Annotated in this window: 212 protein-coding genes, 8 pseudogenes, 1 CRISPR repeat array and 1 riboswitch (2 of these 222 only partly in view); of the genes and pseudogenes, 90 read left to right on the top strand and 130 right to left on the bottom strand. The window is 65.0% G+C overall.

Annotated elements, in window-relative coordinates; all coding sequences use genetic code 11:
• Positions 1-276: pseudogene (locus AC1PPL_RS07700) on the bottom strand (IS3 family transposase) (its annotated part extends 791 nt beyond the left edge of the window); the annotation flags it as partial.
• Positions 277-340: 64 nt separating this feature from the next.
• On the opposite strand from AC1PPL_RS07700, the pseudogene AC1PPL_RS07695 reads away from it, so the two are divergent.
• Positions 341-655, top strand: a pseudogene (locus AC1PPL_RS07695) (ATP-binding protein); the annotation flags it as partial.
• Between the two features lie 88 nt (positions 656-743).
• On the opposite strand, the pseudogene AC1PPL_RS07690 reads toward AC1PPL_RS07695, so the two are convergent.
• The 18 genes and pseudogenes from AC1PPL_RS07690 to AC1PPL_RS07605 form a co-directional block, all read right to left on the bottom strand.
• Positions 744-1,010, bottom strand: a pseudogene (locus AC1PPL_RS07690) (heavy metal-binding domain-containing protein); the annotation flags it as partial.
• A 180-nt stretch (positions 1,011-1,190) separates the two neighbouring features.
• The gene (locus AC1PPL_RS07685; protein WP_479973004.1) at positions 1,191-1,328 is read right to left on the bottom strand and encodes a c-type cytochrome; all 138 of its coding nucleotides are present in this window, start codon (positions 1,326-1,328) and stop codon (positions 1,191-1,193) included.
• Entirely contained in the window at positions 1,304-1,693 is a 390-nt protein-coding gene (locus AC1PPL_RS07680) for a c-type cytochrome (protein ID WP_479973003.1), read from the bottom strand. Before AC1PPL_RS07680 ends, AC1PPL_RS07685 begins: the two co-directional genes overlap by 25 nt.
• On the bottom strand, positions 1,690-2,130 hold the full coding sequence (locus tag AC1PPL_RS07675) for a hypothetical protein (protein ID WP_252101799.1): 441 nt from the start codon (positions 2,128-2,130) through the stop codon (positions 1,690-1,692). Before AC1PPL_RS07675 ends, AC1PPL_RS07680 begins: the two co-directional genes overlap by 4 nt.
• A 314-nt stretch (positions 2,131-2,444) precedes the next feature.
• Entirely contained in the window at positions 2,445-3,491 is a 1,047-nt protein-coding gene (locus AC1PPL_RS07670) for a YVTN family beta-propeller repeat protein (RefSeq protein WP_312844505.1), read from the bottom strand.
• A 38-nt stretch (positions 3,492-3,529) separates the two neighbouring features.
• On the bottom strand, positions 3,530-5,440 hold the full coding sequence (locus tag AC1PPL_RS07665) for a DUF3141 domain-containing protein (protein WP_312844504.1): 1,911 nt from the start codon (positions 5,438-5,440) through the stop codon (positions 3,530-3,532).
• 20 nt (positions 5,441-5,460) lie between these two features.
• On the bottom strand, positions 5,461-7,794 hold the full coding sequence (locus tag AC1PPL_RS07660; protein WP_312844503.1) for a heavy metal translocating P-type ATPase: 2,334 nt from the start codon (positions 7,792-7,794) through the stop codon (positions 5,461-5,463).
• 3 nt (positions 7,795-7,797) lie between these two features.
• Positions 7,798-8,046, bottom strand: coding sequence for a DUF2933 domain-containing protein (locus tag AC1PPL_RS07655; protein ID WP_011804761.1), 249 nt, complete (start codon positions 8,044-8,046; stop codon positions 7,798-7,800).
• Positions 8,047-8,130: 84 nt separating this feature from the next.
• Positions 8,131-8,424, bottom strand: a complete 294-nt coding sequence (locus AC1PPL_RS07650) for a heavy-metal-associated domain-containing protein (protein WP_011804760.1) — start codon at positions 8,422-8,424, stop codon at positions 8,131-8,133.
• 51 nt (positions 8,425-8,475) lie between these two features.
• A complete protein-coding gene (locus tag AC1PPL_RS07645) occupies positions 8,476-9,144 on the bottom strand; it encodes a methyltransferase family protein (RefSeq protein WP_119558837.1) in 669 nt (222 codons plus the stop codon).
• A complete protein-coding gene (locus AC1PPL_RS07640; protein WP_066691667.1) occupies positions 9,141-9,416 on the bottom strand; it encodes a DUF2933 domain-containing protein in 276 nt (91 codons plus the stop codon). The genes AC1PPL_RS07645 and AC1PPL_RS07640 overlap by 4 nt, the downstream gene beginning before the upstream one ends.
• 25 nt (positions 9,417-9,441) lie before the next feature.
• Positions 9,442-9,915, bottom strand: coding sequence for a hypothetical protein (locus tag AC1PPL_RS07635; RefSeq protein WP_066691664.1), 474 nt, complete (start codon positions 9,913-9,915; stop codon positions 9,442-9,444).
• 90 nt (positions 9,916-10,005) lie between these two features.
• On the bottom strand, positions 10,006-10,347 hold the full coding sequence (locus tag AC1PPL_RS07630; protein ID WP_066691662.1) for a copper-binding protein: 342 nt from the start codon (positions 10,345-10,347) through the stop codon (positions 10,006-10,008).
• Between the two features lie 51 nt (positions 10,348-10,398).
• Positions 10,399-10,536, bottom strand: coding sequence for a DUF411 domain-containing protein (locus tag AC1PPL_RS07625; protein WP_255523784.1), 138 nt, complete (start codon positions 10,534-10,536; stop codon positions 10,399-10,401).
• A gap of 16 nt (positions 10,537-10,552) precedes the next feature.
• Positions 10,553-11,044 carry a cupredoxin domain-containing protein gene (locus AC1PPL_RS07620; protein WP_182121082.1) on the bottom strand — a complete coding sequence of 164 codons (492 nt, stop codon included), beginning with the start codon at positions 11,042-11,044 and terminating at the stop codon, positions 10,553-10,555.
• Between the two features lie 33 nt (positions 11,045-11,077).
• A complete protein-coding gene (locus AC1PPL_RS07615) occupies positions 11,078-12,490 on the bottom strand; it encodes a multicopper oxidase family protein (protein ID WP_312844520.1) in 1,413 nt (470 codons plus the stop codon).
• 19 nt (positions 12,491-12,509) lie between these two features.
• A complete protein-coding gene (locus tag AC1PPL_RS07610) occupies positions 12,510-13,943 on the bottom strand; it encodes a TolC family protein (protein WP_312844502.1) in 1,434 nt (477 codons plus the stop codon).
• Complete coding sequence (locus AC1PPL_RS07605) at positions 13,940-14,200, bottom strand: hypothetical protein (RefSeq protein WP_312844501.1); 261 nt, start codon at positions 14,198-14,200, stop codon at positions 13,940-13,942. The genes AC1PPL_RS07610 and AC1PPL_RS07605 overlap by 4 nt, the downstream gene beginning before the upstream one ends.
• A gap of 201 nt (positions 14,201-14,401) precedes the next feature.
• On the opposite strand from AC1PPL_RS07605, the gene AC1PPL_RS07600 reads away from it, so the two are divergent.
• The 3 genes from AC1PPL_RS07600 to AC1PPL_RS07590 are packed head-to-tail and all read left to right on the top strand — an operon-like array spanning position 14,402 to position 17,746.
• Positions 14,402-15,088 carry a heavy metal response regulator transcription factor gene (locus tag AC1PPL_RS07600; RefSeq protein ID WP_312844500.1) on the top strand — a complete coding sequence of 229 codons (687 nt, stop codon included), beginning with the start codon at positions 14,402-14,404 and terminating at the stop codon, positions 15,086-15,088.
• Complete coding sequence (locus tag AC1PPL_RS07595; protein ID WP_312844499.1) at positions 15,085-16,491, top strand: heavy metal sensor histidine kinase; 1,407 nt, start codon at positions 15,085-15,087, stop codon at positions 16,489-16,491. Before AC1PPL_RS07600 ends, AC1PPL_RS07595 begins: the two co-directional genes overlap by 4 nt.
• A complete protein-coding gene (locus AC1PPL_RS07590; protein WP_312844498.1) occupies positions 16,484-17,746 on the top strand; it encodes a type II restriction endonuclease in 1,263 nt (420 codons plus the stop codon). Before AC1PPL_RS07595 ends, AC1PPL_RS07590 begins: the two co-directional genes overlap by 8 nt.
• Before the next feature lie 233 nt (positions 17,747-17,979).
• On the opposite strand, the gene AC1PPL_RS07585 is transcribed toward AC1PPL_RS07590, so the two are convergent.
• Positions 17,980-18,351, bottom strand: coding sequence for a DUF4148 domain-containing protein (locus AC1PPL_RS07585; protein WP_312844524.1), 372 nt, complete (start codon positions 18,349-18,351; stop codon positions 17,980-17,982).
• 247 nt (positions 18,352-18,598) lie between these two features.
• On the bottom strand, positions 18,599-18,970 hold the full coding sequence (locus tag AC1PPL_RS07580) for a hypothetical protein (RefSeq protein WP_312844497.1): 372 nt from the start codon (positions 18,968-18,970) through the stop codon (positions 18,599-18,601).
• Positions 18,971-19,494: 524 nt separating this feature from the next.
• Here AC1PPL_RS07580 and AC1PPL_RS07575 point away from each other — a divergent pair.
• Complete coding sequence (locus AC1PPL_RS07575) at positions 19,495-19,836, top strand: four-helix bundle copper-binding protein (protein ID WP_312304568.1); 342 nt, start codon at positions 19,495-19,497, stop codon at positions 19,834-19,836.
• Between the two features lie 33 nt (positions 19,837-19,869).
• Here AC1PPL_RS07575 and AC1PPL_RS07570 read toward each other — a convergent pair.
• Positions 19,870-21,020 (bottom strand): IS3 family transposase gene (locus tag AC1PPL_RS07570; protein ID WP_312844496.1). Its coding sequence is split into 2 segments (ribosomal slippage): positions 19,870-20,774 and positions 20,774-21,020, totalling 1,152 coding nucleotides; the frame shifts between segments, so codons are not numbered across the junction.
• A gap of 273 nt (positions 21,021-21,293) precedes the next feature.
• On the opposite strand from AC1PPL_RS07570, the gene AC1PPL_RS07565 reads away from it, so the two are divergent.
• The 3 genes from AC1PPL_RS07565 (at position 21,294) to AC1PPL_RS07555 (ending at position 23,860) form a co-directional block, all read left to right on the top strand.
• Entirely contained in the window at positions 21,294-21,977 is a 684-nt protein-coding gene (locus AC1PPL_RS07565) for a heavy metal response regulator transcription factor (protein WP_287923386.1), read from the top strand.
• Positions 21,978-23,387 carry a heavy metal sensor histidine kinase gene (locus AC1PPL_RS07560; protein ID WP_182121143.1) on the top strand — a complete coding sequence of 470 codons (1,410 nt, stop codon included), beginning with the start codon at positions 21,978-21,980 and terminating at the stop codon, positions 23,385-23,387.
• A gap of 125 nt (positions 23,388-23,512) precedes the next feature.
• Positions 23,513-23,860: a DUF4148 domain-containing protein gene (locus AC1PPL_RS07555; protein WP_312302496.1), complete on the top strand. Its 348-nt coding sequence runs from the start codon at positions 23,513-23,515 to the stop codon at positions 23,858-23,860.
• Between the two features lie 68 nt (positions 23,861-23,928).
• Here AC1PPL_RS07555 and AC1PPL_RS07550 read toward each other — a convergent pair.
• From AC1PPL_RS07550 to AC1PPL_RS07535, 4 genes and pseudogenes are all read right to left on the bottom strand, one after another.
• Positions 23,929-24,057 (bottom strand): annotated as a pseudogene (locus AC1PPL_RS07550) (DUF3363 domain-containing protein); the annotation flags it as partial.
• 15 nt (positions 24,058-24,072) lie between these two features.
• Positions 24,073-24,294: pseudogene (locus tag AC1PPL_RS07545) on the bottom strand (type I restriction enzyme endonuclease domain-containing protein); the annotation flags it as partial.
• Entirely contained in the window at positions 24,263-24,634 is a 372-nt protein-coding gene (locus tag AC1PPL_RS07540; protein WP_312844495.1) for a hypothetical protein, read from the bottom strand. The gene AC1PPL_RS07540 and the pseudogene AC1PPL_RS07545, both read right to left, overlap by 32 nt.
• Before the next feature lie 9 nt (positions 24,635-24,643).
• Entirely contained in the window at positions 24,644-25,009 is a 366-nt protein-coding gene (locus tag AC1PPL_RS07535) for a hypothetical protein (RefSeq protein ID WP_312844494.1), read from the bottom strand.
• On the opposite strand from AC1PPL_RS07535, the pseudogene AC1PPL_RS07530 reads away from it, so the two are divergent.
• The 7 genes and pseudogenes from AC1PPL_RS07530 to AC1PPL_RS07500 all read left to right on the top strand — a co-directional run.
• Positions 25,009-25,587 (top strand): annotated as a pseudogene (locus AC1PPL_RS07530) (HAD-IC family P-type ATPase); the annotation flags it as partial. The gene AC1PPL_RS07535 and the pseudogene AC1PPL_RS07530 overlap by 1 nt on opposite strands.
• A 27-nt stretch (positions 25,588-25,614) precedes the next feature.
• On the top strand, positions 25,615-25,827 hold the full coding sequence (locus AC1PPL_RS07525) for a GDCCVxC domain-containing (seleno)protein (protein ID WP_231403441.1): 213 nt from the start codon (positions 25,615-25,617) through the stop codon (positions 25,825-25,827).
• 130 nt (positions 25,828-25,957) lie between these two features.
• Positions 25,958-26,203: a DUF2789 family protein gene (locus AC1PPL_RS07520; RefSeq protein ID WP_312844493.1), complete on the top strand. Its 246-nt coding sequence runs from the start codon at positions 25,958-25,960 to the stop codon at positions 26,201-26,203.
• The gene (locus AC1PPL_RS07515) at positions 26,203-27,477 is read left to right on the top strand and encodes a TolC family protein (protein ID WP_312844492.1); all 1,275 of its coding nucleotides are present in this window, start codon (positions 26,203-26,205) and stop codon (positions 27,475-27,477) included. The genes AC1PPL_RS07520 and AC1PPL_RS07515 overlap by 1 nt, the downstream gene beginning before the upstream one ends.
• Entirely contained in the window at positions 27,474-29,078 is a 1,605-nt protein-coding gene (locus tag AC1PPL_RS07510) for an efflux RND transporter periplasmic adaptor subunit (RefSeq protein ID WP_312844491.1), read from the top strand. The genes AC1PPL_RS07515 and AC1PPL_RS07510 overlap by 4 nt, the downstream gene beginning before the upstream one ends.
• Before the next feature lie 15 nt (positions 29,079-29,093).
• Positions 29,094-32,225 (top strand): efflux RND transporter permease subunit, encoded by a 3,132-nt coding sequence (locus tag AC1PPL_RS07505; RefSeq protein WP_312844490.1) that lies wholly within the window; start codon positions 29,094-29,096, stop codon positions 32,223-32,225.
• Positions 32,226-32,521: 296 nt separating this feature from the next.
• Positions 32,522-33,144 (top strand): annotated as a pseudogene (locus AC1PPL_RS07500) (tyrosine-type recombinase/integrase).
• A 403-nt stretch (positions 33,145-33,547) separates the two neighbouring features.
• On the opposite strand, the gene glmS reads toward AC1PPL_RS07500, so the two are convergent.
• A complete protein-coding gene (glmS, locus tag AC1PPL_RS07495; RefSeq protein ID WP_135149103.1) occupies positions 33,548-35,458 on the bottom strand; it encodes a glutamine--fructose-6-phosphate transaminase (isomerizing) in 1,911 nt (636 codons plus the stop codon).
• Between the two features lie 136 nt (positions 35,459-35,594).
• Between glmS and AC1PPL_RS07490 the strand changes: the two genes are divergently transcribed.
• The 3 genes from AC1PPL_RS07490 to AC1PPL_RS07480 all read left to right on the top strand — a co-directional run bounded on the left by AC1PPL_RS07490 (position 35,595) and on the right by AC1PPL_RS07480 (position 37,551).
• Positions 35,595-36,086, top strand: coding sequence for an Lrp/AsnC family transcriptional regulator (locus tag AC1PPL_RS07490; protein WP_012655630.1), 492 nt, complete (start codon positions 35,595-35,597; stop codon positions 36,084-36,086).
• A 125-nt stretch (positions 36,087-36,211) separates the two neighbouring features.
• A complete protein-coding gene (locus AC1PPL_RS07485; RefSeq protein WP_479973002.1) occupies positions 36,212-37,207 on the top strand; it encodes a DnaJ C-terminal domain-containing protein in 996 nt (331 codons plus the stop codon).
• 2 nt (positions 37,208-37,209) lie between these two features.
• Positions 37,210-37,551: a chaperone modulator CbpM gene (locus AC1PPL_RS07480; protein WP_011804091.1), complete on the top strand. Its 342-nt coding sequence runs from the start codon at positions 37,210-37,212 to the stop codon at positions 37,549-37,551.
• Positions 37,552-37,585: 34 nt separating this feature from the next.
• On the opposite strand, the gene AC1PPL_RS07475 is transcribed toward AC1PPL_RS07480, so the two are convergent.
• From AC1PPL_RS07475 to AC1PPL_RS07465, 3 genes are all read right to left on the bottom strand, one after another.
• Positions 37,586-38,356: a sensor histidine kinase gene (locus AC1PPL_RS07475; RefSeq protein WP_312129635.1), complete on the bottom strand. Its 771-nt coding sequence runs from the start codon at positions 38,354-38,356 to the stop codon at positions 37,586-37,588.
• Positions 38,357-38,360: 4 nt separating this feature from the next.
• Positions 38,361-39,791 carry a bifunctional UDP-N-acetylglucosamine diphosphorylase/glucosamine-1-phosphate N-acetyltransferase GlmU gene (gene glmU, locus AC1PPL_RS07470; RefSeq protein WP_103738613.1) on the bottom strand — a complete coding sequence of 477 codons (1,431 nt, stop codon included), beginning with the start codon at positions 39,789-39,791 and terminating at the stop codon, positions 38,361-38,363.
• A gap of 191 nt (positions 39,792-39,982) precedes the next feature.
• A complete protein-coding gene (locus tag AC1PPL_RS07465) occupies positions 39,983-40,351 on the bottom strand; it encodes a DUF2917 domain-containing protein (protein ID WP_234305463.1) in 369 nt (122 codons plus the stop codon).
• 223 nt (positions 40,352-40,574) lie between these two features.
• Between AC1PPL_RS07465 and AC1PPL_RS07460 the strand changes: the two genes are divergently transcribed.
• Both AC1PPL_RS07460 and AC1PPL_RS07455 read left to right on the top strand, forming a co-directional pair.
• Positions 40,575-41,585 (top strand): LysR substrate-binding domain-containing protein, encoded by a 1,011-nt coding sequence (locus tag AC1PPL_RS07460; protein WP_479973001.1) that lies wholly within the window; start codon positions 40,575-40,577, stop codon positions 41,583-41,585.
• Between the two features lie 250 nt (positions 41,586-41,835).
• The gene (locus AC1PPL_RS07455) at positions 41,836-42,264 is read left to right on the top strand and encodes a bacteriohemerythrin (protein WP_012655624.1); all 429 of its coding nucleotides are present in this window, start codon (positions 41,836-41,838) and stop codon (positions 42,262-42,264) included.
• A 70-nt stretch (positions 42,265-42,334) separates the two neighbouring features.
• Here AC1PPL_RS07455 and tyrS read toward each other — a convergent pair whose 3' ends face one another.
• The gene (gene tyrS, locus AC1PPL_RS07450; protein ID WP_479973000.1) at positions 42,335-43,567 is read right to left on the bottom strand and encodes a tyrosine--tRNA ligase; all 1,233 of its coding nucleotides are present in this window, start codon (positions 43,565-43,567) and stop codon (positions 42,335-42,337) included.
• Between the two features lie 193 nt (positions 43,568-43,760).
• Between tyrS and AC1PPL_RS07445 the strand changes: the two genes are divergently transcribed.
• Both AC1PPL_RS07445 and AC1PPL_RS07440 read left to right on the top strand, forming a co-directional pair.
• A complete protein-coding gene (locus tag AC1PPL_RS07445) occupies positions 43,761-45,125 on the top strand; it encodes a M23 family metallopeptidase (RefSeq protein WP_011804084.1) in 1,365 nt (454 codons plus the stop codon).
• 12 nt (positions 45,126-45,137) lie between these two features.
• Complete coding sequence (locus AC1PPL_RS07440; protein WP_479972999.1) at positions 45,138-46,259, top strand: anhydro-N-acetylmuramic acid kinase; 1,122 nt, start codon at positions 45,138-45,140, stop codon at positions 46,257-46,259.
• Positions 46,260-46,321: 62 nt separating this feature from the next.
• Here the strand turns inward: AC1PPL_RS07440 and erpA are convergent, their stop codons facing one another.
• From erpA to AC1PPL_RS07410, 6 genes are all read right to left on the bottom strand, one after another.
• Entirely contained in the window at positions 46,322-46,696 is a 375-nt protein-coding gene (gene erpA / locus AC1PPL_RS07435) for an iron-sulfur cluster insertion protein ErpA (RefSeq protein ID WP_011804082.1), read from the bottom strand.
• Between the two features lie 60 nt (positions 46,697-46,756).
• Positions 46,757-47,155 carry a bactofilin family protein gene (locus AC1PPL_RS07430; RefSeq protein ID WP_011804081.1) on the bottom strand — a complete coding sequence of 133 codons (399 nt, stop codon included), beginning with the start codon at positions 47,153-47,155 and terminating at the stop codon, positions 46,757-46,759.
• Positions 47,156-47,208: 53 nt separating this feature from the next.
• Positions 47,209-47,925: a DUF6776 family protein gene (locus AC1PPL_RS07425; protein ID WP_479972998.1), complete on the bottom strand. Its 717-nt coding sequence runs from the start codon at positions 47,923-47,925 to the stop codon at positions 47,209-47,211.
• A 140-nt stretch (positions 47,926-48,065) separates the two neighbouring features.
• The gene (gene rpsI, locus AC1PPL_RS07420) at positions 48,066-48,458 is read right to left on the bottom strand and encodes a 30S ribosomal protein S9 (protein ID WP_011804080.1); all 393 of its coding nucleotides are present in this window, start codon (positions 48,456-48,458) and stop codon (positions 48,066-48,068) included.
• A 10-nt stretch (positions 48,459-48,468) separates the two neighbouring features.
• Complete coding sequence (rplM, locus tag AC1PPL_RS07415) at positions 48,469-48,897, bottom strand: 50S ribosomal protein L13 (protein ID WP_011804079.1); 429 nt, start codon at positions 48,895-48,897, stop codon at positions 48,469-48,471.
• A gap of 154 nt (positions 48,898-49,051) precedes the next feature.
• Positions 49,052-50,938, bottom strand: coding sequence for a serine/threonine protein kinase (locus AC1PPL_RS07410; RefSeq protein ID WP_479972997.1), 1,887 nt, complete (start codon positions 50,936-50,938; stop codon positions 49,052-49,054).
• A 215-nt stretch (positions 50,939-51,153) separates the two neighbouring features.
• Here AC1PPL_RS07410 and AC1PPL_RS07405 point away from each other — a divergent pair, with 215 nt between their 5' ends.
• Complete coding sequence (locus AC1PPL_RS07405; RefSeq protein ID WP_220638497.1) at positions 51,154-52,044, top strand: 23S rRNA (adenine(2030)-N(6))-methyltransferase RlmJ; 891 nt, start codon at positions 51,154-51,156, stop codon at positions 52,042-52,044.
• 44 nt (positions 52,045-52,088) lie between these two features.
• Here AC1PPL_RS07405 and AC1PPL_RS07400 read toward each other — a convergent pair whose 3' ends face one another.
• From AC1PPL_RS07400 to ahcY, 5 genes are all read right to left on the bottom strand, one after another.
• A complete protein-coding gene (locus AC1PPL_RS07400) occupies positions 52,089-52,805 on the bottom strand; it encodes a septal ring lytic transglycosylase RlpA family protein (protein WP_270174914.1) in 717 nt (238 codons plus the stop codon).
• A 19-nt stretch (positions 52,806-52,824) separates the two neighbouring features.
• The gene (locus AC1PPL_RS07395) at positions 52,825-53,448 is read right to left on the bottom strand and encodes a DUF4124 domain-containing protein (RefSeq protein ID WP_302078043.1); all 624 of its coding nucleotides are present in this window, start codon (positions 53,446-53,448) and stop codon (positions 52,825-52,827) included.
• Between the two features lie 70 nt (positions 53,449-53,518).
• Complete coding sequence (metF, locus tag AC1PPL_RS07390) at positions 53,519-54,358, bottom strand: methylenetetrahydrofolate reductase [NAD(P)H] (protein ID WP_479972996.1); 840 nt, start codon at positions 54,356-54,358, stop codon at positions 53,519-53,521.
• Positions 54,355-55,353, bottom strand: a complete 999-nt coding sequence (locus tag AC1PPL_RS07385; RefSeq protein WP_479972995.1) for a TlyA family RNA methyltransferase — start codon at positions 55,351-55,353, stop codon at positions 54,355-54,357. The genes metF and AC1PPL_RS07385 overlap by 4 nt, the downstream gene beginning before the upstream one ends.
• Before the next feature lie 112 nt (positions 55,354-55,465).
• The gene (gene ahcY, locus AC1PPL_RS07380) at positions 55,466-56,896 is read right to left on the bottom strand and encodes an adenosylhomocysteinase (protein ID WP_088888610.1); all 1,431 of its coding nucleotides are present in this window, start codon (positions 56,894-56,896) and stop codon (positions 55,466-55,468) included.
• 66 nt (positions 56,897-56,962) lie between these two features.
• A riboswitch (S-adenosyl-L-homocysteine riboswitch) is annotated at positions 56,963-57,044 on the bottom strand.
• A gap of 138 nt (positions 57,045-57,182) precedes the next feature.
• On the opposite strand from ahcY, the gene AC1PPL_RS07375 reads away from it, so the two are divergent.
• From AC1PPL_RS07375 to AC1PPL_RS07345, 7 genes are all read left to right on the top strand, one after another.
• Positions 57,183-58,808 (top strand): peptide chain release factor 3, encoded by a 1,626-nt coding sequence (locus AC1PPL_RS07375; RefSeq protein WP_479972994.1) that lies wholly within the window; start codon positions 57,183-57,185, stop codon positions 58,806-58,808.
• Positions 58,805-60,751: an ArnT family glycosyltransferase gene (locus tag AC1PPL_RS07370; protein ID WP_479972993.1), complete on the top strand. Its 1,947-nt coding sequence runs from the start codon at positions 58,805-58,807 to the stop codon at positions 60,749-60,751. The genes AC1PPL_RS07375 and AC1PPL_RS07370 overlap by 4 nt, the downstream gene beginning before the upstream one ends.
• A complete protein-coding gene (locus AC1PPL_RS07365; protein ID WP_479972992.1) occupies positions 60,748-61,095 on the top strand; it encodes a DMT family transporter in 348 nt (115 codons plus the stop codon). Before AC1PPL_RS07370 ends, AC1PPL_RS07365 begins: the two co-directional genes overlap by 4 nt.
• Positions 61,096-61,108: 13 nt before the next feature.
• Entirely contained in the window at positions 61,109-62,068 is a 960-nt protein-coding gene (locus AC1PPL_RS07360; RefSeq protein WP_479972991.1) for a glycosyltransferase family 2 protein, read from the top strand.
• A 404-nt stretch (positions 62,069-62,472) separates the two neighbouring features.
• The gene (locus AC1PPL_RS07355; RefSeq protein ID WP_479972990.1) at positions 62,473-63,873 is read left to right on the top strand and encodes a hypothetical protein; all 1,401 of its coding nucleotides are present in this window, start codon (positions 62,473-62,475) and stop codon (positions 63,871-63,873) included.
• Positions 63,874-63,983: 110 nt separating this feature from the next.
• Entirely contained in the window at positions 63,984-64,772 is a 789-nt protein-coding gene (locus tag AC1PPL_RS07350; RefSeq protein ID WP_312563691.1) for an HAD-IIB family hydrolase, read from the top strand.
• A gap of 96 nt (positions 64,773-64,868) precedes the next feature.
• Positions 64,869-65,525, top strand: a complete 657-nt coding sequence (locus AC1PPL_RS07345; RefSeq protein ID WP_479972989.1) for a c-type cytochrome — start codon at positions 64,869-64,871, stop codon at positions 65,523-65,525.
• 25 nt (positions 65,526-65,550) lie between these two features.
• On the opposite strand, the gene AC1PPL_RS07340 is transcribed toward AC1PPL_RS07345, so the two are convergent.
• The gene (locus tag AC1PPL_RS07340) at positions 65,551-65,982 is read right to left on the bottom strand and encodes an Lrp/AsnC family transcriptional regulator (protein ID WP_088887658.1); all 432 of its coding nucleotides are present in this window, start codon (positions 65,980-65,982) and stop codon (positions 65,551-65,553) included.
• 112 nt (positions 65,983-66,094) lie between these two features.
• On the opposite strand from AC1PPL_RS07340, the gene AC1PPL_RS07335 reads away from it, so the two are divergent.
• Entirely contained in the window at positions 66,095-67,147 is a 1,053-nt protein-coding gene (locus AC1PPL_RS07335; protein WP_312791329.1) for an ornithine cyclodeaminase, read from the top strand.
• A 276-nt stretch (positions 67,148-67,423) separates the two neighbouring features.
• Here AC1PPL_RS07335 and AC1PPL_RS07330 read toward each other — a convergent pair whose 3' ends face one another.
• The 6 genes from AC1PPL_RS07330 to AC1PPL_RS07305 all read right to left on the bottom strand — a co-directional run bounded on the left by AC1PPL_RS07330 (position 67,424) and on the right by AC1PPL_RS07305 (position 72,762).
• Entirely contained in the window at positions 67,424-68,161 is a 738-nt protein-coding gene (locus tag AC1PPL_RS07330; protein ID WP_088887660.1) for an amino acid ABC transporter ATP-binding protein, read from the bottom strand.
• Between the two features lie 22 nt (positions 68,162-68,183).
• On the bottom strand, positions 68,184-68,855 hold the full coding sequence (locus AC1PPL_RS07325) for an amino acid ABC transporter permease (RefSeq protein WP_312791331.1): 672 nt from the start codon (positions 68,853-68,855) through the stop codon (positions 68,184-68,186).
• Between the two features lies 1 nt (position 68,856).
• A complete protein-coding gene (locus AC1PPL_RS07320) occupies positions 68,857-69,609 on the bottom strand; it encodes an amino acid ABC transporter permease (RefSeq protein ID WP_011804064.1) in 753 nt (250 codons plus the stop codon).
• 120 nt (positions 69,610-69,729) lie between these two features.
• Positions 69,730-70,629 carry a transporter substrate-binding domain-containing protein gene (locus AC1PPL_RS07315; protein WP_012655608.1) on the bottom strand — a complete coding sequence of 300 codons (900 nt, stop codon included), beginning with the start codon at positions 70,627-70,629 and terminating at the stop codon, positions 69,730-69,732.
• Between the two features lie 122 nt (positions 70,630-70,751).
• Complete coding sequence (locus AC1PPL_RS07310) at positions 70,752-71,642, bottom strand: amino acid ABC transporter substrate-binding protein (RefSeq protein ID WP_287965742.1); 891 nt, start codon at positions 71,640-71,642, stop codon at positions 70,752-70,754.
• A gap of 181 nt (positions 71,643-71,823) precedes the next feature.
• The gene (locus AC1PPL_RS07305) at positions 71,824-72,762 is read right to left on the bottom strand and encodes a LysR family transcriptional regulator (protein WP_011804061.1); all 939 of its coding nucleotides are present in this window, start codon (positions 72,760-72,762) and stop codon (positions 71,824-71,826) included.
• Between the two features lie 227 nt (positions 72,763-72,989).
• Between AC1PPL_RS07305 and AC1PPL_RS07300 the strand changes: the two genes are divergently transcribed.
• Genes AC1PPL_RS07300 through AC1PPL_RS07290 form a run of 3 tightly spaced genes read left to right on the top strand, consistent with a single transcriptional unit; the run spans position 72,990 to position 75,940 of the window.
• A complete protein-coding gene (locus AC1PPL_RS07300; protein ID WP_012655605.1) occupies positions 72,990-73,580 on the top strand; it encodes a TRAP transporter small permease in 591 nt (196 codons plus the stop codon).
• Positions 73,577-74,875 carry a TRAP transporter large permease gene (locus tag AC1PPL_RS07295; RefSeq protein ID WP_312300850.1) on the top strand — a complete coding sequence of 433 codons (1,299 nt, stop codon included), beginning with the start codon at positions 73,577-73,579 and terminating at the stop codon, positions 74,873-74,875. The genes AC1PPL_RS07300 and AC1PPL_RS07295 overlap by 4 nt, the downstream gene beginning before the upstream one ends.
• Before the next feature lie 33 nt (positions 74,876-74,908).
• Positions 74,909-75,940 (top strand): DctP family TRAP transporter solute-binding subunit, encoded by a 1,032-nt coding sequence (locus tag AC1PPL_RS07290; protein ID WP_012655603.1) that lies wholly within the window; start codon positions 74,909-74,911, stop codon positions 75,938-75,940.
• Positions 75,941-76,053: 113 nt separating this feature from the next.
• On the opposite strand, the gene AC1PPL_RS07285 is transcribed toward AC1PPL_RS07290, so the two are convergent.
• Both AC1PPL_RS07285 and AC1PPL_RS07280 read right to left on the bottom strand, forming a co-directional pair.
• A complete protein-coding gene (locus AC1PPL_RS07285; RefSeq protein WP_047349317.1) occupies positions 76,054-76,368 on the bottom strand; it encodes a nucleotide pyrophosphohydrolase in 315 nt (104 codons plus the stop codon).
• A 54-nt stretch (positions 76,369-76,422) separates the two neighbouring features.
• A pseudogene (locus AC1PPL_RS07280) lies at positions 76,423-78,233 on the bottom strand (ABCB family ABC transporter ATP-binding protein/permease).
• Positions 78,234-78,276: 43 nt separating this feature from the next.
• On the opposite strand from AC1PPL_RS07280, the gene AC1PPL_RS07275 reads away from it, so the two are divergent.
• Positions 78,277-78,708: an acyl-CoA thioesterase gene (locus AC1PPL_RS07275; protein WP_041838784.1), complete on the top strand. Its 432-nt coding sequence runs from the start codon at positions 78,277-78,279 to the stop codon at positions 78,706-78,708.
• A gap of 51 nt (positions 78,709-78,759) precedes the next feature.
• On the opposite strand, the gene AC1PPL_RS07270 is transcribed toward AC1PPL_RS07275, so the two are convergent.
• The 14 genes from AC1PPL_RS07270 to AC1PPL_RS07205 all read right to left on the bottom strand — a co-directional run bounded on the left by AC1PPL_RS07270 (position 78,760) and on the right by AC1PPL_RS07205 (position 93,419).
• Positions 78,760-79,314 carry a bactofilin family protein gene (locus tag AC1PPL_RS07270; protein WP_047349319.1) on the bottom strand — a complete coding sequence of 185 codons (555 nt, stop codon included), beginning with the start codon at positions 79,312-79,314 and terminating at the stop codon, positions 78,760-78,762.
• 186 nt (positions 79,315-79,500) lie between these two features.
• Positions 79,501-79,983, bottom strand: a complete 483-nt coding sequence (locus tag AC1PPL_RS07265; RefSeq protein WP_123674952.1) for a thioesterase family protein — start codon at positions 79,981-79,983, stop codon at positions 79,501-79,503.
• Between the two features lie 174 nt (positions 79,984-80,157).
• Positions 80,158-80,934 (bottom strand): enoyl-CoA hydratase, encoded by a 777-nt coding sequence (locus tag AC1PPL_RS07260; protein WP_011804052.1) that lies wholly within the window; start codon positions 80,932-80,934, stop codon positions 80,158-80,160.
• Between the two features lie 16 nt (positions 80,935-80,950).
• A complete protein-coding gene (locus AC1PPL_RS07255; RefSeq protein WP_011804051.1) occupies positions 80,951-81,793 on the bottom strand; it encodes an acyl-CoA thioesterase in 843 nt (280 codons plus the stop codon).
• A 25-nt stretch (positions 81,794-81,818) separates the two neighbouring features.
• On the bottom strand, positions 81,819-82,715 hold the full coding sequence (locus tag AC1PPL_RS07250) for an alpha/beta hydrolase family protein (RefSeq protein WP_479972988.1): 897 nt from the start codon (positions 82,713-82,715) through the stop codon (positions 81,819-81,821).
• An 80-nt stretch (positions 82,716-82,795) separates the two neighbouring features.
• Positions 82,796-83,992 (bottom strand): acetyl-CoA C-acyltransferase, encoded by a 1,197-nt coding sequence (locus AC1PPL_RS07245; RefSeq protein ID WP_479972987.1) that lies wholly within the window; start codon positions 83,990-83,992, stop codon positions 82,796-82,798.
• A gap of 21 nt (positions 83,993-84,013) precedes the next feature.
• The gene (locus AC1PPL_RS07240) at positions 84,014-86,416 is read right to left on the bottom strand and encodes a 3-hydroxyacyl-CoA dehydrogenase/enoyl-CoA hydratase family protein (RefSeq protein ID WP_479972986.1); all 2,403 of its coding nucleotides are present in this window, start codon (positions 86,414-86,416) and stop codon (positions 84,014-84,016) included.
• 100 nt (positions 86,417-86,516) lie between these two features.
• On the bottom strand, positions 86,517-86,951 hold the full coding sequence (locus AC1PPL_RS07235; RefSeq protein ID WP_011804047.1) for a DUF2147 domain-containing protein: 435 nt from the start codon (positions 86,949-86,951) through the stop codon (positions 86,517-86,519).
• A 52-nt stretch (positions 86,952-87,003) separates the two neighbouring features.
• Positions 87,004-88,800: an acyl-CoA dehydrogenase C-terminal domain-containing protein gene (locus AC1PPL_RS07230; RefSeq protein WP_012655593.1), complete on the bottom strand. Its 1,797-nt coding sequence runs from the start codon at positions 88,798-88,800 to the stop codon at positions 87,004-87,006.
• Between the two features lie 64 nt (positions 88,801-88,864).
• On the bottom strand, positions 88,865-89,530 hold the full coding sequence (locus AC1PPL_RS07225; RefSeq protein ID WP_123674946.1) for a TetR/AcrR family transcriptional regulator: 666 nt from the start codon (positions 89,528-89,530) through the stop codon (positions 88,865-88,867).
• A gap of 206 nt (positions 89,531-89,736) precedes the next feature.
• Positions 89,737-90,381, bottom strand: a complete 645-nt coding sequence (gene slmA, locus AC1PPL_RS07220; protein WP_479972985.1) for a nucleoid occlusion factor SlmA — start codon at positions 90,379-90,381, stop codon at positions 89,737-89,739.
• A gap of 196 nt (positions 90,382-90,577) precedes the next feature.
• A complete protein-coding gene (argB, locus tag AC1PPL_RS07215) occupies positions 90,578-91,468 on the bottom strand; it encodes an acetylglutamate kinase (RefSeq protein WP_011804042.1) in 891 nt (296 codons plus the stop codon).
• A gap of 74 nt (positions 91,469-91,542) precedes the next feature.
• Positions 91,543-92,643: an MraY family glycosyltransferase gene (locus AC1PPL_RS07210; RefSeq protein WP_312129419.1), complete on the bottom strand. Its 1,101-nt coding sequence runs from the start codon at positions 92,641-92,643 to the stop codon at positions 91,543-91,545.
• The gene (locus AC1PPL_RS07205; protein WP_479972984.1) at positions 92,640-93,419 is read right to left on the bottom strand and encodes a glycosyltransferase; all 780 of its coding nucleotides are present in this window, start codon (positions 93,417-93,419) and stop codon (positions 92,640-92,642) included. The genes AC1PPL_RS07210 and AC1PPL_RS07205 overlap by 4 nt, the downstream gene beginning before the upstream one ends.
• An 87-nt stretch (positions 93,420-93,506) precedes the next feature.
• Between AC1PPL_RS07205 and AC1PPL_RS07200 the strand changes: the two genes are divergently transcribed.
• Positions 93,507-97,325 carry a methyltransferase domain-containing protein gene (locus AC1PPL_RS07200; RefSeq protein ID WP_479972983.1) on the top strand — a complete coding sequence of 1,273 codons (3,819 nt, stop codon included), beginning with the start codon at positions 93,507-93,509 and terminating at the stop codon, positions 97,323-97,325.
• A 104-nt stretch (positions 97,326-97,429) separates the two neighbouring features.
• On the opposite strand, the gene AC1PPL_RS07195 is transcribed toward AC1PPL_RS07200, so the two are convergent.
• The 18 genes from AC1PPL_RS07195 to gspE form a co-directional block, all read right to left on the bottom strand.
• Positions 97,430-98,287 carry a class I SAM-dependent methyltransferase gene (locus AC1PPL_RS07195; protein ID WP_312300816.1) on the bottom strand — a complete coding sequence of 286 codons (858 nt, stop codon included), beginning with the start codon at positions 98,285-98,287 and terminating at the stop codon, positions 97,430-97,432.
• Between the two features lie 27 nt (positions 98,288-98,314).
• On the bottom strand, positions 98,315-99,208 hold the full coding sequence (locus AC1PPL_RS07190) for a class I SAM-dependent methyltransferase (RefSeq protein ID WP_479972982.1): 894 nt from the start codon (positions 99,206-99,208) through the stop codon (positions 98,315-98,317).
• 18 nt (positions 99,209-99,226) lie between these two features.
• On the bottom strand, positions 99,227-100,537 hold the full coding sequence (locus AC1PPL_RS07185; protein WP_479972981.1) for an ABC transporter ATP-binding protein: 1,311 nt from the start codon (positions 100,535-100,537) through the stop codon (positions 99,227-99,229).
• Entirely contained in the window at positions 100,534-101,337 is an 804-nt protein-coding gene (locus tag AC1PPL_RS07180) for an ABC transporter permease (protein ID WP_479972980.1), read from the bottom strand. Before AC1PPL_RS07180 ends, AC1PPL_RS07185 begins: the two co-directional genes overlap by 4 nt.
• A gap of 80 nt (positions 101,338-101,417) precedes the next feature.
• Complete coding sequence (locus AC1PPL_RS07175) at positions 101,418-102,332, bottom strand: peptidylprolyl isomerase (RefSeq protein ID WP_479972979.1); 915 nt, start codon at positions 102,330-102,332, stop codon at positions 101,418-101,420.
• 95 nt (positions 102,333-102,427) lie between these two features.
• Positions 102,428-104,125 carry a cell surface protein gene (locus AC1PPL_RS07170; RefSeq protein ID WP_479972978.1) on the bottom strand — a complete coding sequence of 566 codons (1,698 nt, stop codon included), beginning with the start codon at positions 104,123-104,125 and terminating at the stop codon, positions 102,428-102,430.
• Positions 104,126-104,315: 190 nt separating this feature from the next.
• A complete protein-coding gene (locus AC1PPL_RS07165; protein WP_479972977.1) occupies positions 104,316-104,735 on the bottom strand; it encodes a hypothetical protein in 420 nt (139 codons plus the stop codon).
• A gap of 37 nt (positions 104,736-104,772) precedes the next feature.
• Positions 104,773-107,202 carry a type II secretion system secretin GspD gene (gene gspD, locus AC1PPL_RS07160; RefSeq protein WP_479972976.1) on the bottom strand — a complete coding sequence of 810 codons (2,430 nt, stop codon included), beginning with the start codon at positions 107,200-107,202 and terminating at the stop codon, positions 104,773-104,775.
• A 52-nt stretch (positions 107,203-107,254) separates the two neighbouring features.
• Entirely contained in the window at positions 107,255-107,929 is a 675-nt protein-coding gene (locus AC1PPL_RS07155; RefSeq protein ID WP_454536187.1) for a hypothetical protein, read from the bottom strand.
• Positions 107,926-108,486, bottom strand: a complete 561-nt coding sequence (gene gspM, locus AC1PPL_RS07150) for a type II secretion system protein GspM (RefSeq protein WP_479972975.1) — start codon at positions 108,484-108,486, stop codon at positions 107,926-107,928. Before gspM ends, AC1PPL_RS07155 begins: the two co-directional genes overlap by 4 nt.
• Positions 108,483-109,799, bottom strand: a complete 1,317-nt coding sequence (locus tag AC1PPL_RS07145; protein ID WP_479972974.1) for a PilN domain-containing protein — start codon at positions 109,797-109,799, stop codon at positions 108,483-108,485. Before AC1PPL_RS07145 ends, gspM begins: the two co-directional genes overlap by 4 nt.
• A gap of 6 nt (positions 109,800-109,805) precedes the next feature.
• The gene (locus AC1PPL_RS07140; RefSeq protein ID WP_313560370.1) at positions 109,806-110,624 is read right to left on the bottom strand and encodes a type II secretion system protein GspK; all 819 of its coding nucleotides are present in this window, start codon (positions 110,622-110,624) and stop codon (positions 109,806-109,808) included.
• Between the two features lie 44 nt (positions 110,625-110,668).
• Positions 110,669-111,346, bottom strand: a complete 678-nt coding sequence (locus AC1PPL_RS07135) for a prepilin-type N-terminal cleavage/methylation domain-containing protein (protein ID WP_424295275.1) — start codon at positions 111,344-111,346, stop codon at positions 110,669-110,671.
• 17 nt (positions 111,347-111,363) lie between these two features.
• Positions 111,364-111,768, bottom strand: a complete 405-nt coding sequence (locus AC1PPL_RS07130; protein WP_312564021.1) for a type IV pilus modification PilV family protein — start codon at positions 111,766-111,768, stop codon at positions 111,364-111,366.
• Positions 111,765-112,211 (bottom strand): GspH/FimT family pseudopilin, encoded by a 447-nt coding sequence (locus tag AC1PPL_RS07125; protein ID WP_312300774.1) that lies wholly within the window; start codon positions 112,209-112,211, stop codon positions 111,765-111,767. Before AC1PPL_RS07125 ends, AC1PPL_RS07130 begins: the two co-directional genes overlap by 4 nt.
• Before the next feature lie 32 nt (positions 112,212-112,243).
• Entirely contained in the window at positions 112,244-112,699 is a 456-nt protein-coding gene (gspG, locus tag AC1PPL_RS07120) for a type II secretion system major pseudopilin GspG (RefSeq protein WP_123674930.1), read from the bottom strand.
• A 28-nt stretch (positions 112,700-112,727) separates the two neighbouring features.
• On the bottom strand, positions 112,728-113,984 hold the full coding sequence (locus AC1PPL_RS07115; RefSeq protein WP_479972973.1) for a type II secretion system F family protein: 1,257 nt from the start codon (positions 113,982-113,984) through the stop codon (positions 112,728-112,730).
• A complete protein-coding gene (gspE, locus tag AC1PPL_RS07110; protein WP_123674928.1) occupies positions 113,977-115,716 on the bottom strand; it encodes a type II secretion system ATPase GspE in 1,740 nt (579 codons plus the stop codon). The genes AC1PPL_RS07115 and gspE overlap by 8 nt, the downstream gene beginning before the upstream one ends.
• A gap of 143 nt (positions 115,717-115,859) precedes the next feature.
• Here gspE and AC1PPL_RS07105 point away from each other — a divergent pair, with 143 nt between their 5' ends.
• Positions 115,860-117,731 (top strand): hypothetical protein, encoded by a 1,872-nt coding sequence (locus tag AC1PPL_RS07105; RefSeq protein ID WP_479972972.1) that lies wholly within the window; start codon positions 115,860-115,862, stop codon positions 117,729-117,731.
• 1 nt (position 117,732) lies between these two features.
• Here the strand turns inward: AC1PPL_RS07105 and rfbC are convergent, their stop codons facing one another.
• Genes rfbC through rfbB form a run of 4 tightly spaced genes read right to left on the bottom strand, consistent with a single transcriptional unit; the run spans position 117,733 to position 121,142 of the window.
• Positions 117,733-118,278: a dTDP-4-dehydrorhamnose 3,5-epimerase gene (rfbC, locus tag AC1PPL_RS07100; protein WP_312791383.1), complete on the bottom strand. Its 546-nt coding sequence runs from the start codon at positions 118,276-118,278 to the stop codon at positions 117,733-117,735.
• Positions 118,278-119,168 (bottom strand): glucose-1-phosphate thymidylyltransferase RfbA, encoded by an 891-nt coding sequence (gene rfbA, locus AC1PPL_RS07095; protein WP_479972971.1) that lies wholly within the window; start codon positions 119,166-119,168, stop codon positions 118,278-118,280. Before rfbA ends, rfbC begins: the two co-directional genes overlap by 1 nt.
• A gap of 19 nt (positions 119,169-119,187) precedes the next feature.
• A complete protein-coding gene (gene rfbD, locus AC1PPL_RS07090) occupies positions 119,188-120,078 on the bottom strand; it encodes a dTDP-4-dehydrorhamnose reductase (RefSeq protein ID WP_479972970.1) in 891 nt (296 codons plus the stop codon).
• Positions 120,075-121,142, bottom strand: coding sequence for a dTDP-glucose 4,6-dehydratase (gene rfbB / locus AC1PPL_RS07085; protein ID WP_479972969.1), 1,068 nt, complete (start codon positions 121,140-121,142; stop codon positions 120,075-120,077). Before rfbB ends, rfbD begins: the two co-directional genes overlap by 4 nt.
• 188 nt (positions 121,143-121,330) lie before the next feature.
• Between rfbB and AC1PPL_RS07080 the strand changes: the two genes are divergently transcribed.
• Positions 121,331-121,804: a phasin family protein gene (locus tag AC1PPL_RS07080; protein WP_479972968.1), complete on the top strand. Its 474-nt coding sequence runs from the start codon at positions 121,331-121,333 to the stop codon at positions 121,802-121,804.
• Between the two features lie 92 nt (positions 121,805-121,896).
• A complete protein-coding gene (locus AC1PPL_RS07075; RefSeq protein ID WP_123674922.1) occupies positions 121,897-122,559 on the top strand; it encodes a TetR/AcrR family transcriptional regulator in 663 nt (220 codons plus the stop codon).
• A 21-nt stretch (positions 122,560-122,580) separates the two neighbouring features.
• Here the strand turns inward: AC1PPL_RS07075 and AC1PPL_RS07070 are convergent, their stop codons facing one another.
• Positions 122,581-123,357: a type III pantothenate kinase gene (locus AC1PPL_RS07070; RefSeq protein ID WP_011803993.1), complete on the bottom strand. Its 777-nt coding sequence runs from the start codon at positions 123,355-123,357 to the stop codon at positions 122,581-122,583.
• A gap of 155 nt (positions 123,358-123,512) precedes the next feature.
• Between AC1PPL_RS07070 and lysM the strand changes: the two genes are divergently transcribed.
• Entirely contained in the window at positions 123,513-124,001 is a 489-nt protein-coding gene (gene lysM / locus AC1PPL_RS07065) for a peptidoglycan-binding protein LysM (protein WP_047350082.1), read from the top strand.
• Positions 124,002-124,095: 94 nt separating this feature from the next.
• Here the strand turns inward: lysM and AC1PPL_RS07060 are convergent, their stop codons facing one another.
• From AC1PPL_RS07060 to AC1PPL_RS07005, 12 genes are all read right to left on the bottom strand, one after another.
• Positions 124,096-124,545: a rhodanese-like domain-containing protein gene (locus AC1PPL_RS07060; RefSeq protein ID WP_012655571.1), complete on the bottom strand. Its 450-nt coding sequence runs from the start codon at positions 124,543-124,545 to the stop codon at positions 124,096-124,098.
• Positions 124,546-124,574: 29 nt separating this feature from the next.
• Positions 124,575-125,495, bottom strand: a complete 921-nt coding sequence (locus AC1PPL_RS07055; protein ID WP_287744053.1) for a M48 family metallopeptidase — start codon at positions 125,493-125,495, stop codon at positions 124,575-124,577.
• Between the two features lies 1 nt (position 125,496).
• The gene (locus AC1PPL_RS07050; protein WP_479972967.1) at positions 125,497-126,246 is read right to left on the bottom strand and encodes a lysophospholipid acyltransferase family protein; all 750 of its coding nucleotides are present in this window, start codon (positions 126,244-126,246) and stop codon (positions 125,497-125,499) included.
• 77 nt (positions 126,247-126,323) lie between these two features.
• Positions 126,324-126,899 carry a D-glycero-beta-D-manno-heptose 1,7-bisphosphate 7-phosphatase gene (gmhB, locus tag AC1PPL_RS07045; protein WP_012655568.1) on the bottom strand — a complete coding sequence of 192 codons (576 nt, stop codon included), beginning with the start codon at positions 126,897-126,899 and terminating at the stop codon, positions 126,324-126,326.
• Positions 126,900-126,983: 84 nt separating this feature from the next.
• Complete coding sequence (gene glyS / locus AC1PPL_RS07040) at positions 126,984-129,146, bottom strand: glycine--tRNA ligase subunit beta (protein ID WP_313562768.1); 2,163 nt, start codon at positions 129,144-129,146, stop codon at positions 126,984-126,986.
• Between the two features lie 30 nt (positions 129,147-129,176).
• Positions 129,177-130,130 (bottom strand): glycine--tRNA ligase subunit alpha, encoded by a 954-nt coding sequence (gene glyQ, locus AC1PPL_RS07035; RefSeq protein ID WP_011803986.1) that lies wholly within the window; start codon positions 130,128-130,130, stop codon positions 129,177-129,179.
• Positions 130,131-130,236: 106 nt separating this feature from the next.
• On the bottom strand, positions 130,237-131,460 hold the full coding sequence (fabB, locus tag AC1PPL_RS07030; RefSeq protein WP_011803985.1) for a beta-ketoacyl-ACP synthase I: 1,224 nt from the start codon (positions 131,458-131,460) through the stop codon (positions 130,237-130,239).
• Positions 131,457-131,981 carry a bifunctional 3-hydroxydecanoyl-ACP dehydratase/trans-2-decenoyl-ACP isomerase gene (gene fabA / locus AC1PPL_RS07025; protein ID WP_012655566.1) on the bottom strand — a complete coding sequence of 175 codons (525 nt, stop codon included), beginning with the start codon at positions 131,979-131,981 and terminating at the stop codon, positions 131,457-131,459. The genes fabB and fabA overlap by 4 nt, the downstream gene beginning before the upstream one ends.
• 183 nt (positions 131,982-132,164) lie before the next feature.
• A complete protein-coding gene (lnt, locus tag AC1PPL_RS07020) occupies positions 132,165-133,763 on the bottom strand; it encodes an apolipoprotein N-acyltransferase (RefSeq protein ID WP_479972966.1) in 1,599 nt (532 codons plus the stop codon).
• The gene (locus AC1PPL_RS07015) at positions 133,763-134,641 is read right to left on the bottom strand and encodes an HlyC/CorC family transporter (protein ID WP_012655564.1); all 879 of its coding nucleotides are present in this window, start codon (positions 134,639-134,641) and stop codon (positions 133,763-133,765) included. Before AC1PPL_RS07015 ends, lnt begins: the two co-directional genes overlap by 1 nt.
• 93 nt (positions 134,642-134,734) lie before the next feature.
• Positions 134,735-135,463, bottom strand: a complete 729-nt coding sequence (locus AC1PPL_RS07010) for a GNAT family N-acetyltransferase (RefSeq protein ID WP_041838783.1) — start codon at positions 135,461-135,463, stop codon at positions 134,735-134,737.
• A gap of 180 nt (positions 135,464-135,643) precedes the next feature.
• Positions 135,644-136,129: an Lrp/AsnC family transcriptional regulator gene (locus AC1PPL_RS07005; RefSeq protein WP_011803980.1), complete on the bottom strand. Its 486-nt coding sequence runs from the start codon at positions 136,127-136,129 to the stop codon at positions 135,644-135,646.
• Positions 136,130-136,314: 185 nt separating this feature from the next.
• On the opposite strand from AC1PPL_RS07005, the gene hppD reads away from it, so the two are divergent.
• The 3 genes from hppD (at position 136,315) to phhA (ending at position 139,416) form a co-directional block, all read left to right on the top strand.
• Positions 136,315-137,433, top strand: a complete 1,119-nt coding sequence (hppD, locus tag AC1PPL_RS07000) for a 4-hydroxyphenylpyruvate dioxygenase (RefSeq protein WP_047350074.1) — start codon at positions 136,315-136,317, stop codon at positions 137,431-137,433.
• An 89-nt stretch (positions 137,434-137,522) separates the two neighbouring features.
• A complete protein-coding gene (locus AC1PPL_RS06995) occupies positions 137,523-138,491 on the top strand; it encodes a Bug family tripartite tricarboxylate transporter substrate binding protein (RefSeq protein ID WP_011803978.1) in 969 nt (322 codons plus the stop codon).
• 85 nt (positions 138,492-138,576) lie between these two features.
• Positions 138,577-139,416: a phenylalanine 4-monooxygenase gene (phhA, locus tag AC1PPL_RS06990; RefSeq protein ID WP_011803977.1), complete on the top strand. Its 840-nt coding sequence runs from the start codon at positions 138,577-138,579 to the stop codon at positions 139,414-139,416.
• A gap of 18 nt (positions 139,417-139,434) precedes the next feature.
• On the opposite strand, the gene AC1PPL_RS06985 is transcribed toward phhA, so the two are convergent.
• Positions 139,435-140,346 carry an esterase/lipase family protein gene (locus AC1PPL_RS06985; RefSeq protein WP_479972965.1) on the bottom strand — a complete coding sequence of 304 codons (912 nt, stop codon included), beginning with the start codon at positions 140,344-140,346 and terminating at the stop codon, positions 139,435-139,437.
• 140 nt (positions 140,347-140,486) lie between these two features.
• Between AC1PPL_RS06985 and AC1PPL_RS06980 the strand changes: the two genes are divergently transcribed.
• From AC1PPL_RS06980 to AC1PPL_RS06950, 7 genes are all read left to right on the top strand, one after another.
• Positions 140,487-142,172, top strand: a complete 1,686-nt coding sequence (locus tag AC1PPL_RS06980) for an AMP-binding protein (protein WP_011803975.1) — start codon at positions 140,487-140,489, stop codon at positions 142,170-142,172.
• Between the two features lie 34 nt (positions 142,173-142,206).
• On the top strand, positions 142,207-143,133 hold the full coding sequence (locus AC1PPL_RS06975) for an MBL fold metallo-hydrolase (RefSeq protein WP_479972964.1): 927 nt from the start codon (positions 142,207-142,209) through the stop codon (positions 143,131-143,133).
• Between the two features lie 240 nt (positions 143,134-143,373).
• Complete coding sequence (locus tag AC1PPL_RS06970) at positions 143,374-145,680, top strand: TonB-dependent receptor (protein WP_479972963.1); 2,307 nt, start codon at positions 143,374-143,376, stop codon at positions 145,678-145,680.
• Between the two features lie 52 nt (positions 145,681-145,732).
• Positions 145,733-146,830: an alpha-hydroxy acid oxidase gene (locus AC1PPL_RS06965; protein ID WP_479972962.1), complete on the top strand. Its 1,098-nt coding sequence runs from the start codon at positions 145,733-145,735 to the stop codon at positions 146,828-146,830.
• Positions 146,824-147,507, top strand: a complete 684-nt coding sequence (locus AC1PPL_RS06960; RefSeq protein ID WP_103738538.1) for a Fe2+-dependent dioxygenase — start codon at positions 146,824-146,826, stop codon at positions 147,505-147,507. The genes AC1PPL_RS06965 and AC1PPL_RS06960 overlap by 7 nt, the downstream gene beginning before the upstream one ends.
• A 58-nt stretch (positions 147,508-147,565) precedes the next feature.
• A complete protein-coding gene (locus tag AC1PPL_RS06955; protein WP_011803970.1) occupies positions 147,566-147,835 on the top strand; it encodes a PepSY domain-containing protein in 270 nt (89 codons plus the stop codon).
• Positions 147,816-148,388: a cytochrome b/b6 domain-containing protein gene (locus AC1PPL_RS06950; protein WP_011803969.1), complete on the top strand. Its 573-nt coding sequence runs from the start codon at positions 147,816-147,818 to the stop codon at positions 148,386-148,388. The genes AC1PPL_RS06955 and AC1PPL_RS06950 overlap by 20 nt, the downstream gene beginning before the upstream one ends.
• 74 nt (positions 148,389-148,462) lie before the next feature.
• On the opposite strand, the gene AC1PPL_RS06945 is transcribed toward AC1PPL_RS06950, so the two are convergent.
• Complete coding sequence (locus AC1PPL_RS06945) at positions 148,463-150,445, bottom strand: lytic transglycosylase domain-containing protein (protein ID WP_479972961.1); 1,983 nt, start codon at positions 150,443-150,445, stop codon at positions 148,463-148,465.
• 14 nt (positions 150,446-150,459) lie between these two features.
• On the opposite strand from AC1PPL_RS06945, the gene AC1PPL_RS06940 reads away from it, so the two are divergent.
• The 5 genes from AC1PPL_RS06940 to AC1PPL_RS06920 all read left to right on the top strand — a co-directional run bounded on the left by AC1PPL_RS06940 (position 150,460) and on the right by AC1PPL_RS06920 (position 154,221).
• Positions 150,460-151,032, top strand: a complete 573-nt coding sequence (locus AC1PPL_RS06940) for a 5-formyltetrahydrofolate cyclo-ligase (RefSeq protein WP_011803967.1) — start codon at positions 150,460-150,462, stop codon at positions 151,030-151,032.
• A 129-nt stretch (positions 151,033-151,161) separates the two neighbouring features.
• Positions 151,162-151,848, top strand: coding sequence for a glutathione S-transferase family protein (locus tag AC1PPL_RS06935; protein WP_047350066.1), 687 nt, complete (start codon positions 151,162-151,164; stop codon positions 151,846-151,848).
• A 17-nt stretch (positions 151,849-151,865) separates the two neighbouring features.
• Entirely contained in the window at positions 151,866-152,633 is a 768-nt protein-coding gene (locus AC1PPL_RS06930; protein WP_479972960.1) for a metallophosphoesterase family protein, read from the top strand.
• Between the two features lie 90 nt (positions 152,634-152,723).
• On the top strand, positions 152,724-152,930 hold the full coding sequence (locus tag AC1PPL_RS06925; RefSeq protein WP_479972959.1) for a hypothetical protein: 207 nt from the start codon (positions 152,724-152,726) through the stop codon (positions 152,928-152,930).
• 13 nt (positions 152,931-152,943) lie between these two features.
• On the top strand, positions 152,944-154,221 hold the full coding sequence (locus AC1PPL_RS06920) for a multifunctional CCA addition/repair protein (protein WP_479972958.1): 1,278 nt from the start codon (positions 152,944-152,946) through the stop codon (positions 154,219-154,221).
• Positions 154,222-154,365: 144 nt separating this feature from the next.
• On the opposite strand, the gene trxC is transcribed toward AC1PPL_RS06920, so the two are convergent.
• Positions 154,366-154,803 carry a thioredoxin TrxC gene (gene trxC / locus AC1PPL_RS06915; RefSeq protein WP_479972957.1) on the bottom strand — a complete coding sequence of 146 codons (438 nt, stop codon included), beginning with the start codon at positions 154,801-154,803 and terminating at the stop codon, positions 154,366-154,368.
• Positions 154,804-154,929: 126 nt separating this feature from the next.
• On the opposite strand from trxC, the gene otsB reads away from it, so the two are divergent.
• From otsB to otsA, 3 genes are read left to right on the top strand one after another with little or no spacing between them, the layout of a single operon-like run.
• Complete coding sequence (gene otsB / locus AC1PPL_RS06910; RefSeq protein WP_479972956.1) at positions 154,930-155,661, top strand: trehalose-phosphatase; 732 nt, start codon at positions 154,930-154,932, stop codon at positions 155,659-155,661.
• On the top strand, positions 155,658-157,478 hold the full coding sequence (locus AC1PPL_RS06905) for a glycoside hydrolase family 15 protein (protein ID WP_479972955.1): 1,821 nt from the start codon (positions 155,658-155,660) through the stop codon (positions 157,476-157,478). Before otsB ends, AC1PPL_RS06905 begins: the two co-directional genes overlap by 4 nt.
• 16 nt (positions 157,479-157,494) lie before the next feature.
• The gene (gene otsA, locus AC1PPL_RS06900) at positions 157,495-158,913 is read left to right on the top strand and encodes an alpha,alpha-trehalose-phosphate synthase (UDP-forming) (protein WP_479972954.1); all 1,419 of its coding nucleotides are present in this window, start codon (positions 157,495-157,497) and stop codon (positions 158,911-158,913) included.
• A gap of 75 nt (positions 158,914-158,988) precedes the next feature.
• On the opposite strand, the gene AC1PPL_RS06895 is transcribed toward otsA, so the two are convergent.
• The 7 genes from AC1PPL_RS06895 to AC1PPL_RS06865 all read right to left on the bottom strand — a co-directional run bounded on the left by AC1PPL_RS06895 (position 158,989) and on the right by AC1PPL_RS06865 (position 165,752).
• The gene (locus AC1PPL_RS06895; RefSeq protein WP_479972953.1) at positions 158,989-159,999 is read right to left on the bottom strand and encodes an ROK family protein; all 1,011 of its coding nucleotides are present in this window, start codon (positions 159,997-159,999) and stop codon (positions 158,989-158,991) included.
• A gap of 96 nt (positions 160,000-160,095) precedes the next feature.
• Positions 160,096-160,290 carry a DUF2905 domain-containing protein gene (locus AC1PPL_RS06890; RefSeq protein WP_011803958.1) on the bottom strand — a complete coding sequence of 65 codons (195 nt, stop codon included), beginning with the start codon at positions 160,288-160,290 and terminating at the stop codon, positions 160,096-160,098.
• Between the two features lie 297 nt (positions 160,291-160,587).
• Positions 160,588-161,490, bottom strand: a complete 903-nt coding sequence (locus AC1PPL_RS06885; protein ID WP_479972952.1) for an ABC transporter permease — start codon at positions 161,488-161,490, stop codon at positions 160,588-160,590.
• Between the two features lie 9 nt (positions 161,491-161,499).
• On the bottom strand, positions 161,500-162,441 hold the full coding sequence (locus tag AC1PPL_RS06880) for an ABC transporter ATP-binding protein (RefSeq protein ID WP_479972951.1): 942 nt from the start codon (positions 162,439-162,441) through the stop codon (positions 161,500-161,502).
• On the bottom strand, positions 162,441-163,541 hold the full coding sequence (locus AC1PPL_RS06875) for an ABC transporter substrate-binding protein (RefSeq protein ID WP_479972950.1): 1,101 nt from the start codon (positions 163,539-163,541) through the stop codon (positions 162,441-162,443). Before AC1PPL_RS06875 ends, AC1PPL_RS06880 begins: the two co-directional genes overlap by 1 nt.
• A 95-nt stretch (positions 163,542-163,636) precedes the next feature.
• On the bottom strand, positions 163,637-164,536 hold the full coding sequence (locus tag AC1PPL_RS06870) for a TauD/TfdA dioxygenase family protein (protein WP_012655542.1): 900 nt from the start codon (positions 164,534-164,536) through the stop codon (positions 163,637-163,639).
• 115 nt (positions 164,537-164,651) lie between these two features.
• A complete protein-coding gene (locus AC1PPL_RS06865; RefSeq protein WP_479972949.1) occupies positions 164,652-165,752 on the bottom strand; it encodes a class I SAM-dependent methyltransferase in 1,101 nt (366 codons plus the stop codon).
• Positions 165,753-165,771: 19 nt separating this feature from the next.
• On the opposite strand from AC1PPL_RS06865, the gene AC1PPL_RS06860 reads away from it, so the two are divergent.
• The 11 genes from AC1PPL_RS06860 to csy2 all read left to right on the top strand — a co-directional run bounded on the left by AC1PPL_RS06860 (position 165,772) and on the right by csy2 (position 177,968).
• Positions 165,772-166,557: an SDR family oxidoreductase gene (locus tag AC1PPL_RS06860; RefSeq protein WP_479972948.1), complete on the top strand. Its 786-nt coding sequence runs from the start codon at positions 165,772-165,774 to the stop codon at positions 166,555-166,557.
• Positions 166,558-166,574: 17 nt separating this feature from the next.
• Positions 166,575-166,946: a dihydroneopterin aldolase gene (locus tag AC1PPL_RS06855; RefSeq protein WP_011803955.1), complete on the top strand. Its 372-nt coding sequence runs from the start codon at positions 166,575-166,577 to the stop codon at positions 166,944-166,946.
• 4 nt (positions 166,947-166,950) lie between these two features.
• Positions 166,951-167,904: a tRNA 2-thiocytidine(32) synthetase TtcA gene (gene ttcA, locus AC1PPL_RS06850; protein ID WP_424295853.1), complete on the top strand. Its 954-nt coding sequence runs from the start codon at positions 166,951-166,953 to the stop codon at positions 167,902-167,904.
• Between the two features lie 65 nt (positions 167,905-167,969).
• Positions 167,970-168,584 (top strand): DUF4136 domain-containing protein, encoded by a 615-nt coding sequence (locus AC1PPL_RS06845; protein ID WP_479972947.1) that lies wholly within the window; start codon positions 167,970-167,972, stop codon positions 168,582-168,584.
• 27 nt (positions 168,585-168,611) lie between these two features.
• On the top strand, positions 168,612-169,076 hold the full coding sequence (locus AC1PPL_RS06840) for a YjjA family protein (protein WP_312300672.1): 465 nt from the start codon (positions 168,612-168,614) through the stop codon (positions 169,074-169,076).
• Positions 169,077-169,098: 22 nt separating this feature from the next.
• On the top strand, positions 169,099-169,743 hold the full coding sequence (locus tag AC1PPL_RS06835; protein WP_011803951.1) for a histidine phosphatase family protein: 645 nt from the start codon (positions 169,099-169,101) through the stop codon (positions 169,741-169,743).
• The gene (locus tag AC1PPL_RS06830) at positions 169,727-170,908 is read left to right on the top strand and encodes a DSD1 family PLP-dependent enzyme (protein WP_479972946.1); all 1,182 of its coding nucleotides are present in this window, start codon (positions 169,727-169,729) and stop codon (positions 170,906-170,908) included. Before AC1PPL_RS06835 ends, AC1PPL_RS06830 begins: the two co-directional genes overlap by 17 nt.
• 35 nt (positions 170,909-170,943) lie before the next feature.
• The gene (gene cas1f, locus AC1PPL_RS06825; protein ID WP_011803949.1) at positions 170,944-171,948 is read left to right on the top strand and encodes a type I-F CRISPR-associated endonuclease Cas1f; all 1,005 of its coding nucleotides are present in this window, start codon (positions 170,944-170,946) and stop codon (positions 171,946-171,948) included.
• On the top strand, positions 171,945-175,481 hold the full coding sequence (gene cas3f / locus AC1PPL_RS06820) for a type I-F CRISPR-associated helicase Cas3f (RefSeq protein WP_479972945.1): 3,537 nt from the start codon (positions 171,945-171,947) through the stop codon (positions 175,479-175,481). Before cas1f ends, cas3f begins: the two co-directional genes overlap by 4 nt.
• On the top strand, positions 175,402-176,889 hold the full coding sequence (csy1, locus tag AC1PPL_RS06815) for a type I-F CRISPR-associated protein Csy1 (protein WP_479972944.1): 1,488 nt from the start codon (positions 175,402-175,404) through the stop codon (positions 176,887-176,889). The genes cas3f and csy1 overlap by 80 nt, the downstream gene beginning before the upstream one ends.
• Entirely contained in the window at positions 176,886-177,968 is a 1,083-nt protein-coding gene (gene csy2 / locus AC1PPL_RS06810; protein ID WP_479972943.1) for a type I-F CRISPR-associated protein Csy2, read from the top strand. Before csy1 ends, csy2 begins: the two co-directional genes overlap by 4 nt.
• A 118-nt stretch (positions 177,969-178,086) precedes the next feature.
• On the opposite strand, the gene tnpC is transcribed toward csy2, so the two are convergent.
• From tnpC to AC1PPL_RS06795, 3 genes are all read right to left on the bottom strand, one after another.
• A complete protein-coding gene (gene tnpC, locus AC1PPL_RS06805) occupies positions 178,087-179,691 on the bottom strand; it encodes an IS66 family transposase (RefSeq protein ID WP_305714366.1) in 1,605 nt (534 codons plus the stop codon).
• A gap of 113 nt (positions 179,692-179,804) precedes the next feature.
• A complete protein-coding gene (gene tnpB / locus AC1PPL_RS06800; RefSeq protein ID WP_012203341.1) occupies positions 179,805-180,155 on the bottom strand; it encodes an IS66 family insertion sequence element accessory protein TnpB in 351 nt (116 codons plus the stop codon).
• A complete protein-coding gene (locus AC1PPL_RS06795) occupies positions 180,131-180,583 on the bottom strand; it encodes a transposase (protein ID WP_182118950.1) in 453 nt (150 codons plus the stop codon). Before AC1PPL_RS06795 ends, tnpB begins: the two co-directional genes overlap by 25 nt.
• Before the next feature lie 70 nt (positions 180,584-180,653).
• Between AC1PPL_RS06795 and csy3 the strand changes: the two genes are divergently transcribed.
• The 7 genes from csy3 to AC1PPL_RS06760 all read left to right on the top strand — a co-directional run bounded on the left by csy3 (position 180,654) and on the right by AC1PPL_RS06760 (position 188,666).
• Positions 180,654-181,685 (top strand): type I-F CRISPR-associated protein Csy3, encoded by a 1,032-nt coding sequence (gene csy3, locus AC1PPL_RS06790; protein ID WP_479972942.1) that lies wholly within the window; start codon positions 180,654-180,656, stop codon positions 181,683-181,685.
• 17 nt (positions 181,686-181,702) lie between these two features.
• Entirely contained in the window at positions 181,703-182,278 is a 576-nt protein-coding gene (gene cas6f / locus AC1PPL_RS06785) for a type I-F CRISPR-associated endoribonuclease Cas6/Csy4 (protein ID WP_479972941.1), read from the top strand.
• 140 nt (positions 182,279-182,418) lie between these two features.
• Positions 182,419-184,037: direct repeats of the CRISPR family, unit length 28 nt; unit sequence GTTCACTGCCGCATAGGCAGCTCAGAAA.
• 236 nt (positions 184,038-184,273) lie between these two features.
• Complete coding sequence (locus AC1PPL_RS06780; protein ID WP_479972940.1) at positions 184,274-184,741, top strand: MarR family winged helix-turn-helix transcriptional regulator; 468 nt, start codon at positions 184,274-184,276, stop codon at positions 184,739-184,741.
• 60 nt (positions 184,742-184,801) lie between these two features.
• Positions 184,802-185,218: an organic hydroperoxide resistance protein gene (locus AC1PPL_RS06775; protein WP_011803942.1), complete on the top strand. Its 417-nt coding sequence runs from the start codon at positions 184,802-184,804 to the stop codon at positions 185,216-185,218.
• A gap of 130 nt (positions 185,219-185,348) precedes the next feature.
• A complete protein-coding gene (locus tag AC1PPL_RS06770; protein ID WP_011803941.1) occupies positions 185,349-186,107 on the top strand; it encodes a metallophosphoesterase family protein in 759 nt (252 codons plus the stop codon).
• A gap of 43 nt (positions 186,108-186,150) precedes the next feature.
• Positions 186,151-187,590 carry a protein kinase domain-containing protein gene (locus AC1PPL_RS06765; protein WP_479972939.1) on the top strand — a complete coding sequence of 480 codons (1,440 nt, stop codon included), beginning with the start codon at positions 186,151-186,153 and terminating at the stop codon, positions 187,588-187,590.
• A 35-nt stretch (positions 187,591-187,625) separates the two neighbouring features.
• Complete coding sequence (locus AC1PPL_RS06760; protein ID WP_479972938.1) at positions 187,626-188,666, top strand: serine/threonine protein kinase; 1,041 nt, start codon at positions 187,626-187,628, stop codon at positions 188,664-188,666.
• Between the two features lie 6 nt (positions 188,667-188,672).
• Here the strand turns inward: AC1PPL_RS06760 and AC1PPL_RS06755 are convergent, their stop codons facing one another.
• From AC1PPL_RS06755 to AC1PPL_RS06720, 8 genes are all read right to left on the bottom strand, one after another.
• On the bottom strand, positions 188,673-189,344 hold the full coding sequence (locus AC1PPL_RS06755; RefSeq protein WP_479972937.1) for an exosortase H-associated membrane protein: 672 nt from the start codon (positions 189,342-189,344) through the stop codon (positions 188,673-188,675).
• Between the two features lie 26 nt (positions 189,345-189,370).
• On the bottom strand, positions 189,371-189,970 hold the full coding sequence (gene xrtH / locus AC1PPL_RS06750) for an exosortase H (protein ID WP_313147044.1): 600 nt from the start codon (positions 189,968-189,970) through the stop codon (positions 189,371-189,373).
• A 215-nt stretch (positions 189,971-190,185) separates the two neighbouring features.
• Entirely contained in the window at positions 190,186-191,178 is a 993-nt protein-coding gene (locus AC1PPL_RS06745) for a Bug family tripartite tricarboxylate transporter substrate binding protein (RefSeq protein ID WP_479972936.1), read from the bottom strand.
• A gap of 203 nt (positions 191,179-191,381) precedes the next feature.
• Positions 191,382-193,334, bottom strand: a complete 1,953-nt coding sequence (gene htpG / locus AC1PPL_RS06740) for a molecular chaperone HtpG (protein WP_479972935.1) — start codon at positions 193,332-193,334, stop codon at positions 191,382-191,384.
• A gap of 346 nt (positions 193,335-193,680) precedes the next feature.
• Positions 193,681-194,718 (bottom strand): pseudouridine synthase, encoded by a 1,038-nt coding sequence (locus AC1PPL_RS06735; RefSeq protein WP_287741380.1) that lies wholly within the window; start codon positions 194,716-194,718, stop codon positions 193,681-193,683.
• A 56-nt stretch (positions 194,719-194,774) separates the two neighbouring features.
• Complete coding sequence (locus tag AC1PPL_RS06730) at positions 194,775-195,581, bottom strand: Crp/Fnr family transcriptional regulator (protein ID WP_479972934.1); 807 nt, start codon at positions 195,579-195,581, stop codon at positions 194,775-194,777.
• A 158-nt stretch (positions 195,582-195,739) separates the two neighbouring features.
• Complete coding sequence (locus AC1PPL_RS06725) at positions 195,740-196,513, bottom strand: general secretion pathway protein GspB (protein WP_479972933.1); 774 nt, start codon at positions 196,511-196,513, stop codon at positions 195,740-195,742.
• A gap of 4 nt (positions 196,514-196,517) precedes the next feature.
• Entirely contained in the window at positions 196,518-198,239 is a 1,722-nt protein-coding gene (locus AC1PPL_RS06720; RefSeq protein WP_479973081.1) for an ExeA family protein, read from the bottom strand.
• A 224-nt stretch (positions 198,240-198,463) separates the two neighbouring features.
• On the opposite strand from AC1PPL_RS06720, the gene AC1PPL_RS06715 reads away from it, so the two are divergent.
• From AC1PPL_RS06715 to AC1PPL_RS06675, 9 genes are all read left to right on the top strand, one after another.
• Positions 198,464-200,398, top strand: coding sequence for an AMP-dependent synthetase/ligase (locus tag AC1PPL_RS06715; protein ID WP_479972932.1), 1,935 nt, complete (start codon positions 198,464-198,466; stop codon positions 200,396-200,398).
• Positions 200,399-200,420: 22 nt separating this feature from the next.
• Entirely contained in the window at positions 200,421-201,206 is a 786-nt protein-coding gene (locus AC1PPL_RS06710) for an ABC transporter ATP-binding protein (RefSeq protein WP_011803929.1), read from the top strand.
• Positions 201,207-201,216: 10 nt separating this feature from the next.
• Positions 201,217-202,146 carry a branched-chain amino acid ABC transporter permease gene (locus AC1PPL_RS06705; RefSeq protein ID WP_012655498.1) on the top strand — a complete coding sequence of 310 codons (930 nt, stop codon included), beginning with the start codon at positions 201,217-201,219 and terminating at the stop codon, positions 202,144-202,146.
• A 118-nt stretch (positions 202,147-202,264) separates the two neighbouring features.
• A complete protein-coding gene (locus AC1PPL_RS06700) occupies positions 202,265-203,341 on the top strand; it encodes a branched-chain amino acid ABC transporter permease (RefSeq protein WP_012655497.1) in 1,077 nt (358 codons plus the stop codon).
• A 76-nt stretch (positions 203,342-203,417) separates the two neighbouring features.
• Positions 203,418-204,743, top strand: a complete 1,326-nt coding sequence (locus tag AC1PPL_RS06695; RefSeq protein ID WP_287741391.1) for an ABC transporter substrate-binding protein — start codon at positions 203,418-203,420, stop codon at positions 204,741-204,743.
• Positions 204,744-204,939: 196 nt separating this feature from the next.
• Positions 204,940-205,749, top strand: a complete 810-nt coding sequence (locus AC1PPL_RS06690; RefSeq protein WP_287803545.1) for an ABC transporter ATP-binding protein — start codon at positions 204,940-204,942, stop codon at positions 205,747-205,749.
• A gap of 92 nt (positions 205,750-205,841) precedes the next feature.
• Positions 205,842-207,089, top strand: coding sequence for a phenylacetate--CoA ligase family protein (locus AC1PPL_RS06685; RefSeq protein WP_012655494.1), 1,248 nt, complete (start codon positions 205,842-205,844; stop codon positions 207,087-207,089).
• 192 nt (positions 207,090-207,281) lie between these two features.
• Complete coding sequence (locus tag AC1PPL_RS06680) at positions 207,282-208,271, top strand: tripartite tricarboxylate transporter substrate-binding protein (protein WP_011803923.1); 990 nt, start codon at positions 207,282-207,284, stop codon at positions 208,269-208,271.
• Positions 208,272-208,436: 165 nt separating this feature from the next.
• The gene (locus AC1PPL_RS06675; RefSeq protein WP_012655492.1) at positions 208,437-209,474 is read left to right on the top strand and encodes a Bug family tripartite tricarboxylate transporter substrate binding protein; all 1,038 of its coding nucleotides are present in this window, start codon (positions 208,437-208,439) and stop codon (positions 209,472-209,474) included.
• A 37-nt stretch (positions 209,475-209,511) separates the two neighbouring features.
• On the opposite strand, the gene AC1PPL_RS06670 is transcribed toward AC1PPL_RS06675, so the two are convergent.
• Both AC1PPL_RS06670 and AC1PPL_RS06665 read right to left on the bottom strand, forming a co-directional pair.
• Positions 209,512-209,835 carry a DUF1840 domain-containing protein gene (locus tag AC1PPL_RS06670; RefSeq protein WP_011803921.1) on the bottom strand — a complete coding sequence of 108 codons (324 nt, stop codon included), beginning with the start codon at positions 209,833-209,835 and terminating at the stop codon, positions 209,512-209,514.
• A 20-nt stretch (positions 209,836-209,855) separates the two neighbouring features.
• Positions 209,856-211,139, bottom strand: coding sequence for a class I SAM-dependent methyltransferase (locus AC1PPL_RS06665; RefSeq protein ID WP_312793421.1), 1,284 nt, complete (start codon positions 211,137-211,139; stop codon positions 209,856-209,858).
• 287 nt (positions 211,140-211,426) lie between these two features.
• Between AC1PPL_RS06665 and AC1PPL_RS06660 the strand changes: the two genes are divergently transcribed.
• Together AC1PPL_RS06660 and AC1PPL_RS06655 are read left to right on the top strand one after the other, a co-directional pair.
• Positions 211,427-211,597 (top strand): hypothetical protein, encoded by a 171-nt coding sequence (locus AC1PPL_RS06660; protein WP_012655490.1) that lies wholly within the window; start codon positions 211,427-211,429, stop codon positions 211,595-211,597.
• 115 nt (positions 211,598-211,712) lie between these two features.
• Entirely contained in the window at positions 211,713-212,267 is a 555-nt protein-coding gene (locus AC1PPL_RS06655; RefSeq protein WP_252101857.1) for a hypothetical protein, read from the top strand.
• Between the two features lie 69 nt (positions 212,268-212,336).
• Here the strand turns inward: AC1PPL_RS06655 and AC1PPL_RS06650 are convergent, their stop codons facing one another.
• Positions 212,337-213,008 carry a DNA-3-methyladenine glycosylase I gene (locus tag AC1PPL_RS06650; RefSeq protein WP_287803556.1) on the bottom strand — a complete coding sequence of 224 codons (672 nt, stop codon included), beginning with the start codon at positions 213,006-213,008 and terminating at the stop codon, positions 212,337-212,339.
• A gap of 74 nt (positions 213,009-213,082) precedes the next feature.
• Here AC1PPL_RS06650 and AC1PPL_RS06645 point away from each other — a divergent pair, with 74 nt between their 5' ends.
• Positions 213,083-214,228, top strand: a complete 1,146-nt coding sequence (locus AC1PPL_RS06645) for an aminopeptidase (RefSeq protein ID WP_103738180.1) — start codon at positions 213,083-213,085, stop codon at positions 214,226-214,228.
• Between the two features lie 84 nt (positions 214,229-214,312).
• Here the strand turns inward: AC1PPL_RS06645 and AC1PPL_RS06640 are convergent, their stop codons facing one another.
• From AC1PPL_RS06640 to AC1PPL_RS06625, 4 genes are all read right to left on the bottom strand, one after another.
• Entirely contained in the window at positions 214,313-214,570 is a 258-nt protein-coding gene (locus AC1PPL_RS06640) for an acyl-CoA-binding protein (protein WP_088887754.1), read from the bottom strand.
• An 84-nt stretch (positions 214,571-214,654) separates the two neighbouring features.
• Entirely contained in the window at positions 214,655-215,755 is a 1,101-nt protein-coding gene (locus AC1PPL_RS06635) for a M14 family metallopeptidase (protein WP_479972931.1), read from the bottom strand.
• A 100-nt stretch (positions 215,756-215,855) separates the two neighbouring features.
• Entirely contained in the window at positions 215,856-217,061 is a 1,206-nt protein-coding gene (locus tag AC1PPL_RS06630) for a M20 aminoacylase family protein (protein WP_011803913.1), read from the bottom strand.
• A 124-nt stretch (positions 217,062-217,185) separates the two neighbouring features.
• On the bottom strand, positions 217,186-218,334 hold the full coding sequence (locus tag AC1PPL_RS06625; protein WP_220638430.1) for an ABC transporter substrate-binding protein: 1,149 nt from the start codon (positions 218,332-218,334) through the stop codon (positions 217,186-217,188).
• Positions 218,335-218,455: 121 nt separating this feature from the next.
• Here AC1PPL_RS06625 and AC1PPL_RS06620 point away from each other — a divergent pair, with 121 nt between their 5' ends.
• On the top strand, positions 218,456-220,522 hold the full coding sequence (locus tag AC1PPL_RS06620; protein ID WP_312300597.1) for a molybdopterin-containing oxidoreductase family protein: 2,067 nt from the start codon (positions 218,456-218,458) through the stop codon (positions 220,520-220,522).
• A 64-nt stretch (positions 220,523-220,586) separates the two neighbouring features.
• On the opposite strand, the gene AC1PPL_RS06615 is transcribed toward AC1PPL_RS06620, so the two are convergent.
• Both AC1PPL_RS06615 and AC1PPL_RS06610 read right to left on the bottom strand, forming a co-directional pair.
• Entirely contained in the window at positions 220,587-221,555 is a 969-nt protein-coding gene (locus tag AC1PPL_RS06615) for a Bug family tripartite tricarboxylate transporter substrate binding protein (RefSeq protein WP_479972930.1), read from the bottom strand.
• Between the two features lie 75 nt (positions 221,556-221,630).
• Complete coding sequence (locus AC1PPL_RS06610) at positions 221,631-222,614, bottom strand: fumarylacetoacetate hydrolase family protein (protein WP_011803909.1); 984 nt, start codon at positions 222,612-222,614, stop codon at positions 221,631-221,633.
• A gap of 115 nt (positions 222,615-222,729) precedes the next feature.
• On the opposite strand from AC1PPL_RS06610, the gene AC1PPL_RS06605 reads away from it, so the two are divergent.
• Positions 222,730-223,032: the beginning of an IclR family transcriptional regulator gene (locus AC1PPL_RS06605; RefSeq protein ID WP_479972929.1), read on the top strand. It continues 486 nt past the right edge of the window; the window shows 303 of its 789 coding nt (coding positions 1-303); its start codon is at positions 222,730-222,732; the stop codon falls past the right edge of the window.

Below are 223,032 nucleotides of genomic sequence, written 5' to 3'. Positions count from 1 at the left end.
GCTCCGGGGTCAGAGCTTTCGGTCAACAACGTCCTTCAGGGCATGGTGCATCAGTGCTAGGTCGGCGTACATGCGCTTGAGCTTGGCGTTCTCGTCCTGCAACTGGCGAAGCTGCGCCAGGTGCGAGACCGTCATGCCTGAGAACTGGCTCTTCCACTTGTAGTAGGTCGGCTCGCTCACGCCATGCTTCCTGCATGTCTCGGCGACCTTGGCGCCCATCTCGACCTCCTTGAGGATGCCGACTATCTGCGCTTCAGTGAATCTGGATTTCTTCATGTAGAGACTCCGTCTGGGGGAGTTCTCTACTTCCGGGTGGTTCAGGTTTTCAAGGGGACTTCAGGGCTACCTGCCGTTCACGCAGTCGGGCGGCGCGATGCTGTTCCATCTGCTGTCCAAACTCTACGAGAGAACGAGCGTGGTGATCACAACAAACCTGACCTTCTCGGAATGGAGCAGCGTCTTCGGCGACGCCAAGATGACCACCGCATGGCTCGACCGCCTCACGCACCATTGCCATATCGTGGAGACGGGCAACGAGAGCTGGCGATTCAAGCATTCCAGTGCCGCTGGCGCGGCACCACCAAAGCAACGCAGCAAAGCTCAGAAAGGAGAGCGAAAAACAGCAGACCCGATAGACTTATCCACAACCGTGTAGCCAGAACATCCATCAACCCAGTGGCTCAGTATTCGACGTGATCACTGGCTCAGTTGTGCTGATGAATCAACACCTGGTCTTCCAACACCAGGTTCATTTGGCACTTGGGGCAGCGCCCTGGGTGATCCTGGCGCACTTCAGGGAGCATGGGGCACACATAGAGCGCGCCGGCATTTTATGTACCGACCGGTGCCTCGCTCACCCTATAGCGCACAGGGTCTGCAATGAACTTGTCGCGGCAGTGCGTGCTGCAAAAGCGGTAGTGATGATCGTCATGCATGGCCTGATGAGGCGATTGGGAGGTCACGCTCATACCGCACACAGGATCCTTCAAGTCGTCCGCCTTCGGTGAGATGTCGTCAAGGGCAGCCGACTGGCCCCCGAGGGCTGGTGATGTGGGTGATGGGTGATGGGTGATGGTTCATGTCAATGCCTTTCAAGACGCTTGTTCTATTTTTTGCCTTCCCATGATGTTAAGGTCAAGTCTTTCATCATGTTGAAGCGATTCAGTCTGCTTCTGCCGTCGTCCCGACAGCTAGCGAGGCAGGGACTTGCGGTATTGGGCGTTGATCTCGTCATGGCGCTGCTGTACCTCCAGCGGCCATTGCGCTTTGATCCAGGACAGCACGGCCACGATCTCGTCATCGCTCAACACGCCGTCGTAGACCGGCATGGCGGTGCGATAGTCAGGCTGGTCGATGAGCTTGGCAGGCCATGCTTGGTGATGGCAAAAAGTTGCGCATCAGGATGGTGCCAGGTGTGGCCGCTGGGATCGTGCGGCGGCGCAGGAAGCAAGCCATCCGATCCGCGATCACGCCAGTTGGGCTGGCCTTCGCCCTTGGTGCCGTGGCAGGCGACACAGTTCTGAGCGTATATGCGAGCGCCTACTTGCAAGACCTGAGGATCATCAGGACGCAAGGTATGCGTCAACGCTGCCTCCCGCCTGCCACCGGCACTCAAGAAGAAATAGAGGATTCCAGCCACCACGAGCAAGACCAATCCCCCTCCCACGCCAAGGACAAGTGGTCTCAATTTCATTTCAAATTCTCCGACGCCACGCCTGCGGTCATCGACCGATAGAATGGCGCACGCGCTATCGTAAAAAAAGATTCGTCGCGCGCATTCGGGCTCCGCGCAGGCGAATCGCTGAGTGCCCGCAGATCCCCTATCTGCCCACTTTTTGCATCATGGTCAAACTCGGTCTTCTCTAGGGCGAACCCCACTTCGATGTGGGAAAGACGATCAAAAAGCGCCATGTTTTGGTGATTTTCCACACGTTCAAACAAGAGTACTTCGATCGGGCGCCACATCGCCACCCAGCCAACAATCAACAGCCCTTCCCTGATGGCCGTAAGCACCTGGCTGTTGCCAGGATTACCCAATAAGGCCCGTACAAGCAGCGTCGTACCCAGAACGGCGAGTCCCGTTAACAGGAAGTGCCCTGTCGCATCCTTCGTCGATACCGGCGCCTGCACTGCGCATATTGCGCTTGAAAGTGCGCATGGATCGCTCCTGCAATTTCCACCTCGTACTCTCTGATCGACGTCGGGACATGAACAATGAGACGAAGCGATTCATCTAAACCATACTCGCCCGCACAGTCAACGATATAGTTTTCCACAGCACGGCTCAGTGTTTTCTCATGGAGCGGCGAAGGGTCCAATGAATCGTAAAGCTGCGTGATTCGTTGAATGCGAATATCGATGACCGTCATTTCTGTAAACGCCCAGGTTGTCTTGTTTTACTTTTTTTGCACCTTGCCGGACAGCTGCAAGCGACGGACAAACCGTCAAGGCGTAATGCTGATGCCGTTGGGAGTCTTGCCTACCGGAACGGTCTTCACAACCTTGCGATCCTTCACATCAAGCACGGAAACCGAATTGGCGTACATGTTGGTAACGTAGGCGTACCGGCCTTCACGGTTGACAACCACGCCATGAGCACCGGCGCCGGTCACGACGGTCTTGGCAACCTTGAAACTCTCCAGCTCAATCAGGCTGACGGTTTTGCCAGGCTTCTTGGGCGTGCCCTGATTGGCCACCAGCAGCGTGCGCGAATCCGGCGTGACATACAGCTGGATGGGGACTGTTCCGACGGCAACCTTGCGAATCACCTTGCGCGTAGCCGGGTCGATCACGGCGACCGCGTTTTCCTCCGACAGCGACACCAAGACAAGACTCCCGTCCGGCGTGAAGCCCACTTGAGCCGGCCCCTTGCCTGCAGGAACTTGCGCGATCTCCTTCTGGCTGGCGGTATCGATGACCGACACCGTTCCGCCCTTGAGGTTGGCGACGTAGGCCTGCTTGCCGTCCGGACTGATGCGAAGACCGTGGGGAAACTTGCCGACCGGAATCGTCGCCACGAGGCTCCGCGCCGCTGTGTCGATCACACTGACCGTGTTGTCGCCGCCGTTGGTGATGTAGGCGAAGCGGCCGTCGGGCGACACCACCACATGGGCCGGGTGCATGCCAACCGGCACCTTGGCGACGACTGCGTTAGTCGCGGTATCGATGGCCCAAACCGCGCCGGGCTTTCCCATCGCATCGTGGCTGCCTTGGGCCATCTCCTTGTGCTCCGACGCGTCGGCCGTTTGAGCAGGCTCCCCGTTATTGGTCACCCATACGACCTTGCCGTCGGGCGATACCTGCACGTTGTGCGGTGCCTTGCCGACGCGCACGCTTGCCAGTGTCTTGAACGACGCAGCATCGAGCACGCTCACCGTGTCAGCCCCCTCGTTGGCCACATACACCTTGTCGGCGGCCAAGGTGGCGCCGGACCAGGCCAATAGGCCCATCTGCACCGCTGTCAAAAGCCAGTTGTTTTTTCTTGTCATCATGATCTCTCTTGGTTGGAAAATAAAACTTCTATCAGGGCTCAGTCGGCGTTGGGGCGCACTGAATTACCGTTGCCACCCTCTTTACCCACCATCCCCAGGACGCCTGCGAACAAGACAGGGTTTTGAAACATCAGGCGAAACGCCTGCTCGCTCGCAGCGTCTCGGCCTTCGCGCAGCCTTCCCAGCGCATGGGTCACTTCCCCTGCAGCTTCACGCTCACGCTCGATCAACGGGTGATGCGGCGCAAGCGGCTGGCGGTTCTTGCCAAGCGGCTCGGCCAGCAAGGCAACGCCGCGCATCCACGGACTGAACGTTTCCGAGAGCAAATACCGACTGGTGCGCATCGGATGGAGCCACTTGAGCATTTCGGCTGTCCAGGGCGTGGACAGAGCTTGCGCCCAAGGACTGACGAATGCCCGGTAAAGCGCCTCGTTGAATGTCGAGACCTGTTTCACCCGCTCAAAAGCTTCCTGCGGGTAATCCGTTTTCAGGTCTTCAACCTGACGGGGTTCAAAGCGGATGCTGTAGGTGGGCTTATGGCAGTCCGGGTCACCCGACGGGTTGTCGATCTTCATTTCATAGAGGCCCGGGGCCAGCGCCTCAATCTCAGCCAGGCTCTCCAGGATCGCCCGGTGCTCCAGACGCGCCACCCCGGCGGAGACAAAAATGCCGAGATGGCCGACGTGCGGGTTCGTGAGGTAGACGATGCGCTGTCCGGCCTGCTTGAGATCCTCGGTGTCTTTGTAGACTGCCGGAATCCATCCGAGCGCCTGGTGTGGTGGCGTAATGTTGTCGCCGTAGGACGCAAAGATGACGATTGGATTCCTGATCCGCCTGAGGTCAGCAGTGCAACCCTGGCAAATCTGGAAAAGACCCTGTTCAAGCTGGTTGCCGATGAACAGGTTTTCAACAATCGCAAGGATCTCTTCCCGACTCAGGAAATAAAAACCGTTCCACCAACGCTCGAACTCCAGAAAACGCGCCTGCTCACTGTCGACGTTGGTGAAGAGTTGGGCGTACTTCTCCCAAACAGCCTTTTCGGGCTTGAGGTTCTCGAAATTCTGCGCCAGCCAGGCTCCATCGAAGCGGCCATTGCCCAGGTCGGCCGTCAGATGCGCCAACCAGCTGCCGCCAAGGAGCCCTCCGGAAAGACGCATCGGATTGACACCGGACTCGCCAGCCCAATATGACAAGGGTGAGCCATTGAGCACCACCGGTCCGACCAGACCGGCGCAGTCTGCGGACAGCAGCGTCAGCGCCCACCCGGCCTGGCAGTTGCCATAAAGCACAGGAGGATTGCCAGGATGGCGTTGCGCAACTTCTTCGGCGAAACGCCGCAGCACATGCAACACGTCTGCCAGGGTCTGCCCCAGAGTCGGCTCGGGAAAGAAGATCACGAAATAAACCGGATGGCCCTCGCGCGTCGCCATTCCGACTTCAGAGTCGCGCTTGAAGCCGCCGATCCCAGGGCCATGGCCGGCGCGTGGATCGACAACAATGACCGGAGGTTTGTCAGGATCGACGCAGTCGTCCCAGCAATGCCCGTCGATTTCCGTGATGCGCAGCAGTGCATAGTTGACGGACCGTTCGAAGCTGCGCGCGTCCAACAGCGTTTCATACTTGAAGTCCAGAAGCGGCGGCAATCCGGCTCGCTCGTGCTCCAGCATGTTGTTCGCGCGCTGGCGAAGCGTGTCCCAGAACAGAATGGTGCGTTCGAAGAAGTCGCGCTGGTAATCGAAATAGTCCTGCGCCGAAGGTGCTTCAGCTGCTCTTTTCATGCCACTAGACGCATCCTGTGGCGCAGGCTTCAACAACTCCTCGGAATGATCCAAGACGGTCGGTGGTAGATCCTTTGTCTGGCGGTGCGTCCATTGCACCGCTGCTTCCTTACCCAACGCCGTGGTGCGTTGAGAGGTCCGAGGCTTTTGTGGTGACGTGGGGATTTTCATCATTCCTCCGAACTACGGGGTCATTTTTTTCCGCGCCGTAAACGCAGAGCATTGAAAATCACCGAGGCCGAGCTCAGACTCATGGCCAGCGCCGCGATCAGCGGGGACAACAACCACCCAGTGAATGGGTACAGCACGCCTGCCGCAATCGGCACCCCAATGCCGTTGTAAACGAATGCGAACAGGAGGTTCTGGCGCATGTTTCGGACGGTGTCGATAGAGATGTCGCGTGCGGCGGTGATGCCGCGCAAATCGCCTTTGACCAGCGTGATCTGGCCGCTGTTCATGGCCACATCGGTCCCCGTGCCCATGGCCACGCCGACATCGGCCTTGGCCAACGCAGGCGCATCGTTGATGCCATCGCCGGCCATAGCGACAATGTGGCCCTCTTTCTGGAGCCGTTCCACGAGCGCCAGCTTGTCTGCGGGCTTGACTTCGCCATGCACCTCGTCGATGCCAAGTTTTGCACCCACTGCCTTGGCGGTGGTCAGACCATCGCCAGTTGCCATCACGATGCGCAAGCCGCTGGCGTGCAAAGTCCTAATGGCTTCCAGCGTGGTGGCCTTGATGGGATCGGTCACAGCCAGGATGCCAGCCAGTTGTCTGTCCACGGCCAGATGCATCACGCTGGCGCCTTCACTGCGCAGACGCTCGCCATCGATCTTGAGCGCATCAGTGGCCACGCCCTCCTGCTGCATCAATGCGGTGTTGCCCAGCACCAGATGCTTCCCATCGACCATGCCGCGCACGCCAATACCGCTGCCAGATTCGAAATCTAGCGGTTTGATCAGTTCCAGGCCCTTGGCGCGTGCTGCACTGACGATGGCCTCTGCCAAAGGATGCTCGCTGCCTTGGTCCAAACTGGCCGCAAGGCGCAGAACTTCGTCCGCTGTATAGCCAGGTGCGGCAACTGCGGTGTCGAAAGCGGGTTTACCTTCGGTCAGTGTTCCTGTCTTGTCCACAATCAGCGTGTCGACCTCGCGCATTTTTTCGATGGCGCCAGCATCACGGAACAGCACCCCCTGTGTCGCGGCACGCCCTGTGGCCACCATCACCGACATCGGCGTGGCCAGCCCCAGCGCACAGGGGCAAGCGATGATCAGGACGGCCACTGCGTTAATCAAGCCAAACACCCAGCTAGGTTCCGGACCGAACCAACCCCAGACAAAGAAGGTGGCAATGGCGATGAGCACCACCACGACCACAAATTTGCCTGCCACCACATCCGCCATGCGCTGCATGGGCGCCTTCGAGCGCTGGGCATTGGCCACCATCTGAACAATCTGCGACAGCATGGTGGCCGCACCGACTTTTTCGGAGCGCATCACCAAGGCGCCACTGGTGTTCATCGTGGCGCCAATCACATTGTCACCAAGCCGTTTGGTCACCGGCACAGGCTCGCCAGTAAGCATGGATTCATCGACCGCACTGCTGCCTTCGATCACAACGCCGTCGACCGGCACTTTCTCGCCGGGACGAATGCGCAGCAGATCCCCGACGTGAACATGGTTCAGCGGCACGTCCTCTTCGCTGCCATCCGCATTGATGCGGCGAGCGGTCTTGGGTGCCAAACCGAGCAGCGCCTTGATCGCCGCAGAAGTTTGCGAACGGGCCTTCAACTCGATGATCTGGCCCAGCATGGTCAGCGAGATGATGACCACTGCCGCCTCATAGTAAACAGCCACGCGACCCATGGAAATGAATGAATCCGGGAACACGCCCGGCGCCACGGTAGCCACGAGGCTGTAGAGAAAGGCCGCGCCCGTACCCAAACCGATCAAGGTCCACATGTTGGGGCTGCGGAGGACGAGAGACTGCCAGCCGCGTACGAAGAAGGGCCACCCCGTCCACAACACGACGGGTAAGGAAAGCACCAGCTCAACCCAGGTTTGCACCTTCATGTCAAACCATCCAAGACGATGGCCGAACATTGCAAGAACGGTGACAATGACTGTGAATGGCAGCGTCCACCAGAAGCGATGCTGAAAATCCTTTAACTCATGGTTGTCTTCCTCGTCCAGAGGAATGATTGGCTCCAATGTCATGCCGCACTTGGGACAGATTCCAGGATGATCCTGCCGCACCTCGGGGTGCATAGGGCAGGTGTAGATGGTGCCGGCCGGCTCTGGCGCGGTGTCCTCGGGTGCAGTAGATACAAGGTATTGCAGTGGGTTCGCTGCGAACTTGCCTTGGCACTTGGCGCTACAGAAATAGTAGGGCCGCCCTTCGTGCGTCAATTTGTGTTCAGACTGCTCCGTAACGGCCATGCCGCACACCGGATCCTTTAGATCCTTTGGCGAGGCTGGCTCGGCAGGGGGGTGACTGCCGTGATGGTGGTGTGCATGCATGTCCATTGCTTATTCCTTGTTGTTGGTGCGCCGTGGCGGCTGCGCATGGTTGCCGTGCCCACCATGGCCGCCGTGGCCGTGCATCAGGTGCATTAGCGGACAGGCGAGGAGCAGCAGGTAGGGCCAATAACCCAGAACATGGCCCCAGTGCTCTCGCAGCAGATAAAAACCAGCGATCACGGCAGCCGTTGCCAGCGCCATGCCGGCTGGGCGGCGCCAGAACGATGGCGCATGGGAGTCGTTGTCAGGCTGATCCATGGCGTTGCTCCTTCAAAGTTGCCAGCAAAAGGTGCGGGCGCGGACGCGCCCAGCCGGTCGACCCGGAATCAAATACCGTGGCCGTCATCGGCAACCACAGCCCCCCGCACCGCCGCTGTGGCAGCCCGAGGCTTTAGGCTGCGAGGTCGCAGCGGGAATGGGCGCGTCTGTGGCCAGCTTTGCGGGGTAACCCGCATCCGTCAATGCCATCAACAATGGGGCGCTGCCCTGCGCCAGTTCCCCGCTCACCCGGACATGCCCAGACTGGAGATCGACCTCCACCCCACTGACACCCGGCAGCGGTTGCAATGCGTGCGTGACGTGCTTGACGCATGAGCCGCAGCTCATGCCCTCGACTTGCAGATCAATCGTTTTCATATATCCAACTCCTAAAAATTGAAACGTATACCGCCGGGGAAATATTCCAGATCATCTTTTTGACACCGAGTCAGTCGTCGACTGGGCCTTGCCCATGCGAGGGATAAACCGGGGTGTGCGCTGGGCGTATGTGTCGTACGTTGCACCGAACTGTTTGTGCATTTCGTTCTCTTCGGTGATTGCCAGACGTCCGTACATCAGGAGCAAGACAGGGAACATGGCCAAGGTCAGCAAGGTGGGCCACTGCAGCAGGAAGCCCAGCAGAATCATCACAAAAGCCACGTACTGCGGATGGCGAATGCGCGCGTAGGGGCCTGTTGTTGCAAGCGATTGGCCACGCTGAGCGTGGTAGAGCACATTCCACGCTGTGGACAACAGGTAGAAACCAAAGCCCAGAAAAACGTAGCTGGCGATGTGCAGTACGCCGAAATGCGGGTCGCCCTTTTCGCCCAACAGGGTGGACCACAAGTGACCCGAGGTGTGGGAGAGCAGATCCAGATTAGGGAACTTGGTTTGAAGCCAGCCCGATATCAGATAAATCGTCAGCGGGAAGCCATACATCTCTACGAACAAGGCAACTATGAAGGCTGCGAATGCGCCAAACGTCCTCCAGTCACGGGCCGTTGCAGGCTTGAAAAAGCTGAACGCAAACATGATGAAGATCGCTGAATTGATGATGACCAACGACCACAGGCCATAAGCAGATTCGGTGTGGTTCACTGGGGATCTCCTTCTTTGCGCGATTCGGCAGTCTTCGACACATCAGGCTTGCTCTGGCCATGGTGACCATGCCCACCGTGGCTGCCGTGCATGAAAACATGCATCAGCGGGCAGGCGAGGAGCAGGAGAAAAGGTAGCGCCCCGACGACATGCGCGAGGTGTTCTGTCAACAAAAAATACGCCGCCACGGCACCAATCGCCACGTAGCCGATGGCGTATCGAGAACTCCAGAAACTGGGGGGCGACTCGTGGCCGTCGTGTTGATGGCTCATGGTGACTCGCAATCAGGTGGGTGCGTTACTTGGTCGGCGTGGCAGGCAGGCGGTCCATCATCATTTGCATCATGGACTGCATCATTTCCATGCGCTTTTCCATCATCTGATGACGCTCGGCCATGTTGGAGGACATGCCCTTTCCACCTTGCATGCCACCCATGCCCTGCATGCCTGCTCCCATCTGCTGCATCATCCCCATGCCGTCCTGCATGAGCTTCATGTGCTCGTCCATGAGTGCCTGCCGCTCCTCCGGCGTTTTGGCCGCCATCATCTTTTCGTGCATCGCTTGCATGGACTTCATATGCTCGTCCATCTTGGCCATTCCAGCCATCGGCCCCGTACCCATTGGCTTTGCGGAAGTCTTCATTTGGGTGGACGCGGGCTGCGTGCTACCTGCAGGGTGATGGGCCTTGTGCTCATCGGCGGCTTGCGCCATCACGCTCAGTGAGGCCGCAGCGACACAGACCCCGATCAGGGTATGGTGAATTTTTGACATAGTGCTCTCCTTCTCCAGATTACAAAACCGTCGCAGTCAGCAATCAATAAATCCATCCGCGACGACACAGCACGCTAAAGCAGCGTGTTCTCACTGAGCGGGCTGAATGTCTGTGACAACCATCTTCCCGCCCTCGTTGACGACCATGAACTTGACCTTGTCGCCAGGCTTCACGTTGGACAACAGGCTCTTGTCCTTCGCGGTGAATACCATGGTCATACCGGGCATGTCCATGTGCTTGATTTCACCGTGCTTGATGGTGACCTTGCCGTTGTCCAGATCAACTTTCTTGATCTCGCCATCGGTCAGGGACGCCGACTGTGCCGCTTCTGTCTTGCCAGGCTCCATGCTTGCCTGGGCAAAGCTGCTCATGGGCAGCGCTATACCCACGGCCACGGCGGAAATGGCAAGAATTTGTTTGATGGTGTTCATGATGACCTTACGAATACATGTTGAAAATTTCTGCTAATCCATCTTTCTGAATCAGCAGCGCTTGAAGGGGGTGCGCCGACCGCTGTAAGCCGGCCCATTCGTGCCCGGTAAGCCCATCGGCATGGCGGGCACTGCCAGTCCCAGCGCTCGGGGCTTTTTCTTGAACATGACGCGGACTTCTTGTTCCAGGCTCTACGGTGGCGTATTACTTCTTGCCAACCTGGACAGTGCCCTTCATGCCGGCCTCGTAGTGGCCAGGCATCAGACAGGCAAAGTTCACGCCTCCGGCCTTGGTGAACTGCCAGACGATTTCGCCTTGCTTGCCAGGCTGCAGCGTCACCTTGCCGGGTTCGTCGTGCTCCATGTCCGGGAACTTCTTCATCTGTTCCAGGTGCTCCAGTAGCTCCTTCTCGGTGCCCAGGCTGAGTTCGTGCTTGACCTGTCCGACATTCTTGACAACGAAGCGCACGGTTTCGCCCTGTTTGACCTGAATGTTCGACGGCGTGTAGCGCATGTTGTCGCTCATTTCGATGGTGATGGTGCGACGGGCCTTGGCGGCGACGCCGGGTTTGCCAATGGCTGTCTCACCCTCGTCACCGTGGCCACCTGCATGGTTGCCGGCAGCGAAGGCTGCCCCCGATGCGGCCAGTGCAGCCATGGCGAAGAGTTGAGAAATAGTGGAGCGCGTGAATTTCATGGATGGTCTCAGGTTGAAAATTGAAGGAAAAAATCAATGCGCGCCATGCGATGTAGGCTTGCGCACCTTGACTTCGGTCGGCGTTGCAGGCTTGCGAACGCGCGGCATGGACTGGCCGCCCTCTGCGCTGAATCGCGCGGGCTCCGCCATCGGACCGGTGTACTCATACGCCACCGTGCCCTCCGGGTTTTTGTACCAACCCGGGTTCTTGTAGTCGCCTGGCTTCTGGTCGCGGCGCACCTTCAGGACACTGAACATGCCACCCATCTCCACCGAGCCGAAGGGGCCTTCCCCGGTCATCATGGGGACGGTGTTGTCCGGAATGGGCATCTCCATCTCGGTCATGTCCGCCATGCCCCGTTCGCCCATGACCATGTAGTCGGGAATCAGGTTGTTGATCTTCTTGGCCACGCCCCGGTGGTCTACGCCAATCATGGTGGGAATGTCGTGACCCATTGCGTTCATGGTGTGGTGGCTCTTGTGGCAGTGGAATGCCCAGTCACCTTCTTCGTCCGCGAGGAACTCGATCTGGCGCATCTGGCCCACGGCCACGTCGGTGGTCACTTCATAGAGACGGGTGCTCTTGGGTGTAGGACCACCATCCGTGCCGGTGACCAAAAACTCGTGACCGTGCAAGTGCATCGGGTGGTTGGTCATGGTGAGGTTGCCGATGCGAATACGCACCTTGTCGTTGAGCCGGACGTTCAAGGAGTCGATGCCAGGAAAGATGCGGCTATTCCATGTCCACAAATTGAAGTTCAGCATTTCCGCAACCCTGGGCGTCGCCGCGCCGGGTTCAATGTCGTAGGCACTCAGTAGGAAACAGAAGTCGCGTTGCACCTCATCAATAAGAGGATGCTTGGCTTTGGGGTGAGTGATCCACAGGCCCATCATGCCCATGGCCATTTGCGTCATTTCATCGGCATGCGGGTGATACATGAAGGTACCAGGACGGCGTGCCACGAATTCGTAGACAAAGGTCTTGCCAGGCTGAATGGCGGGCTGGTTCAGGCCCGCCACACCATCCATGCCATTGGGCAAACGCTGCCCATGCCAATGGATGCTGGTGTGCTCGGGCAGTTTGTTGGTCACGAAAATGCGAATGCGGTCGCCCTCCACGACTTCGATGGTGGGGCCAGGACTCTGGCCGTTGTATCCCCACAGGTGGGCCTTCATACCTGGGGCCATTTCCCGCACCACCGGCTCTGCCACCAGATGGAACTCCTTGACTCCTTGATTCATGCGCCAGGGCAGCGTCCAGCCATTGAGTGTGACCACCGGGTTGTAGGGGCGGCCGGAGTTAGGCACCAGAGGTGCCATGGTGTCCGCGCTGGTCTGGAACACTGGCTCAGGCAAAGCGGCCATCGCTACCCGGCTCACACTCGCTGCGGCCACGGCCCCTCCGGCAATGCCAGCAAACCGGAAAAAATCTCTTCTTGAATTCATGTTGGGTTCCTTGAGGGGATCAGTGGCCTGCACCGGCTTCGGCAGCGGCTGCGCCACCGCCCGAGACGCCAGCGCTGGTCGGCTTGCCTATGAGGGAGGCCTGGAGGGCTGCGTCGGCTAGCCAGAACTGTTGTTCGGCGTTCAAAGCCGCCATCACCGAGTTCACCTGATCGCGGGAGTCGGCGAGCAACTCGAAAACGCTGATCAGCATCCCGTTGTAGCGAAGCTGGTTTTCTTCGGAGATGGTTTTTCGCAGGGGGATCACCTCGTCGCGGTGGTGACGCGCGATGTCATATGCCGTCCGATAGGCTGAGTAGCTTTCGCGCAGGTTGGATCCTGCTGCGCGTGCAGTTGCTTCCAGACGGTTGGCAGCAGCCAGGGTTTGCGCATTCATGGCGTCGCGCCGCATGCCCCCCCAGTCGAAAATGGGCAGTTGGAGACTGATCTCGAAGCCGCGCCGCGTGGAGTGGATGTTCTCAGCGGCATCAAAGACCGAGTCGCGCCGCACGCCTAATTCGATGTCCGTGAATGTCGTGATCGTGTTCCAGCCTTGGGCGCGCGCTGCTGCGTCGTAGTCGGCCTTCGCGATCTGCAGATCCAGCCGCCCCTTGGACGCCTGACGGCCTGCGTCAGACGGGGATAGCGGCTCCTTGGGTAGTGTGGGCAGGCGCTCAGGCAACTTGAGCTGTTGGGCTTGGCTATCATCCAGGCCCAGCAGCCGCACCAGCTCCTCACGGGCTGCCGTCACCTGGTGCTGGGCACTGGCCAGCTGAGTCGCCGTATCGGCATAGAACGCTTGCTGGCGTACACGGTCAAGCTTGTTGAAATTGCCCACCGCCTGCATGCGCTTGGCCAGTTCGGCGCTGGCTTGAGCACTTGCGACTACCTGTTGGGTGTAAGTCAGCGTCTGTTGCGCGGCGACAGCGCGGACCCAGGCTTGGCGCACTTGTGTCACCTGGTCCACCACGTCGCTGCTCAGGCGCAACTGGGTTTGCTTGATGCGCTGCTCGGCGATGCCTTTGCGCGTCGGCAAAGTCAGCAGGTCCAGCAGGCCGAAGGACAGAAGGCGGCCGATCTCCGTCTCGCTGCCCAAGCGAACGCGCTCCAGGCTCAGGATGGGGTTGGCGATGCGGCCGGACTGGGCTGCCGTGGAAGCGTCCGCCCAGTTTTGGGCCACGAGGGCCTGCAGGGATGGGCTATTGACCAGCGCAAGTTGCACGGCATCCTTTTGACTGAGCGGCTTGGCCAGCAGATCCGAAGCGCGCTGACGCAAGGTACCGCGCTCGTTCTGGTCCCGGGCCAAGGTGAGCTGGCCGTCCGTGAAACCGCTTGTGGCTGCATTGGCGCTGTTGAGGTTCTGCTCTAGATTCACGCTGGCGCAGCCAGACAAGACCGCCACGGCGGCCATGGCGATCACGAGTTTGGCGCGGGGCGTGCGCAAGGGGCGGTTCATTGTTTGCCCCCGTGGTGTGCGCCATGGCCCTGCGCGGGTTGGTCCTGACCGGTTGTGGGTGCCGCCTGGCGCATTTCCTTGGCATAGGTGCGCCAGCCTCCGATCTCGCCCACCTTGTCATTGGCTGCTTTCCAGGGCTGGACGGATTGCTCTGTGTAGGTCTCGTAGCCCGAAAGGGATGAGCGGTACGAAAGCTGGTAGTCCCCCTTCGCGGGTTCGCTATCGGGCATCTGGGCCAGGGCCAAAGAGGGTGCCACTAGCGCGGCAGCCAGCCAAGGGCTTGAGGTAGGTCGTGAAAGCCAGGAATTTTTCATGAGTTCACCATGCGTTCTTGATGCAACGCATTGTGTGAGCCCACGGCTTCCGTGGACATAACGGCTTCATTACATCTTTGTCATCTGGAAGAAAGCCAGCGATCTGCGGGCACACTTGCCGCCATTCGCAGCCTGGGAGGTCCCGTGAAGATATTGATCGTCGAGGATGAAATCAAAACCGGCGAATACTTGCGCCAAGGGTTGCGTGAAGCTGGGTTCAACGCCGATCTTGTCCACAACGGCGTCGATGGCCTGCATCTTGCCCAGGAAGGTGACTACGACCTGGTAATCCTGGATGTGATGCTTCCTGGGATGGACGGGTGGCAGGTGCTCACCAATCTGCGTCGCCGGGGCCTGGAGATGCCCATATTGTTTCTCACGGCCAAGGATCAGGTGCAAGACCGGATCAAAGGGTTGGAACTGGGGGCGGACGACTATCTGGTCAAACCGTTTTCCTTTGCCGAGCTACTGGCGCGAGCGCGCACCATCCTCAGGCGTGGTCGCAATGGCACCGAGGTGACGGTCCTCCAGGTGGCCGATCTAGAGCTGGACCTCTTGCGGCGGCGAGTCAGCAGATCTGGCAAACGCATCGACCTCACGGCCAAGGAGTTCGGACTCCTGGAGCTGCTGATGCGCCGCCACGGGGAAGTTCTGCCGCGCTCGCTGATCGCGTCCCAGGTGTGGGATATGAATTTCGACAGCGATTCCAACGTGATCGAGGTGGCGATGCGCAGGCTTCGGGCCAAGATTGACGATGCCTATGACGCCAAGCTGATCCAGACGGTGCGAGGCATGGGGTATGTGCTGGAAGCGCCGCAGGAGAGTGCGTGAAAGCCCGGTACTCGCTCACGACACGGCTGACGGTCTTTTTTACTTTGGCGTCCGCCTTGGTGCTGATCGGCCTGGGGACTCTCGTCGCGATTTCCATTGACCGGCATTTCGTGGAGCTTGACCGCGATGCACTGCGTGACAAGGTTCACCTGACGCGTGAGGTCGTCGGCAAATCGAAGTCGCTGCAGGATCTGAAGACGCGGCTGGATGACGTTTTGGACAGCCATGAGGGCCTCTTCGTCACCGTGCTTCGCGATGGTCAATCGCTGTACTCGACGGAAGATTTTGAGTTTCCTGCGGACTTGAGCGTGCGGACCCAGCATTCCCGCTTGGGCGTTGCCTCGTGGCGAGTCAAGGACCGTGAGTACCGGGGAATGTCCGAAGCCGTGACGTTGCCGGGTTCCGCCGAGCCGCCGCTGAAGATTTGGGTGGCCGTGGACATTGCCCACCACAAGCACTTCATGTACGAATTGATTTGGGTCCTGGTGGGCTACGTGGCATTGGCAACGCTGGTGGCCGGGGTCCTGGGCTGGTGGGCCGCAAAGAACGGTCTGGCACCGCTTAGGGCCATGCGGTCCCGTGCAATGGCCATCACGGCGCAACGGCTGGACGAGCGGATGCCAACCCAGGAGTTTCCGGTGGAAATGGCCGACCTGGCGACCACCCTCAACGAGATGCTGCGGCGCCTGAAGGAGGAGTTCGACCGGTTGTCCGAGTTTTCTTCGGACTTGGCCCACGAGCTGCGTACCCCCATCAACAATCTGATGACACAGACCCAGGTCACGCTCAGCCAGGCTCGCTCTTGCGAGGAGTACCAGGACATACTGGCTTCCAACGCCGAGGAGTACCAGCGCCTGGCCCGCATGGTGGCTGACATGTTGTTCCTGGCCAAGGCTGACCACGGGCTCATTCTTCCCAGCACCGAGAGAATTATGGTCCATGATGAAGCACAGGCTTTGTTTGACTTCTACGAGGCCCTTGCCGAAGAAAGGCAGGTCCGGCTGCAATTGGTCGGGGCGGCGGAGATCTTTGGCGACCGGTTGATGCTGCGCCGAGCGCTCAGTAATCTTCTGTCCAACGCCATTCGCTACACCCCACCCGGCGAGCAGGTGGTCGTGGACATTCAAGGGGACGTGCACGGAACCACCGTGGATGTCGTCAACACCGGACCTTCCATCGATGCGCAGATGATCCCCCGTCTGTTCGACCGCTTCTTTCGGGCGGACAAGTCGCGCAAGCAGCTGGACTCGGACGGCGCTGGCCTGGGCTTGTCCATCACCCAGGCGATTGTTCATGCGCACCGGGGGCGGATTTCCGTGAGTTCAGCCGATGGCAGGACTTGTTTTTCGATGTCTTTCCCCAGTGCACAGAGCATTGGCAAGCACCTCACGACAGATGCATGACCCCCTGGCAACCCTCATAGACTGCTGGAAGGCAGATCCAAGCAGCACCTACAACACCTGGTTCCTATGGGATCAGCGGATCAAGAACTTCCGCTCCATTCGCCGAGGCATTGCGCAGGTGGTGCAGGACATCCGGGGCGGAACGTTTGGCAACGCTTACCGAGGCTCCTCACTGGAGACGATCGTGGGTTCCGTGGCAGAGCAGCGCCAGATTTTCAAAGGAGCGGACCACGCGTTCCTCTGGAAACCCAAGCTGCGGATTCCGGACATCTACGAGAACACGAGCAACCAGCTCGCCTTCGCAGATCTTCTTCACACTTGCGATCACTGCGACTGCGCAGAAGACGTAGTGGCCGCCATACAGCGCATTGATGCAATTGGCATCAAAGGCCTGGGCCCTGCAGTTGCCAACTTGCTGTATTTCATCCACCCAACGCTGGTCTCTCCCTTCAACACGGCCATCGTCAATGGCTTCAACGCGGTGACCGGGGGGCGCGTGAAGCTCGGACGCTGGGACCACTATCTTTCGATGCGAGAAGGTTTGCTACGCTTGAACGCGCAGTACAGGCTGAAACTGTCGAACGATCTGGGCGCGATTGCAGGACTCATGTTTGACATTGGCAGTGGCCGACATGCAGCGCCGCCACAAGCAATGGATGCAGCGGCGACGGCTCTCTGGCAAGAAGACCTTGAACGCGTGCGGCAGGAATCCACCGCATTGCAACGAGAACTGTCCCAAGCGACCGAGAGCGATGCGACCCACACGGGTGTCCAGGCTTCGCTGCGCGACCTGGGCAAGGCGCTCGGATTTGATGTCTGGATAGCGTCCAACGACCGGGGCCGCGCCTATGGCGGGGGGCTGCTGGGAGATGGATGCATGGCGCAGTTGCCCGCCAGCCTGGACCGAGGACTGGAGTCCGTGCGGCTGATCGATGTCGTATGGGTTGATCCCCAGACCTCGCAATTCGCCGCCGCATTCGAAGTCGAACACACCACGTCCATCTATTCGGGCATCGTACGCATGCTCGATCTGGCCCTGGGCACGCCGGTTGCAGGCAACTGCGCCCTGTTTCTGGTGGCTCCAGACAATCGCAGAGACAAGGTCGCTGAGCAACTTCAAAGGCCCGCCTTCTCCAGGGTGTCGGAGCTGGGAATCCGGTACTTGCCCTACAGTCAGCTGGAGCAGAACCACGCCTCCATGAGCCGCTTTGGCTCCAGCATCAAGCCGCTGCTGGAGATTTCGCAGCGGCTGTGAGCCACGGCTATTTCGTGCAGCGCGCTTTGCAGCGCTCGATTTTTGAGGCCCAGGGTGCGGCCCCCCACGGCGATGTCGTTCAGGCCTACAGAGGCTCGGCGGTCGGAGCAATGCAAATGCAGATGTCGCACGCACTTGCTGATAGCGCGGCAGACACGAATGGCGAGCGAACTGGAGGCGGACCTGTTTCGAAAGGCCCCCCAGATCAGCAGCCGACTGCCCAGAGAACCTATTTAGAACCGAGGGGCCTTGGTGGATTCGTCCGAGGTGGCGGCCACGGCAGCATGGCGCGCAGCGTGGTAGCGGTCAGGATAGATTTCGTTGAGCTTGCGACCGTCTTCGCCCACAGCGACGATGTCTCCTTCGCGGATGGCGCGTGCCAACTCACTTTTGACTTGTTCTTGCGTCTTCAACGACTTGCCTGCCACGATCGGATAGCGACCAGACATCAACTCATTGCGTTTGACTCCGACTTCACCCGCCACCATGATGCCACCCGTACGGATAGCCTGTTCCAATTCTTCCCGCACTTGCTCGCGGGATTTGCTAGCCTGAGTCGAAGTAGCCGTGCGATAGGCGCCGGGGTTGATTTGCTTGAGAGTCATCCCCGAGTCGCCAGGGGCAAGCATCTCGCCGTTTTGCTGAGCCTGCGCCAATTCAGCCAGCACTTGTTCGCGCGTCTTGCTGACCGCTTGGTCCGACGCAAAAGCGGGGCTGCGATGAGGGAAAGGACGATGAGGGTGGACTTCAGTTTCATGATGGTGTTTCCTTTTTGGGTAAATGGCAATGGTTCAGGTGCAACCGCAGGCCGGTTTGGGAGGGCACGCGGTTGCCGGTGATCGCTACGGGGGTTCAGGGCAGTTGGCGGGCATCGACCCAGCCAGCTTCGCCGCCCATATCCCGTACACCGTCACGACCGACGGGGTTGCGCTTGGCTGACTGCAACTCATCGAGGACTTGCTGGCGGGTCTTGGTCAGCTTAGGGCCCGGAACGAGCGGATAAGTGGCTGGATAGCCACGGCTGATCCAGTACAGCGAACCGTCCTTCTGAGCGGCCATTACGGTGTTTTCAACCGCTTGGCGACTGACTGCGTTGCCCAAATGGTCTGCGGCCAGGCTGACGCCTTCTTCCTGGCTAGGGCTTGCGTGATAAACGGATGTCGCAAACGACGCTGTAGCGGATGCAGCAAGGCTGGCGACAAGGATTGCGGTGCGAACTTTCATGATGGTCTCCTGTGGCGCCGGATGCCCGATATGGTTCATCCAGGTGGCGATTTGTGCGCCACGGAAAGAAGTCTAGAAATCGCACGCCGACTCAGAGGTGACGGTCGGATTACGCTTTTCACAGGGTAACTCCGGGGTCACCGGAGCGACGCAGCAAGACGGCTGAAGCTCTGATGTACTAGCGGCACGCTGCTGTTGACGCGCTGTGTGAGCGCCATCGCCATGTTGGTAGGAGCGCAGGGCCGATCAATGCTCTCACTGCACTTTTTTGGCTAAGCCCTTCCATAACGTTCAACGTTGAGGCGCGAATTACGCCGAAAGCTGACGCCGTGATTACGAATCTGCAATCCCTGGGTAATGTTCGCGGGCGATACGGCTCAGTGGGCTCGTTTGCATGGGCAATCGTCGGCGACAACCTACAGCGTGGGCGGCCATGCGCGGCGGAAGATCCTTGCACCGCGCAAGCAATTGCGCGGATTCGAGTTGATCCATGAAACCATTGAACCTACCCTCAGGAGAGCCCAATGAACCATACAAAAAACCCCTTCGTGTCGTGCATCGAGGCCTGCCAAGCATGTGCGACGGCGTGCAACCAGTGCTTCGCCGCATGCCTTCAGGAAGAGGATGTGAAGATGATGGCGCGCTGCATCGCACTGGACGCAGACTGCGCGGCGATCTGCGGCTTGGCGGCTGACGCCATGGCGCGCAACAGCGAGCACGCGGCTGCCATCTGCGCGCTGTGTGCGCAAATCTGCAAGGCCTGCGGCGATGAGTGTTCCAAGCACGAGGCTGACCACTGCAAGGCCTGTGCAAAGGCTTGTCTCAAGTGCGCCCAAGAGTGCGACGCCATGGCGCGTGCCGCTTGATCACGGTGCGCAATCTGAATCGCCCCGGATTCCCTAGACACTTTTGAGCCGTTGGGAATGGCGTCGTTCGAACTCTACCGGCGAAGTATCTCCGGCAGTGCCGTGGCGCCGCTTTGGGTTGTAGAACATCTCGATGTAGTTGAAGACATCGGCTCTCGCGTCATCGCGGGTCGGATAGATCTGGCGGCGGATGCGTTCGCGCTTGAGCAACTGGAAGAAGCTCTCGGCCACGGCGTTGTCGTGGCAGTTGCCGCGACGGCTCATGCTGCAGACCAGGTTGTGGTCGCGCAGGAAGTCCTGCCAGTCATGGCCGGTGAACTGACTGCCTTGATCCGAATGCACCGTGACCGGCCCCTTGGGCCGACGACGCCACAAGGCCATCACCAGCGCATCGAGCGCCAGCCCGGTATCGATGCGGCTACACATTGACCAGCCGACCACCTGACGCGAGAACAGATCGACCACCACGGCCAGGTACAGCCAGCCCTCATGGGTGCGGATGTAGGTGATGTCGGTCACCCAGGATTGATTGGGCTGCGCCACGGTGAACTGGCGCTGCAGGTGGTTGGGCGCGACGACCGCGGGCTTGCCACCACGCATGCCAGGGCGACGGCGGTAGCCGGTCTGCGAGCGCAGTCCTTCGAGTTTGAGCAATCGGGCCACGCGGTGCTTGCCGCAGGACTCGCCTAGATCGCGCATGTCCAGGGTGAGCTTGCGGTAGCCGTACACGCCGCCGCTCTCCAACCACGCGTGCTTGAGCAGGCCCAGCACCCGTTGATCGTCCTGGGCACGTGGGCTCACCGGATCGGCCTTCCAGGCGTAGTAGCCGCTGGGGTGCACCGTCATGATCTTGCACATGCGGCGCACGCTGTGCTCGTGTTCATGGCGCTTGATGAATGCGTACTTCACCCGGACTGCTTGGCAAAGTACGCTGCGGCCTTTTTTAAGATGTCGCGCTCCTCGGTCACACGCTTGAGCTCAGCCTTCAGGCGGCGCATCTCGTCGGCTTGCGAGCACTGCGCTTGGCGCTGGTCAGGCGACATCTGCTTGACTTTGATCCATTGATACAGACTGTGCTGGCTGATGCCAAGCCTGGCCGACACATCGGCCACCTTGTGGCCTCGTTCGGTGATCTGCTTGACCGCTTCGATCTTGAATTCTTCGGGGTATCTCTGCTTGCTCATGGCACCTCCTATTGGGCCTCAGGTTTGAGGCTCAGAGGTGTCTAGAAAACCCGGGGCGATTCAAGTGTCGAAGGCAACAGAGCCCTGAAGGGCGGCAGGTAACTGGAAGTGAGCATGGTCTCCTCTAAAAGAATCTTTGATCTCATGATGTGGAGATTCTGGAGAGACCACCCTTTCATTCAGATGTTCTGAAAATTACATTGTTGCTATCTACCTGTCAGAACGCCTCAAACTTGGCAAACTCTCGCCAAAGCATTGAACGGAAGCGCACACGTGAAAATATTGATCGTCGAAGACGAGCCCAAAACGGGTGAGTACCTGCGTCAGGGTTTGACAGAAGCTGGATACATTTCCGACCTCCTGCCCAACGGCGCGGATGGCCTGCATATGGCCCTGCAGGGCGAATATGACCTGCTGATCCTGGATGTCATGCTGCCTGGCCTGAATGGCTGGCAAGTGCTGCAAGCCCTGCGTGACCGGGGGATCGGAATGCCCGTCCTGTTCCTGACTGCCCGCGATCAAGTGGAAGATCGTGTCAAAGGACTGGAACTCGGGGCCGACGACTACCTTGTCAAGCCGTTCTCGTTTGCCGAGTTACTGGCCCGGGTACGCATCATCCTGCGGCGCGGCCATGCAGGCAACGAGAGCACCACGCTGCGAGTGGCCGACCTGGAACTGGATTTGCTGCGCCGCAGGGTATCCCGCAACGGCAAGCGTATCGATCTGACGGCCAAGGAATTCGGCCTGCTGGAGCTACTGATGCGCCGACACGGTGAAGTGCTGCCACGGTCCCTGATCGCCTCGCAGGTGTGGGACATGAACTTTGACAGCGACACCAACGTCATCGAAGTGGCGATGCGCCGCCTGCGCATGAAGATCGATGAAGGCCAACCCCTCAAGCTCATCCAGACCGTGCGCGGCATGGGCTATTTGCTGGACGTGCCAGAGGAAGAATAGGTGGAGTCGAAACTGCGTTTGGGCAAGCTTTCGCTGACCCGTCGCCTCACCCTGTTCTTCACCGTGGTGGCAGCTGCTGTGGTGCTTGGGTTGGGAGGTCTTTTTCTGGTGGAAATTGAGCAGCATTTCGTCGAACTGGACCGGATGGCTCTGCAGGAAAAGCGGCATTTGATCGAGGAAATTCTTGGCAATGCCAACTCAGTGGACGACGCAAGCTTGCGCTTGAGCGAAGCTTTGAACTATCACCATGATCTCTATGTCCTGGTGCAGAACCCCCAGGGAGAGCGCATTTTTCAATCGTCAACATCCAACCTCAATGTGCAAAGCGGCGATGCCCTGAGTACCGAGGAGACGAGTGTTTTCGGGGTTTGGCGTCACCACGATACCGAGTTCCACACATTGAGCTTTGGAACTGCCCCGGCTTACTCCGCATCAGCGTTGCAGGTGTTGATCGCAGCGGATACAAAACACCACACCCAATTCCTCACTGAGCTGCGCAGCAGTCTGGCGTTCTACGTGATCGCGGCCATCATCGTGTGTGGGCTACTGTCGTGGCTCGCGGCGCGTCAAGGACTGGCGCCTCTGCGTGAAATGAAGTCACGCGCAGCCGTGGTCACAGGTCAGAAATTGTCCGAGCGCATGCCAGTTGAGGCCGTGCCGGTGGAAATGGCCGATCTGGCGCAAGAGCTGAACCGCATGCTGGACCGCCTGCAGGAGGACTTCCAGCGCCTTACCGATTTCGCGTCGGACCTCGCGCACGAGCTGCGCACCCCCATCAGCAACCTGCTGACGCAGACGCAGGTGGCGCTGACGACCAAGCGCGATGCCGCGACGTACCGCGACATCCTGGCCTCCAATGCCGAGGAATTTCAGCGTTTGGCACGCATGGTGTCCGACATGCTGTTCCTAGCCAAGACCGAGCGCGGCGTGGATCTGCCGCACAAGGAGCGGTTTTCCGCCCGCCAGGACGCGCTGGCGCTGCTGGAGTTCTACGAGGCCGTGGCCGAGGAAAAACGCATCCGGCTCCAGTTGAAAGGAGACGGCGAGGTCGAAGGCGATCGCCTGATGTTCCGCCGTGCGGTGAGCAACCTGCTGTCCAATGCCCTGCGTTACACGCCCGAGGCCGGCGACATCACCATCCGTATCACCAGCACGGCACAAACCACGACAGTGGCCGTGGAGAACACTGGAACCGACATCGATGCCAAGATCCTGCCCCGGCTGTTCGACCGCTTCTACCGAGCCGATGCTTCCAGGGCCCATCCGGACTCCGATGGCTCCGGGCTGGGCCTGGCCATCACACGTGCCATCGCTGAGGCCCACGGCGGTAGCGTCACGGCGACGTCGGGCGACGGGCGAACCTGCTTCACCTTGATGTTTCCTCACCGTGGCTCACAGCCATCAAGCTGACAACAATCTCATCTGGCTGTCCGGATTCTGTTGGGGTGCGCTCCCTACGATGAACACATCTCCTCAACGCCCGACCAAGGCATGAGAGATGCAAGTTTCATCCACCTTCCTTAGGAGCTTCAACCATGACCCAACAACGCCTCTCCCTTTCTTCCATGATCGCAGCCGCAACCGCAGTGGTTGCTCTGGGCCTTCCAGGGATGGCTTCGGCAGCCTACGAGCATCCTGCCAACAATGAAAAGAGCGTAATCGTTCACCCGGAACACTTCAAGAGCGAGAAAACCCGCGCCCAAGTCAAGGCGGAGACCGAGGCTGCGATGCGGCAAGGCCGCCTTTCTTATGGTGAGAGCAACTACCCCATCCGCACACCTGATGTAAGTTCTGGCAAGACGCGTGAGCAAGTAATCAACGAACTGCTGAGCGAGTCACCTGCCGAACGCTCCGCGCGTCTGCGTCTCTACTCCCGGGGTTGATAGCCCCCAGTTGGTGCTCCAGCAGAGCACGTTGAATCCATTCTGTGGGATCGCTGGCGTCGGCCTGACTAACCTCGGGACAGCCCAGGCCGCCGTCCAATTTCCCATGACACCCCACCGCCGCGCACCGTCGCGGCGATCTGCTGTCCCAGCCGCTGCTCAATCACCGGCTTCCACGGCACCAGGCTGAATCCCATCGCCCCGGAGTCAGGCTAACCGCCGCCCCAGCTCTCCCCAAACACCTGCGCCTGCCGCAGCACCAAGTCCACCGCCTCTTCCTGCAAGTCTGGCGGGTACTTGTACTTGCGCAAGACCCGCTTGACCATCAGTCGCAGCTTGGCCCTGACGCTCTCACGTTCTGACCAATCCACCGTCAGGTTCTGGCGCAGGTTCTCGGTCAGCTCATGGGCAATCTTCTTGAGGGTTTCGTCGGTCCCCGCTCATTACGAAGGTGGCACCTATTCGCTGAGACTGCTCGATACCTGCCAGTCCGTTGTAGTCCTTAAACAGCTTGGCCCGCTTTGCCGGGGTAACGATGGTGGCGTCCACTGTCAAGGCTGCACGGTAGCGGCGGCGGCCTAGCTCCATTACTCTTTGGGCTGCAATCAATGCCTCCGTGTCGTTGGTGAACTTGGACTTGATGATGTCCACCGCCGTCGCGAGCAACTCGCGTCCACGCACCTGGTTTCCGTGGTGCTCCGTGAATGTAGGCATCACCTCGTCCCGAAATTTATTCCGTGGGTAGTCCGTGCACTTGTCTTCGCAGATCGTCACCGTCTTGATTTATGCCTTCATCGGTTCAAGCTCAACGACCAATCCGTCGAGACCTTGCGAAGTAGCACTTATGTGGGGATCTTTCTGGAAGATTCGGTCGTTTGCTCCTTGCCGTGTTGCGATCCAAGAAATGCACTCGAAGAGAAAACCGTCACGGTGGGCGCGCGCCGCTTTTTCTTGCTCTGGATTCAGGCCCGACTTGATGGTTAGTTGTTCACACGCAGCCTCGTTTAATTGCGGAATCGAAATCGCTGGTGCATTTTTCTCAAGCTGATCCAGGATCCGCGCGGCATGTACGACCTGACCGACTGCTATAACGGCCACAATCTTCGCCAGTTCCTGAAAGTCCGCCACCTCCCAATTCAGGCCAGACACAGCTGGCCGGCATTCTGGCCGTGACCGACCCCATCAAGTCCACCACACCGGATGCGATCCGGACGCTCCATGCCAGCGGCCTGCGCATCGTGATGGCGACCGGCGACGGCCTGACCACGGCCAAGGCCGTGGGCGCGAGGCTCGGCATCGACGAAGTGCATGGAGAGGTCAAGCCAGTCGACAAGCTGGCGCTTGTGGACAAGCTTCAGAGAGGCGGCCATATCGTCGCCATGGCCGGCGATGGCATCAACGATGCCCCCGCGTTGGCCAAGGCCGACGTCGGCGTGGCCATGGGCACCGGCACCGACGTGGCCATGAACAGCGGCCAGGTCACGCTGGTCAAGGGCGACTTGCGCGGTATCACGGCAGCACGGGACATTTCCGTCGACACCGTCCGGAACATGCGCCAGAACCTGCTCTTCGCTTTTGTCTACAACGGCATCGGCGTGCCGATTGCCGCTGGCGTGCTGTATCCGTTCACCGGGTGGCTTCTGTCCCCTCTGATCGCGGCATTGGCGATGAGCCTCAGTTCGGCGTCGGTGATTTTCAATGCTCTGCGACTGCGCCGTGGCCATTGATGGTGTAGGCACCTCCCCGCAAAAACCATGAATGCCGCTCTTCTCGAATCCGTGCTGACCTGCCCGCACTGCGGCTTCGCACGGCAGGAATCGATGCCCACGAATGCCTGCCAGTATTTCTACGAATGCCGCCAGTGCAAGGCACTTCTGCGACCTCGCCCGGGGGATTGCTGCGTGTTTTGCTCGTTCGGATCCATGCCTTGCCCGCCGGTACAGCTGCAGCGCAGTTGCTGCAGTTAGCCGCCAGCCGCAGATAACAGAAAAGTAATCTGAGGCTCATCCTTCTATCAGGCCCGCCTGTCGAGAATGGCTGCATGGGATGGCGCTCCTGATTCGACGCGCCGGTAAGAACACTAAGGGAATCAACACCATGGATTCGACCTACCATCGGTTCACCGAGCTATTTCAACAACTGGGGCTGGCCTCTGACACGCGGAGCATCCAGGAATTCCTGACGCGCCACAGCCCACTCCACCCATCCCTCCGGCTGGAAAACGCCCCTTTCTGGAGCGAAGCGCAATCGTCCCTGCTGCGGGATGAAATATTGCTGGATGCGGATTGGGCGGAGATCGTTGATCAATTGAACGCTACCTTGCGTGGATCGGAAGGTCAGTGATGCCCGCGATCCGCTTGAGACTATCCGTCGGCGCAGCTGTGCTGGCACTCGTTTTCAGTCAGGCAAGTTTCAGTCAGGAGGGGCGACTAGGCGCTCGTCTGGAAGGGCTGTTGGTTGCGGCGCGGGAAGGCAATCCAGAATTCGCCGGCATGCAGTTCGAAGCCAATGCCGCCGCAGAGCGGGTGCTGCCCGCTGGTGCCTTGCCCGACCCCAAGTTCAGCATGGAGCTGCGCGACATCACCCGGATGGGCGAGCGCAATCCGACGCTGCTGCCCGGGCGGGTCGGTAGCACACGCTACATTTTCACGCAGGAGCTGCCATGGTTCGGGAAACGGGGCCTCAAGCGTGAAGCCGCTGAACTGCAGGCAGAGGCAGCGCGGGGACGGGTGGCGGGTACCTGGAGCGAATTGGCCACCAAGATCAAGACGGCCTACGCTCAGCTTTACTACCTTGACCAGAATGAACGGCTCACCCGGGAGATCCTGGATCTGATGGCACGCCTGGAGAAGGTGGCCCAGGTGCGCTATGCCAGCGGACTGGCGGCACAGCAGGACGTGATCCGCGCGCAGTTGGAGCAGACCAGCATGCGCAATGAATTGATCGCACTTGAAGCGGAACGCAGCCAGCTGCAGGCGCGGTTGAAAGCCCTAGTGGGGCGTCCCGCCAGCGAGACGTTGGCCACGCCGGAGCGTATTCGCACGCTTCCTGCTTCCGAGAGCATGCGCTTTGATGTCCTTGAGCAGCGTGCGCGGGCCAGCAATCCGCTGTTGAGAACCGAGGAATCACAGATCCGGGTGGCGGAAAAAAACCGCGAACTCACCTACAAGAACCGCTATCCAGACTTCATGGTGGGGCTCTCGCCCATCCAGTACGGCAAGTCGATCCGCGAATGGGAGTTGATGGTCCAGGTCAACATCCCGCTGCAACAGGACACTCGCCGCGCGCAGGAGCGCGAGGCCCAGGCCATGCTGGAGGCCGCGCGCTCACGCCGCGAAGTCGCCACCAACCAGGTGCTCGCCGATCTATACGAAAACGTCGCTGGCCTGGAGGCAGCGCGCCGCACGCTGGCATTGACCACGGAGACCCTGTTGCCCCAGTCGGAACTGACCTACCGGTCCGCGTTGGCGGGCTATGAATCGGGCAAGGTGGACTTCGCCACGCTGCTGGATGCCCAAAGGCAAATCCGCCAGGCCAAGCTCAACCAGGTCAAGGCAGGTGTGGCCGCGCAAACGCGGCTGGCAGACATCGAGCGCATCGTTGGAGAAGAACTATGACAACAAATTTTAAGGTAGGCGCGCTCGTGCTGGCGGCCACGGCATTGGCCGCGGGCGGCGGCTACTGGTACGGCCACCGGCAATCCACCGCGCAGGAGGCGGCGCAAGCGGTTTCGACAGTGGGTTCGGCAAGCGACAAAAAGGAGCGCAAGGTTCTGTATTACCGCAATCCGATGGGGTTGCCCGATACCTCCCCCACACCCAAAAAGGACCCGATGGGGATGGACTACATCGCGGTCTATGAAGGCGAGCAAGAGCCGGATGCTGGGAGCGCCCATCAGATCAAGATCAGCACCGACAAGATCCAGAAGCTCGGGGTTCGTGTCGAGGCCGCCAGTTTGCGCTCCCTGGACAAGATGGTGCGCGCCGCAGGCCGCGTGGAACCCGACGAGCGCCTGACCTACGCCATCACGCCCAAGTTCGAAGGTTACGTCGAACGCCTGCACGTCAATGCCACCGGACAGGCCGTGGGGAAGGGCCAGCCCTTGTTCGAGGTCTACAGCCCGGAGCTGGTGTCGGCGCAGCGCGAATACGCCATCGCCGCCCAGGGGGTCGATGCCTTGAAAGGCGCCAGCGAGGAAACGCAGAACGGCATGCGCCAGCTCGCCGAATCCAGCCTGACGCGCCTGCGCAACTGGGATATTTCGGACGAACAGGTGAAGGCGCTGGCCCAGTCGAGCGCGGCGCGCCGCACGCTCACGTTCCGCTCGCCGGTGGCCGGTATCGTGACCGAAAAGAAGGCCGTGCAAGGCATGCGCTTCATGCCGGGCGACGCGCTCTACCAGGTCACCAATCTATCGTCCGTGTGGGTGATCGCCGATGTGTTCGAGCAGGACATCGGCCTGGTCAAGCCCGGCACGAAGGCATCGGTTCGCATCAATGCCTACCCCGACAAGGTGTTCACCGGCTCCATCACCTACGTCTATCCCACCCTCACGGCGGAAACCCGCACCGTGCCCGTGCGGGTTGAACTCGCCAATGCAGGCGGCTTGCTGAAGCCGGGCATGTTTGCCCAGGTGGAACTGCCCGCCACCTCGAAGGGGGCCGTCCTGACGGTGCCGACGTCGGCCGTCATCGACAGCGGCACGCGCCAGATCGTGCTGGTGCAACTCCAGGAGGGCCGCTTCGAGCCCCGTGACGTGAAGGTCGGTGCCCGCAGCGAGGACCGCATCGAAATCATCGAGGGCGTGCGGGATGGCGAGATGGTGGTGGTGGCCGCCAACTTCCTCATCGATGCGGAAAGCAATCTCAAGGCTGCCGTCGGGAGCCTGGGACATACAGGGCACGGTGCGCAAATCCCCACGGAGGGTTCCACCAGTACCAAGGCCGTCACCGGCGTGGGTCACCAAGCCGAAGGCACGGTGGAGGAGGTTGACACCAAAACCTCCACGGTCACCCTGGCGCATGGCCCGGTGGCCAGCCTCAAATGGCCGGCCATGTCCATGGAGTTCAAGGTGGCGAACAGTGCCTTGCTGAAGGACCTTCAACCGGGCGCGGCGGTGGCGTTCGAATTCGTCGAACGCGGCCAGGGCGAGTGGGTGATCACCGCCGCCAAGCCCCGGGGCAAAACCACGGCCAATCCGCACGCCGGCCACAACTGATCCTCGGGAGACACCATGCTTGCGAAGATCATTGACTGGTCGGGGAGAAACCGTTTCCTGGTGCTGCTGGCGACCCTGTTCGTCGTCGTGGGTGGGGTCTATGCCGTGCTCAAGACGCCGCTGGACGCGCTGCCGGACCTGTCGGACGTACAGGTCATTGTCTACACCGAATACCCGGGCCAGGCGCCGCAGGTGGTCGAAGACCAGGTCACGTACCCGCTGACCACCTCCATGCTGTCGGTCCCCAAGTCCAAGGTGGTGCGCGGCTTCTCCTTCTTCGGCGCCTCATTCGTCTACATCATTTTCGAAGACGGTACCGACATCTACTGGGCGCGCTCGCGCGTGCTCGAATACCTCAACTTCGCCGCCGGGCGCATGCCCAAGGGCGTGACGCCACAGATAGGCCCGGACGCGACCGGCGTAGGCTGGGTCTACCAGTACGCGCTACTGGCCAAGGACAAGACCCTGGCCGAGCTGCGCACGCTGCAGGATTGGTACCTGCGCTACCAGCTCACCAAGGCCCATGGCGTGGCCGAGGTGGCATCCATCGGCGGCTTCGTGCAGACCTACCAGATTACCGTCGATCCGGTGAAGTTGCGCGCCTACGGTATTCCCTTGGCCAAGGTGTCGCAGGTGGTGCGCGACTCCAACCGCGACGTGGGCGGCCGCGTGGTGGAGATGGCCGAGACCGAGTACATGGTGCGCGGCAAGGGCTACCTGCGCGGCGTTGGCGACATCGAGAACCTGGTGGTCAAGGCCGACAAGGGCACGCCGGTTCTCATCCGTGACATCGCCCGCGTGGAGTTGGCGCCCGACGAGCGCCGGGGTCTGACGGAACTCAATGGCGAGGGCGAGGTGGTCTCGGGCATTGCCATGGCGCGCTACGGCCAGAACGCGCTGGAAGTGATTCACAACCTGAAGGAGAAGATCGCCGAGGTTTCGACCGGCCTGCCGCAGGGCGTCACCATCGAGGCGGTGTACGACCGCTCCGACCTGATTCACCGCGCGATTGAAACGCTCAAGCGCACACTGATCGAAGAAAGCCTGATCGTCGCGCTGGTCTGCGTGGTCTTTCTGATGCATGTGCGCTCAGCCTTGGTGGCGATCCTGATGCTCCCGGTGGGGGTGCTGATCGCCTTCATTTCCATGCGCCTGTTGGGCATGAACTCCAACCTGATGAGCCTGGGGGGCATCGCCATTGCCATCGGTGCCATGGTGGACGCGGCCATCGTCATGATCGAGAACGCCCACAAGCACCTGGAGCGCCTGCCCGAGGAGCACACCAACACCGATCGCGTGGAAGCCATGATTGCCGCCTGCAAGGAGGTGGGCCCGGCTTTGTTCTTCTCGCTGCTCATCATCACCGTGTCCTTCCTGCCGGTGTTCACGCTGGAGTCGCAGGAAGGCCGCCTGTTCTCGCCACTGGCCTATACCAAAACCTTTGCCATGGCCGGTGCCGCGCTACTGTCGGTGACGCTGGTGCCCGTGCTGATGATGCTGTTCATCCGCGGCCGCGTCATGCCCGAGGCCCGCAACCCCGTGAACCGCTTCCTGATCTGGGTCTACCGTCCCATCATCGCCGCGGTGATGCGCTGGAAGAAGCTGACCGTGGCGGCTGCCCTGGTGATGCTGGGCGTGTCGTTCTACCCCGCCAGCCAGCTCGGATCGGAGTTCATGCCTACGCTCAACGAGGGCACGCTGCTCTACATGCCCGCGTCGCTGCCCGGCATGTCGATCACCAAGGCGGCCGAGCTGATGCAGACGCAGAACAAGCTCATCAAGAGCTTCCCCGAGGTGGCCTCGGTGTATGGCAAGGCCGGGCGTGCCAACACGGCCACCGACCCGGCGCCGACCGAGATGTTCGAGACCGTCATCAACCTCAAGCCCGAGTCCGAATGGCGCACGGGCATGACGACCGACAAGCTCATCGCGGAACTGGATCAGGCGCTGCAATTTCCCGGCGTCTCCAACGCCTGGACAATGCCCATCAAGGCACGCATCGACATGCTTTCCACCGGCATCCGCACGCCCATCGGCATCAAGGTCTTCGGCAAAGACCTGGGCGAAATGGAGCGCCTGGCGCGGGAGATAGAGACCGTGGTCAAGCAGGTGCCCGGAACAACCTCGGCGTTCGCGGAACGCATCACCGGGGGCTTTTACCTCAATATTGAACCCGACCGGGCGCAACTGGCGCGCTACGGCCTGGGGGTAGGAGAGCTGCAGGACGTCATTGGCACGGCCCTGGGCGGCGAAATGGTGACCACCACGGTGGAAGGCCGCGAGCGCTTTGGCGTAACCGTGCGCTACCCGCGCGAGCTGCGCGCCGACCCGCAGCAGATCGCCCGTGAAGTGCTGGTGCCCACCATGGACGGCGCCATGGTCCCGCTGGGACAGGTGGCGCGCGTGGAAGTCGCCAAGGGGGCCCCCGGCATCCGTACCGAAAACGCGCTGCTGTCGGCCTATATCTTTGTCGACATCCGGGATCGCGACATCGGCGGTTATGTGACCGACGCGCGCAAGGCCGTGAACGAGCAAGTTCAGTTCCCGCCCGGCTACTACGCCACCTGGAGCGGCCAGTTCGAATCCATGGAGCGCGCGGTGCAGAAGATGAAGGTCGTCATCCCGGTCACCTTGCTCATCATCTTCCTGCTGCTGTACCTGAACTTCAAGCGCCTGACCGAAACCTTGATCGTCATGCTGTCGGTGCCGTTTGCCCTTGTGGGGGGCATCTGGCTTATGTGGTGGCTGGGCTACAACATGTCGGTGGCTGTCGCGGTGGGCTTCATCGCACTGGCCGGGGTGGCAGCAGAGACGGGCGTCATCATGCTGATCTATCTCGACCATGCCTGGGAAGAAATTCAGGCACGGCGCCGATCGGAGAACAAGGAGCCTAGCGTGGCCGACCTCTACGAAGCCATCATGGAAGGCGCAGTCGAACGGGTGCGCCCCAAGATGATGACCGTGGTTGCCATCATGGCGGGCCTGCTGCCCATCCTGTGGGGGACCGGCACCGGCTCGGAAGTGATGAGTCGTATCGCTGCCCCGATGGTGGGCGGGATGATTTCTTCGACCGTGCTCACGCTGGCGGTGATTCCGGCGATCTACGGCCTGGTCAAACAATGGAAACTAAAAAGCGTGGTGGCCTAATTCCGTCAAATACTTGAGGCTTCTCTCATCTGTTACCTGATGGAGGGAGCATGTAGACGACGACTCTGATGGCTCCGGTCAATCTCCATGCGATTGGTGCGGGGCATTCGAGCCTATGCGCGTCATGACGGACAGATCACCCGATTCGGTGCAGCGCATACCGGGTACATCGGCGATGTCTGTGTCGGACGTCGACGCCGAGCGCTGCACATTGTTCGCTAGCTGCGGGTAATAGACGGTAATCTAACGATGCGAGGGCGCATCCTATAAAGCCCTCAACTCGGTGGGAGACCATCATGAAAACCGCAGGTAATGCCGATCATCGCGAGCCGTGGAACAAGGGAAAGATCGTCGGGCAAAAGGCACCTTTTAAGCTGAAGGACATTTGGGCGCTGCATGTCCGCCTCCAGATTGAAGGTCGGGTGCGTGAGCTGCACTGTTCAACCTAGGCATCGACAGCAAGCTGCGCGCATGCGACCTTGTGGCCCTCAAGGTCCGGGACGTGTGCCATGGAGATCAGATGGCCACACGTGTCATCGTCATGCAGAGCAAGACTCAGCGTCCGGTGCAATTCGAAATCACACAGACCACCCGAGACGCCCTGCAGACGTGGATCAAACAGGCCGGGCTGAAGTCAGAACAATTCCTGTTTCCAAGCAGGCTCCACGATTCACCTCATCTTGAAACCCGACAGTACGCCAGAATTCTTGGGCATTGGGTCGACGACCTTGGACTGGACCGCGCGGACTACGGCATACACTCCATGCGAAGGACCAAGGCAACGCAGATTTACCGACGAACAAAGAATCTGCGCGCAGTGCAATTGCTCCTTGGGCACTCAAAGCTGGAATCAACGGTCAGGTACCTTGGCATCGAGGTTGATGATGCCCTGGAGATTTCCGAGCGAACGGAAATTTAAGGGCAGTCGCCGCAATCGATGAGACGAAAGCGCTAGCTGCCAATGACCGGCTGCTTCTGGATCAGCCGGTCGTTCGAGTCTCAACTCCGAGCGGCTGCAATCAGCCTGAAGCAGTCACCTCGCCCCTCCAGCCATTCACGGCCACGGAAAACACGTATCTCAACGCACACAAAAAAGCGCTCCAACGGGAGCGCTCTCTGTTTCAGAGCATCAATCGCAATGCCACAGCGCAAAACAACCGCATTTTGCACTCGCCACAACGAAGACAGTCCTTGTTTACGACTTTACGGATACAAATAGCCCGCCCTCGAACCCGCATGAAAGCTAGATGCTTGTTTACGACTTTAATTGCGTGTTTACGACTTTAATTACCCAGAATAACCACGCCGCCGGTGTGCTGGCCTTACTCCACCGTGACGCTCTTGGCCAGGTTACGGGGCTTGTCCACATCCGTTCCGCGCGCGCAGGCCGTGTGGTAAGCAAGCAGTTGCAGCGGCACCACATGCAGCAGCGGCGACAGGGCGCCGTAGTGCTCTGGCATGCGGATGACGTGCAGACCTTCGCTGCTGTCGATATGGGTATCGGCATCAGCCAACACGTAGAGCACGCCGCCACGGGCGCGCACTTCTTCCATGTTGCTCTTGAGCTTCTCCAGCAGCGCGTCGTTGGGCGCCACGGTCACCACCGGCATGCTGCTGGTGACGAGGGCCAGCGGGCCGTGCTTGAGTTCACCCGCAGGGTACGCCTCGGCGTGGATGTAGCTGATCTCCTTGAGCTTGAGAGCGCCTTCCAGTGCAATGGGGTAGTGCAGTCCGCGGCCCAGGAACAGGGCGTTCTCCTTCTTCGCGAAGTCCTCGGACCAGCTGATGATCTGCGGCTCCAGCGCCAGCACGGCCTGCAGCGCGGCGGGCAGATGGCGCATGGCTTTCAGGTAGTTGCCCTCGGCCTCCTCGGTCAGGCGCCCGCGCGACTGCGCCAGCGCCAGGGTCAACAGGAACAGTCCCGCCAGCTGCGCGGTGAAGGCTTTGGTCGACGCCACGCCAATCTCCACGCCGGCGCGGGTGACATAGGCCAGCTCGCACTCGCGCACCATGGCGCTGGTGGCCACGTTGCAGATGGTGAGCGTGTGGCGCATGCCCAGGCTCTGCGCATGGCGCAGTGCGGCCAGGGTGTCGGCGGTTTCGCCGGATTGGCTGATGGTCACCACCAGCGTGCGCGGGTTGGGCACGCTGGTGCGGTAGCGGTATTCGCTGGCCACTTCCACCTGGGTGGGAATGCCCGCGATGCCCTCCAGCCAGTACTTGGCGGTGCAGCCGCTGTAGTAGCTGGTCCCGCAGGCGAGGATGAGCACGGAGTCGATCTCCTTGAACACACGCCAGGCTGCCGCGCCCTGCTGTCCGGGCTGGCCCACGCCGTCGAACAGCTCGGGCACGATGCCCTGCAGGCCGTGCAACGTGTCGGCAATGGCGCGCGGCTGTTCGAAGATTTCCTTTTGCATGTAGTGGCGATAGGGCCCCAGCTCCACCGCACCACTGTGTGCGTGCACGGTGCGCACGGGGCGGCTGCCGGCGTCCAGCGGCTGGCCATCGGCCGTGGTGATCCAGTAACGGCCCAGTTGCAGGTCCACCAGGTCGCCCTCTTCCAGGTACACGATCTGGTCGGTCACACCAGCCAGGGCCATGGCATCACTGGCCAGGAAGTGCTCACCCTCACCGACACCCAGCACCAGGGGCGAGCCCGCGCGCGCGCCCACCACGCGGTGCGGCTCGTCCTTGTGGATCACGGCGATGGCGAATGCGCCGTGCAGCCGCGCAGTCGCGGCGCGCACGGCCTGGAACAGGTCGCCGTCGTACAGGCTGTCCACCAGATGCGCGATGACCTCGGTATCGGTCTGGCTGGAGAACACGTAGCCGCGCGCCTGCAACTCGGCGCGCAACTCCTCGTGGTTCTCGATGATGCCGTTGTGCACCAGCGCGACGCGGCCGGGGCGCTCTGCCTGCGCCGGCGCAGCACCGGGTCCGTGGCTGAAGTGGGGATGGGCGTTGTGCACGACGGGGGCGCCGTGCGTGGCCCAGCGGGTGTGGGCGATGCCCGTGGCGCCTTGGAGGTGTTCATGGTTCACCTGCGCCAGCAACTCGGCCACGCGGGCAGTGCTGCGCGCACGGTGCAGGCCACCCGCGGGCATTTCGCCCAGGCTCGCCTCGTGCACGGCGACGCCGCAGGAGTCATAGCCGCGGTACTCCAGCCGCTGCAGGCCTTGCACCAGGATGGGAACGATATTGCGGGTGGATACCGCGCCGACGATGCCGCACATAACTACTGCTCCGATGAAAGAATGGGCGAGATGCTAGGCGGCCTCTCCAGAAATTTTTGATCTGATTTTCATGACATATGAACAAAAATTTCTTCCGCCATAATCCAAGAAATATTTCTTCATAAAACACACTTTGATGGAATCCGATTCCTCGCTGGATGCCGTGGATTTGCAATTGCTGGACCTGCTGCAGCGCGACGCCTCCCTCAGCAACCAAGCTCTGGCAGAACAAGTGCATGTCTCCCCACCCACCTGCCTGCGCCGCGTGCGGCGGCTGCACACCCTGGGCCTGATCGAGCGGCAGGTGGCGCTGTTGCAGCCCGACCGCCTGGCCGCGCTGCAGGGCCACGGGCTGGCTGCGATCGTCGAGGTTGCACTGGACCGCCAGGGTGCCGAGCACCTGGACGCGTTCGAGGCCCGCGCCGTCGCCGAAGACGAGGTCCAGCAATGCTGGCGTGTCTCGCCGGGGCCGGACTTCGTGCTCATCGTGCACACGCGCGACATGCCGGGCTACCTGGCCCTGTCGCAGCGGCTATTCACGCAGGACGCCAATGTGCGCAACGTGAAGGCGTTCTTCTCGGTCCACCGTGCAAAATTTGAAACAAAAGTACCTCTAGCGCTTATCTAGCAAGCGCCAACAGCTATTTAATTTATAGCAATCCTGCACGACCCCTTGACCTTCCGGGACATCGACTCCACTCTGTGAACCTCAAGGCCGCGCCCACTGCGGGCCGGCCATGCATGGAGGGACGCATGGAGTTCAAGGACTACTACCAGATCCTCGGCGTGGCACGCGACGCCACTGCCGCCGACATTAAGAAGGCCTACCGCAAGCTCGCGCGCCGGTACCACCCCGACGTGAGCAAGGAGGCCGATGCCGCGGCCCGCATGGCCGAGGTGAATGAGGCCAATACCGTGTTATCGGACCCGGAGAAGCGCGCCGCCTACGACGCGCTCGGCCGCGAGGCACCGCACCGCGCGGGGCAGGACTTCCGCCCGCCGCCGAACTGGGACGCAGGGTTCGAATTCACCGGCACGCCCGGCGCCGAGGGCATGGACGCGGCGCAGTTCAGCGACTTTTTCGAGCAGCTCTTCGGCCGCGCCGCCCACGCCCAGCGCAGCCGGCACGCGGGCCCGTCGGCCCATGATGGGAGCGGCAGAACCTCACCACAGCGCGGGCGCGACCACCACGCCAGCATCGAGCTGGACCTGCGCGATGCGTACCTGGGCGCCGAGCGCACGCTGACGCTGCGCGGTGCGCGGCTGGACGACAGCGGCCACGTGGTCAATGAAGAACGCCAGCTGCAGGTGAACATCCCCAAGGGGGTGCGCGAGGGCCAGCTCATCCGCCTGGGCGGCCAGGGCGGCCCGGGCTTGGGCGGCGCGCCCGCGGGCGACCTGTTCCTGGAGGTGCATTTCAAGCCCGACGCACGCTGGCGCGCCGAAGACCGCGACGTGTACCAGTCCGTCACCCTCGCGCCCTGGGAGGCCGAACTGGGCGGCCCCGTCGAGGTGCAGACACCCGGCGGCGCCACCGTGGAAGTGACCGTGCCGCCGCGCTGGAAACCCGGCCGCAAGCTGCGCCTGAAGGAGCGCGGCATTCCCGCCGCCACGCCCGGCGACCTGTACCTGGAACTGCACGTGGCCCTGCCCCCCGCCACCAACGAGGCCCAGCAGCAGGCCTACCGCGCGCTCGCGCAGGCCTTCCCGCAATTCCAGCCCCGCAAGCCCTCTACGCAAGGAGCCTGAGCATGCCCACGCCCCCATTTGTTGATCATGCCCTGGCCGAGCTGCTGGACGAGCAGCCCCGCCTCACGCTGGAAGACCTGGCGCGCACCTGCTGCATGGGCCCCGACTGGGTTGTGGAGCGTCTGGAGGCCGGCTTGCTGCAAGGCGAGCAGGCCGGCGGGCACTGGCGGTTCAGCAGCGCGAGCGTGGTGCGCGCGCGGCGGCTGGCACGCCTGGAATCCACTTTTGACGCCGACCCCGAGCTGGCCGCACTGACGGCAGACCTGATCGAGGAAGTGACCGCGCTGCGCCAGCGCCTGCGCGAGCTGCAGACGCGCCTGGGCCTGCCTGCGGCGATGCCTTGAGCGCGGCGGCGGGAAGCGCGGCAAGCGCAGGCCGCTACCGCGCCGCAGCCGGCCACTCCAGCGCCACCGTGCAGCCCGCACCGGGCGCCGCGGTGGCCTGGATGCGGGCGCCATGGCGCTGCGCGATCGCCTGGCACAGCGCGAGACCCGCGCCCACGCCCTCGAATTCGGCTTCGCGGTGCATGCGCTGGAACACGCCAAAGAGCTGCTGCGCGCGCGTGCCATCAAAGCCCACGCCGTTGTCCCGCACGGTGATGCGCACACTGCCCTGGGCCGCAGGTTCAGCCTGCACCTGCACACGGGGCTGCGCCACGCCGCGCGAGAACTTCACCGCATTGCCCAGCAGTTGCACCAGCAACTGGGCCAGCAGCTCGGCATCGGCCTGCACGACGGGCAGATCCGGCGCAATGTTCCATGCCGCGCCTTCGGCCGCCGCACCCAAAGCCTGCCGAGCCTCCTGCACAGCCGCGGTCAGCGCAACGGCCCGGGGCCGCAGCGCAGCGCTGCGCGCGCGGGCGATGGCCTGCAGCCCGTCGATCATCTGCGCCATGCGGCGCGCGGACTGCTCCATCGTGGCCAGGAAACCCAGCGCCTCGTCCACCTGCGGCGGCTGCTCCTGCAGTACCTCGCGCACCAGCGCGCCATAAGAGGTGACGTGGCGCAGCGGCGCGCGCAGGTCGTGCGACACACCCCGTAGAAAGTCCTCCTGCGCCGCCGCCATATCGCTGATCTGCTGGCGCGCCTGGGCCAGTTCGCTGCGCAGCTGCGCCAGCGTGTCCGCCGGTGGAATGCCCTCGCCGGTCATGGCCTCAACCCTTGGCCTGTTTGGCGGGGCGCTTCCAGTTCGCGATGCTCACCTGCCGGCCACGCGCCACGCTCAACCCCCCGGGTGGCGTGTCCTTGGTGATGGTGGAGCCGCCACCCACCGTGCCACCCGCCCCAATGGTGACGGGCGCCACCAGCACGCAATTGCTGCCGATGTGCACGTCGGCCTCGATCACCGTGCGGTGCTTGTTGGCACCGTCGTAATTGGCGGTGATGCTGCCGGCGCCGTAGTTCACGCGCTCGCCCACGCTGGCGTCGCCCAGGTAGGCCAGGTGGTTGGCCTTGGCGCCGTCGGCCAGCGTGCTGTTCTTCACCTCCACGAAGTTGCCAATGTGCACCTCGCGCCCCAATTGCGCGCCGGGGCGCAGGCGCGCGAAGGGACCAATCAGTGCGCCTTCGCCCACATGGGCGCCGGCCTTCTCGCCATCGATGTGGGTAAAGGGGTGGACCACAGCGCCCGCGGCGATGGTGGCGTTGCTGATGTGGCAATAGGCGCCGATGCGCGCACCCTCGCCCAGTTCCACGCGGCCGGTGAAGATGCAGCCCACGTCGATCTCCACATCCTGCGCACAGAGGATTTCGCCGCGCGCGCCGCTGCGCGCATCGTCGCGCAGGTCAAAGCGCGCGGGGTCTGCCAGGCGAACGCCCTGCTCCATGAGTGCCGCGGCCTGGGCGCGCTGGTGCGCGCGCTCCAGCTCGGCCAGTTGCGCGGGGCTGTTCACGCCCGCCACCTGCAGCGCATCGCCAATGCAGTGGGCCGCCACGGGCACGCCGTCCGCCACGGCCATGGACACGATGTCGGTCAGGTAGTACTCGCCCTGCGCGTTGTCGTTGGTCAGACGCGCCAGCCAGCCCGCCAGGCGCTGCGCGGGCACGGCCATGATGCCGCTGTAGACCTCGTCGATGGCGCGCTCGGCATCGTTCGCGTCCTTGTGCTCCACGATGCGCTGCACCGTTCCGCCCTCGCCGCGCACGATGCGGCCGTACCCTGTGGGATCGGGCAGGCGCACGGTGAGCAGCGCAAGGCGCTCGCCCGCCCCGGCCTCGACCAGCGCGCGCAGCGTCGCGGCCTGGGTCAACGGCACGTCGCCCGACAACACCACCACCGTGCCATCGCCCGCCAGCGCGGGCGTGGCCTGCTGCACCGCGTGGCCCGTGCCCAACTGCGGCTCCTGGCGCACGAATTTCAAGTCAAAAGTGCCTTCATGGCCCGCCAATCCTGCGCAAGCAGCTTCTACTTCTGTAGCGCCATGGCCCGTTACCACCACCACGCGGCGCGCCTGCAGGCTGGCGGCCTGGCCCAGCACATGGTGCAGCAGGGGCCGGCCGGCCAGGCGTTGCAAGACCTTGGGAATGCGGCTTTTCATGCGCGTGCCCTTGCCCGCGGCCATGATGATGATGTCCAGTGCTGTCATGAAGGTGTGGAGAGTGGAAGGTCGTCGTGTCCTGCCAGCCCAGGCCGGCAGCCCTCCGCCATTATCCCGCCGCCCATGCGCTGCCCCTCTGCGACGCGGCTGCACCACCGCCCCTGATTGCTCCTAAAGAAATAGCTGCTAGCGCCTGAATGGCGGGCGCTAGCAGCCAGTTTGATGCGATAGCCGGACGGTCAGGCGCGGCAGACATCGCCCCGGGGGGCCGCGTGCTGCGGTGATGATGCGCGCACCGCGGCGGCGCTGCGCCACTGGAACTGCAGCGGCTCGCGGCCCATCGGCTCGACCACGGCGTGCTGGCCGGAGGCCACGCACACGCTCTGGCCCGCGTGCAGCATGAGGTCCCCCGAATCCTCGCGCCAGCCATGGGGGCCGTCGCTCAAGGTCACCCAGGCCAGGCCGCTGACCACGCGCAGTTGCATCGGCGCGCGGGGGTGCAGGCTGCGCGCCGCGCCCTGGGGAATGGTGCACAGTTCCGGTCCGGCAACGCCGGCGGGAACGCTGGAGGCTTGCGAATGCAGAACTTGCGAGGTGGTCACGGTCATCTCCTGGTAAACCCTTTGAAGTGACGCCAGTGTGCGACTGCGACCCGGGCACCGTCCAATGAAAACGGAAGGCCTCATCAATTACGGAACGGCATCAATCACTGTATCACCCCATGCCCCGGGGGACGGCAACCGCCAGCGGCGCTCCCGCTGCCTGAGCAGCCTGCTGCGCGATCGATGAAAAAGCGCTAGCATTTTGATTCCCAATGGTCATCAATCTGCCATGAACTCCCCCCTCTTGCCCGCCAGCGCTCCTCCCATCGCGCATCTGCGCACCCGGCCCGTGGCCGTAGGCCATTGGCGCGCATTTCTGGCCGTGGCGCGGCATTTGAACTTCCGCGCCGCGGCCGAGGAACTGGCCCTGACCCAGTCGGCGGTGAGCCGCCAGATCCAGGCGCTGGAGGACGAAGTGGGCGTGCCCCTGTTTCTGCGCCACACACGCGCCGCGGAGCTCACCAGCGCCGGCGGCCAGCTGCAGCGCGCCGTGGCGCCCGCGCTGGAGCGCATGGACGCGGCCGTGCGCCTGGTGCGCCAGACGGCGGGGCGCAAGAGCGTGGCCATCACCACCTGGGCCAGCTTTGCGTCCATGTGGCTGATCCCGCGCATGGAGGAATTCCAGCGCGACAACCCCGACATCGACATCCGCATCGACGCAACCGACACCATCGTGGACCTGGAGACGGCCGACGTGGACCTGGCCCTGCGCTCCAGCGTGCCCGGCACGCAGACTGCGGGCGCGCAGCGGCTGTTTGGCGAGCAACTGGCGGTGGTGGCCAGCCCCTGGCTCCTCAACAGCATGCCGCCCATCCGCACGCCGGCCGACGTGGCGCAGTTCACGCTCATCGAGGCAGGCGACGCGCACCGCATGCCCTATTTCGAGTGGATCACCTGGCGGCGCTGGTTCGAACTGCACGGCCTGGGGCGGCTGCAGCCCAAGCGCTGGCTGTACTTCAACTACGCGCAGCAGATCGTGCAGGCCGCGCTGGCCGGCCAGGGTCTGGCGCTGGCGCGCATGCCGCTGATCGCGGAAAGCCTCGCCTCGGGCGACCTGCAGGAGGTGCTGCCGGGCCACCGGCTGGACTCTCCGCTGGTGTACTGGCTGGTCGTCGGCCCGCGCAGCGGCCAGCGCCCCGAAATCCAGGCGTTCAGCGCCTGGCTGCTGCTGCAGGCCGAAGCCACGCGCCAAGCCGTCGGCGAAGTGCCGGACACGGATCTGAACGACGACATCTCCTGAGCGCGGCACGATTGCTCCTCTATTTATAGCGCCTAGCGCGCGATGGGCGGGCGCGCTTGGCTTTTTTGCTCAGGAATGCGTGGCAAACCGCTCACGCAGCCGGGCGCTTCGTCTGACGAAGATCAAGGCCCATGTAAATCCATGCGGATGGCATGGTCTTCCCCTATGGGTTGTCACGCAAAGGTCTGCGACCGTCGGCAGGCTGTGCCCCGCCCCCGACAACACCAATAGACAAAAGAGAAGACCCTGTATGCCTTTCATGCCCTGGACCGCGGAACTGGAGCTTGGCCTGCCCGAAATCGACGACCAGCACCGTCAACTGGTCGCGCTGACCAACGCCCTGCACGATGAACTGAGCGCGGCGAGCCCGCGCCGCAGCGCCGTGGGCGAAATTTTGGAAGGCCTGGTGGACTACACGCACAACCACTTCATCGTGGAGGAGGTGCTGTTCCAGCAGCACGACTACGCCGAGACTCCCGCCCATAAGGCCGAGCATGACGGCTTCACGCGCAAGGCCATGGATCTGCTGACGCGCTTTGACGGCGGACAGGAGGTCACGCTGGAGGCGCTGGAATTCCTCAAGCAATGGCTGGTGCACCACATCTGCAAGGTGGACCGCGCCTACCTGCCGTTCATGCGCGAGGCGCTGCAGGCGCAACGCACCGCCGCCCTGGCCTGAAAGGGCATGAAAAAAGCCACTGCGCGGAGTGGCTTGGCAAAGCGGTAGCGCGGTCGCGCCCCGCCGGGCGTCAGGCCAGGATAACGCGCGCGAACTTGCGCTTGCCGACCTGCACCACGTAGCTGCCCGCTTCCAGCTTCAGGCCCTTGTCGCTGACCACGCCGCCGTCCACGCGCACGCCGCCGCCGTCGATGAGGCGGTTGGCCTCGCTGGTCGAGGGCGCAAGGTTGGCCTGCTTGAGCAGCGCACCGATGCCCAGGGGCGCGCCCGCCAGGCGGACTTCGGGAATGTCGTCGGGGATGCCGCCCTTGCTGCGGTTGACGAAATCCTGCTCGGCCGCGTCGGCCAGCGCGGCGCTGTGAAAGCGCGCGGTGATCTCCTTGGCCAGCATCACCTTGGCATCCTTGGGATTGCGGCCTGCCGCCACCTCGGCCTTGAGCGCGGCGATTTCGTCCAGGCTCTTGAACGACAGCAGCGTGTACCAGTCCCACATCAGGGTGTCCGAGATGGAGAGCACCTTGGCGAACATGGAGTTGGCGTCCTCCGTGATGCCGATGTAGTTGTTCTTGGACTTGGACATCTTGTCCACGCCATCCAGCCCCACCAGCAGCGGCATTGTGAGCACACACTGCGGCTCCTGCCCCCATTCTTGCTGCAGATGGCGTCCCATGAGCAGGTTGAACTTCTGGTCGGTGCCGCCCAGCTCCAGGTCGCTTCTGAGCGCTACCGAGTCATAGCCCTGCAGTAGCGGGTAGAGGAACTCGTGCAGGCTGATGGAGCTGCCGTCGGTGAAGCGCTGGTGGAAATCGTTGCGCTCCATCATGCGTGCCACGGTGTACTTGGCCGACAGCTGAATCATGCCGCGCGCGCCCAACTGGTCGCACCACTCGCTGTTGTAGCGGATCTCGGTACGCGCTGGGTCCAGCACCTTGGCCGCCTGGGTGTAGTAGGTTTCGGCGTTGACCTTGATCTGTTCGGCCGTCAGAGGCGGGCGCGTGCTGTTGCGGCCCGACGGGTCGCCGATCAGCGTGGTGAAGTCGCCGATCAGGAAGATGACCTGGTGGCCCAGGTCCTGCAATTGGCGCATCTTGTTGAGCACCACCGTATGGCCCAGGTGGATGTCCGGCGCCGTGGGGTCCAGCCCGAGCTTGATGCGCAGCGGCTGGCCCGTGGCCTCCGAACGCGCAAGTTTCTGGGTCCATTCTTCTTGGGGCAGAAGCTCGTCGACCCCGCGCAGGGAGACTTCAAGCGCCCGTCCTACACCATCGGTCACCGGGAATGTTGTAACAGCAGATTGATTCATAAGGGTTTTTTGGGGTGCCGCCAGGGCCCCAACGACTATACTTCCGGGCACTTTCCAGCCGTGGATTCTAGTGGGCCACCCGTACGCCCGGCGTTCGCTCCCTTCCACTGCACTACGACATTGACAGTGCCTCCCGCCCTTTAAGACCCCTGGCCCGGGGCCTGGAAGCACACAGACGCCTGGGGTAAGACTCTTGAACAACGGCTTGACGACCGCCTGCCTGGTATTGCTCAACCAACTGAAGCAGTCCGTTCAGAAACATCCAAAACGCATCACCGCCGCCGTGGCCACCCTGCTGCTCACCGGCGGCGGCGGTGCCTTCGCAGTGGCTTCGTTCGCTCCCGACCCGGCCGACCTGCCCGTGCGCACCGTCACGCAGGCTGTGCAGTCGCTGGCGGCAGACGAACCGCTGTCGTCGCTGGTGGACATCCCGCAGTACGCGCTGTACCGCTCCGACGTCACCCGCAGCGCCGATACCGCCGAGAGCATCCTGCAGCGCCTGGGCGTGGCAGACCCCGCGGCTTCGGCCTTCTTGCGCAGTGACGCCAACGTGCGGCAGAACCTGCTGGGACGCACCGGCCGCTCGATGTCCGCCGAGACGACCGACGATCACCGCCTCACCCGCCTGACGGCGCGCTGGGCCCCCGACGACAGCGGGAGCTTCAAGCGCCTGGTGGTCGAGCGCCAGCAGGACGGCAGCTTCGCCTCGCGCATCGAGACGGCGCCGCTGACGGTGGGCAGCCGCCTGGCGGGCGGCATCATCCGCAGCTCGCTGTTTGCAGCAACGGATGCCGCCAACATTCCCGACGCCGTCGCCGTGCAGCTTGCGGAGGTGTTCTCCGGCGACATCGACTTCCGGCGCGCCCTGCGCAAGGAAGACCGCTTCTCGGTGGTGTATGAAACCCTGGAGGCAGATGGCGAGCCCCTGCGCAGCGGCCGCGTGCTGAGCGCCGAGTTCCACAATGGCGACAAGACCCACAGCGCCGTCTGGTTCCAGGAGCCGGGAGCCACCAAGGGCTCGTACTACACACTGGACGGCGAGAGCATGCGCCGCGCCTACCTGTCGTCGCCGGTCGAGTTCTCCCGCGTCTCCAGCGGCTTTGCGATGCGGTTCCACCCCATTCACAAGACCTGGCGCGCGCACCTGGGTACCGATTTCGCGGCGCCGACCGGTACTTCCGTACGCACGGTAGGCGACGGCGTGGTGGATTTCGCCGGCGTGCAGAACGGCTACGGCAACGTGGTGTACATCAAGCACCGCAACCAGCACGTCACCGTCTACGCGCACCTGAGCCGCATCGACGTGCGCAAGGGCGAAAGCGTAGAGCAGGGCCAGAAGATTGGCGCCGTGGGCTCCACCGGCTGGGCCACGGGCCCGCACCTGCACTTCGAATTCCGCGTCGCGGGCGAGCACAAGGACCCGATGGTTATTGCGCGCCAGAGCGAGGCAGCCCAGCCGGTCTCGGCCGCCGCACGTCCGGCATTCGACCGCCTGGCCGGCAACATGCGCGTGCAGCTGTCCTCCGCCGCACAGATCCTGCAAGCCAGCGCCGAGTAACGCCCTTCGCCCATGGATACGCCGCCGCGGTGGTTCATCGGGCTGATGTCGGGCACGTCGCTGGACGGCGTGGATGGTGTGCTCGCGCATTTTTCAGACCAAAAATGCGCTGTAGCCCAGCATGCATCAGCGCCACTAGCTCCTGATTTAAGAGCAGAACTCCTCGCTCTCAACAGCACCGGCCACGACGAACTGCACCGCGCGGCGCTCGCCGCGAATGCGCTGGCGCGTACCTATGCGAAGGTAGTCCACCGTCTGCTGGACCAAGCGGGCCTCACGGCGGCCGCAGTGCAGGCCCTGGGCGCGCATGGGCAGACGGTGCGCCACCGGCCGCAGGCGTTCGATGGCACAGGCTACACGCTGCAACTCAACCAGCCCGCCTTGCTCGCCGAAATCACCGGCATTACCGTCGTGGCCGACTTCCGCAGCCGGGACGTGGCGGCGGGCGGCCAGGGCGCGCCGCTGGTGCCCGCCTTCCACCGCGGCGTGTTCGGCCAAGCCGGACGCACCGTGGCGGTGCTGAACCTGGGGGGCATTTCCAACCTGAGTATCCTGCGGGCCGACGGGACCACCGTGGGGTTTGACTGCGGCCCGGCCAACGCCCTTATGGATCACTGGTGCGAGCGGCATACGGGGCAGCCCTACGACCACGAAGGCGCCTGGGCACGCAGCGGCCATGTCCTGCCCGCCCTGCTGGAGGCGATGCTGGACGAGCCATTCCTCGCCCTTGCGCCCCCCAAGAGCACAGGGCGTGACCTGTTCCATCCGCAATGGCTGGCCACACGTCTTGCGGCCAGCGCCTTGGGCGCCGCGCCCCAGGATGTCCAGGCCACCCTTGCTGAGTACACGGCCCTTACGTGCGTCCAGGAGTTGTCACGGCACGCACGCGACTGCCGGCAGTTGATCGTCTGCGGCGGCGGGGCACTGAACCGCTATCTGATGGAGCGCCTGCAGCAATTGGCGCCGACGGTTCACGTCGAAAGCTCCGATCACCACGGGCTGCCTCCCCTGCAGGTCGAAGCGGCTGCCTTCGCGTGGCTGGCGCATCAATGCGTCAGCGGCCAGACAGCCAGCTTGCCCGCGGTCACAGGCGCCCGCGGGGAGCGCATCCTCGGCGCCATCTACCCCGCCTGAGCAACCTGCCACGCAGCCATAAAAAAGCCGCCCGTAGGCGGCGGATTCTCATGGGCTGTGCGTCAGTGGTCTTCCACGGAGAAGCTGGAGCCGCAGCCGCATGTCGAAGCGGCATTCGGGTTCTTGATGACGAACTGCGCACCCTGCAGGTCTTCCTTGTAGTCGATCTCTGCACCCACCAAGTATTGGTAGCTCATGGCATCGATGAGCAGTGACACACCGTTCTTGGTCATGGTGGTGTCGTCTTCGTTCGTGATTTCATCAAATGTGAAACCATACTGGAAGCCCGAGCATCCCCCGCCCTGCACGAAGACCCGCAGCTTGAGGTCAGGATTGCCTTCTTCGGCAATCAACTCGGCCACCTTGGCGGCGGCGCTGTCGGTGAAAAGGATGGGGGCGGGCATCTCGGTCGTGGTGTTCTCGGCAACGGCGCTCATGAAGGGCTCCTTGGGTCAGTCTTTGTTTCGATGGTAAGGCATAGCCCCCCAGCGCTCCGTTCACTGTGCGTTTGACGCCAGTTTCAGTGTGGGCTTTTCTTCCAGCAGCAGCGGCGCGGCCGGGCAGAGCTGCCCGGCAATCACCGCGCCCTGGTGCATTTCAAGGGCCTTGTAATGCACGTTACCGGTGATCCGCGCCTTGGGTTGTACCTCCAGCAGCTCCGTGGCATGTACGGGCCCCTCCACCGTTCCGTTGACGATGACATGGGCGGCATGCACCGCACCTTCCACCTTTGCCGATTCGGACACCACCACAATGCTGGGTTCAGCCGAAGACCGCAGGTCGCCGATCACTTCGCCATCCACCCGCAATCCGTCCGCGAACAGTACATCGCCCTGCACGCGCGTTCCTTGCGCAATCAGGCTCTTGATCGGGGGTGGCTTCTTGCGCGAAAACATGTGGTACTCCCTCGGGTGTATTGGTGATTGCCATGCGGGTCCGCAGCCGGGCCCTATGGCTCCAGTGAAAAAGTCTGGGCGGCGCGCAACGAGGTTCCATCTATCAGGCGCGCGGTCACGGTTTTTACCATGGCGCCCGGCGGCAGGGCCGCCACGCCCTGAACCCGCCGGTACTGCCGGAACTGAAGCGGCTGGATGACCGCTGGAGACGTGGAGGACCACTCCGCCCCGTTCAGCGTGCCCGCCAGCAGCAGTTCCAGCCGGCCCTTGAATTCCGGCGCATTGCGCATGGGCTGCATGGCCAGCACCTGCCAGCGCAACTGCCCACCTCCCTCCAAAGTCTCGGCGTGCAGCCCGCGGATGGTCAGGTTGCCAGGCTTGCCGGTGGGGGTCAGCTTCTCGAAGAAACCCAGGTCCTCCCGCAGGCTACGGTTGTCGGCTTCGAGTTGCCGCAGTTGCTCCAGCAGGCGATCCATGGCCGCCTGCTCGGCTATGCGCAGGCTGCCCGCGGCTTCCTGCTTTTCGTGCTGGAGACGGTTGTGCTCGCGCAACTGCGACACCTCTGCACGAAGGCGCTGCAATTCCTCCCGGCTGCCCGCGTCCAGCCCGGCGATCCGTTTGCCCAGGTCGAAGGCCCACAGCGTCATGGCCGCGCACAGGCCCAGGACGATGGCCACGGCCGCCCAGCGCAGCGGCCATGGAAGCGCGCTGCGCACGGTGACGCGCGGAGCGGAGATCGTGAGGCGACGGCGCAGCAGTCGGTAACGCATGGGCAGTGCACGTTTCTTTCAGTGGGATGGTCGCCGCCCGCGGCAACGCCCAAAAACAAAAAACCGCCCCGAAGGGCGGTTTCTGCAGTCTGCAGCACGCCGAGGGGCGCTGCAGCATAACGCAAGGCAGTGGCCGAGGCTTAGCGCTTCGAGAACTGCTTGGCGCGGCGTGCGGAGTGCAGGCCGACCTTCTTACGTTCAACTTCACGGGCATCACGCGTCACGAAGCCGGCTTGGCTCAGTGCGGGCTTCAGCGTCGCGTCGTAGTCGATCAGAGCGCGGGTGATGCCGTGGCGGGCAGCGCCAGCCTGGCCGGATTCACCACCGCCGTGCACGTTGATCTGGATGTCGAAGGTTTCGACATGGTTGGTCAACGCCAGGGGTTGCTTGGCAATCATGATCGAGGTTTCGCGGCCGAAGTACTGCTGAATGTCTTTGCCATTCACAGTGATCTTGCCGGAACCCTTCTTCAGAAACACGCGGGCGACGCTGGACTTGCGACGGCCGGTGCCATTGTTCCATTCACCAATCATTCAAGGCTCCTTAGATTTCCAGCGCTTTAGGCTGCTGAGCGGTGTGCGGATGTTCCGCGCCGCCGTACACCTTGAGCTTCTTGATCATGGCGTAGCCGAGCGGGCCCTTGGGCAGCATGCCCTTGACGGCCTTTTCCAGCGCGCGGCCGGGGTGCTTGGCTTGCAGATCGCGGAAGTTCGTGGCCGTGATACCGCCGGGATAACCCGAGTGGCGGTAGTACACCTTGTCCAGGGACTTGGTGCCGGTGACCTTGAGCTTGGAGGCGTTGATGATGACGATGTAGTCGCCGGTATCAACGTGAGGCGTGTAAATGGCTTTGTGTTTGCCGCGCAGACGGAGGGCAACTTCGCTGGCTACCCGGCCGAGCACCTTGTCGGTGGCGTCAATCACAAACCACTCGTGCACGACCTCAGCGGGCTTTGCGCTGAATGTGGACATGAGTTTCTCTTTTCTAGAGGTGGTTTGGCGGTCCTTTTCCACGGTCGGTGCTTTTCTGATGAAAGCCTCTTAGGTGGGATGTCGCGCTTCGCCGCGGGACCTAAAAATCGCTGCGAAGCCGGCCATTATACAAAATCGACCGCTGCGCAGTGCTCTACTGCGAGTAAAGCTGTCGCCTGCGCTCCTCGGCTTCCTGCCGGCGGCGGTTTTCCACGCAAACGGGATGGTTGGCCAGCCCCGGCTTCTGGCATTGCTCGTGAATGCACAAGGGGCGTGCAAAGAAACTGGATGCCTCGCAGGCCTCGTCAGGCCCGGGCACCCTTGCGGGCACCGCAGGGCGTGACGGCGCAGGGGGAGGTGGCGCCGGCTCGGGAGCCGGAACCACAGGGGCGGGCGCTGGGGCAGGCGCGGTCGCCTCGGCAGCCTTGCGCACAAGCCGGGGTTTGGAAACGACCGCCGGCCGGGCCTCAGCCACCGACGCAGCCTCTTGCTGCACTGCCATTGGCGCCGACGCGGGGTCCGCCGCCTCATGCGACACCATCACCACCTCTGCCGGCTCCGGTGCTGGCGCTGGTGACGCAAGTTCCGTGATGATCTCGTTTTCGGGCGTATACCGCGGCGTGCTCTCCCGGCCTCCCCACCACGGACTGCTGGCGATGACCAGCAGCGCCAGGGAGGCAGCCATACCCCACACCAGGCGTGCCCGTCCGCCATGGCCTGCTCTGACAACACGGGGGGCTGATGCATGGCGTGCAGCCTTCTGGGGGCGGGGTGTGCGCGCGTGCGTCGGGTGGCGTGAACCGGTCGGCGCGTCATGTTGCGGCATCTCGCGCGTATCTGCGAAGGCCTGCGTGTCGCCCGCATCGGCAACGGTTTCCGCAAACACGGTCGCAGGCTCCACGGGTGACACCATGAGGTCTGCCGGCGCGCTAGCCGGCGCCGCCACAACGGTGGCGGCCTGCGGCCGGGAATCCTGCGGCTGCGACATCGCCGTGAGGTCGATCATCGGGATTGCCACGCCCTGCGCATCCTTGCTCGAGGGCTCTACCCAGATGGAGCCCAGTTCGGCACGGAAGTCGAACCCGTCCAGTCCCGCGGGCGCCGCCGTCATGCCCATCGTCTGCAGGAACGCGTCGATCGATTGCGGACGGTCTTGCGGCTGCAGCGCCAGGCATTGCGACACCGCATCGACGAACGGACGCGAGTATTCCACGCCGAACTGCTTGCGCACCGTGCGTGCTACGCGGGAGAACGACACCATGCGGTCACGTATGGCGCGCAAGGTGGCGGGCAACGGCGTGTCGTTGCACAGACAGCCATGCACGACGGCGCCCAGCGAATACAGGTCGCTCCACGGCCCTTGGTGCAGGTGCGATGCCGCGTCCGTGTACTGCTCTATGGGCGCGTAGTTGACTTTGAGCACGGCCGTGTGCTTCTGGTCCCGGTCGCTGATCGCATGCCGCGCGGCGCCGAGGTCCAGCAGCACTGGTGGGCCATGGTCCTGCAGGAAGATGTTGTCCGGCGAGATGTCGCGGTGCAGCGTCTGTCCTTCGTGCAGCACCCGCAACGCGCTGGTGACCGACCACAACACCTTGCGCAGCCATTCCTCGGGGGGTGGCGTGCGCATGTGCGCGCGCGCCTGCTTGAGGGTCAAGCCGCTGTACAGGGGCATGACCATGTAGGCCGTGTGATTGGCTTCCCAGAACCGGAAGACCTTCACCAGCGAGGGATGGTCGAACTGCGCCAGCAGGCGCGCCTCGTCCACGAACGAGGCCAGTCCCGCCTGAAAGGACTGCTCGTCCGACGAGGAACGCACCCAGAGCGAATGCCCGTCCGCGCGGCCCGCCAGGGCGGCAGGCATGTATTCCTTGATCGCGACAAAACGCAGCAGGGAATGGTCGAACGCCTGGTACACCATGCCGAAGCCACCCACGCCCAGCAGCGCCACGATCTCGAACTCTCCCAACCGGGTGCCCGCCGGGAGGGCGTCGACGTGGTGCGCGACGCTGGCGGGCGTGAAGCGGGGGGGGAGCGAAGACATGGAGGGCGTTGCGGACAAGGGATGCGGATCAGCGAGGGCAGCGAAGTCTAACGAGGAAGCAGAGGAAGCACCGCGGCACGCCGCAGCGGACGCCATGATGCGCCAGGCAGCCAGGCCGACGCGCAACAAAGCGCATCCTGTCTGCCAAAAACATCACTTCCCCTACCAGGCGGACCCGCATTGTGCCCGCGATGGCGCTGGTTACCATTGGGTGCATGTTCAGTTACCGCCACGCCTTCCACGCAGGCAACCACGCCGATGTGCTCAAGCACACGGTGCTCATTGCCACCTTGCAACACCTTCTACAGAAAGACGCGGCCCTGACCGTTCTGGACACCCACGCCGGCGCGGGCCTGTACCGGCTGGACGGAGACTATGCCTCCACCAGCGCCGAATCCGCGGACGGCATCTTGCGCCTCGTGCCGCCAGCGGCTCTTCCCGCCCTGGCACCCGCGCTGCAGGACTACGTGGACATGGTGCGCGCCTTCAACCAGGGCGATGCGACGCGCGTCTACCCCGGCTCGCCCTTCATCACGCAGCGCCTCTTGCGCGCCCAGGACAAGCTCAAACTGTTCGAGCTGCACCCCACCGACGCCCGCTCCCTCGCAGGCAACATAGCCCAGCTTGAAGCAGGCAGGCAGGTGGCCGTGCTGCAGGAGGACGGTTTTGAGGGCGTCAAGAAGTTCATCCCCCCACCGGCCCGCCGCGCGCTTGTACTGTGCGATCCCAGCTATGAAATCAAGAGCGACTACCTGCGCGTGCAGGCGCTGCTGCAGGATGCGCTGAAGCGCTTTGCGACCGGCGTGTATGCCGCCTGGTACCCCATCATTCCGCGGGCGGAGGCGCACGATCTGCCGCGCCGGCTCAAGACGCTGGCCCAGAAGGCGGGCAAGCCCTGGCTGCATGCGACGCTGACAGTGAAATCCAGCAAACTGGCCTCCCCTGCGGCCGGCGAAGGCGCGCGCCGGCCCGGCCTGCCGGCCAGCGGCATGTTCGTGGTCAACCCTCCCTTCACGCTGCAGGGCGTGCTGCGCGAGGCGTTGCCGCAGATGGCGCAATTGCTGGCCCAGGACCGCAACGCGTCCCACACGTTGGAGGTGGGTTAAGCCCCTGGCCAGGGGCGTCCACACGGTCCCTGGGATGCCGTGGTTTAGCGCCGCCGGGCCCGGCTCTTGCGGGGAGTAGTGCGCGCTGCGCCCTGATTTGTGCGCGCTTGCGCGGCGCCCGCTGGAGCAGCGGCCGGCGAGGCTGCGGGCGTGGACGACGGGTCCAGCTCTGGCAGATCTTCGGGGCAGCTGTCGTCGTCCGGCCCCATGTGCCAGATCTCCACGGGCTTGATACCCAGGCCCACCATGCCCAGTTCCTGCGCCGCGGCCTGGCTCAGGTCGATGACCCGGCCTGGCGCGAACGGTCCGCGATCATTGACGCGCACCACCACCACCTTGCCGTTGACCAGGCTGCGCACGCACACCCGCGCCCCGAAAGGCAGCGTGCGGTGCGCGGCGGTGAGTTCCCCACGGTCAAAACGCTCGCCGCTGGCCGTGCGCCGGCCATGCAGGCTGCCGCCGTACCAGGAGGCCAGCCCGCGCCCGAGCAGCACGCCGCTTTCTTCCTCGTCTTCGCGGCCGCGCTCGATGGCGGTATCGGCTTCACGCGGAGAAGACGGTGCCGAGCGCACCCTGCCCTCCTTGCGGGCCCGCGGCGGGGCCGATACGCCGGAGTCGGGTGGGCTGTCCGCCTGCGCGCCCGCCGGTCCCGGCAGCGCCTGCGTCGGGCCAGGTGCTACCACAGGGGGCGCATCGGCGGGTGGCGCTGCGCAACCCGCCAGTACGGCCGCCAACAGCACGCCGGCCAACCACCGTCCCATGCGGCCGGGGTGCAAAGGGTCAGAAGTCGCCGCAGCGGGTGATGACGTTGGTCTCAAAACGGCGCAGATCATTGCGTTCACCCGGTGTCAGGTCGGTGCGCGCCCTCTTGACGGCCAGGATGCGCTTGGACTCCGCGCATTGCAGCGCCTTGCGGCTTTCCTGCTCCTCCTGCGCCAGTTGGGCTTGTTCCTCGCGCTCGCGCTCTGTGCGGCGCTGGCTGCGTGCCTCGCGGCGCTCGCGGTAGTAGCGCGAGGCGGCATCGCTCTCCTCGTCGCTGCAGTCGCGCCGGTATTCGCGCTGCATGCCCGCGATGACGTCGTAGCTGGAGCCGTTGGCCGATGCCCCGCGGATGCTGTTTTGCAGCGTGCGGCAGCGCCCGCTCATGTAGCTCTCGTATTCCGGCACCTCGCGCATCACACTGCTGCGCCGGGACGGAGCGGGCGCATAGCTGCGGGGCTCTGCACGCGGCTCCACCGGCCCCGCCGAGACGGCGGTGGTCACCATGCCCTTGGGGCACGGGCGCGCCAGGGTGTAGACGGCGCCCTGCTCGTCGCGGCAGGAATAGCGCGTCTGGGCCGACGCGGGCGATGCCATCGCAAGCGACAGCGTGGTGAACAGCAGGAAGGCAATGACGGGACTCATACCGCAAACGCGCAGGGGATAGGAGGAAGAGGACGGGAAAAAGCTGCCGATATTACCCATCCCCGCCGCTTCAGAGCCCCAGGCGGTCGCAGATTTCCAACGTGGCCGCGCTCTGGTTCATGGTGTAGAAGTGCAGGCCCGGCACGCCCTCGCGGCGCAGTTGCTCGCACAGGTGCGTGACGACATCCAGGCCGAAGGCGCGAATGCTCGCCACATCGTCACCATAGCCCTGCAGGCGCAGGCGGATCCAGCGCGGGACCTCGGCGCCACAGGCGTCCGAAAAGCGCAGCAGCTGCGACGCGCCCATGATCGGCATGATGCCCGGCACCACGGGCACGTCCAGCCCCAGGCGGCGCACGTCCTGCACGAAGCGCAGGTAGGCGTCGGCATTGAAGAAGTACTGTGTGATGGCCGAGTCGGCGCCCGCGCGCACCTTGGTGGCAAAGGCCTGCAGGTCGGCATCAGACGAACGGGCCTGGGGATGGACCTCGGGGTAGGCGGCCACCTCAATGTGGAAGTCGCGCCCCGTCTCGGCGCGGATGAACGCCACCAGATCGCTCGCGTAATGGAACTCGCCCCCGATGCCGTAGCCACTGGGCAGGTCGCCGCGCAGCGCAACCAGGCGCTTCACGCCCATGGCTTTCAGCTCGGCGAGCTGCGCGCGCACGCCGTCCTTGGTGGCGCCGATGCACGAGAAGTGCGAGGCCGCGCTCACGCCCTCGGCGAGGATCTCGCGCACCGTGCCGAAGGTGCCCGCCTGCGTGGAGCCCCCCGCGCCGTAGGTGACGGAGCAGAACTCGGGCCGGCGCGCATACAGCTGCTGGCGCACGGCGCGCAGTTTGTCGGCGCCCTCGGGCGTCTTGGGCGGGAAGAATTCAAAGCTGACCGGAAAGGCCGTGGAAAGGCTCATGCCTTCCTCCTTGCATGGATGAAGAACTCGCGGTTGCCGTCGCCCCCCTCGATGGGGCTATCGATCCAGGCCACCACGTGCAGCCCCAGCTCCGTGCAGCAGTCTCGGATGCGCTGCTCCACCTGCGGATACAGCTGCGCATCGCGCACGATGCCGCCCTTGCCCACTTGGCCGGGTTGCAACTCAAACTGCGGCTTGACCAGCATCAGCAGCTGGCCCTGCTCTTTCAACAGCGGCACCAGCGCAGGCAGCACCAGCGTGAGCGAGATGAAGGACAGGTCGCCGGTGACGAGATCGAACGCTGGCGTGATGTCCACGTCCTCGCACCCGGGACGGCGGCGGCGCTGCACGGGCAATGAGCCCTCAGCGCGTGCCTTGGCCTTGGCGGCGCGCTCAGCCTTGAAGCTCTCGATCTCATGCTCCTTGGCGTCGTCGCTGTCGTCGTACTCATCGTCCACCACGCCGCCGTTGCGCATCCAGGCGTAGGGGGCCTGGGGCTGGGTGTCGTTGTCTTCCGCGTCCTCGATGACTTCGGACAGCGCCACGTCGCAGGCGTCCTGCAGCGCCTCGGGCGTGAGGGCCCGGGCATTCACGCCTTCCACGCAGACCACCCGCGGGTCGGCGCGCAGCCGCTCGTGCAACTGGCCGTGGCCCACGTCCACGCCAATCACCTGGGCAGCGCCATGTGCCAGCAGGCAGTCGGTGAAACCGCCGGTGCTCTGCCCCACGTCCAGGCAGCGCAGGCCAGCCACTTGCAGGCCCGTGGCAGCCAGCGCACCTTCAAGCTTGAGGCCGCCGCGCGAGAGGTACTTGGCCTCCGCAGCGTCCAGCAGCTGCACCTCGACCCCCGCAGGAATGTCGTCGCCGTTCTTGGCCACCTTCTGCCACGGCAGCGTGGGCGCCAGGCGCCACTGCACGCCGGCGGCAATCAACCGCTGGGCCTGCGACCGGGTGGCCGCGTAGCCGCCTTCCACCAGAAATACGTCCGCGCGCATCGCGCTGTCCTCTCATATCGATAGCTGGTAGCGCTTGCAGTGAGCCACTTTCAGCAATTTTTCATGCTGAAAACAGCCACTGGCAAGCGCAAGCAGCTATGCTTTTTGACAATCAATAGCGGTAGGTGTCGGGCTTGTAGGGGCCCTGCTTCGGCACACCGATGTAGGCGGCCTGTTCGTCGCTCAGTTCGGTCAGCATGGCGCCCACCTTCTTCAGGTGCAGGCGCGCCACCTTCTCGTCGAGGTGCTTGGGCAGCACGTAGACCTTGCCCACGTCGTAGCCCTCGGGGTGGGTGAACAGCTCGATCTGCGCGATCGTCTGGTTGGCGAACGAGTTGGACATCACGAAGCTGGGGTGGCCCGTGCCGCAGCCCAGGTTCACCAGGCGGCCCTTGGCCAGCAGGATGATGCGCTTGCCGTCCGGGAAGATCACGTGGTCGACCTGGGGCTTGATTTCTTCCCATTGGCAGTGCTCTTCGAGCTTGGCGACCTGGATCTCGTTGTCGAAGTGGCCGATGTTGCACACGATGGCCTGGTCCTTCATCGCTTTCATGTGCTCGAAGGTGATGACGTCGCGGTTGCCGGTGGTGGTGACGAAGATGTCGGCCTTGTCGGCCGCCCACTCCATGGTCACGACCTTGAAGCCTTCCATGGCGGCCTGCAGGGCGTTGATGGGGTCGATCTCAGTCACCCATACCTGGGCGCTCAGGGCGCGCAGCGCCTGGGCCGAGCCCTTGCCCACGTCGCCATAGCCCGCCACCACGGCCACCTTGCCGGCGATCATCACGTCGGTGGCGCGCTTGATGCCGTCCACCAGCGACTCGCGGCAGCCGTACAGGTTGTCGAACTTGCTCTTGGTCACCGAATCGTTCACGTTGATCGCACGGAACAGTAGCGTGCCCTTGGCCGACATTTCCTTCAGGCGGTGCACGCCGGTGGTGGTCTCTTCGGTCACGCCGATGATCTGGGCGCTCTTGCGGCTGTACCAGGTGCTGTCCTCGGCCAGCTTGGCCTTGATTGCGGCGTATAGGATGCGCTCTTCCTCGCTGCCGGGGTGGGCCAGCACGGAGGCGTCCTTTTCAGCGCGCTTGCCCAGGTGCATCAGCAGCGTGGCGTCACCGCCGTCGTCCAGGATCATGTTCGGGCCTTCGCCCTCGCTGCCCTTGGGGCCGAAGTCGAAGATGCGGTGGGTATAGTCCCAGTAGTCCACCAGGGTCTCGCCCTTGATGGCGAACACCGGCGTGCCGGTGGCGGCAATGGCGGCGGCGGCGTGGTCCTGGGTGGAGAAAATGTTGCACGAGGCCCAGCGCACATCGGCGCCCAGGGCCTTGAGGGTCTCGATCAGCACGGCCGTCTGGATGGTCATGTGCAGCGAGCCGGTGATGCGCGCGCCCTTCAGGGGCTGCTTGGCCGCGAATTCCTCGCGGATGGCCATCAGGCCGGGCATCTCGGTCTCGGCGATGCGGATTTCCTTGCGGCCCCAGTCGGCCAGAGATATATCGGCAATCGCGGAGTCGGCTGGGGACTTGAGAACAGCGCTCATGGTGGTTTCCTTGATGGGTATCTGAAAAAACCGCGCCTGGGGGATGGGACTCACCGCACCGCAAGGCGTGGGTGAGCGTCGTTGCTGGGTATGACTTCCGAGCCTCGCGCCCCGCCGTGCTGGGGACGCTGCAACGCTCCTCGGAAAGTGCAAGATTATACCGGTGCCCCCGCACCACGCGCCGCGCCGTAGAATCCCCGCCCAATGCCAGGGCGCTCCCGCAGGGTGCGCCCGCCTCTTCTCGCACCGGCCGCAGCGCACCGCGCGGCCCTCACCCAGAATCACTGTGTCGTACGCCCCAGAAACCCGGCGCCGCCGGACTTTTGCCATCATCTCCCACCCCGACGCCGGCAAGACCACGCTGACGGAAAAGCTGCTGCTGTTCTCCGGCGCCATCCAGATCGCCGGCGCCGTGAAGGGCCGCAAGGCCAGCCGCCACGCCACCTCCGACTGGATGGAGATCGAGAAGCAGCGCGGTATTTCGGTGGCATCGAGCGTGATGCAGATGAGCTACCGCGACCATGTGATCAACCTGCTGGACACGCCGGGCCACAAGGACTTCTCCGAGGACACCTACCGCGTGCTCACGGCCGTCGATTCGGCCCTGATGGTGATCGACGCGGCCAACGGCGTGGAGGCGCAGACGCGCCGCCTGATCGAGGTCTGCCGCCAGCGCGACACGCCCATCATCACCTTCGTCAACAAGATGGACCGCGAGGTCCGCGACCCGCTCGACATCCTCGACGAGGTGGAGCGTGAGCTGGACATGCCCTGCTGCCCCATCACCTGGCCCGTGGGCCAGGGCAAGAGCTTCGGCGGCATCATCAACCTACGCACGCAGAGCATGACCGTGTTCCAGCCGGGCAGCGAAAAGCGCCCGCAGGACTTCGAGGTCATTCCGCTGGCCGATGCCGACAAGCTGCGCGCGCGCTTCGGTCAGGCCTTTGACGACGCACTGGAAAGCATGGAGCTGGCGCAAGGCGCCTCGGCGCCCTGGGACCATGAAGCCTTCCTGGCCGGCAAGCTCACACCGGTGTTTTTCGGCTCGGGCGTGAACAACTTCGGTGTGATGGAAGTGCTGGATGCGGTGGTGGACATGTCGCCCCCGCCCGGCCCGCGCAAGAGCTCGCTCGTCGTCAACAAGCAGACCGTCGAGAAGACCATCCTGCCCGAAGACGAAGGCTTTTCGGGCGTGGTGTTCAAGGTGCAGGCCAACATGGACGCCAACCACCGCGACCGCATCGCCTTCGTGCGCGTGGCCAGCGGCAAGTACACGCCCGGCATGAAGCTCAAGGTCCAGCGCACCGCCAAGGAACTGCGCCCCACCAGCGTGGTCACCTTCATGAGCCAGCGCCGCGAGGCGGTGGAAGAGGCCTACGCCGGCGACATCATCGGCTTCACCACGCACGGCGGCGTGCAGTTAGGCGACACCATCACCGACGGCGCCAACCTGCAGTTCACCGGCCTGCCGTTCTTCGCACCCGAGATGTTCATGACCGTGGTGCTGAAGAACCCGCTGCGCACCAAGCAACTGCAGCAGGGCCTGATGCAGCTGGGCGAGGAAGGCGCCATCCAGGTCTTCAAGCCCGAGGCCGGCGGCAACATGCTGCTGGGTGCCGTGGGCCAGCTGCAGTTCGAAGTGGTGCAGCACCGTCTGAACACCGAATACGACTGCGACATCCGTTTGGAAGCCTGCCAGTACACGGGAGCCCGCTGGATTACCGCCGACACGCCAGCCGAATTGCGCGAGTTCGAGAATGCCTATCCGATGCGCATGGCGCGCGATGCAGCGGACACGCTGGCCTATCTGTGCACGAGCCCATATGACGTACGGCTGGCGCAGGAGCGGTTCCCGAAGATTCATTTCCATCCGCTGCGGGAGCATGCGGGACTGGCGCTGCAGGTGACATGAATTTTCTCACCCGCAATTCAAGAATCGTACGTGCTCTCCCTTGGCTTGGGGCGCTGATGATCGTCGTGCTGGCCATCATGCGATTGCGCCAGTACTACCCGCTAGATCTAGATGCTTCAGGGAATTCGGATGCCTTCCATACCTACTTGCCAGGCGCACGAAAATGGCTTGCGGACGGTTGGGGCTTTTTTTTACACGATCCGTTCAGTACCAGGGTTGCGCCCTTAGGCTATTTGTGGCCCGCACTTTGGCAGGCTGACGTCACCGCCGTGCGCTGGGCCAACGGCGGCCTGTTTGTCATCTCAGCCTTGATGATGGCTCAGGCGGCGCGGCGACTAGGGGGTTGGGTTGGCGCAGTGGTCGCTGTTTTGCTACTGCTCTATAACCCAGGCATTGCGTATTACATGCCCAAGGTATTGACTGAGCCGCTATACCTGTTTGGTGTACTGCTGTTGAGCTGGTCATTGATTGAGATTCTGCTTCGACCCGGCCTTGACCGTGCGCGCTGGTTCGTATTGGCTGGCATTGGTTTGACCATCACACTGCTGACACGCCCAGTTTTGCAGATCATGGTGATAGGAGCCATTGTTATGACATGGCTGCTCCTGCTCCTGACGAGATCAAGTCTCCGAGATTGGCGCCCTCTCCTGCGCAAGATACTGGTGACGTTAATTGCGGCATGTGCCCTACCGGCGGCCGTAGTAATAAAAAATGGTATGCAATTTGGCATTTGGAGTATGGGCACTGGCAGCGGTGCCGGTTTGTACTATGGCGTTAACCCGCTACGACTGGGCCATGAGCCATCGTTTGTTGGATTCGAATACGATATTGGTGAGGTTGTACGCGTAGCCGAGCCTACGACTGGGGGAGAACCACTCGATAGGACTGCAGATCAGATTGAGCGCAAAGTGGCTATCAGTGTGTTGCAAAACACTCGCATGCAGGACTTGCTGGCCTTCCTCGGCCTCAAGCTTCGGTCGTGGTTACTTTACAGCCCGCCGGAATTGGCTTTCGAAGCACGTTTACGCAAGTTCCGGCTGTTCGAATGGTTATGTATTGCCGCCGCCCTTATTGCATGGCTACTGCGTCGCCGACCTACACATTCATCAGCCCCACTTCGGGCAGGACAACTAAAGGTGGTGGTAACGCTACTGGGCTTGGGCGTCACGGGCATGCTCATGCAGCTAACACCACTTCTCTACAACACGCGCTACAACGCAGGGTTTATTGAGCCGTGGTTGATATTGCTGACGGCAGCAGCGGTAGGCTCACTATTACCTGCCTGGCGGATGACGCACGATTGGACCTGGCGCTCACCACGCTGGCGTCAGGCAGCTGTTTTACTGGCCTTGATGGCGATCACCAATACTCTAACTGGTCGATCAAACCGGCATGAAGTCTTGCGTATTGACCCTGAGCGACTCGGCCCTGTAGCCTCGGTCCTGAATTCGACGAGCATCGGCCCAGCCAGTGCCGATGCTTTGGCGATAGGCCCCCAACAGTGGCGCCTCGAGCGCGAGATCGCTACGCTGGAAGTTCGATTACATGAGAACGAAACTACCCCCTATCCGTCCATGAACTTCATGGATGGCGTATGGCGCTTTCATTTGCGCGTCCTGGCCCCAGCACCCACGCGCTGTCGCACCGTCAATCTGAGGTTAGAGCACGCAGCAAGTGCATCGGACTGGCCCAAACCTGAATTGCCGATCATTGCCGACGGGCAGTGGCGCACCTACGCCATACACGGCAACCACCATCTGCGACCTGTACAACCAGGCCGTTTATGGTTGTCAATAAATTGTGCGCCGGGCACCGAAATTTCCTGGGGAGGCGCTGAATTATTGCGCTCGACGATGCCAGAAGCAGCACGTGCCCTGTGGCGCGATAGCGTCGAGATTGACCCCTATACACCCTTGTCATGGAACATAAGCAATTCGCCATGAACATCGCACTAAGCTTCTACACCCTCGTCTGCGTACTGGGCATCTCCATTGGCCAGCTTTTGTTCAAAAAAGCTGCGGCCGCTCTACCTGATGTTTTATCGCTACCTGCGCTGCTCCAAAATGGCTGGCTGATCGCAGCCCTCGCGCTCTACGGAATCACCACGCTCGGCTGGGTGTGGATTCTTCGCCATGCTCCGCTGCATCTGGCCTATCCCTTTATGGGACTGGCCTTCCTGATCGTTCCCACGCTAGCCTGGTTGTTTCTAGGCGAACCTCTGCATTGGCGCACTCTCGCAGGCGGCGCATTGATCATGGCCGGCGTGGCACTGGCCTCTACGAGTTAAGGAGTCGTACCTGATGCGCATCGCGGTCGCCATCCCCTGCTACAAAGTCACCCAGCACGTCCTGGGTGTGATTGCTGCCATCGGTCCCGAAGTGGAGGCCATCTATGCCGTGGACGACGCTTGTCCCGATGGCAGCGGCCATTACATCGAGGAGCACAACCGTGATCCGCGTGTACGCGTCCTCTATAACCCGGAGAACCGAGGCGTAGGCGGTGCCATCGTGACAGCCTACGAAGCAGCCATCGCCGATGACATGGACATTGTGGTCAAGATCGACGGCGACGGACAGATGGATCCAAAGCTGTTGCCGCTGTTCGTGCGTCCCATCGTGCGTGGACAAGCCGACTACACCAAGGGCAACCGCTTCTACCGCCCCGAATCTCTGAGCGGCATGCCTCCCGTGCGCCTCTTTGGCAACGCAGTGCTGTCGCTGCTGACCAAGTTCAGTTGCGGTTACTGGTCTTCAATGGACCCAACCAACGGCTATACCGCCATCCACACAGCCGTGCTACGCAAGCTGCCGCTGCACAAGCTGGAGCGGCGCTACTTCTTCGAGACCGACATGCTGTACCGCCTGAACACCATCCGCGCAGTGGTGCACGACGTGCCCATGGATGCGGTGTATGCGGACGAGGAATCCAATCTCAAGGTATCCAAGGTGCTCCCCGAATTCCTGGGCAAGCATGTCTCACGCATCTTCAGACGCTATTTCTATCTTTACCTGCTGCGCGACTTCAATGTCGGTAGTTTGTACAGCATCCTGGGCGTATTGCTGTGCATGGTGAGCCTCGTCTTTGGCGGAGTGCACTGGATCCACAGCATGTCCAGTGGCCAGCCCGCATCTAGCGGCACGGTGATGGCCGCAGCACTACCACTGATTATCGGCATTCAGTTCCTTATTGCCTTCTTGCACTACGATGTGAGTAATGTACCCCATGACGCACTCACCACGGAACTGATCGATGATCATTAAGCACCCATTATAACAATCACTGTATCCAAGCCTTGAACGGTATTACAACTGCGGTCTCCAACATGCGAAACAACTGACCGCCTTCGGCCGAATCGTTGGCGATGGAGTTTACTATTGCCTTCAGCGTTGACTTTGATACTTATCTTGGAGCAAACACAGTGCACCCCGCCCGTCTGGCCAGCGGCTGTGGGCAATGCTATCTATAACCCTTATTTGATATGCACTCCCTCATTCAATATTAGTGGAAATATTGCAAATACCTCGGACTAATGCCTCTCGCGGCGCCCCATATTCCGCTTGCCGCGGTACTGGGAATAGAGAAAAACCCACTATGAAAGCGATGTTTGAGCCTCCGATGTACGGGCTTTTTCTGGCGCGAGCATAATCGCCACTCCCGAGACTCCATGCCCTCCACCACCCCAGCCAAAGCTATCGCCCACTTCCTGGCATTGTTTCTGTTGCTATTCTGTGCCTATAGCCTTTGGTTGATAACGTTCTGGCCCGGAGTGCTTGGTGAAGACAGCGTAGCCATCCTGCTAGAGGCACACAACCCTGACGCCTTCCGTTCCGGGAAGACCGTCGTGTGGTATGGCTTTGTCAAGCTGCTCTATGGCACCACAGCACGGGTTGAGGCACCCATCGCGGCAGCCATGCTGATTTGCGCACTCATGCTGACGCGCATGCTAGCGTGGTATTGGGAGCAATCACTACGCAAAACTCTGCTTTTTGCTTTAGCTGCCATCGCGCTCGCACCGCACATGATTTACTTCATGGGAACGTTGTACCCCGACGGCCTTTTTGCTATCGCGTCGGTAACACTGCTGTTCGAAATCTGGCTATGCACGAAGCGTCGCCAAGCGTCAGCTGCTTCCTTAATCATGCTGGCGTTGGCTTTGCCGTTTGCTGCGTTCGTTCGCCCGAACGGACTGATATTTCTCTTACCCGCCGCACTTGCGGCGTTTTGGATAGAGGCGCGTAGCCGCACGTGGTGGCTACTGATCACGGGCATGTGGTGCGTCGTAGGTTTTATAAGCACTCAATTTCACCGCTCGACCACCCAGGAAACGCAGTTCCCCTTGGCAGCATTTGAAACGGCGGGTTTTCTACAGAAGCGGGCCATGAATGAACTGTGGAAGCAGTATCCACACATGAACGATCCATGGGTGCTGCAAGACCCCAAAGTCTCGCCCGCCACCATCGACGCACTGAGCCGCCAGTCCTCTCCCGAAAAAATCCAACAATACAGAGACCCGGCCTACTGGGATATGTTGGTATTCCATCCTGATGGCCCTCAAATAGGCCACCTATCTCCTGAAGACAAACACACCATCGTCCGCGAATTCTGGACATACAACCTGTGGCAAAACCTCCCGGATTTCGCCGCCAGCCGCGTCAATGTGTTTCTCTCTGCGGCATTGGCCCAGGGCGGTTTCCCTGCTTTGTCTTACGCCTCGAACGTATTGCCACGCGTGCCCTCCGAATCCTCCTACCGAAGATTCCATTGGGACAGCGCAGAATCTTGGGCGCAAAAGGTACATGCCAAAAGCTACGCATGGAGATGGGCCCTTTGGACCCCCTGGCTGGGTTTGGCCCTTCTGCTATGGGCTACGTCCTGGGGAGTGAGGCATAAAGACAAAAGCATCTTGCTCATCACCATTCCCATGGTTGTGCAATTAGGAGGAGTTTTCATGTTCTCCATCGCCGGCGAGTACAGATATCTTCTGCCTTTTTTTGTTCTTCCAATGGTCTTGCTGCCAGCCATGGCTACGCGCAACAGGGATACCCCAGCCAAACACCTAGCCTGAGCCGGACACACACAGCCTTGCAGTCAATAGTTTTCATGCAAACCATTCCAAGCAGCCCCGCGGAAAATCCGGACAGAGCAACCCAACCGCAGCGCACCGACAGGGTATCGATGGCGCCATTGGGCCAATGGTCTAGCCCCTTCCCTCTTGTAGGAGTATTGACCGATATCGACGACACCCTGACCACCGACGGTGCCATCACACAGGATGCGCTCGATGCCATGCTTGCCTTGAAGCAGGCAGGGTTGTCGGTTGTTCCCATTACCGGCCGCCCCGTGGGCTGGAGCGAACCCTTCGCGTTGGCCTGGCCTGTGGATGCCATCGTGGCAGAGAACGGCGCCGTCGCGCTGCGACGCAATGCCAAAGGGGGGCTCGATAGGCTCTACCAGCAAGACGCTCCCGCTCGCAGCGCCAACTTTGCGCGCATGCAGCAGGTGCTGGCCGAGATTGAAGCCGCCGTGCCCGGCGCCCGGCGCGCCACCGACTCGCCGGGGCGCGAGACGGACATCGCGATCGACCACAGTGAATTCACGCATCTGCCCCAGGCGGCCATCGATCAGGCGGTTGCATTGATGCATGCCGCGGGCATGAACGCCACAGTGAGCAGCATCCACATCAACGGCTGGTTCGGCGCGCACAACAAGCTGGAGGGTGCGCGCTGGATCGTGCGCGAGCTGTTCGGGCGCGATCTGGACGCCGAGCTGGAGCGCTGGGTCTACATCGGAGACTCCACCAATGACCAACTCATGTTTGCGCACTTCCCACACAGTGTGGGTGTGGCCAATATTGCGCGTTTCGTGCCCCAACTGCAGCATCTGCCGCGCTATGTGACGCAGGGCGAGCGCGGGGCAGGGTTTGCAGAACTTGCGCAATCCTTGCTCGCCATCAACGATCGCTGACATCGACCGTCCAGGTGCGCGTTGCACTAACAAAACGCCACCGGGGCTCCACAACTCGCCTTCTAAAATGACCCTTTTCACAAAAAGGGTTACACCATGGCAAGGCGCATTCCCGCAATGCTGGCGCTGGCGTTGTTCGCCGGGCTGGCGTGGCAACCCGCGGCGATGGCCCAGGCCGGCCGCAGCAAGATGGACATCGACACGCGCTTGCAGCAAGCCATGGCGGACCCCAAGCTTGCCGACGAACTCTACAAGGTGGGCCGCAAGGTCTCTGCGGTGTGCGCCAACTGCCATGGCGACGGAGGCAACAGCACCAAACCCTCGGTACCCAACCTCGCGGGCCAGAACCCGGCCTATCTGCTCGAGCAGGTGCGGCAGTTCGCAGACGGGCGCCGCCGCTACGAGTTCATGGAAGGCATGATCCGCGCGATGAACAGCGACGAGAAGATCGGCATGGTGCTCTTCTACGCCGCGCAGCCCGTCACTCCCAAACCCGTGGCGGACGCAGCGCTGCTGGCCAAGGGGCAGGAGATCTTCGGCAAGAACTGTTTTCGCTGCCATGGCGACATGGGCCGGGGCAACGACCAGATCGCACGCATTGCCGGCCAGCAGACCGACTACCTGCGCAGCACTCTCAAGCGTTACCGCGACGGCCCAAATACGCGCGCCAATTCGATCATGACGCCCAACACCAAGCTCCTCACGGACGCCGACATCGAGTCGCTGGTGGCGTACGTCTCGTCGATGCAGTGAAGCACTGCCCGCTCGGCCGGGACGATCACAGCTTGTACGTGGACAGCAGGATGCTGGTTTCGGTGCGCGCGATGCCCGGCGTGAGCCGAATGCGCGTGAGCGCCAGGTCGAATTCCTCCAGGCTTTGCGCATGCAGCTCGGCCACGATGTCCCAGCGGCCGTTGGTACTGTGCAGCGCGCCGACCAGCGGCTCTCCACGCAGGGCGCGAATCACGTCAGGCGCCGCGTTCCCTTCCACTGCAATGCTCATCCAGGCGCGGATCCGGTGGGGCTCCGACTCGGGGCGCAGCCGCACGGTGTAGCCGACGATGACGCCCTCTTCCTCCAGCCGACGCAGGCGGTTCTGAACGGTGCCTCGGGCCACGCGCAGACGTGCGGCGAGCGCCGCCACCGGCATGCGGGCATCCGCACGCAGCAGGGCAATGATCTCGCGGTCGACGTCGTCCATGTTGCGCATAGTGCCACGGGTTGCTGGCGAAACGCCAGTTTTCTGCGCTTATTGAGCAGTTTGTAGGCTGGCCGCAAGCGCAGGGCCTGTCCACAATGGGGAAACACGTTGGACCGACACCATGACACGCCTCATTGATTTGCCGACCCTTGCTGCCTTCGTGCATGAACGGGGTGCCGCACGCTGCATGACCGAGCTGGCGACCGAGCTTCGCGCCGACTTCCTGCGTTGGGAGTCTTTTGACAAGTCCGCCCGCACGGCCAGCCACAGCCCGCGCGGCGTGATTGAGCTGATGCCCGTGGCTGACGATGCGCTCTACAGCTTCAAGTATGTGAACGGCCATCCCGGCAACCCTGCCAGCGGACTGCCCACAGTGATGGCCTTCGGCGTGCTGGCGGAGGTCCGTACCGGCTATCCGCTGCTGCTGTCGGAGCTGACGCTGACCACGGCGCTGCGCACCGCTGCCACGTCGGCGCTGGCGGCGCAGGCGCTTGCACGACCCGGCAGCCGCCGCATGGCGCTGATCGGCAACGGCGCACAGGCGGAGTTCCAGGCCCTGGCCTTCCACGCGTTGCTGGGCATCCGCGAACTGCGGGTGTACGACACCGACACCGCCGCCACCGACAAGCTGGTGCGCAACCTGGCGCACGTCGATAGCCTCACCGTGGAGCGCGCCGCCAGCACGGCCGAGGCCGTGCGCGGCGTGGACATCGTGACCACGGTCACCGCCGACAAGAGCCGCGCCACCATCCTGGCCCCCGCGATGGTGGAGCCCGGCATGCACCTGAATGCTGTGGGTGGCGACTGCCCCGGCAAAACCGAACTGCACCCCGATGTGCTGCGCGGGGCGCGCGTGGTCGTGGAATACGAGCCACAAAGCCGCGTGGAGGGCGAGATCCAGCAATTGCCCGCGGACCATCCCGTTACGGAGCTTTGGCGGGTACTGCGCGGCGACGCGCCGGGGCGCACGCGGGCCGACGAAGTCACGGTGTTTGATTCCGTGGGCTTTGCGCTGGAGGACTACTCCGCACTGCGCTACCTGTACCAGCAGGCCCAGGCGCGCGGCCTGGGCGTGGATGTGGAGCTGGTGCCCACAGACGACCCCAAGGACCTGTTCGGCCGCACGCGCGGTGCGAGCGTCCAAGGCCGCACGCGGCTGCGGCGCGTGGCTTGACCGCCTCAAGCCAAATCAGGCTCTAACGCCCGTCCATCAAGCGCTAGCAGCTATCAAAATAAAAGCAAAAGGCGCCAATGACGCCTTTTGCCCTTTTGCCCTTTTGCTTTTGTACGCCACCCGGGCAAGCCTGGGCCACGGCCCATCCCACTGGCGCGCCCCGGACCATGGCAACCCTAGGCCTGGCTCTGCCCTGCCGCCGGCTGCGCCCCCCTCCTGCAGCGCAGCGCTGCGAGTGTGGGGGAAGGCGCGAAGCGCCTCAGGGGGTGTGCGGAATCAATGCTGCAGGATCTTGTTGAGGAAGTCCTTGGTGCGCGGCTGACGCGCCTCGGGGTTGCCGAAAAATTCCTCCTTCGAGCAGTCCTCCAGGATCTTGCCGCCCACGTCCATGAAGATCACGCGGTTGCTCACCTTGCGCGCGAAGCCCATCTCGTGGGTCACGCACATCATGGTCATGCCCTCGTGGGCCAGGCCCACCATCACGTCCAGCACCTCGCCCACCATTTCGGGGTCCAGGGCCGAGGTCGGCTCGTCGAACAGCATCACGATGGGGTCCATCGACAGTGCGCGCGCAATCGCCACGCGCTGCTGCTGGCCGCCCGACAGCTGGCCGGGGAACTTGTCCTTGTGCGCCGTCAGGCCCACGCGCTCCAGCATCTTCAGGCCGCGGGCCTTGGCGTCGGTGGGGTTGCGGCCCAGCACCTTGATCTGCGCGATGGTCAGATTCTCGGTCACCGACAGGTGGGGAAACAGCTCGAAGTGCTGGAACACCATGCCCACGCGGCTGCGCAGCTTGGGCAGGTCCGTCTTGGGGTCGTGCACGGCCACGCCGTCCACGAAGATCTCGCCCTTCTGGAAGGGCTCCAGCGCGTTGATGGTCTTGATGAGGGTGGACTTGCCGGAGCCGGAGGGCCCGCAGACCACCACCACCTCACCCTTCTGGATGTTCGTGGAGCAGTCCGTGAGCACCTGGAAGCTGCCGTACCACTTGGAAACGTTCTTCAGTTCAATCATTGCAATTCCTTGGAACGCCGCTTCAGCGAATGATGGCGATCTTCTTGTGCAGGCGCTTGACCAGCCAGGACAGCGCGTAGCAGAGGATGAAATAGACCACGGCCGCGGCCAGGTAGGCCTCGATCGGGCGGCCATAGTTCTTGCCCGCGATCTCGAAGCCCTTGAGCATGTCGTAGGCACCGATGGCGTACACCAGCGACGTGTCCTGGAACAGGATGATGGTCTGCGTGAGCAGCACCGGCAGCATGTTGCGGAAGGCCTGCGGCAGCACCACCAGGCGCATGTTCTGCCCGTAGGTCATGCCCAGCGCCTGCCCCGCGAACACCTGGCCGCGCGGGATGGACTGGATGCCGGCGCGCATGATCTCGCTAAAGTAGGCGGCTTCGAAGGCGATGAAGGTCATCACGGCCGACACCTCGGCGCCGATGGGGCGACCGATGATCATGGGCACCAGCAGGAAGAACCACAGGATCACCATCACCAGCGGAATCGAGCGCATGCCGTTGACATAGATGGTAGCCGGCACGTCCAGCCACTTCTTGCCCGACAGGCGCATGAGCGCCAGCACCGTGCCCAGCAGGATGCCGCCCACGGTGGCGATCACCGTGAGCACCAGGCTGAAGTACAGCCCCTTGATCACGAAGTTGCTGAACAGCTCCCAGGTGAAGAAGGACCAATCGATATTCAGGTTCATATCAGTGTCCTCCCCCGCCAGCGGCAATCAGGCCCGGCACCCGCGTGCGCTTTTCGATGAACGCCATGATGCGGTTGATGGCAAAGGCCGAGATGATGTACAGCGCCGTGACGGCCAGGTACACCTCGATGCCGCGTGAAGTCTCTTCCTGCGCCTGCATGGCGAACATGGTCAGCTCGGCCACGGAAACGGCAAACGCCACCGACGAGTTCTTGAACACGTTCATGGTCTCGCTGGTGAGCGGCGGGATGATGATGCGAAACGCCATCGGCAGCAGCACGTAGCGGTAGTACTGGAACGTGGTGAAGCCCAGCGCCATGCCCGCATAGCGCTGGCCGCGCGGCAACGCCTGGATGCCCGAGCGCACCTGCTCGGCGATACGCGCCGAGGTGAAAAAGCCCAGCGCAAACACCACCAGCACGAAGCCCGGCAGCGACTTCATGGCCGGGAAGATCGACGGCACCACGTGGTACCACACAAAGATGTGCACCAGCAGCGGAATGTTGCGAAACAGCTCGACCCAGGCATTGCCCAGGCGCACCGTCCATGGACGGCCTTCCAGCGTGCGCAGCGTGCCAACCAGCGAACCGACCACCAGCGCAACGGCCAGCGACAGCAAGGAAACGGATACCGTCCAGCCCCAGGCCGACAGCATCCAGTCGAGGTAGGTGATGTCGCCGTTCTTGCCGAAGCAGCTTTGACCGACCTCTTGGGTAATGGTGTCCTGGCAGAACACCTGCCAATCCCAATTCATAGGAGCACCCCTTCTATTCTTCGATCCGTGTTGCCGCGGCAGCGCATGGCGGCGCTGGCGCAACAACAAAAAACGCCCCTTCGGACCCAGAGGCCGAAGGGGCGATGCAATGCAAGCCGATTACTTGACTTCGTACGACTCCATGGGCTTGTCGTTGGGGTGGGCCCATGCGTTCTTCGTAGCTTCGGACAGCGGCAGGCCGATCTTCACGTTGGCCGGCGGGATGGGTTGCATGAACCACTTGTCGTACAGCTTGGCCAGGCTGCCATCTGCGATCTGGCGCTTGATGGAATCGTCCACGGCCTTCTTGAAGGCGGGATCGTCCTTGCGCAGCATGCAGGCAATGGGCTCCACCGACAGCACTTCACCCACGATCTTGAAATCGGCAGGGTTCTTGGACTTGGAAATGTTGGCCGCCAGGATGGAGCCGTCCATGATGAAGGCGTCGGCACGGCCCGTCTCCAGCATCAGGAAGCTGTCGGCGTGGTCCTTGCCCATGACTTCCTTGAAGGTCAAGCCATCGGCGCGCTTGTTCTTGCGCAGCGTCTGCACCGACGTCGTGCCGGTGGTAGTGACGATGGTCTTGCCGTTCAGGTCCTTGATGCCGGTAATGCCCGACTTGGCGTTCACGGCGATGCGCACTTCTTCCACGTAGGTGGTCACGGCGAAGGCCACGTCCTTCTGGCGTGCAGTGTTGTTGGTGGTGGAGCCACACTCAATGTCCACCGTGCCGTTGGTCACCAGCGGAATGCGGTTCTGCGAGGTCACCGGCTGGTACTTGATCTCCATGTTGGCCAGGCCCAGCTGCTTCTGGATGTCGGCCAGGATGCGCTCACCCATCTCGGTGTGGAAGCCCACGTACTTGCCGTTGCCCAGGGTGTAGCCCAGGCCCGAGGACTCGCGCACGCCCAGCGTCACGGCACCCGTAGATTTGATCTTGGCCAGGGTGTCGTTAGCCTGTGCGAACGCGCTACCAGCGGCCAGGACGGTAATGGCTGCGGCCAGCAAATGCTTCTTCATGAATATCTCCTTGTGGGTGAAGCGAAAAGCGAAGTGTATTGAAATCGAACGACCGTTCTGAGAAACCGATGGCGGTCAAACCACACCCTGCGGCACGTTCAAGACAGGGGCGTATTGTGGGTTCAGAAGGGGACCTGATCGGTAGGGTATTTCCAGAAGTCCCGCAGCAGGTAGCTCACGGGCAGGTTCAGCGCACGGTTGGTGGGCGCAATGGGCTGCATGAACCACTTGTCGTAGATGGCGTTGATCTCATTGCTCACGATCAGGCGGCGCATCTCCTCGTCCACCAACTTCTTGAACTCGGGATCGTTCTTGGGAAGCATGATCGCCAGCGGCTCAGTGGTGACGAAGCGGCCCACCACCTTCAGCGCCTTGGGGTCGGGGCGGTTGGCCGCCAAGCCATACAACAGCACATCGTCCATCACGAAGGCGTCGGCCTGGCCCTTCTCCACCATGACCACCGCAGCCTCATGGTCGGGCGCCTCCACCAGCTGGATGCGCATCAGCCGTTCGCGGTTGGCCTGCTCGGCCGCTTTGTAGGGCGTCGTGCCTTTGGTGGACACGAGCTTCTTGCCTTCCAGATCCTCCATGCGCGTCACCGTGCTGGCCGCGGGCACCAGCAGGCGCGCACCCGTGATGAAGTGCGGAATGGTGAAGGCCACATCCTTGCGGCGCTCGGCGTTGTTGGTGGTGGAGCCGCATTCCATATCGGCCTTGCCGGTCTTCACCATCTCAATGCGATTGGCGGGTGTCACCTGCACCAACTGCACCGGCATGTTCTTCATGCCGGTCTTCTTGCGCACCACTTCGGCGATATGCAGGCACAGGTCCAGGGCGTAGCCCATGGGCTTGCCCTCGTGCACGTACGAAAACGGCACCGACGATTCACGGTGTGCCAGCACCAGCGGTCCGCCGCCGCGCACACGCTCCAGCACCCCTTGGGCTTGCGCGCCCACGGCGCAGCACAGCGCCACCGCGGCGCCCAGCGCCTTCCATCCTTGCTTGCAATTCATTCAGAGGGTCTCCCTTGTGCATGGCTTAGCAATCTCCGCACCAGGTGCGCGCCATGTTTCGGTGCGACCGTGCGTTGCCACATTTAGTTTCAAAGACTGTAATGTCGCGCGACCGCGCAATCCAATGCCAGGGATGTGGGTTTGCATGCAAGACTTGCATGCCAAGTGTGGTGCGCTCGCGTCAGATGGGGTTCTGTCCGGCGCGCGTCTGCAGGTACGTCCACAGGGACTGGGCCAGGCCCTTGGCAGGCTCCTTGCGCGAGGGCTTTTCGCGGTAGGCGCGCACTTCCATCACCATCTGCAGGTCCTGCGCATCGGGCGGTGCCGCGCTCAGGAGTTTGCGCGAACGCAGTTCCTTCTTCACCGCGCTGTAGGGCAAGAAGGCGACGCCGTGCCCTTCCAGCGCCATGGCCTTCAGGCCTTCGGCCATATCCGTTTCGTACACGCGGTCCAAGTGGATGGCCGTCCCCGCCTGCTTGAGGATCAGCTCCGTCACGCGCCCCAAGTAGGCCCCCGGCGCATACCCCAGGTAGGGCAACGGCTCACCAGGCCGGCCCGGCAGGCAAAACAGCGGCTGACCATCAGCGCCCGCCTTGGCGTAGGGGGCCAGGACCTCCTGCCCCAGCGTCACCATCTCGTAGCGGTCGGGGTCCAGTTGCAGGGGCTGCGATGGATGGTGGTAGGAGATGAGCAGATCGCAGCCGCCCTCCACGAGACGCATCACCGCGTCGTGCACGTTCAGGGCGATCAGCCGGCTTTTGAGCGGGCCGAAGTCCGCCCGCAGCGCCGACACCCAGGCCGGGAAAAAAGTGAACGCCAGCGTATGCGGCACGGCGAACTCGATCATGTCGGTGCCCGCGCTGGTGTGCGCGCGCAGCATGGCGCGCGTGTTCTGCAGCGCCTGCAGCACCTCCAGCGCCTGGTCGTACAGCGTGTTGCCCGCGGCCGTCAGCCGCGTGGGGTAGGAACTGCGGTCCACCAGATCGGTGCCGGCCCAGGCCTCCAGCGCCTGGATGCGCCGCGAAAAAGCGGGCTGTGTCACATGGCGCAATTGCGCCGAGCGGCTGAAGCTGCGCGTTTCTGCCAGGCTGACGAAGTCTTCGAGCCATTTGGTTTCCATGGCCCGCATTATCGATGCGCCCAGGCAGGCCTTCTCCCCCTGTTGAGCGCGACTGGGCCGCCCCAGCGCCCTCCTGGGGAACACCCTGCGGCGGAGCACCGTACGTTTGATTGCAAAATAGGCCCTCTCGCGCCCACAGCGCAATCCTTCGACCAGGCCCCTGGTGCACAACACCGGAGGGCAGAGCGGCCAGCCTTTCATGTTCGACTTTTCTGTTCTCTGCCCCCATGTCCTCCCTACCTACACCCGGGCCGGCCGACGATGCCGCCCCGGATGGCGCGCGCGTCTCTAGCGCCCCCGCCTCCAGCGAACCCCGTTCCCTGCGCATCGAGGACTGGCTCACCGTCATCGTCATGGCGCTGCTGGCGCTGATCACGTTTGCCAACGTGCTCGTGCGCTATTTCACCAATTCGTCCTTTGCCTGGACCGAGGAGCTCTCGGTCTTCCTGATGATCGTGCTGGCCCTGGTGGCTGGCTCTGCCGCCGTGGCGCGCGACCGCCACATCCGCATCGAATTCTTCTGCGACAGCGGCTCCGCAGCCCGCCGCCGCCGGTTGGCGCAACTTGGCGCACTGCTGGTGGCCGTGCTGTTCGCGGTGATCGCCGTGCTCAGCGTGCGCGTGGTCTGGGACGACTACCGCTTCGAAGAAACCTCGCCCGGCATCGGCGTGCCGCAGTGGTGGTACTCGGTCTGGCTGCCCATCCTCTCGCTGCTCATCACCTGGCGCGCCATTGGCCTGCTGATCCGCCGCACGCGCCAGCCGGACGTGGAGTTTCTCGGCAATGACGCAGACGACAACGGAGAGCGCCAGCCATGATCGCCACGCTGCTCTTCGTCGCCTTCCTGGTGCTGATGTTTGTGGGTGTGCCCATCGGTGCCGCCCTGGGGTTGGCCGGCGCCGCCGCCATTGCGCTGGCCAATGCCGAGACGCAATGGTTTGGCCTGCTCGCCGTGCCGCAGAACTTCTACGCCGGGCTGGGCAAGTACCCGCTGCTGGCGATTCCCATGTTCGTGCTGGTGGGCTCGATCTTCGACCGCTCGGGCGTGGCGCTGCGCCTGGTGAACTTTGCTGTATCCATGGTCGGGCGCGGACCGGGCATGCTGCCCCTGGTGGCAATTGCCGTGGCCATGTTCCTGGGCGGCATCTCCGGCTCGGGACCGGCCAACGCGGCCGCCGTGGGCGGGGTGATGATCGCGGCCATGAGCCGCGCGGGCTACCCCGGCAGCTTCTCGGCGAGTGTGGTGGGGGCGGCCGCAGCCACGGACATCCTCATCCCGCCTTCGGTGGCGTTCATCATCTATTCGGTGTTGGTGCCCGGGGCCTCGGTGCCGGCCTTGTTCGCGGCGGGCATGGTGCCGGGCGTGCTGGCGGGCATTGCGCTCATCGTGCCGGCCGTGTGGATGGCGCGCCGCCACCGCATGGGCCACCTGGAAGCCGACATGCCCCGCCCGCCGTTCTGGCGCAGCCTGCGCGAAGCCTCCTGGGGCCTGGCCGCGCCGGTGCTGATCCTGGGCGGCATGCGCGCAGGCTGGTTCACACCCACCGAGGCCGCCGTGGTGGCCGTGTTCTACGGCCTGTTCGTGGGCATGGTGATCCACCGCACCATTCAGGTGCGCGACCTGTTCACTATCCTGCGCGAAGCGGGCGAGCTGTCGGCCGTGATCCTGATCGTGGTGTCGCTGGCGGGCATCTTCGCGTTCTCACTGTCCACACTGGGCGTGATCGACCCGGTGGCCAACGCCATCGTGAACTCCGGCCTGGGCGAATACGGCGTGCTGGCGCTTTTGATCCTGCTGCTCATCACCGTGGGCATGTTCCTGGACGGCATCTCGATCTTCCTGATCTTCGTGCCGCTCTTGCTGCCCATCATGCAGCACTACCAGTGGGACCCTGTGTGGTTCGGCGTGATCCTCACCCTGAAGGTCGCACTGGGCCAGTTCACGCCGCCGCTGGCCGTGAACCTGATGGTCAGCTGCCGCATCGCAGGCGTGCGCATGGAGTCCACCGTGCGCTGGGTCGGCCCCATGCTGCTGGCCATGTTCCTGGTGATGGTGGCCGTGATCGCTTTCCCGCAGCTGGCCCTGTGGCTGCCTGCCCAGCTGGGCTATTGATTCATTCGCATTTTTTCCAAGGAGACCTGTCCCATGAAACTTCGCACTTTCCTCACTTCCGCCGTCGCCGCTGCTGCGGCCCTTGCCTTCGGCACACCCGCGCTGGCGCAGAACTACAAGAGCGAATACCGCATGTCGCTGGTGCTGGGCACCGCCTTCCCGTGGGGCAAGGGCGGCGAGATCTGGGCACAGAAGGTCAAAGAGAAAACCCAGGGCCGCATCAACATCAAGCTCTACCCGGGCGTGTCGCTGATCCAAGGCGACCAGACACGTGAGTTTTCCGCGCTGCGCCAGGGCGTGATCGACATGGCCGTGGGCTCCACCATCAACTGGTCGCCCCAGGTGAAGGCGCTGAACCTGTTCTCGCTGCCCTTCCTGTTTCCCGACTACGCGGCTGTCGATGCGGTCACGCAGGGCGAAGTCGGCAAGAGCATCTTCCAGACGCTGGAAAAGGCCGGCGTGGTGCCACTGGCCTGGGGTGAGAACGGCTACCGCGAGATCAGCAACTCCAAGCACGCCATCAAGAGCCCCGCCGACCTCAAGGGTCTGAAGATCCGCGTGGTGGGCTCGCCCCTGTTCCTCGACACCTTCACCGCGCTGGGCGCCAACCCCACGCAGATGAGCTGGGCCGACGCGCAGCCCGCCATGGCCAGCGGCGCCGTGGATGGCCAGGAGAACCCCATCGCCGTGTACCAAGCCGCCAAGCTGCACACCGTGGCACAGAAGCACGTGACCATGTGGGGCTACATGAACGACCCGCTGATCTTCGTGGTGAACAAGGACGTGTGGAACAGCTGGACGCCCGCCGACCGCGAAGCCGTCAAGCAGGCCGCCATCGAAGCCGGCAAGGAAGAAATTGCCATCGCGCGCAAAGGCATGATCGAGGCCGACAAGCCCCTGCTCAAGGACATCGCCGCGAATGGCGTGACCGTGACGCAGCTGAGCCCCGCCGAGCGCGACGCCTTCGTGAAGGCCACGCGCCCCGTGTTCGAGAAGTGGAAGGGCCAGATCGGCGCCGACCTGGTAAGCGCAGCCGAGAAGGCGATTGCGGCGCGCAAACAGTAATGGGGCAGTAATGGGGCGCCTTGCCCCATAGCGCAGGCTCTGCCAGCGCTATCAAATCAAAAGCGGCTAGCGCCCTAACCACGGGCGCTAGCCGCTTTTTTACGCCTCACGCATCAGGGAACGGGATGCTTGACGGCGTTCTTGGCCAGCTTGCGCCGCACGGCAACTTCCAAGTCCACGCCCGCGTAGTCCGCCAGCTGCAGCAGGTACAGCAGCACATCGGCCATCTCGTCGCCCACCCGCTCGTGGGCGGTGGCGTCCTGGGTGAAGGTGCGCGACTGCTCCGGCGTGAGCCACTGGAACAGCTCCTGCAGCTCGGCCGCCTCCACCATCAGCGCCATGGCCAGGTTCTTGGGCGTGTGAAAGGGCTGCCAGTCACGCGCGGCGGCGAAGGCGCGCAGTTCACGCTGCAGGGCGACGATATCCATGCTCAACGCTCCGTGCTTTCATTTTGATAGCTGCTTGCGCTTGCCACATAAGCGCTACAGCCCGTTTTGACCATCATTCTTCTGCAACGCCCACATGCGCGCGTAGTGCCCGCCGTGGGCCAGCAGCTGCGCGTGCGTGCCACGCTCGACGATACGGCCGGCCTCCATGACCAGGATTTCATGCGCGTCCACCACGGTGGACAGGCGGTGGGCGATCACCAGGGTCGTCTTGTTCTGCGCGGCGCTGGCCAGCTCGGCTTGGATGGCACGCTCGTTGGCAGAGTCCAAGGCGCTGGTGGCCTCGTCGAAGATCAGGATGGGCGGGTTCTTGAGCAGCGTGCGCGCAATGGCCACGCGCTGCTTCTCGCCACCGCTGAGCTTCAGTCCGCGCTCGCCCACCATGGTGTCGTAGCCCTTGGGCTGGGCTGCGATGAAGGCATGGATGTGCGCGGCACGCGCTGCCTGCTCAACCTCGGCCTGGCTGGCGCCGGTGCGGCCGTAGGCGATGTTGTAGGCCACGGTGTCGTTGAACAGCACCGTGTCCTGCGGCACGATGCCGATGGCGCGGCGCAGGCTGTCCTGCGTGACCGTCCGGATGTCCTGCCCCGCGATGGTGATGCGCCCGCCCTGCAGGTCATAGAAACGGTACAGCAGGCGGCTCAGGGTGCTCTTGCCTGCGCCCGAGGGCCGACCACGGCAACCGTCTTGCCAGCGGGAATCGTGAAGCTCACTCCCTGCAATACGGGCCGTGCGGGGTCGTAGGCGAAGTGCACATCCTCGAAACGCACGGTGGGCGTGTGCAGGTCCGTCAGCGGCTGGGCGCCGGGCGCATCGGCCACCTCCTGCTCCCTGTCCATCAGCGTGAACATCTTGTCCAGGTCGGTCAGGTTCTGCCGGATCTCGCGGTAGATCACGCCCAGGAAGTTCAGCGGGATGTAGATCTGGATCATGAAGGCGTTGACCATGACCAGGTCGCCCAGCGTCATGCGCCCCGCGGCCACGCCCTCGGTGGCGCGCCACAGCATGGCCACCAGCCCCACGGCGATGATGAGCTGCTGCCCGCTGTTGAGCAGCCCCAGGGTGCTGCGGCTCTTGAGCTGGGCCTGCCGCAATTGCTCCAGGCTTTCGTCGTAGCGGCGCGCCTCGAACTGCTCGTTGTTGAAGTACTTGACGGTCTCGTAGTTCAGCAGCGAATCGATGGCCTTGCTGTGCGCGGCCGAGTCGAACTGGTTCGCCTGGCGCCGGAACTGGATGCGCCACTGCGTCACGCCCACGGTGAAGGCGACGTACAGCACCAGCGCGGTGAGCGTGATGACGGCAAACCAGACGTCGAACTGGCGCGCCAGGATGAACAGCACCAGCAGTACCTCGACCAGCGTGGCGGCCAGGTTGAACAGCGCGAACGACACCAGCGACTCGATGCCGCGCACGCCGCGCTCGATGTCGCGCGTCATGCCGCCGGTCTGGCGCTCCAGGTGAAAGCGCAGGGACAGCGCATGCAGGTGCTCGAAGGTCTTGAGCGCGATGGCGCGCGCCGCGCCATGCGTGGCCTTGGCGAACACCAGCTCGCGCAACTCGTTGAACACCGAGTTGGCCAGGCGCAGCGCCCCATAGGCCAGCAGCAGCCCCACGGGCACCACCAGCAGTGCCGTGGTGCTGCCGGCGGGCAGCGTCATGGCATCGACGAGCCTCTTGAGCAGCAGCGGCACCCCCACGTTGGCCAGCTTGGCGCCGACCATGAAGGCCATGGCCGCGACCACGCGCCATTTGTACTGCCACAGATAGGGCAGCAGGCGCTGCAGGGTGGCCCGGTCGGAACGAACGCGTGGGCTGTCGGAGGCGATGGCTTCGCCGTAGCGGCGCATGATGGACAATCCGTGGAGTCAAGCAAAACCAAAGATTGTGCCCATGTCCCAGGATCGCCCCGCCTCCCACAGCCAGTTGCCCGCCGACAAGGAACTGGTACTCAAGGTGATACCCATGCCCGCCGACACCAACGGCAATGGCGACATCTTCGGCGGCTGGGTCATGGCGCAGGTGGATCTGGCCGGCTCCGTGCTGCCCGCGCGGTACATCCGCGGCCGCATGGCCACGGTGGCGGTGAACGAATTCATCTTCAAGCAGCCCGTGCGCGTGGGAGACCTGCTGTCGTTCTTTGCCGAAGTCACGCGCATCGGCAACACCTCCATGACCGTGCAGGTGGAGGTCTATGCCGAGCACATCCGCACGCAGGGCAGCTACGTGAAGGTGACCGAGGCGTCGCTGACCTATGTGGCCATCGACGAAAACGGCCGCCCGCGCCCCATTCAGAAGCCGGGCGACGAAAGCGTCGCGCCGTAAAAAACGGGAGCGCCTCACGGCCTCCCGCTGGCGGCGATGGGTGTGCCGGCGTCAGGCCGCGGCCAGCGCGGCCGAGGATGCGGCAGACGACGAACCCGAGGCCGCGCTCATGCGCGCGCCACCACCCAGGCCCACCTCGATCTCGCCGGAGAGCTGGCCCCCCTCTTCGATCACCACCTTGCCGTAGCGGATCTTGCCGCTCACCTTGCCGGTGCTGAAGATCACCAGCTTCTGGCGCACGGTGAGCGTGCCATCGAACTCGCCGTGGATCTCGGCAATGTCGATCTCGGCGGAGCCGCGGAACGCGCCCTGCTCGGTGATCTGGATCACGCGCGAATCCATGGTGGCCTCCACGGTGCCTTCCACGACGAGAGTGTCGCAATCGGTGATCTCCACACCCTTGAGCTTGATGTTGGGGCCCACGGTCAGCTTGCTGCCGCTGCCCTCGGCCGTGGCGCTGGAGGCCGTGGACACAGCGGTTCTGGTTGCGGGAGCGGCGGTTGGGGTGCTTGCGGTGGTGGTGGTGCCGCCCAGCGCTGACGAAGGCTGGCGGGATTGGAAAGTGTCGGGTTCGCGTTTGCCAAAGAAGGGGTTTTGCACGGCCATCGGATCGGATCTCCTAGAAAAGACCCGCAGATGCTAGGAGTTGCCACAGATCAAAACCGCCCCTGTTACGCAAGAACGGTAACCAAACCGTTCGATGGTTGCATGCACTTGCAGGGCTTGCAGCAGCACACAGCGCGTATCCCCAAACGGCGCGTGCCCGGCGCGGCCCGTCTTCGCACGGTCGCGCTAAGAGACGATGTACGCCGCGGCTCCCGCGGACATCAGCTCGCCCTGCGGGCCGAGGAACTCCATGCGCGTGGTGGCCACGCGCGAGCCCAGGCGCAGCACCTCGGCCCGCAGCTCGAAGTGGCTGCCGATGCCGGGGCGCAGATAGTCGATGCGCAGGTCGATGGTGCCTAGCTTGGCGAAGCGGTGCAGGCGGTCCATGGGCGCCTCGTCCATGTGCTTGGCGCCGATGGCCGCCATCACGGCCAGACCGCCCATGGCATCCAGCCCCGCGCTGATGACGCCGCCGTGCAGCCGGTTGTAGGCAAAGTGCCCCACCAGATCGGGACGCATGTCGATGCGCGCCGCGACGGCCGCGGGCTCCAGGCGCGTGATCTTCAGGCCCAACAGGTGGTTGAAGGGAATCTTCTCTTCAAAGATCTGGCGCAGGCCGGCGATGAACTCGGGCTCGAAAGCCGCTGGCAGGCTGGCAGTTTTGTTCATGGAATTTTGCTCTCTTATCAGGAGCTGCTAGCGCTTACTGGATAAGCGCTAGAGCCACTTTTCTTTCAAATGCACAGCCATCCTATCCAACAGCCGCGGTGATCGCCCAGCGCCTTGCGCGAACGTGCCGTGGATGCCGGCGCCACCCTGCCCTGTCCGGTGGCGGGGAGGATGTCAGCAGGCGCTGAAATCCGGGCGGCGTTTGTCCATGAACGCGGTGAAGGCCTCGCGGGCGGCGGGTTCGCGCAGCATGCGGCCAAAGCTCTGGCCCTCCTCAGCCATGCGCTCCAACACGGCGGCGGTCTGGCTCTTCTTGAGCAGGCGCTTGGTCTCGATCAGGGCCGACAGCGGCTTGGCCGCGAGCTTGCGCGCCTGGGCCTGGGCCACCATGTTGCATTCGGTCGGCGGCACCACACGGTTGACGAAGCCGACTTCCAACGCCGCCTCGGCCATGAAGGGCTCGCCCAGCAGCAGCGCTTCGGCCGCGCGGTGGTAGCCCAGCATCTGCGGCGCGAACAGGCTGGAGGCGGCCTCGGGGCACAGGCCCAGGTTCACGAAGGGCATCGAGAACGCCGCGTTGTCCCCCGCGTACACCAGGTCGCAGTGGAACAACAGGGTGGTGCCGATGCCCACTGCCGGGCCGCACACCGCCGCCAGCACGGGCTTGGGAAAGGTGGCGATGGCGCGCAGGAAGCGGAACACGGGCGCGTCCTGTGTGGCGGGCGGCTGCTGCAAAAAGTCGCCGATGTCGTTGCCCGCACTGAAGATGGCCACGTCGCCCTGCAGCACGACCACACGCACCGAAGCGTCCTGCGCCGCGGCCTCGAACGCATCGGCCAGCTGCGCGTACATGGCCGTGGTGATGGAATTTTTCTTCTCCACGCGGTTGAAGGTGATGGTGGTCACGCCCTCTTCGGCGTGGACCAGGATGTCTGCTTTCGTTGTACTCATGGGTGTTGCTCCGGGGTCATTCCTTGTAATAAACGATCTGGTGACTGGTGGCCAGCATGGCGCCGGCCTCATTCCACAGCTGCACGGTCTGGTCGAAAAAGCCGTTGCGAAATTCCTGCGCGCGCGCCTGGCCCAGCAGGTAGCCCGTGCCGGTCTGCGCCAGCAGGTCCGCGCCCGCATGGAAGTACACGGTGATGGACACGGTGCCCGCGGGCACCTGGCGCGCGCGGCGCAGCCACACGCGAGGGAAGAACACATCGGCCAGCGCCGCCAGCGCGCAGAAGTCCAGCGCCCGCGCGGGCGCGTCGCGCATCCACAGCTGCGACAGGCTGGTGTCGCCGCTGTCGTCCCACTGTTCGGGCAGCGCGCCGGTCACCGGGCGCATCTCGTAGCGCTGCAGCCATTCCGAGCGGAACGCCGGTTGCACGGGTTTGCACTGCGCCGGCGCGGGGACCTGCGGCATGGGCGTGTCGGCGGCACCCCAAGTCTCGCGCCGCGCGGCCGTGACCACGGTGGCCGTGGTGGTGACCACGGGCGCTCCGTCCGCCCCCGCCTGCAGGATGGACAGCGTCCAGTGCTGGGTGGAGCGGTTGGTGCGCACCGGTGTGGCCTGCAGCGTGAACGGCCCCTCGGCCAGAGCGCCCGCGTAGTTCACCGTGAGCGACAGGGGCTCGCCCAGGCGGTCGGGGTGTTGCATCACGGCCTGCAGCAGCGTGGCCGCGGTGATGCCGCCAAACGGCCCGACCATGTTCCAGTAAGCCGGCGAGGTGTGGCCGGTGTACTGCCCGGCCCCTTCGGAATGGCTGGACGAGAGCGCCAGCGCCGCGTCCAGGGGATGAATGCTGTGGTGCGTAGTCATGGGTGCGAGTGTGCCGTGATTCGGCTCAGCCTGCGGTGGCGGTGGCACCTGCGGTGCCCTGCGGCTGCGCCTGGGCCAACGCCTCCAGCTGCTGCAAGGCGCGGGGCCACAGCGTGTCGCGGAACTGTTCGCGGAAAAATCCAAAGTGCCCGATGCGCCGCGCCTGCGCCTCGTGCGGCGCGATGCGCTCCACGCTGCACGGCGCGTTCGCATACAGCGCCAACAGGCTTTGCGTGCCGCGCCAGGTCATGAGCTCATCGTCCTGCATGGACCATGCATGCACTGGAAAGCGCACCGCCGCGTAGCTGCGCTGGGCGGATTCTCCCTCCGCCCCCACGCTGTAGCGCGGGTGCAGGCACCAGCGGCGCCACTGCAGCATCACCCCCGCGGGCAGGTCGCCCACGGCGCGCAGGCGCCGCCCAGGGAAGTAGCCGCACAGCCGCACCGACAACGGCACCAGCACATGCCAGAACGCAGGCATGGCGCGGCGGATGCGGGGTGCGTTGTCGCGCCAGTAGCCGCTGCCCGCGGCGACGCTCAGCAGGCCGCTCACGCGCGCATGCTCGCGCAGCAGCCCGGGCAGCTGCGCGCCCAGGCTGTGTCCCAGCAGCAGCAGCGGCTGGCCAGGCAGCGCCTGGGCTGCATGGGCGATCACCGCGTCGTAGTCGCGCGCCCAGTCGAACAGGTTGGCCCGCACCTCGCGCATGCCACCACTCAGCGACTCGCCCTGCCCCCGGTAGTCGAAGGTGGTGACCCGCAGGCCCTGCTGCGCCAGCCAGGCGGCGAACGGCCCATAGAAGGCCTGGCGCACGCCCATGGCGCCGCCAATGACGACGCTGGCGCGCGCGGGGCCGGGCCGTGGCACGTACACGCGCAGCGCCAGCGGCACTGCGCCATCGACCATCAGGGTTTCACTCTGCATGGCTTGTCTCCATGAAGGCGGCCGGTCTGCGCCGGCTCGGCTGCAATCCCCGCGCGCTGCCGCGCGGCAGTGGCGCTTATTTACACGCGCTCGAAGATACCCGCCGCGCCCTGGCCCATGCCCACGCACATGGTGACCATGCCGTACTTGAGCTGCTTGCGGCGCAGTGCATGCACCACGGTGGCCGAGCGGATGGCGCCCGTCGCGCCCAGCGGGTGGCCCAGCGCGATGGCGCCGCCCATGGGGTTGACCTTGGCCGTGTCCAGCCCCAGCGTGTTGATGACGGCCAGCGACTGGGCGGCGAAGGCTTCGTTGAGCTCGTACCAGCCGATGTCGTCCTGCTTCAAACCGGCATAGCGCAGCGCGGCGGGAATGGCCTCGATCGGGCCGATGCCCATGATGGACGGCGGCACGCCCTTGCTGGCGAAGCTGACGAAGCGCGCCAGCGGCGTGAGGCCGAAGCGCTTGACGGCGGATTCGCTGGCCAGGATCAGCGCGCCAGCGCCGTCGCTGGTCTGCGAGCTGTTACCGGCCGTGACCGTGCCGCGCGCGGCAAACACGGTGCGCAGCTTGGCCAGGCCTTCCAGGCTGGTGTCGGGGCGGGCGCCCTCGTCCAGGCTCACGGTGCGGGTGCCGGCAATGACTTCGCCCGTCTCCAGGTTGGCCGTGCGGTCGGTCACCTCGATGGGCGTGATCTCGTCGGCAAACTCGCCGGCCTGCTGCGCGGCGATGGCGCGGCGGTGCGACTCCAGCGCGAAGGCGTCCTGCGCCTCGCGGCTCACCTTCCACTGCTGGGCCACCTTCTCGGCGGTGAGGCCCATGCCGTAGGCGATGCCCACGTCGCCGTCACGCTCGAAGATGCTGGGCGACAGGCTGGGCGCGTTGCCCATCATGGGCACCATGCTCATGCTCTCCACGCCGGCGGCGATCATCACCTCGGCCTCGCCCACGCGGATACGGTCGGCCGCCATGGCCACGGCCGACAGGCCCGAGGCGCAGAAGCGGTTCACCGTAATGCCGCCCACGCTGGTGGGCAGGCCCGCCAGCACGGCGCCGATGCGCGCCACGTTCAGGCCCTGCTGCGCCTCGGGGATGGCGCAGCCGCAGATGATGTCCTCGATCGAGGCGGGGTCCAGCCCCGGCACCTGGGCCAGCGCGCTCTTGAGCGTGGTGGCCAGCAGGTCGTCCGGGCGGTAGTTGCGGAAAAAGCCCTTGTGCGAACGGCCGATGGGCGTGCGCGTGGCGGCAACGATGTAGGCGTCTTGGATCTGTTTCATGGTTTCTCTCCTCGGGCGGCCTCAGTTACGCACCGGCTTGCCAGTGTTGAGCATGCCCAGGATGCGCTCCTGGGTCTTGGGGTGCTCGATCAGGGCGCAGAACGCCTTGCGCTCCAGCGCCATCAGGTATTCCTCGCTCACCAGCGTGCCGGCGTCCACGTCGCCGCCGCACACCACTTCGGCGATCAGCGTGGCGATGTGCTGGTCATGCTCGCTGATGAAGCCACCGTCGCGCATGTTGACCAGCGAGCCGCGGATGGTGGCAATGCCGCTGCGCCCCGCTACGGGGAACAGGCGCTTGTGCGGCGCGCGCCAGCCGCCAGCGGCCATGGCCTTGGCTTCGTTGATGGCGACGAACAGCACCTCGTCCTTGTGCGGCACGATGAGGTCGCTATCGAGCAGGTAGCCGAGCTTCTTCGACTCAAGGGCGCTGGTGCCCACCTTGGCCATGGCCGCGGCGGTGAAGCCTTCGGTCAGGAAGGGCAAAAGGTCCTTGCCGGTGCTGGCGGCGGCGTTCTCGGCCGCGCGGCGGGCGATGTAGGTCAGGCCGCCGGCGCCGGGCACCAGGCCCACGCCCACTTCCACCAGGCCGATGTAGCTTTCCATATGGGCCACGCGGCGTGCGCTGTGCACGGCCAGCTCGCAGCCGCCGCCCAGCGCCATGCCATGGATGGCCGAGACCACCGGTACCTGGGCGTAGCGCAGGCGCAGCATCAGGTTCTGCAGCTCATGCTCCACGCCCTCGATGGCGGCAATGCCGGCCACCACGTAGGCAGGCATGGTGGCCTGCAGGTCGGCGCCCACGCTGAACGGCGCGTCGCCCGACCAGATGACCATGCCGTCGTACTCGCGCTCGGCCAGGTCCACGGCCTCCATCAGGCCTTCCATCACGTCGGGGCTGATCGCGTGCATCTTGCTCTGGATGGAGGCGATCAATACCTTGCCATCGAGCGTCCAGGTGCGCAGCGCATCGGTCTCGCTGATGGTGGTGCCGGCCTTGCGCCAGTCGGGCAGGTTGTCCTCGCCCAGCAGTTTCTCGGGGAAGTACTGGCGCTCGTACACCGGCAACTGGCGGCGCGGCACGAACTTGCCTTGGCGCGCGCTCCACGAACCCTGCGCCGTGTGCACGCCGCCGGCATCCGCCACCGGTCCCTTGAACACCCACTCGGGCAGCGGCGCCTTGGACAGTGCCTTGCCCGCGTCAATGTCCTCCTGGACCATCCTGGCCACCTCCAGCCAGCCCGCCTCCTGCCACAGCTCGAACGGCCCCTGGCTCATGCCGAAGCCCCAGCGCATGGCCTGGTCCACATCGCGCGCGGTGTCGGCAATCGTGGCCAGATGCACCGCAGCGTAGTGAAAGCTGTTGCGCAGGATGGCCCACAGGAACCGGCCCTGCGCGCCTTCGGCATTGCGCAGCAGCTTCAGGCGCTCGGCAGCGGGCTTCTTGAGCATGCGGCCGTACACCTCGTCGGCCTTGGCGCCGGCGGGCACATATTCCTCGCTCTCCAGCTCGAAGCGCAGGATGTCGCGGCCCACCTTCTTGTAGAAGCCCGCCTTGGCCTTCTGGCCCAGGTTGCCCATCTCAATCAGCTTTTGCAGCACGGCGGGCGTGCCGAAGCTGCCGTAGAACGGGTCGGTCTGCTCGTTCAGGTTGTCCTGCAGCGTCTTGATGACGTGGGCCATGGTGTCCAGGCCCACCACGTCGGCGGTGCGGAAGGTGCCGCTGGAGGCGCGGCCCAGCTTCTTGCCGGTGAGGTCGTCCACCACGTCGAAGGTCAGGCCGAAGTTCTCCACCTCCTTCATCGTGGAAAGCATGCCGGCGATGCCCACGCGGTTGGCGATGAAGTTGGGGGTGTCGTGCGCGCGCACCACGCCCTTGCCCAGGCCGCTGGTCACGAAGGCTTCGAGCTGGTCGAGCACCTCGGGACGGGTGGTGGGGGTGTTGATCAGCTCCACCAGCACCATGTAGCGCGGCGGGTTGAAGAAGTGGATGCCGCAAAAGCGCGGCTTGATGGCGTCGGGCAGGGCTTCGGACAGCTGGGTGATCGACAGGCCCGAGGTGTTGGACGCCACGATGGCGTGCGGTGCGATGTGCGGCGCGATCTTCTTGTACAGATCGAGCTTCCAGTCCATGCGCTCGGCGATGGCCTCGATGATGAGGTCGCACTCGCCCAGCAGCGCCATGTTCTCCTCGTAGTTCGCCTGCTGGATCAGCGCGGCGTCGTCCGCCACACCCAGGGGCGAGGGCTTGAGCTTCTTGAGGTTCTCCACCGCGCGGGTGACGATGCCGTTCTTCGGACCTTCCTTGGCGGGGAGATCGAACAGCACCACCGGCACCTTCACATTGACGAGGTGGGCCGCGATCTGCGCGCCCATCACGCCCGCGCCGAGCACGGCGACTTTCTTCACTTGGAATCGGGACATTTGCTTGTTCCTTGGATGGTGGGATGCGCACGGGGCCGCGCGCCAGGCCCCGCGCCACGCGGGCGGGCCGGCTGCGGCGCCGTGGCGCTCACTGCTTTGCTTACTGCACGCGCTGCCAGGTCTGGGTGCGCCAGAACGGGCCCAGGAAGCCGCGCACCTCCAACCGCTTTCCGCCCTCGATGGGGGTCAGGCTGGCGCGGTATTCCTTGCCGTTTTCGGGGTCGAGGATCTTGCCGCCCTCCCAGACCTCGCGGTCATCGGCCTTCTTGACGCCGCGGATGATCTCCAGCCCCGCGATCGCCTTGCCCTTGCGGTCGTCCTTGCACTCGGTGCAGGTGGCAGCAGGGTCGGCGTCCTTTTTGAGGGACTTTTCGATGCGGCCGTTCAGCACGCCGCTGGTTTCGGCAATACGGATCTCGGCCTTGGCCTCGCCCGTCTTGTCGTCCACGCTGCGCCACAGGCCCACGGGGGACATCTGGGCCCATGCAGGGGCCGCGATTGCTGCAAAAATAATAGCTGCTAACGCTTGTCTCATAAGGCCTCCAGTGCAAAAACATTCAGAAATAGCAATGCGTGCAGTCGCTGCCTCAGGCCAGGGCGGCGTCGGTGTCCATGAGCACCTTGCTGCCGGCGCGGGCGGTGCGCATCAGCGTGTGGACTTCAGGGAACAGCTTGGCGAAGTAAAAACGCGCCGTCTGCAGCTTGGCCTGGTAGAACGGGTCGGTGTTGCCGGCGGCAATCTCGCGCAGCGCCACCTGGGCCATGCGGGCGAACATGTAGCCGAACACCAGGTGGCCGGCCACCCGCAGGTAGTCCACGGCGGCGGCGCCCACCTCATCGGGGTTCTGGAAGCCGCGGAAGCCGATCTCGGTGGTGAACTTGGTCATCTGGTCGCCCAGGTAGGCGATGGGGTTGATGAACTCGGCCATCTTCTCGTTGACGCCTTCTTCGGCCACCAGCTGCCCGACCAGCTTGCCGAACTTCTTGAGCGTGGCGCCGTTGTTGCCCAGCACCTTGCGGCCCAGCAGATCCAGCGACTGCACGGTGTTCGTGCCTTCGTAGATCATGTTGATGCGGTTGTCGCGCACGAACTGCTCCATGCCCCATTCCTTGATGAAGCCGTGGCCGCCAAAGACCTGCATGCAGGCGTTGGTGGCAATGTGCCCGTTGTCGGTGATGAAGGCCTTGACGATGGGAGTCAGCAGCGCCACCAGCTCGTCGCTGTCCTTGCGCACCTTCTCGTCGGGGTGGCTGTGGGCCTTGTCCAGCAGCAGCGTGCAGAAAATCTGCAGCGCACGCGCGCCCTCGGCGTAGGCTTTGGCGGTGAGCAGCATCTTGCGCACGTCGGGGTGCACGATGATGGGATCGGCTTCCTTGTCCTTCGCCTTGGTGCCCGACAGGCTGCGCATCTGGATGCGGTCCTTGGCGTAGGCCAGCGCGTTCTGGAAAGCCACTTCGGTCAGGCCCAGCGACTGGTTGCCCACACCCAGGCGGGCGGCGTTCATCATCACGAACATCGCGGCCAGGCCCTTGTTGGGCTCGCCCACCAGGGTGCCGATGGCGCCGTCGATGGCAATCTGCGCCGTGGCGTTGCCGTGGATGCCCATCTTGTGCTCCAGGCCCGTGCAGTAGATGGGGTTGCGCTCGCCCAGCGAGCCGTCGGCGTTCACCTTGAACTTGGGCACCACGAACAGGCTGATGCCCTTGCTGCCCTTGGGCGCGTCGGGCAGGCGAGCCAGCACCAGATGCACGATGTTGGAGGTGAAGTTGTGCTCGCCGGCGCTGATGAAGATCTTGTTGCCGGTGATCTTGTAGGTGCCATCGGCCTGGGGCTCGGCCTTGGTGCGCAACAGGCCCAGGTCGGTGCCGCAGTGCGGTTCGGTCAGGCACATGGTGCCGGTCCACTCGCCGCTCGTGAGCTTGGGCAGGTACAGCTTCTTCTGCTCGTCGGTGCCATGGGCGTGCAACGCCTCATAGGCGCCGTGCGACAGGCCGGGGTACATGGTCCAGGCCTGGTTGGCGCTGTTGAGCATCTCGTACAGGCACTGGTTCATCACGAAGGGCAGGCCCTGGCCGCCATAGGCGGTGTCGCACGACAGCGCAGCCCAGCCACCTTCCACATACTGCGCATAGGCTTCCTTGAAGCCCTTGGGCGTGGTCACCTCATGCGTCTGCTGGTTCAGCGTGCAGCCCTCGGTGTCGCCGCTGATGTTCAGCGGGAACGCCACGCCGGCGGCGAACTTGCCGGCTTCTTCCAGCACGGCGTTGATCGTGTCGGCATCCACTTCAGCATGCGCGGGCATGGCCTTGAATTCGTCGGTGACCTTGAAGACTTCATGCAGGACGAATTGCATGTCGCGCAGCGGAGGCGTGTAAGTAGGCATGTGGAGACTCCTGGGAAGAAGGAAGGGTGGAAAAGAAGAAAAACCGAAATACGGGTGGCAGGGCTCAACCGCGGTGGCCGGGCAGCGCGCTGTAGCGCGCCAGGATGTTGTCAAAGCCCGTGTTGGCCCGGTCGATGGAGCCAGGGGTGTGCAGGAAGCGCGCCTCGTAGTGCAGCGCCAGGATCAGGCCGTGAATCTCGAACAGCATCTGGTCTTCGCTGACGTCGTCGCGGATCTCGCCGCACTCCTTGCACTGCTGGATGGCGCGCTTCATCGCGGCCTGCCAGGTCATCACCGAGTTGGCCAGCGCATCGCGCACCGGGCCGGTGCGATCGTCGAACTCCACCGCGCCGCTGATGTAGATGCAGCCGGAGTCGATCTCGATGGAGGTGCGCTTCATCCAGTTGGCGAACAGCGCACGCAGGCGCGGCACGCCGCGCGGGGCCTGCATCGCGGGGTAGAACACTTCCTGCTCGAATCGCGTGTGGTACTCGCGGATCACCGAGATCTGCAGTTCCTCGCGCGAGCCGAAGTGCGCGAACACGCCTGACTTGCTCATGCCCGTCACGTCGGCCAGCGCACCGATGGACAGCCCCTCCAGGCCGATGTGCGTAGCCAGTCCCAGGGCGGCATCGATGATGACGGCCTTGGTGTGTTGCCCCTTGTGCAGCGCCCGGCCCTCGCGGCGTGGCGCGCGAACCGTCTTGATGGGGGAAGGAGAAAGAGACATGAAGCAAAATAAAACGAACGATCGTTCTATTTTGCATAAAACAGGCAGGTAACGCCAGTATTTCCAGGCGCGCAGAACGCGCTTCGGGGTAAACCCCTAAGTGGATGATTTATCGAGCCCCACCATCGCGGGGGACCGTGCCAAGGGCGAAATGCTTACCGCGCCTTTCGCGGGTGGTCATGCCATCACGCTTGCCTGCGCCGGCGTTACAGCCACAGTGCCAGAGTGGCGTCCAGGTGTTCCGTCGGCATGCGGCGAAAGCCCGTGCGTGCGTAGCGCTGCAGGCGTCCGCGGATCAGGTCGGACAGTGCGGCCGCCCGCACCTGTGTCTGCACCGTGGGTGTCGCCGAGCCGTCCGCGTCGGCCACGGGCCGTAGGCACTGGCGCAGCGTGGCCTCCACCTTGTCGAAGAACAGGTTCATGCGCTGCTGCAGGCGCTCGTTTTCGAAAACCAGCGCATCCCCCACCATCACGCGCACCATGCCGGGGTTGCGCTCGCCGAACTGCAGCACCATGGCCGTGATGCGCGCCGCGCGCTGCGCGCCCTCAAACTCTCCACCGCGCTCCATGATCTGGTGCACAAGGGTAAAGACGCTCTGCTCGATGAAATCGATGAGCCCCTCGAACATCTGTGCCTTGCTGGCAAAGTGCCGGTACAGCGCCGCCTCGCTCACCTGCAGGCGCGCCGCAAGCGCTGCCGTGGTGATGCGCTCGGCCCCGGGCTGCTCCAGCATGGCCGCCAGGGTCTGCAGGATCTGCTCACGCCGCTCGCCCGGCCGCGGCCGGCGGCGCGCGGTGGGCGCGTCGTCGGTGGAGGCTGGCGCGTCAGTAGCAGGCGTGAATTCAGTCATGGGGCATGGATTGGGGAGGGAGAGCAACAAGTGTGTGCAATTGATTCTCGCACACCACCACTCCAGCATCGTGACGGCTGCTCGCTGTTGCCGCAACCCTTGGAGCCGCTTCCAAAAAAATAGCTGCTAACGCTTTCTGGACAAGCGCTGCAGCCATTTTTGACTCCAATACACCCGGGCCGTGCCCGAAAAGAGCCTAGTGACTCCGGATCATGGTGCCGTAGGCCTGGTCGGTCAGAATTTCCAACAACATCGAATGCGGTACGCGGCCATCAATGATGTGCACGGCATTCACGCCAGCCTTTGCCGCATCCAACGCCCCGCTGATCTTGGGCAGCATGCCACCGGAGATGGTGCCATCAGCGAACAATGCATCAATTTCGCGCGCCGTCAGGTCGGTGAGCAGCTTGCCTTCCTTGTCCAGCACACCAGGGGTGTTGGTGAGCAGCACCAGTTTCTCTGCCTGCAGCACCGTAGCTAATTTACTCGCCACCACGTCGGCGTTGATGTTGTAGCTTTCGTTTTCCTCGCCAAACCCGATCGGGCTGATGACGGGAATGAAGGCATCGTCCTGCAGCGCCTTGACCACGCTCGGGTCGATCGCCACGATGTCACCGACCTGCCCCACGTCATGTTCGACGCTCGGGTCCTTGTTGTCCACCATCTTGAGCTTCTTGGCGCGGATCATGCCGCCATCGCGCCCCGTGAGGCCCACAGCCTTGCCGCCCGCCTGGTGAATCAGGCCCACGATGTCCTGCTGCACCTCGCCGGCCAGCACCCATTCCACGACTTCCATGGTTTCGGCATCGGTCACGCGCATGCCCTGGATGAACTCGCCCTTCTTGCCCAGACGGTTCAGGGCTTGCTCGATCTGCGGGCCCCCGCCGTGCACCACCACCGGGTTCATGCCCACCAGCTTGAGCAGCACCACGTCTTCCGCAAAGTCGGCCTGCAGGGCCGGGTCGGTCATGGCGTTGCCGCCATATTTGATGACCATGGTCTTGCCATGGAACTTGCGGATGTACGGCAGCGCCTGGGCCAGGATCTCAGCCTTGTCGCGCGGCGCAATCGAAAGAAGGTCGGTCATGTGTACGGGAAGATTGACAAGCGTGGATTACAAACAGCGCAAATTGTGCCGCATCCGGCGCACGCGCGCCGCCTTCAGAAGCGCATCCAGTCGGGCACCTTGAAGCGCACGATTCCGATATAGGCCGCCACATAAGTCGCACCAAACAAGCCACAGAACGCCATGAGCACAGGCGTGTTATTCCAGAACAACACGGCGGGCACCACCGTGAGCATGGTGAACGCCCAGAGGTAAGGCGATGTACGGTTGTTGCGCTTGAGCATGCGACGCGCCTCGTCCTCATGGAACACCCGCCGCACGATACGGCGGTAGATCAACTGGTGGAAATGCAATGCGTCCGCCATCCCCGGTGATACGCCACGCACCAGCTTGCGATAAATGGAGAAGAGCGTTTCCCAGACCGGATAGATCAGCAGCAGCATGGGGAACCAGGGCGAAACCTCCACATTGCGCTGCACCAACGATAAGCTTGCCAACGCAATCACCACGCCCCAGATATAAGCCCCCCCATCGCCGGCAAACAGCATGCCGCGGGGGTAGTTCCACACCAGAAAACCTACGGTTGCCGCCGCCATGCAGACCAGCAAGGAGGCCAAGGCCCGGTCGCCCACCTGCAGGCACACATGGGCCAACGCCAGGGTCACGATCAACGCGACCATACCCGCGAGACCGTTGTAGCCATCAATGATGTTGAAAGCATGGGGCAAGCCGGCAATCGCCAACAGCACGATACCCATCCCAAGCCAAGGCTCCCGCCGCAGCATCGCGTCCAGCCAAGGCAGCCCCAGGCGCGGTACGTTCAACTCCAGCAACCACACTGCCAACCCCCCGGAGACCAATGTCAGGAGCAGTCGATAGCGCACCGACAGTCTTTGGGTGATGTCCTCCGTGATGCCGCCCAACGCAGCAGGCAGCAGCGCTACCATCCACAAGAACACCCAGTAGCCTAGGCGCAACGATCCCGGGTCCCCTGCCCGGGTCTGCCATACACCCAGCATCCAACTGCTGCACAAGCCGACCAACACCGCCACGCCGCCGAGGCGCGGTATCTCGCCCACGTGGAACCGCTGGGGCATGGAATCACTGTACGCGGCCGTGCGGCCACCCGCCCAGCGGATGATGTAGGCAGCCGACAGCCCAGCACACAGAAAACCCACCAGAGACAACCAAATCATGGGGGGCCGATCCTACGGGAGCTGTGGATATCCAGAGGCAACAAATCTTTAGCTTGGCGGTAAACAGGTGAAAGCCATAGCCGCAGCAAACTGCGCACATGCCACAGGAGGTAGCGCAGGCGGCGGTGGCTGGCGCGCTCCCCGCCGTGGACTATTACCACCGGGACGCGACGTATGGCCCACCCCGCCAAACGGATACGCAAACTCAAATCCACGTCCTCACAGTACATAAAATAGCGCTCATCAAATCCCCCCACTTGTTGCCAGACAGTACGTGGCAACACCAAGCATGCGGCGTTAACCCAATCCACTCGGGCTTCACCTTGTCTCAAGATGCGGCGGCGCCACAGTGCAGCAGGGGTGGGCAATGCCCGTTCACTGTCCTGCTCTTTTCCCACGCCATCCACCTGAACGGGGTACGCGCACCCCACGCCTGGCTGCAGTACTGCAGCCACCAAAGCGCCAAAGGGATCCGAAGTTAAGCGCACATCGGGGTTCAGCACACAAACGCAATGCTCCTTTGCATCGCACAGGGCCCGATTGTGATTGGCCCCAAAACCCAGCGGCTGCTGATTGCGTCGCACCTGAAACTCAAACGGCCACAACTGGTGAGATGGCAACGGCTCATCCGCCTGGTTGAGCGTCAGCACTACCCGGGTGACACTGGCTTTGCAATATCGCGCCAAGTCTTGAAGCAAAGCGCCCACGAGCGGTCCATGCCCGTGGCTGACCACGGACACCACCAGGCCGCCGGAACATGAGGAAGCTGCTTGCATCGGGTCGGTATTGTCGCTGTAACCAAGGTCACTGACAGGGCCGCCAGACCACAGGGCCCCACCTACCCCCTTGGTCATAATCTGGGGATGACACAGAACATCGAGGATTTGCACGTATATCTGCGCAGCATCCGCCCGGACGAGCGCACCTCTCTTTCCGTATTGGCCGGTCTGGTGCATGAGGGCGCCACCGTATTGGATTTGGGCTGCGGCAGCGGTGCGCTGGGCCAATATCTGTATGAAACCCATCAATGCATCTGCGATGGCCTGACCTGGAGCGAGGCCGAGGCGGCCCACGCCCGCCCTCATTACCGCCAAGTGGTGGTAGACGACTTGGAAACCTGTAACCTTCTTACAACTTTTACGACAAAGCACTACGACTACATCGTGTGCGCCGACGTGCTGGAACACCTGCGCGCCCCCGAGCGTGTGCTGGCTGCCTGTCGCGAGTTGCTCAAACCCAGTGGCGGGTTGCTAATCTCGGTACCCAACGCGGGCTATGCGGGCCTGGTGGCCGAGTTGCTGCAGGGCGAGTTTCGCTACCGTGAAGAGGGGTTGCTGGACCGCACTCACTTGCGTTTCTTCACACGCCGCTCACTCGCGCGCTTCCTGGGCGATCAGGCGTGGGCCCTGGACAGCCTGGATACGATCCGCCGCGAAATGCCCGAGTCCGAATTCCAGGCTGCATTCGATCAACTCCCGCCAGCCGTTGCGCGTTATCTGCTGGGCGCGCCCGATGCACTCGCTTACCAGTTCATTGGCGTGGCACACCCCGCAGCGCAACCGGTCACCGCAGACCAATCTGGGCCGCCCGATGCCGATCCCGTCCACGCGCTGTTCACTGCGCAGCTCTACTTCGGTCATGCCGGCCAGTACGCCGAGGACCGCAAGCTCACAGCCACCGGCATCATCGGCCGCGAACGCCAAGCCCTGCAGTTCGTGCTGCCCGCGACCGGCGTGCCCATATCCCACCTGCGGCTGGACCCCGCTGACCGGCCAGGCTTCCTACATCTGTATGGCCTGGCCCTGCAAGGGCCCCAGGGCGAAACGATCTGGTCCTGGGATGCAGCCAGCGCCATCGAACCCCTGCTCGACAGCACGGCACATAGCCAGATCGTCTGGCAGGCCCCGCTGGCCGCGGCTGCGCCAGCCACACTGCTCCTGCTGACGGGCGAGGACCCCTGGCTCCAACTGCCCATTCCGCAAGACGTGCTGGCGACCGGCGCACAAGCCGGCGCCATGTTGACAGTGGAATGCGGCTGGCCGATGTCGGCCGATTACCTGGCACTGTCCAGCACGGTCCAACCCCTCCAGGCCAAAATCACCCGCATCGAAGCCCAGGCACATGCCATGCAAGGGCAACTGGAAGGCCAGTTGGGCGAAGCCCGCCATTCCCTAGAGGTAGCACAGGCCGCCAATCAGGAACTTGCCAGCACCAACACCGTATTGATGCAACAGCGCTCCGATCTCAAAGATGAGTCGGCGCAGTTCCAGCGTAACGCCACCCGTCTGCAGTACGAGCTCACTCAGTTGCAGCGAGATTTTGGAGAGCTGGCCAACCACCTGAAAACCATCGAAAGCTCCACCGTGTTCCGTGCGACCCGTCCCATCGTTCACGCCAAGATGCGCCTGGACCGCCTGCTGGGCCGCGCGCCCCGCCATGCGGCTGCCTCCACAGAACGGGTGCCCCAGCCACTGCCGCCCACCGCGCATCCAGTGGACATCATCGTGCCGGTCTACCGGGGCCTGGCCGACACACGGCTGTGCATCGATTCCGTGCTGGCCAGCCCCGTACGCACGCCGTATCGGCTGATCGTCATCAACGACTGCAGCCCCGAGCCCGAAGTCACCGCCTGGCTGCGCGAACGTGCCATTCAGGACGAACGCATCACCCTGCTCGAGAACGTGGAGAACCTCGGCTTCGTAGGCACCGTCAACCGGGGCATGGCCCTGAATGAAGACAACGATGTGCTGCTGCTCAACAGCGACACCGAGGTCGCCAATGACTGGCTCGATCGCATTCGCGCCGCTGCCTATGGCGACAGCAAGGTAGCGTCCGTCACCCCGTTCTCCACCAATGCCACCATCTGCAGCTACCCGCAATTCTGCAAGGACAACGCCCTCCCTCCGGGCTACGACACGGCCCGCATGGATGCGCTGTGTGCGCGCACGAACCCCGGCGCGGTCGTGGATGTGCCCACGGGAGTGGGCTTTTGCATGTACATCCGCCGTGACAGCCTGCGCGATGTGGGCCTGTTCGATACCGAAAACTTCGGCAAGGGCTATGGCGAGGAGAACGACTTCTGCCAGCGCGCCATCCGCAAGGGTTGGCGCAACCTGCATCTGCTCGACACCTTCGTGCTGCACACGGGCGGTGTGAGCTTTGGCGACAGCAAGAGCCCGCGCGAGCGCGCGGCCATGGAAACGCTGGCACGCCTGCACCCCGGCTATGCGCGGGATGTCCACGCCTTTGTCCAGACAGACCCGGCCCGCCCCTACCGCCTGGCGCTGGACGTGGCCCGCATTCGGGACGCAGGCCTGCCCGTGGTGCTGGCCGTGCTGCACGACCGCGCGGGAGGTACCGTGCGCCATGTGCGCGAGCTGGCCGCTCACCTCGCGGACCAAGCGCAGTTCCTCACACTCACCCCGGCGCCTGGCCACAGCGTCCTGCTGCGCATGGCCGGAGAGAACGAGGGCTTCGAACTCGCCTTCCGGCTGCCCGAGCAGTACGACGACCTGATCGACGTGCTGCGCCGGCTCGGTGTGCGGCATGTGCACTTCCATCACCTGCTCGGACACGGACAGGCGATCCGCGATCTGCCTCATCTGCTGGATGTGCCCTACGATTTCACCGCGCACGACTATTACAGCTACTGCACCCACATCTCGATGACTGGCAGCGACAACCGCTATGTGGGCGAACTGGCACCCGGGCAGTGCAAATGCTGCCCACCGGACATGGCGGCGCCGCTCCATGGCACCGTCGCGCAATGGCGCGGTGCCAATGCGCGGCTGCTCACCGGTGCGCGCCACGTATTGGCACCCAGCCACGACACGGCCCGCCGCATTTCCGGCTTCGCTCCGGCGGCAAGCGTGCACGCCGTGCCGCACACCGACGTGCCCACGAACGCCGCGCTACCCGCGCCAGCGCCGGCACCTCTGCAGCCGGGCGCACCGCTGAGGATCGCGGTGATCGGTGCCCTGAGCGCCATCAAGGGCGCCGATGTGCTGGAAGCCGCCGCCCTGGAGGCGGCGCGGCGCAATGCCCCCATAGAGTTCCACCTGCTCGGTTTTGCCTACCGCCATCTGCAAACCCAGCCGCGCGCACGCTTGACAGTGCACGGCGCCTATGAAGAGCAGGATCTGCCCGGCCTGCTCGCATGGCTGCAGCCCGATCTGGTTTGGTTCCCCGCCCAATGGCCCGAAACCTACAGCTACACGCTGAGCGCCGCACTGCTGGCCGGTTTGCCCGTGGCAGTGCCGAACCTGGGCGCCTTTGCCGAACGCATCGCCGGGCGGCCCTGGAGCTGGGTGTACGACTGGGAGCTGGACGGCAAGGGTTGGGTGGACGCTTTCACTACCCTGCACACGCAGCACTTCTCCACCGCCAATGCCCCAGTGCCAGGAGATGCGCAGCCCGGGACGGAAATCCCGTCCACAGAGGACGACTGGACTTACCGCCGCAATTACCTGACCGGACTGGCGCCCGCCGCACCGGCGGATACGCCCGGCCTCGACCATGCAGCCCTGCTGGCCTACCTGCCCAAGCCGACGCCCGCCGACGCCGCAAAATCCGGCTTGCTGGGTGCGGTCGTCTATCTGCGCTCCCTGCCCGTGCTACGTGGCGTGGCGCGCCGCATCCCCGCGCACTGGCAGCGGCAGGTCAAGAATTGGCTCAGAGCTTGATGTGAAAAACAGGAGCTTATGGCGCTTGCCATACGGTGATTTCACATGGAAATCAATCTGAAATCACCGTATATCAAGCGCGAGCAGCTCTTTAATTCATAGCATCACTTGCTCAACAGCAGAAATATCTCATTGTTGAGCAACCAATCCTGCGGGTAGCGACCGCGCAGGGACTGCGGGACTTCCATGTCCAGATGGCGGCGCTCCTGTCGCACGACATGAAAGCCCACATCGGTGGTGGCCTCCACCAGCTCATCGGCCGTGAGCCGGTTGAGCGCGCGGTATTCGTTGAAGACGAACTTCTTGTACCCGTCCACACCGAAGTCGGCAAAGCCGAAGTCCACCTCGGCCGCGTCGATCGGCCCCTCATGGGCCTCGATGATCTTCCACAGCTCTTCTTCACTGGCCAGCAGGTGGTGCCAGGGAACGTCGTCATACCGGCGCAGGTGCGAGCCGAAAGGGGAATAGAACAACGGTTCGATCTGAATGAAGAAGTAGCCTCCCGGGCGTAGGCAGGCATACAGATCCCGCAGGATCGGTGTCAGCTGCTCGCGCTGCACATGCTCGAAAGTGGACCAGCTCATAATGCCATCCACTCCCGCATGGCGCTGGGCCAGTGAGGCTCCGGAACGAATGGTCTCAAAGCTCAGAGCAGCCGGCAGCCGTTGCATTCCCAACTGCTCACGTGCAATGCGCGGCAGCTTGGCATATTCCTGACGGATGTCCACACCATGGATCGCCGTCGCGCCGTGCCGCAGAACGAGCGCCAGATCCGTGATCCCGTCGCCGCAGCCAAAATTCAGCAGACGCGCCGTGGGGAGATCCAACACCCCCCCCACCCAATGGTTCACGACGTCCGCTGCATACTCAAAATGCGCGCGAAACCATTCGTCGGTGATCTTCCCGGCATCCCACCGAGACACCCCAAACAGCCATTCCTGCCAATGGTTTAACGTTCTCATGTCGACGCCCCGCTCATTGATGCAGACTCATCGTTTGCGCAGCACATAGGCGTCCTGGTGGTTCCAGAAGTGCACTGGCACTTGGTGCACCAGCGCGCCAAGGCCCCACGTCTTCTCGATCTGCGCCAACACGAACGGTTCGGCCGTAAAGGCAGTGCCATACTCGTGCACGTCAATTGCCTGTGATTCGCTGGAGGGGGCGAAGAAGTATCCGTCGTCCTCCAACGTCACATGGTCGAAATCGGCCGCCTTCTGCCCATGGGTACTGAACACCAGCACACCTCCTGGAGCTACTGCACCATGCAAAGCCTGGAGCCAACGTGTCCACGTATGGCGCGGCAGATGACTGAAAAGCGACAGGACGAACACCAGGTCATATTGACGGGGCCATTGCACGTCCTCGGGAACGCTGGCCGATGGGAACCCCTGCACGCCGAAGGTGGCGCGGGAAAAATCCACCGCATCCGCCACCACGTCGGAGACTGTGACACGCGAAGCCCCCAGCGCCTTCACCAAGTGCCGGGTGAAACGGCCATGGCCACTGGCAAATTCCAGCACATGGTTCATCTTCAGCAGGGGCTGGTCCACCGCCTCCAGCAGCACCAGTAGCTCCGACAGCGTGCGCCATCCATCGGCAAAATAGTCCCTCAGCGGATTCATGCTGGAGGGATGGCCCGCAAAGAAACCGAAGATGTCGTCATGCGCCGAAATCCGGCATTCCAGGCCCATCATGTTGGTGAAGGACCCCACGAGGCCGTGCTGCTCGATCAATGCGTGCGCCTGCAGCACCACGTCCTTTTCCGCCCGCGCTCGCGCCAGTACCTGGGCCGCTCCGGTACGGTCTCCCCGCGCCAGCAGCTCCCGGCCTTCTTGTAGCAGTGCCTGCCCAGAACTGGGCGCGTTGTCATGTTGTGAACTCATAGCTATGTGGCGCTTGCATCAGCTCCAGTGGTGCGGCAAGCGAACGAGCCCCGGCAAGGGCTTTGGGAAAATGAATCGGAAATGCAGGAACTGGAACCACTCGTCATAAACCGCGAGTCCCGTCTCATCGAACAGAAATGCGCTGATGACGTAGTCGCCGCTGTGCAGCGGCAGATCAGGAAATGTCAATATCGAGCGCCACGTTCCATCCGGCAACTGCTCGGGAGTGGCGCCATCTTCATGCGTCGCCAAAGATGTGATTCCCACGCCCTTGGATTGCTCGATCATGAAACCAATATGCGGCCGCTCGTCCCCCCGCCCCCGCACGGTAATGGTGACCACCAGATCCTGGCTGTGCAGAACGGCCGGTTGATCTCCTTCGGGTGTACCCAAATCCTTGACGTCCACCGACAAGATGCAAGCGTCGCCGCGTTCGACCGCGGCCACCGGTGATTCTGACGCGGGGCCGCTCGGTTCTCCCGACGTGGCGTTCGCATCCGACCCCTGTGCATACGGAATGGGCTCAGGCGCCTCCTCGCCGTGCAGCACGTCCTGCGCCTGCCGCTGGCGCGTGTGCAGATCATAGGCGGCCAGCACCGGCTCCGTGGGCCCCATCTGCACCACCTGCCCGGCCCGCAGCCACAAGGCTGCGTCACACAAATGACGAATGTGATAAGGACTATGGGAACAGAACAGAATGGTGCAGCCATTGTTGCGGAAGGCCATGATGCGCTCGATGCATTTCTTCTGGAAATGCTGGTCGCCCACGGCCAATGCCTCATCAATGATCAAAACGTCTGGTTGAACCGCCGTGACCAGCGCAAACGCCAGTCGCACAGACATGCCCGACGAGTAGGTCTTCACCGGCCGGTCCAGTGCTTCACCCAGTTCGCAGAATTCGATAATCTCTGGCTCCAGGCGCGCCATTTCCGCCCGGTCGATCCCTATCAGGCTTCCGCCGAAGTACAGGTTGTCGCGCCCGCTGAAATCCGGATGGAACCCCGCGCCCAATTCCAGTATGGCCGTGACGCGGCCCACGCGCTCGATGCGCCCAGTGGACGGCTGCAACGTGCCCGCCAACAGCTTAAGCAACGAACTCTTGCCCGCGCCGTTGTCGCCAATGACCCCGATGCACTGCCCGCGTCGCAACTCGAACGAAACATCTCGCAGTGCCCAATGGCTCCGATGCGTGGCCTTGCCGGTCACCAGTGCCCGGAGGCGGGAGCGGGGCGATGGATACAGCTTGTACTCCTTGCTGACGCCGTCCACCCGCAACACCACTTGCGAGCCCAAGCCACCGCTGGGGCCACCCACACTCAAGTCCGTCATAGCCAATCCACCAATTGGTCGCGGCTGCGCGCGATGAGCGGATTCAGCGTCACCACCAGCAAAGCAAGCCACACGGCAGAGACCCACCATACGCTCGCTGGCGGCCACGTTCCCTGCAATAGCACCTGCTGATAGCCCTGCACGAGTGCCGTCATGGGATTGAGCCAAAGCACCCAGGCCCAGGCGTCAGGGAACATGCTCAGCGGAAACAGTATCGGCGAGAGATAAATGCCTACCGAGAGTAGAAAGCCTACAACCTGGACCGTATCCCGGAGGGCTGCTGCCAGAATAGCCAACATATAGCCCAACAACAGACACAACAGCAACTGCACTGCCAACAGCGCCGGAAGCGCCAGCGCGGGCCACTGGAATCGATGCAGCGGCATGTAGGCCAGCGCGACCAGAAGCAGCAACGGCCCATAGATGGCGGCACTTGCCAACACGGCCCGTGTCGTAAAGAGAATGGGGGGCAAAGGGTTTTTCTGCAACAACCCGCCCGCTTCGATCAGACTGTTCATCCCCCGGGAAACGGCGTCGCAAAAGGCCATCCACGGCAAGGCCCCCACGATCAAAAAGGTGCCCACGGCATGCGTAGGCGCCCCGGAACCCAGACGCATGGAGAACACGACGTCGAAGACCAAATAGTAGGCTGCAACGGTGAGCAACGGCTGCAGGTATGGCCACAGGATGCCGACTGCGGTTCCCGCATGGCGCGCAGCTACTTCTCGTCGGGTCATGACTCCAACGAGCGCACGTGCCCCCCAGACCGCACGCGCGTCATTCCACAAATAAGTCAGCATTCAGCAACCAGTGTGCAAACCAAGCAACCCGCGAAGTTAACACGCCTTGAAAGCCTGCACACCTGCTGCGAGCGACCTGGTTACTTGCCCACAGGGGTAGGAGCTGGCTTGGGCAGTGCGTCGTATCTGGCGGCTACGGCCTTAATAGCCTCTTCATTAATTTTCACACCTAGTTGCATTTTTTGCGCTTCCTCTACGCGTGCCTCCTGAATGGCCGCGTCGCGCACTTCTTTGATTAGGGCCTCACGCACCTCCTCGTAGGGGCGGATGCCGGCGGGGCGCCTGTCTTGCAACTGAATAATGTGATAGCCGAACTTGGATTGCACGACGCCGCTCAGATCCCCGAGGTTCTGCAGGCTGAATACAGCCGTTTCGAACTCTGGCACCATGCGCCCCTTGCCGAAGAAGCCCAGGTCACCTCCCTTTGCCGCCGAACCCTTGTCCGCCGAATGTTCGCGCGCGAGCTTGGCAAAATCACCGCCAGTCTTGAGCTCCACCAACAGCTTCTGAGCCTGCGCACGCTGCTCATCGCCCTCCCCGGCGATCAGAATATGGCGCGCGCGCACCTCTTCTTGCGTTTGAAAGCGCTCGGGCTTGGCCTTGTAGACATTGCGAGCCAAGCCTTCTGCGGCTTCAGCGCTGGGGGTGTGCGCCTTGTCCAGCTTGGCGAGATACGCGTCGGAGAGGACCTTATCTCGCGCAATGCGCAATGCGGCCTGCACGTCGGGATCCTTTGCCAACTTCTGCGCTTCCGCTGACTCAGCCATTGCGCGACGTGCATACAGATTGGTGGCGATCTGCGTCACAGTCTGCGGGCGAGCCAACACGATGCTGCGCATTTCAACAGGCATGCGCAGCGAGTCGGCCTGAATGTCCGCCTCTGTAATGGAGATGCGCGGCCCTTGGACCAGCGCCTGCTCTTCTGCGGATGCCACACCCGCCGCACATACCGCCGTCACGGCGGCACACAGAGGAAGAAGAAATGCTCGTGTCATGCTTGCGTTCATCGTCAATCTAAAAGGTAATAAAAAAAGGCGGGGTCTCCCCCGCCTTTTTGGATCGCGTCGCTGCGATTAAGTGCCCACGAGAATTAACGCGTGAAGCGGTGCGGCCAGGTGATACCGTACGTGCCGGACAGGCCAGCAGCCACTTGGGGGTTCGTCAGCTTGATGAACGAAGCACCCATCAGCGGCAGACCAAAGCCGGCATTGGTCGTTTGCACCACACCCCAACCATTGACGTAAGTACCGCTGGTCATTGTAGAACGTGCCACAGAAGAGGCCAGGACGGAGTTACCCAGATCCTTGAATGCCAGCACCGAAGCCTCGCCGCACAGCGAAACCACGGACTTCGCACCCGGAGTACGAGGAGAGAACACTGGGCCCGGCGTGCCCTTACCAGGCGTCGTCTCTTCACGATCCCAGAAGCGCTGGTCATCAGCCTTTACGCAGATATTGCCGGAACCGTTCGTAGCCAAAGACGTATTGCCAGCGAAGAACCATTCGTCTTGAGTAGCAGTCGCAGCAACAGACGCTGGGAGACCCACCAAGTTGGAGAACAAACGATAGGCAACGTTAGCATCTGTTGCGGGCGTGCTGGCATCAACAGCCGCATAGTTGGCCGCCACGCTATAACGCCGGGTGGGCATGGAGAACACCCAGTCGGTCTTAGCGGTGATCGATTCGTCGTTAGCATACTGGTTCGTCACCGAAGACACCGCCAGAGCTGTCGTAAGAGCGCTAGCTTGGTTCTTGGGAAGACCAAGGTCAGCGGGCAGATAAGGCGTGGACATGTCGGGCAGGTCATAGAAACCAGCCGCCACCGCGGGAGTGGTTCCAAAAGCCGAGCCGTCAGCCTTCACAGCATCCGTGCGCAACAGCGGGTCAGCCGTAAAAGTGTCAATCCCGGGAGTAGCAGGCACTGCGGAATCAATCTGCGGGAAATGCACGAAGTTTGCACGGCCCGTACCCCCCGTTGCAACCACAGCCGTGGATGCACCCGAGAACGTTGTAGTTTCTGGCACGTTGATAACGTACCAATCGCCCATCAAACCACCCGTGGGAGTGTTGAAGCCAGCGGCGGCCGCGTCGCCTTCAGTCGTGTAGTTCGTCAGAGCCACACCGAACAGGGTGGCTTCAGCAGCCGAGCCAGCCACCGAGCAAGGTGCCACGGCGTTCACGTGCTTGATTGCGGTGTACAGCGGCGAATTGGTGGCACCGGTCACACCCGCCACAGTCCACAGCTTCTCGGAAGGAATGTCGGCCATATTGAAGATTTCAACGTAGCCTTCGCGCGTGCCGTTGGCACGCTCTGCATCAGACTTAAGCGGATCAAGACGGCTCGTGGCAAAGGCCTGAGGCGTATTGTTACCCAGAGCAGGCACCGTGCAGGTGTTGTCCGCACTCTGAACCTGTGCGATGCCATCGGCACCAGCCGTCACGGCAGCGGTCCACACGTCGCCAGGCGACATGAAAACTTGGAAGTCCATCACGTCGTCGGAGTTGGCGGCACCACGGAAGCGCACCTTCACGGCCTTGCCATTCACGGTGTCGGTGTTCACCACATGCAACACGGTCATATTGCCGTTCTGAGCACTGTAGTAGGGCACCAACAGCATGTGACCAACGCCGCCTTCCGACAGCGACAGAGCAGTGGCGTCGGCCTGCTGCAGCGTAGTGGCACTGACGGTAGTGCCAGAGCCAACGATCACGTCAGCCGACGCAACGCCAGCAAAGCCCAGGCCACCAATCATGGCAGCAATGCTCAGGGCCAGAACATTCTTTTTCATACAAAAAACTCCAGTTGAAAAGTTGGTAAGCGCAACTACCACGATTGATTACGCTGGTTGATGGTAGCACAGCGCTTTGGGGACTCATCCAACAGATAGATCGTAAAAAATCTCTCTGTTGAAGAAACGCAACACCGATGTCAGAACGACTCTATGCAGCCTCCTCTGACGCCCAAGAACTGGTGCTCCATTACAGCTCCTGGTGTCGCCACCACTGACCGTCCTCGAGCAGCCAGATCTCGTCCACGTACGTGGTTACTGTACCCACATTCACCCCCATCAAAGCAGGCGTAGCGGTGAGTTTTATGCGTACGGAGCACTTTTCCGGCTCGCAGGTCACCTTGTGTGCTTCCCCAGCATTCACTGCCGCTCCCGAACCGAACTGGCGGCGAAACTGCTCTTGTGTACGCAGCTTGCGATATGACGGCGTGGAGAGCTCGTAGGCCTTGGCGTAATCTGCTGCCACCCTTGCCTTCCAATACTCGTTGGCACGACGTTCCACAATTTGCTCGGGCGAGCCGGCCAATGTTGCGCAGCCTGTCGCAAATAGCGAAAACGTAAAAACAACCGCAGCCATGCCCCAAGGGCGCTTGGGCGTTGACACACTCATGTGATCATCCTTCAACAACATAACGGAACACATTGATTCAATTGGGGGGTAAAGGTTGCACTACCGCAGAGGCAGCTTCGCCATTGGATTGTTTCTGCAATTGGTCCCGCATATCAACAGCGCGCAGCCCCTTCAGCCGATCGCGCAAGTCTTCACTCACCTCGCGAATGTCGATGTCGGTGCGAACGACACGCGGGGTGATCACAACGATCAATTCAGTGCGGTTGCCTATCTTGCTGTTTGTTCCAAACAGGTTGCCCACGATAGGAATGTCCTGCAGCAATGGCACCCCAGTTTTACCCGTCGTCGAGCTGTCCTTGATCAACCCCCCCAGCACAATCGCCTCTCCTGAACGGACGGCAACCTTGCTGCTGATCTGCCGCTGCATGAAGGCACGCTGACCGCTGACTTCGTCCTGCGCACCCACGTCAGTGACCGTCTGATCAATCTGCAATGAAACGATGTTGCCAGCGTTGACAGATGGAGTGACCATCAGGCTCACCCCCGTGTCCTTATATTGAATGGTACTGGTAGTGGCGCCCGTTGAGCTCTCCACATACCTCGTCTCGCTGGTCCTCACAGGCGTCTGGTCTCCGACGGCAATCGTCGCAGTGTGGTTGTCCAATACCATCAGAGATGGGTTAGAGATCATCTTCACCAACGACTTGGTCGCCAGCGCATTCAAAACTGCTTTGAGGCCGGCCGCATTGCGAAGCGTGTAAGAGAAACCCTGTCCTACGCCGCCCAACGCACCGTCCTTCAGACCGCTAATGACACCTCGCCCGGAGTACCCCCCTCCCACCCCGCCGTTGAAGGCCCATTGCAGGCCATACTCCAAGTCATCTTTCAACGAAACTTCCACGATGCTCGCGTCGATCAGCACTTGGGTTGGCGGCAGATCGAGCCGCTTCAGTGTGGATTCGATCTTGGTGTATTCCGCCTTGGTGCTCCATACCAGCACGGAGTTGTTCAGTTCGTCTGCCATGACCCGTATCGAGCCCAGCCCACCAGCGACGCCACCCCCTTGGATCTGCGTGCCGCCAATCACGTTTCTGGCCCCAAAAGCGTTGTTGGCACTATTGAGACCGATGCTTCCCGTAAGTCCGCCGCCAAAGCCCCCTTGACCCGAGCCAAAGGCGCCGTTGCTGCCATAGGCATTACTGCGGCCGAAGCCACCGGTATTTCCAAACACGGCTCCGCCTCCCACCTGCCCCGATGAATTGCCCATGGCATTGTTGAGTCCAGGAGCCACCCCACTGTTCGCCACAACAGGCGTACCACCGCCGCCAAATATGCCATTCAGCACGCTGGCCAGGTGCTTCGCATTTCCGTTCTGTACCTGATAGATATACAACTGAGGCTCCGCCCCGCCGTCACTGGGTTGGTCCAATTTTTCTATCCAACGCCGCGCCTCTTCCAGATAGGAGGCACGGGGTGTCACCACCAGAATGCTGTTGAGGCGTTCAATGGGCATGATACGCAGCGCGCCAAACAGCGGATTTCCCTCGCCCAGCATGGCCTGGGCGCTTCCGGCTGTACCAGGCGCCGCACCGGCTGCACCCTGGGTACCCGCCGCAGCCCCCCCGACAACGCCCGCACCACCAGGCGCACCAGTACCGCCACTCACCAAGCGCAATGCCGTTTCTACCTCTTGGATCGAGGCATGCTTGAGAGGAAAGACGCCCACCGACATGCCCTTGAGAAGATCGACATCAAAGGTGTTGATGATGTCCAGCCAGCCTTCTGCCTGGGTACGCGTGCCGGCCAGCACCAGCAGGTTGCGCACATTGTCCACACGTACGATGGCATCTGCTGACGCCATCGGGCGCAGAATGGATGCCATTTCGCCTGCCCCGATGTATTGCAGTGGAACCACAATGGCCCCATAGCCTGGTGGTAGCGGCCCACTGCCGACTTGGCGGATCGCACCGCCGATGCCCTTGAGCGTATCCGGTCGTCCTACGTGATAGGTACCCCGCGCGTCTCGCAGGAGTGCAAGGCCGTTGGCCTGCAAAGCGCTTTCCAGCAGGAAAACTGCCTGATCGGGAGGTATGGGAGTCCGTGTCGCCAGCGTCACCGTTCCGCTGAGCGGCGGATGCAGCACGTAGTCGGCTTTGAGAATATCTCCCAGAATCGTACGTACCACCTCGGCTACGGGCGCTTCTTCAAAGCTGAAGGACAAGGGGGCACCTTCGACGCGTTGCACCGGTTTAGCGGGCGCTATCACACGGTCGTTACCACGGATGTAGCGCGGCTCAGTCGCCTTTGTGTCGGCAGCCTCCTCATTGGACCGGGTTTGAGCGGGCTTATCAACGCTATCAGCCTCAGTAACGGAGCCTGTTGATGCGCTCGTCTGCGTTTTGGTTTGCGTGGCACCCGTCGAGCCAGGCACCATGGGCCCTTGTGCTGTAGCGATATGGCACACCGTCAGGGCGGCCACCGACAGAACATAGCGAGAGAGGGTCATATATCAAGGCCCGAGACTTTAGAAAGTTCAAAAAACACTAGCAACTAAACACCTACCGGCGACTACTGCGTCCGCCAAAAGATGCTCGCGGCGGTGTAGCCGCCCTGCCTGCCGGTTGGGGGGCGCCAGCGCTGTTGGCCTGTGGCGAACCACCTGGGTTCCCCGGCGCAACAGCGCGCTGTATCGCAGGCTGCGGCGATTGTGCAGATGCTGGTGCCGTCGCGAGACCTGTATAAGTGGTGACCGCGGCCCGAGGAAGCTGCAGAACACGGCTTTGCCCACCTCTAACAAAGGTCACATTGCGGCCCTGTATGGTTTTCAGCGTCCATCCGTCCACCGCTTCATTCAAGCGCGCACGGCGGTGCTTGCCGGCGATCTGAATGATGATGCCTCCTGCTCCTTCACCCACGAACACCCCCGAAAGACGGGCTGTGCTCAGATTGTCGGAAGGAGGCTCTTCCGCTGCTTGCGGCGGCGCAGGCGGCGGTGGCGGTTTGCGCGTAGCGGAAAATAGTGGGCGGTCCAACATGGCAATGAACTGGCTGGTATCGGCGGGCGCCACTCCTGGCACCGCCGGAAGCATGGCGGCAAAATCCGTGGTATGGGGTACCGGCGGCTTCCAGTGCACATCACGCAGCGAGCCATCTGCACCGATCCACAGCCAGGCCAGAAGCAAAGCCAATCCGCCATTCAGTGCCAGCAGAATGTACAGCGCATACCGCTTCATGAGCGCTCCCTCAACACGCTGAGGCTGAATTGCGCAGACAGCTTAGGCGCAATTTTGGGATTCTGGTTGGCGATCCCGCCCTGTACTTGCACCTCCAGCTCATTGATCACGATGACCGGCAGCTGGCTGCTTAATACAGCCAACGCACTCTGCACCGCCAGCAGTTCTCCTTCAGTACGCAGCGTCAGGGGGATGCGATCAAATCCTTTCTCCTCCTTCGCCGGGAGCACCTGGCTGCTTATGACTTGCAGGCCCGCGGCGCTGAAGATGTCCCGCACACGCTGCTGTGCCGAATTGCCCGTCTGATTGGCATCCTGCGTCGAGGGGTACACGAATTGCGTACGGGCAGCGCTGGCTTTGGCCTTGACCGTTTCAATCTCGGCGCGCTGTGCCTCCAATCCCAACAGACGGGCGTAGCGCGGTTCCAGCTGCTCCAGTTGCTGCTGCGCCCACTGGTGCTTGCCCACAACATACCAGCCCAGCAATGCCACAGGCAGCATGATCAGGGCCAGGGTGCCCATCAGGATAGCAACCTCACGGGAGGAGACTCGCTTCATGGAGCACTCCCGCTCGCGGCAACCGCAGGCGAAGAAGCAGGCGCCACGCGGCCACCGCCAAATGAGGCCCGACCTCCCCCGAACGTTGCTCCTCCTGCACGCGTACCAGCGCCCGACGTCATAGGCGCTGCGGCTTTGGATGCTGGCGCAACAGCCGCAGACGCAGCCCCCGCCGGAGCGACTGCTGCGCTGGAGGGCATGACGGGCGACGGTGCCACAGATCCATTAGATTTTGCAAGAGGGTCCGCCGACGTTGCACCTGAAAGCGGCCTATCCACGACGCCAAATTGTTGCGGATCAAGCATGAACTCGATCACAAAATTCTCCTTTGTTGCTCCTCCCAGACGCGTGGCGGCGCTGGGGGCCTTCACGTCCCGTAATCCAGGTTGGTCACCCAGCAGTTGCATCAGCGCTGACGCATTGGCCGTGACCCCCACAAGCGTCACCTTCAGGCCTTGCAGTTTGAAGCTCTGCACGGCCGTATCGTCCGGCAGTACCTGCGTCAGACGATCGAGAACTTTCAGCGGTTCGATCCGCCCAGACAGCACTTCGGACAAAGCTCCGATCGTCTCAATGGACTGCATGAGCCCTTCGCGCTCCTTGACCAGCGGGGCGGTGCGCCGGACAGCGTCTTGATAGGCCGCTGCAGCCTCCAAAGCGCGCATGCGAAGTTGCAGCGTCGGCGTGATTGCAATCACGCTCAGCAGCACCATAGCCAGCGCCAGTAGGCTATAGCCCGCGTTACGTTGGCGCTTGATATACGCCTTTCGCAAACCCTCCCCATAGCCTTCCAGTACCGTCGGCGGAGAAGAGAGGTTGCGCACCCAGACTTCTGGCTCTGCAACTCCTTCCAGCCGGGAAGACTGGCTTTCAAGGTAGAGACTAATCTGCCTGCGCGAAGCAAGGGCCAGCTCCACTCGGTGTCCGCCCTGCGATGGGGTTTGCACCCTATGCCCATAGACCAAATCTTGTGGCGCAAAAGGGCTGTTGGCCCTTGCCTCAAGTGCGACAGCACTCGCCACATCCGCCGCCGCCATGGCGGGCAAGATCATTTCCCGCCTCAGGACATACTCTTCCGGTAGTGCGACCGCCGTAAACCGAGCTGTCAAAAAGCCCGAGGACTGAGCGAATGAAGATTCGCCTCGCCATAGGGATTGCCCCTCCACCGGATGGAGCAGCACGACAGGAACTGCGGGCGTAAGCCAGGACAACAGCGGCCAGTCATGCATGCCCGACCATGTCTGGCGGATTTCACGCCATAGCGCATGAAGATCAATCCCCAGGAAACGGGCATCAGATGTGATGGATGGCATGGTGTCTTAGGATTTTTTTCGGCGCACAGGCTCGACACCGGAAGTAGTGCGGAAGGTATGCCATGGAGCGCCATCTTGCGTTCGAGCGCCAAAATCGACGCTGCGTGAAACGCGTACAACTGATCCATCGGCCATAGGCACCCGCGCCTGGATGCGCAATCGCCGCACAGTCACGCTATCAATGAAATTTGCATCCAGTGCGGAAGTATCCACTCCAACCTGGCCAGCCTCACGATTGGCGGCAATCTGTATCGCCGCGCCAGCATTTCCATTGGCAAGCACTGCCAGTACCTCAACAGGCGCGGCCATGGGATTGACTTTCCCTGAACCACGCAAGTCCGCAGTGAGAAGCGCGGCGAGTCTAGCATAGAGGTCATAGTCCACCCCAGGCACCCGCAGCAGATCTTCCTCCGCCTCGAATCGCTGTGGAGTTCCCTTGGCATCTCTGCGTTCGCGGGCATCCACGATGGCCTGCGCAATGGCCTGCGCTGTTGCGGGTGGCATCCCTCCGCCGACGGACAACAGACGTTCCAACAGCGGAATTCCCGCCGAATTGATGTCGATGAGGCCATTCAGGGGCATCGCCTGGACCTGCATCGACACCCCTTTGTAAACAACGTTCGTTTGAACCAGCTGCACCACAGGCTTGTTGCCCGCCACTATCGCCTGCAGTACCACCTGAATGGCAGCATCCCCCAGAGCCTGCGCTTGCACATCCTGTCGTGCGAGTGACATCAGGCGTGCTTCTTCGCGGATCGAGCGGGTCAGTCCCGTTGCGATGATGCTGAGGGCTGCGACCATCCACAGCACGGAGACAAGCGCCATCCCGCGGAGATGCATATGCGCATGATGGAAACGCGCATTAGTCACTATCGCCGCCCCCCCCCAAATACGGCACCGCCTGAAGCCGGATCGCTGCCCGGCATGGTGCGCATGGCGACCACGAATTCCGGCCACGGGCCAGAAACAGTCTGCAGGGAGATGATGACCCGCTGGGGGAGCCGATCAACCACAGACCACTGCTGCGTCCACACGGGAGGCTCTTCGGAGAAGTCGCCATATTGCATAGATAAGGCCGTGACACCCGTTACCAATGCATAGCTTGCAGCCTGGCCCCAGTTCGGCTGCACCGCAGCATCAACCCAAGGTACGTATTGCAGCATCAGCGTCCGGGTACCCCCCTCACCATCCATCAGCCCCAGGCGGAAATGGTAGCGCCCGCCTGCGCCATAGCGGGCGGGCATGACCCCCACCCACACCATTTCTCCAGAGCTTCCTGAAAAGAAAAACGGGCTGGCGTCGGCCGCAACCATGGCCCCCATCTTCTGTGCAGAGATCCGCCCCAGAACGGAGCGTAGGAAACCATTAGCAACGCGCAGTTCATCTGTCCGGTGCAGTCGCGCATCGACACGCTCCTCGGTTTGTGCAGTCGTTCTGAGCGCGGAACCCAGCGCTAGCATGATCAGCGAAAGCAAGGAGATCACGATCAGTAGCTCCACCAGCGTGAATCCCCCTTGGGGCTCACGACGCGGCAGGCACTCGAACACGGAGATCCTCTCTGCGTTCATGGCCTTCGCCCCGGCTCCGGCGGCTTACGCTGGGGACGCAATGTGCTCAGTTCAAAACTTCGAGCCCTCCCCCCGTCCGACCACGTGACGACAATACCGATTTCGTGCAGCGGAGGCACGGTGGGGCCTTCGACCCCCGTGAGAAAGGGTGCCGACACCACACGCCATTGGTAGCCTGCGGATTCTCCCGTCTGGTTCCAGCCCCGCTCAGGCACCGCATCTCGCATGGCAAGTAGAGATTCCGCAAGAACCACTGCGCGTTGGTACCGATCTACGTCGCCAACGCTGCGCATGCTGCCCCCCATCGCCCGGTAGAGCATGCCAAGGGACAACGCCATGATGGCAAATGCCACTAGCAGTTCCAGCAGGGTAAGGCCCCGCTGCCGCCAAAGCGCCTTCATTGGAATAAGGCTTCCCGCGTTACGCGGCCCGAAAGCCAGTCGACCCGTAGCCGCGTACCCACGCCTGGAGCCCGCAGTACTTCTATGCTCCCGCCCGTTGCTCCACCACTGGGCAGGAAGCGGATGGAAGCCTGGCCTTGGGGACCGATCTCACGTCCCGCAACGATGGCCCTCACCTGCAATGACTCCGGTAAGGGCTTGAGCGCGGCATCCACTCCATACATACGCTGACTCAGGTCCACGGAAAAACTAACCTCCCGACCTTCCGTCATGGCCGCCATCCGCGCTCCACGCATCTGGCTGAGCATGGTGCGCACAGCGTCACGGTACTGCGCAGCATCGCGAAGCCGGTCGAATGCCACAGGAACCAAGCCGATAACGAGCGCCATGATGGCAATGACCACCAGCAACTCGACCAGCGTGAAGCCGCGCGCGCGCCGCATGCGTCGTCGGGCAAGAGGAGAAACGCGGCCGCTTACTGCGCGTTGCGGATGTCGGCTGATTCGCCGTCTCCCCCCGGAGCACCATCAGCCCCCAAGGAGAGTATCTCAATGCCTCCATTGGGGCCTGGATTCGCGTAGCGATAGGGATGGCCCCATGGGTCGGAGGGTACGCCGCCCTTGAGATAGGGGCCCGTCCAGCCATTGGTCGAACCTGGCCGCTTGACCAGCGCTTCCAGTCCTTCTTCCGTAGTGGGGTAACGCCCCACATCCAGCTTGAAAAGTTCCAGCGACTTGTCGAGGTCGGCGATCTGCACGGCAGCCGTCTTCGATTTGGCCCCACCTAATTGGTTGAGCACCCGGGGCCCCACCAAACCGGCCAGCAGCGTAAGGATGGCCAGGACAACCAGCAGTTCGATCAGCGTAAAGCCGCTTGCAGACTTGCGGGACTTCAGCACGTCGGCAGTGCGGCATGCATGCGGTTGGTCCATGAAGGAAGACTCCTTGGATAAACGAAAATTATACGGCGAGGTCATTAATGGACAGTATCCCCAACAGGATAGAAACGATGATGGCGGCAATCAATACGCCCAGGACGAGGATGAGAACAGGCTCGACCAGCGTAAGCAATCGTTTGATGCCCGTTTCCACTTCCCGGTTCAATATATTGGACAGTTCGAGCATCATGGGACCTATGCGCCCAGTTTCCTCACCGACGCGGATGAGATTGATCGCCAAAGGTTCGAAGATGCCAGCGACGGAGATCGCCTGAACCACTTTCCCGCCCTCTTTCACGATAGGCACCACCTTCGCCAGGGCTTGCTGCAAGATGACGTTACTTACCGTCTCGGTAGCAATATGCAATGCCGTCAGCAGGGGGACTCCATTACCCAGCAGGGTTCCGAGCGAACGGGAAAACAATGTGAGCTGGTATTTCAGCGCCAGCGGCCCCATGAGCGGCATTTTGAGCAATCGCGCCTGCCACCAGTTCCGCCCGGCCGGCGAACGAAACCATCGTGCAAGGAGTGAGCCCAGCCCAAACAGCGCCACGGCGATGAGAAGCCCATAGCTCTTGAACGCATGGCCCAGCGCCATTACCCATTGTGTTGGTAACGGCAAGGCATCGCCCATGTCCGTAAACAGCTTCTCAAACTGTGGCACCACGAAACCCAACATGGCGATAAGCGACAGTACCGCAACCCCCAACAAGATAGCAGGGTAAATGGTGGCGGAGATAACGCTGTCACGCAGCGCGCGCTGTCGCTCCATATGCTCGACAAGGCGATCGAGCACGGCAGACATCTGGCCGCTGACCTCGCCGGAGCGCACCATATTGATGTAGAAATCACTGAATAGAGCCCGATGCTCGGCTAGTGCTCGCGATAAGGGAGTGCCACCTTTCACGCCATCCAGGACGCCCTGCACAAGCATGGCGACGCTGGGTTTGTGGCTCATATCGACGAGTACACGCAGGGCGTTGTCCAGCGCCAGGCCAGCGCGCAGCATGATGGCCAGTTCGGACGTAAGTGCCAGCACATCGGCGGCATTGACTGGGCCCTTGATTTGGCGAGCTTTATCGTGTCCCAGCAACGCCGTACCCGTAACGCCCTTGTTCACAGCGGCGCCTACAGTGATCGTATGAGCCTCTTCCATGCGCAGCGGCGTCAGCCCTTGCTCCCTCAACTGTCGCAGGGCAACCGCACCATTAGGCGCAGACAAACGCCCTTCCTCAACCTTGCCGGCTGCCGTGGCAGCCCTCCACACAAAATCAGGCATCGGACTGGTCCTGCGTCACGCGCGCCAGCTCATCCAACGAGGTGACGCCCCCTGCAACCTTGCGCAGTCCATCCTCATGCAAGCTCAGCATCCCGCTCTGCGATGCGAGCGCATGCAATGCATTGGCATCGCGGCCATCAATGATGGCTCGGCGCATCGGCTCGTCGAGCACAAACAATTCGTGGATGCCGGTGCGCCCCCGGTATCCCGTTTGGCGGCATTGATCACAGCCCACAGCGCGATAAATCGGGCGGCCCACTTCGGAAAAGCGCGATAAGCCCGAGCTTTCGCGAACGTGTTGACCAGGCTCATAGGGCTCCTTGCAGTGGCTGCACAACGTGCGCACCAAACGCTGGGCCAACACGCCATTGACAGAAGAGGTAATGAGGTAACTCTCGACGCCCATGTCCTGCATGCGGACCACGGCACCCGCCGCGGTATTGGTATGCAGGGTGGAGAGCACCAAGTGTCCCGTCAGTGCCGACTGCACGGCAATTTGCGCGGTTTCGCCGTCGCGCATTTCACCAATCATGATGATGTCAGGGTCCTGACGCAAAATTGAGCGCAGGGCATTAGCGAAGGTCAGGTTGATCTGGGGATGCACCTGTATCTGGTTGATTCCTTCAAGCTGATACTCAACCGGGTCCTCCACGGTGATGATCTTGTTGGCCTCCGAGTCGATCTTCGACAGCGCTGCGTACAGCGTGGTGGTCTTCCCAGAGCCGGTCGGCCCCGTTACAAGAAGAATACCGTGGGGCCGCGCCAGCAGTTCATTGAAGCGTGAGAGCGTATCCGGGGCAAAGCCCATAGTGTCGAGATTGAGGCGTACGCTGGCCCGATCCAACACCCGCATCACGACGCTTTCGCCGTGCACAGTGGGAACAGTGGAAACACGCAAGTCCAGCTCGCGTCCCTTCACGCGGGTTTTGATGCGCCCATCTTGTGGCAAACGGCGCTCGGCAATATCCAGATGTGCGAGCAATTTGACGCGCGAACTGACGGCGGCCGACAGGCGCGGCGGTACCAGTTCGCCACGATGGATCACCCCGTCCACGCGGTAACGCACATGCAAGCCGTCATCGAAGGGTTCCAGGTGAATATCCGATGCACGCAGATCGGTGACGCGGCCGATGATGCTGTTGACCAGTCGAATGACAGGCGCTTCGCTGGCCAGATCCTTGAGGTGCTCGACAAAATCGCCACCGTCAGCGCCATCACCAAAAAAGCCGTCGTCGTCCTCGTCCTGCGCTTCTTCGATGGGCTCTGCCAACGCCTTCTCGATGGCGCTCTCCAGAGCCAGATGCGGCACAACTTCCCGGCCGGTGGCGAGATGCAGGGCCTTGACGACAAAGGGATCCTGCGGCGTGGCCATGGCCACATGCAACGCGCCATCGCGCAGCGCCAGCGGAAACACATGGTTGGCCTGCAGGAAAGAAGGCAGCAGGCCCTCCACCTCGGGCATTAGTTCGGGAAAATCGTCCGCAGCAACGAAGGGAATGTCCAGCTGCCGAGAAAGGGCCTGAGCCACATCGATCTCGGACACCAATCCCAAGCGCACCAGCACCCGTCCCAGCAGCCCACCCATTTCCTGCTGAGCCAGCAGGGCGCGTTCAATGTCGCGGGCACTGACCTTGCCCTCCTGGACAAGTAATTCGCCCAACCTGGGACGCAGGGTCAATACCGTCTCCGCCGACACTGGGTCAGTGGTCTCTGTTACAGATGGAGTCGTCATGGGAAACAATGGGGCAAGCTTTGAAGTGTAGCCTGCGAGGCTCCTCGACCCTCTTCTGTATTCTTTATCTCAGCCACGGCAGGGGTTCATGACTGTCTTACAGTGACGCCCCATACCTGCGTCCGCAAGACCACCATAGTTCCATGCATCCGATGTCCAGTTCCCTCCACCGTTTAGCATTCTGCGCAGCCGGCCTCGCCGTCGCTGCATTGGGCATAGCGGGGGCGTTGTGGTTCCAGGAGACGGCGCAGTCGTCAGGCAAGGCGCGCGCCATGTTTCTGGCCCCCATGGTCGGAGTGATCGATGCCTGCATTGAACAGCCGCCTGCGCGTGGCACGGTGCCTGCCTCGCTGGCACGACGCTGCGTCGCTGACGAAGGCTCTGCTGGCGCGCTGGTAGAGGCATCCCTGCAATCCCTCTCACAAGCGGGAGCGCGAGCGACGAAATATGAAGTGGGCTACACGCTGCCAATTCCCTTGCTGAAACTGTTCCGGCAAGAGCCGACAGGCTGGGCAATTGACGATGCCATGGTGCAACGCCTGGTGAATACGGTGCGCGACGTACAGCGCCCGGTGATCATGTATTTATTCTCGACGCACTTCGAGGCACACGCCCCCATAGAGAACGAACTGGCGGGCGATGAGGCGAACATGGCACAGACCCGTGACGGTGCTCTCGGCACTGACAGCTACTACGACGACCATATCTATAACTGGAGCTTCGTTAGCACGCGCAATACCCTCACTGCACGTCGAGTTCAGGCTGTGCAGGCTGTGCTCAATGCAACGTGCCGGCTACCGGAACAAGACAGGGCAAAAATTCGCGGTGTGACGCTACTCGGCGAGTTGCACCATTTATTTCCGAACTTCCAGTCTGGCATGGGATTTGATGCCCCTTATCGCATCACCGACTACTCCTCGGCATCCGTACAAGGCTTTCGCGAATACCTGGCCCAGCGATTTCGCCGGATTGACCGGCTCAACCGGTTCCTGGGAAGTGACTATGCATCTTTCGACGATGTACACCCCCCATCCAAGGACATACGGACCGAACCGCTGAAACGCTTCACCGAACACATTGACGCCTTCGCACACGGCAGTCTGCCGATCTCTGGCTGGGCGCATATAAGCGATAGGACACCTGACTACACACCTCGAGTCCGTGTGTATCTCAATGGGGAGCTGCTTGGTCAGGCTTTTGTTGAACTGGGCCGTCAGGACGTGCTGGCGGCACGGCCTGAGTTGGGTGATGCCAATACCGGTTGGCGCCTGGACCTGGACTTTCGCAGGCTAACACCAGGCATGCACACGCTGAACCTGTTTCTGGAGAGCCGCCCCGGCCAGTTGGTCTCCATGGGCGCACGCCAGATCGCCGTCATGGATCGGCACCAGAGCACTCCGCAAGACCAGCCGCAGCAACCTCTCCCTTGGACTGCGCCTTCCCGCACTGCGCAGAACGCCACATTCCATATTGACTTTCCACGCGACCGTGCCGCGTTCTACTACAACCCCCTGGTTCCACTGTGGCACACGTTCCGTGCACAGCAGGTCACACGTTATCTCGCCTTCTTTGATGAACTCGTAGGTGAATCCTGCTTGGCTCCCGTGCCGCGCTACACACACCAGATCATTCCATTCACCAACCCCAGTTGGGACGCGACGCGCTTCGCTATCCAGGACTCGCTGCGCCCTCACGGCTCCATGCGGCTAGGGGTGAGCCTGTATGGCGAGCCGACCTACGGACGGTCCTTTGCCCATTGGCTGCGCCGCTCAGGCCAGTCGCGCTATGGCATCACAGAGTTCCACCCCCTCAAGGCTTTGGACCCCCAGGGGCTTGCCCAAGTTTTTGATACGCATGCGCAACAGGGCGCAGAGTTTCTGTCGTTCTTCCTCGAACCGGAATGGGAGGGGGAACGCGTGCCCCGGGGCCACAACATCTTTTCGTTCGATCCCCTGAACCCCCAGTTCGGTTCGGATGTACTCTACCGGTCGACGCAAGAGGCCTTGCGCCGATAGTTCAGACGAACACCTCCGCCGCAGCAAGCGTCAGCCCCTGCGTATCCTTGGCCGACAACCTGGGCTCGCCTTCATACGGCCAGCGGATCCCCAACTGCGGATCGTTCCACGCAATGCACCGCTCATGCTCGGGTGCGTAGTAGTCCGTCGTCTTGTACAGGAAGTCCGCGCTTTCGCTGAGCACCACAAAGCCATGCGCGAAGCCCGGCGGTACCCACAACTGGTGCTGGTTGTCCTCGGACAGCTCTGCCCCCACCCATTGCCCGAAGGTCGGTGAGCTCTTGCGGATGTCCACTGCCACATCCCATACCTTGCCCCGCGCCACACGCACCAGTTTGCCCTGTGGCTGCTGGATCTGGTAGTGCAGGCCACGCAGCACGCCCTGGCTGGAGCGGCTGTGGTTGTCTTGCACGAACGGGTGGTTTGTGCCTGTGGCCTCGTTGAAGGTCTTCTGGTTGAAGCTCTCGAAGAAGAATCCCCGTGCGTCGCCGAACACTTGGGGTTCGATCAGCACCACTTCGGGGATGGCCAGTCGCGTTGCCTTCATCAGTACACCGTCTCTTTCAGCAGTCGTTGCAGGTACTGGCCGTAGCCGTTCTTGGCCAGCGGCTGGGCCAGTCGCTCCAGCCGGGCGGCATCGATCCAGCCGTTGCGCCAGGCGATTTCCTCGGGGCAGGCAATCTTCAAGCCCTGGCGCTGCTCCAGCGTGGCGATGAATTGGCTGGCGTCCAGCAGGCTGTCGTGCGTGCCGGTGTCTAGCCAGGCGTAGCCGCGGCCCATGATCTCGACGCTCAATTGGCCTTGCTCCAGGTACAGGCGGTTGAGGTCGGTGATTTCCAGTTCGCCGCGCGGGCTGGGCTGGAGCTCCTTGGCCAGTTCGACCACCTGGCTGTCATAGAAGTACAGGCCCGTGACGGCGTAGCTGGACTTAGGCTTCTGGGGTTTTTCCTCCAGGCTCAGCACTTTGCCGCTGGCATCGAATTCGGCCACGCCATAGCGCTCGGGATCGTGCACGTGGTAGGCAAAGACGCTGGCCCCTTGCGGGCGGGCCATGGCATTGGCCAGCAGTTCGTGGAAGTCGTGGCCGTAGAAGATGTTGTCGCCCAGCACCAGCGCGCTGGGGCTGCCGGCCAGGAAGTCTTCACCGATCAGGAAGGCCTGGGCCAGTCCGTCGGGGCTGGGCTGCACGGCGTATTGCAATTGCAGGCCCCACTGGCTGCCGTCTCCCAGCAGTTGCTCAAAGCGCGGCGTGTCCTGCGGGGTGCTGATGATGAGGATCTCGCGGATGCCCGCCAGCATCAGCGTGCTCAGCGGGTAGTAGATCATGGGCTTGTCATACACCGGCAGCAATTGTTTGCTGATGGCAAGCGTTGCCGGGTGCAGGCGGGTGCCGGAGCCGCCGGCCAAGATGATGCCCTTGCGCGTGGGTGTCGTCATTGCATTGGGGGGGGTTCGGTCAGAGGATTTCGGTGAGCATGCGCGCCACGCCCTGCTGCCAAGGCGGCAGCACCAGGCCGAAGGTGGTTTGCAGCCGGGTGGTGTCCAAGCGCGAGTTGTGCGGGCGCCGCGCCGGCGTAGGAAAGGCGCTGGTGGGCACGGGCGCCACCTCGGTTGCTTTCAATTCAATAGCTGGTTGCGCTTGCCTGGCATGCTCCAGAACGTATTTCGCATAGGAGTGCCAGTTCGTCTCGCCGCTCGCCACGCAGTGGTACAGGCCGCCGTCCCCGGGGCGGCTTTGCAGATGGCGGACGGCATGTGCCGTCACGTCGGCCAGCAGGTCAGCCCCCGTGGGCGCACCCCATTGGTCGTCGATGACGGTGAGGCGCTCGCGCTCGCTGCCTAAGCGGAGCATGGTCTTGGCAAAGTTGCCGCCGCGTGCGGCATAGACCCAGCTGGTGCGCAGGATGAGGTGGTGGCACCCTGTCTGCTGGATGTGCTGTTCGCCCTCCAGCTTGGTGGCGCCATAGACTGACAGCGGAGCCGGCGCATCGGTTTCCACCCAAGGCCGCGTGCCGCTGCCGTCGAACACGTAGTCGGTGCTGTAGTGAACCAGCCAGGCACCCAGGCGCGCAGCTTCTTCTGCCAGCACGCCGGGCGTGGTGGCATTGAGCAGCCGGGCAATCTCGGGTTCGCTCTCGGCCTTGTCCACGGCAGTGTGGGCGGCGGCGTTGACGATGACGTCAGGCCGCAGGGCGCGCACGGTCTCGCGCACGCCTTCAGGGTTGGCAAAGTCGCCGCAGTGCTCGGTGCTGTCGTGGTCCAGCGCGGTGACCCGGCCCAGCACGGCCAGGCTGCGCTGCAGTTCCCAGCCCACCTGGCCGCTCTTGCCCAGCAAGAGGATGTTCATGCCGCAGCGCCTTCGTATTGCTTTTGCACCCACTCGCGATAGGCACCGCTTTGCACCTGGGCCACCCATTCGGGGTGGTCCAGGTACCACTGCACGGTCTTGCGGATGCCGGTCTCAAAGGTTTCCGCGGGCTTCCAGCCCAGTTCGCGCTCGAGCTTGCGTGCGTCGATGGCGTAGCGGCGGTCGTGGCCAGGGCGGTCGGTAACGTAGGTGATCTGGGTTGTGTAGCTCTGGCCGTCGCTGCGCGGGCGCAACTCGTCCAGCAGGGCGCACACGGTGTTGACGATGTCGATGTTGGGCTTTTCGTTCCAGCCGCCTACGTTGTAGGTCTCGCCCAGCCGGCCCGCCTGCAGCACGTGCCGGATGGCGCTGCAATGGTCCTTGACGTACAGCCAGTCCCGGATCTGCATGCCGTCGCCATACACGGGCAGGCTCTTGCCTGCCAGGGCGTTGACGATCATCAGCGGGATGAGCTTTTCCGGAAAGTGCATCGGGCCGTAGTTGTTGCTGCAGTTGGTGGTGAGTACCGGCAGGCCGTAGGTGTGGTGCCAGGCCCGTACCAGGTGGTCACTGGCCGCCTTGCTGGCGGAGTACGGACTGTTGGGCTCGTAGTTGTGCTCTTCGGTGAAGGCCGCAGCAGCCGGCGCCAGACTGCCATAGACTTCGTCGGTGCTCACGTGCAGGAAGCGGAATGCTTCTTTTTGTGTAGCTGGCAGCGCTTGCCAGTAGTGCCTTACGGCCTCCAAAAGCCTGAAGGTGCCGACGACGTTGGTCTGGATGAAGTCCTCGGGGCCGTGGATGGAGCGGTCTACGTGGGATTCGGCGGCGAAGTTGATCACGGCGCGTGGCTGGTGCTCGGCCAGCAGACGATCCAGCAGCGTGCGGTCACCGATGTCGCCCTGCACGAACACGTGACGGCCATCGCCCTGCAGGCTGTCCAGGTTGTGCAGGTTGCCCGCGTAGGTGAGCTTGTCCAGGTTCACCACCGGCTCGTCACCGACAGCCAGCCAGTCGAGCACAAAGTTGGCGCCAATGAAGCCTGCGCCGCCTGTTACCAGAATCATGGGTGGAAATCCTTCGCCAGAACCGTCTGCAGACCGGACTGCCTGCGGGGACAAAGCCTTGGATTATCCCATCGGCATACACATGCCTGTAACAAACTCCCGTGACGGGATTTAGGGCGCTGCACCTACATGCGCACGCTGAAGGGCGCCCACAATCACCACTCAGGCCAATGCACAAGGAGTCTCCTATGCCCCACGTTCCTCCCGACGACGACATCGACCCCGCGCGCGAATTCCCACGCATGGCCCGGGAGTCCGCACAGCAAATCTGGCTGGCTGGCCTGGGCGCCTTTGCCAAGGCCCAGGCCGAGGGCGGCAAGGTCTTTGAGGCCCTGGTGCGCGAGGGCATGGCACTGCAGCGCAAAACCCAGGACACCGCCCAGGAGCATTGGGGCGAGGCCGCGCAGCGCATGGGGCAGATGGCCTCGGGACTGGGCGAGCGCGCCGCCGGCCAGTGGGACCGGCTGGAGGGCATCTTCGAGGAGCGCGTGTCCAAAGCACTGCAGCGCCTCGGCGTACCCACCGCGCAGGAAGTGCAGGCCCTGCACGAGCGCATCGACGCCCTCACGCAGGAATTGCAAGCGTTGCAGGAGCGCCAAGCCGACCGCGACGGCGTGACAACCGCGCCGCCGCCGTCGCGCCCATCCACCCACGAGGGTTGAACGACCCTCCGCATCAACCCGGCTGTGCACCCGCGGGCGACTGGAGTAGATTTCCGGAGCACGACAACGCCCCCGATGGGAGGAGACAGCCCATGGCGAAGAAAGCTCCCCGCCGCACCGCCGAGCGCATCCTGGAGTCCAGCCTGGCGCTGTTCAACCGCTTTGGCGAGCCCAACGTCTCCACCACGGCCATCGCCGCGGACCTGCACATCAGCGCAGGCAACCTCTATTACCACTACCCTGCCAAGGACGAGATCGTCAACGCGCTCTTCGCGCGCTACGACGAGGCGCTGAGCGGCCTGCTGCACGCGGGTGCGGACGTGCAGGACGTGGAGGACGCGTGGTTCTTCATGCACACGCTGTTCGAGCTGATCTGGCAGTACCGCTTCTTCTACCGCGACCTGAACAACCTGCTGTCGTGCAACCGCCGGCTGGAAGAGCAGTTCCCCGTGCTGCTACAAGCCAAGACCGCCGCCATGCACGATCTGCTGCAGGCACTGCGGCGCCGTGGCGCCTTGCAGATGGAACCGGCGGACGCCATGCAGCCTACCGCAACCAGCATGGTGGTGGTGCTGACCTACTGGCTCAGCTTCGAGTATGTGCGCGCCCCGCGCCAGGCGCTGGAACCCGAGAGCGCGCAGGCTGCGCTGCTGCACGGCGCGCGGCATGTGTTGGGACTGCTCATGCCCTATCTGGAGCCCACCCAGCGTGCGCACCTGGCGCGGCTGGTCGGGGCCTACGACCAGGCCACTTAACACCCGCGCTGGCGGGCCGTGTCAGGCCGGCAGCTCGGCAAACCGGCGCGCCGCGATCTCCAGCAGGCCGTCAAAGATCAGGTTTTCCACCAACTCGAACGGGCGCGTCATGCTTGGCGCCATCTTCCAGCCCGCGCCACCGGTCATCATGCAGGCGGGTTCCTGCCCGCAGTGCTGCCGCAGGTGCTGGTACATGCGCTCCACCGCGCCGGCAATGGCATAGGTGCCGCCGCTGGTCAGCGCATCGCTGGTGTTGGATGGAAACAGGCGCACCTCGCCCGTGGGCACGTGCAGCCCCGCGGTGCCGGACTCCAGCGCGCGCAGCATGATGCCGTGGCCGGGCAGGATCAGGCCGCCCAGGAAGCGACCCTCCGCGTCCAGGGCCTCCACCGTCACGGCGGTGCCCACCATCACCACGATCAGCGGCCGCGCGGGCCCCTGGGCCAGCAGGCGGTGGCGCGCACCGATCATGGCCACCCAGCGGTCCGCGCCCAGGCGCGTGGGATGGTCGTAGCCGTTGATGACGCCGGCTTCCTGCGCGGACGGCACCACCCAGCGCGCGGGCACGTCCCACAGCTCCATCTGCTCGGCCACGCGGCGCTTGACCGCGTCGCCCGCCACCACGCAGCCCAGCATATGCCGGGGCGCGGGCAGGTGGGACCACGGGCCCTCGGCCAGGCGTTCGATATGGTCCAGGAATTCAGCGCCATGGGCCAGCAGGCCGGCACCGGGCTGCGCTGCGTCGAACAACGCCCACTTGAGACGGGTGTTGCCCACGTCGATGGCCAGGAAAGTCATGGCGCGGATTATCCGTTTTTTGCCTTTGCTTCCCGCAAAGCGCCGCAAATGCACGCGCTGCCGCCGGCGCGGGCGTTTTTCCGACATGGCGGTGCCGGACAGTACGGCTATAGTGGTCCCGACCGTTTCTGCAACCCCCAGAAGGAGAGAAAGCCATGGGTCTTTTCAGTTTCATCAAGGAAGCCGGCGAGAAGCTGTTTGGCGGCAAGGACGCGCAGGCTTCCACAGCCGCCGCGCCCACGCAGGCCGAGCTCAACGACAAGGCGGGCAAGGCCATCGAGGCCTACATCGCGTCGCAGAACCTGGGCGTGAGCGACGTACAAGTCCACTTCGAAGGCCCCGAGGGCAAGGTGACGGTGAAGGGCACCGCACCTACGCAGGCGGCCAAGGAAAAGGTCACCCTGTGCTGCGGCAACGTGGCCAGCGTGACCAGCGTGGACAACCAGATGAGCGTGACCAACCCCGAGCCCGAAGCGCAGTACCACGACGTGGTGCGCGGCGACACGCTGAGCGCCATCGCCAAGAAGTTCTATGGCGACGCCAACAAGTACCCGGTGATCTTCGAAGCCAACAAGCCCATGCTGACCCACCCCGACAAGATCTACCCCGGCCAGAAGCTGCGCATTCCACCGCTGGCCAAGTAAGCCCCCGCAATCTCAAGCCAAAACGGCTGCCAGCGCTTGCACATCAAGCGCTGGCAGCTATTTTTTTGAGAGCAAAAAAACTGCAGCAATCCGCTCAGCCCTGCCGCCACGGCAGGCCGCGAAAGCGCCAGCCGCTGCGCCGGTTGCGCTGGCCGTTCTCGTCCGGCTCGCCCTCGAAGCCTTCCAGGATGTTGTAGGCCTTGATGCCCAGCTCGGTCGCGCGCCGCGCCGCGGCCACCGAGCGCACGCCGCTGCGGCACAGCAGCACCGCCGTGCCGCCGGGCGGCACTGCCGCGCGCAGCTGTGCGTCGAAATCGGCATTGGGTTGCATGCCGGGCCATTGCTTCCAGGCCGCGGCCACGGCGCCGGGCACGAAGCCCACCCAGTCGCGCTCGGCATCGGTGCGCACGTCCACCAGCACCGCCTGGCCGGCGCGCACCCATTGCCACGCCAGCGGCGGGCTCACGTCGCCGGCGTAGCCCTCGGCGGGCAGGGGTTGCTCAGAAGCGTGGAGGTCGGGCGTGGGCGTGTTCATGGCGGCCATTCTGGCAGACCATGGCCGCCGCGCGCCCATCAGTCCCAGGGCGGCGCGGGCTGCTCGCGCAGGCTGCGGCGCAGCGCGGCGTAGTCGGGCACCACGGTGGCCACGGTGTCCCAGAAGCGCGGGCTGTGGTCCATCACGCGCAGGTGCGACAGCTCGTGCGCGACCACGTAGTCGATGATGGCCGGGCGGTAGTGCATGAGCCGCCAGTTCAGCCGGATGGAGCCGTCGGCCCGCGCGCTGCCCCAGCGGGTGTTGGCGCTGGACAGGCGCAGCCGCGTCCAGCGCACATCCAGCAGCGGCGCGAAGTGGTGCAGCCGCTCGGTGAAGCAGCGGCGCGCATCGCGCATCAGCCAGGCCTGCACCGCGTCGCGCACCTGGGCGGGCGCGGCGCTGCGCGCCAGGGCGATGCGCAGCGCGCGACCGGTTGCGCCGCCCTGCTCCTCGAGCGCTCCACCGCGCGCGGCGAAGCCGTGCGTGGGGTCCAGCACCACGGTGAGCGGCTCGCCCAGGTAGGGCAGCACGGCGCCGTCGCCCCAGACGATGCGCGCACGCTCTTCCTGCTGGCGGCGCGCCTGCTGCTCGCCAAGCTTGCGCAGGATCCACGGCGCCTTGTCGCGCAGCGCGGCATCCACGCCCGCCAGCGTGACCCAGGAGGGCGCGCGCACGGACAGGCCTTCGGGCCCCACGGTGAAGCCGATGGAGCGCCGGCGCGCACGCTGCAGCGCATAGGCCACCACCGCGTCGCCCAGCAGCACCTCGCGGCTGGCCGCCGGGTGGCGGAACACGGCGGGCGTGAGCAGATCGCCGAGCGGTGGCGCTGGCGCTACCAATAAAGGAGCATCTGGCGCTTGCTGGACGGGCGCTATCGCCCGTTTCGGCTGTGGCACCCCGGAATCCGGGCTGCTCCCGCCGCCCAGGAAGTCCAGTGCCAGCTGCACCAACCGCTGCATGTCAGCCGGCGGCGGGGGGGTAGGCGTCGGGGTCCAGGCGGCGCATCTCGCCTTCGATCCAGGCCTCGACCTCGCGCATCAGCTCGTCAGGCTTGCGCCCCTCGGTGGGGATGGGCCGGCCGACGGACACGTGCACCACCCCCGGGCGCTTGATGAAGGCCTTGCGTGGCCAGACCGTGGCCGAGGTCACGGCGATCGGCACCACGGGCACGCCGGCGTCGATGGCCAGGCGCGTGCCGCCGCTCTTGTAGTCGCCCTTGGCGCCGCGTTCCGTGCGCGTGCCCTCGGGAAACATGATGACCCAGGTGCCCTTGGACAGCAGGCGGCGGCCCTGCTGCAGCACCTTGGCAAAGGCGCGGGCGCGCTGGCCACGGTCGATGTGGATCATGTCCAGGCTGCCGATGGACCAGCCGAAGAACGGCACGGAAAGCAGTTCCTTCTTGAACACGTAGGCCAGCGGGTGCGGCATGATCGCCGGCATCAGGAAGGTCTCGTAGGTGGACTGGTGCTTGACCAGCAGCACCGCGCCCTGCTGCTCGCCCTGGGGCAGGTGCTCCATGCCGGTGATCTGCGTGCGGATGCCCAGCAGCCAGCGCGCCGAGTCGATGCACAGCTTCAGCCAGGCGCGCGCCACGCGGTAGCGCGCCGCCGGGCTGCCGCCCAGCGCACGCACCAGCAGGATGCCCAGGGTGTAGGGGACTACGGTGACGACCATCACCAGCAAATGAAGAATGGAGCGGATCAGTGCCATGAAGCAGTTTTCAGTGTTTTTGGCCTCTAGCGCCCATGCAGTAAGCGCCAGCAGCTATCAATTCAATAGTTTTCGCATCACAGGGCCACGGGCAGGCTGGCGCCGTTCTGCGGTGCGATGAAATCCGCCAGCGCGCCCAGGCTGGCATGGGCGCGCGTGCCGGCGGGCCAGCCGGGCGGCAGGCTCTGGCGCGGGTCCAGGTGGGCCGAGCGACCGGTGCAGACCATGTGCAGTTGCGCGCCCAGCTCGCTCGCCGCCTGCAGATGGGCCGCACTGCTGCCCGCCACCAAAATTTCCTGCCCCTCCGCGCCGTAGCGATCGCGGATCTGCTCCATCAGGCCCGGAGCGGGCTTGCGGCAGTGGCATTGCTCGCTCTCGGTGTGGGGGCAGTAGAACACCGCGTCGATGCGCCCTCCCAGCGTGGCCAGCTGCCGGTGCATCTTCGCGTGGATGGCCACCAGGGTCTGCGCATCGAAGAGGCCGCGGCCCAGGCCCGGCTGGTTGGTGGCCACCACCACATGCCAGCCCGCGTGGTTCAGCCGCGCCACGGCCTCCAGCGCGCCAGGCACCGGCACCCATTCGTCGGGCGAGGCGATGAAGCCATCGCCCAGCGCGTTGAGCGTTCCGTCTCGGTCCAGGATGGCGAGTTTCATGGCGCGATTATCAAAGCAACGCTGCCGCGCCGCCCGCGTCCGCCGTCACCGGCGTAACGGTCCAGGCCCCACAGCCGCGCACGGTCACACCGCCAGGCGCGAGAGGTCGGCCACGCGGTTCATCGCCATGTGCAGCTTCTTGAGCAGGCCCTGGCGGTTCAGGCGCAACGCCAGCTCCTCGGCATTGACCATCACGTCGTCGAAGAACGCGTCCACGGGCGCGCGCAGCACGGCCAGGGTTTGCAGGCTGGCGGTGTAGTCGCCGCTGTCGAACTGGGCGTTGGCCTCGGGCACGAAGCGCTGCAGCGCGGCGTACAGGTCCTTCTCGGCGGGCTCCTGCAGCAGTTCCTCGTTCACGTGCGGATCCACCTCGCCGGCCTTCTTGAGGATGTTGGTCACGCGCTTGTTGGCCGCGGCCAACGCGGGCGCCTGCTCCAGCGTGGCGAATGCACGCACGGCCTCGATCTGCCGGGGCACCAGCGCCAAGCGCTGCGGACGCAGGGCAATCACGGCGTCCACCTCCTGGGCGCTGTAGCCCTGCTCGCGCAGGGAGCCAGCCAGGCGGTCGTAGATGAAGTCGGCCAGCTGAGCGCTGGTGTCCTCGATCTTGTCGCCGAAAGCCGGCACCGCGCTGGCCAGCAGCGCATCCAGATCCAGCGGCAACTCCTTCTCGACCAGCATGCGGATCACGCCCAGCGCATGGCGACGCAGCGCAAACGGGTCGCGGTCGCCCGTGGGCAGGTTGCCGATGCCGAACATGCCCACCAGCGTCTCCAGCTTGTCGGCCAGCGCGACGACCACGCCCACGTTCTCGCGCGGCAGCGCGTCGCCGGCAAAGCGGGGCTTGTAATGGTCCTCGATGGCGTGCGCCACCTCGTCGGGCAGGCCGTCGCTCACCGCGTAGTAGCCGCCCATGATGCCCTGCAGCTCGGGGAACTCGCCCACCATGTCGGTGACCAGGTCGGTCTTGGCCAGCAGCGCGGCGTTGTCCACGCAGGTCAGTAGATAGTCCTGGGCGATCTCGCCTTCCTGGGAGTCCAGCGCCGCGTTGCCCTGCGCAAGCGCCGTGAACAGCTGCGTGGCGATGGCCTTGGCGATATGGCGCACGCGCTCCACGCGTTCGCCCTGCGTGCCCAGCTTGTTGTGGTAGACCACCTTGGCCAGTTGGTCCACGCGGCTGACCAGGGTCTTCTTGCGGTCCTGATCGAAGAAAAACTTGGCATCCGCCAGGCGCGGGCGCACCACGCGCTCGTTGCCCTGGATGACGGCGCTGGCGTCCTGCGGGCTGATGTTGCTCACCACCAGGAACTGGTGGGTGAGCTTGCCCTCGGCATCCAGCAGCGGGAAGTACTTCTGGTTGGCCTTCATGGTGAGGATCAGGCACTCCTGCGGCACGGCGAGGAACTCCTTCTCGAATTCGCAGACCAGCACGTTGGGGCGCTCGACCAACGCCGTTACTTCGTCCAGCAGGGCGGCGTCTTCGATCGGCCGCACGCCACCGCCTACACGGTCGGCGGCCGCCTGCAGCTGGCGCGCGATCTCGGCGCGGCGCTCGGCAAAGCTAGCAATCACCGCGCCTTCGCTGCGCAGTTGCTCGGCGTAGCTGTCGGCGCTCTGGATCACGACCGGGTCCACGGAGGCCTCGAAGCGGTGGCCGTGCGTGGTGTTGCCGGCCGTCAGGCCCAGGGCCTGCACGCCCACCAGCACCTCGCTGCCATGCAGCGCCACCAGGCCGTGCGCCGGGCGTACGAAATGCACGCTGGTCCAACCGTCCTGCAGCTGGTAGCGCATCACCTTCGGGATCGGCAGCTTGGCAATGGCTTCGTCCAGCGCCTTCTGCAGGCCGTCGGCCAGCAGCGCGCCCTTGGCCATGCTTTCGAAGAACAGCACCTCGGCCTTGCCATCGTGCACGCGCTTGAGCTGCGGCACGCTGGCGGCGTCGGCGCCCAGCGCGGTCAGCTTCTTGAGCAACGCCGGCGTGGGCTGGCCGCTCGCATCCAGACCCACAGCCACGGGCATGAGCTTCTGCGACACCGCCTTGTCGGCCGCGGCGGGCAGCACTTCGGTGATATGCGCCGCCAGCCGGCGCGGCGAGGCAAAGGCGGTGAGCTGCGAATGTGCCGAGGTCAGGCCTTGCGCCTGCAGTTGCTCCAGCAACACGCCCGCGAAGGCATCGCCGAGCTTTTGCAACGCCTTCGGGGGCAGTTCTTCGACAAACAGTTCGACAAGAAGATTCTGGTGATTCATGGTGTGTTTCTCGCTGCGCGGCGCGTGCGCTCAGGCGGCCTTCTTGTTCTGTTGTTCCGCGGCCTTGGCCAGCTCGGCCAGCACCTCGTCGGCATGCGCCTTGGGCGCCATGGGGAAGCCCAGGCGCGCACGGCTGTCCAGGTAGGCCTTGGCCACGGCGCGCGCCAGGTTGCGGATGCGGCCGATGTAGGCGGCGCGCTCGGTCACGGAGATCGCCCCGCGCGCATCCAGCAGGTTGAACGTGTGCGCCGCCTTGAGCACCTGCTCGTAGGCCGGCAGCGCGAGCTGCTCGCCCATCAGGTGGTTGGCCTGCTTTTCATGGGCGCCGAAGGCGGTGAAGAGGAACTCGGCGTCGGAATGCTCGAAGTTGTAGGTGGACTGCTCCACCTCGTTCTGGTGGTACACGTCGCCATAGGTCAATTTCGCGCCATTCGGGCCCTCGGTCCAGGTCAGGTTGTAGACGTTGTCCACGCCCTGCAGGTACATGGCCAGGCGTTCCAGGCCGTAGGTGATCTCGCCCGTGGCGGGCTTGCAGTCGATGCCGCCGACCTGCTGGAAATAGGTGAACTGCGTTACCTCCATGCCGTTGAGCCACACCTCCCAGCCCAGGCCCCAGGCGCCCAGCGTGGGGTTCTCCCAGTCATCTTCCACGAAGCGGATGTCGTTCTTCTTGAGGTCAAAGCCCAGGGCTTCGAGCGAGCCCAGGTACAGCTCCAAGATGTTGTCGGGCGCGGGCTTGAGCACCACTTGGTACTGGTAGTAATGCTGCAGGCGGTTGGGGTTCTCGCCATAGCGGCCGTCCTTGGGGCGGCGGCTGGGCTGCACGTAGGCAGCCTTCCAGGGCTCCGGGCCCAGAGCTCTCAAAAACGTAGCTGTATGCGACGTACCGGCGCCCACTTCCATGTCATAGGGCTGCAAGAGTGCGCAACCCTGGTCGGCCCAGTAGGACTGCAGTTTGAGGATGATTTGTTGGAATGTCAGCATGGCTGTGTGTCTGAGAGAGCGGGCGCGCTCGCACGCGCGAACCGGCAATTTTAGGCGTCCAAGCAAAACGGGGGCCGCAGCCCCCGTCGTACCTGGCCCGAGGCCGTCACTGGCCTTGCCAGCGGCGCAGCACCAGGCTGGCGTTGGTGCCGCCAAAGCCGAAGCTGTTGGACAGCACGTGGGTCAACTGCGCGTCGCGCGTCTGGGTCACCAGCGGCATGGAGCCCAGCAGCGGGTCCGGCGTCTCCACGTTGGCCGATCCGGCGATGAAGCCCTTGTTCAGCATGATCAGGCAGTAGATCGCTTCCTGCACGCCGGTGGCGCCCAGCGAATGGCCGGTGAGCGACTTGGTGCTGGAGAACGGCGGCACGGCCTCGCCGAACACCGCCTGCATCGCACGCACTTCCTGCATGTCGCCCACAGGCGTGGAGGTGCCGTGGGTGTTGATGTAGTCGATGGGCGCGCCCAGGCCTTCCATGGCCTGCTGCATGCAGGCGATGGCGCCGTCGCCCGACGGGGCCACCATATCTTCGCCGTCGCTCGTGGCGCCAAAGCCCACGACCTCACCCAGGATGGTGGCGCCGCGTGCCAGTGCATGCTCCAGGCTTTCCAGCACCACGGCACCGCCGCCGCCGGCGATCACGAAGCCGTCGCGGTTGGCGTCATAGGCGCGCGAGGCCTTCTCGGGCGTGGCGTTGTACTTGCTGGACATGGCGCCCATGCCGTCGAACAGCAGCGACATGCCCCAGGACAGCTCTTCGCCGCCGCCGGCGAACATCACGTCCTGCAGGCCCCAGGCGATCTGCTGCGCAGCGGCGCCGATGCAGTGCGCCGACGTGGAGCAGGCCGAGGTAATGGAATAGTTGATGCCCTTGACCTTGAAGTTGGTCGCGAGGCACGCGGACACGGTGGAGCTCATGCAGCGCGTGACCTGGTAGGGTCCCACGCGGCGGATGCCCTTTTCGCGCAGCGTGTCGGCCGCCTCGATCTGGTTGGCGGGAGAGCCGCCGCCCGAGCCCATGATGAGGCCGGTGCGCGGGTGGCTGACCTGTTCGGGGGTGAGGCCGGCCTGCTGGATGGCGTCTTCCAGGGCAATCTGCGCATAGGCCGCGGCGTCGCCCATGAAACGCAGCTGCTTGCGGTCGATGCGCGCCTCGACGTCGATCTCAGGCACCCCCGCCACCTGGCTGCGCAGGCCCAGCTCGGTGAACTGGGGCACGGCCTTGATGCCGGAGCGGCTGGCGCGCAACGCCTCCTCCACGGTCTGCAGATCGTTGCCAATGCACGAGACGATGCCCGCGCCCGTGATCACCACCCGTTTCTTGGTCATGCTGCGCTTCCCTGTGCGTCGCCTTCGCGCAGGAACAGACCCACGCGCAGGTCGTTGGCCACGTAGATTTCCTTGCCGTCGGCCAGCAGGCGTGCATCGCCGATGGCCATGTTGAGTTTGCGCTTGATGACGCGCTTGATGTCGATTTCGTAGGTCACGAGCTTCACGTCCGGGCCCACCTCGCCGGTGAACTTGACCTCGCCCGCGCCCAGCGCGCGGCCACGGCCCGGCAGGCGCAGCCAGGTGAGATAGAAGCCGATGAGCTGCCACATGGCATCCAGCCCCAGGCAGCCGGGCATGACCGGGTCACCCTGGAAATGGCAGGCGAAGAACCACAGGTCGGGCTTGACGTCGAGTTCGGCCACGATCTTTCCCAGGCCATGCGCGCCGCCGTCGGTGTCGATGTGCGTGATGCGATCGAACATCAGCATGGGGGGCAGGGGCAGGCGCCCGCTGTCCGGACCGAACAACCGGCCCTCGCCCGAGGCGATGAGTTGTTCGTACGAGAAGGAATCAGCCATTGTCAATCGTGCTCCAGACGGCCCGTGCCGTCGCGGTAGGTGGTTGTCGTTGATGCAAAAAAATCAGCGCGCGGCCCGCGGCCACGGGCGGCGAAGGCCCTCTATTATCCAGGCTCGCGCGCGCTCTGGCCTGTAACCGTGCCCCGGGAAAGCCCGCTGGCTACCGCGCTGGGATGATCTGGATCAATTTCCAGCCCGCACCCGCCCTGTGCGCCCGCGCAGGCACCAGGCCAGCCCCGCCACTGCAAACCCGAGCGCCCACAGGGGCCAAAGCCCCCAGCGCGCCACCCACCGGGCGTACGGCGTGGCGGCGCCACCACGCCCCTGCACCTGGGCGCGCAGCACGCCGCGCTGATAAGCCGGCATGCGGTGCGTGACCTGCCCGCGGTGGTCGATCACCGCCGTGGCGCCGGTGTTGGTGGCACGCACCATGGGACGCTCGAACTCCAGCGCGCGCAGACGGCTGATGGCCAAGTGCTGGTCCACTGCCACGGTGTTGCCGAACCAGCCGATGTTGCTCAGGTTCACGAGGATGGTCGGGCTGCTCGCCGGGTCGAGAAAGCGCACGCCGATCTCCTCGCCGAACAAGTCCTCGTAGCAGATATTGGGCGCTATGCGCTCGCCGGCCCACGCCAGCGACGGCTGACCCACCGCGCCGCGGTTGAAGTCGCCCAGGGGGATGTTCATCATCTCGGTGAACCAGCGGAAGAACGGCGGGATGAACTCGCCGAACGGCACCAGGTGGTGCTTGTCGTAGCGGTAGGGCTGCGACTGCTCTGGCGCAAAGCCCAGCACCGAGTTGGTATAGCCCTCTTCCAGGCTGCCCAGCGGGATGCCCAGCAGCAGCGCCTGGCCGCCCGCGGCATAGCGCTCGGCCATGCCCTCCAAATAGCCGGGCACCAGCTGCTGCGGCAACAGGGGGATGGCCGTCTCGGGCGCCACCACCAGGCTGGCCTTGGCCGCGTGGATCTGGTCGTAATACCACTGCAGCGCCATCGGCACGCCACTGCCGGGCTGGAACTTCTCGTCCTGCGGGATGTTGCCCTGCAGCAGCGCCAGCGACAGCGGCGCATGCACGGGCGGCGGGGCACCGCAGCCCTCGACGGCGCAGTGGCGCTGCCAGGCGGCCCCTGCCCCCACGGCCGTGAGCGCGAGGACCAGCGCCCAGGCACGTGCGTTGCGCAGGTCGGCGCGGCGCGCCTGCGCCAGCAACATGGCCAAGAGCGCCGCCGCAGCACCGATGCCGTACACGCCCACGCTGCGCGCCAGCGCGGCCAGGGGCCCCTGCACATGCGCGTAGCCGCCTGCGCCCCACGGAAAGCCGGTCCACCATTGGCCGCGTGCCAATTCCGCCAACAACCACAGCGCAGCAAAAACGATAGCTGCCAACGCTCTATGGACGGGCGCTAGAGCCCAAAAACATGCAGAAACCGCTGCGTAATAACTGCCGAGGAACGCCGCCAGCCCCAGCACCGCCAGCACGGCCAGCGGCGCGGCCAGTCCCCCATACGTGTGCATGGAGATGAACAGCCACCAGAACGTGCCCGCGAGCCACGCCGTGGCGAACACCCAGCCCAGCAGGCCGGCCCGGCGTGTACCGCCGGCGCCCAGCAGCACATGCGCCCACAAGGCCAGCGACAGGATCTGCAGCCACCACAGCGGCTGTCCGCCCCAGGGCCAGGCCAGCGATGCGGCCTGCGCCAGCCCGGCCACCAGGGCCAGCACCCAGGGCAACGGGCCGCGGCGCGGTGCGTGCGCGGCCAGGGGCGGTGCGACGGCCATCAGCGTTCGGACTCGGGCGTGCCCGCCGCCGGTGCGACCTTGAACCAGCGCACCGACCCGCCCTTGGTGTGCATCACCACAAACTGCAGGCCGCCGAGCACCACGGACTCTCCCTTGCGCGGCATGCGGCCCAGCTCGTGCGCGATCAGGCCGCCAATGGTGTCAAAGCTCTCATCGGGGTCGCTGCCCTGCAGCGCCACGCCGAAGGCCTCGGCCACGCGCTCCACGGGCGTGTCGCCGCTCACGCGGAAGGTGCGGTCGGCCAGGCCGAAGATGTCGCCCTCGTCCTCGGGGATGTCGAACTCGTCCTCGATCTCGCCCACGATCTGCTCGATCACGTCCTCGAACGTCACCAGACCGGCGATGCGGCCGAACTCGTCGATGGCGATGGCCATGTGGTTGCGCGTGTTGCGGAATTCCCGCCCCAGGTCATGCAGGCCCTTGCTCTCGGGCACGAACAGCGCCGGGCGCACCAGCGTGCGCACGTTCAGCCCCGGCGAGCGCCAGAGCTTGAGCAGATCCTTGGCCAGCAGGATGCCGATGATGTTGTCGCGCTCGCCCTGGTACACAGGAAAGCGCGAGTGCGCGGTGTGCAGCACCTGGTGCATGAGCTCGTCCACCGGCGCGTCGATGTCCAGCATGTCCATGCGTGGCGCGGGCACCAGCACGTCGCCCGCAGTCATCTCGGCCATGCGCAGCACGCGCTCCAGCATCACCCGCGCATCGGCGTTGATGACGTCGTTGTCCTCGGCCTCGGCCAGCGTGGCGATGAGCTCGGCCGTCGAGTCCGGCCCGGGGTTGATGAACTCGACGAGGCGCTGCAGGAACGTGCGCTTGTCCTCCTTGTCGGAGGCGCGCGCAGGGTGGGGGTCGGACACGGGGACGGGTGCAGGTTGTGCAGAGAGTGGATCAGCCCCCAAGGATAGCGGATCGCCCCGCGCACCCGCGGGGCACGCCGGGGGCGCGCCTGCCTACTCGGCGGCCTGGTGGCGGCCGTCGCGCACGCCCTGGCGGATTTCCTGCAGGTCGGCGAGGAAGCGCCAGAACTGCCGCGCCTGCTTCTTGAGCTGGTAGTCCACTTCGCCGAAATGCTCGGCCATGATCTCGGACACGCGCGTGTCGAAGCGCGCGGGCGGCAGCTGCAAGTACGCCTCGGACTCGGATCCGTCGCGGCGCACCGTGGCGCCGGCATTGCGCGCGATCTTGAGCATGGCCGTGTTCTCGGTGAGCGCGTGGATGAACATCATGCTCACGCCGCGGTTGCGCGCCAGCATCACCGCGCGCTCGAACAGCCGCGCGCCGTAGCCGCGCCCGCGGGCCGTGGCCGAGACCGAGACGCCGAACTCGGCGCAGCTTTCGTACTCGCCCGATGGCGCAAACGCCACATGGGCCATGGCGATCAACTCCAGGCGGCGGTTGAAGATGCCGAACACCTCGTCGCGCGAGAAGTCCAGCAACTCGGCGTAGCGGCGCACCTGGTCGTCGTTGGCGGCGTAGCCAAAGCGCAGGTAGCGGTCGCGCGGCTCCAGGCGCAGCAGGTGGGCGGCAATGCGCTCGCGGTGCTGCGGGCCGAGCGAACGGATGGGCACCATCACAGTGTTCATGGCAAAACCTCGGTGGAAGCGTCCCCCGGCGGTGGGGCGCAGCATTTGTCGCCCTGCGTTCCAGGAAGCGCGAAGCCAGTCTTTGGTTGAAAGCATGATGCGGCCGATTCTAGGGTTTTCCCTAGGAATCTGGGGCGCATATGCTGCAATGCAACAAAAAAGTAGGGGAAATCAGATCCAAGGGAAAAATGGCCTCTAGCCCTTACCCAGTAAGCGCAAGCAGCTATCAATACAGGACTGCCTCTGTCCGCCACGCGACTGCCGTGCCTTTTTTATCTACACCGGCAGGGCGGTAGTAGCCTTGACCCGGTCCAGAACGAAGCTGGTCTTGCAGTCCTGCACGCTGGGGTGCTTGAGCAGCGTGTCCATGATGAAGCGGCTGTAGTGCGCCATGTCGGCCACCACCACGCGCAGCAGGTAGTCCATCTCGCCGGTGAGCGACGCGCACTCCACCACCTCAGGCCAGGTCTGCACGCTGGCGCGGAAGAGGTCCATCGGGTTGCGCTTGTGGCTCTCGGTGTGCTTTTCCAGGCGCACGTTCAGGTAGGCGGTCAGTCCCAGGCCCACGCGCTCGGGGCGTACCAGTGCCACGTAGCGGTCAATCACGCCCTCTTCCTCCAGCCGCTTGGCGCGGCGCAACACGGCGCTGGGCGACAGGCCCACCTGTTCGCCGATCACGTCATAGGTCTCGCGGCCGTTGTCCTGCAGGCGGCGCAGGATGGCACGGTCCAGCTTGTCGAGGGCGGGGGTGCGTTCGCTCATGGCGGCGGATTCTAGGCAAGCGCCGCACGAGACGCACCCGCGTGTTCCCTAACGCGAAATGACTGCACATCGCATTGACGTTGCGCAACATTCCTGCATATCCACACTCAAACCCGTGCGCATTCGCCAGAAACATGAGCCCCGCCCCTCCTACAGTGAAGCGACACACCCTAAGGAGACTGCCGATGACTGCCGCCCTGCCCCTTCGCGCCACCCACGACGCCGACGCCTGGGAGAACCCCATGGGCCTGATGGGCTTCGAGTTCGTGGAGTTCACCTCGCCCACCCCGGGGCTGCTGGAAGCGGTGTTCGAGAAGCTGGGCTTTACGCTCGTGGCGCGCCACCGGTCCAAGGACGTGCTGCTGTACCGGCAGAACCAGATCAACTTCATCCTGAACCGCGAGCCGGCCAGCCAGGCCGCGTACTTTGGCGCCGAACACGGCCCCTCGGCCTGCGGGCTGGCCTTTCGCGTGAAGGATTCGCACCAGGCCTACCGGCGTGCGCTGGAGCTGGGCGCCCAGCCGATCGAGATCCCCACCGGCCCCATGGAACTGCGCCTGCCGGCCATCAAGGGCATCGGCGGCGCGCCGCTGTACCTGATCGACCGTTTTGAGGACGGCAAGTCCATCTACGACATCGACTTCGACTTCCTGCCCGGCGTGGACCGGCGCCCTGTGGGGCACGGCCTGAACGAGATCGACCACCTCACGCACAACGTGTACCGGGGCCGCATGGGATTCTGGGCCAATTTCTACGAAAAGCTCTTCAACTTCCGCGAGATCCGCTACTTCGACATCCAGGGCGAGTACACGGGCCTGACGTCGAAGGCCATGACCGCGCCGGACGGCAAGATCCGCATCCCGCTGAACGAAGAGGCCAAGCAGGGCGGCGGGCAGATCGAGGAATTCCTGATGCAGTTCAACGGCGAGGGCATCCAGCACATCGCGCTGATCTGCGACTCGCTCGTCGAGGTGGTGGACAAGCTGGGGCTGGCGGGCGTGCCCCTGGCCCCGGCGCCCAACGACATCTATTACGACATGCTGGACACCCGCCTGCCGGGTCACGGCCAGAACGTGGCGGAACTACAGGCGCGCGGCATCCTGCTGGACGGCACCACGGCTGACGGCACACCCCGTCTGCTGCTGCAGATCTTCTCCACGCCCATGCTGGGGCCGGTGTTCTTTGAGTTCATCGAACGCCAGGGCAACTACCGCGAGGGTTTCGGCGAAGGCAACTTCAAGGCGCTGTTCGAATCGCTGGAGCGTGACCAGATCCGGCGCGGCGTCCTGCAGACCCAGGCGTGAGCCCTGGGCGCGGCCCGCCATGGAATGACGCACTGCAACAACGGCTTTCTATACTGAGCGCCCTTTCAAAGAGACTCGGGAGAAATTCAATGTTGCGTCGCCGTCAATTGGTGGGTTCCCTTGCGCTGTGCATGGCTTGCGCCGTACAGGCACAGAACGCATCCGCCCCCATGACCATCGTGGTGCCCTACGCGGCCGGAGGCCCGCTCGATAAGAGCGCGCGCATCCTGGCCGAAGGGGCACAGGCCCAACTCGGGCCCATCCAGGTGCAGAACAAGCCGGGCGCCGGCGGCAACCTGGGCGCAGACACGGTGGCCAAGGCGCCCAAGGGCGGCAACCTGCTGGTGATGGGCGCGGTCGCCACCCATGCCGTGAACCCCTGGCTGTACAAGAATTTCCCCTACAACCCGGTCAAGGATTTCACGCCCATCGTGCTCGTCGCCCGCACACCGAACGTGCTGGTGATGAGCGCCGAACGGGCCAAGGCGTTGGATATCAGCACCACCACCGACCTCGTGAAGTACATGAAGGCCCACCCGGACCAGCTCAAGTACGGCTCGGGCGGCAACGGCAGCATCGGCCACATCGCCGGGGAGATGTTCAAGTCGCTCACCAACACGCGCATGCCCCATGCGCCCTTCCAGGGCGCGGGTCCGGCGCTCAAAGCGCTACAGGACGGCGGCGTGGACATCGTGTTCGACAACCTAGCGTCGTCACTGCCACTGATCCAGGGCGGCAAGCTCAAGGCGCTGGGCGTGACATCGCTGGGCAGCGACGACGCCCTGCCCCACGTGCCCAGCATCAACAGCGAGGTGCCCGGCTTCAACGTGTCCACCTGGTTCGGGCTGTTTGCCCCCGCCACGCTGCCCGCCGCCGATGCACAGAAATACGCCACGGCGTTCTCGAAAGCCATGCACTCGCCGGCCGGCAAGGCGCAGTTCCAGAAGATGGGCCTGACGCCCGAGGAACTCACGCTGGGCGGCTTCGGCAGCTTCGTGCGCTCGGAACTGGGCAAGTACGAATTCCTCATCAAGGCCGCCAAGATCCACATCGACTGAACGCCGTCCTGCACTCCCGCCCGCCGGCCCACACCAGGCCGGCGGTGCACGATGACGGCGTGGTTCCAACAAGGAGACAAGCACCATGGGACAAGCCCCCGTCGTCTACGGACAATCCAGCCGCCCGCCGCGCGGCGACTATTCGCGTGCGCAGGAGGATTACACCTGCGCGCAGAACTTCGCGGCGTACACCGCCGCCGACCACGACACCTACCACCGCCTGTACCAGCGCCAGTCCGCCCAGCTGCAGGGCCTGGCGAGCGAGGCCTTCATCCAGGCCCTGCCGCTGCTGGGCGCCAAGGAGCGCATCCCGCGCTTCGATGACGTGAACGAGCGCCTGTACCGCGCCACGCGCTGGGAGCTGGTGGCCGTGCCAGGGCTGATCCCCGAGGTGCCGTTCTTCTCGCTGCTGGCGAACCGCAAATTCCCGGTCACCGACTGGATCCGCACGCCCCAGGAATTCGACTACATCGTCGAGCCCGACGTGTTCCACGACCTGTTCGGCCACGTGCCGCTGCTGTTCAACCCGGTGTTTGCCGACTATGTGCAGCGCTATGGCGAAGGAGGCCTGAAAGCGGCGGGACTGGGCGCCTGCGAGATGCTCTCGCGGCTGTACTGGTACACGATCGAGTTCGGCCTGATCCGCGAGCAAGGCGGGCTGCGCGCCTATGGCGCGGGCATCCTCAGCTCGCGCGGCGAACTGCCCTACGCCGTGCACAGCCCCGAGCCGCAGCGCCTGCCACTGGAGCTGGAACGCACCATGCGCACGCGCTACAAGATCGACACCTACCAGCAGACCTACTTCGTGATCGACAGCTTCGAGCAGCTGTTCGAACTCACGGCGCAGGATTTCGCGCCGATCTACGAACGGCTGCGCGGCCAGCCCGAGTTCGCGGCCGATGCGCGCGAGCCGCTCCCGGCCTGAAGCGCGTCGCCGACACGCTCAGGGCTGCTCGAGCAGCGCCAGGCAGTCCTGCAGCACGCGCGGGTGGAACGCCATCTCGACGTGCGCCACGCCTTCAATGAAGCGGTTGTCCGCGCCCTGCAGCATTGCAGCCGCGGGCGGATAGACCACGTTGTCGCAGTTGGAGTACCAGCACACGAAGACTGCGGCGCGTGCCGGCGGCTCGTCTTGCCCCAACTGGCGCACCCAGGGGCCGTGCAACCGCATCTGCCGGCCATTGGTGCTGCGTGCGCCGCGCGCGGGCCAGGTGCCGTGGTGCGGCGATCCCAGCGTGACGATGCGGTGCACGCGCTGCTCGCTGCCCGGCACGGCGCGCAGCCAGGCGCGTGCGGCCAGACCGCCCATGCTGTGGCCCACGATCAGCGGCGCCCGCCCAGTGGCCTCGGCCACGCGGCGCACGGCATCGTCGATGGTGCGGCAGTAAACGTCGATGGAGCCGAAGGCGGGCTCCAGGGTCACGGCCACAAAGGCATGGCCGCGCGCACGCAGCAGCGCCAGCCAGGGCGTCCAGAACCCTCGGTTGCACAGGAAGCCGTGCACCAGCACCACGCCGCGCGGGCCGGGTACGTCCGACGCGCGCGGTGGCAGCCAGTCCGCCACGGCCTGGTGGCGGAACGGCTGCCACCAACCGAAGACCAGGCTGGCCCAGCGTGACTCGGCCCACCAGGCGCGCAGCAGCTGCCCGGCGCGCGGACGCGGCGTCGCATCCCCCCGGCAAACCCAGGCCATCAAGAAAAATTGCGGCGCCATGCCCAGGCGGAATATCAGCGGGACCGCGGCCACGCCCGCCAGCGCCAGCGCCGGCGAACGGGCCCAGAACCAGGCCATCCAGCCCGCGATCAACAGCAGATGCACGGCCACCGCCCAGCGTTGCCAACGCGCGTTCGTCATGAAGCTCCCTTGTGGTGGTTGTGGTGTGTCGCTTGGGTGACCTCTGCGGCATCCGGACTAGGACAAGCCCGGTATGGCGCGTCCAAGGCCACTTCCACAATCGGTGCGATCTTGCCCCATACCGCAACGAGGACCCTTGCATGGAACGAATCTGGCTCAAGAACTACCCCGCTGGCGTGCCGCACGACGTGGATGCCGATGCCTACCCCTCGGTGGCGCAGATGCTGGAGGAGTCCTTCCACCGCCACGCCGACAGCCCGTTCTCGGTATGCATGGACCGGTGGATGAGCTACCGCGAACTCGACCGCCTGTCGGCCCGGCTTGGCGCGTGGCTGCAGGGCCAGGGTCTCGCGCCCGGTGCGCGCGTGGCCATCATGCTGCCCAACGTGCCGCAGTTCGCGGTGACCATGGCCGCCGTGCTGCGCGCGGGCTACACGTGCGTGAACGTGAACCCGCTGTACACCGCGCGCGAGCTGGAGCACCAGCTCAAGGACTCGGGCGCCTCGGCCATCGTCATCCTGGAGAACTTCGCGCACACGCTGGCCGAGGTGATCGACCACACTGCCGTGCAGCATGTGGTGATCGCCTCCATGGGCGACCTGCTGGGCGCTTGGTACGGACGCTGGATCACCTTTGCCGTGCGCCACCTGGCCAAGATGGTGCCCGCGTACGAGCTGCCCCTGACGGGCGGGCGCCAAGTGATCAGTTTCAAGCGCGCGCTGGCCCTGGGCGAGCGGCGCACGCTGACCCCGGCACGCGTCGCGCCCGACACGCCGGCCTTTCTGCAGTACACGGGCGGCACCACGGGCCTGTCCAAAGGCGCAGTGCTCACCCAGCGCAACATCGTCGCCGCGACGCTGCAGGCCGAGGCCTGGTTCACCCCCGCGCTGGGCAAGATCGGCGATCTGAGCCGCGCCAACAGCATTGCCGCGCTGCCGCTGTACCACATCTTCGCGCTCACGCTGTGCCTGCTGGCCATCCGCCAGGGCTCGCGCCTGACGCTGATCCCGAACCCGCGGGACATCCCTAAGTTCGTGGAGGTGCTGAAGAAGCGCCCCTTCCACATGCTGCCCGCCGTGAACACGCTGTTCAACGCACTGCTGCAGAACCCGCAGTTCCGCCATCTGGATTTCTCGCAGCTGTGCGTGGCGCAGGCCGGCGGCATGGCCGCGACCGAGGCCACGGCCCAGCAGTGGAAGGCCGTGACGGGCGCCACCATGATCGAAGGCTGGGGCATGAGCGAGACCTGCGCCATCGGCACCAACAACCCGGTGAACAGCACCGCCTTCAGCGGCAGCATCGGCCTGCCGCTGCCAGGCATCGACATCGCCATCAAGGACGACGCAGGCGCGAGCCTGCCCATCGGCTCGGCGGGCGAAATCTGCATCAAGGGCCCCAACGTGATGCCCGGCTACTACAACCAGCCCGAGGAAAATGCCAAGGCCTTCACGCCCGACGGCTTCATGCGCACGGGCGACATCGGCGTGATGGACGAGGAGGGCTACACGCGCATCATCGACCGCAAGAAGGACATGATCCTGGTGAGCGGCTTCAACGTCTTCCCCAACGAACTGGAGCAGGTGGTGGCCCTGTGCCCGGGCGTGCTGGAATGCGCCGCCGTGGGCGTGGCCGACGACAAGCAGGGCGAGGCCATCAAGGTGTTCGTGGTGCGCAGCGACCCCTCGCTGACCGAGGACGACGTGGTGCGCTACTGCCATGAACACCTGACCGGCTACAAGCGGCCAAAATACATCGAATTCCGCGACGAACTGCCCAAGACCAACGTGGGCAAGATCCTCCGACGGGAGCTGCGCGACGGCAAGTGATGCCGCGCCCCGGTTACTCCAATTTTCATAGCTGATGCCGCTTGTTCCACCTGCCCTACCGCCGGAAATCATTGTCATCGAGCGCGGCTGGCTGTCGGCCAACAACGTGCTGCTGTTGGGGCGCGACTGCACGGCGCTGGTGGACAGCGGCTACTGCGCCCACGCGCCGCAAACCGTGGCGCTGGTGGAGTCGGCGCTGGACGGGCGTGTGCTGGACCAGTTGCTCAATACCCACCTGCACAGCGACCATTGCGGCGGCAATGCCGCGCTGCAGGCGCGCTGGCCGCAGCTTGCCACCCGCATCCCCCCGGGGCAGTGGGCACAGGTGCAGGACTGGGACCCGGTGGCGCTGAGCTACGTGCCCACCGGCCAGGAGTGCCCGCGCTTTCGTGCCGACGGCGTGCTGCCCCGCGGCACCGAGGTGCAGCTGGGCGACCGCGCGTGGCAGGTGCACGCAGCCCCGGGGCATGACACCCATGCCGTGGTGCTGTTCGAGCCGCACGCCCGCGTGCTGATCTCGGGCGACGCGCTCTGGGAGAACGGCTTCGGCGTGGTGTTCCCCGAACTGGACGGCGAGCAGGCTTTTGCCGAGGTGGGCGCCACGCTGGACCTGATCGAGCGGCTGGACCCGCTCACCGTGATCCCCGGCCACGGCAGCGTGTTTGGCGACGTGCCCGCCGCGCTGGCGCGGGCGCGGCGCCGGCTGGCGGGTTTCGAGGCCGACCCGGTCAAACACGCGCGCCACGCGGCCAAGGTGCTGCTCAAGTACAAGCTGCTGGAATGGCAGCAGGCGCCGCTGGCGCAAGTGCATGCCTGGTTGGCGGCCACACCGTACTTCGGCCTGCTGCACCAGCGACACTTTGCGCAGCAGACCGCATCCGTCTGGGCCGAGCAGCTGATGCAGGAACTGGTGGACGCCGGCGCGGCCCGGCGCGAGGGCGGCGCGCTGCTCAACGCCTGATCGCCCTGCCGCCGTGTGCCATCCGGTAACGGGGCACGCGCCAGCATTGGCCGAATACTTGCCGCGCTGGGCGGGACTTCGCGCGCCCAACCGTGGGTTTGTTGCCAAACCACCACAAAACACCACTGCTGCTGACGTTTCCGCCACTGTGGGTGAGGCATTTTTGCACTTATTGACGCAAACGAGATTGATTCGCAACAATAATCCCTAGCGAATAATTCCAACCTCTCGTTTCCAGCAATGCCCTCCTCCTCCCCTCTCAAGAAGCCCAAGAGCCTGCGCATGGCCGCAGCCCTGCTGCCGCTGAGCGCCATCGCCCAGGTGCAGCCTACGCCCGCCCCCGTCACCACGCTGCCCACGGTGACGGTGCAGGAGCAGGCCATCGATCCCAACCCCAACGCCGAGGTCGGCGCGCCCTACAAGGCCAAGACCTCCGCCGACACGCGCCACACCCGCCCGCTGGCCGAGACGCCGCAGACCATCCAAGTGGTCACCGGCGAGGCCATCCGCGACTCCGGCGCCACCGACCTCAAGCAGATCCTGGCCGCGCAGCCCGGCATCACCCTGGGCACGGGCGAAAACGGCAACGCCTTTGGCGACCGCTACATCATCCGCGGCCAGGAGGCGCGCTCGGACGTGTTCGTGGACGGCCTGCGCGACCCCGGCATGACCACGCGCGAGAGCTTCGCCATCGAGCAGGTGGAAGTCACCAAGGGCCCCAACTCCAGCTTCGCGGGCCGCGGCTCGGCAGGCGGCGCGGTGAACGCCGTGACCAAGCAGGCCACCCTGGACTATGACTTCACACGCGTGTCCGCCGGCGTGGGCACCGACAGCCACCACCGCGTGACGCTGGACATGAACAAGGGCTTCACCGACAAGTTCGCCCTGCGCGCCAACGCCCTGACCTCGGGCGAGGACGTGCCGGGCCGCAGCCCCTCGCAGCGCCGCCGCGACGGCCTGGCGCTGTCGGGCCTATGGGAGATGAACCAAGACCTGTCCGTCACGCTGGACTACTATGGCCTGCGCGCCAAGGACAAGCATCCCGACCTGGGCGGCTACCTCGTGGGCACGGTGCCCAACCGCCGCCCCGCCACGGGTGTGCCGGTCTATGCGCAGAACAGCGACTTCCTGAATTCCGACGTGGACACGGTCACCGCGCGCATCGCCTACCGCTTTGCGCCCGACCTCAAACTCACCAGCCTGACGCGATACGGCCAGTCGGACAACCGCTACGCCACCACGGGAGCCTCCAACGGCACGGTGCTGGACGCGGCCAACAACCCGATCGGCACGGCCGGCGTGCTGGACGGCGGCCACACCGGCTGGCAGGACGTGAAATATTTCGCGCACCAGAGCAACCTGCGCTGGGACAAGCAGATCGGCAGCCTCAAGCATGAATTCATCTTCGGCTTCGAATACACCGACCACAAGGTGAAGTCCGGCAACTACGGCGTGACCAACACCGGCGCCACCAACTGCCGCGTTTCGGGCCGCAACGGCCCGCAGGCCGGCTGGTGCATCACTGATCTGAACGGCAACCCCGTGAGCAACCTGGGCGACCTGGCCGGCCGCAGCTACGAACGCCGCAGTTGGACACGCGACTGGCGCGTGAAGACCTTCGCACTGTCGGCCATGGACACGGTGGACCTGACCGACCAGTGGACCGTGTTCGGCGGCCTGCGCGCCGACCACTACGACCTGTCGCTGGACACCCGCAACAACCAGACGGGCGCGATCACGGGCAACTACGGCTTCAACGACACACTGCTCAACGGCCACCTGGGTGTGAGCTACAAGATCAACCCCATGGGTATGGTCTATGCAAGCTACGGCACGGCGCAGGACATCAACGGCGGCGAACCCGACACCGGCACGAGCAGCGGCTACGGCGGCCTGGTGATCCACAACGGCAGCGCCGCCGGCGCCAAGCCCGAGACCTCGCAGAACATCGAGCTGGGCACCAAGTGGAACCTGCTGGACGACAAGCTGCTGGCCACCGCCGCCGTGTTCCAGACCACCAAGGACGACGTGATGGAGGGCGCCAACTACGACACTGAAGGCACCTTTAATACCGGCAAGAACCGCGTGCGCGGCATCGAACTGGGCCTGGCCGGCAATCTCACCAAGAACTTCCAGCTGCAAGCCGGAGCGGCGATCATGAAATCCAAGGTGCTGCGCTCGGCCGTGGCGTCCAACGTGGGCAACCCGCTGTCCAACTTCGCCGACCGCTCCTTCACCGTACAGGGCAAGTACCAGCTCACGCGCGACTTCTCCTTCGGCGCCGTGGCGCGCTACGAGAGCAGCCGCTGCGGCGGCCAGCCCGACACCGGTGCCGGCTACACCAACGGCATGTGCTCGCAGCCGGTGCCCTCGTTCAGCGTGTACGACCTGTTCGCGTCCTACCGCATCAACAAGCACGCCGACCTGCGCCTGAACGTGCTGAACGTGACCGACAAGGACTACTACACCGCCGTGTACCGCTCGGGCGCCTTCCTGTACAAGGGCGACGGCCGCGCAGTGCGCCTGACGCTGAACCTGGACTTGTAATCAAATAGGCTGCTAGCGCTTGATGGGCAAGCGCTGGCAGCTATCAAATTTGATGACACCACATATTCCCGCAGGCGTCTGGAACGCCATCGACTACGAACGGCTCGCGCCCCAGCACATGGACGCGGGCCGTCTTGCCTATGTGGCCGGCGGCTGCGGCTGGGACCGCACGGTGGCCGCCAACTGCGCCGCCTTCGCCGCCTGGGCCATCGTGCCGCGCCTGCTGCGCGACGTGCGCGGCGGCCACACGCGGCTCACGCTGGGTGGGCTGGACCTGCCCCACCCGCTGCTGCTGGCCCCGGTGGCGCACCAGCGCCTGGCCCACTCCGAGGCAGAAGTCGCCACCGCCCGCGCCGCCCAGGCCACGGGCACCTGCCTGGTGGCCAGCACGCTGTCGTCGTGCACGCTGGAGACGATCGCGGGTGCCGCCGGCCCCGCGCGCTGGTTCCAGCTGTACCTGCAGACCGAGCGAGAACACACGCTCGCCCTGCTGCGCCGCGCCGAGGCCGCGGGCTACCGCGCCATCGTGCTCACGCTGGACGCCAGCATCCAGCTGGCCAGCCGCAGCGCGCTGCAGGCGGGTTTTGTGATGCCCGCCGACTGCACGCCCGCCAACCTGGCGGCCTACCCACCGCCCGCGCCGCCCGTACTGGGCGCGGACGACAGCCGCATCTTCCAGGGCGCCATGCGCCACGCCCCTACCTGGGACGACCTGCGCTGGCTGCTGGGCGAGGCCCGCCTGCCTGTGTGGATCAAGGGCGTCATGCACTCCGACGACGCCCGCGCGCTGCAGGCGGCGGGCGCGGCCGGCCTCATCGTCTCCAACCACGGCGGGCGCAGCCTGGACGGCGCGCCCGCGTCCCTGCATCGCCTGCCCGCCGTGCGCGCCGCCGTGGGCGAGGGCTACCCCGTGCTGCTGGACGGCGGCGTGCGCAGCGGCGCCGACGCCTTCAAGGCCCTGGCACTGGGCGCCGACGCCGTGCTCATCGGCCGCCTGCAGATGTACGCCCTGGCCGTGGCGGGTGCGCTGGGCGTGGCCCACATGCTGCAGCTGCTGACCGAGGAGCTGCACGCCTGCATGGCCCAGGCCGGCTGTGCCCAGCTCTGCGACATCACCCCCAATTGCCTCACACCGCAACCACCATGCTGATCTCCATCGACCAGGTCCTCTCCAAGACGGAGGTGCGCGACTTTCGCGCCCAACTGGACGCCGCCGCCTGGGACGACGGCGCCGCCACCGCCGGCACGCTGGCCAAGAGCGTCAAGCGCAACCAGCAGATCACCGACGGCAGCGAACTCTGCCAGCGCCTGGGCCAGCACATCCTGCGCCGGCTGAGCAGCACGCCGCTGTTCATCAGCGCCGCGCTGCCGCGCACCATCTACCCGCCGAAGTTCAACCGCTACGCCGACGGCGGCACCTACGGCGCGCACGTGGACAGCGCGCTCATGTTCCTGCCCGGCAGCCACCAGCAGATGCGCACCGACCTGTCGGCCACGCTGTTCCTGGCCGAGCCCGAGGAATACGACGGCGGCGAGCTGGAAGTGGAGGGCCCCTTCGGCGTGCAGGCCGTGAAGCTGGCCGCCGGCGACATGGTGCTGTACCCCTCCAGCAGCCTGCACCGCGTCACGCCCGTCACGCGCGGGGCGCGCGTGGCATCGTTCTTCTGGATCGAGAGCCTGGTGCAGGACGAGGGCGAGCGCACGCTGCTGTTCGACCTGGACCAGTCCATCCAGCAACTCACGCCGCTGGTGGCGCCCGACGACCCGCGCCTGGTACAGCTCACGGGCGTGTACCACAACCTGCTGCGCCGCTGGGCCAGGCCCTGAGCACACCGGCGAACGATCACCGCAACCCATTCTTTTCCGGCAAGAAAGAGAGCCCCGCATGACATCCTGGATCCCGCACATCGCCGCCCTGGCGCTCGCCGTCTCGGCCAGCAGCGCCTTCGCCCACGGCAAGGTCACCTGCCCCGAGCATCCCCCCGCCGAATGGCGACCGCACACCGAGCTGGAGCAGAAGCTGGTGAAGGAAGGCTGGACCGTGCGCCGCATGGAAAAGACCGAAACCTGCTACGAGGTCTACGGCAAAGACCCGCAGGGCAAGCGCGTGGAAGCCTTCTTCGACCCCAAGACGCTTGAGCGCGTTCAAGACTGACGGTGCGCGCGCCGCCGGCGCACCGCTGCGCGTGTGGGACCGGCCCGTGCGCCTGCTGCACTGGGGCCTGGCCGCGTGCGTGGCCATGGCCTGGTGGAGCAGCGACGACACCGGTCCGCTGCACGAGCGCGTGGGCTACGTGGCCCTGGCCCTGCTGGCCGCGCGCGTGGCGTGGGGATTCGGCGGCAGCCGCTATGCGCGTTTCGCCCAGTTCGTGCGCACGCCTGCGGCCACGCTGGCCTATGCGCGCCTGGCGCTGGCGGGCCATGCGCCGCGCTACCTCGGCCACAACCCGCTGGGCGCCTGGATGGTGCTGGCACTGCTGGCGATCATGGCGTTGCTGGGCTTCACGGGCTGGCTCTACACCACCGACCGGTTCTGGGGCTATGGCTGGCTGGCCCACCTGCACCAGTCCCTGGGCTGGGCCCTGCTGGCCTGCGTGGCCCTGCATGTGGGGGGCGTGCTGTGGACCTGCCTGCAGCACCGCGAGAACCTGGTGCGCGCCATGGTCACCGGCCGCAAGGCGCCGCCGCGGGGTGACGATGTGGCATGAAAATGGCTCCAGCGCTTACCCTGCAAGCGCTGAAAGCTCCTTTTTATATAGCGCAGCAGGCCCTCAAGGCAGATTCAAGGCAGATCCTTGTTCGGCTCCGGCGCGCGCGCGTCGCGCGGGCCCACGGTGCCCAGCCGGCTCTTGAGCGACTGCGGCTGGCCGGTGAGGATGGCGGCGTAGTTCACCGTATTGGCCAGCACCTTCTTCACATAGTCGCGCGTCTCGCTGAAGGGCACGTTCTCGGCCCAGATGGCCGCGTCCAGCACCGGGCCGTTGCGCCAGTTGCGCGGGCGGCCCGGGCCGGCGTTGTAGGCTGCCGCCGCCAGGGGCATGGAACCGTCGAAGTCGTCCAGCGCCAGCTTCAGATAGGCGGTGCCGATGGCGATGTTGGTGTCGCGGTCGTAGAGCTGCTGGGGGGAGAAGCCCTCCAGGCCGATCTTGCGCGCCGTCCAGCGCGCGGTGGCGGGCATCACCTGCATCAGGCCCGACGCGCCCACGCCCGAGCGGGCATCCATGATGAAGCGGCTTTCCTGGCGGATCAGGCCATAGACATAGGCCGGGTCCAGCCCGATGCCGCGCGCGCGCTCCACCACGGCGGAACGGAACGGCATCGGAAAGCGCTGCGCCGCGTCGATCACGCCCTTGGTGCGCTCGCTGGTGTTGATGCAGCGGTCCCACACCTCGCGCTGGCAGGCGAAGTCGGCCGCGGCCAGCAGCTCGCGCTCGCCCATGCCGCCAGGGGTGTGCAGGTTGGTGGTGTAGTTCCACTCGCGCACGCCTTCGCTGCGCAGGCCCATCAGGATGGCGTACAGCGCACGGTTCAGGCCGGGGTTGGCGCGCGCGGTGGTTTTTTCTTCCTCGGTCAGCGGTGCGGGCGCCGGGGGCAGCGTGACGCGCTCGCCCAGTTCCTCCAGCGCCAGCTGTTCATAAAAGCCCGTGGTGCCGGCGATGCGCGCATACAGCTGGCGCGCGGCCGCGCGATCCTCGTCGCCGGGTCGGTTGGCCATGAGGGCGCGCGCCTTCCAGTACGTCCAGACGCTTTCCTGGCGCGCCGCGGGGCTCATGGCATCGATGCTGCGGCCCACCAGCTTCCATTGCCCGGCCCGCAGCGCGGCGCGCGCGCGCCAGGCCAGCATGTCGTCGGTCAGGTCGGCATCGCGGCCCACGTTGGCGTAGTAGCTGAGCGCATCGGGCGACAGCGCCGTGGCGGCCTGCTTGCCGATCAGGCCCCAGAGCCAGTTGCGCTCCTCAGCCGACAGGTGCGGTCCCCATTTGCTGTCCAGCAAGCTGGCGGCGTTGGCGACATCGCTCATGGCCATGCGGGTCAGCGCCAGCACCACCAGTTCCTGGCGCTCCTTGCCACGCGCCGTGGCACGGCCCGTGAGGTACTTGGTGGGCGAATCCAGCGCCTCGCGCAGTTGCGGCAGCGCATCGGGCGCGACGATTTCCACCGCCTTGCGCACCACACGCAGGCGGTTGGCCTCTGCGCCCAGACGCGCCTTGCGCCACACGTCCAGGGGCTTGATTTTCTTGGCGGCCAGCATCTCGGCGGCGGCACTGGAGCAGCCGTCGTCCAGCTCGCGCAGCGCATACCAGTGGCGCAGCATCTCGGCGCCGGCACTCTCGGCGGCCGTGCCCTTGATCTGCTCGATCGCGAGCGCGTAGCAATGCACCTCGCGGTCATCGCCCATGCGGAACTGCGGGTGAAATTCTGCGAACTGGTCCCAGTCGCGGCGTTGGCCCAGCAGCAGCAGCCAGTCGTTGCGCAGGCGGTCTTCCTGGTAGGTGCCCGCCCAGCGCTGCAGGAAGGCGGTCACTTCGGAGGGTTGGGCCTCCTCCAGCCGCGCACGCAGTTCCCAGTACGCGGCCCAGGGCTCCAGGGCATGGCCGCGCGCGCCCGGCAGCAGCGCGGCAAGCCGCTGCTTGTCGCCCTTGCGGAAGGCTTTCTGCATCTCCAGGACGGTGTCATCGCCGCGGTTTTGCGCCCCGGCCCACGGCGCGGCGGTGGCCAGCGCAGCGCCGGCGATCAGCGGTGTCAGAATCTTCATCCAAAGCATTGGGGGATTATGTGATGGACAAAGCAGCCCTGCGCCGCGCATTGGTAGAACAGCGCCTAAATCTGCCGGACCGCCTGCAGCGCGCCGACCAGCTGCAACGCGTGATGCGCATTTGGCTGGTGGACCGCCCGGACACCATCATCGGCGCCTACTGGCCGATCAAGGGTGAGTTCGATCCGCTGCCCGCGCTGCACCGCTGGAAGGAAGATGGCGAGTTGCTGGACGAGCCCCAGCTGCGCCGCATCGGCCTGCCCGTGGTGGACAAGGTGCACAAGACGCTCACCTTCCACGCCTGGTATCCCGGCTGCCCCATGGAGGAAGACGCCTACGGCATCCCCAAGCCCAAGGACACCGAGCTCATCCACCCCACGCTGCTGTTCGTGCCCTGCGTGGGCTACGGCCCGGGCGGCTACCGCCTGGGCTACGGCGGGGGCTTCTACGACCGCACGCTGGCGACGCTGCAGCCCCGCCCCGCCACCGTGGGCCTGGGGTTCACCCACGGCTACCTGGACGACTTCGAGCCCGAGGCACACGATCTGCCGCTGGACGCCATACTCAACGACAACGGCGTGGTCTGGCCGGTTTGACGCTTCAAAAACAAGAGCGGTTTGCGCTTGGCATACGGTGCTTTCAAGCAAATAACGAGCTCAAACCCTGTGATTACGGGCGCGAGCAGCTCTTTTTAACGTAGCACCACAGCATCAAGGAACCCCTCCATGCTCCAGCTCTACATTGGCAACAAGAACTACTCCTCCTGGTCCATGCGCCCCTGGGTGCTGCTGCGCCAGGCCGGCATCGCGTTCGAGGAAGTGCCCGTGCGCTTTGACAGCTTCGATGCCAATTCGCAGTTCAAGCGCCAGCTCAAGGCCGTCACCCCCGTGGCCAAGGTGCCCGTGCTGGTGGATGGGGACATCACCGTCTGGGACAGCCTGGCCATCGCCGAATACCTGGCCGAGCAGTACCCCGACAAGCATCTGTGGCCCCAGGACAAGGCCGCGCGCGCCCGCGCCCGCAGCGTGGTGGCCGAGATGCACAGTGGCTTCGGCGCGCTGCGCAGCCACTGCGGCATGAACATCGAGGCCCGCCTGCCCGAAGTGGGCGAGATCGTGTGGCGAGACCAGCCCGCCGTGCGCGCCGACGTGCAGCGCCTGGTGGACATGTGGAGCGAGCTGCTGGACCAGCACGGCGGCCCCATGCTGTTCGGCCAGTTCAGCATTGCCGACGCGTTCTATGCGCCAGTGTGCATGCGTCTGGCCACCTTTGCCCTGCCCGTGCCTGAACACATCACCGCCTATGTGCAGCGCGTGCAGCAGTTGCCGGGCGTGAAGGCCTGGATCGACGGCGCACTGGCCGAGCAGGACTTCGTGCCGTTCGACGAGCCCTACCGCGCACGGCGCGGCTAGCCCGCCGGCGCGGTGCCATGAAACTGCACATCCTGTCCGACCTGCACCTGGGCGTGCAGGGCATGGAGCACCCGCGCACCGACGCGGATGTGGTGATCCTCGCGGGCGACATTGCCCGCCCCGCGGCCGCCGTGGCCTGGGCGCAGGGCTTCGCCAAGCAGGTGCTGTACGTGCCGGGCAACCACGAGTTCTACGGCTCCAGCCTGCAGGACACCGCGCAAGAGCTGCGCCGTCTGTGCGAGGACAGCTCCGTGCACCTGCTGGACAACCGCAGCCTGGTGCTGCAGGGCGTGCGCTTCATCGGCAGCACGCTGTGGAGCGACTTCCGCGTGGCCGGCGATGGCGCCGCCCGCACCGAGGCCATGGCCCAGGCCCAGCAGTTCATGCGCGACTTCAGCCGCATACGCACGGGTGGCGCAGACGGCGGGGCGCTCTTCACGCCCCAGCATGCGGCCGAACTGTTCGACGCCAACGCCCGCTGGCTGGCGCGCGAACTCGCCCAGCCCTTTGCCGGCCTCACCGTGGTCGTCACCCACCACGCGCCTTCGCCACACAGCATCCACCCGCGCTTTGCGGGCTCGCCCATCAACGCCGCCTTCGTGTCCGATGCACAGGCCCTGGTCGAGGGCAGCGGCGCGCGGCTATGGGTGCATGGGCACACGCACGACAGCTTCGACTACCGGCTGCACGGCACACGCGTGCTGTGCAACCCGCGCGGCTATGCCAAGGATGGGCAGGTGGAGAACGCGCGGTTCAACCCCCACCTGGTTGTAGAGGTGGCGTAACCACCAGTCAGGCCAACGCGTCGAAAGGCTTGCACCACGGCCGACGCCCCCCCAAAACCTGCGTGCCCGCGTCCCGCTGGCCGAGGGCACATGGCTTTTCACCTGGACAAGCCTACGCGTTGCGCCTGCAAACCGGCGGCGGTCGCACCGCTGCAAGCGGTGGCCGTGGACGCCGGCATCGACGAGGACGATCTGCGCAGCGAAGAACGCGTCGGCTACTGCCACCTGCGCCCTGCCTCATCCAGCATGGCGGCAGTCCTGGCGATGACGTGCGGACAGCGACCGATTCCAGGTTGAATACACTGCCCCCATGCAGATTTACATGGTGGGCGGCGCCGTGCGCGACCGGCTGTTGGGCCGCCCCGTCAATGACCACGACTGGGTCGTCGTCGGCGCCACGCCCGACGACATGGTGGCACGCGGCTACCTGCCCGTGGGGCGCGACTTCCCCGTCTTCCTCCACCCCGAGACGCGCGAGGAATACGCGCTGGCGCGCACCGAGCGCAAGAGCGGGCGCGGCTACCGCGGCTTCGTGGTGCAGACGTCGCCCGACGTGACACTGGAAGAAGACCTGTCACGGCGCGACCTTACTATCAATGCAATAGCTGCCAGCGCTGACTGGACGGGCGCTGGAGACCTCTTTGACCCTTATGGCGGCGCGCGCGACCTGCAGGCGCGGGTACTGCGCCATGTGACCGACTCCTTCCGCGAGGACCCGGTGCGCATCCTGCGCGTGGCGCGCTTTGCGGCGCGTTTCACCGACTTCACCGTAGCGCCCGAGACGATGCAGCTCATGCGCGAGATGGTGCACGACGGCGAGGCCGACCACCTGGTGCCCGAGCGCGTGTGGCAGGAGCTGGCGCGCGGGCTCATGGAGCCGCAGCCCTCGCGCATGTTCGACGTGCTGCGCGACTGTGGCGCGCTGGCCGTGGTGCTGCCCGAGGTCGAGCGCCTGTGGGGCGTACCCCAGCGCCCCGAATACCACCCCGAAGTGGACACCGGTGTGCACCTGATGATGGTGCTGGACATGGCAGCCCATTTGCAGGCCCCGCTCACCGTGCGCTTCGCATGCCTCACGCACGACTTGGGAAAAGGCACCACGCCGCACGACGTGCTGCCGCGCCATATCGGCCATGAGCAGCGCAGCGCGCGGCTGCTCAAGGCCGTGTGCGAACGCTTGCGCGTACCGGTGGAATGCCGCGAACTGGCCGACGTGGTGGCGCGCGAACACGGCAACATCCACCGCAGCGGCGACCTGGGCGCTGCCGCGCTGGTGCGCCTGCTGGAGCGCTGCGACGCCATCCGCAAACCCGCGCGGCTGGACGAGATCCTGCTGGCCTGTGAATGCGATGCGCGCGGACGCCTGGGTTTTGCCGATCGGCCCTACCCGCAGCGCGCGCGCATCAACGCCGCGCTCGCGGCCGTGCAGTCGGTCACCACCAGCAGCGTGGCTGCGCACGCTGCGCAACTGGGCCTGAGCGGCCCCAAGGTGGGCGAGATGATTCACGCCGCCCGCGTACAGGCCGTGGCCGACTGGCTTCATGCCACCGCGCAGCCTGCCCCAGAGCCTCGGGGCAACGCTGGCTGAGCACCTGTGGTGCCTCGCCCCGGTGAGGATTCCCGGTGAGGATTGGCCGCGGGTACGCAGCAACAGCCATTCGTATGGCGAATCGTTAGCGCCGCGGCCCCACAACAGGGGCGAGCGCCACGCGAGGGTTGGTTCCGCAGCGCCTTACACCGACTGCACCCAGCGCGCGATATCGGCCGCACCCAGCGCACCAGAGATGCGCGCTGCCTCCTGTCCGCCGCGAAACAGGATCATCGTCGGGATGCTGCGGATGCCGTAGCGCGCCGCGATCGCGGGGTGCGCCTCGGTATCCAGCTTGGCCAGCCGCATGCGCGGCTCCAACTCGCGCGCAGCCTGCGCGAAGGCTGGCGCCATCTGGCGGCAGGGGCCGCACCACGGCGCCCAGAAGTCCACCACCACCGGCAGATGGCTGCGCGCTACGTGCCGGTCGAAGCTGGCCGCATCCAGCGCCAGCGGTTCGCCCGTGAACAGCGGCCGGTGGCAGCTGCCGCAGTCGGGCGCACCGCCCAGTTGCGCAGCCTGCACGCGGTTGGTGGTGTGGCAGTGGGGGCAGACGACGTGCAGTGCTTCGGGGGAGCTCATGGAGGACCTCGCGGGGGTTGGCGAAACCAGGCAATTGCGGGTAAGGGGTCAGGTTTTCAATGCCTACGGCCCTGCGGGTAACCGGCCTACAGTGGCCGCGCACGTGCAGGGTTAAGGTTGCGGGCGATGCCCACGCCGCCTCTGCCGACTTCCCGCCACGCCCTGTTCCTCGACTTCGACGGCACGCTGGCCGACATTGCCGCACAGCCGCATGCCGTGCAGCTGCCGCCCGGCGTGGTGGACTGCCTGCAAGCACTGCATGTGCGGCTGGAGGGGGCGCTGGCCATCGTCACCGGCCGCACCATGGCCGATATCGACCATTTTTTGGACCCGTTGCGCCTACCCGTGGCCTGCGAGCATGGCGCGCATTACCGCCTGGGCAACGGGCGCAGGGGTGGCCTGCCGGCGCTGCCACTGCAGCCGCTGCTGGCCGCGCTGCGCCCGCTGATGGCGCAGCACCCCGAGTTGCTGCTGGAGGCCAAGAGCGCCGGCCTGGCGCTGCACTACCGACAGGCGCCGCAACTGCAGGCGTTGTGCCTGCAGGCGATCACACAGGCGCTGCGCGAGGTGCCGGGCGCCGAGTTGCTGCACGGCAAGTTCGTGTACGAGGTCAAGCCCGTGGGACCGGACAAGGGCCGCGCGATCACTGACTTCATGCGCCTGGCTCCCTTCGCCGGGCGCGCGCCGCTGTTCGTGGGTGACGATGTGACGGACGAAGCCGGCTTTGCCGCTGCACAGTCGCTGGGGGGCCTGGGCATCAAGGTGGGCGAAGGCGCCACGCGCGCCCACGCGCGGCTGGCCACACCTGCTGCCGTACGCCAGTGGCTGCAGCATGCCGTGGGCGAGGAGATCACATGACGAGCAAAGCACCTCACGTGGGCGCCACCGCCATGGCCGCACCGTCGCTGGCGCTGGGAATGATCGGCAATTGCACCATCAGCGCGCTGGTGGATGCGCGCGCCTGCATCGTCTGGAGCTGCATGCCACGCTTTGACGGCGACCCGGTGTTCAATGCGCTGGTCCAGCCCGGCCCCGATGGCAGCCGCTTCGCCATCGAGCTGGAGGACTTCGCCCGCAGCGAGCAGTGGTACGAGCCCAATACGGCCGTGCTGCGCACACACCTGACCGACGCGCACGGCAACTGCCTGGAAGTGACCGACTTCTGCCCGCGCTTCTTCGCACGTTCTCGCGCCTTTCGCCCCGTGATGCTGGTGCGCCGCGTGCGACCGGTGCGGGGGGCACCGCGCATCCGCGTGCTGGTACAGCCGCGCTACGACTGGGGCATGGCCCTGCCCGCCCTCACGCGCGGCAGCAACCACATCCGCTACGTGGGGGGCGACTTCACGCTGCGGCTGAACACCGACGCGCCCGTGGCGTACGTGCTCTCGGGCGAGCCCTTTGTAGCGGGGCGCGAATACAACTTCCTGCTCGGCGCAGACGAAACGCTCTCCGGCGGCATTGGCGACACCGCACGCCACTATGAGCAAGAGACCGTGTCGTACTGGAAGCACTGGACCCAGCGCCTGCATCTGCCGCTGCAGTGGCAGGAGGCCGTGATCCGCTCGGCCATCACGCTGAAGATGTCGCTGTTCGAGGACACGGGCGCCATCGTCGCGGCGATGACCACGAGCATCCCCGAATCGGCGCACAGCGGCCGCAACTGGGACTACCGCTACTGCTGGCTGCGCGACGCGTTCTTCGTGGTGCGCGCGCTCAACAGCCTGTCGGAAGTGGGCACCATGGAGGACTACCTGCGCTGGCTCGGCAACATCGTGGCCAAAACCGGCAGCGGCCACATTCAGCCGCTGTACGGCATCGGGCTGGAGCACGAGCTGCCCGAATCCGTCCTGCCCCACTTGGCCGGCTACCGCGGCATGGGCCCGGTGCGCGTGGGCAACCAGGCGGCAGAGCACTTCCAGCACGACGTGTACGGCAACATCGTGCTTGGCGCGGCGCAGTCCTTCCACGACCGGCGGTTGCTGCACCCCGCCGGCGCCGCGGAGTTCGAGCGCCTGGAGCGCGTGGGCGAGCTGGCCCTGCAGGTGTACGGCAAGCCCGACGCGGGCATGTGGGAGCTGCGCACGCGCGCGCGCATCCACACCTCATCAGCCCTCATGAGCTGGGCGGCCTGCGACCGGCTGGCCAAGATCGCACGCGCCCTGCAACTGCCCGAGCGCGCCCATTACTGGCAGCAGCATGCGCAGCGCATGCATGGCGAAATCCTGGAGCTCTCGTGGCACGCCAAGCGCCGGGTGTTTGCTGAGAGCTTTGGCGGCAGCGAACTGGACGCCAGCGTGCTGCTGATGGCCGAGGTGGGCCTGATCCACCCCACCGACCCGCGCTTCGTGAGCACGCTGGACGCCATGGAACACACGCTGTGCGACGGCCCCTTCATGCGCCGCTACGAAGCCGCGGACGATTTCGGCAAGCCCGAGACCGCGTTCAACATCTGCACCTTCTGGCGCATCGATGCGCTGGCGCGCACCGGCCGACGCGAGCAGGCGCAGGAGATCTTCGAGGCCATGCTGGCCGTGCGCAACCCGTTGGGACTGCTGTCCGAAGACACCCACGCCGCCACGGGCGAGATGTGGGGCAACTTCCCTCAAACCTATTCCATGGTGGGCATCATCAATGCCGCCATGCGGCTGTCCGCCCCCTGGGACAGCGTGATCTGACCTGGAGCTTTCCTGCATGAGCCGACTCGTCGTCATCTCCAACCGCCTGGCCGACCCGCGCAAGAGCGCTGCCGGTGGCTTGGCAGTGGCCCTGGGCGACGCGCTGGCACGCACGGGCGGCCTGTGGTTCGGCTGGAGCGGCACGGTCACCGCGGACGGCACGCCCGGCGAAGGTGCGCTGCAAACACACCAGGCCGGCAACGTGACCCTGGCCACCGTGGACCTGTGCCAGGCGGACCACGCGGCCTATTACCAGGGCTACGCCAACAGCGTGCTGTGGCCGGTGCTGCACTACCGGCTGGACCTGGCCGACTTCAGTGCCAATTACAGCGAGGGCTACCGCCGCGTGAACCAGATGTTCGCGCGCAAGCTGCTGCCGCTGCTGCGCGAGGACGACGTGATCTGGGTGCACGACTACCACCTGATCCCGCTGGCGGCGGAGCTACGTGCGCTGGGTTGCCGCCAGCGCATCGGATTTTTCCTGCATGTGCCCGTTCCGCCGCCGCTCATCCTCGCAGCGCTGCCGCAACACGAGTGGCTGATGCGTTCGTTCTTTGCCTACGACCTGGTGGGCCTGCAAAGCGAGGCCGACGTCGTCCACTTCACACGCTACATGGTCAACGAAGCCCATGCGCAAGAGCTGGACGGGCAGCGCCTGCGCGCCTTCAACGCCACCGTGCGCGTGGCGGCCTTCCCCATCGGCATCGATGTGCAGGAGTTCCAGCGCCTGGGCCGCGCACCCGATGCCGTGCAGACCTGCGAAGCCCTGCGCGCGGAGTATTCACGCCGCCAACTGTTGCTGGGCATCGACCGGCTGGACTACTCCAAAGGCATCCCCCACCGCGTGCGCGCCTTCCGCCAGCTGCTGGAACGCTACCCCGAGAACGAGCACAGCGCCACACTGGTGATGATCGCCTCGCCCTCGCGCGACGACGTGCACGCCTATGCCGACCTGCGCCAGGAGCTGGAGGGCCTGTGCGGCGCCATCAACGGCGACTATGGCGATCTGGACTGGATGCCGCTGCGCTACATCCACCGCACCGTCGCGCGCAAGCGCGTGCCCGGCCTGTGCCGCGCGGCACGCGTGGGGCTGGTCACGCCGCTGCGCGACGGCATGAACCTGGTGGCCAAGGAATACGTGGTGGCGCAGGAGCCCGAGGACCCGGGCGTGCTGGTGCTGTCGCGCTTTGCCGGCGCGGCCGAGCAGCTCAAGGAAGCTTTGCTGGTCAACCCCTACGACACCCAGGGCATGGCCGACGCGATCCAGACCGCGCTGCGCATGCCGCTGTCCGAGCGCCAGTGGCGCCATGAACGGCTCATGGAACGCATCCAGCGCCATGACGTGCACTGGTGGCGCAACAGCTTCCTGCAGGCGCTGCGCGACGAGGCTGCGCCGCCGGTCACCGCGCCGGCAGGGGCCGTGGCAGCCTCTTGAGGGTTGTCTGGGTGCACGCGTCCTGCGCGCAGTGGCCTCGCCACGCCCCAGCCTGTCAAGGCAGCCGCTGTGAGTTCAACTGGGTTGCTGCAGCAGAGCCAACGCCGCGTAGTCGCCCACCTGGGCGCCCAGGCCCGCAGGCACCAACTCTACCCCGGCGGTCAGCGCGGGGAAGTAGCGCGCCAGTTGCGCACGCAGCAGCGGCAGCAGCAGCGCCTGGTGGTGCAGGAACACGGCACCGCCCAGGCTGATGCGCCGCAGGTCCAACGTGGCCACCAGGTTGTACAGCAGCCGTCCCATCAGCACGCACAGCGCCTGCACTTCGGCCAGCGCGGCCGCGTCACCCGCGTCCGCCGCCGCCATCAGCGCGGGCGCCTCCCGGCCCAGTCGGCGCGGCAGCGCACTGCCCGCGACGAGCGACTCCACATCGCCCTGGTTGCCGCAGCCGCACAGCGCCAGGTCGCCCCCCATGTCGAGGTCGCCCACGAAGCTGTGGCCGGCATGGCCCGCGTTGCCGTTCTTGCCGCGCAGCACGCAGCCGTCCACGCACAGGCCGACGCCGATGCCGGTGCTCCAGGTCACATAGGCGCAATCGTCCTCCCCCCGCAGCGCTCCCCACAGCCGCTCGGCCTGCAGCGCGGCGACGGCATCGTTGGCAACATGCACGCGGTCTGCGCGCAGCGCCTGCGCCAACGGCGCCTGCAGCGGCACCCGGGTCCAGTCGTTGCCCAGGCCGCGCGGCGCACCGGCGAGCCCTCCGCAGATGTTGGGGTTGACCACTTCGACCATGCCCGCACTCCGCACGAACGGCCCGCAGGACGCCACGCCCACACCCGCCAGGTCCGAACGCTTGATGCCCTGCTGCGTGCAGGCGGCATCCAGCAGCCGAAGCACCTGCTGGGCCAGCGCATCCGGCACACCGGTCTTGGCGGTGGGCTCCGCCACGCGCGTGAGCAACACCGGCGGCCCGCTGCCGTTGGCAGGGTCCGCCAGGCACACGGCCACCTTGGTGCCGCCAATGTCCACGCCGGCATGCAGGCCCGGCGGCTGGGAGGTAGGAGGTTGCTGCGGCATGGGGCCCATCATGGCGCAACCGTAGCGCCCTCGGCTGTAGGGCAAAAACGTTTATCTCAATTGATAGCTGCCCGCGCTTGTTCAGCAAGGGCTAGCGCCATAAAAGACTCACAACCATTTGACCGCTAGGCTGAGCAGGAAGCTCAGCAGCACGGTGCTGGCCAGCGGAATGAACCAGTCGCGCCCGAAGAGGCGGAACTGAAAATCCCCCGGCAGCCGGCCCAGCCCCAGGCGGCGCAGCCAGGGGGTGAGCCCGTTGATGAGCACCAGGGCGAGGAAGACGACGAGAAGCCAGCGCAGCATGGGCCGAGTGTAGGCGCCTGCAGCCCGCGTGGCGTGCCGCTAGGGCCTGTGATGGAAGGAGTCGCGAAGCTCATGACAGCCTGCCCATCAAGGCGCGTGACGCAGTGCGTGCGCCCGCACGCACAAGGAACGCAACACCGAGGGGGGCTGTCATGAGCTTCCCTTCGGGTTGCCTCGCAAAGGGGCCGTCTGCGGCGTTGCCCGCGCTTGCAAGGCACGAGCCTTGCGGCGCGCAAGCGCCTTGCATCCACCCCCTTTGCGAGGCAACGCGATCCCCTTCCCTAGTGTTCACAGGCCCTAGCGCTGCACGCCCCAGCGTCGCACCGTCAGGCGCTCCAGCGTGTGAAAGCCCAGGTTCTCCACCGCCAGGCCGATGGCGATCACCATGGCGAGGCCCGCGAAGACCTTGTCTGTGTAGAGCTCATTGCGGTTCTGGAAGATGTACCAGCCCAGGCCGCCCTGCCCCGAAGACGCGCCGAACACCAGTTCCGCCGCGATCAGCGTGCGCCAGGCGAAGGCCCAGCCGATCTTCAACCCCGACAGGATGGACGGCAGCGCCGCGGGCACCAGCAGTTGCAACACGTAGCGCAGGCCCTTCAGGCCGTAGTTGCGCCCCGCCATGCGCAGCGTTTCGGGCACGCCTTGAAAGCCCGCGTAGGTGTTGAGCGCCAGCGGCCACAGCACGGAATGCACCAGCACGAAGACCAGGCTGCCCTGCCCCAGGCCGAACCACAGCAGCGCCAGCGGCAGCAGCGCGATCGCCGGCAGCGGGTTGAACATGGCCGTCAGCGTGGACAGCAGGTCGCGTCCCAACTGCGTGGACACGGCCAGCGTGGTGAGCACGAAGGCACAGGCGATGCCCGCGAGGTAGCCCTTGAGCAGCACGGCCAGCGACAGTGCCGTCTTGTGCAGCAGCTCGCCCGAAGCCACGCCCTGTGCGAAGGCCTGCGCGGTCTGCAGGAAGGTGGGCAGCAGCAGGTCGTTGTCCTGCCAGCGCGCAACGGCTTCCCACAGCAGCGCGAGCACGGCCAGGATCAGCGCCTTGCGCAGCGCGCCCTGCTGCCAGAGGCGGCGGCCCAGCGGCAGCGGCTGCGCGGGCGCCACGCGTCCGAGCGGGGGCAGGGTGTGCAGCACTTCGGGGCGCACGGGCGGGTGCAGCGCGAAGGGCGCCGCGGGGACGGAAGAGGTTGGAAGGCTCATGGGCAGAGGTCAGGCGAAGGTGGGCGGAACAGGCGCGTGCGGGGCATCGGAAGGTGCGGCGCCGTGCACAGGCTCATCGAACAGCAGCGCATGCACCCGCTGCGCGGTGGCCTGGAAATCGGCGCCGCCCGCGCTGTGCAGCCCGAACTGGTGGCAGTTGATCTCGGCACGCAGGCGCCCGGGGTGCGGCGAGAGAATGGCGATGCGGCTGCCCACCACCAGCGCTTCCTCGATGGAATGGGTGACGAACACCAGCGTGAAGCGCAACTCGTCCCACAGCGCCAGCAGTTCCTCCTGCATGCGCCGGCGCGTGAGCGCATCCAGCGCCGCAAAGGGCTCGTCCATCAGCAGCACCTGGGGCTGCATGGCCAGCGCGCGGGCGATGGCCACGCGCTGCTTCATGCCGCCCGACAGCTGGTGCGGGTGCACGTCGGCAAACCGGGCCAGGCCCACCTTGTCCAGGTACAGCGCGGCGCGCTCGGCCGCCTCGGCGCGCGTGGCGCGGCGCGAGGCCAGCAGCGGAAACATCACGTTCTCGCGCACGGTCTTCCAGGGCGGCAGCTGGTCGAACTCCTGGAACACCACCACGCGGTCGGGCCCCGGCGCGGTGACCGCCCGGCCCTGCAGGCGCACGACACCCTCGGCAGGCGCGATGAACCCGCCAATGGACTTGAGCAGCGTGGACTTGCCGCAGCCCGACGCGCCCAGCAGCACATAGCGCTCGCCCGCATGCACGTCGAAGGAGACTTGGTGCGTGGCACGCACCACGCGCTCGTGTGTGCGGTAGTCGAGGCTCACGCCCTGCACCTGCAACAGCGGTGCAGGTACTGCTGGGGCCACACTGACTGGGTGGCTGGCCGGATGGACTGCTGGCTGATGGCCTGGGCTGGCGCCGGGCGGGCCGCCCCAGGCGGTCGCGCCGCTCGCTTCGCCCTGGAATGCGGTGCGCATCAGTTGCCTCCTGCAATGCGCGGATCGTCGAAGAAGTAGTCCTGCAGCGCCACGGGCTGGTGCTTGAGCGCGCCCACGCGGTGCAGGAACTGCCCCAGCCCCAGCGTGTTCTGCGGGCGGATCTGGAACTGCACCTCGGGGTTCTTCAGCACCTGCAGCAGCAGCTGCCGGTCGGTGTTGCCGCCGTGGGTGCGCAGGTAGATGTCGGCCGCCTGCTCGGGCTGCGCGGCAATGAAGCGCGCCGCCTCGTCCAGCGCGTCCAGCAGCGCGCGGTAGGTCTTGGGGCTGTCGTTGCGGAATTTCTCCGTGGCGTAGAGCACCGTGGCCGAGGCCGGCCCGCCCAGCACGTCGTAGGACTTGAGCACGATGTGCGCGGCCGGGTTGGCGGCCAGTTCCTGCTCCTGGAAGGGCGGGTTGCCGAAGTGCGCGGTGATCTCGGTGCCGCCCTTGATGATCGCCGCGGCCGCGTCGGGGTGCGGCAGGGCCACCTGCAGCTTGTCCAGGCGGTTGAATCCCAGGTCGCCCCAGCGCTGTGCGGAGGCCAGTTGCAGGATGCGCGACTGCACCGACACACCCACGGCCGGCAGCGCAATGCGGTCCTTGTCGGTGAAGTCGGCAATGGTCTTGACCGCTGGGTTGTTGCTCACCAGGTAGTACGGGAAGTTGCCCAGCGACGCCACGCCTTTCACATTCTGGCGGCCGCGCGTGCGGTCCCACAGCGTGAACAGCGGGCCTACGCCCGCGCCGGCGATGTCGATGGAGCCGGCCAGCAGCGCATCGTTGATCACGGCGCCGCCCGAGAGCTTGACGAACTCGACCCGGATGTCCACACCCGCAACCTTGCCGTGCTTCTCGATGAGCTTCTGGTCCTGCGCCACGTTCAGCAGCAGGTAGACGATGCCGAACTGCTGGGCGATGCGCAATTGCCCCTCGGCCGCCTGGGCCACACCGTGCGCGCCCAGCAGCAGGCCGGCGACCGAGCAGAGCACCGCACCGCGGCGGGTGGCGCGACGCAGGAAACGAAGAAAAAAATGGCGCAGGGGCCCGTGCACCGGGCTGTGCGATTGCGGTGTGGGCGTCGCGGAAGGGAGGGTCGTCATAGGTTCTGTCCTTTTTCAGGCAAAAAGTGGCCCTGGCGCTTGCCCGGCAAGCGCCAACAGCTATCAATTGGTGAGTGTGCGAAGGGGCGGCGGGATCAGCGGGGCGCGTCGCCCTCTACCGTGGTGCGGTAGAGCTTGCGGCGCTCGGTGTCGGGGGTGCCGGCGGCCAGGTGCAGCACCGCGCGGTTGTCCCAGAACACGAGGTCGTGCGGCTGCCACTGGTGGCGGTAGACGAATTCGGGCCGCACGCTGGCAGCGAACAGCTCCTGCAGCAGCGCGCGGCTCTCCTCCTCCGGCAGGTCCAGGATGCGCGTGGTGAAGTGCTCACTCACGAACAGCGCCTTGCGCCCCGTCGCCGGGTGGGTGCGCACCACGGGGTGCACGGCCGGCGCCACCTCGGCGATCTGCGCGGGTGTGAGCCGCGGGCGCCAGGGGTTGCGCTGGCGCAGTTCCTCATAGCGTGCCAGGTAGCTGTGCTCCGCCCGCAGATGAGCGATGCGCTGCTGGGTGGCCTCGGGCAGCGCGTCGTAGGCGGCGTACTGGTCGGCAAACAGCGTGTCGCCGCCCACATTGGGCAGCTCCTGCGCATGCAGCAGCGAGCCCAGGCTGGGCTTGTCCTTGTACGACAGGTCCGAATGCCATAGCGAACCCGCGTCGCCCAGCCCGGTGGGTTCGCCGTTCTCGTCGCGGATGTTGGAGACCACCAGCACTTCGGGGTGGCCCTGCAGCGCGAATTTGCGCTGCACATGGATCTGCAGCGGCCCGAAGCGGCGGCTGAAGGCTACCTGCTGCGCGGGCGTGATGCGCTGGTTGCGAAAGACCAGCACCACATGCTCCCAGTGCGCGCGCAGGATGCGGTCGAAGTCCGCATCGCTCAGCGGCTGGGCCAGGTCCAGCCCGAGCACCTCGGCGCCCAACGGGGCCGGCAGGCGGCGGATCTCAAACTCTTGCGATGCCTGTGAGGCAAGGCCCGGATCGTGGGGTAAAGCGGACATCGTGACAGCTCCTGTGCAGCGGTGGGTGAAGACGTGCAGTCACTGTAGGCGTCGCTTTTTATTTCTAAAAATACTGTTTTCTTGGTTGTTTAACACCAAAACATCTATAGAAACCTCAGAGCCGGTGGCTCCGGTCACCCTGCGCAAAGCCCATGGGCCGCCACGGCTCGCCTGCGCCCACGGCCAGCACCTTGAACAGCTCGCCCATTTCGTGCTCCATCATCAATTTGGCCGCTTGGGCCCGCTGGGCCTGCGTCAACCGCTCCAGTTCGGATAGCAGACCGCAGTTGATGAGAAAGTGCGCCTGCGTCGTGTAGCCCAGCACCTGCAGCCCCGCGTCCTGCGCGGCCAGGGCCATCGCGGTGAAGTTGACGTGCGCGGTGATGTCCTTGAGGCCTACGTCCGCCAGCGGGTCGGAATCCACCTGGTGCCCGCGGTGGCACACCAGCGTGCCCATGTGCCGCTGGGGGTGGTAGTACTCGTCCTCGCCAAAGCCGTAGTCGATCAGGAAGGCCGCGCCGCGCACGAGGTGCTGGGCCAGCGTGCGCATGAAGGCCTCGCCCTGGGGGTGGATCTCGGTGAGGTAGTCGTGCGGGCCGTCGATCTCCACCGGCGGGCGCAGCGGGGTGGGACGGTCTTGCCACACAAAGCCGTTGCCCGACTCGTCCAGGGCCACGCCGCGCTCGTGCCACAGGCCCGCGCGGCGCTGCAGCAGTTGCACGGGCATGGCGTCCAGCACCTCATTGCCGACCACCACGCCCTGCATCTGATCGGGCAGACGGTCGACCCAGTGCACGCGGTCGCCCCAGGCCGCCAGCGTGGCCTGCTGGCGTGCGCGCAGGCTACCCGACAGGTCCACGATGGTGTAGCGCCGCACACGGTCGCCCAACGCGCCCAGCAACTGGGCGGCCAGCGCGCCGCTGCCGGCGCCAAACTCCCAGACCTCGTCGGTGGCGGTGGCGTCCAGTGCCTCGCGCACCTGGCGGGCCAGCACGCGGCCGAAGACGGGGGACAGCTCGGGCGCGGTCACGAAGTCGCTGCCGCTGGCGGGCATGGCGCCGAACTTTGGCAGGTCGCCCGCGTAATAGCCCAGGCCCGGCGTGTACAGCGCCAGCGCCATGAACCGGTCGAAGCCGATCCAGCCTCCCGCCTCGGCAATGGCCTTGGCGACATGGGTCTGCAGGGCGCTCGGTAAAATTGTGGGTTTGCTCGTCACGCGCCCGATTGTCCCCCCAATGACCTCCCATCCCCGCCCCCGCACCGTGCTGGTGACAGGCGCCGCCCGGCGCCTGGGCCGCAGCATTGCGCTGGCGCTGGCGGCCGGGGGCTGGCAGGTGGCCGTGCATTACCGGTCTTCGCAACAGGAAGCTCTTGAAACCGTAGCTGCTTGCGGAGAACTGTCGGGCTCTAGTGCCCATTTTGATGCTGATTTTGCCGATGAAGCGGCCGTACGCGCCCTGTTGCCGCGCGTGGTGGCGCACTTCGGTGCGGTGGATGCGGTGGTCAACAGCGCCTCGCTGTTCGAACACGACACGGCCGCCAGCTTCAGCTACGCGCTGCTGGAGCAGCACCTGCGCAGCAACACCGGTGCACCCGTGCTGCTGGCGCAGGCGCTGCATGCCCATCTGGAGCAGCGCGCCGCCGCGGGCGAAGCCGACGTGCAAGGCGCGGTGGTGAACCTGCTGGACCAGAAGCTGTGGAACCAGAACCCGGACTTCCTGAGCTACACGCTCTCCAAGGCCGCGCTGGAAGCGGCCGGCACCATGCTGGCCATGGCACTCGCGCCGCGCGTGCGCGTGGTGGGCGTGGCGCCGGGGCTCACCCTCACCAGCCATCTGCTGACGGGCGAGCGCTTTGAGCGCATGCACGCACTGAGCCCGCTGGGCCGCTCGTCCACGCCGGAAGACGTGGCCGCCGCCGTGCGTTTCGCGCTGGACAACCGCTCGCTCACCGGCACCACGCTGCTGGTGGACGGCGGCCAGCACCTGATGCGCTTCGAGCGCGACTTCTCCCTGATGTGAACCCCGCACGCCCCGTCATGCACACCGCCGCCGGCACCCAGATCCTCACGCTCACCGGTTTGCGCTTCGACGCGAACCTGGGCATCCTCGCGCACGAAAAAAACGCGCCCCAGCCCATCCAGGTGGACGCCGAGCTGAACCTGGGCACCCAGCCCCTGGCGCCGCGCGACGACGACATCCAGCACGTGCTGGACTACCGCAAAGTGCGCCAGATCATCATCGACGAGTGCACGGCCGAGCATGTGAACCTGCTGGAGAGCCTGATCGGCAAGCTGGCCAACCGGCTGATGCAGCTGCCCGGCGTGCTGGGCGTGCGCGTGAAGATCGCCAAACTGGAAATTTTTGATGACTGCGAAGTCGCCATTCGCGTCGAGACAGGACAGTGGTAAACCCATGAACACCTCCAACAACACCCTTCCCACCGCCGCCGACTGGGCCGGCGAAGATGCCGCGCCCGATGCGGCCGACACACGCAAGATCGAGCGCGAGTCCCACAAGCTGGAAAAGCGCCTGTGCCGCGAGGTGGGCCGTGCCATCACCGACTTCAACATGATCGAGGAAGGCGACAAGATCATGGTGTGCATGTCCGGCGGCAAGGACAGCTACACGCTGCTGGACATCCTGCGCAAGCTGCAAAAGCGCGCGCCGGTGAAGTTCGACATCGTGGCCGTGAATCTGGACCAGAAGCAGCCCGGCTTCCCCGAGCATGTGCTGCCGGACTATTTCAAGAGCATCGGCGTGCAGTACCACATCGAGAACCAGGACACCTACAGCGTCGTCAAGCGCGTGGTGCCCGAGGGCAAGACCACCTGCAGCCTGTGCTCGCGCCTGCGCCGCGCCATCCTCTACAAGGTGGCGGACGACCTGGGCTGCACCAAGCTGGCGCTGGGCCACCACCGCGACGACATCGTCGCCACGCTGATGCTCAACATGTTCTACGGCGGCCGCATGAAGGGCATGCCGCCGAAGCTGGTCAGCGACGACGGCAAGCATGTGGTGATCCGACCGCTGTGCTACGTGCCCGAGAAAGACACGGCGCGCTGGGCGCAGTACCAGCAGTTCCCCATCATTCCCTGCAACCTGTGCGGCAGCCAGGACGGCCTGCAGCGCGTGGCCGTCAACGAAATGCTGCGCGAATGGGACAAGAAGTTCCCGGGCCGCATCGAGAGCATGCTGCGCGCCATGGGCCATGTGGTGACCACGCACCTGATGGACCCCCATCTGCACGACTTCAAGAACGCCAAGGCCACCGGCATTGCCGACCCGAATGGCGACATGGCGTTCGATCACGAGGAATTTCCGGTCGCACCCGCGCTGCCCGGCCTGCAGGTGGTGCAACTGGGCTGAACGCAGCGCCGCGCAACGCCGTACCATCACAGGCGCGGGGCCTGATGCCCCGGGGAGATACCGCCATGGCCTTCCTGCGCCACATTTCTGCCCTCGCGCTGTGCGCCGCGGCCGCGCTGCTGGCCGGCTGCGCCGGTCCGCGCCTGGTGGAGAGCGACGTCAGCAGCTTCTCCACCCTCAGCGCTCTGCCCAGCCCACCCACCTACCGCTTCGAGCGGCTGCCCTCGCAGCAGGCACAGGCCGCAGCGTTTGCACCCATCGAGGCCCTGGCCGAACAGGCGCTTGCGCGCGTGGGCCTGCGCCGCGACGACACCCAGCCACGGCTGGTTGCACAGATCGGTGCCGAGGGCGGCTACGCCACGCCGCGCTACTGGCCCTATGCGCCCGATCCGTTCTACGGCCGCTTCGGCTGGGGCCTGGGCTACGGCGGTGGCTGGGGCTTTGGCGGCATGGGCTGGATGATGGACGGCCCGCCCACCCTCTACCACCGCAAGGTCAGTCTGATGCTGCGCGACGCCGCTTCGCAGCAGGTGGTGTACGAAACCTCGGCCGTGTACGAGGACGTGTGGACGGATGATCCCGCCATCTACGGCGTGCTGTTCGACCAGGCGCTCACCGGCTTCCCGCGCCCCCCAGCGGGCCAGCGCAAGGTCCGCACAGAAATCACGCCACAACGCTGACTCCCCCACGACCTGAAAGGACCCGCCATGCGAAGCTCCATCCGACACCTTGTTCTGTGCGCCTGCCTGGGCACCGTGAGCCTGGCCGCCCAGGCATCCGGCCTGGGCGACACCCTGCGCGGCGCGACCAGCGGGGGTGCCAGCCCCTCCACGCTCGGCGGCATGTTGGGTGGGGGCGCTGCGCCGTCGGCCCTGTCCGCCATGGGTTTGAGTGGATCGGCCACTCCCAGCAACGCTGCCGGGGTGATCACTTACTGCATGAAGAACAACTATCTGAATGCCGACAAGGCCGCACTGGTCAAACAGCAGCTGCTGGGCAAGATGGGCCTGGGCGCGGCCCAGCCCGAGCCCCGCGACGAGGGCTACCTGAGCGGCCTGTCGGGCATGGTCAGCGGTTCCAACGGCAAGCAGTTCAACCTGAACCGCCTCAAGGGCGACCTGAAGGAAAAGGCCTGCGACTTCGTGCTCGACAACGCCAGTTCCCTGCTCTGACCCCACGCCTGCGCTCTTTTCCATGCACGCCACCCGCATCATCGCCATCCGCCACGGCGAAACCGCCTGGAATGTGGACACCCGCATCCAGGGCCATCTGGACATACCGCTCAACGACACCGGCCTGTGGCAGGCCCGGCAGGTAGGGCAGGCGCTGGCCGACGAAGCGGTGGCCGCCATCTACAGCAGCGACCTGCAGCGCGCCTACGCCACGGCCGAAGCCGTGGCCCGCACCACGGGAGCGCCCCTCACGCCCGTGCCCGGCCTGCGCGAGCGCAGCTTTGGCAGCTTCCAGGGGCGCACCTTCCAGCAGATAGAGACCGAGTCCCCCGAGCAGGCCCTGCGCTGGCGCAAGCGCGATCCCCACTTCGTGCCCGACGGCGGCGGCGAGTCGCTGGACATGCTGCGCGAGCGCATTGCTGTCACGGTGGACGGCATTGCCGCGCGCCATGCCGGCGAGCAGATCGTGCTGGTGGCCCATGGCGGGGTGATGGACGTGCTCTACCGCCTGGCCACGCGGCTGGACCTGCAGGCCCCACGCACCTGGCAGCTGACCAACGCCGCCATCAACCGGCTGCTGTGGACCGAGGGCAACGGCCTCACCCTGGTGGGCTGGGCCGACACGCAACACCTGGAGAACGCGAGCCGCGATGAGATCCACTCCTGAGCATCTGCCCGAACATCTGCGCGCCACCGTCGGGCTGCGCGTGGACCTGATCGACACGCCGGCACTCGTCGTCGACCTGGATGCCATGGAGCGCAACATCCAGCGCATGGCCGAATTCGCGCACAAGCACCAGGTGCTCTGGCGACCCCACGCCAAGATGCACAAGAGCGCAGAGATCGCCCTGCAGCTGGAAAAGGCCGGGGCGCGCGGCCACTGCGTGCAGAAGGTGTCCGAGGCCGAGGCGCTCGCCGCCGGCGGCGTGGCCGACCTGTACATCAGCAACGAGGTACTGGGGGGATCCAAACTATTGCGCGCAGCACGCCTGGCCGCGCAATTGGCCGCCCGCGGCGGCCGGCTGGGCATCGCGGTGGACAGCGAAGAAGGCATCACCCGCCTGTCCGAGGCCATGCGCGTGGCGGGCAGCGACGCCGGCATCGACGTGTTCGTGGAGATCGACGTCGGCCAGGGCCGCTGCGGCGTGCCGCCCGGCCCGGCGGCGCTCGCCCTGGCCCAAGCCGTAGCGACCCAGCCGCGGCTGCATTTCGCGGGCCTGCAGGCCTACCACGGCAGCGCACAGCACCTGCGCGGCGCGGCCGAGCGGCGCGCAGCCATCGCCCACGCAGTGCAGGCCGCCGCCGACACCCGCGCGCTGATCGAGGCCGCGGGCCTGCCCGTGCCGCTGGTCACGGGCTCCGGCACCGGCACGCTGGTGCACGAGGCCGCCAGCGGGGTGTATGGAGAACTGCAGGCCGGCTCGTTCCTCTTCATGGACGCGGACTACGCCGCCAATGAACGCGAAGGCGCCCAGCCCGCCTTCGAACATGCGCTGTTCGTGAAGACGCAGGTGATCTCTGCGCGACCCACGCATGTGGTGTGCGACGCAGGGCACAAGAGCCACACCGTCGACTCCGGCATGCCGCTGGTCTGGGGGCTGCCGTCCGAGCGCGCCCTGCGCTACGCCAACGGCGGCGACGAACACGGCGTCCTGCACGCAACTGGCCCCAAGGCGCGCCTGCCGGCCCTGGGCCGCATGCTGTGGCTGGTACCCGGCCACTGTGACCCCACGGTGAACCTGCACGACTACCTGATTGGCGTGCGCGGCGGCCTGGCGCACGGCGTGGTGGAGCGCGTCATCCGCGTGGATGCACGGGGCGCGGTGACGTAAGCGCCAAGCAAGGCGCGCGGGCACACTGTCTCCTGATGGAAGACATTGCTGCCGGTGACCTCAAGGCCATACTGCATTCCCAGAGGGCCAACATCTACTATCTGGAGCACTGCCGGGTGCTCGTCAATGGCGGCCGCGTCGAGTACGTGACCGACGCGGGCAAGCGAAGCCTGTACTGGAACATTCCCATTGCCAACACCACGAGCATCTTGCTGGGGACGGGCACCTCGATCACGCAGGCCGCCATGCGAGAACTGGCGAAGGCAGGCGTACTGGTGGGCTTCTGCGGTGGTGGCGGTACGCCGCTTTTCGCAGCCAATGAAGTCGACGTAGAAGTAGCTTGGCTCACACCGCAGAGTGAGTACCGGCCCACCGAATACCTGCAGTACTGGGTGAAGTTCTGGTTCGATGAGGAACTGCGCCTGCACGCCGCGAAGCAGTTGCAGACCTGGCGACTGCAGCGGCTGGCGGCCGAATGGAACAGCCGCTCTTTGCGTGAAGCCGGTTTTTCCATCGATCTGGGTCGTTTGCAGAGCCTGGTGCAGCAGTTCACACCACTGATCAGCAACGCCCCTGATGTGACAGCGCTGCTGACTGACGAGGCACGCTTGACCAAGGCCCTCTTCAGGCTGGCCGTGGAAGCCGTGGGCTACGGGGAATTCACGCGGGCCAAACGCGGAACGGGTACCGACGCTGCGAACCGCTTCCTTGACCATGGCAACTATCTGGCCTATGGCCTGGGCGCTACCGCGACCTGGGTGTTGGGCCTGCCGCACGGGCTGGCGGTATTGCACGGCAAGACGCGACGGGGTGGTCTGGTATTCGACGCAGCAGACTTGATCAAGGATGCAGCCATCCTGCCGCAAGCCTTTCTGTCGGCGATGCGGGGCGATGATGAACAGCAGTTCCGCCGCCAATGCATAGAGGCGTTGACGCGCAGCGAATCATTGGATTTCATCATCGACACACTCAAACACATCGCCAGCACGACGTCGCGGCTGGCCGACGCGCCCCCTCCTGTTCGGGAGCCAAATGCATGAACGTGCTCTTCGTCGCGCAATGCACCAAGCGTGCATTGACGGAAACCCGCCGCATCCTCGATCAGTTTGCGGAGCGGCGCGGCGAGCGTACCTGGCAAACGCCCATCACCCAAGCCGGGCTGGACACCGTGCGCAAGCTGCTGCGCCAGACCGCACGCAAGAACACCGCAGTGGCCTGCCATTGGATTCGTGGGCGTGACCACAGCGAGTTGCTATGGGTGGTGGGCGACGCCAGCCAATTCAACGACCAGGGTGCGGTGCCCACCAACACCACGGCCAGCAGCGTGCTGCGCGCGGGCGACGAAAACGCCTGGCACCATTTGCCGCTGATGACCGCCCTGGCTGCACTGGCGGCCCTGCTGCACGACCTGGGCAAGGCCACGCAGGCCTTCCAAGATCGGCTCCAAAACCCCGGCCTGCGCGAGCGCAACCACTACCGGCATGAATGGGTGTCGGTGCGGCTGTTCCAGGCCTTCGTGGGCCAGGACGATGACGCCGGCTGGCTGCAACGGCTGGCGGCCTATGCCGACGCAGACACCGATGCGCAGGCACTGGAGGCAGCGTGGCTGGACCATGCGGGCGGGCGGCTGTTGCGCGATGGGCTGGACGAGCCCCAGGCCAAGCAACATTTGCCATTTGCCCGCCTTCCGCTGCTGGCCCAGGCGGTGGCGTGGCTGGTGTTCAGTCACCATCGACTGCCCTGCCTGCCTGTGGAGCAGGCACAAGGCGTGGACGCAGAGGACATGGAAGACGGCAGGCGCACATACCGCCGTTTCGGTGCGCGCCCCGGCTTCATCAACACCGGCGATTTGGACGACGTGCTGCTGCGCATCAACGCCGACTGGAACGAGCCACGTGAGAGCGCTGCGCCCTCCACGGTGCAAGCCCACTGGCACTTCCCGCACGGGCTACCCGTCACCCAACCGGCCTGGCGCAAACAGGCCGCCCGCTACGCCCGCAAACTGCTGGAGCTGTCGCAAATCGCCGGACAAGGCGCGGTGCTGCACGACCCCTTTGCAATGCACGTTGCGCGCCTGTGTCTCATGCTGGCAGACCACCATTACTCCAGACTCACCGACGCAGCCCCACGCGCCCCGTACCTCAGCCCCGGCTACCCGCTCTACGCCAACACCCGCAGCAATCACTATCAAAACAATAGCTGCTCACGCTTGATGGATAAGCGCCAGAGCCCAATTTTCAATCAGACGTTGGACGAACATCTGCTGGGCGTGCAGGCCCATGCCACGCTGGTGGCACGCTCCCTGCCCAGCCTCACGCGCAGCCTGCCGGCGCTCAAGAACCATAAGCCCCTCAAAAAGCGCAGCGCCGACCCGCGCTTTGCCTGGCAAGACAAGGCCGCCGACCTGGCCGCCAGCGTGCGCGCCCGCGCAGCGCATCAAGGGGCGTTCATCGTCAACATGGCCTCCACCGGTTGCGGCAAAACACTGGGCAATGCCCGCATCATGAACGCGCTGGCCGACCCCGCCACCGGCCTGCGTTGCGCCTTTGCCATGGGGCTGCGCACGCTCACGCTGCAAACCGGGCGCGTGTTCCAGAACGACCTGCAACTGAGCGACGAGCAACTGGCCATTCAGGTCGGCGGTGCAGCCAGCCGGGCGCTGTTTGAATACTGGGAGCAGCAGGCCGAGGCCACCGGCTCGGCATCCAGTCAGGCGCTGCTGGACGAAGCGGGCACCGTGCTCTACGAGGGCAACGACCAGCACCCGCTGCTGCAGCGCCTGACCGACGACGCCCAAGCCCGTACGCTGATTGCCGCGCCCCTGCTGGTGTGCACCGTAGACCACCTTACCCCCGCCACCGAAAGCCTGCGCGGTGGCCGCCAGATTGCGCCCATGCTGCGCCTGCTGACCAGCGACCTGGTGCTGGACGAGCCCGACGACTTTGACATGGCCGACCTGCCCGCTCTCACCCGTCTGGTGCACTGGGCGGGCCTGCTGGGCAGCCGCGTGCTGCTGTCATCGGCCACACTGCCGCCCGCGCTGGTGGAAGGGCTGTTCCTGGCCTACCGTGCCGGGCGCGCCGTGTACCAGCGCCACCGCAGCGAACGGCCCAGCGAGCCTGTGAACATCTGCTGCCTGTGGGTCGACGAATTCCGCCAGACCACCCAGGACTGCGCGGACGGGTCCGCCTTCCGCGAAGCGCACACCCAGTACGTGCAAAAGCGCGTTACCAAGCTGCAGCAGGCCGAGGTGCGGCGACTGGCGCAGATTGCGCCCCTGCCCGACACCTGGCACGGCATGCAGGAAGCCGAGCGCCGCAAAGACTTTGCCCGCCTGATGCTGGAACAGGCTTGGCAACTGCACCAGCAGCCCCACAACCACAGCACGGATGCCGACGCCGACGACCACACCGCCAGCGGCAAACGCGTGAGCCTGGGTCTCATCCGCATGGCCAACATTGCCCCGCTGTACGACGTGGCGCTGGCCATGTACGCGCCAGACGCACTACCACCTGCGCTGCAAGGCCTGGTCCGCATTCACCTGTGCGTGTACCACTCGCAGTTCCCTCTGCTGCTGCGCTCGGCCATTGAGCAGCAGCTGGACACCTTGCTCAACCGCCGGGGTGCCAAAGACGGGCACGACCCCGCGCTACACAGCGCCGACCTGCGCGCCCTCATCGACGCCCACCCCGAGCCCCACCACCTGTTCATCGTGCTGGGGAGCCCCGTGACCGAAGTGGGCCGCGACCACGACTACGACTGGGCCGTGGTCGAGCCCTCGTCCATGCGCTCGCTCATCCAGCTGGCCGGGCGCGTGCGGCGGCACCGGCCTGGGGCCATAGGCGGGGTGAACATGGTGGTGTTGGACAGCAACTTACGGCATTACAAAAAGCCAGGCCAGCCTGCGTATGAAAAGCCGGGGTTCGAGACAGCGCACGCGCCGTTCCAGCTCAAGTCTCACTATTTGCACGACCTGCTGGCACGCGAGATGTGCCAAACCACCGCATGGGCGGTAGACGCACAACCGCGCATTGCCCTGCCAGCCGACAAGCTTCTGCCCAGCCGCCGCTGGACCGACCTGGAGCACGCCCGCATGCACGACAGCCTGCTGCCCAAGCCCCAAGGCACCGCAACGCCCACGCGTGCGGCCTGCCTGCAATGGCACGAACCCCAGCCCGACACGCCCCGATCCCTGTGGCTTACCGGCCTGTTGCCGCAGTTCCAGCGGTTCCGCCAGGACGATCAAAAACGCGATGAAGTAGCCCTGCTGCCAGACGAAGAGGAGGAAACGCTACAACTACACCGCGTGCAAGACGGGGAGCGGCGCTACGACAAGCTGTACGTACCCATCCACCAAAGCCTGTGCCACCCGGTGCCCGCAGCGCAACTGGTATCACCCAGCGTATCGCCCTGGCCGCAGTTGGGCTTGATGGAGGAACTGGCTGCACTGGCACAGGCTCGGGGCTTGTCGCTGGAGCAATGTGCAGAACGCTATGCCACCGCCAGCCTGCCTGAATCGCAGGCTGGCTGGCGGTGGCACGAACAACTGGGTTTCAATCGAAAGGAGGGCTAGCACTTTGGAATCGCACCGAGAAACTACCGAGCGCTGTCAGCGAATACGCTTAGCGATGCACGAACATGTCGCGCATCGCCTCGCCCATGCTCTTAGAAAACTGCAAGGCAAAGATGACGCAGCTGCAAAGCAGCGCCGAATAGAAGCTCAAGAAAAGTACCAATTGGTGCACATACTTGAACGCGGAGTTCGCACTGTTGAGCAAATCGCCGTAGCGAGCCACATCGCAAAAGGCGTACACCCCGACTTGCCCGTAAAGAAGACGACAAACCTTGCCGTCGATTTTTCAAGCCTGCCAATGGTGGACGTTGTCGGTTCACACGTTCTATCGAAGCGAGATGGGTTACACGACACGACTGGCAATGGCTCCTACAACTCCGCTGCATACGAGCTGTATCTGCTGCTGGAATGTCGCGTTGAGGGGCAGAAACTTATTGATCTGTTGCGACTTGAAGATCCAGACGCGACTGAGGCTGTGAACTCTTCTGCGCAACTAGACAACGCTGCAGCTCTGTGCATTCAACTACTAGAGCCCAAGTGCACAGCGGTGTCGGCCAACACGTTGAGCAAGCAGATCTACTGGCTAACAGGCCCCGACGCCAGCGACGACACGCACTACACCCTGCTGGCCCCGCTGTACGCCACATCGCTCGCACATGCGGTGCATGCCCAGGTGCAGGAAGACCGCTTTGGCGAGGCCAACAAGGCCGCCCGCCAGGCGCGGCGCGAGCGCAAGATGCATGACGGCGTATTCCACGACTACCCCGGCCTGGCCGTGCAGAACATGGGGGGCACCAAGCCACAAAACATCAGCCAGCTCAACAGCGAACGGCGGGGCATGAACTACCTGCTGTCGTCGCTGCCGCCGCAGTGGCAAGCCAGTGCGGTGCGGATGCCGGCGCATGCCACTTCGGTGTTTGACCGGCTGTTCATCGCACGGCCCGAGGTGCGCCGTACGGTGCGGGCGCTGCGGGTGTTTTTGGAGTCCGACCCCGCCGCCAACCTGGCCACCCGTGATCGGCGCGAGGAACTACTGGACGCGCTGGTGGACGAGCTGGTGTCGCTGGCTGCCGAGTTGCAACAGATCCTGCCACCGGGCTGGAGCCGGGATGACGAGCGCTTTGCGGATCTGCACCGCAGCGAGCAACTGTGGCTGGACCCGTTGCGTGCAGAACAACCCGATGAAGCTGACTTTGCCCGCGAGTGGCTGCAGATGGACTGGCCTGCCGCCGTGGGCCAGCGCTTTGCCAACTGGCTCAACGCGCAGCTGCGCGGCAAGCTGCCTGTGGGCGATGCGGAAGCGCGTGCATGGCAGAAGGAGTTGCTGACCGACGAGGACGGTTTTCAGCAGCAACTGCACACACTGCGCCAGCGGCTGGACCGCACGGCGACGGAGGCTACGCCATGAAGCAACCCCAAGCCATCCTCGTCCTGCCCCACCTGCGCATTCAAAATGCCAACGCCATTGGCAGTCCACTCACGCACGGCTTCCAGTCCATCACCGCGTTTACCGGCGTGATGTGGGCGCTGGAGCGCAAGCTGGCCCAGGCTGGTGTACCCCTGCAACTGCAGGGCGTGGGCGTGGTGTGCCACCACCATCAAGAGCAGGTCACGCAGGGCTACGTGCGCAACTTCAACCTCACGCGCAACCCGGTGGACAAAGACGGCAGCACCGCCGCCATCGTGGAAGAAGGCCGCATGCACCTGCAGATCACGCTGGTGCTGGCCGTGTCAGAAAAGCGCACGCCCGGCACCCCGGCAGCGCTGGTGCAAAGCAACCAGGCACAGCTGGACGACTGGGCTGCGCAAGCGGGCCACATCCTTGCGGGCATGCGAGTGGCGGGGGGCAGCGTGCTGCCATCGCGCCCGGTGCCAGGCAAGCGCGTGCGGCCCTGGATGGCCGTCGTGCCCGAAGACCCTGTGGCAGCAGAGAAGGAGTTCCGCCAATGGCGGCGGCAGTGGCTACCGGGCTTTGCCTTGGTGGGGCGGGATGACCTGTTGGCTGTGCGCCTGCAAGCGCTGCGCACCACCCAGCCTGACGCCACGCTGCTGGACGCCTGGCTGCATGCGGCCCGCTTCAATTACGCGCCGGTCGTACCTGACGGCGAAGCCTCCGCACCCGATGGGCAGGTGAAGTGGGAGGACCCGCAGCGCCGCAAAGGCAGTGGCTGGGTCGTGCCCATCCCCGTGGGCTATGCGGCGCTCACGCCCAGCCATGCCCCCGGCACCGTGCGCAATGCGCGCGATGCCAGCGTGCCCATGCGGTTTGTGGAATCGGTCTATGCGCTGGGCGAGTGGATCAGCCCGCACCGCCTGACGCATCTGGGCCAGTTGCTGTGGCACGCCGAAGCCGACGAAGCACAGGGTCTGTACCGCTGCCGCAATGGCTACCAGCCCCCAAAGGCGGACGACGCTGACGCAGACGGCAACCCCACCACCGACACGCTGGACGAGTTGGATGATGACGAGGCCTATGCATACACCTGAGCCCCAGCAAACGCCCGCCGTACGTCCATCCCCAACACACCCACTTTTGAAAGATTGACACCATGATCGACAAACTGTAAGCGGTCAATAGACCGCACCCCTTGCGCTGTCCCGGAGTTCAGGTCTTGAGCGCAGTGATGCGCCAAGGAAGCAAGGCCTCGTAGTCCTCGACGGTCCTGGCCCGCGGGAGCGCCACCAGCAGCGAGCGCAGGTACTGGTACCCATCAACGCCGTTGACCCTGCAGGTCTCCAGCAACGAGTACAGGTTGGCGCTCGCATTGGCGCCGGCCACGGTGTCGGCGAAGAGCCAGTTGCGTCTGCCAATCACAAACGGACGGATCGAATTCTCACAGCCGTTGTTGTCGATGGGCAAGTGGCCGCTGGTGACGAAGCGCTCCAGCTTGACCCATTGAGAGGACAGGTAGTGCAGCGCCTTGCCCAGCAAACTGCCCGGCAGCACCGCATGAACGTTGGCCAGCAGCAAGGCCTGAATCTCTTGCAGCACCGGCACACTGTGGGTCTGGCGGCTTTGCAGCAGAGCGAGCGCATCCAGCCCTTGCTCTTTGGCCAAGGCCTCCACACGGTAGAGCTTGCCGATCAGCGCGATGAACCTGGCCGCCAATTGCTCAGGCCCCCGGTTGGTTTTGGGCAATGCCTGCAGCGCGTCATTGAAGTAACGCCGGCAATGCGCCCAACACCCAATGTGCACGAGCTTGTTGGCCAAGGCGATTTTGTTGTAGACCTCGTAGCCGTCGCTCATCAGCACGCCGCCCTCGCGCGCACCGACGTACAGACGCTGCGCCGCCTCGGTGCTGCGTGAGGGTGAGTAGGCGAACAAGCGTATGGGTGGGCCCGTGCCGCTGGCGCCAGAGCCATCGGTCATCTGCACCCACATGTAGCTCTTGGACTGGGCGCTGCGCCCGGCCTCCTTGAGCACCTGGATCTCGGTTTCGTCACCGAAGATCAGCGGGGCGTCCAACACCAGGTCGCGCAGCAGGTTGATGACTGGCTGCACCGCCTGGCCCACCCGCACGACGCTGGCGGCCATGGTGTTGCGCGAGAGGTCACCGCCGCCAAAGCGCCCCAGCAGGGCTGCCTGTCGGTACAGCGGCAGACCGTCCACGTACTTGGAGGTGATCACCCAGGCCAGCAGACCTTCGCTGAACAGGCCCTTGGGGATGACTTGCTCGGGTTTGCTTGCCAGGCGCAGCGTGCCATCGCAGCACGGGCAGGCGTACTTGACCCGCTCGTGTCGGATCACGCGCACTTGTTGCGGAATGATGTCGAGCTGTTCACTGGCCTCCACGCCAATCTCCCGCAGCACGGCCCCATCGTGTGGGCACACCCGCTCGGACTCGGGCAGATCGTGGCGCACCACCTCGCGCGGCAGGGCTGGGTCCAGCGGCTTGCGCCCGCGCTTGGTCCGTTTGTGGGCGGGAACCTCGACGGTGTTGTCGTCGGCCTCGGTTTCTTCCTGGGTCGGCTGGGCCGCAGCGCCCAATGCCTCGGCCTCGTTGAAGAACATGTCCTTCTGATGGCCGGCGCTGGCCTCGCTCTTGGCGGCGAACAACTGACGCTTGAATTTGTTGAGCTGCTCCTTGAGCAGGTCGCGCTCTGCACGCGTGATGCGCAACTCACCAGCGAGCGATTCGCTGTTCTGGGTGGCCTGGGCCAGCGCCTTTTGCAAGGCTGCAAATTCTTCGGCGGTGGGCATGTGAACCATCGCCTGCTTCGATCTACTTGTCGCTCAGGCGGTTCCTTTTACGGATCATTTTGTCGGGCATTTTGCGATAAATATTCTCAGCCTCGTCCCCGCTCATTTCGGCAGTTCCCGCCTCACGCAACTCGCTCGTAGAACCGCTGTGGGTGACGCTGCGTGACGGCCAGATCGATGCCATCAAGCAGCCAGTGCAGTTGCTCCACCGTCAGTGTCGGCACCACCGCCTCATCGGGCCAGATGAAGCGGTCTTGTTCCAGGCGCTTCATCAGAAGCCAGAAGCCGTTGCGCTCCCAGACCAGGATCTTCACCCGGTTGCGCTGGCGGTTGCTGAACACGTACACCGCCGCCGCGAACGGGTTCATGCCCAGGGCTTGCTCCACCAGGATCGCCAGACCGTTGATGCCCGTTCGGAAGTCGATGGCCGGGCGGTGCAGGTACACCGTCAGCGTGTCGTCGAGTCGGAACATGGCAGGCGCCCCAGAAGTTCAAGGAAAGGCAGCCACTCGCCCGGGCCCGCATCGCTGAGGTCGACCTCCACCCCATTGGGCAGTCGGGCGTGAAGCCGAAGCTTGAGCGCAGCAGCAGCAGCAGCAGTGGCAGGCACTGCCCCGGGAGCCGCAAGCCGCAGCGGCACAAAAGCATCCGTGCCGACCACGGCCACGGTCGGCATGTTGGCCCGCCTTGTCTTCGTATCCGCGCCCATGCTCTGGGTGATCCAACGGCGCAGCAAGTTCGCGTTGATGCCGCATTGCAGCGCCATGCGCGCCACCGACACGCCCGGCTTCTGGCACGCCCGTACAACTTCGGCCTTGGCCTGAGGGTCGTACACGGCCCGCCCATCGTTCTTGTGCCCCGTGACCAGGCGCCGTACCACCTCTGCATCGATCTCTGACATACGTGTCCACCTTGTTCTACATGGACACGTAGCTTCCCCTCTCAGGCGCTCTGTGGGAAGACGTAGTTGGATGACCGCTTACGACAAACTCACCACCGCATCCGTCCTGGCCTTTGAACGCAAGCTGGACCCATCCGACGCCGTGTTCCACGCCGGCCGCTGGGACGACCGTTCGCAGTCGCACGCTTGGCCGCCCGTCACTGTGCGTGAAAAGTCTGTGCGTGGCACCATCAGCAACCGCCTCAAGGCCAAAGACCAAGACCCCGCCAAGCTGGACGCCGCCATCGAGAACCCCAACCTGCAAACCGTGGACGTGGCTGCCCTGCCCGCTGAGGCCGACACGCTCAAAGTGCAGTTCACGCTGCGCGTGCTGGGCGGCGCGGGGACGCCATCGGCGTGCAACAGCGCGGCCTACCAAGCCAAGCTGCTGGCCACAGTGCAAGGCTATGTGCAGCAGCACGGCTTTGGCGAGCTGGCCCGGCGCTACGCGGCCAACCTGGCCAACGGCCGCTTCTTGTGGCGCAACCGCGCCGGGGCTGAGCAGGTAGAAGTGACGGTGGAGCAGATGCAGAACGGGCAGGCTGCGCACACATGGTCTTTTGACGCTCTGGCGCTTAATACACGGGCGGTAGACGCTATCAATACAGGGGCAAAAGACCTCGACGAGCTGGGCCAGGCCATTGCCGACGGGTTGGCCGGTTCGCAGCATGTGCTGCTGCGTATCACGGCCTTTGTGCGCCAGGGTGCGGGGCAGGAGGTGTTCCCATCGCAAGAGCTGATTCTGGACAAGGACAGTGCAGGCAAGAGCAAGACGCTGTACCACGTGGACGGCGTGGCGGCCATCCACTCGCAAAAGATCGGCAACGCCATCCGCACCATCGACACCTGGTATGAAGGCGCTGAAGAACTGGGCCCCATCGCGGTGGAGCCCTACGGCTCCGTCACCACCCAAGGCAAGGCCTACCGCCAGCCCAAGCAAAAGCTGGACTTCTACACCCTGCTGGACAACTGGCTGCTAAAAGACCAGGTGCCACCCGCAGAGCAACAGCACTTTGTGATGGCGGTGCTGATCCGTGGCGGCGTGTTTGGCGACGCCAGCTGATGCGCGAGGCGCTCTCCATGACCACGCACTACATCAACATCACCCTGCTGCCCGACCCGGAGTTCAGCCACGCACACCTGCTGGGCGCGCTGGTGGCCAAACTGCACCGGGCGCTGGTGCAAGGGCAGACCACTGACATTGGCGTGAGCTACCCGCAGCACGTTAGCCAGCCGCTGACAAAGCGCACCCTGGGCGCGGTGCTGCGCCTGCACGGCACGCCCGAGGCGCTGCAGCGCCTGATGGAGCAAGACTGGCTCAAAGGCATGCGTGACCACACGCAGGTGGGCGAGTTTCTCCCAGTGCCCGCCAACGCACAGCACCGCACCGTGCGCCGCCGCCAGTTCAAAACCAACGCAGACCGCCTACGCCGCCGCCGCATGCAGCGCAAGGGCGAAACCGCCGAGCAGGCCGCAGCTGCTATCCCCGACACGGTAGAGCGCCGCCCTGACCTGCCGTTTGTGCAACTGCGCAGCAGCAGCACTGGTCAGTCGTTTTGCTTGTGCGTGGAGCATGGCCCGCTGCAACCGCTGCCTGTGGCCGGGGCCTTCAACGCCTATGGCCTGGGGCATGACGCGACCGTGCCTTGGTTTTGAGCCTGTTTGACCCTTTTTTTCAGGGGCCATGGCAGGGCCTTGTGAATCAAGCACTTACGGAGCACCCCAGGAATTGAGGTGTTCTGGCTTTATGGGGGAATGTTCTTTAAAAATCAGAAGGTTGGGTGGGATAGGGTCTAGTTCACTGCCGCATAGGCAGCTCAGAAAATGGTGACGCCGGTGGACCTCACCCTGGACGCGTTCACTGCCGCATAGGCAGCTCAGAAAAGAGCATGATCCGGCAACGCACAGGGCGATCGGTTCACTGCCGCATAGGCAGCTCAGAAATGCGGTGGCGGTGGTGGCGCAAACACTACTTCGTTCACTGCCGCATAGGCAGCTCAGAAAATCCTTGCCGTTGTTGAGCATGTCGGCGAAGCGTTCACTGCCGCATAGGCAGCTCAGAAAACGTTGGTCCAGAAGATGGGGTTTGCCATGGGGTTCACTGCCGCATAGGCAGCTCAGAAAGGGAGATGAGTCGGATACGGAAGCTCCCCAGGGTTCACTGCCGCATAGGCAGCTCAGAAATTGGCATCGACACGCCGCCACGCGGTGTCAGGGTTCACTGCCGCATAGGCAGCTCAGAAAATGCGTGAGCGAGGCCCTCTCTTCTCCTGGCCGTTCACTGCCGCATAGGCAGCTCAGAAATTCCTTGTCGCGCGCCGTCTGGAATGCCTTGGGTTCACTGCCGCATAGGCAGCTCAGAAACATTGAAGACTCAGAAAAATGAAACAGAACGAGTTCACTGCCGCATAGGCAGCTCAGAAATCTTCGCCCAGCGTGCCCATCAAGCCGTAGCCGTTCACTGCCGCATAGGCAGCTCAGAAAGACACTGCCGACATGCTCGCCACTTTTGAGTCGTTCACTGCCGCATAGGCAGCTCAGAAATCAGACCCAGTGGCGTGCCGCTGGGATGGGTGGTTCACTGCCGCATAGGCAGCTCAGAAAAAGCCGGCCATGCTGCTGACTCAACTCGGTGCGTTCACTGCCGCATAGGCAGCTCAGAAAGCGACACCGGCTGGCTCGGCCGCTGGTGGTACGTTCACTGCCGCATAGGCAGCTCAGAAACCTGTTCACTGCCGCATAGGCAGCTCAGAAAGACGCCCGCGCCGAGATGCACCGCTAGCCTTTGTTTACTGCCGCATAGGCAGCTCAGAAAATCACCGCCCGGCCGTCAGGTGCACGTTCGGCGTTCACTGCCGCATAGGCAGCTCAGAAACTTGAAGTACGCGAGCAGAACGGCCTTGAGATGTTCACTGCCGCATAGGCAGCTCAGAAAAAGAAGGTTGCAGGGTTGGGCGACAAAATCACGTTCACTGCCGCATAGGCAGCTCAGAAATGCAGGTACTGGGCACCTACACCCCATCCGCCGTTCACTGCTGCATAGGCAGCTCAGAAATATGTTTGCGGAACACAAGGCCAGACGTGCACGTTCACTGCCGCATAGGCAGCTCAGAAAACTTCGTAACGTCAATCGCATCATTCCGTGGGGTTCACTGCCGCATAGGCAGCTCAGAAAAGGTTCCGCCGACACAGTGACGGATATGAATAGTTCGCTGCCGCATAGGCAGCTCAGAAATGCATCTTGGCCTGGGCTTGCTGGGCCGCAGGGTTTACTGCCGCATAGGCAGCTCAGAAATTGCTGGTTTGATCTGCGGCCTTGGCGGCATCGTTCACTGCCGCGTAGGCAGCTCAGAAAAGCCGCACTTCCAGTCGGTGAGGTCCGACGACGTTCACTGCCGCGTAGGCAGCTCAGAAAAGGTTGATGGCGGTGATGGGGAAGGGAGCTTGGTTCACTGCCGCGTAGGCAGCTCAGAAATGGCCCTGTTCTCATCACTGCCGCATAGGCAGCTTAGAACCCCCAGCGTCGATCAGCTGCACCGCTCCCAGGTTCACTGGACATAAGCAGCTCGCGAGATATACATCACACAATTTAATAGCTAAATGTTTAATTTTTAACCATTAAATTGCTAGTAATAGGAAATAATGCGAGCTATGCCCTCCCCCAACACCGTCACTCCACCCAGCCCGCCCGAACTGCTACTGGACAACCAACTGTGCTTCGCGCTGTATTCCGCGTCGTTGGCCATGACCAAGCTCTACAAGCCGCTGCTTGACACCCTGGGCCTGACCTATCCGCAGTATCTGGTGATGCTGTCGCTGTGGGAGCGTGACGGGCTCACCGTCTCCGAGCTGGGCGAGCGCCTGTTCCTTGACTCGGGCACGCTCACGCCGCTGCTCAAGCGCCTGGAAGCCGCAGGCCTACTGGTGCGGCTGCGCGACGTGCAGGACGAGCGCCGCGTGCGCATCACACTCACCGGCCAGGGGCGTGCGCTGCGTGATGGCGCCCAGCCCATCCCGCACTGCGTGCTGGCCCGCACGCAGTGCACACCCGCCGACATTGGCGCCCTGACCGCGCAGCTCCATGCGCTGCGCGACCGGCTCGTGCAGCCGCAGGCCTGACACCGTTTTCCCTCATGCCCCGTTGGCGGGGCCTTTGTTCCACTCTGAAAGGATGCACTCATGACCACGCTCGACAAGGTTCTCTACACCGCCCGCGCCCACACCACCGGCGGGCGCGACGGCGCATCGCGCAGCGATGACGGACGGCTGCAGGTCCAGCTGTCCTCGCCCGGCGGCAGCGGCACGGGCACCAACCCCGAGCAGCTTTTCGCCGCCGGCTACTCGGCCTGCTTCATCGGCGCCATCAAGGCCGTCGCCGCGAAGCAAAAGCTGACCCTGCCCCAGGACTTGGCCATCGACGCCGAGGTGGACCTGGGCACGATCCCCAATGCCTACGGCATCGCCGCACGCCTGAAGGTGCACCTGCCCGGCATGGACCGCGCCCAGGCGCAGCAGTTGGTCAACGACGCGCACCAGGTCTGCCCCTACTCCAACGCCACACGCGGCAACATCGACGTGACGCTGACCCTGGCCTGAGGCACCGTAGCGGGCGGCGCAGTTCTCCGCGTTTTCCCTAGTCTGGCGGGATACCCATTGCAAGCGAGCGCTCAGCTTCCGGGTTCATCATGCGCGGTCTGTCCCCCGCTTCGCCTGCATTGCCCGCGCCATGAAGATTGCCCTGCTGTCCGACATCCACGCCAACCTGCCCGCCTTCGACGCTTGCCTGGAGCATGCGCGAGCGCACGGTGCACAGCAGTTCGCGCTGCTGGGCGACCTGGTGGGCTATGGCGCGGACCCCGGCCCGGTGCTCGACCGGGCCATGCAACTGGCCGCCGCGGGCGCACTGTGCGTGCGCGGCAACCATGACGCGGCCGCCCTCGCCCCGCCCGCCGTTGCCCAGAACCTGGGCGACCAGAGCGCACAGTGGACCCATCCGCACCTGGACGAGCGCCAGCGCGCCTTCCTGGCCGGCCTGCCGCTGACCGAGCGCCTGGGGCCCGACGCGCTGCTGGTGCACGCCAGCGCCGACGGCCCCGAGCGCTGGCACTACATCACCGATAGCAACGCCGCCGAGCGCTGCATGACCGCCGCCACGCGCATCGACCCGGCCATCCGCTACGTCTTCTGCGGCCACGTGCATGAGCAGGCGCTGTACTTCCTCACGCCCACGGCCAAGTTGATGCGCTTTTCGCCCCAGCCGGGCGTGCCTGTGCCCGTGCCGCCGCACCGCCAGTGGCTGGCCATCGCCGGCTCGTGCGGCCAGCCGCGCGATGGCGACACGCGCGCCATGTATGCCCTGTTCGACCCGGACGCCGCCACCATCACCTTCCAGCGCGTGGCCTACAACCATGCCGCCGCCGCGGCCGCCGTGCGCGCCAGCGGCCTGCCTACGTTCTTTGCCGACCGGCTGGAGCGCGGGCGCTGAGCCCGCCTTTTCCACCCTTCAGGACCAGACGCACCACCGCCCCATGAAGCTGCTCACGCCCGGCACCGAGATCGACGGCTTCGTGGTGCATGAGTGCATCCACGCGGGCGGCATGGCGCACATCTACCGCGTGGGCTATGCCAATGCGTCGCGCGACCCGGGCTTTCCCATGGCCATGAAGATCCCGCGCATGACGGCAGGCGACGGGGCCGAGAACATCGTGGGTTTCGAGGTCGAGCTGACCATCCTGCCCACGCTGTCGGGCCACCACGCGCCGCGCTTCGTGGCGGCGGGTGACCTGATGCGGCTGCCCTACCTGGTCATGGAATACGTGCAGGGCGATACGCTGCAGCATTGGCTGGACGATCGCCCGCCGGGCGACACCGCTGCGCGCAGCGCGGAGACCATCGCCCGCATCGGCGGCGCCATGGCGCTGGCCGCGCACAGCATCCACCAGCAGAACGTCTGCCACCTGGACCTGAAGCCCGCCAACGTGCTGCTGCGCCCCGACGGCAGCGTGGTGCTGCTGGACTTCGGCCTGTCCTGCCACGCGCACTACCCCGACCTGCTGGCCGAGGAAATGCGCCAGGCCGTGGGTTCGCCCACCTGGATCGCGCCCGAGCAGGTGGTGGGCGTGCGCGGCGACCTGCGCAGCGACATCTTCGCGATCGGCGTCATGCTCTACGAGATGGCCACGGGCGAACTGCCTTTCGGCTCGCCCACCACACAGGGCGGCATGCGCCAGCGCCTGTGGATGACACCTGCGCCGCCGCGCCAGTACCGCCCCGACCTGCCCGAGTGGCTGCAGGAGGTGATCCTGCGCTGTCTGGAACCCGAAGCCGCGCAGCGCTACCCTTCGGCCGCGCACTTGGCCTTTGACCTGGCCAACCCCGATCAGGTGCCCATCACCGAGCGCGGCCGGCGCCTGCGCGGGCCCGGCGTGGGCGCGCACTTCAAGCGTTGGATCAAGGCTGCGGGCATGCACTACCAGCCCAGCCCGCTGCCGGCGCGCCAGATCGCCGAGGTGCCTATCCTCATGGTGGCCGTGCCGCACGACGACGTGACGGACGCCACGCTGTACTCCTTGCGCGAAGCGGTTGCCCGTTCGCTGGGCATACGCCCCGGCGCGCGGCTGGCCTGCGTGACGGTGATCTCGCCCTCGGCCAGCAGCACGTCCGACAGCGCGCGCAGCGAGACCATGCTGCACCGCACGCACCTGGCGCGGCTCAAGCAGTGGGCAGCGGGGCTGGACCTGTCGCGCCACAGCGCCAGCTACCACGTGCTGGAGGCCAGCGACGTGGCCCAGGCCCTGGTCCGCTATGCCGAGGGCAACCGCGTGAGCATGATGATCCTGGGGGCGGCGACGCACGGGCTGCAGTTGCAGCGCTTCATCGACACAGTGCCCATCCGCGTGGCGCGGGATGCCCCCTGCACCGTCATCCTGGTCAAGCAGCAACTGCCTTTCGACGCGCTGGGCCAGTGACCCCGCGGGGCTGCCGCAAGCGTGACAATCACGCCATGACCGCGCCCCACACCGATGACACGCTCCACCCCTACGCCAGCCTCACGCCCGACCTGGTGCTGGACGCGCTGGCCAGCGTCGGCTTGTATGGCGACGGCCGGCTGATGGCCCTGGGCTCCTACGAGAACCGCGTGTACCAGGCCACGCTGGAAGACGGCAGTCGCGTGGTGGCCAAGTTCTACCGCCCGGGGCGCTGGAGCGAGGCGCAAATCCTGGAGGAACACGCCTTCTCCCAGGAGCTGGCCGATGCCGAGGTGCCCGTGGTCGCGCCCCTGCTGCTGCACGGCCGCAGCCTGCACCGGCATGCGGGCTTCGACTTTGCCGTCAGTCCCTGGCGCGGCGGGCGCACGCCCGAGCTGGACGACTTCGAGGTGCTGGAGTGGCTGGGCCGCTACCTCGCACGCATCCACAACGTGGGCGCAGCCCGGCCCTTCGCGCAGCGCCCGGCGCTGGACCTGCAGACGTTAGGCCAAGAGCCGCACGACTGGCTGCTGGACGCACAGATCATTCCCCTGGACCAACAGACGGCATGGCGCGACGCCTGCGAACAAGCTCTCGAATTAATAGCTGCTGGCGCTTGTCTATCGGGCGCTAAGGGCCAATTTAGCTTGAAGGACGCGAGCAACATCCGCCTGCACGGTGACTGCCACCCCGGCAACGTGCTGTGGACGCCCGTGGACGACGCCGGCCACGGCGGCCCGCATTTCGTGGACCTGGACGACGCGCGCATGGGCCCGGCCGTGCAGGATCTGTGGATGCTGCTGTCGGGCGAGCGCCGCCAGCGCACCCTGCAACTGTCCGCCCTGCTGGACGGCTACGAGCAGCTGCGCGCCTTCGACCGGCGCGAGCTCGCGCTCATCGAGCCGCTGCGCACACTGCGCCTGATCCACTACAGCGCGTGGCTGGCGCGGCGCTGGAGCGACCCGATCTTTCCGATCAACTTTCCCTGGTTCGGCAGCAGCGACTACTGGCGCGGACAGGTGGACATGCTGCATGAGCAGATCGAGGCCATGCAGGAGCCACCCCTGGCCGCCTGAGGACGGTCAGCCAGCCGGTCGCTGCGGGGCCGGCGAGGCAGCCAGGGACTGCTTCCAGCCCCGCACGATCACATCGATGAAAAACTGACGGTCCAGCCAGAGCCAGACCAGCACCGGCACCAGCGTGGGCAGTACCAGCACGCCCACCTGGTAGCCGTAGACGATGGCCTCCAGCTGCCACTGTTCCACTCGCAGCACCCGCACATCGAACTGCGCCGCGCCCGCCAGTTGCATGAGCAGGTACATCACCAGGCTGAAGGCCTGCGCCGGCAACAGCAAGACATAGCCCAGCGCCGCGCGGGAGGCCCGCCCCGGCGCACGCGCGGCACCCCATGCCGCCACCAGCAGGGCGGCAAAGATCGGCAGGCCATAGGCGTAGCGGCCCGGGTCGGCCTCCAGCGTGACTTCGGCCCGGCGCCCGCCGGAGTTGGGTACGGCGATCTCCACCGCGGTGTCCACCTCCATGCTGCCCGGCTGCTGGTGTACGCCGCGCACCCACATGGGTGCCGCCTGCTCCAGCGCCACATGGGAGAGCCATGCCACGGGGTAGGAGAGCCATGGCGAGGCCTTGGTCCACAGCAGCGTGAGCACAATCATGGCGCCAAAGGCATACAGGACAAAGCGCGTGAGCACGGAGGGTCGGCGCGCAGGGGCTTCGGTTTGCACGGGTTTTGTCACTGGGAAATCCTCCTGCGCCTGGGAGCTCAGCGCGGCGACAGGTCGAGCGAGGTGCTCACCTGCCCATGGCCCTTGTCCAGGCGTGGCATCACCAGCGGCATTGGCGGTGCGGGCGGCTCATCGGGTGGCGGCGTATCCTGGGGCGGCTGGGCCTTGGCACCGGCACGGACCCAAAGCAGCCAGACGATCAGCACATCCAGCATGATGAGCCCCTGCCACAGAAATTCGTGCGCAAAGTTGAATACCGCCGTGTTCCACTGGCCCAGGTAGAAGAGGCTGATCACCCGCACCACGTTCAGCGCCTGCACCGCAGCAAAGCCGGCGACCAGCCCCAGCAGTTTGTGGCGCAAGGTGGAAGGAAAGGCGATCACGGCCGCGAACAGGACGATGCAGGCCTCGATCCCGTTGCACCCCGGTTCGATGGACACGCCAAAACCCGTGAGGGTGTTCCACAGCACCTTGCCCTGCGCAGCGGCCGTGGTATCAAACCAGGTGACCAGCCCTGCGCAGATGCGGGCCAACAGCGCCGTCCACGGCAACACCAGATGCTGTTGCACCCAGTTCAGCATGTTGATGCCAAACAGCGATAACTGGATGGCGAGAAAGAGAAGAAAGAAGCGCAGCATGGTGTGAGGGCCCAGGAGGCCACGGGGCGATAGGCTTTGCGCAAGGCGCCTGCATTATCCGTGGCTGCCTGGACACCGCCAGCGCTATCGACCCGACGTGGCTGCCATCGGGTGCGGCAGCAGGGGCTCAGCAGGCTCAGCCCTCACGCTGCTGGCCCTCTTTGGACCTGCCTAGCCCACCCTGCAACGAACTGCGCGAGGACCGTGCGCCTCCATCAGTCCTGCTTGGCCCCGGATATTTTCACCAGCTTATCGATGATGGGGTTGGACGCCTCAAAGTCCTTGCGGAACTGTGCAGCCCCGCCTTCCACCCCTTCCAGGCCGAAGACCTGCAGGCGGGCCTTCATCGCGGTGGAGTGGATGATCTGCACCGCCTCCTTCTCCAGGCGGGCCAGGATGGGCTTGGGCGTGCCCGCCGGCGCCAGCATGGTGAACCAGGCGATGGTCTTGAACTCCGGGTCGGGAAAGCCCGCCTCGGCCATCGTGGGCACGTCGGGCAAATCGGCCAGTCGCCGGGGGCCCAGGATCGCCAGCGGGCGCAGGCGCTCGGCCTTGATCTGCGGCTGCGCGGCGGCCAGCGTGCCCATACCCCAGGAGACCACGCCCGCAGACAGGTCCTGGATGTGCGGCGCCTCGCTCTTGTAGGCCACGTGCGTCATCTCCAGCTTGCGCGAGTCGCTGAGGTAGGCGCTCATGAGGTGGCCGGGCGAGCCGGCCCCGTACGAGCCGTAGTTGATCTTGCCCTTGTTCTGTTGCGCCCAGGCCATGAATTCCTTCATGTTCTTGACGGGCACGTTGGCGTTGACCATCAGCACCAGGCTGGTGGCAGCGATCTGGGTGATGAACTCGAAGTCCTTGCGGATGTCGTAGGGCACCTTGGAAAACATGTGGTGCGCGTAGAACACGGGCGTGGAGTACGACACCAGCACCGTGTAGCCATCAGGCGCCGCACGCGCGACCGCATTGGCGCCCAGCATGCCCGAGGCCCCGCTCTTGTTGTCCACCACCACCGGCTGGCCCAGGCGCTTACCGAGTTCGTCGGCCAGCACGCGGCCCACCACGTCGGTGCCGCCCCCGGCGGCAGCCGGGATCACCATGGTGATGGGCCGGCGCGGATAGTCCTGCGGCGCGGCCGCATTCTGGGCCAGGGCCAGCCCCGAACAGCCCCACACCAGGGCAGAAAAAACCAGCGATGTCTTGATTCCCATGTCACAACCCTTTTTGATCGGAACGCAGGTTTCGATATTCACCATCTGAGGTCCAGACAACCATTAGGGATAGCCTTGATGTGGACCGGGACACGCGGAACCGCCGTGGCGCAAAAAAACCCGGCCTGCTTGCGCAGGACCGGGTGTGGTCGGTCTGTAGAGACGGCCCGGCACAGGCCGGGCGCGAGGGTGGCAAGCCCGCCTCAGGCCAGCAGCGTGTTCACGCGCTTCACGTACGCGGCCGGGTCCTCGGGCAGGCCTCCTTCGGCCAGCAACGCCTGGTCGAACAGGATGTGCGCCAGGTCGTGAAAGTGCACGCTGCCGTCCAGCTTCTTGACCAGCGCATGCTCGGGGTTCACTTCCAGCACGGGCTTGGCGTCAGGCGCGCTCTGGCCGGCCTGCTTGAGCAGGCGCGCGAGCTGCGTGCTCATGCCGCCGTCCTGTACCACCAGGCAAGCGGGTGAATCGACCAGGCGCGTGGTCACGCGCACGTCCTCGGCCTTGTCCTTGAGGGCTTCCTTGAGCTTGGCGAGCACGGGCTTGAAGGCCTCGGCGGCCTCCTCGGCGGCCTTCTTCTCGGCCTCGTCCTGCAGCTTGCCCAGATCCACCGCGCCCTTGGCCACGGACTGCAGGGGCGTGCCATCGAAGTCCTGCAGGTAGTTCAGCGCCCACTCGTCGACGCGGTCGGTCATGAGCAGCACCTCGATGCCCTTCTTCTTGAAGACTTCGAGCTGCGGGCTGTTCTTGGCGGCGGCCAGCGTGTCGGCGGTGATGTAGTAGATGGCCTCCTGGCCCTCCTTCATGCGCGCCTTGTAGTCGGCAAAGGAAACGCTGGGCGTATCCGATGTGGTGGAGGCAAAGCGCAGCAGCTTGGCCAGACGTTCGCGGTTGGCGAAGTCCTCGCCCAGGCCTTCCTTGAGCACGGCGCCGAACTCGGCGTAGAACTGGGTGTACTTGCCTTCCTTGGCCTTGTCCTCGGCGCTGACCACGTCCTGCACGCCATCGGCGCCTTCCGCCGCTGCCTCATGCTTGTCGTGCTTGGCCAGGTCCTCGAGCATGGACAGCACGCGCTTGACCGAGCCGTCGCGGATCAGGCGCACGTCGCGGCTTTCCTGCAGCAGCTCGCGGCTCACGTTCAGCGGCAGGTCGGCGGAGTCGATCACGCCCTTGACGAAGCGCAGGTAGCTGGGCATGAGCGACTCGGCGTCGTCCATGATGAACACGCGCTTGACGTACAGCTTCACGCCGGCCTTCTTGTCGCGGTTCCACAGGTCGAACGGCGCCTTGGCGGGGATGTACAGCAGCTGCGTGTACTCGGTGTTGCCCTCGACGCGGTTGTGGCTCCAGGTGAGCGGGTTCTCGAAGTCGTGGCTGATGGACTTGTAGAAGTCCTGGTACTGCTCGTCGGTGATGTCCTTCTTGGGGCGCGTCCACAGGGCGCTGGCCTTGTTCACGGTTTCCCACTCGCCGGTCTTCACCATCTGGCCCGGCTCGCCTTCCTTCTCGCTCTCCTTCCACTCCTCCTTCTCCATGAGGATGGGCAGGCTGATGTGGTCGGAATACTTGCCGATCACCTGCTTGATCTTCCAGGCGTTGAGGAACTCCTCGGCATCCTCGCGCAGGTGCAGGATCACGCTGGTGCCGCGCGCCGCACGCTCGATGGCCTCCACCTCGAAGTCGCCCGCGCCGCCGCTGGCCCAGCGCACGCCTTCGCTGGCGGGCAGGCCCGCGCGGCGGCTCTCGACCGTGATGCGGTCGGCCACGATGAAGCCCGAGTAGAAGCCCACGCCAAACTGGCCGATCAGCTGCGCGTCGGCCTTCTGGTCGCCCGACAGGCGGTTCATGAAGTCGCGCGTACCGCTCTTGGCGATCGTGCCCAGGTGGTCAATGGCCTCCTGCTCGCTCATGCCGATGCCGTTGTCGGTAATGGTCAGCGTGCGCGCTTCCTTGTCGAAGGACACGCGCACCTCCAGGTTGGGCGCATCCTCGTACAGCGCGGCATTGTTCAGCGCTTCAAAGCGCAGCTTGTCACAGGCGTCCGAGGCGTTGGAGACCAGCTCGCGCAGGAAGATCTCTTTGTTGGAATACAGCGAATGCGTGACCAGGTGCAGCAGTTGCGCCACTTCGGCCTGGAAGGAATGGGTGTGCTTGCTCATAGGTGTTTTTCAAACAAAGGCAACGGGAAAGAAATCACAGGGGATTCAACCATGTTCTCCGGCGCAGCCGGAACGCATGCGCAGGTGGGGGCGCCGCGGCCGGCTTCAAGGGGCGCGGCACGACGATTTGCCACCAACCGATGCCACGCTGGTCGCATGCCCCAGCGTCGGCGCGATCCTGAGCGCGGTGATCTACAACGCACCGCTGTCGAGCGGCAGCAGCGACTGAACGCCCACCGCAGCCATCAAAAAAGAGAGCGGCTTGCGCTCTCCTTTTCTGCATTTCAAATGGTTTTGAAGTGCAAACGCCCTTTTGGCGAGCGCTAGAAGCTCCTGATTTAATAGCTTAAAAGCGCTCACCCGGCGCCAGATAGCGCCACTGGCCCGGCGGCAGCTTGCCCAGCAGCACCTGGCCGATGCGGATGCGCTTGAGGCCCACCACCTTGAGGCCCACCAGCTCGCACATGCGGCGGATCTGGCGCTTTTTGCCCTCGCGCAGCACGAAGCGCAACTGCTCGGGGTTCTGCCACTCCACCACCGCCGGCTTGAGCTGCTGGCCGTCCAGCGCCAGGCCATGGTTCAGCAGCGCCAGCTTGTCGGCGGGGAAGACGGCGCGCACATCCTGCGCGCGATCGCCGTACTGCACGCGCACCAGGTACTCCTTGTCCACCGTCGAGTCCTCGCCGATGAGCTGGCGCGCCACGCGGCCGTCCTGCGTCAGCACCAGCAGGCCCACGGAGTCGATGTCCAGCCGCCCGCAGGGTGCCAGGCCCTTGAGTTGCGCCGGCGCGAAGCGCGTGCGGCTCTCATCGTCCTTCCAGTGCGTACGTGGGTTGATGAGCGCCACGGCCGGCGTGTGGCCGTCCTCGGCCTGGCCGCTCACATAGCCCATGGGCTTGTGCAGCAGGATGGTCACCTGCTGGCGCTGGTGGCCCTGGGCCGCGCGGTCCACGTCGATGCGGTCGTGCGGCCCCACCTGCAGCCCCATGGCCGCCACCTGCCCGTTGACGCGCACCCAGCCCTGGGCGATCCAGTCGTCGGCCTCGCGGCGCGAGCACAGCCCCAGATCGGCCATGCGCTTGTTCAGGCGCATGCGGCCGTCTGCAGGCGCCTGCGCAGCGCCAGCGGGCGCACGGGTGGCAGGAGGGCGCGGCGCGGCCGGCGCGTGCTGGCTCGCCGTACGGGGGGCGCCTGCCGCGCCGCTGGGTGCGGCCGTGCCGGCCGTGCGGCCTGCGGACCGGCCCGGCGCCTTGCCGGTAGCCACAGGTGCTGCGGGCGTGGTCGGCTTGCGCAGCACCAGCCGCGGGCGCAGCGGAGTGGGGGAAGCAGAAGCGGACGGTGCGGGGACGGACCGTGCGGGGGGACGGGCGGGCGTTTCGGGCATGGCGCTATTGTCTCGCGCCATGGAGCGCGCCGCGCCCCGCCCCCTCTACCGCGCCTTCAGATCATGGCGGCGGGCTCGTTCTCGTCGGCCGGCGCCCTGCGCGGTGAAGCGCGGCGCCGGGGCCCGGGGCGGCCCGCGTCCGCCGCCTCCATCCGCCTGAACAGGCTGGTGCGCAGCGCCTGCAGGTCCAGCACGCGCAGGCCGCCGTACTCCACGCGGATCGCCCCCTGCGCTTCCAGGGTCGCCAGGGCCTCGTTCACACGTTGGCGCGACAGGCCGACCAGGTAGGCCAGCTCCTGCTGGGTGATGCGCAGCACTTCCCCGACGCCCGGGTAGAGCACGGGGTTGAACAGCGCCGCCAGGCTGCGCGCCACGCGCAGGTCGGGGTTGGTGAGGCGGTCGATTTCCCGCGCGGCGATGAACTGCGCCAGGCGCTCGTTGAGCTGGTTCATCACGAAGCGGTTGAAGCCGATGGAATGGTCCAGCAGCCAATGGAAGGTGTCGATGGGCAGGCCCGCCACCACGCTCCTGCGCAGGGCCTGGATGTTGTAGCGGTAGGGCTCGCGCTTGACCGCCGTGCCTTCGCCGAACCAGCCGCCGGGGGGCACGCCGGTGAAGGTCATCGTCAGCCCGTCGGCGTTGTCCGCGCTCATCTTGAGCAGGCCCTCGACCACCCCAAACCAGTACGTCACCGGCCGGCCCACACGGCACACGTAGTCGCCCGGCTGGGCATCGCCGACGGCCAGCGCGGCCACCGCCCGTTCGCGCTCGGCGGGCTGCAGCAACGCCATCCAGGGAATGCCGCTGAGTTCTTGGGCCGTGGGCGGGCGGCGCCGCTGGTGCAGGGAGGCGTCTTGGCTCATGCGCGCAAGCATGCGGTCAAAGCGCGCAGCGGGGCAGCGGGAATACCACGAACCAACGCCTGGCCGGTCCGAGGTATCGACACACTCAAATGCTATTTATTTAGTAGCTACTAGCGCTTATTTATTCTGGGTTTGAACCCTGTTTGACTACAAACCTATCACTGCGTCGGCAAGGCATAGCGGTAGCCGCGGAACGCCCACACGGTGCGCGCCGGCTCGATGCGCTCCAGCACCAGGCCGGGGGCGGCGGTATCCCCCTCGTGCAGCACCTGGCCGTTGACGATCACCATGCGGTACACGGGGTTGGACGAGTAGGTCACGCCCGCGAGCTGCAGGGTGGGCAGTTGCTCACGCACGCTCGCCGGCAGGTCGGTCTGGGCAAAGACGGTTCCCGTCGATTCCTGCGGCGCGGGAGCCGGCGGCGCAGCGCGCGGGGCCGGTGCGCGGGCAGGCGCCGCGGGGGCCGGCGCGCTGCGCTCGGGCCGGGGGGCAGGCGCTTCGGCGCGGGCAGAGCGCTCGGGCGTGGGTTTGGATGCTGGTGCAGATGCCGATGCCGGTGCTCGCGCTGGTGTTGGCGCTGGTGTTGGTGTTGGTGTTGGCGCTGGTGTGGTTGCGGGCGCAGTTTCGGGCAACGGCGCTGCCCCTTGGGCCGGCACGGCGGAGGCCGGAGCGGCAGGTGCCGGTATTGCGGGTGCAGGCGCCGGCACCACCGCGGCCACCGTCGCACTGGGCGCACGCACCAGCCACCAGGCGCCGGCTGCCGCCCCAACGCCCGCCAGCGCTGCAAGCACCATCCAGGGCAGCCCCCGCGCCGGTGCGGCGCGCTGCACGGTGGGCACCGCCACGGGCGACGCGGGGGTATGCAGGCCGGGCACGCTGCCACGGCCGCGCTCGGCCTGGGCGCGCCGCAGCGCATCAAGAATGTAGGACATGGGTTCAGGCTCCGCTGAGCAAACGCGGCTCCGGCACGCCTGCGGCGCGGTTGAGCAACATCAGGGTCAAGGGACCAGCGCGGCCATCGGGCGTGAGGCCCTGGCCCAGCTGAAATTGGTGGATGCGCGCGCGGCGCGCGGCGGGCGTTGCGGTACGGGCTGCGGCGGCGCCCGCGCCGGCGGCCGCCAGTTGCTGGTCCAGCCAAGCGGCGCCCGCGGCAGTGGCGGTGACGTCGCCCGAATCGGCCAGCTCGGCAGGGGCCTTCCACAGCGTGGCAACCTCGCCGCGCCACAGCGGCGCAAGCTCCGTCACGCGCACCTGCAGCGTCTGGCCCTGCACGCCTTCCAGCGTGGCGGTGCCGTCATCCAGCCGGCGCAGCAAGACCGCCACCTCAGGCGCCAGGGCCTCGCCCTGCGCATCGCCCTCGGCAGGCCGCAGCATGAGCAGCACGGGCCGATCAAGCTGGCGCAGCAGGTTCAGGCTGGCGCGGCGGCTGCGGTAGCAGCGCAGGCCCTCGGACGCCAGCGCGGTGCAAGGGTCCGCGGCGCCGTCGGGCACGCTCGCCTGCCACTGCCGGGCCAGCGCCTGCCAGGCCGCCGGCGCCTGCGCCACGGGCTGGATGGCCAGGAACTGCGCCAATGTCGGGGGGGGCGCTGGCGGGGCCGGCGCGTCGGGTGCAGAAGCAGCCGAGGCGGGGGATGACGCGGGCACGGCCGCAGCCGACGCGGCGATGGTCGGCCTCTGTGTCTGTGTCTGTGCCTGCGCCTGTGTGGAGCCGGCGCCACCGTCTGCGAGCGGCCACCAGCCCAGGGCCCAGGCCAGCCCGCCCAGCGCCGCAGCGCCCACCAGCCCGCCGGTTCCAGCGGCGAGCCAGCGCCCCGCCGTGCCCGGGCGCGCCGTGGCGGGCGCATCGAACACCTCGCGCGCGGCGCGGCGCACCATGGCATCGGTCACCTCGCGCACACCCGCGCCGTAGGCACCCAGCAGGGCACGGTCGCACAGCAGGTTGATGCGCCGCGGCACGCCACCCGTGAGCGCGTGCACGCGCGCCAGCGCCCGCTGCTGAAAAGGCAGCGGCCCTTGCAGCCCGGCCACGGCCATGCGGTGGGCGATGTACTGGCGTGTTTCGTCGGCGCTCAAGGCGTCCAGGTGGTAGCGCGCGATCACGCGCTGCGCGAGCTGCTCCAGCTCCGGCGCCGCCACCATCGCACGCAGCTCGGGCTGGCCGATGAGGATGATCTGCAGCAGCTTGCGCTCGCTGGTCTCGAGGTTGGTGAGCAGGCGCAGTTGTTCCAGCACATCGGGCGCGAGGTTCTGCGCCTCGTCGATGATGAGCACGTTGTTGCGCCCCGCCGCATGCTGCTGCAGCAAGAAGTCGTTGAGCGGGTCCAGGCAGTCCTTCACGGTCTCCGCCCCCGGTATGGCGGGGCGGTGCGCCACGCCGAATTCGTCGCAGATGGAGCGCAGCAGCTCAGGCACCGTGAGCTTGGGATTGAAGATGTAAGCGACGTTGCACTGCGGCGGAATCTGTTCCAGGAAGCAGCGGCACACCGTGGTCTTGCCGGTGCCGATCTCGCCGGTGAGCAGCACGAAGCCGCCGCCCGCATCCAGGCCATACAGCAGGTGGGCCAGGGCTTCGCGATGGCGCTCGCTCATGAAGAGGTAGCGCGGGTCGGGCGCGATGGAAAAAGGCGGGTGTTCGAGTCCGAAGAACGGGGCGTACATGGCGGCGAGCATAGCGCCCTCGCCTGTCGCGCCCATGAACCCCTCAGCCCCCCGCGATCACCACCTATCGAGGGCGGTCAGGGTTAGACCCCTGAGGACTAACCCTTGAATTGTCATCGTAAAGACAAGATAACGTCAAAGTCGTTCCTACCATTGGTTGCAAACCGGCAGCGGACTTCTTATTTCCCGTGCGCTGCCCTCCACAGACCCTGATAGGAACCGGAATGAAGACCACATTCCCCCATCTACTGCTGCAGCACGCCGCCCAGCGCCCCGACGCTGCAGCACTGCGCGAGAAAGAATATGGCATCTGGCAGACCTGGAGCTGGAAGGACGCCGCGGCCGAGGTGCGCCACATGGCCTGCGGGCTGCTGTCGCTGGGCTTTGCCAAGGGCCAGAACCTGGCGCTGATCAGCGACAACCGGCCACACCTGTACATGGGCTTCGTAGCCGTGCAAAGCGTGGGGGGCGTGCCGATTCCGCTGTACCAGGACGCCGTGGCCGCCGAGATGACCTTCGTCATCCAGGACGCGGAGATTGCCTTCGCGTTTGCCGAAAACCAGGAACAGGTGGACAAGCTGCTGGAAGTGCGCGAATCGGTATCCGGCATCCAGCACATCATCTATGACGACCCGCGCGGCCTGCGCCACTACGACCAGCCTGGCCTCATCAGCACCGCGCAGCTGGTGGCGCGCGGCGCCGAGTGGGACAAGGCCCACCCCGGCGCATGGGATGCCCTGGTGGAGCAGATCGACCCGCAGGACGTGTCGGTGATCCTCTACACCTCGGGCACCACGGGCAAGCCCAAGGGCGTGTGCCAGACGCATGCCAGCTTCGTCGCCTCTGCGCAAGGCGCGGTGGAGGTGGACCGCCTGGGCCCGCAGGACAACGTGATTTCCTACCTGCCCCCGGCATGGGTGGGGGACCACCTGTTCTCGCTCGCGCAGTGGATGGTGGCCGGCTTCACCATCAACTGCCCCGAGTCGGCCAGCACCGTCTCCATCGACCTGCGCGAGATCGGCCCCACCTACTACTTCGCCCCGCCGCGCGTGTTCGAAGGCATGCTGACGTCGGTCTCCATCCGCATGGAAGACGCCGCTGCGCCCAAGCGCTGGCTGTTCGAGAAATGCATGCAGCTGGCGCGCCGCGTGGGCTCCGATCTCCTGGACGGCAAGCCCGTGGGCGCAATTGACCGCCTCAAGTACCGCCTGGCCGATCTCGCCATCTACGGACCGCTGCGCAACGTGATGGGCCTGTCGCGCATCCGCGTGGCCTACACGGCAGGCGCGGCCATCGGGCCCGACCTGTTCCGCTTCTTCCGCTCCATCGGCATCAACCTCAAGCAGCTCTACGGTCAGACGGAAACCTGCGCCTACGTCTGCCTGCAGCGTGATGGCCAGGTGGATCTGAACACCGTGGGCCAGGCGGCTCCCGGCATCGAGCTGAAGATCGCCGACAACGGCGAGGTGCTGGTCAAGGGCGTGTCGGTGCTCAAGGAGTACTACAAGCGGCCCGACGCCACCGCCGAGGTGATCGACGCCGAAGGCTACTTCCACACCGGCGATGCCGGCGTGATCGACGCCAACGGCCAGCTGCGCATCATCGACCGCGCCAAAGACGTGGGCAAGACAGCCAGCGGCGCCATGTTCGCGCCCAACTACATCGAAAACAAGCTCAAGTTCTTCCCGCACATCAAGGAAGCCGTCTGCTTCGGCAACCAGCGCGATCAGGTCTGTGCCTTCATCAACATCGACTACGAGGCCGTGGGCAACTGGGCCGAGCGCCAGGGCATCCCTTACGGCGGCTATGTGGACTTGGCCTCCAAGCCCAAGGTGATCGAGCTGATCGCCGACTGCATCTCGCAGGTGAACGCCGACCTGGCCGCCGAAGCTGGCATGGCCGACACGCAGGTCGCGCGCTTCCTGGTGCTGCACAAGGAGCTGGACCCCGACGACGACGAACTGACCCGCACGCGCAAGGTGCGCCGCAATTTCATCGCCGAGAAGTACGGCGTGCTGGTGGATGCGCTGTACACGGGCAAGGCCGAGCAGTTCATCGAAACGCAGGTGAAGTTCGAGGACGGGCGCAAGGGCAGCGTGAGCGCCACGCTGAAGATCACCGACGCCAAGACCTTCCCCGCCACCCGGGCGGCCGCCTGACACGCAACGAGGCAGCAGACACATGACCAGCAAGAAGATTGGCGACGTCATCCTCGACGTCAAGAACATCAGCCTGCGGTTCGGCGGCGTCAAGGCGCTCACCGACATTTCGTTCAACGTGCGCGAGCACGAGATCCGCTCGATCATCGGCCCCAACGGCGCGGGCAAGAGCTCCATGCTCAACTGCATCAACGGCGTGTACACGCCGTCCGAGGGCTCCATCACCTTCCGCGGCCAGACCTTCGGCCACATGAACAGCCGCCAGGTCGCCGAGATGGGCATCGCGCGCACCTTCCAGAACCTGGCGTTGTTCAAGGGCATGAGCGTGATCGACAACATCATGACCGGGCGCAACCTCAAGATCAAAAGCAACCTGCTCCTGCAGGCACTGCGCATCGGACCGGCCGAGCGCGAGGAGATCGCCCACCGCGAGAAGGTCGAACACATCATCGACTTCCTGGAGATCCAGGCGCACCGCAAGACCCCCGTCGGCCAGCTGCCCTACGGCCTGCAAAAGCGCGTGGACTTGGGCCGGGCCCTCGCCATGGAACCCCAGGTGCTGCTGCTCGATGAACCCATGGCCGGCATGAACGTGGAGGAGAAGCAGGACATGTGCCGCTTCATCCTGGATGTGAACGACGAGTTCGGCACCACCATCGTCCTCATCGAACACGACATGGGCGTGGTGATGGACATCAGCGACCGCGTCGTGGTGCTGGACTACGGCAAAAAGATCGGCGACGGCGCGCCGGACGAAGTGCGCAACAACGAAGACGTGATTCGCGCCTACCTGGGCACCAGCCACTGAGGGCAAGCAAATGGCATTCTTTCTCGAAACCCTGATCGGCGGCCTGATGGCCGGCATGCTCTACGCGCTGGTGGCACTCGGCTTCGTGCTGATCTTCAAGGCCTCGGGCGTCTTCAACTTCGCGCAGGGTGCCATGGTGCTGTTCGCGGCCCTGGCCATGGCGCGCTTTGCCGAGTGGATCCCGGAGTGGACCGGCATCAGCAACCCCATCGTGGCCAATCTGGCCGCCTTCCTGATCGCGGGCCTGTGCATGTTCGCAGTGGCCTGGTTCATCGAGCGCCTGGTGCTGCGCCACCTCGTGAACCAGGAAGGCGCCACGCTGCTCATGGCCACGCTGGGCATCACCTACTTCCTGGAAGGCCTGGGCCAGACCTTCTTCGGCAGCGACATCTACAAGATCGACATCGGCATGCCCAAGGACCCGGTGTTCCTGCTGGACACCGTGTTCGAGGGCGGCGTGCTCGTGAACAAGGAAGACGTGATTGCCGCAGGCATTGCCGCCGCCCTGGTGGTGGTGCTGAGCATCTTCTTTCAAAAGACCAAGACCGGCCGCGCATTGCGCGCCGTGGCCGACGACCACCAGGCGGCGCAGTCCATCGGCATCCCGCTCAACCACATCTGGGTCATCGTGTGGTGTGTCGCCGGTGTCGTGGCACTGGTGGCCGGGATGATCTGGGGCTCCAAGCTGGGCGTGCAGTTCTCGCTGACCACGGTGGCGCTGCGCGCGCTGCCGGTGGTGATCCTGGGAGGCCTGACCTCGGTGCCGGGCGCCATCATCGGCGGGCTGATCATCGGCGTGGGCGAGAAGCTCTCCGAGGTGTACCTGGGCCCCTTCGTGGGCGGCGGCATCGAGATCTGGTTTGCCTACGTGCTGGCCCTCGTGTTCCTGCTGTTCCGGCCCCAAGGTTTGTTCGGCGAGAAGATCATCGATCGCGTATGACATACGCGATCAACCCGCAGGGTTCTTCGCCGCAGGCGAAGGATGGTCTTCCTGCGAGGGCACGCAGTGCCCGCAGCCAAAAGATCATCGCCCTTGGTTGAAAGATTTGGAGTAAATAATGTTCTACCGCGAAAACGGCCAGTTCAAGACCACCTACAAGGCCGACCAGCAGATCTTTCCCATCACCCAGGACCGCATCGCCATCCTGCTGCTGTTGGCCGTGGCCTTCGTGGCGGTGCCCGCGATGGCGTCGGACTACTTCTACCGCGCCATCCTGATCCCGCTGGTCATCATGTCCATGGCCGCGCTGGGCGTGAACATCCTCGTGGGCTACTGCGGGCAGATCTCGCTGGGCTCGGGCGCCTTCATGGCGGTGGGCGCCTACGGGGCCTTCAACTTCTTCGTGCGCTTCCCCGGGATGCCGCTGGTGCCGGCCCTCATCCTGGGCGGGCTGTGCGCCACGTTCTTCGGCATCCTGTTCGGGCTGCCCAGCCTGCGGGTGAAAGGGCTGTACCTGGCCGTGGCCACGCTGGCGGCGCAGTTCTTCAGCGACTGGATGTTCCTGCGCATCAAGTGGTTCACCAACAATTCCGACTCGGGTTCGGTCTCGGTCAGCAACCTGCAGGTCTTCGGCATGCCGCTGGACAGCGCCATGGCGAAGTACCTGTTCTGCCTGACGCTCCTGGTAGTCGTGGCCCTGCTGGCCAAGAACCTGGTGCGCGGCGCCATCGGCCGCGAATGGATGGCCATCCGCGACATGGACGTGGCCGCCGCGGTGATCGGCATCCGCCCTATGTACGCCAAGCTCAGCGCCTTCGCTGTCAGCTCCTTCATCGTCGGCATGGCGGGCGCGCTGTGGGCCTTCGTGCACCTGGGTTCGTGGGAGCCGGCAGCGTTCTCGGTCGAGGTGTCGTTCCGCCTGCTGTTCATGGTCATCATCGGCGGCATGGGATCCATCATGGGCGCGTTCTTCGGCGCGGCCTTCATCGTGGTGCTGCCCATCTTCCTGAACCAGTTCCTGCCCGCGGTGGCCGGCCTGTTCGGCGTGGACATCTCCACCGCCGCCGTGTCGCATGCGGAACTGATGATCTTCGGCGCGCTGATCGTGTGGTTCCTCATCGTGGAGCCCCACGGCCTGGCCAAGCTGTGGTCCATCGGCAAGCAGAAGATGCGCGTGTGGCCCTTCCCCCATTGATGCCATTGCAAGGTGTGTTCCGCGCCGACCGGCGCAATTCAGGCGACGTTCCATCCAACCACAAGGAGACAAGACCATGAAATTCACCCGACTCGCTGCGGCCGCCACGGTGGCCTGCACCCTGGCCGGCTTTGCAGGCGGCGCCGCCGCCCAGGCCAAGGAACAGTTCTTCCCCCTGCTGTCGTACCGCACGGGCCCCTACGCCCCGAACGGCGTGCCATGGGCCAACGGCAAGCAGGACTACATCAAGATGATCAACGCGCGCGACGGCGGCGTGAACGGCGTGAAGCTGACCTGGGAAGAGTGCGAGACCGGCTACGCCACCGACCGCGGCGTGGAGTGCTACGAGCGTCTGAAGAGCCGCCCCGGCGTGACGCTGTTCGACCCGCAGGCCACCGGCATCACCTTCGCGCTGACCGAGAAGGCGCCCGTGGACAAGATCCCGCTGATGACGCTGGGCTATGGCCTGTCGGTCGCGCAAGACGGCATGGCCTTCAAGTGGAACTTCCCCTACATGGGCAGCTACTGGACCGGCGCCGACATCCTGATCCAGCACATCGGCAAGAGCGCCGGCGGCCTGGACAAGCTCAAGGGCAAGAAGATCGCACTGGTCTACCACGACAGCCCCTTCGGCAAGGAGCCGATCCCGCTGCTGCAGGAGCGCTCCAAGATGCACGGCTTCGAGCTGCAGATGCTGCCCGTGACCGCGCCCGGCGTGGAGCAGAAGGCCACCTGGCTGCAGGTGCGCCAGAGCCGCCCCGACTACGTGCTGCTGTGGGGCTGGGGGGTGATGAACTCCACCGCCCTGAAGGAAGCCCAGGCCACGGGCTACCCGCGCGACAAGATGTACGGTGTGTGGTGGGCCGGTGCCGAGCCGGACGTGCGCGACGTGGGCGATGGCGCCAAGGGCTACCACGCGCTGGCGCTCAACGGCCATGGCACGCAGTCCAAGGTCATGCAGGACATCCTCAAGCACGTGCATGGCGCCAACCAGGGCACGGGCCCCAAGGACGAAGTGGGCTCGGTGCTGTACACGCGCGGCGTGATCATCCAGATGCTGGGCGTGGAGGCCGTGCGCCGCGCGCAGGAGCGCTTCGGCAAGGGCAAGGTCATGACCGGCGAGCAGGTGCGTTGGGGCATGGAAAACCTGGCGCTGGACCAGAAAAAACTGGACGCGCTGGGCTTCACCGACCTGATGCGCCCGCTGTCCACCAGCTGCGCGGACCACATGGGGTCCACCTGGGCCCGCGTGCACACCTGGGACGGCAAGCAGTGGAAGTTCTCGTCCGACTGGTACCAAGCCGATGAGCAGGTCATCAAGCCTATGGTCAAAGCCGGCGCGGACAAGTACCTCGCCGACAAGAAGATGTCCCGCCGCGAAGCGGGCGACTGCCAGTCCTAAGGACGTCCCCTGAGGCGCTGCGCGCCATCGTCCTTCTCGTCGGGAAGGGGGATGGCGCCGGTGGTCGGGCAAGACCCGTTCCACGGCGCCCGCTGGCGCGGGTTGCGCCAGGTTCAAGCGGCTGCGCAGGGCAGCCGCCAATCGAGAGGGCTGTGGCGACAGCCCTGCCGATTGGCACCACTACAAGGGCAAGGCTATGGAGTCCAGAAACATCGTTCTCAGCGTCAATGGCATCGAGGTCATCTACAACCATGTGATCCTGGTGCTCAAGGGCGTGTCGCTGCAACTGCCCGAGAAGGGCATCGTCGCCCTGCTGGGCGGCAACGGCGCGGGCAAGACGACCACGCTGCGCGCGATCTCCAACCTGCTCAAGGGCGAGCGCGGCGAGGTTACCAAGGGCAGCATCGAGCTGCGCGGCGAGCAGATCCAGAACCTCTCGCCCGCCGACCTGGTCAAGCGCGGCGTGGTGCAGGTCATGGAAGGGCGCCACTGCTTCGCCCACCTGACCATCGAGGAGAACCTGCTCACCGGCAGCTACACGCGCACCGACAAGGGCGAGATCGCCGCCAACCTGGAGAAGGTCTACAACTACTTCCCGCGCCTGAAGACGCGCCGCACCAGCCAGGCGGCCTACACCTCGGGCGGGGAGCAGCAGATGTGCGCGATCGGCCGAGCCATCATGAGCAACCCCAGCATCGTGCTGCTGGACGAGCCCTCCATGGGCCTGGCGCCGCAGATCGTGGAAGAGGTGTTCAACATCGTGAAGGATCTCAACGCCAAGGAAGGCACGACCTTCCTGCTGGCCGAGCAGAACACCAACATGGCGCTGAAGTACGCGGACTACGGCTACATCATGGAAAGCGGCCGCATCGTCATGGACGGCGCCGCGCAGGACCTGGCCAGCAACGAAGACGTGAAAGAGTTCTACCTGGGCGTCGGCGGTGGCGAGCGCAAGAGCTTCAAGGACGTCAAGAGCTACAAGCGCCGCAAGCGCTGGCTGGCCTAATTACTCTCAAATTAATAGCTGCTAGCGCTTGATAGGCAAGCGCTGGAGGCCGATTTTGCCCTAAACCCCTCCCAACGACAGGAGACCCAGGCATGAGCATGTTCTACGACGCCCTGGAAACCCGCGCCCCCGCCGAGCGCGAAGCCGCCCTCATGGCGGCCCTGCCCCGGCAGATCGCCCACGCCCAGCAGGCCAGCCCCGCCTTCGCCGGCATCCTGGCGGGCGTGGACGCCACCACCATCACCGACCGCGCCGCGCTGGCCCGCCTGCCCGTCACGCGCAAGTACGAACTGCTGGAGCGCCAGCAGGCGCAGCGCGGCCAGAATGCGTTCGGCGGCTTCAGCGCCCTGGGATTCGGGCGTCACATGCCCCGCGTGTTCGCCAGCCCCGGCACCATCTATGAGCCCGAGGGCGCGCGGCCGGACTACTGGCGCATGGCACGCGCCATGTATGCCGCGGGGTTTCGCCCCGGCGAGCTGATCCACAACAGCTTCAGCTACCACTTCGTGCCTGCCGGCTCGATGATGGAGACCGGCGCCCACGCGCTGGGCTGCACGGTCTTTCCAGGCGGCACGGGGCAGACCGAGCAGCAGGTGCAGGCCATGGCCGAACTGCGCCCGGCCGGCTACATCGGCACGCCCAGCTTCCTGAAGATCATCCTCGACAAGGCCCACGAACACGGCGTGGCGCTGCCCAGCGTGACCAAGGCGCTGGTCTCGGGCGAGGCCTTCCCGCCCTCGCTGCGCGACTGGCTGGCCGCGCGCGGCGTGACGGGCTACCAGTGCTACGCCACGGCAGACCTGGGCCTGATCGCCTATGAGACCAGCGCGCGCGAAGGCCTGGTGCTGGACGAGGGCGTGATCGTCGAGATCGTGCGCCCGGGCACCGGCGACCCGGTGCCCGAGGGCGAAGTGGGCGAGCTGGTCATCACCACGCTGAACCCCGACTACCCGCTGATCCGCTTCGGCACCGGCGACCTGTCGGCCGTACTGCCGGGCCAGTGCCCCACGGGCCGCACCAACACCCGCATCAAGGGCTGGATGGGCCGCGCGGACCAGACCACCAAAGTGCGCGGCATGTTCGTGCACCCCGGCCAGATTGCCAGCGTGGTCAAGCGCTTCCCCCAGGTGCAGCGCGCGCGGCTGGTGGTCAGCGGCGAGATGGCCAACGACCAGATGGTGCTGCAGGTGGAGACCACCGAAACCGCCGCAGGCATGGCCCAGCAACTGGCCGAAGCGCTGCGCGAAGTGACCAAGCTGCGCGGCGACGTGCAGATGGTGCCTCCCGGCAGCCTGCCCAACGACGGCAAGGTCATCGAAGACGCGCGCAGCTACCGCTGATGCCCCGCGGGGCGGCCGGCCGGCGCCGTCCGTCGCCACGGCGTCGTGCGCGGCACACAAGCCGCACCGCAGCCGCGTCAACCCCCTGGGGTCAAACGTCACCCATTTGTCAGGCGGTGCGGACTCGGGGGTTTCCTTGATGTCCGGCACGCCATTCCTCTCTATGATTGCGCCTCTTTTCCAAGGAGCATCATGAGAACGACATTCAAGATCGCCGTGGGAGCGGCCGCCATCCTGGCTGCATTCGGCGCATCCGCCCAGGCCTATCCGGTCAAGGACAAGAACATCACCATCGTCGTGCCCTTCTCGGCCGGCGGCCCCACCGACCGCGTGGCCCGTGACCTGGCAGAGGCCCTGCGCAAGCCCCTGGGCGGTGCCACGGTCGTCGTCGAAAACGCCGCCGGTGCAGGCAGCACCATTGGCGCAGCCAAGGTGGCCCGTGCACAGCCGGACGGCTACACCCTGCTGCTGAACCACATCGGCATGGCCACCATCCCCACGCTGTACCGCAAGCTGTCGTTCAACGTGTTGAACGACTTCGAGTTCCTGGGCATCGTCAACGACGTGCCCATGACCATCATCTCGCGCCCGACGCTGGAGGCCAAGAACTACAAGGAATTGGCCACCTGGATTGCGCAGAACAAGGAAAAGGTGAACCTGGGCCACTCCGGCCTGGGCTCGGCCGGCCATCTGTGCGGCCTGATGTTCCAGCACGCGCTGCAGTCGCACATGACGCCCGTGGCCTACAAGGGCGCGGCGCCCGCCATCACCGACCTGATTGGCGGCCAGATCGACCTGATGTGCGACCAGACCACCAACACCACGACGCAGATCGAGGGCAAGAAGGTCAAGGCCTTTGCCGTGACCACCAACCAGCGCCTGACGATGCCGTCGCTCAAGGACTTGCCGACGCTGCAGGAAAGCGGCCTGAAAGACTTCAACGTCTCCGTCTGGCATGGCCTGTATGCCCCCAAGGGCACGCCCGCCGCCGTGCTGACGCGCATCAACGAAGCGCTGCAAGTGGCCGTGAAGGATCCTGACTTTATCAAGAAGCAGGAAGGCCTGGGCGCCGTGGTGGTGGCCGACAAGCGCGTGCTGCCGGCCGAACACAAGAAGTTCGTGCAGTCCGAAATCGAAAAGTGGGGCATGGTGATCAAGGCAGCCGGCACTTACGCCGACTGATCTGCGCCAGCGCGGCGGGCGCGTCCGTCTGCCCGCCTTTCCTGCCAACGCCCGGTGCCCGCGCACCGGGCGTTTTTTCATGGGAACTGCGGGTAATCCTGCTGCCCCTGCGCGGCTGCGGCGCCTACAACCGAAGCCTTCTTTCACGCTTTTTGGAAAGACCGCATGCCGCACACATCCACCCCACGCCGCACCCCACCGCGCCGCCAGGCCCTGCACGCCATCGGGGCGCTTCTTGCATTGGGCCTGGGCGCCACGGGCGCCGCGTATGCCCAAGCCAGCCCATGGCCGGCCAAGCCGGTCCGCATCGTGGTGCCGTTCGCCGCCGGGGGTACCACCGATATCCTGGCGCGCGCCATTGCGCCCGAGCTGGGCAAGGCCTTTGGCCAGCAGTTCATCGTGGACAACCGCGGCGGCGCGGGAGGCAACATCGGTGCCGAACTGGTGGCAAGGTCCGCCCCTGACGGATACACGCTGCTGATGGGCACCGTGGGCACGCATGGCATCAACCGCGCGCTGTACAAGCAGTTGCCCTACGACCCGATCAAGGACTTCGCGCCCGTCACGCTTGTCGCGTCGGTGCCCAACGTGATGGTCATGAACACCGAGAAGGCGCGCAGCCTGGGCATCAACACTGTGCAGGACTTCATCCGCTATGCCCAAGCCAACCCGGGCAAGCTCAACATGGCGTCCAGCGGCAACGGCACCTCGATCCACCTGGCCGGCGAGCTGTTCAAGAGCATGACGGGCACCTACATGCTGCACATGCCCTACCGCGGATCTGCGCCCGCGCTGCTGGACATGGTGGGCGGCAACATGGACGTGATGTTCGACAACCTGCCCTCCTCCATGGCCCATATCAAGGGCGGCAAGCTCAAGGCGCTGGCGGTCACCAGCGCGAAACGCTCCACCGCCCTGCCCGACGTCCCCACGGTGGAAGAGGCCGGCGGCCCCGCGCTCAAGGGCTTCGAAGCCAGTTCATGGTTCGGACTGCTGGCGCCCGCGGGTACGCCGGCCGACATCGTCCAGCGCGTCCAGCAGGAGGTGGCCAAGGCGCTGGCCACCCCTGCCGTCAAGGAGCGACTGCTGTCCCAGGGAGCGATTCCCGGCGGCAATACGAGCGCCGAATTTGCCAGCCTGATCGACCGCGAGCACCGCAAGTGGGCGCAGGTGGTGAAGGCGTCCGGCGCGAAGGTGGATTGAAGAGAGGATGCGCGCGCCCGCCGGGGCGCGCTGCGCGTCACCAGACCACGTCGCAATCCTCGGCGGCGCTGCGGCGCAGCATGTCGATGAAAGGCGCCGCGCGCTGGCGCAGGCGCACGCCGTCGCCGCGAGGGGCCTCTTCCTCGGTCTGATCGTCCTCGTCCGGGGCGGTGGCCGCTGCAGCGGCCTCTTCAACCGCTACCGCCTCTTCCAGCGCGCGGATGGCGGCAGGAATCTGCGCGGCAGTGATGATGCCGTGCGGCTCATTCGGCGACTTGCCGATGATCTCCAGCAGCTGTTTGCCATTGGGCTCCAGCATGATGACGTCGGCGGTGGCGCGGGATTTGAATTTGAAAAGCATCGAAGTTCCAGGACAAAGGATCAGTGGGTGGCCGCAGGGCCTTCGTACATGTAGGCGCGGCTGAAAGGATAGTCGGACTGCGCACCCTTGAGCACGCCATCTTCCACGTGGCCCGTGGGCCGCACGGCCAGCATCTGGTGCAGCGCGGTCCAGCCGCGCTCGAAGGCCAGGGCGCAGCCCGCCAGGTACAGCCGGTAGGCGCGCAGCGCCTTCTCGCCGCGTTCCTTGCCGTGCTGCGCGACCAGCACGCTGCGCGCCTCGTCCTGACGGGCCTCCAGCGCATCCGACCAGGCCCACAGCGTGCGGGCGTAGTGCGGACGCAGGTTCTCGGTGTCCACCATCTCCAGCCCGGCCCGTGCCATGTCGTGCAGCACCGTGCTCACATGCAGAAGTTCGCCGCCGGGGAAGATGTAGCGCTCGATGAAATCGCCCAAGCCGGCGCCCAGCCGGGGGTTGTCCAGCCCGCCCGACGTGATGCCGTGGTTGAGCAGCAGGCCGCCCGGGCGCAGCAGACGGTGCACGGTGGCGAAGTACCGCTCCATCTGCGAACGGCCCACATGTTCGAACATGCCGACCGAGGCAATCTTGTCGAACGGCTGCTCCACCTGCAGTTCACGGTAATCCAGCAACTGCATGCGCACCCGACCCTGCAGGCCGCGCTCCTCGATGAGCCGCTGCACATGCGCATGCTGGTTGCGCGACAGCGTGATGCCCGTGGCGTCCACACCATACTCCTGCGCTGCCCACAGCAGCAGCCCGCCCCAGCCGGCGCCAATGTCCAGGAAGCGGTCGCCGGGACGCAGCAGGAGCTTGCGGCAGATGTGGTCCAGCTTGGCCTCCTGTGCCTGTGCCAAGCTCATGTCAGGCGTGCGGTAATAGGCGCAGGAATAGACGCGCCGCGGGTCCAGCCAAAGGGCGTAGAAGTCGTCGGACAGGTCGTAGTGAAACTGGATATTGCGTGCGTCATGGGACAGGGTGTGCGCCGCCATCGAACGCGCACGCAGCAACACGCGCTGCCACCCAGTCGCCGCTCCCTCGTGCGTGGGGTTCAGCTTGAGCAGCGCCGCGGCCGCCGTCATCAACTGGCGCATGCTGCCTTCCAACGCCACGCGGCCTTCGACGATGGCCGCGCCCACGTTGCCGATCTCACCCATGGCCAGGGCCACCACGGCCATGCGGTCGCGAAAACGCAACCGCAGGTCGGCATTGGCGTCACCCAGGCGCGCGCCGTCGGGTAGTTCGACAGCCACCCCTACAGGGGAAAGCGCCAAGCTGGCCTCCAGGGAGTGGAGCAGATGCTTCATGGCATGTCCCTCGGTCTCCTTGACAGCTTTCCATTCTTGAGGGGGTGGGCAACCCCGTCAATGGGCATCCGCCGACATGCCCGCAAGGCGCCGTCTGACAGGCACCGTGCGCGCTCCGCCGGCAATACTGCAGTCGGATTGCCGCGGATCCCCGACAGGCAGGCGCCAACAGCTCCTTTATTGATAGCGAACCGTGCGCCACGCCTGGCACACCCCTAGGCCTTGGAAGGGCGCTCGCGGCTATGGCCTAATAGGGAGTTTTCACCGTTTTCATTTCAGGAGCCATCATGGGCAACAAAATCGTCACCGAAGCCGACCGCAAGCGCACTCCCCGTCCCACCCCCATGCCCGGCATGGCAGTGACCACCCACGGCCGCGGCCAGCGCGTGAGCCTGGAGCGCGGCGTGGCCACGCGCAGCAAGAAAAACCCCGGCAAGCGCAGCAACAAGGGCGGCTGATCGCCCCTTTTTGCCCGGCTTAGCCTGCAAGCCCTCTTCGGAGGGCTTTTTCATGGGCGGCGCTGCACGCCGCCCGTGCCGCACAATCGCCGTATTCCCGCTACCGGAAGGCCCCATGCCCCAGACGCCCGCGCCACTGTCTCCCGAAGATGCCGCTGCGCTGTACCAGGCCCTGCGCGCCGAGGGCATGGCCGACGCCCTCACCACGCTGCACATCGGTGGCGCGCACACGCGGCTGCTGAGCGGCGCCGCAGACGCGCCCGCGCTGCTGCGCACGCTGGACATCGGTGCGCGCGTGACGGCCACCACCTGCTTTGCCCACCAGCCGCCCACGGAGGCCGAGATGGAGCACGCGATCATGCTGGTGGAAGATGCGGTGATGCCGGTGCGCGACCTGCTGGCGCCCGGCTCCACGCTCTACACAGCCGACGGCGGCATACGCCAGATCGCGCTGGCTGCGGGCCTGCCGGCGCAGCCGGAGTTGCGCCTGCCGCTGGAAGCGGTGGAGCACACCTTCAACCGCCTGGCCGCCCTCAGCCTGGGGCGCCCTGCCACGCAGGACACCCTTGCGCAGGACAACGCCTTCGCGGCCACGCTGCTGATCCTGCGCGAGTGCCTGCACCATCTGGGGTTCGACCACATCGTGGTCCGGTCCGACGCGGTGGTCTAGGGCCTGTTCACACTATTTTCGCCAGTGCGAATAGCGTGAGCAGGCCTTAAGCCGGCTTTGGGGCGCGCATCAGCCCGCCGCGGGGGGTGTGAACGCGGCGCGCGCGGCCTCTGCCGCAGCGCGTGCGCCGCAGCCCTCCAGGTGGTCGTTGACCAGCCCCATGGCCTGCATGAAGGCATACATGGTGGTCGGACCCACGAAGCTGAACCCACGCTTCTTCAAATCCTTGGACAGCGCCACCGACGCCGCCGAGGTGGTCATCGCACGCACCGCAGGCAGCGTCATGCGCTCGGGCCGCTGCTGCGCGGCCAGGGGCGCATAACGCCACACATAGTGCGCCAGCGACCCGAACTCGCGGCGCAGCTCCAGCACGCGGCGCGCATTGTTGATGGCCGACTCGATCTTGCCGCGGTGGCGCACGATACCGGCGTTGCCCATCAGCTGGTCCACCTCGGCAGCGCCGAAGTCCGCCAGCGGCTCGGCCTCGAACTGCGCCAGCGCCGCGCGGAAGGCCTCGCGCTTGTTCAGGATGGTGAGCCACGACAAGCCGGCCTGGAACCCCTCCAGGCAGAGCTTCTCGAACAGGCGGCGCTCGTCCGTCACCGGGAAGCCCCATTCGTGGTCGTGGTAGTGCCGGTATAGTGGGCTGGCGCGGCACCAGAAGCAGCGCGCATGGCCGCCCTCGTCGGTGAACAGGCCACTGGCTTCGTCTGGGGAGGAGGGTTCGGTGGTTTCGAGCATGGGGGCATTGTGGGGGTTGGGTCGCATGGCGCAAGAACGTCTTGCTATGCTTGGCCGCACCCGCCTCCGCCACCATGAGCACATCCACCCCATCGCCTCGGCGCCCGTGGCCGCTGCTGGCAGCCGCGCTGCTGCTAGGCGGCTGCGCCCAGTCGGGCGGCACGTTGGGCTACTACTGGCAGTCCCTGCGCGGGCACCTGGAGATCATGAACGCCGCACGCCCGGTGCAGGAGTGGATCACCCACCCTGACACCTCCGCGCCGCTGCGCGAGCGGCTGCAGCTGGCCCAGCGCGCCCGGGCGTTCGCGGTGGACGAGCTGGCCCTGCCCGACAATGCCAGCTACCGCCGCTATGCGCGCCTGGACCGCACGGCTGCCGTGTGGAACGTGGTGGCGGCGGGCCCTTATTCGCTCACGCTGCACCGCTGGTGCTTTCCGATCACCGGCTGCATCGGCTACCGCGGCTACTTCGACGAGCCCGGCGCACGGGCCGAGGCCGCGCGCCTGGCGGCCACCGGACTGGAGGTCAGCGTGTACGGCGTACCCGCGTATTCCACGCTGGGCTACAGCAACTGGATGGGAGGCGACCCGCTGCTGTCCACCTTCATCGGCTGGCCCGAGGGCGACTTCGTGCGGCTGCTGCTGCACGAATTGGCGCACCAGGTGGCGTATGCCGAGGGCGATACCGCGTTCAACGAATCCTACGCCACGGCAGTGGAGCGGCTGGGCGTGCAGCGCTGGCTGCAGCAGCACGCCACCCCGGCCACCCGCGCCCAGTTCGCGGCCAGCGAGGAGCGCCGCGCGCAATGGCGCGCGCTGACCCAGGCAACGCGCCAGCGGCTGGCCGAGATTTATGCATCAAATGGGGCTGTAGCGCCCGACCATCAAGCGCTATCAGCTATGAAAAAAGAAGCAATGCAGGACTTCCGCGCGGCCTATGCCACGCTGCGCGCGCGCTGGCTGGCCGCACACGTCCCCGAGGCACAGCTGGCGACGCTGGACCGTTGGGTGCGCGATGCCAACAACGCCAGCTTCGCCGCGCAGGCGGCTTATGACGAAGGGGTGCCCGCGTTCATGGCGCTGTTCGAGCGCGAGGGGCGCGACTGGCCGCGCTTTCATGCAGCCGTGCGGGCGCTGGCCCAGGCGCCGCAGGCCGAGCGCACCGCCGCGCTGCAGGCGCTGGCGCCACAGCCGCCCCGGGTGGCCCACGGCGGAGGCTGACGTCGCGTTTCCCGCCCCCGCGTGCCTGCTGCGGCTTCGCGGCCTGGGGGACGGTTGGCCCGCACGCTGGCGGGCCCACAGCGCTCAGCCGCGCAGGGATTCGATCAAGTCGATGTACTGCTGCTTGGCCTCGTCGCTGGACGTGCCCTTGAGCTTTTCCCAAGCGTCCCACTTGGCGCGCCCCACGATGTCAGAGAAGCTCGGCTTCTTCTCGGCGTTGTCGCCGGCGGTGGCCTGCTTGTACAACGCATAGATCTTCAGCAGCGTCGGGTTGTCGGGGCGCTCGCTGAGGTTCTTGGAATTGGCCACGGCGGCCTCGAAGGTGGCGTTCAGATCGGACATGGAGTGTCTCCGGTTCAGGGTTGGTATCGCCGCACAGTGTAGTCAAAACACGAACGACCGTTCTTTTTTAAAGCCTCCCCAGGATCACGCCATGCACAGCCCATCCACGGCCTGGAACAGCACCTGCCGCGCCTGGCTGATCACCTGGCCCTTCCAGGCGTCGGTGTCGGTGTAGAAGGCCTCGCGCATCTGGGCATGGACCCGCGCAGCCAGGGCGGGCGATGCCTCGGGATGCCGGTGCAGCCAATGGTCCGCCCGCAGCGCCTGCAGCACGGCGGGCGCGGGCTGCGTGCCGAACTCCAGCGTGAGGGCAGTGACTTCCGCCTGCGGGCACTCTTCATAGGCGCTGTGGCACATCAGCCCCGTGAGCGGCGCGGAGGTGGAGGAGCCGTCTTCGGTGGACGTGACTGGCGTGGCGCCACCCCCGTCCCACCAGCGGCGCGCACGCGCCAGGGCCTGCGCCTCGTCGCGCCCCGCATGGATGCGCTCGCCATGGCCGCTCGGCCCCAGGCCCGTGTGCAGGTCCACCCAGGCGATGCGTTCGGCGCGCGCGCCCTCGCGACGCAGCACGGCGCGCAACGTGCAGTTGCTCCAGGTGGGCGCCGTGCCGCCGAAGTACAGGCCGTCGGGGTGCTGGTACTGCCCGCGGGTGATCGCCGCCTGCAGCGCCTGCAAGCCGTGCGCATTCAGCAGACCGAGCAAGGCCTGCGTATTGGCCTCGCTGGGCGGCCATTCGGGCGGCAACAACACGGGGTGCAGCGCACTGTAGGCGGGGTTGGCCGGCAACGGCTGGCTGAAGTCCACGAAGTTGCGATTCAGGTCCACGTTTTCGTGCGTCACGCGGCGCAGGTGGGCGAAGCCGTACGGGTTGAGCGCATGCAGGTAGAGCACGGCCACACGCTGCGCCCGTGCCTTGGCGCGCCACTCGTCATCCTGCAGTGCGAACACCTGCACGCCGCTGCCGCACAGGCCCTCCACGCCGTGGCAGCCGCTGCTCACGATGAGCAGGCGGTGCGCGTCAAGCGGCCCCTCCCGCACCACGTCCAGCGCCAGCGTCTCGTCGTTGGGGCCGCACAGCGGATGCACCTGCGGCTGCAGCGCCAGACCGGCCACCGCCGCGGCGCCAACAAATTGGGCCCGCGCCTGTGCGTAACTTGCGGCGAACGCCTGCGGGATACCGATCATCGAAACCCCCTTTGGACATGTAAAAAAGGCCCCACCGCGCAACGGTGGAGCCTGGGCATGTCAGCCGTGTGAATGCCGCCTCACGGGGACCCGGAGCCTCTCAGGCCGTGGGCTGTGCCAGCCATTGGCGCGCCAGTTCCACCCAATAGGTGCCGCCCAGCGGAATCAGCGCATCGTTGAAGTCGTAGCTGGGGTTGTGCAGCGTGCAGGGACCGCCGCCGTGCCCCATGGCGCGGTGGTCGCCGTCGCCGTTGGCGATGAACACGTAGGCGCCCGGCTTGGCCTGCAGCATGAAGGAAAAATCCTCCGCGCCGCCGGTGGGCTCCTGCGCCAGCACCTTGTCTTCACCCACGATGCCCACCATCACCTGGCGCGCGAACTCGGCCTCGGCCGGCGAGTTGATGGTGGGCGGGTAGTTACGCACGAACTCGAACTCACAACGCGCCTCGAACGCGGCGCAGGTGTGCTCGGCCACCTGCCGCATGCGGCGCTCGATCATGTCCAGCAGCTCGGTGGAGAAGGTGCGCACCGTGCCCTGCAGCTCGCAGCTGTCGGGCACTACGTTGGTGGCCTCGCCGGCGTGGATCATCGTCACCGAGATCACGCCCGCCTCGATGGGCTTCTTGTTGCGGCTGATGATGTTCTGAAACGCCTGCACCATCTGGCAGGCCACGGGCACGGGGTCGATGCCCATGTGCGGCATGGCGCCGTGGCTGCCCTTGCCGCGGATGGTGATCTTGAACTCATTGCTTGACGCCATCACCGGGCCGGGGCTCACGGCAAAGCTGCCGGCCGGCATGCCCGGCCAGTTGTGCATGCCGAACACCGCCTGCATGGGGAACTGCTCAAACAGGCCGTCCTTGATCATCTCGCGCGCGCCGCCGCCGCCCTCTTCCGCCGGCTGGAAGATCAAATACACGGTGCCGTCGAAGTCGCGGTGCTTGGAGAAATACTGCGCCGCCGCCAACAGCATGGCCGTGTGGCCGTCGTGGCCGCAGGCGTGCATCCGGCCCTGGTGCTTGCTCGCATGGGCGAAGGTGTTGAACTCCTGCATGGGCAGGGCGTCGATGTCTGCGCGCAGGCCCACGGCGCGGCCGCAGGCACCGCCGTCACGGCCGTGCACGATGCCCACCACACCGGTGGTGCCCAGGCCGCGGTGGATGGGGATGCCCCATTCGGTGAGCTTGGCCGCGATCACGTCGGCCGTGCGTACCTCCTGAAAGCACAGTTCGGGATGGGCATGGATGTCGCGCCGCACCTCGGCGATGGCGGCCGCTTCGCGGGCGATGGAGTCGATGATGTTCATGGGGATCGGGCCTGTCGTCCTGGGAATGCCACAGTCTAGCCGTGCTCCCCGATCCGCGCCGAAGCGGGCCCGAAGCCCCTGCGACCCGCCGATGGCGCCGGCGGGCGAGGCGGGCGCGGCGCGCTCAGGTGCGCACGCGGCCGTCGCCGGTGAGCATGGACATCTCCACGAAGCGCGAGCCCTCATGGTCGGACGGGCTGAAGTTGACCGTAAAGCCGCCCACCGAACCGCGCAGGGATTCCAGCCCCGCCACCAGGCTCTCGCGCGTGAGCTTGCCGCTGGCGTGCGCCTGCGCGTTGCGCAGCCCCTCGATGAAGACGCGCGCGGCCAGGTAGCCCTCCATGCTGGAGTAGTTGGCCTGCACGTTGCCGCCCTTCTTGATGGCCTCTTGGAATTCACGCGTGATCTGGCGCGACTGTTGGTAGGGCGAAGGCACCACCTGCGACACCACCACGCCCGCGCCGTTGGCGCCCAGCGCATCCGCCAGCGCCTGCGTGCCCACGAAGGACACGTTGTAGAACTTGCCGCCGTATCCCGCCTTGCGCGCGGCCAGCACGAACGCCGCACTGGCGGCATAGGCACCGATTTGCACGATGGCCACGGGCTGCGCCGCCACCAGCGGCGCCACGGCAGCCGTCACGTTGGCGGAGTTGCGCGCCACCGTGCCGGTCGCCACGGGCGCCAGCTTGCGCGTGGCCAGTGCGCGGGTCACGGCGTCCAGGCCAGCCTTGCCATAGGCGTCGTCCTGGTAGAAGACGCCGATGCGGTCCAGCCCCAGGTTGGTGAGCTGGCGCACGATGAGTTCGGCCTCGTCCGCGTAGGAGGCGCGCACGTGGAAGGCCAGGCGGTTGAACGGCTGGCGCAGGGATTCCGCGCCCGTGACGGGCGCGAAGAATGGCACCTTGGCCTGCGTGAACAGTGGTTGCGCGGCCAGGCTGGTGGGCGTGCCCACGTAGCCAAAGAGGGCCAGCACGTCCTCATTGATCAAGCGGCGCGTGTTCTCGGCGCAGCGGTCGGGCTCGTAGCCGTCGTCCAGCGAGCGCAGCTCGATGGTGCGCCGCCCGATGCCGCCCTGGGCATTGACCTGGTCGAACGCCAGCTTGGCACCCGCCTGGAACTGCAGGCCCAATTGGCTGGCAGGCCCGGTCAGGGCCGCGGATTGGCCCAGCACAATGCGCGTGTCGCTCTGCGCGCGCGCCAGGGATGCGCCGGTCAGCAGGGCCGCGCCCATCCCTGCCGAGAATTGCCGACGGCTCAACCGCGTTGAATGCATAGAAAACCCTCAGAGTAAACCATTATTGAAATAAATAAGGCACTGCGTTAAACGGAGTGCCCGACGCGAAGTTTACCGAAGCCCGTTTTCCCCGGTCCACCCCTCACCAAAGTCCCCACACATGCTCCCGACTCCCGTCCCCGACGCTTCGGCCACCCACCAGGTGCGCGGCGCCTGCCCCCACGACTGCCCCGATACCTGCGCCCTGCTCACCACCGTGGAGAACGGCCGCGCCGTGCGCGTACAGGGCAACCCGGCGCATGCGCAAACCGGCGGCGTGCTGTGCGCCAAGGTGTCGAAGTACGCCGAGCGCACCCACCATGCCGAGCGCATCCTCACGCCACTCAAACGTACGGGCCCCAAGGGCAGCGGGCAGTTCACCCCGGTGAGCTGGGACGAAGCGCTGGGGGACATCGCGGCGCGCCTGGCGCACATCGCCGCGCGCGACCCGCAGGCCATCCAGCCTTACAGCTACGCGGGCACCATGGGACTGGTGCAGGGCGAGAGCATGGACCGGCGCTTCTTCCACCGCCTGGGCGCGTCGCTGCTGGCGCGCACCATCTGCGCCACGGCCGGCGGCGAAGGCCTGGTGCACACGCTGGGTGCCAAGGTGGGAATGAAGGTGGAGTTCTTCGCCGAGGCCCAGCTCATCCTGATCTGGGGCAGCAACTCCATCGGCAGCAACCTGCATTTCTGGCGCATCGCGCAGCAGGCCAAGCGCGACGGCGCGCGCCTGGTCTGCATCGACCCGCGCAAGAGCGAGACGGCCGAGAAATGCCATGAGCACCTGCAGCTGCGCCCGGGGACCGACGCCGCGCTGGCCCTGGCGCTGATGCACGAACTGATCGTGCACGACTGGCTGGACCATGACTACCTCGCCCGGCACACGCTGGGCTGGGAGCAACTGCGCGAGCGCGCCCTGCAGTGGCCGCCCGAGCGCGCGGCCGAGGTCTGCGGCCTGCCCGTGGAGCAGATCCGCCGGCTGGCGCACGACTACGGCACCACGCGGCCCGCCGCCATCCGCCTGAACTACGGCGTGCAGCGCGCGCACGGCGGCGCCAACGCGGTGCGCGCCATCGCCAGCCTGCCGGCACTCACGGGCGCATGGCGCCACCGCGCGGGGGGCGTGCTGCTGTCCAGCTCCGGCAGCTTCCCCGTGGACCGGGCCGCGCTGCAGCGCCCCGACCTGCTGGCGGGCCGCAGTCCGCGCACCATCAACATGGTGACCATCGGCGACGACCTGCTGCGCGACGCCTCGCCCAGCTTCGGACCGAAGATCGAGGCGCTGGTGGTCTACAACAGCAACCCCGTGGCCGTGGCGCCCGACTCCCGCCAAGTGGTGCGCGGCTTTGCGCGCGAGGACCTGTTCACCGTCGTGCTGGAGCACTTCCAGACCGACACGGCCGACTACGCCGACTACATCCTGCCCGCGACCACGCAGCTGGAGCACTGGGACGTGCACCTGGCCTACGGCCACACCGACGTGCTGCTCAACCGGCCCGCGATTGCGCCCCAGGGCCAGGCGCGCAGCAATGCGCAGATCTTCCGCGACCTGGCCGCACGCATGGGCTTCACCGAACCCTGCTTTGCCGACAGCGACGAGGCACTGTGCCGCCAGGCCTATGGCGACCAGGTGGACTTCGATCTGCTGCTGGAACAGGGCTTCGCGCCCCTGTCCGTGCCCGATGCGCCATTCGCCGACGGCGGCTTTCCCACGCCCTCGGGCCAATGCGAGTTTTACAGCCAGCGGCTGGCCGACCAGGGGCTGGATCCGCTGCCGGGCTACGTGCCCAACCACGAGGGCGCGGGCACCTCGGCCGACTACCCGCTGGCCATGATCTCGCCGCCGGCGCGCAACTTCCTCAACTCCACCTTCGTGAACCTGCAGAGCCTGCGCGACATCGAAGGCCGCCCGCTGCTGGAGATCCACCCCGAAGATGCCGCGGCGCGCGGCATTGCCGACGGCGCCCTGGTGCGCGTGTTCAACGACCGCGGCAGCTACGCCTGCCACGCCGCGCTCAACGGGCGCGCCCGTCCCGGTGTGGTGAACGGCCTGGGCGTGTGGTGGCGCAAGCTGGGCCACAACGGCACCAACGTGAACGAACTGACCAGCCAGGCCCTGACCGACCTGGGCGCGGGGCCCACGTTCTACGACTGCCGGGTGCAGGTGGAGCCGCTGGCCTCTTAACTATCAAAAAGTGAGCTGATAGCGCTTGACTGTCAAGCGCTACAGCCACTTTTGGCACCAAACCTCAATCCAGCTTCACGCCCGTGGCGGCAATGACCGGCCCCCAGCGCCGCGCCTCGGCGCGGGCCAGCGCGTGGAACTGCTCGGGCGTGGCGGCCAGCGGTTCCATGCCAAAGGCCCGCATGCGCTCCACCACCTCGGGCGCGGCCAACGCCTGGTTCAGCGCGGCATTCAGCCGTGCGGTGATGGCCGTCGGCAGCCCGGCCGGGCCCAGCAGGCCCTGAAACGCATAGACCTCGGCATCGGCCACGCCCACCTCTGCCAGCGTGGGCACGTGCGGCAGCGCGGCCGCACGCCGGGCGGCGCCGATGGCCAGCGCACGCACCTTGCCCGACTGGATCACCGGCAGGCCGGCCGCAAGGTCCAGGAACATGCAGGGCACCTGGCCACCCACCACGTCCTGCACCGCCGGGGCCGCGCCGCGGTAGGGAATGTGCGTAAGGAACGTCTGCGTGCGGTGCTTGAACAACTCCATCGCCAGGTGGTGCGGCGAGCCGTTGCCGGGCGAGGCGTAGTTCACCTGGCCGGGGTGGGCCTTCACATAGGCCAGGAAGTCCTGGAAGGTCTGCGCCGCGAACGCCGGATTCACCACCAGCACCAGAGGAAAGCGCGACAGCCCGCCGATGTACGTGAAGTCCTTGTCCGGGTGGAAGGGCAGCCGGCGGTACAGGTGCTCGTTGTAGGCCAGCAGCGCGTTGTCCGCCGACATGACGGTGTAGCCGTCCGGCTTGGCGGTGGCGACGATCTGGCTGCCGATGTTGGTGGACGCGCCAGGCCGGTTGTCCACCACGATCTGCTGGCCCAGCCCGCCGCGCATGGCCTCGGCCACGGTGCGCGCCAGCACGTCGGTGCCGCCGCCCGCCGGGTAGGGCACCACCCAGCGGATGGGTTGGCTGGGATAGCCCGTGTCGGCGCGTGTCCACGGCGCCGCCGCCGTGGCGGCACAGGCCGCCAGGAAGGTTCTGCGTTCCATCGGTTGTCTCCTTGCTCTTTTATTAATAGCTGCTCGCGCCTGATGGACGGGCGCTACGGCCCCAATGACCTCAAACTACTGCGGCGCGGCAATGGTCTGGTCAATGGCGCCGAACAGGCTCTGGCCGGCCTTGTTCTTCATCTCGATGCGGATGGTGTCGCCATAGCGCATGAACTCGGTGCTGGGCTGGCCGTCCTGGATGGTCTCGATGCAGCGCTTTTCGGCAATGCAGCTGTAGCCCTTGGCCCAGTCCTTGTTGCTCACCGTGCCGCTGCCCACGATGGAGCCGGCGCGCACATTGCGTGTCTTGGCGATGTGCGCGATGAGCTGGCCGAAGTGGAAGGTCATCTCCGGCCCCGCGTCGCACATGCCCACCTTGCGGCCGTTCCAGGTGGACTGCAGCGTGAGGTGCACGCGCCCGCCCTGCCAGGCGTCGCCCAGCTCGTCCAGCGTCACCGCCACGGGGCTGAAGGCGGTCGCCGGCTTGGACTGGAAGAAACCGAAGCCCTTGGCCAGCTCCGCCGGGATCAGGTTGCGCAGGCTGACGTCGTTGGCCAGCATCACCAGGCGGATGCCGTCCAGGGCCTGCTCCGGGCTGGCGCCCATCTTCACGTCGCCGGTGACGACGGCGATCTCCGCCTCGAAGTCGATGCCCATGGCCTCGCTGGGCACCACCACGTCGTCGCAGGGGCCGATGAAGTCGTCGCTGCCGCCCTGGTACATGAGCGGATCGGTGTAGAAGCTGGCTGGCACCTCGGCATTGCGCGCCTTGCGCACCAGCTCCACGTGGTTGATGTAGGCCGAGCCGTCCGCCCACTGGTAGGCGCGCGGCAGCGGCGCCATGCACTGCTGCGGATCGAAGGGGAACGGATGGCGCGCGCGGCCGGCATTGAGCTGGTCGTACAGGTCCTGCAACTGGGGCGCCATGAAGTTCCAGTCGTCCAGCACCTGCTGCAGGCGGCTGGCAATGCCGGTCGCATAATGGGCCGTGCCCAGATCGCGCGACACCACGACAAGCTGGCCGTCGCGCGATCCGTCTTTGTAGGTAGCAAGTTTCATGGGCCTGGGTCTCCGGGTGAATGCATCGCCTGCGCCGCGCGAGCCCTCTCGCCTGGCACAAATTTCGATCCAGTGAATTGATTTAACTAAACAAAACTCCAAAATTCTAGTGCAGATGGACAAGGAACGCGTCGGCATTCAGTCGGTGGAGGTCGGGTTCGCGCTGCTGGACGCGCTGTCGCGCGCCCGCGGGCCGCTGATGCTCAAGGACCTGGCGCAGGAGGCCGGCATGAGCGCGGCCAAGGCCCACCGCTACCTGGTGAGCTTTCAGCGCCTGGGCCTGGTGGTGCAGGACGCCCGCAACGCCCGTTACGACCTGGGCCCTGCGGCACTCAAGTTAGGGCTTGCTTCGCTCACACGCCTCGATGCCATGCGGCTGGCGCGCGAGCGCATGGCGCCACTCATGGATGCGCTGGGC

This window comes from Diaphorobacter sp. B2A2W2 (assembly GCF_056730635.1).
The sequence above is the reverse complement of the archived record's forward strand: the minus strand, read 5'-3'. Positions and strand labels throughout refer to the sequence as shown.

Bases quoted from the DNA above. Each gene is read 5' to 3' on its own strand.
- AC1PPL_RS07290 (WP_012655603.1), top strand. From the start codon at position 74,909: ATGAAACTTCGCACTTTCCTCACTTCCGCCGTCGCCGCTGCTGCGGCC.
- AC1PPL_RS06970 (WP_479972963.1), top strand. From the start codon at position 143,374: ATGCCCTCCTCCTCCCCTCTCAAGAAGCCCAAGAGCCTGCGCATGGCC.
- AC1PPL_RS07590 (WP_312844498.1), top strand. From the start codon at position 16,484: ATGCATGACCCCCTGGCAACCCTCATAGACTGCTGGAAGGCAGATCCA.
- AC1PPL_RS06635 (WP_479972931.1), bottom strand. From the start codon at position 215,755: ATGATCGGTATCCCGCAGGCGTTCGCCGCAAGTTACGCACAGGCGCGG.
- AC1PPL_RS07430 (WP_011804081.1), bottom strand. From the start codon at position 47,155: ATGTTTTCGCGCAAGAAGCCACCCCCGATCAAGAGCCTGATTGCGCAA.
- AC1PPL_RS07255 (WP_011804051.1), bottom strand. From the start codon at position 81,793: ATGACTACGCACCACAGCATTCATCCCCTGGACGCGGCGCTGGCGCTC.
- AC1PPL_RS07585 (WP_312844524.1), bottom strand. From the start codon at position 18,351: ATGACTCTCAAGCAAATCAACCCCGGCGCCTATCGCACGGCTACTTCG.
- phhA (WP_011803977.1), top strand. From the start codon at position 138,577: ATGGGACAAGCCCCCGTCGTCTACGGACAATCCAGCCGCCCGCCGCGC.
- rfbC (WP_312791383.1), bottom strand. From the start codon at position 118,278: ATGAAGGCAACGCGACTGGCCATCCCCGAAGTGGTGCTGATCGAACCC.
- AC1PPL_RS06770 (WP_011803941.1), top strand. From the start codon at position 185,349: ATGAAGATTGCCCTGCTGTCCGACATCCACGCCAACCTGCCCGCCTTC.
- AC1PPL_RS07315 (WP_012655608.1), bottom strand. From the start codon at position 70,629: ATGAAGAAGCATTTGCTGGCCGCAGCCATTACCGTCCTGGCCGCTGGT.
- AC1PPL_RS06795 (WP_182118950.1), bottom strand. From the start codon at position 180,583: ATGTCAGAGATCGATGCAGAGGTGGTACGGCGCCTGGTCACGGGGCAC.
- AC1PPL_RS06650 (WP_287803556.1), bottom strand. From the start codon at position 213,008: ATGCTCGAAACCACCGAACCCTCCTCCCCAGACGAAGCCAGTGGCCTG.
- rfbB (WP_479972969.1), bottom strand. From the start codon at position 121,142: ATGATTCTGGTAACAGGCGGCGCAGGCTTCATTGGCGCCAACTTTGTG.
- AC1PPL_RS07235 (WP_011804047.1), bottom strand. From the start codon at position 86,951: ATGAGACAAGCGTTAGCAGCTATTATTTTTGCAGCAATCGCGGCCCCT.
- AC1PPL_RS07340 (WP_088887658.1), bottom strand. From the start codon at position 65,982: ATGCGCAACATGGACGACGTCGACCGCGAGATCATTGCCCTGCTGCGT.
- argB (WP_011804042.1), bottom strand. From the start codon at position 91,468: ATGACCGACCTTCTTTCGATTGCGCCGCGCGACAAGGCTGAGATCCTG.
- AC1PPL_RS07670 (WP_312844505.1), bottom strand. From the start codon at position 3,491: ATGATGACAAGAAAAAACAACTGGCTTTTGACAGCGGTGCAGATGGGC.
- AC1PPL_RS06730 (WP_479972934.1), bottom strand. From the start codon at position 195,581: ATGAGCCAAGACGCCTCCCTGCACCAGCGGCGCCGCCCGCCCACGGCC.
- AC1PPL_RS07365 (WP_479972992.1), top strand. From the start codon at position 60,748: ATGAACATCGCACTAAGCTTCTACACCCTCGTCTGCGTACTGGGCATC.
- AC1PPL_RS07050 (WP_479972967.1), bottom strand. From the start codon at position 126,246: ATGGCACTGATCCGCTCCATTCTTCATTTGCTGGTGATGGTCGTCACC.
- AC1PPL_RS07210 (WP_312129419.1), bottom strand. From the start codon at position 92,643: ATGATTTGGTTGTCTCTGGTGGGTTTTCTGTGTGCTGGGCTGTCGGCT.
- AC1PPL_RS07630 (WP_066691662.1), bottom strand. From the start codon at position 10,347: ATGAACACCATCAAACAAATTCTTGCCATTTCCGCCGTGGCCGTGGGT.
- AC1PPL_RS06725 (WP_479972933.1), bottom strand. From the start codon at position 196,513: ATGTCCTACATTCTTGATGCGCTGCGGCGCGCCCAGGCCGAGCGCGGC.
- AC1PPL_RS07180 (WP_479972980.1), bottom strand. From the start codon at position 101,337: ATGCTGACTTATTTGTGGAATGACGCGCGTGCGGTCTGGGGGGCACGT.
- rfbA (WP_479972971.1), bottom strand. From the start codon at position 119,168: ATGACGACACCCACGCGCAAGGGCATCATCTTGGCCGGCGGCTCCGGC.
- AC1PPL_RS07640 (WP_066691667.1), bottom strand. From the start codon at position 9,416: ATGAGCCATCAACACGACGGCCACGAGTCGCCCCCCAGTTTCTGGAGT.
- AC1PPL_RS07195 (WP_312300816.1), bottom strand. From the start codon at position 98,287: ATGAGAACGTTAAACCATTGGCAGGAATGGCTGTTTGGGGTGTCTCGG.
- AC1PPL_RS06775 (WP_011803942.1), top strand. From the start codon at position 184,802: ATGACCACGCTCGACAAGGTTCTCTACACCGCCCGCGCCCACACCACC.
- AC1PPL_RS07410 (WP_479972997.1), bottom strand. From the start codon at position 50,938: ATGTCTTCGCTCCCCCCCCGCTTCACGCCCGCCAGCGTCGCGCACCAC.
- AC1PPL_RS06610 (WP_011803909.1), bottom strand. From the start codon at position 222,614: ATGAAACTTGCTACCTACAAAGACGGATCGCGCGACGGCCAGCTTGTC.
- AC1PPL_RS07200 (WP_479972983.1), top strand. From the start codon at position 93,507: ATGACACAGAACATCGAGGATTTGCACGTATATCTGCGCAGCATCCGC.
- AC1PPL_RS06745 (WP_479972936.1), bottom strand. From the start codon at position 191,178: ATGGGAATCAAGACATCGCTGGTTTTTTCTGCCCTGGTGTGGGGCTGT.
- AC1PPL_RS06780 (WP_479972940.1), top strand. From the start codon at position 184,274: ATGCCCTCCCCCAACACCGTCACTCCACCCAGCCCGCCCGAACTGCTA.
- glmU (WP_103738613.1), bottom strand. From the start codon at position 39,791: ATGACAGCACTGGACATCATCATCATGGCCGCGGGCAAGGGCACGCGC.
- AC1PPL_RS06670 (WP_011803921.1), bottom strand. From the start codon at position 209,835: ATGCTTTTCAAATTCAAATCCCGCGCCACCGCCGACGTCATCATGCTG.
- AC1PPL_RS06945 (WP_479972961.1), bottom strand. From the start codon at position 150,445: ATGCTTTGGATGAAGATTCTGACACCGCTGATCGCCGGCGCTGCGCTG.
- AC1PPL_RS07175 (WP_479972979.1), bottom strand. From the start codon at position 102,332: ATGACACGAGCATTTCTTCTTCCTCTGTGTGCCGCCGTGACGGCGGTA.
- AC1PPL_RS06680 (WP_011803923.1), top strand. From the start codon at position 207,282: ATGAGAACGACATTCAAGATCGCCGTGGGAGCGGCCGCCATCCTGGCT.
- rfbD (WP_479972970.1), bottom strand. From the start codon at position 120,078: ATGAACATCCTCTTGCTGGGCAAGAGCGGCCAGGTGGGCTGGGAACTG.
- AC1PPL_RS06925 (WP_479972959.1), top strand. From the start codon at position 152,724: ATGGCTTTTCACCTGGACAAGCCTACGCGTTGCGCCTGCAAACCGGCG.
- AC1PPL_RS07310 (WP_287965742.1), bottom strand. From the start codon at position 71,642: ATGAATTGCAAGCAAGGATGGAAGGCGCTGGGCGCCGCGGTGGCGCTG.
- AC1PPL_RS06760 (WP_479972938.1), top strand. From the start codon at position 187,626: ATGACCGCGCCCCACACCGATGACACGCTCCACCCCTACGCCAGCCTC.
- cas3f (WP_479972945.1), top strand. From the start codon at position 171,945: ATGAACGTGCTCTTCGTCGCGCAATGCACCAAGCGTGCATTGACGGAA.
- AC1PPL_RS07010 (WP_041838783.1), bottom strand. From the start codon at position 135,463: ATGCTTTCAACCAAAGACTGGCTTCGCGCTTCCTGGAACGCAGGGCGA.
- AC1PPL_RS07475 (WP_312129635.1), bottom strand. From the start codon at position 38,356: ATGACCGGCGAGGGCATTCCACCGGCGGACACGCTGGCGCAGCTGCGC.
- AC1PPL_RS07520 (WP_312844493.1), top strand. From the start codon at position 25,958: ATGGATTCGACCTACCATCGGTTCACCGAGCTATTTCAACAACTGGGG.
- slmA (WP_479972985.1), bottom strand. From the start codon at position 90,381: ATGACTGAATTCACGCCTGCTACTGACGCGCCAGCCTCCACCGACGAC.
- AC1PPL_RS06765 (WP_479972939.1), top strand. From the start codon at position 186,151: ATGAAGCTGCTCACGCCCGGCACCGAGATCGACGGCTTCGTGGTGCAT.
- gspM (WP_479972975.1), bottom strand. From the start codon at position 108,486: ATGAAGCGAGTCTCCTCCCGTGAGGTTGCTATCCTGATGGGCACCCTG.
- AC1PPL_RS07685 (WP_479973004.1), bottom strand. From the start codon at position 1,328: ATGCCGGTCTACGACGGCGTGTTGAGCGATGACGAGATCGTGGCCGTG.
- tnpB (WP_012203341.1), bottom strand. From the start codon at position 180,155: ATGTTCCGACTCGACGACACGCTGACGGTGTACCTGCACCGCCCGGCC.
- AC1PPL_RS06620 (WP_312300597.1), top strand. From the start codon at position 218,456: ATGCTCCCGACTCCCGTCCCCGACGCTTCGGCCACCCACCAGGTGCGC.
- otsA (WP_479972954.1), top strand. From the start codon at position 157,495: ATGAGCCGACTCGTCGTCATCTCCAACCGCCTGGCCGACCCGCGCAAG.
- AC1PPL_RS06640 (WP_088887754.1), bottom strand. From the start codon at position 214,570: ATGTCCGATCTGAACGCCACCTTCGAGGCCGCCGTGGCCAATTCCAAG.
- AC1PPL_RS06705 (WP_012655498.1), top strand. From the start codon at position 201,217: ATGGCATTCTTTCTCGAAACCCTGATCGGCGGCCTGATGGCCGGCATG.
- AC1PPL_RS06935 (WP_047350066.1), top strand. From the start codon at position 151,162: ATGCTCCAGCTCTACATTGGCAACAAGAACTACTCCTCCTGGTCCATG.
- AC1PPL_RS07140 (WP_313560370.1), bottom strand. From the start codon at position 110,624: ATGGCGCTTGTCTCCGTGCTGTGGATGGTCGCAGCCCTCAGCATCATC.
- AC1PPL_RS06660 (WP_012655490.1), top strand. From the start codon at position 211,427: ATGGGCAACAAAATCGTCACCGAAGCCGACCGCAAGCGCACTCCCCGT.
- AC1PPL_RS07515 (WP_312844492.1), top strand. From the start codon at position 26,203: ATGCCCGCGATCCGCTTGAGACTATCCGTCGGCGCAGCTGTGCTGGCA.
- cas1f (WP_011803949.1), top strand. From the start codon at position 170,944: ATGGAAGACATTGCTGCCGGTGACCTCAAGGCCATACTGCATTCCCAG.
- AC1PPL_RS07370 (WP_479972993.1), top strand. From the start codon at position 58,805: ATGAATTTTCTCACCCGCAATTCAAGAATCGTACGTGCTCTCCCTTGG.
- AC1PPL_RS07250 (WP_479972988.1), bottom strand. From the start codon at position 82,715: ATGCAGAGTGAAACCCTGATGGTCGATGGCGCAGTGCCGCTGGCGCTG.
- AC1PPL_RS07460 (WP_479973001.1), top strand. From the start codon at position 40,575: ATGAACTCCCCCCTCTTGCCCGCCAGCGCTCCTCCCATCGCGCATCTG.
- AC1PPL_RS07490 (WP_012655630.1), top strand. From the start codon at position 35,595: ATGGAATCCGATTCCTCGCTGGATGCCGTGGATTTGCAATTGCTGGAC.
- AC1PPL_RS07425 (WP_479972998.1), bottom strand. From the start codon at position 47,925: ATGCGTTACCGACTGCTGCGCCGTCGCCTCACGATCTCCGCTCCGCGC.
- AC1PPL_RS06975 (WP_479972964.1), top strand. From the start codon at position 142,207: ATGCCGCTTGTTCCACCTGCCCTACCGCCGGAAATCATTGTCATCGAG.
- AC1PPL_RS07105 (WP_479972972.1), top strand. From the start codon at position 115,860: ATGCATCCGATGTCCAGTTCCCTCCACCGTTTAGCATTCTGCGCAGCC.
- rplM (WP_011804079.1), bottom strand. From the start codon at position 48,897: ATGTCCACATTCAGCGCAAAGCCCGCTGAGGTCGTGCACGAGTGGTTT.
- AC1PPL_RS07350 (WP_312563691.1), top strand. From the start codon at position 63,984: ATGGCGCCATTGGGCCAATGGTCTAGCCCCTTCCCTCTTGTAGGAGTA.
- AC1PPL_RS07580 (WP_312844497.1), bottom strand. From the start codon at position 18,970: ATGAAAGTTCGCACCGCAATCCTTGTCGCCAGCCTTGCTGCATCCGCT.
- rpsI (WP_011804080.1), bottom strand. From the start codon at position 48,458: ATGATTGGTGAATGGAACAATGGCACCGGCCGTCGCAAGTCCAGCGTC.
- AC1PPL_RS07345 (WP_479972989.1), top strand. From the start codon at position 64,869: ATGGCAAGGCGCATTCCCGCAATGCTGGCGCTGGCGTTGTTCGCCGGG.
- AC1PPL_RS07230 (WP_012655593.1), bottom strand. From the start codon at position 88,800: ATGCCTACTTACACGCCTCCGCTGCGCGACATGCAATTCGTCCTGCAT.
- AC1PPL_RS07190 (WP_479972982.1), bottom strand. From the start codon at position 99,208: ATGAGTTCACAACATGACAACGCGCCCAGTTCTGGGCAGGCACTGCTA.
- AC1PPL_RS07005 (WP_011803980.1), bottom strand. From the start codon at position 136,129: ATGAGCGAACGCACCCCCGCCCTCGACAAGCTGGACCGTGCCATCCTG.
- AC1PPL_RS06845 (WP_479972947.1), top strand. From the start codon at position 167,970: ATGGCCTTCCTGCGCCACATTTCTGCCCTCGCGCTGTGCGCCGCGGCC.
- otsB (WP_479972956.1), top strand. From the start codon at position 154,930: ATGCCCACGCCGCCTCTGCCGACTTCCCGCCACGCCCTGTTCCTCGAC.
- AC1PPL_RS06955 (WP_011803970.1), top strand. From the start codon at position 147,566: ATGACATCCTGGATCCCGCACATCGCCGCCCTGGCGCTCGCCGTCTCG.
- AC1PPL_RS06675 (WP_012655492.1), top strand. From the start codon at position 208,437: ATGCCGCACACATCCACCCCACGCCGCACCCCACCGCGCCGCCAGGCC.
- AC1PPL_RS06665 (WP_312793421.1), bottom strand. From the start codon at position 211,139: ATGAAGCATCTGCTCCACTCCCTGGAGGCCAGCTTGGCGCTTTCCCCT.
- AC1PPL_RS07295 (WP_312300850.1), top strand. From the start codon at position 73,577: ATGATCGCCACGCTGCTCTTCGTCGCCTTCCTGGTGCTGATGTTTGTG.
- AC1PPL_RS06690 (WP_287803545.1), top strand. From the start codon at position 204,940: ATGGAGTCCAGAAACATCGTTCTCAGCGTCAATGGCATCGAGGTCATC.
- AC1PPL_RS07505 (WP_312844490.1), top strand. From the start codon at position 29,094: ATGCTTGCGAAGATCATTGACTGGTCGGGGAGAAACCGTTTCCTGGTG.
- AC1PPL_RS07615 (WP_312844520.1), bottom strand. From the start codon at position 12,490: ATGAATTCAAGAAGAGATTTTTTCCGGTTTGCTGGCATTGCCGGAGGG.
- AC1PPL_RS07075 (WP_123674922.1), top strand. From the start codon at position 121,897: ATGGCGAAGAAAGCTCCCCGCCGCACCGCCGAGCGCATCCTGGAGTCC.
- AC1PPL_RS06995 (WP_011803978.1), top strand. From the start codon at position 137,523: ATGTTGCGTCGCCGTCAATTGGTGGGTTCCCTTGCGCTGTGCATGGCT.
- AC1PPL_RS06645 (WP_103738180.1), top strand. From the start codon at position 213,083: ATGAGCACATCCACCCCATCGCCTCGGCGCCCGTGGCCGCTGCTGGCA.
- AC1PPL_RS06980 (WP_011803975.1), top strand. From the start codon at position 140,487: ATGGAACGAATCTGGCTCAAGAACTACCCCGCTGGCGTGCCGCACGAC.
- gspE (WP_123674928.1), bottom strand. From the start codon at position 115,716: ATGACGACTCCATCTGTAACAGAGACCACTGACCCAGTGTCGGCGGAG.
- glmS (WP_135149103.1), bottom strand. From the start codon at position 35,458: ATGTGCGGCATCGTCGGCGCGGTATCCACCCGCAATATCGTTCCCATC.
- AC1PPL_RS06885 (WP_479972952.1), bottom strand. From the start codon at position 161,490: ATGAGCCTTCCAACCTCTTCCGTCCCCGCGGCGCCCTTCGCGCTGCAC.
- AC1PPL_RS07070 (WP_011803993.1), bottom strand. From the start codon at position 123,357: ATGACTTTCCTGGCCATCGACGTGGGCAACACCCGTCTCAAGTGGGCG.
- AC1PPL_RS06855 (WP_011803955.1), top strand. From the start codon at position 166,575: ATGCACACCGCCGCCGGCACCCAGATCCTCACGCTCACCGGTTTGCGC.
- AC1PPL_RS07265 (WP_123674952.1), bottom strand. From the start codon at position 79,983: ATGAACAAAACTGCCAGCCTGCCAGCGGCTTTCGAGCCCGAGTTCATC.
- AC1PPL_RS06930 (WP_479972960.1), top strand. From the start codon at position 151,866: ATGAAACTGCACATCCTGTCCGACCTGCACCTGGGCGTGCAGGGCATG.
- AC1PPL_RS06940 (WP_011803967.1), top strand. From the start codon at position 150,460: ATGGACAAAGCAGCCCTGCGCCGCGCATTGGTAGAACAGCGCCTAAAT.
- lnt (WP_479972966.1), bottom strand. From the start codon at position 133,763: ATGGCCGTCGCACCGCCCCTGGCCGCGCACGCACCGCGCCGCGGCCCG.
- AC1PPL_RS07165 (WP_479972977.1), bottom strand. From the start codon at position 104,735: ATGAGTGTGTCAACGCCCAAGCGCCCTTGGGGCATGGCTGCGGTTGTT.
- AC1PPL_RS07275 (WP_041838784.1), top strand. From the start codon at position 78,277: ATGTCCCAGGATCGCCCCGCCTCCCACAGCCAGTTGCCCGCCGACAAG.
- AC1PPL_RS07385 (WP_479972995.1), bottom strand. From the start codon at position 55,353: ATGCGCGCGGACGTATTTCTGGTGGAAGGCGGCTACGCGGCCACCCGG.
- AC1PPL_RS07245 (WP_479972987.1), bottom strand. From the start codon at position 83,992: ATGAAACAGATCCAAGACGCCTACATCGTTGCCGCCACGCGCACGCCC.
- AC1PPL_RS07285 (WP_047349317.1), bottom strand. From the start codon at position 76,368: ATGGATATCGTCGCCCTGCAGCGTGAACTGCGCGCCTTCGCCGCCGCG.
- AC1PPL_RS06965 (WP_479972962.1), top strand. From the start codon at position 145,733: ATGACACCACATATTCCCGCAGGCGTCTGGAACGCCATCGACTACGAA.
- AC1PPL_RS06870 (WP_012655542.1), bottom strand. From the start codon at position 164,536: ATGTCCGCTTTACCCCACGATCCGGGCCTTGCCTCACAGGCATCGCAA.
- tnpC (WP_305714366.1), bottom strand. From the start codon at position 179,691: ATGGTTCACATGCCCACCGCCGAAGAATTTGCAGCCTTGCAAAAGGCG.
- AC1PPL_RS07635 (WP_066691664.1), bottom strand. From the start codon at position 9,915: ATGTCAAAAATTCACCATACCCTGATCGGGGTCTGTGTCGCTGCGGCC.
- AC1PPL_RS06895 (WP_479972953.1), bottom strand. From the start codon at position 159,999: ATGATGGGCCCCATGCCGCAGCAACCTCCTACCTCCCAGCCGCCGGGC.
- AC1PPL_RS06630 (WP_011803913.1), bottom strand. From the start codon at position 217,061: ATGAACATCATCGACTCCATCGCCCGCGAAGCGGCCGCCATCGCCGAG.
- AC1PPL_RS07225 (WP_123674946.1), bottom strand. From the start codon at position 89,530: ATGTCTCTTTCTCCTTCCCCCATCAAGACGGTTCGCGCGCCACGCCGC.
- gspG (WP_123674930.1), bottom strand. From the start codon at position 112,699: ATGGACCAACCGCATGCATGCCGCACTGCCGACGTGCTGAAGTCCCGC.
- AC1PPL_RS07270 (WP_047349319.1), bottom strand. From the start codon at position 79,314: ATGGCCGTGCAAAACCCCTTCTTTGGCAAACGCGAACCCGACACTTTC.
- AC1PPL_RS07620 (WP_182121082.1), bottom strand. From the start codon at position 11,044: ATGAAATTCACGCGCTCCACTATTTCTCAACTCTTCGCCATGGCTGCA.
- AC1PPL_RS07665 (WP_312844504.1), bottom strand. From the start codon at position 5,440: ATGAAAATCCCCACGTCACCACAAAAGCCTCGGACCTCTCAACGCACC.
- AC1PPL_RS06735 (WP_287741380.1), bottom strand. From the start codon at position 194,718: ATGCCCGAAACGCCCGCCCGTCCCCCCGCACGGTCCGTCCCCGCACCG.
- gspD (WP_479972976.1), bottom strand. From the start codon at position 107,202: ATGACCCTCTCTCGCTATGTTCTGTCGGTGGCCGCCCTGACGGTGTGC.
- csy1 (WP_479972944.1), top strand. From the start codon at position 175,402: ATGCCACCGCCAGCCTGCCTGAATCGCAGGCTGGCTGGCGGTGGCACG.
- AC1PPL_RS06960 (WP_103738538.1), top strand. From the start codon at position 146,824: ATGCTGATCTCCATCGACCAGGTCCTCTCCAAGACGGAGGTGCGCGAC.
- AC1PPL_RS07525 (WP_231403441.1), top strand. From the start codon at position 25,615: ATGAATGCCGCTCTTCTCGAATCCGTGCTGACCTGCCCGCACTGCGGC.
- ttcA (WP_424295853.1), top strand. From the start codon at position 166,951: ATGAACACCTCCAACAACACCCTTCCCACCGCCGCCGACTGGGCCGGC.
- AC1PPL_RS06685 (WP_012655494.1), top strand. From the start codon at position 205,842: ATGAGCATGTTCTACGACGCCCTGGAAACCCGCGCCCCCGCCGAGCGC.
- gmhB (WP_012655568.1), bottom strand. From the start codon at position 126,899: ATGAAACTCGCCATCCTGGACCGAGACGGAACGCTCAACGCGCTGGGC.
- AC1PPL_RS07610 (WP_312844502.1), bottom strand. From the start codon at position 13,943: ATGAACCGCCCCTTGCGCACGCCCCGCGCCAAACTCGTGATCGCCATG.
- AC1PPL_RS07145 (WP_479972974.1), bottom strand. From the start codon at position 109,799: ATGCCATCCATCACATCTGATGCCCGTTTCCTGGGGATTGATCTTCAT.
- cas6f (WP_479972941.1), top strand. From the start codon at position 181,703: ATGACCACGCACTACATCAACATCACCCTGCTGCCCGACCCGGAGTTC.
- AC1PPL_RS06840 (WP_312300672.1), top strand. From the start codon at position 168,612: ATGCGAAGCTCCATCCGACACCTTGTTCTGTGCGCCTGCCTGGGCACC.
- xrtH (WP_313147044.1), bottom strand. From the start codon at position 189,970: ATGCTGCGCTTCTTTCTTCTCTTTCTCGCCATCCAGTTATCGCTGTTT.
- glyQ (WP_011803986.1), bottom strand. From the start codon at position 130,130: ATGCTGACATTCCAACAAATCATCCTCAAACTGCAGTCCTACTGGGCC.
- AC1PPL_RS06655 (WP_252101857.1), top strand. From the start codon at position 211,713: ATGCCCCAGACGCCCGCGCCACTGTCTCCCGAAGATGCCGCTGCGCTG.
- AC1PPL_RS06695 (WP_287741391.1), top strand. From the start codon at position 203,418: ATGAAATTCACCCGACTCGCTGCGGCCGCCACGGTGGCCTGCACCCTG.
- AC1PPL_RS07080 (WP_479972968.1), top strand. From the start codon at position 121,331: ATGCCCCACGTTCCTCCCGACGACGACATCGACCCCGCGCGCGAATTC.
- AC1PPL_RS06715 (WP_479972932.1), top strand. From the start codon at position 198,464: ATGAAGACCACATTCCCCCATCTACTGCTGCAGCACGCCGCCCAGCGC.
- AC1PPL_RS07555 (WP_312302496.1), top strand. From the start codon at position 23,513: ATGACCCAACAACGCCTCTCCCTTTCTTCCATGATCGCAGCCGCAACC.
- AC1PPL_RS07320 (WP_011804064.1), bottom strand. From the start codon at position 69,609: ATGAATTGGGATTGGCAGGTGTTCTGCCAGGACACCATTACCCAAGAG.
- fabB (WP_011803985.1), bottom strand. From the start codon at position 131,460: ATGACCAAGAAACGGGTGGTGATCACGGGCGCGGGCATCGTCTCGTGC.
- tyrS (WP_479973000.1), bottom strand. From the start codon at position 43,567: ATGAATCAATCTGCTGTTACAACATTCCCGGTGACCGATGGTGTAGGA.
- AC1PPL_RS07305 (WP_011804061.1), bottom strand. From the start codon at position 72,762: ATGGAAACCAAATGGCTCGAAGACTTCGTCAGCCTGGCAGAAACGCGC.
- AC1PPL_RS06710 (WP_011803929.1), top strand. From the start codon at position 200,421: ATGACCAGCAAGAAGATTGGCGACGTCATCCTCGACGTCAAGAACATC.
- AC1PPL_RS07510 (WP_312844491.1), top strand. From the start codon at position 27,474: ATGACAACAAATTTTAAGGTAGGCGCGCTCGTGCTGGCGGCCACGGCA.
- lysM (WP_047350082.1), top strand. From the start codon at position 123,513: ATGGGTCTTTTCAGTTTCATCAAGGAAGCCGGCGAGAAGCTGTTTGGC.
- AC1PPL_RS07355 (WP_479972990.1), top strand. From the start codon at position 62,473: ATGCCCTCCACCACCCCAGCCAAAGCTATCGCCCACTTCCTGGCATTG.
- AC1PPL_RS07485 (WP_479973002.1), top strand. From the start codon at position 36,212: ATGGAGTTCAAGGACTACTACCAGATCCTCGGCGTGGCACGCGACGCC.
- AC1PPL_RS06835 (WP_011803951.1), top strand. From the start codon at position 169,099: ATGCACGCCACCCGCATCATCGCCATCCGCCACGGCGAAACCGCCTGG.
- AC1PPL_RS07205 (WP_479972984.1), bottom strand. From the start codon at position 93,419: ATGCAAGCAGCTTCCTCATGTTCCGGCGGCCTGGTGGTGTCCGTGGTC.
- glyS (WP_313562768.1), bottom strand. From the start codon at position 129,146: ATGAATCACCAGAATCTTCTTGTCGAACTGTTTGTCGAAGAACTGCCC.
- AC1PPL_RS07300 (WP_012655605.1), top strand. From the start codon at position 72,990: ATGTCCTCCCTACCTACACCCGGGCCGGCCGACGATGCCGCCCCGGAT.
- AC1PPL_RS07260 (WP_011804052.1), bottom strand. From the start codon at position 80,934: ATGAGTACAACGAAAGCAGACATCCTGGTCCACGCCGAAGAGGGCGTG.
- AC1PPL_RS06720 (WP_479973081.1), bottom strand. From the start codon at position 198,239: ATGTACGCCCCGTTCTTCGGACTCGAACACCCGCCTTTTTCCATCGCG.
- ahcY (WP_088888610.1), bottom strand. From the start codon at position 56,896: ATGAGCGCTGTTCTCAAGTCCCCAGCCGACTCCGCGATTGCCGATATA.
- AC1PPL_RS07650 (WP_011804760.1), bottom strand. From the start codon at position 8,424: ATGAAAACGATTGATCTGCAAGTCGAGGGCATGAGCTGCGGCTCATGC.
- AC1PPL_RS07155 (WP_454536187.1), bottom strand. From the start codon at position 107,929: ATGAAGCGGTATGCGCTGTACATTCTGCTGGCACTGAATGGCGGATTG.
- AC1PPL_RS07440 (WP_479972999.1), top strand. From the start codon at position 45,138: ATGGATACGCCGCCGCGGTGGTTCATCGGGCTGATGTCGGGCACGTCG.
- AC1PPL_RS07575 (WP_312304568.1), top strand. From the start codon at position 19,495: ATGAACCATACAAAAAACCCCTTCGTGTCGTGCATCGAGGCCTGCCAA.
- AC1PPL_RS06890 (WP_011803958.1), bottom strand. From the start codon at position 160,290: ATGCTGCGCTGGCTTCTCGTCGTCTTCCTCGCCCTGGTGCTCATCAAC.
- AC1PPL_RS07060 (WP_012655571.1), bottom strand. From the start codon at position 124,545: ATGGCCGCCATGAACACGCCCACGCCCGACCTCCACGCTTCTGAGCAA.
- AC1PPL_RS07335 (WP_312791329.1), top strand. From the start codon at position 66,095: ATGACACGCCTCATTGATTTGCCGACCCTTGCTGCCTTCGTGCATGAA.
- erpA (WP_011804082.1), bottom strand. From the start codon at position 46,696: ATGAGCGCCGTTGCCGAGAACACCACGACCGAGATGCCCGCCCCCATC.
- htpG (WP_479972935.1), bottom strand. From the start codon at position 193,334: ATGAGCAAGCACACCCATTCCTTCCAGGCCGAAGTGGCGCAACTGCTG.
- fabA (WP_012655566.1), bottom strand. From the start codon at position 131,981: ATGGCTGATTCCTTCTCGTACGAACAACTCATCGCCTCGGGCGAGGGC.
- AC1PPL_RS07400 (WP_270174914.1), bottom strand. From the start codon at position 52,805: ATGGGACGGTGGTTGGCCGGCGTGCTGTTGGCGGCCGTACTGGCGGGT.
- AC1PPL_RS07405 (WP_220638497.1), top strand. From the start codon at position 51,154: ATGTTCAGTTACCGCCACGCCTTCCACGCAGGCAACCACGCCGATGTG.
- AC1PPL_RS06985 (WP_479972965.1), bottom strand. From the start codon at position 140,346: ATGACGAACGCGCGTTGGCAACGCTGGGCGGTGGCCGTGCATCTGCTG.
- AC1PPL_RS07240 (WP_479972986.1), bottom strand. From the start codon at position 86,416: ATGTCCCGATTCCAAGTGAAGAAAGTCGCCGTGCTCGGCGCGGGCGTG.
- AC1PPL_RS07115 (WP_479972973.1), bottom strand. From the start codon at position 113,984: ATGCCTGATTTTGTGTGGAGGGCTGCCACGGCAGCCGGCAAGGTTGAG.
- AC1PPL_RS07660 (WP_312844503.1), bottom strand. From the start codon at position 7,794: ATGGACATGCATGCACACCACCATCACGGCAGTCACCCCCCTGCCGAG.
- AC1PPL_RS07330 (WP_088887660.1), bottom strand. From the start codon at position 68,161: ATGATTGAACTGAAGAACGTTTCCAAGTGGTACGGCAGCTTCCAGGTG.
- csy2 (WP_479972943.1), top strand. From the start codon at position 176,886: ATGAAGCAACCCCAAGCCATCCTCGTCCTGCCCCACCTGCGCATTCAA.
- csy3 (WP_479972942.1), top strand. From the start codon at position 180,654: ATGACCGCTTACGACAAACTCACCACCGCATCCGTCCTGGCCTTTGAA.
- AC1PPL_RS07125 (WP_312300774.1), bottom strand. From the start codon at position 112,211: ATGCGGCGCGCGCGCGGCTTCACGCTGGTCGAGTTGCTGGTGGTCATT.
- AC1PPL_RS07170 (WP_479972978.1), bottom strand. From the start codon at position 104,125: ATGAAAAAGAATGTTCTGGCCCTGAGCATTGCTGCCATGATTGGTGGC.
- AC1PPL_RS07465 (WP_234305463.1), bottom strand. From the start codon at position 40,351: ATGACCGTGACCACCTCGCAAGTTCTGCATTCGCAAGCCTCCAGCGTT.
- AC1PPL_RS06615 (WP_479972930.1), bottom strand. From the start codon at position 221,555: ATGGAACGCAGAACCTTCCTGGCGGCCTGTGCCGCCACGGCGGCGGCG.
- AC1PPL_RS07455 (WP_012655624.1), top strand. From the start codon at position 41,836: ATGCCTTTCATGCCCTGGACCGCGGAACTGGAGCTTGGCCTGCCCGAA.
- AC1PPL_RS06700 (WP_012655497.1), top strand. From the start codon at position 202,265: ATGTTCTACCGCGAAAACGGCCAGTTCAAGACCACCTACAAGGCCGAC.
- hppD (WP_047350074.1), top strand. From the start codon at position 136,315: ATGACTGCCGCCCTGCCCCTTCGCGCCACCCACGACGCCGACGCCTGG.
- AC1PPL_RS07360 (WP_479972991.1), top strand. From the start codon at position 61,109: ATGCGCATCGCGGTCGCCATCCCCTGCTACAAAGTCACCCAGCACGTC.
- AC1PPL_RS06860 (WP_479972948.1), top strand. From the start codon at position 165,772: ATGACCTCCCATCCCCGCCCCCGCACCGTGCTGGTGACAGGCGCCGCC.
- AC1PPL_RS07480 (WP_011804091.1), top strand. From the start codon at position 37,210: ATGCCCACGCCCCCATTTGTTGATCATGCCCTGGCCGAGCTGCTGGAC.
- AC1PPL_RS07185 (WP_479972981.1), bottom strand. From the start codon at position 100,537: ATGACGGACTTGAGTGTGGGTGGCCCCAGCGGTGGCTTGGGCTCGCAA.
- AC1PPL_RS06920 (WP_479972958.1), top strand. From the start codon at position 152,944: ATGCAGATTTACATGGTGGGCGGCGCCGTGCGCGACCGGCTGTTGGGC.
- AC1PPL_RS06625 (WP_220638430.1), bottom strand. From the start codon at position 218,334: ATGCATTCAACGCGGTTGAGCCGTCGGCAATTCTCGGCAGGGATGGGC.
- AC1PPL_RS07680 (WP_479973003.1), bottom strand. From the start codon at position 1,693: ATGAAATTGAGACCACTTGTCCTTGGCGTGGGAGGGGGATTGGTCTTG.
- trxC (WP_479972957.1), bottom strand. From the start codon at position 154,803: ATGAGCTCCCCCGAAGCACTGCACGTCGTCTGCCCCCACTGCCACACC.
- AC1PPL_RS06830 (WP_479972946.1), top strand. From the start codon at position 169,727: ATGAGATCCACTCCTGAGCATCTGCCCGAACATCTGCGCGCCACCGTC.
- AC1PPL_RS07655 (WP_011804761.1), bottom strand. From the start codon at position 8,046: ATGGATCAGCCTGACAACGACTCCCATGCGCCATCGTTCTGGCGCCGC.
- AC1PPL_RS07325 (WP_312791331.1), bottom strand. From the start codon at position 68,855: ATGAACCTGAATATCGATTGGTCCTTCTTCACCTGGGAGCTGTTCAGC.
- AC1PPL_RS06880 (WP_479972951.1), bottom strand. From the start codon at position 162,441: ATGCGCACCGCATTCCAGGGCGAAGCGAGCGGCGCGACCGCCTGGGGC.
- AC1PPL_RS07395 (WP_302078043.1), bottom strand. From the start codon at position 53,448: ATGAGTCCCGTCATTGCCTTCCTGCTGTTCACCACGCTGTCGCTTGCG.
- AC1PPL_RS06905 (WP_479972955.1), top strand. From the start codon at position 155,658: ATGACGAGCAAAGCACCTCACGTGGGCGCCACCGCCATGGCCGCACCG.
- metF (WP_479972996.1), bottom strand. From the start codon at position 54,358: ATGAGCCTTTCCACGGCCTTTCCGGTCAGCTTTGAATTCTTCCCGCCC.
- AC1PPL_RS07055 (WP_287744053.1), bottom strand. From the start codon at position 125,495: ATGCAGCGGTTGGTGCAGCTGGCACTGGACTTCCTGGGCGGCGGGAGC.
- AC1PPL_RS07130 (WP_312564021.1), bottom strand. From the start codon at position 111,768: ATGAAGGCGCTTTGGCGGCAGCGGGGCCTTACCCTGCTGGAACTGCTA.
- AC1PPL_RS06875 (WP_479972950.1), bottom strand. From the start codon at position 163,541: ATGACGACCCTCCCTTCCGCGACGCCCACACCGCAATCGCACAGCCCG.